Source organism: Priestia aryabhattai, from assembly GCF_023715685.1.
GTDB lineage: Bacteria > Bacillota > Bacilli > Bacillales > Bacillaceae_H > Priestia > Priestia aryabhattai_B.
In genome coordinates this window covers 1,093,978-1,274,465 of sequence record NZ_JAMBOQ010000001.1, presented here as the reverse complement: position 1 = coordinate 1,274,465, position 180,488 = coordinate 1,093,978, and the positions used below count along the sequence as shown (strand labels likewise).

175 protein-coding genes, 2 tRNA genes, 3 riboswitches and 5 other annotated features are annotated in these 180,488 nt (G+C 38.4%); of the genes, 135 read left to right on the top strand and 42 right to left on the bottom strand.

The window, feature by feature from the left end:
- Positions 1-36: 36 nt before the first annotated feature.
- The 7 genes from M3225_RS06555 (at position 37) to M3225_RS06525 (ending at position 8,455) form a co-directional block, all read left to right on the top strand.
- A tRNA-Ser gene (locus M3225_RS06555) sits at positions 37-127 on the top strand.
- Between the two features lie 19 nt (positions 128-146).
- Positions 147-218: transfer RNA gene (locus tag M3225_RS06550), tRNA-Glu, on the top strand.
- Positions 219-491: 273 nt separating this feature from the next.
- The gene (gene glgB / locus M3225_RS06545; RefSeq protein WP_251391820.1) at positions 492-2,453 is read left to right on the top strand and encodes a 1,4-alpha-glucan branching enzyme; all 1,962 of its coding nucleotides are present in this window, start codon (positions 492-494) and stop codon (positions 2,451-2,453) included.
- The gene (locus M3225_RS06540; RefSeq protein ID WP_251391818.1) at positions 2,404-3,555 is read left to right on the top strand and encodes a glucose-1-phosphate adenylyltransferase; all 1,152 of its coding nucleotides are present in this window, start codon (positions 2,404-2,406) and stop codon (positions 3,553-3,555) included. The genes glgB and M3225_RS06540 overlap by 50 nt, the downstream gene beginning before the upstream one ends.
- A 22-nt stretch (positions 3,556-3,577) precedes the next feature.
- Positions 3,578-4,603: a sugar phosphate nucleotidyltransferase gene (locus M3225_RS06535; protein WP_251391816.1), complete on the top strand. Its 1,026-nt coding sequence runs from the start codon at positions 3,578-3,580 to the stop codon at positions 4,601-4,603.
- Positions 4,600-6,030, top strand: a complete 1,431-nt coding sequence (glgA, locus tag M3225_RS06530) for a glycogen synthase GlgA (RefSeq protein ID WP_251391814.1) — start codon at positions 4,600-4,602, stop codon at positions 6,028-6,030. Before M3225_RS06535 ends, glgA begins: the two co-directional genes overlap by 4 nt.
- Positions 6,031-6,043: 13 nt before the next feature.
- A complete protein-coding gene (locus tag M3225_RS06525) occupies positions 6,044-8,455 on the top strand; it encodes a glycogen/starch/alpha-glucan phosphorylase (protein ID WP_251391813.1) in 2,412 nt (803 codons plus the stop codon).
- A gap of 38 nt (positions 8,456-8,493) precedes the next feature.
- Here the strand turns inward: M3225_RS06525 and M3225_RS06520 are convergent, their stop codons facing one another.
- Positions 8,494-9,291, bottom strand: a complete 798-nt coding sequence (locus M3225_RS06520; RefSeq protein ID WP_251391811.1) for a TIGR00266 family protein — start codon at positions 9,289-9,291, stop codon at positions 8,494-8,496.
- Positions 9,292-9,385: 94 nt separating this feature from the next.
- Complete coding sequence (locus M3225_RS06515) at positions 9,386-10,138, bottom strand: TraR/DksA C4-type zinc finger protein (RefSeq protein ID WP_251391809.1); 753 nt, start codon at positions 10,136-10,138, stop codon at positions 9,386-9,388.
- Positions 10,139-10,490: 352 nt separating this feature from the next.
- On the opposite strand from M3225_RS06515, the gene M3225_RS06510 reads away from it, so the two are divergent.
- The 8 genes from M3225_RS06510 to M3225_RS06475 all read left to right on the top strand — a co-directional run bounded on the left by M3225_RS06510 (position 10,491) and on the right by M3225_RS06475 (position 21,858).
- Entirely contained in the window at positions 10,491-11,912 is a 1,422-nt protein-coding gene (locus M3225_RS06510; RefSeq protein ID WP_251391807.1) for an isochorismate synthase, read from the top strand.
- Positions 11,899-13,653, top strand: coding sequence for a 2-succinyl-5-enolpyruvyl-6-hydroxy-3-cyclohexene-1-carboxylic-acid synthase (gene menD / locus M3225_RS06505; RefSeq protein WP_251391806.1), 1,755 nt, complete (start codon positions 11,899-11,901; stop codon positions 13,651-13,653). Before M3225_RS06510 ends, menD begins: the two co-directional genes overlap by 14 nt.
- 3 nt (positions 13,654-13,656) lie before the next feature.
- Positions 13,657-14,466, top strand: a complete 810-nt coding sequence (menH, locus tag M3225_RS06500; RefSeq protein ID WP_251391804.1) for a 2-succinyl-6-hydroxy-2,4-cyclohexadiene-1-carboxylate synthase — start codon at positions 13,657-13,659, stop codon at positions 14,464-14,466.
- A gap of 16 nt (positions 14,467-14,482) precedes the next feature.
- Positions 14,483-15,301: a 1,4-dihydroxy-2-naphthoyl-CoA synthase gene (menB, locus tag M3225_RS06495; protein WP_116074065.1), complete on the top strand. Its 819-nt coding sequence runs from the start codon at positions 14,483-14,485 to the stop codon at positions 15,299-15,301.
- Positions 15,302-15,383: 82 nt separating this feature from the next.
- On the top strand, positions 15,384-16,847 hold the full coding sequence (locus tag M3225_RS06490) for an o-succinylbenzoate--CoA ligase (RefSeq protein ID WP_251391801.1): 1,464 nt from the start codon (positions 15,384-15,386) through the stop codon (positions 16,845-16,847).
- 3 nt (positions 16,848-16,850) lie between these two features.
- Positions 16,851-17,954: an o-succinylbenzoate synthase gene (menC, locus tag M3225_RS06485; RefSeq protein ID WP_251391799.1), complete on the top strand. Its 1,104-nt coding sequence runs from the start codon at positions 16,851-16,853 to the stop codon at positions 17,952-17,954.
- A gap of 281 nt (positions 17,955-18,235) precedes the next feature.
- Positions 18,236-18,421: riboswitch (cobalamin riboswitch) on the top strand.
- 133 nt (positions 18,422-18,554) lie between these two features.
- Positions 18,555-20,798 carry a ribonucleoside-diphosphate reductase subunit alpha gene (locus M3225_RS06480; RefSeq protein WP_251391797.1) on the top strand — a complete coding sequence of 748 codons (2,244 nt, stop codon included), beginning with the start codon at positions 18,555-18,557 and terminating at the stop codon, positions 20,796-20,798.
- Positions 20,799-20,814: 16 nt separating this feature from the next.
- Positions 20,815-21,858 (top strand): ribonucleotide-diphosphate reductase subunit beta, encoded by a 1,044-nt coding sequence (locus tag M3225_RS06475; RefSeq protein ID WP_013059560.1) that lies wholly within the window; start codon positions 20,815-20,817, stop codon positions 21,856-21,858.
- A gap of 29 nt (positions 21,859-21,887) precedes the next feature.
- Here the strand turns inward: M3225_RS06475 and M3225_RS06470 are convergent, their stop codons facing one another.
- Both M3225_RS06470 and M3225_RS06465 read right to left on the bottom strand, forming a co-directional pair.
- Positions 21,888-22,091, bottom strand: coding sequence for a hypothetical protein (locus tag M3225_RS06470; RefSeq protein ID WP_251391795.1), 204 nt, complete (start codon positions 22,089-22,091; stop codon positions 21,888-21,890).
- A 66-nt stretch (positions 22,092-22,157) separates the two neighbouring features.
- A complete protein-coding gene (locus M3225_RS06465) occupies positions 22,158-22,316 on the bottom strand; it encodes a DUF1540 domain-containing protein (protein WP_013059558.1) in 159 nt (52 codons plus the stop codon).
- Between the two features lie 207 nt (positions 22,317-22,523).
- Between M3225_RS06465 and M3225_RS06460 the strand changes: the two genes are divergently transcribed.
- The 3 genes from M3225_RS06460 to M3225_RS06450 are packed head-to-tail and all read left to right on the top strand — an operon-like array spanning position 22,524 to position 24,089.
- Positions 22,524-22,805, top strand: coding sequence for a DUF2325 domain-containing protein (locus M3225_RS06460; RefSeq protein WP_028411863.1), 282 nt, complete (start codon positions 22,524-22,526; stop codon positions 22,803-22,805).
- Positions 22,806-22,859: 54 nt separating this feature from the next.
- Positions 22,860-23,615, top strand: coding sequence for a hypothetical protein (locus M3225_RS06455; RefSeq protein WP_251391793.1), 756 nt, complete (start codon positions 22,860-22,862; stop codon positions 23,613-23,615).
- A 15-nt stretch (positions 23,616-23,630) separates the two neighbouring features.
- Positions 23,631-24,089 carry a flavodoxin gene (locus tag M3225_RS06450; RefSeq protein ID WP_251391792.1) on the top strand — a complete coding sequence of 153 codons (459 nt, stop codon included), beginning with the start codon at positions 23,631-23,633 and terminating at the stop codon, positions 24,087-24,089.
- Between the two features lie 30 nt (positions 24,090-24,119).
- Here the strand turns inward: M3225_RS06450 and M3225_RS06445 are convergent, their stop codons facing one another.
- Together M3225_RS06445 and M3225_RS06440 are read right to left on the bottom strand one after the other, a co-directional pair.
- Complete coding sequence (locus tag M3225_RS06445) at positions 24,120-25,157, bottom strand: cytochrome d ubiquinol oxidase subunit II (RefSeq protein ID WP_251391791.1); 1,038 nt, start codon at positions 25,155-25,157, stop codon at positions 24,120-24,122.
- Positions 25,158-25,172: 15 nt separating this feature from the next.
- Entirely contained in the window at positions 25,173-26,507 is a 1,335-nt protein-coding gene (locus M3225_RS06440; protein WP_251391790.1) for a cytochrome ubiquinol oxidase subunit I, read from the bottom strand.
- Between the two features lie 152 nt (positions 26,508-26,659).
- Between M3225_RS06440 and M3225_RS06435 the strand changes: the two genes are divergently transcribed.
- The gene (locus M3225_RS06435; RefSeq protein ID WP_251391789.1) at positions 26,660-26,905 is read left to right on the top strand and encodes a type B 50S ribosomal protein L31; all 246 of its coding nucleotides are present in this window, start codon (positions 26,660-26,662) and stop codon (positions 26,903-26,905) included.
- 29 nt (positions 26,906-26,934) lie between these two features.
- Here the strand turns inward: M3225_RS06435 and M3225_RS06430 are convergent, their stop codons facing one another.
- Together M3225_RS06430 and M3225_RS06425 are read right to left on the bottom strand one after the other, a co-directional pair.
- Positions 26,935-27,894, bottom strand: coding sequence for a metal ABC transporter substrate-binding protein (locus M3225_RS06430; protein ID WP_251391788.1), 960 nt, complete (start codon positions 27,892-27,894; stop codon positions 26,935-26,937).
- An 83-nt stretch (positions 27,895-27,977) separates the two neighbouring features.
- Complete coding sequence (locus tag M3225_RS06425; RefSeq protein ID WP_251391787.1) at positions 27,978-29,165, bottom strand: GTP-binding protein; 1,188 nt, start codon at positions 29,163-29,165, stop codon at positions 27,978-27,980.
- Positions 29,166-29,283: 118 nt separating this feature from the next.
- Between M3225_RS06425 and M3225_RS06420 the strand changes: the two genes are divergently transcribed.
- Positions 29,284-29,859, top strand: coding sequence for a beta-class carbonic anhydrase (locus tag M3225_RS06420; protein WP_251391785.1), 576 nt, complete (start codon positions 29,284-29,286; stop codon positions 29,857-29,859).
- A 3-nt stretch (positions 29,860-29,862) separates the two neighbouring features.
- Here M3225_RS06420 and yidD read toward each other — a convergent pair whose 3' ends face one another.
- On the bottom strand, positions 29,863-30,090 hold the full coding sequence (gene yidD, locus M3225_RS06415; RefSeq protein WP_192995511.1) for a membrane protein insertion efficiency factor YidD: 228 nt from the start codon (positions 30,088-30,090) through the stop codon (positions 29,863-29,865).
- A 150-nt stretch (positions 30,091-30,240) separates the two neighbouring features.
- Here yidD and M3225_RS06410 point away from each other — a divergent pair, with 150 nt between their 5' ends.
- The 5 genes from M3225_RS06410 to ytkD all read left to right on the top strand — a co-directional run bounded on the left by M3225_RS06410 (position 30,241) and on the right by ytkD (position 32,794).
- A complete protein-coding gene (locus tag M3225_RS06410; RefSeq protein WP_251391784.1) occupies positions 30,241-30,714 on the top strand; it encodes an S-ribosylhomocysteine lyase in 474 nt (157 codons plus the stop codon).
- 162 nt (positions 30,715-30,876) lie between these two features.
- Complete coding sequence (locus tag M3225_RS06405) at positions 30,877-31,317, top strand: Dps family protein (protein ID WP_251391783.1); 441 nt, start codon at positions 30,877-30,879, stop codon at positions 31,315-31,317.
- A gap of 81 nt (positions 31,318-31,398) precedes the next feature.
- Positions 31,399-31,824, top strand: a complete 426-nt coding sequence (locus M3225_RS06400; RefSeq protein ID WP_308215718.1) for a phage holin family protein — start codon at positions 31,399-31,401, stop codon at positions 31,822-31,824.
- A 74-nt stretch (positions 31,825-31,898) separates the two neighbouring features.
- Positions 31,899-32,219, top strand: coding sequence for a hydrolase (locus M3225_RS06395; protein ID WP_251391782.1), 321 nt, complete (start codon positions 31,899-31,901; stop codon positions 32,217-32,219).
- A gap of 104 nt (positions 32,220-32,323) precedes the next feature.
- A complete protein-coding gene (gene ytkD, locus M3225_RS06390; protein ID WP_013059543.1) occupies positions 32,324-32,794 on the top strand; it encodes an RNA deprotection pyrophosphohydrolase in 471 nt (156 codons plus the stop codon).
- A gap of 47 nt (positions 32,795-32,841) precedes the next feature.
- Here ytkD and M3225_RS06385 read toward each other — a convergent pair whose 3' ends face one another.
- Genes M3225_RS06385 through M3225_RS06375 form a run of 3 tightly spaced genes read right to left on the bottom strand, consistent with a single transcriptional unit; the run spans position 32,842 to position 35,405 of the window.
- Positions 32,842-33,648 (bottom strand): ABC transporter permease, encoded by an 807-nt coding sequence (locus tag M3225_RS06385; RefSeq protein ID WP_251391781.1) that lies wholly within the window; start codon positions 33,646-33,648, stop codon positions 32,842-32,844.
- On the bottom strand, positions 33,635-34,405 hold the full coding sequence (locus M3225_RS06380; RefSeq protein WP_251391780.1) for an ABC transporter ATP-binding protein: 771 nt from the start codon (positions 34,403-34,405) through the stop codon (positions 33,635-33,637). Before M3225_RS06380 ends, M3225_RS06385 begins: the two co-directional genes overlap by 14 nt.
- 1 nt (position 34,406) lies before the next feature.
- Entirely contained in the window at positions 34,407-35,405 is a 999-nt protein-coding gene (locus M3225_RS06375) for an ABC transporter substrate-binding protein (protein ID WP_251391779.1), read from the bottom strand.
- A gap of 171 nt (positions 35,406-35,576) precedes the next feature.
- On the opposite strand from M3225_RS06375, the gene M3225_RS06370 reads away from it, so the two are divergent.
- Together M3225_RS06370 and M3225_RS06365 are read left to right on the top strand one after the other, a co-directional pair.
- Positions 35,577-36,359 carry an alpha/beta hydrolase family protein gene (locus M3225_RS06370; protein ID WP_251391778.1) on the top strand — a complete coding sequence of 261 codons (783 nt, stop codon included), beginning with the start codon at positions 35,577-35,579 and terminating at the stop codon, positions 36,357-36,359.
- 55 nt (positions 36,360-36,414) lie between these two features.
- Positions 36,415-36,657 (top strand): DUF2584 domain-containing protein, encoded by a 243-nt coding sequence (locus M3225_RS06365; RefSeq protein WP_251391777.1) that lies wholly within the window; start codon positions 36,415-36,417, stop codon positions 36,655-36,657.
- Positions 36,658-36,691: 34 nt separating this feature from the next.
- On the opposite strand, the gene pckA is transcribed toward M3225_RS06365, so the two are convergent.
- A complete protein-coding gene (gene pckA / locus M3225_RS06360) occupies positions 36,692-38,281 on the bottom strand; it encodes a phosphoenolpyruvate carboxykinase (ATP) (protein ID WP_028411848.1) in 1,590 nt (529 codons plus the stop codon).
- A gap of 374 nt (positions 38,282-38,655) precedes the next feature.
- A riboswitch (SAM riboswitch) is annotated at positions 38,656-38,773 on the top strand.
- A 132-nt stretch (positions 38,774-38,905) separates the two neighbouring features.
- Here pckA and metK point away from each other — a divergent pair.
- Positions 38,906-40,108: a methionine adenosyltransferase gene (gene metK / locus M3225_RS06355; RefSeq protein WP_251391775.1), complete on the top strand. Its 1,203-nt coding sequence runs from the start codon at positions 38,906-38,908 to the stop codon at positions 40,106-40,108.
- A 31-nt stretch (positions 40,109-40,139) separates the two neighbouring features.
- On the opposite strand, the gene M3225_RS06350 is transcribed toward metK, so the two are convergent.
- The 3 genes from M3225_RS06350 to M3225_RS06340 all read right to left on the bottom strand — a co-directional run bounded on the left by M3225_RS06350 (position 40,140) and on the right by M3225_RS06340 (position 42,547).
- Positions 40,140-41,285 carry a glycosyltransferase family 4 protein gene (locus M3225_RS06350; RefSeq protein ID WP_251391772.1) on the bottom strand — a complete coding sequence of 382 codons (1,146 nt, stop codon included), beginning with the start codon at positions 41,283-41,285 and terminating at the stop codon, positions 40,140-40,142.
- Positions 41,286-41,303: 18 nt separating this feature from the next.
- Complete coding sequence (locus tag M3225_RS06345; protein WP_251391770.1) at positions 41,304-41,828, bottom strand: phosphatase PAP2 family protein; 525 nt, start codon at positions 41,826-41,828, stop codon at positions 41,304-41,306.
- 191 nt (positions 41,829-42,019) lie between these two features.
- Positions 42,020-42,547, bottom strand: a complete 528-nt coding sequence (locus tag M3225_RS06340; protein WP_251391768.1) for a gamma carbonic anhydrase — start codon at positions 42,545-42,547, stop codon at positions 42,020-42,022.
- A 107-nt stretch (positions 42,548-42,654) separates the two neighbouring features.
- On the opposite strand from M3225_RS06340, the gene M3225_RS06335 reads away from it, so the two are divergent.
- Positions 42,655-43,431, top strand: a complete 777-nt coding sequence (locus M3225_RS06335; protein ID WP_013059532.1) for an alpha/beta fold hydrolase — start codon at positions 42,655-42,657, stop codon at positions 43,429-43,431.
- Between the two features lie 31 nt (positions 43,432-43,462).
- Complete coding sequence (locus M3225_RS06330) at positions 43,463-44,521, top strand: tetraprenyl-beta-curcumene synthase family protein (RefSeq protein WP_251391766.1); 1,059 nt, start codon at positions 43,463-43,465, stop codon at positions 44,519-44,521.
- A 12-nt stretch (positions 44,522-44,533) separates the two neighbouring features.
- Here the strand turns inward: M3225_RS06330 and M3225_RS06325 are convergent, their stop codons facing one another.
- Complete coding sequence (locus M3225_RS06325; RefSeq protein WP_251391764.1) at positions 44,534-45,103, bottom strand: class I SAM-dependent methyltransferase; 570 nt, start codon at positions 45,101-45,103, stop codon at positions 44,534-44,536.
- On the bottom strand, positions 45,100-46,062 hold the full coding sequence (locus M3225_RS06320) for a TIGR01212 family radical SAM protein (protein WP_251391762.1): 963 nt from the start codon (positions 46,060-46,062) through the stop codon (positions 45,100-45,102). The genes M3225_RS06325 and M3225_RS06320 overlap by 4 nt, the downstream gene beginning before the upstream one ends.
- Positions 46,063-46,231: 169 nt before the next feature.
- Between M3225_RS06320 and M3225_RS06315 the strand changes: the two genes are divergently transcribed.
- From M3225_RS06315 to M3225_RS06285, 7 genes are all read left to right on the top strand, one after another.
- Positions 46,232-46,495 carry a YtzC family protein gene (locus tag M3225_RS06315; protein WP_057233142.1) on the top strand — a complete coding sequence of 88 codons (264 nt, stop codon included), beginning with the start codon at positions 46,232-46,234 and terminating at the stop codon, positions 46,493-46,495.
- A gap of 12 nt (positions 46,496-46,507) precedes the next feature.
- Positions 46,508-46,663, top strand: coding sequence for a hypothetical protein (locus tag M3225_RS06310; RefSeq protein WP_057233143.1), 156 nt, complete (start codon positions 46,508-46,510; stop codon positions 46,661-46,663).
- Between the two features lie 158 nt (positions 46,664-46,821).
- Positions 46,822-48,009, top strand: coding sequence for an MDR family MFS transporter (locus tag M3225_RS06305; RefSeq protein WP_251391760.1), 1,188 nt, complete (start codon positions 46,822-46,824; stop codon positions 48,007-48,009).
- Positions 48,010-48,167: 158 nt separating this feature from the next.
- Positions 48,168-49,490: a GntP family permease gene (locus M3225_RS06300; protein WP_251391758.1), complete on the top strand. Its 1,323-nt coding sequence runs from the start codon at positions 48,168-48,170 to the stop codon at positions 49,488-49,490.
- A 216-nt stretch (positions 49,491-49,706) separates the two neighbouring features.
- Positions 49,707-49,925 (top strand) — a binding site (T-box leader).
- A gap of 64 nt (positions 49,926-49,989) precedes the next feature.
- Positions 49,990-52,404: a leucine--tRNA ligase gene (leuS, locus tag M3225_RS06295; protein WP_251391756.1), complete on the top strand. Its 2,415-nt coding sequence runs from the start codon at positions 49,990-49,992 to the stop codon at positions 52,402-52,404.
- A 250-nt stretch (positions 52,405-52,654) separates the two neighbouring features.
- Entirely contained in the window at positions 52,655-52,966 is a 312-nt protein-coding gene (locus tag M3225_RS06290; RefSeq protein ID WP_014457977.1) for a rhodanese-like domain-containing protein, read from the top strand.
- 215 nt (positions 52,967-53,181) lie between these two features.
- Positions 53,182-53,361, top strand: coding sequence for a sporulation protein Cse60 (locus M3225_RS06285; RefSeq protein WP_013059521.1), 180 nt, complete (start codon positions 53,182-53,184; stop codon positions 53,359-53,361).
- A gap of 4 nt (positions 53,362-53,365) precedes the next feature.
- Here M3225_RS06285 and M3225_RS06280 read toward each other — a convergent pair whose 3' ends face one another.
- Positions 53,366-54,637 carry an NAD(P)/FAD-dependent oxidoreductase gene (locus tag M3225_RS06280; RefSeq protein ID WP_251391754.1) on the bottom strand — a complete coding sequence of 424 codons (1,272 nt, stop codon included), beginning with the start codon at positions 54,635-54,637 and terminating at the stop codon, positions 53,366-53,368.
- A 211-nt stretch (positions 54,638-54,848) separates the two neighbouring features.
- On the opposite strand from M3225_RS06280, the gene M3225_RS06275 reads away from it, so the two are divergent.
- Positions 54,849-56,492, top strand: a complete 1,644-nt coding sequence (locus M3225_RS06275) for a putative polysaccharide biosynthesis protein (protein ID WP_251391752.1) — start codon at positions 54,849-54,851, stop codon at positions 56,490-56,492.
- 51 nt (positions 56,493-56,543) lie between these two features.
- Positions 56,544-57,260, top strand: a complete 717-nt coding sequence (locus M3225_RS06270) for a pseudouridine synthase (RefSeq protein ID WP_251391750.1) — start codon at positions 56,544-56,546, stop codon at positions 57,258-57,260.
- A gap of 222 nt (positions 57,261-57,482) precedes the next feature.
- Here M3225_RS06270 and M3225_RS06265 read toward each other — a convergent pair whose 3' ends face one another.
- Positions 57,483-57,704, bottom strand: a complete 222-nt coding sequence (locus M3225_RS06265; RefSeq protein WP_013059517.1) for a DeoR family transcriptional regulator — start codon at positions 57,702-57,704, stop codon at positions 57,483-57,485.
- Between the two features lie 408 nt (positions 57,705-58,112).
- Here M3225_RS06265 and pepV point away from each other — a divergent pair, with 408 nt between their 5' ends.
- Positions 58,113-59,516 carry a dipeptidase PepV gene (gene pepV, locus M3225_RS06260; RefSeq protein WP_251391748.1) on the top strand — a complete coding sequence of 468 codons (1,404 nt, stop codon included), beginning with the start codon at positions 58,113-58,115 and terminating at the stop codon, positions 59,514-59,516.
- A 33-nt stretch (positions 59,517-59,549) separates the two neighbouring features.
- On the opposite strand, the gene cysK is transcribed toward pepV, so the two are convergent.
- Positions 59,550-60,482 (bottom strand): cysteine synthase A, encoded by a 933-nt coding sequence (gene cysK / locus M3225_RS06255; protein WP_251391747.1) that lies wholly within the window; start codon positions 60,480-60,482, stop codon positions 59,550-59,552.
- A 189-nt stretch (positions 60,483-60,671) separates the two neighbouring features.
- Between cysK and thpR the strand changes: the two genes are divergently transcribed.
- The 4 genes from thpR (at position 60,672) to M3225_RS06235 (ending at position 65,508) form a co-directional block, all read left to right on the top strand.
- The gene (gene thpR, locus M3225_RS06250) at positions 60,672-61,226 is read left to right on the top strand and encodes an RNA 2',3'-cyclic phosphodiesterase (protein WP_251391745.1); all 555 of its coding nucleotides are present in this window, start codon (positions 60,672-60,674) and stop codon (positions 61,224-61,226) included.
- A gap of 135 nt (positions 61,227-61,361) precedes the next feature.
- Entirely contained in the window at positions 61,362-62,288 is a 927-nt protein-coding gene (locus M3225_RS06245; protein WP_251391744.1) for a hypothetical protein, read from the top strand.
- A gap of 92 nt (positions 62,289-62,380) precedes the next feature.
- Positions 62,381-64,522 (top strand): type I pullulanase, encoded by a 2,142-nt coding sequence (pulA, locus tag M3225_RS06240; protein ID WP_251391743.1) that lies wholly within the window; start codon positions 62,381-62,383, stop codon positions 64,520-64,522.
- Between the two features lie 161 nt (positions 64,523-64,683).
- Positions 64,684-65,508 carry a phosphotransferase family protein gene (locus M3225_RS06235; protein WP_251391874.1) on the top strand — a complete coding sequence of 275 codons (825 nt, stop codon included), beginning with the start codon at positions 64,684-64,686 and terminating at the stop codon, positions 65,506-65,508.
- 6 nt (positions 65,509-65,514) lie between these two features.
- On the opposite strand, the gene M3225_RS06230 is transcribed toward M3225_RS06235, so the two are convergent.
- Positions 65,515-65,793: a YtzH-like family protein gene (locus M3225_RS06230; RefSeq protein ID WP_251391742.1), complete on the bottom strand. Its 279-nt coding sequence runs from the start codon at positions 65,791-65,793 to the stop codon at positions 65,515-65,517.
- Between the two features lie 127 nt (positions 65,794-65,920).
- Here M3225_RS06230 and trmB point away from each other — a divergent pair, with 127 nt between their 5' ends.
- Entirely contained in the window at positions 65,921-66,571 is a 651-nt protein-coding gene (trmB, locus tag M3225_RS06225) for a tRNA (guanosine(46)-N7)-methyltransferase TrmB (protein WP_251391741.1), read from the top strand.
- Between the two features lie 75 nt (positions 66,572-66,646).
- Entirely contained in the window at positions 66,647-67,504 is an 858-nt protein-coding gene (locus tag M3225_RS06220) for a YtnP family quorum-quenching lactonase (protein WP_251391740.1), read from the top strand.
- On the opposite strand, the gene M3225_RS29795 is transcribed toward M3225_RS06220, so the two are convergent.
- The gene (locus M3225_RS29795) at positions 67,473-67,784 is read right to left on the bottom strand and encodes a PepSY domain-containing protein (RefSeq protein ID WP_251391739.1); all 312 of its coding nucleotides are present in this window, start codon (positions 67,782-67,784) and stop codon (positions 67,473-67,475) included. The two genes, M3225_RS06220 and M3225_RS29795, sit on opposite strands and share 32 nt — an antisense overlap.
- Positions 67,785-67,936: 152 nt before the next feature.
- On the opposite strand from M3225_RS29795, the gene M3225_RS06210 reads away from it, so the two are divergent.
- The 8 genes from M3225_RS06210 (at position 67,937) to murC (ending at position 77,571) form a co-directional block, all read left to right on the top strand.
- Positions 67,937-69,010 carry a M42 family metallopeptidase gene (locus M3225_RS06210; RefSeq protein WP_251391736.1) on the top strand — a complete coding sequence of 358 codons (1,074 nt, stop codon included), beginning with the start codon at positions 67,937-67,939 and terminating at the stop codon, positions 69,008-69,010.
- A 58-nt stretch (positions 69,011-69,068) separates the two neighbouring features.
- Entirely contained in the window at positions 69,069-69,593 is a 525-nt protein-coding gene (locus M3225_RS06205; protein WP_251391734.1) for a DUF84 family protein, read from the top strand.
- 153 nt (positions 69,594-69,746) lie between these two features.
- Positions 69,747-70,064 carry a thioredoxin family protein gene (locus M3225_RS06200; RefSeq protein ID WP_013059504.1) on the top strand — a complete coding sequence of 106 codons (318 nt, stop codon included), beginning with the start codon at positions 69,747-69,749 and terminating at the stop codon, positions 70,062-70,064.
- Positions 70,065-70,136: 72 nt separating this feature from the next.
- A complete protein-coding gene (locus M3225_RS06195) occupies positions 70,137-70,949 on the top strand; it encodes a DUF1444 domain-containing protein (RefSeq protein WP_014457994.1) in 813 nt (270 codons plus the stop codon).
- Between the two features lie 2 nt (positions 70,950-70,951).
- On the top strand, positions 70,952-71,557 hold the full coding sequence (ytpR, locus tag M3225_RS06190) for a YtpR family tRNA-binding protein (RefSeq protein ID WP_013085234.1): 606 nt from the start codon (positions 70,952-70,954) through the stop codon (positions 71,555-71,557).
- Between the two features lie 428 nt (positions 71,558-71,985).
- Positions 71,986-75,090, top strand: coding sequence for a DNA translocase FtsK (locus M3225_RS06185; protein ID WP_251391732.1), 3,105 nt, complete (start codon positions 71,986-71,988; stop codon positions 75,088-75,090).
- Positions 75,091-75,430: 340 nt separating this feature from the next.
- On the top strand, positions 75,431-76,084 hold the full coding sequence (locus tag M3225_RS06180; protein WP_251391730.1) for a nicotinate phosphoribosyltransferase: 654 nt from the start codon (positions 75,431-75,433) through the stop codon (positions 76,082-76,084).
- Positions 76,085-76,269: 185 nt separating this feature from the next.
- Complete coding sequence (murC, locus tag M3225_RS06175) at positions 76,270-77,571, top strand: UDP-N-acetylmuramate--L-alanine ligase (RefSeq protein ID WP_251391728.1); 1,302 nt, start codon at positions 76,270-76,272, stop codon at positions 77,569-77,571.
- 42 nt (positions 77,572-77,613) lie between these two features.
- Here the strand turns inward: murC and M3225_RS06170 are convergent, their stop codons facing one another.
- Positions 77,614-78,729: an aminopeptidase gene (locus M3225_RS06170; RefSeq protein ID WP_251391726.1), complete on the bottom strand. Its 1,116-nt coding sequence runs from the start codon at positions 78,727-78,729 to the stop codon at positions 77,614-77,616.
- Positions 78,730-79,011: 282 nt separating this feature from the next.
- On the opposite strand from M3225_RS06170, the gene M3225_RS06165 reads away from it, so the two are divergent.
- The 8 genes from M3225_RS06165 to motS all read left to right on the top strand — a co-directional run bounded on the left by M3225_RS06165 (position 79,012) and on the right by motS (position 85,631).
- Positions 79,012-79,497, top strand: coding sequence for a DUF948 domain-containing protein (locus M3225_RS06165; RefSeq protein ID WP_251391725.1), 486 nt, complete (start codon positions 79,012-79,014; stop codon positions 79,495-79,497).
- A gap of 27 nt (positions 79,498-79,524) precedes the next feature.
- Positions 79,525-79,980: a YtxH domain-containing protein gene (locus tag M3225_RS06160; protein ID WP_251391723.1), complete on the top strand. Its 456-nt coding sequence runs from the start codon at positions 79,525-79,527 to the stop codon at positions 79,978-79,980.
- A 179-nt stretch (positions 79,981-80,159) separates the two neighbouring features.
- Positions 80,160-80,561 carry a hypothetical protein gene (locus M3225_RS06155; RefSeq protein WP_251391721.1) on the top strand — a complete coding sequence of 134 codons (402 nt, stop codon included), beginning with the start codon at positions 80,160-80,162 and terminating at the stop codon, positions 80,559-80,561.
- A 90-nt stretch (positions 80,562-80,651) separates the two neighbouring features.
- Positions 80,652-80,972 carry a bacillithiol system redox-active protein YtxJ gene (gene ytxJ / locus M3225_RS06150; protein ID WP_251391719.1) on the top strand — a complete coding sequence of 107 codons (321 nt, stop codon included), beginning with the start codon at positions 80,652-80,654 and terminating at the stop codon, positions 80,970-80,972.
- Between the two features lie 518 nt (positions 80,973-81,490).
- Positions 81,491-82,567, top strand: a complete 1,077-nt coding sequence (locus M3225_RS06145) for a bifunctional 3-deoxy-7-phosphoheptulonate synthase/chorismate mutase (RefSeq protein WP_251391717.1) — start codon at positions 81,491-81,493, stop codon at positions 82,565-82,567.
- Between the two features lie 559 nt (positions 82,568-83,126).
- Positions 83,127-84,125, top strand: a complete 999-nt coding sequence (gene ccpA, locus M3225_RS06140; RefSeq protein ID WP_251391715.1) for a catabolite control protein A — start codon at positions 83,127-83,129, stop codon at positions 84,123-84,125.
- A gap of 53 nt (positions 84,126-84,178) precedes the next feature.
- Positions 84,179-84,982, top strand: a complete 804-nt coding sequence (gene motP, locus M3225_RS06135) for a flagellar motor protein MotP (RefSeq protein ID WP_251391713.1) — start codon at positions 84,179-84,181, stop codon at positions 84,980-84,982.
- Positions 84,972-85,631: a flagellar motor protein MotS gene (gene motS, locus M3225_RS06130; protein WP_308215717.1), complete on the top strand. Its 660-nt coding sequence runs from the start codon at positions 84,972-84,974 to the stop codon at positions 85,629-85,631. The genes motP and motS overlap by 11 nt, the downstream gene beginning before the upstream one ends.
- 28 nt (positions 85,632-85,659) lie before the next feature.
- On the opposite strand, the gene M3225_RS06125 is transcribed toward motS, so the two are convergent.
- Genes M3225_RS06125 through M3225_RS06115 form a run of 3 tightly spaced genes read right to left on the bottom strand, consistent with a single transcriptional unit; the run spans position 85,660 to position 88,127 of the window.
- Positions 85,660-86,823, bottom strand: coding sequence for an acetoin utilization protein AcuC (locus M3225_RS06125; protein ID WP_251391711.1), 1,164 nt, complete (start codon positions 86,821-86,823; stop codon positions 85,660-85,662).
- Positions 86,823-87,464, bottom strand: a complete 642-nt coding sequence (locus tag M3225_RS06120) for an acetoin utilization AcuB family protein (RefSeq protein WP_251391709.1) — start codon at positions 87,462-87,464, stop codon at positions 86,823-86,825. The genes M3225_RS06125 and M3225_RS06120 overlap by 1 nt, the downstream gene beginning before the upstream one ends.
- Before the next feature lie 30 nt (positions 87,465-87,494).
- The gene (locus tag M3225_RS06115; RefSeq protein WP_251391707.1) at positions 87,495-88,127 is read right to left on the bottom strand and encodes an N-acetyltransferase; all 633 of its coding nucleotides are present in this window, start codon (positions 88,125-88,127) and stop codon (positions 87,495-87,497) included.
- Positions 88,128-88,411: 284 nt separating this feature from the next.
- On the opposite strand from M3225_RS06115, the gene acsA reads away from it, so the two are divergent.
- Both acsA and tyrS read left to right on the top strand, forming a co-directional pair.
- Positions 88,412-90,127 carry an acetate--CoA ligase gene (acsA, locus tag M3225_RS06110; protein ID WP_251391870.1) on the top strand — a complete coding sequence of 572 codons (1,716 nt, stop codon included), beginning with the start codon at positions 88,412-88,414 and terminating at the stop codon, positions 90,125-90,127.
- A gap of 139 nt (positions 90,128-90,266) precedes the next feature.
- Positions 90,267-90,477: a binding site (T-box leader), on the top strand.
- 73 nt (positions 90,478-90,550) lie between these two features.
- A complete protein-coding gene (tyrS, locus tag M3225_RS06105) occupies positions 90,551-91,810 on the top strand; it encodes a tyrosine--tRNA ligase (RefSeq protein ID WP_251391705.1) in 1,260 nt (419 codons plus the stop codon).
- Positions 91,811-91,883: 73 nt separating this feature from the next.
- On the opposite strand, the gene rpsD is transcribed toward tyrS, so the two are convergent.
- On the bottom strand, positions 91,884-92,486 hold the full coding sequence (gene rpsD / locus M3225_RS06100) for a 30S ribosomal protein S4 (protein WP_075419729.1): 603 nt from the start codon (positions 92,484-92,486) through the stop codon (positions 91,884-91,886).
- 413 nt (positions 92,487-92,899) lie between these two features.
- Positions 92,900-93,379, bottom strand: coding sequence for a GAF domain-containing protein (locus M3225_RS06095; protein ID WP_251391703.1), 480 nt, complete (start codon positions 93,377-93,379; stop codon positions 92,900-92,902).
- Between the two features lie 217 nt (positions 93,380-93,596).
- On the opposite strand from M3225_RS06095, the gene refZ reads away from it, so the two are divergent.
- The gene (gene refZ / locus M3225_RS06090; protein WP_251391702.1) at positions 93,597-94,244 is read left to right on the top strand and encodes a forespore capture DNA-binding protein RefZ; all 648 of its coding nucleotides are present in this window, start codon (positions 93,597-93,599) and stop codon (positions 94,242-94,244) included.
- On the opposite strand, the gene hisJ is transcribed toward refZ, so the two are convergent.
- Positions 94,236-95,030: a histidinol-phosphatase HisJ gene (gene hisJ / locus M3225_RS06085; RefSeq protein ID WP_251391700.1), complete on the bottom strand. Its 795-nt coding sequence runs from the start codon at positions 95,028-95,030 to the stop codon at positions 94,236-94,238. The genes refZ and hisJ overlap by 9 nt on opposite strands.
- Before the next feature lie 213 nt (positions 95,031-95,243).
- Here hisJ and ezrA point away from each other — a divergent pair, with 213 nt between their 5' ends.
- On the top strand, positions 95,244-96,935 hold the full coding sequence (gene ezrA, locus M3225_RS06080) for a septation ring formation regulator EzrA (RefSeq protein WP_251391698.1): 1,692 nt from the start codon (positions 95,244-95,246) through the stop codon (positions 96,933-96,935).
- 30 nt (positions 96,936-96,965) lie between these two features.
- Here ezrA and M3225_RS06075 read toward each other — a convergent pair whose 3' ends face one another.
- The gene (locus tag M3225_RS06075; protein WP_308215727.1) at positions 96,966-97,124 is read right to left on the bottom strand and encodes a hypothetical protein; all 159 of its coding nucleotides are present in this window, start codon (positions 97,122-97,124) and stop codon (positions 96,966-96,968) included.
- Between the two features lie 91 nt (positions 97,125-97,215).
- Between M3225_RS06075 and M3225_RS06070 the strand changes: the two genes are divergently transcribed.
- The 4 genes from M3225_RS06070 (at position 97,216) to M3225_RS06055 (ending at position 101,569) form a co-directional block, all read left to right on the top strand.
- Complete coding sequence (locus tag M3225_RS06070; RefSeq protein WP_251391697.1) at positions 97,216-98,358, top strand: cysteine desulfurase family protein; 1,143 nt, start codon at positions 97,216-97,218, stop codon at positions 98,356-98,358.
- A 6-nt stretch (positions 98,359-98,364) separates the two neighbouring features.
- Positions 98,365-99,576: a tRNA uracil 4-sulfurtransferase ThiI gene (gene thiI / locus M3225_RS06065; protein WP_251391695.1), complete on the top strand. Its 1,212-nt coding sequence runs from the start codon at positions 98,365-98,367 to the stop codon at positions 99,574-99,576.
- 88 nt (positions 99,577-99,664) lie between these two features.
- Positions 99,665-99,853: an alpha/beta-type small acid-soluble spore protein gene (locus tag M3225_RS06060; RefSeq protein WP_013059477.1), complete on the top strand. Its 189-nt coding sequence runs from the start codon at positions 99,665-99,667 to the stop codon at positions 99,851-99,853.
- A gap of 123 nt (positions 99,854-99,976) precedes the next feature.
- On the top strand, positions 99,977-101,569 hold the full coding sequence (locus tag M3225_RS06055; RefSeq protein ID WP_251391692.1) for an amidohydrolase: 1,593 nt from the start codon (positions 99,977-99,979) through the stop codon (positions 101,567-101,569).
- A gap of 23 nt (positions 101,570-101,592) precedes the next feature.
- Here the strand turns inward: M3225_RS06055 and M3225_RS06050 are convergent, their stop codons facing one another.
- A complete protein-coding gene (locus M3225_RS06050) occupies positions 101,593-102,393 on the bottom strand; it encodes an NAD kinase (protein WP_251391691.1) in 801 nt (266 codons plus the stop codon).
- 149 nt (positions 102,394-102,542) lie between these two features.
- On the opposite strand from M3225_RS06050, the gene sppA reads away from it, so the two are divergent.
- From sppA to M3225_RS06010, 8 genes are all read left to right on the top strand, one after another.
- Positions 102,543-103,553 (top strand): signal peptide peptidase SppA, encoded by a 1,011-nt coding sequence (sppA, locus tag M3225_RS06045; RefSeq protein WP_251391689.1) that lies wholly within the window; start codon positions 102,543-102,545, stop codon positions 103,551-103,553.
- Between the two features lie 10 nt (positions 103,554-103,563).
- Positions 103,564-104,067 (top strand): RDD family protein, encoded by a 504-nt coding sequence (locus tag M3225_RS06040; RefSeq protein WP_251391688.1) that lies wholly within the window; start codon positions 103,564-103,566, stop codon positions 104,065-104,067.
- 103 nt (positions 104,068-104,170) lie between these two features.
- Entirely contained in the window at positions 104,171-104,869 is a 699-nt protein-coding gene (locus M3225_RS06035) for a DUF2953 domain-containing protein (protein ID WP_251391687.1), read from the top strand.
- Between the two features lie 13 nt (positions 104,870-104,882).
- Positions 104,883-105,350: a GerW family sporulation protein gene (ytfJ, locus tag M3225_RS06030; RefSeq protein WP_251391686.1), complete on the top strand. Its 468-nt coding sequence runs from the start codon at positions 104,883-104,885 to the stop codon at positions 105,348-105,350.
- A gap of 176 nt (positions 105,351-105,526) precedes the next feature.
- Positions 105,527-106,027, top strand: coding sequence for a thiol peroxidase (tpx, locus tag M3225_RS06025; protein WP_251391685.1), 501 nt, complete (start codon positions 105,527-105,529; stop codon positions 106,025-106,027).
- A 147-nt stretch (positions 106,028-106,174) separates the two neighbouring features.
- On the top strand, positions 106,175-107,167 hold the full coding sequence (locus tag M3225_RS06020; RefSeq protein ID WP_251391684.1) for a class I SAM-dependent methyltransferase: 993 nt from the start codon (positions 106,175-106,177) through the stop codon (positions 107,165-107,167).
- 196 nt (positions 107,168-107,363) lie between these two features.
- A complete protein-coding gene (locus tag M3225_RS06015; protein WP_013059468.1) occupies positions 107,364-108,554 on the top strand; it encodes an acetate kinase in 1,191 nt (396 codons plus the stop codon).
- Positions 108,555-108,785: 231 nt separating this feature from the next.
- Positions 108,786-109,628, top strand: coding sequence for an EcsC family protein (locus tag M3225_RS06010; RefSeq protein WP_251391683.1), 843 nt, complete (start codon positions 108,786-108,788; stop codon positions 109,626-109,628).
- A gap of 25 nt (positions 109,629-109,653) precedes the next feature.
- Here M3225_RS06010 and M3225_RS06005 read toward each other — a convergent pair whose 3' ends face one another.
- On the bottom strand, positions 109,654-109,968 hold the full coding sequence (locus M3225_RS06005; protein WP_251391682.1) for a hypothetical protein: 315 nt from the start codon (positions 109,966-109,968) through the stop codon (positions 109,654-109,656).
- A 315-nt stretch (positions 109,969-110,283) separates the two neighbouring features.
- Between M3225_RS06005 and M3225_RS06000 the strand changes: the two genes are divergently transcribed.
- The 7 genes from M3225_RS06000 to M3225_RS05970 all read left to right on the top strand — a co-directional run bounded on the left by M3225_RS06000 (position 110,284) and on the right by M3225_RS05970 (position 117,016).
- Positions 110,284-111,492 carry an argininosuccinate synthase gene (locus M3225_RS06000; protein WP_013059465.1) on the top strand — a complete coding sequence of 403 codons (1,209 nt, stop codon included), beginning with the start codon at positions 110,284-110,286 and terminating at the stop codon, positions 111,490-111,492.
- A complete protein-coding gene (argH, locus tag M3225_RS05995; RefSeq protein ID WP_251391680.1) occupies positions 111,489-112,877 on the top strand; it encodes an argininosuccinate lyase in 1,389 nt (462 codons plus the stop codon). Before M3225_RS06000 ends, argH begins: the two co-directional genes overlap by 4 nt.
- Before the next feature lie 164 nt (positions 112,878-113,041).
- A complete protein-coding gene (locus tag M3225_RS05990; RefSeq protein ID WP_013059463.1) occupies positions 113,042-113,209 on the top strand; it encodes a hypothetical protein in 168 nt (55 codons plus the stop codon).
- A 150-nt stretch (positions 113,210-113,359) separates the two neighbouring features.
- Positions 113,360-114,481, top strand: coding sequence for an alanine dehydrogenase (ald, locus tag M3225_RS05985; protein ID WP_251391679.1), 1,122 nt, complete (start codon positions 113,360-113,362; stop codon positions 114,479-114,481).
- Positions 114,482-114,594: 113 nt separating this feature from the next.
- Positions 114,595-115,272 (top strand): metal-dependent hydrolase, encoded by a 678-nt coding sequence (locus M3225_RS05980; RefSeq protein WP_251391866.1) that lies wholly within the window; start codon positions 114,595-114,597, stop codon positions 115,270-115,272.
- A 109-nt stretch (positions 115,273-115,381) separates the two neighbouring features.
- On the top strand, positions 115,382-115,618 hold the full coding sequence (locus M3225_RS05975; protein ID WP_251391677.1) for a hypothetical protein: 237 nt from the start codon (positions 115,382-115,384) through the stop codon (positions 115,616-115,618).
- Between the two features lie 81 nt (positions 115,619-115,699).
- On the top strand, positions 115,700-117,016 hold the full coding sequence (locus tag M3225_RS05970; protein ID WP_251391674.1) for a DRTGG domain-containing protein: 1,317 nt from the start codon (positions 115,700-115,702) through the stop codon (positions 117,014-117,016).
- Positions 117,017-117,042: 26 nt separating this feature from the next.
- On the opposite strand, the gene M3225_RS05965 is transcribed toward M3225_RS05970, so the two are convergent.
- Positions 117,043-117,339 (bottom strand): YtpI family protein, encoded by a 297-nt coding sequence (locus M3225_RS05965; RefSeq protein WP_251391672.1) that lies wholly within the window; start codon positions 117,337-117,339, stop codon positions 117,043-117,045.
- Between the two features lie 251 nt (positions 117,340-117,590).
- On the opposite strand from M3225_RS05965, the gene M3225_RS05960 reads away from it, so the two are divergent.
- On the top strand, positions 117,591-118,529 hold the full coding sequence (locus tag M3225_RS05960) for a DHH family phosphoesterase (protein WP_251391671.1): 939 nt from the start codon (positions 117,591-117,593) through the stop codon (positions 118,527-118,529).
- A 38-nt stretch (positions 118,530-118,567) separates the two neighbouring features.
- Here the strand turns inward: M3225_RS05960 and ytrI are convergent, their stop codons facing one another.
- Complete coding sequence (ytrI, locus tag M3225_RS05955; protein ID WP_251391669.1) at positions 118,568-119,086, bottom strand: sporulation membrane protein YtrI; 519 nt, start codon at positions 119,084-119,086, stop codon at positions 118,568-118,570.
- Positions 119,083-119,418 carry a YtrH family sporulation protein gene (locus M3225_RS05950; RefSeq protein ID WP_013059455.1) on the bottom strand — a complete coding sequence of 112 codons (336 nt, stop codon included), beginning with the start codon at positions 119,416-119,418 and terminating at the stop codon, positions 119,083-119,085. The genes ytrI and M3225_RS05950 overlap by 4 nt, the downstream gene beginning before the upstream one ends.
- A gap of 141 nt (positions 119,419-119,559) precedes the next feature.
- Here M3225_RS05950 and dnaE point away from each other — a divergent pair, with 141 nt between their 5' ends.
- The 7 genes from dnaE to M3225_RS05915 all read left to right on the top strand — a co-directional run bounded on the left by dnaE (position 119,560) and on the right by M3225_RS05915 (position 129,822).
- Positions 119,560-122,910 (top strand): DNA polymerase III subunit alpha, encoded by a 3,351-nt coding sequence (gene dnaE / locus M3225_RS05945; protein WP_251391667.1) that lies wholly within the window; start codon positions 119,560-119,562, stop codon positions 122,908-122,910.
- A gap of 201 nt (positions 122,911-123,111) precedes the next feature.
- On the top strand, positions 123,112-124,341 hold the full coding sequence (locus M3225_RS05940; protein WP_251391665.1) for an NAD(P)-dependent malic enzyme: 1,230 nt from the start codon (positions 123,112-123,114) through the stop codon (positions 124,339-124,341).
- Positions 124,342-124,420: 79 nt separating this feature from the next.
- Positions 124,421-125,023, top strand: a complete 603-nt coding sequence (locus tag M3225_RS05935; protein ID WP_251391663.1) for a FadR/GntR family transcriptional regulator — start codon at positions 124,421-124,423, stop codon at positions 125,021-125,023.
- Positions 125,024-125,251: 228 nt separating this feature from the next.
- Positions 125,252-126,133: an acetyl-CoA carboxylase, carboxyltransferase subunit beta gene (gene accD / locus M3225_RS05930; protein ID WP_251391661.1), complete on the top strand. Its 882-nt coding sequence runs from the start codon at positions 125,252-125,254 to the stop codon at positions 126,131-126,133.
- Positions 126,127-127,104 (top strand): acetyl-CoA carboxylase carboxyl transferase subunit alpha, encoded by a 978-nt coding sequence (accA, locus tag M3225_RS05925; RefSeq protein WP_251391658.1) that lies wholly within the window; start codon positions 126,127-126,129, stop codon positions 127,102-127,104. Before accD ends, accA begins: the two co-directional genes overlap by 7 nt.
- A gap of 485 nt (positions 127,105-127,589) precedes the next feature.
- Entirely contained in the window at positions 127,590-129,350 is a 1,761-nt protein-coding gene (gene pyk / locus M3225_RS05920) for a pyruvate kinase (protein ID WP_251391656.1), read from the top strand.
- 79 nt (positions 129,351-129,429) lie between these two features.
- Positions 129,430-129,822, top strand: a complete 393-nt coding sequence (locus M3225_RS05915; RefSeq protein ID WP_251391654.1) for an FxsA family protein — start codon at positions 129,430-129,432, stop codon at positions 129,820-129,822.
- A 40-nt stretch (positions 129,823-129,862) separates the two neighbouring features.
- Here M3225_RS05915 and ytvI read toward each other — a convergent pair whose 3' ends face one another.
- Complete coding sequence (ytvI, locus tag M3225_RS05910) at positions 129,863-130,972, bottom strand: sporulation integral membrane protein YtvI (RefSeq protein ID WP_251391653.1); 1,110 nt, start codon at positions 130,970-130,972, stop codon at positions 129,863-129,865.
- A 112-nt stretch (positions 130,973-131,084) separates the two neighbouring features.
- Between ytvI and M3225_RS05905 the strand changes: the two genes are divergently transcribed.
- The 24 genes from M3225_RS05905 to M3225_RS05795 all read left to right on the top strand — a co-directional run bounded on the left by M3225_RS05905 (position 131,085) and on the right by M3225_RS05795 (position 154,858).
- Positions 131,085-131,546 (top strand): DUF441 domain-containing protein, encoded by a 462-nt coding sequence (locus M3225_RS05905; protein ID WP_033579620.1) that lies wholly within the window; start codon positions 131,085-131,087, stop codon positions 131,544-131,546.
- Positions 131,547-131,906: 360 nt separating this feature from the next.
- The gene (gene citZ, locus M3225_RS05900) at positions 131,907-133,025 is read left to right on the top strand and encodes a citrate synthase (RefSeq protein WP_251391652.1); all 1,119 of its coding nucleotides are present in this window, start codon (positions 131,907-131,909) and stop codon (positions 133,023-133,025) included.
- A gap of 75 nt (positions 133,026-133,100) precedes the next feature.
- On the top strand, positions 133,101-134,393 hold the full coding sequence (gene icd, locus M3225_RS05895; protein ID WP_308215726.1) for an NADP-dependent isocitrate dehydrogenase: 1,293 nt from the start codon (positions 133,101-133,103) through the stop codon (positions 134,391-134,393).
- 28 nt (positions 134,394-134,421) lie between these two features.
- Positions 134,422-135,360: a malate dehydrogenase gene (gene mdh, locus M3225_RS05890; RefSeq protein WP_013085194.1), complete on the top strand. Its 939-nt coding sequence runs from the start codon at positions 134,422-134,424 to the stop codon at positions 135,358-135,360.
- Positions 135,361-135,497: 137 nt separating this feature from the next.
- Complete coding sequence (locus M3225_RS05885) at positions 135,498-135,974, top strand: MaoC family dehydratase (RefSeq protein WP_251391650.1); 477 nt, start codon at positions 135,498-135,500, stop codon at positions 135,972-135,974.
- Between the two features lie 178 nt (positions 135,975-136,152).
- On the top strand, positions 136,153-136,869 hold the full coding sequence (locus M3225_RS05880) for a response regulator transcription factor (protein ID WP_251391649.1): 717 nt from the start codon (positions 136,153-136,155) through the stop codon (positions 136,867-136,869).
- Positions 136,862-138,634, top strand: coding sequence for a two-component system histidine kinase PnpS (pnpS, locus tag M3225_RS05875; RefSeq protein WP_251391648.1), 1,773 nt, complete (start codon positions 136,862-136,864; stop codon positions 138,632-138,634). Before M3225_RS05880 ends, pnpS begins: the two co-directional genes overlap by 8 nt.
- Before the next feature lie 328 nt (positions 138,635-138,962).
- On the top strand, positions 138,963-141,590 hold the full coding sequence (gene polA / locus M3225_RS05870; protein ID WP_251391647.1) for a DNA polymerase I: 2,628 nt from the start codon (positions 138,963-138,965) through the stop codon (positions 141,588-141,590).
- A gap of 21 nt (positions 141,591-141,611) precedes the next feature.
- Complete coding sequence (gene mutM / locus M3225_RS05865; protein ID WP_251391646.1) at positions 141,612-142,445, top strand: DNA-formamidopyrimidine glycosylase; 834 nt, start codon at positions 141,612-141,614, stop codon at positions 142,443-142,445.
- Positions 142,446-142,505: 60 nt separating this feature from the next.
- On the top strand, positions 142,506-143,135 hold the full coding sequence (ytaF, locus tag M3225_RS05860; RefSeq protein WP_251391645.1) for a sporulation membrane protein YtaF: 630 nt from the start codon (positions 142,506-142,508) through the stop codon (positions 143,133-143,135).
- A gap of 23 nt (positions 143,136-143,158) precedes the next feature.
- Positions 143,159-143,755, top strand: a complete 597-nt coding sequence (gene coaE, locus M3225_RS05855; protein ID WP_251391644.1) for a dephospho-CoA kinase — start codon at positions 143,159-143,161, stop codon at positions 143,753-143,755.
- Between the two features lie 134 nt (positions 143,756-143,889).
- Entirely contained in the window at positions 143,890-144,024 is a 135-nt protein-coding gene (locus M3225_RS29445; protein WP_285885239.1) for a hypothetical protein, read from the top strand.
- 270 nt (positions 144,025-144,294) lie between these two features.
- Entirely contained in the window at positions 144,295-145,326 is a 1,032-nt protein-coding gene (locus M3225_RS05850) for a glyceraldehyde-3-phosphate dehydrogenase (RefSeq protein ID WP_251391643.1), read from the top strand.
- A gap of 423 nt (positions 145,327-145,749) precedes the next feature.
- Positions 145,750-146,130: an adenosylmethionine decarboxylase gene (speD, locus tag M3225_RS05845; RefSeq protein WP_251391642.1), complete on the top strand. Its 381-nt coding sequence runs from the start codon at positions 145,750-145,752 to the stop codon at positions 146,128-146,130.
- A 93-nt stretch (positions 146,131-146,223) separates the two neighbouring features.
- The gene (locus tag M3225_RS05840; protein WP_251391639.1) at positions 146,224-146,610 is read left to right on the top strand and encodes a cytosolic protein; all 387 of its coding nucleotides are present in this window, start codon (positions 146,224-146,226) and stop codon (positions 146,608-146,610) included.
- Between the two features lie 243 nt (positions 146,611-146,853).
- Positions 146,854-147,315: a transcriptional regulator NrdR gene (nrdR, locus tag M3225_RS05835; RefSeq protein WP_013059432.1), complete on the top strand. Its 462-nt coding sequence runs from the start codon at positions 146,854-146,856 to the stop codon at positions 147,313-147,315.
- A 72-nt stretch (positions 147,316-147,387) separates the two neighbouring features.
- Complete coding sequence (locus M3225_RS05830) at positions 147,388-148,815, top strand: replication initiation and membrane attachment family protein (protein WP_251391637.1); 1,428 nt, start codon at positions 147,388-147,390, stop codon at positions 148,813-148,815.
- Positions 148,816-148,847: 32 nt separating this feature from the next.
- Positions 148,848-149,780, top strand: a complete 933-nt coding sequence (gene dnaI, locus M3225_RS05825) for a primosomal protein DnaI (RefSeq protein ID WP_251391635.1) — start codon at positions 148,848-148,850, stop codon at positions 149,778-149,780.
- 96 nt (positions 149,781-149,876) lie between these two features.
- On the top strand, positions 149,877-150,737 hold the full coding sequence (ytxC, locus tag M3225_RS05820; protein WP_251391633.1) for a sporulation protein YtxC: 861 nt from the start codon (positions 149,877-149,879) through the stop codon (positions 150,735-150,737).
- A 60-nt stretch (positions 150,738-150,797) separates the two neighbouring features.
- Positions 150,798-151,046, top strand: a binding site (T-box leader).
- A gap of 44 nt (positions 151,047-151,090) precedes the next feature.
- A complete protein-coding gene (gene thrS, locus M3225_RS05815; protein ID WP_374109813.1) occupies positions 151,091-153,049 on the top strand; it encodes a threonine--tRNA ligase in 1,959 nt (652 codons plus the stop codon).
- Positions 153,050-153,220: 171 nt separating this feature from the next.
- Positions 153,221-153,343 (top strand) — a sequence feature (ribosomal protein L20 leader region).
- 69 nt (positions 153,344-153,412) lie between these two features.
- Positions 153,413-153,916, top strand: coding sequence for a translation initiation factor IF-3 (gene infC, locus M3225_RS05810; RefSeq protein ID WP_013059427.1), 504 nt, complete (start codon positions 153,413-153,415; stop codon positions 153,914-153,916).
- Positions 153,917-153,937: 21 nt separating this feature from the next.
- Complete coding sequence (gene rpmI / locus M3225_RS05805) at positions 153,938-154,138, top strand: 50S ribosomal protein L35 (protein ID WP_013059426.1); 201 nt, start codon at positions 153,938-153,940, stop codon at positions 154,136-154,138.
- A 39-nt stretch (positions 154,139-154,177) separates the two neighbouring features.
- Complete coding sequence (gene rplT / locus M3225_RS05800) at positions 154,178-154,537, top strand: 50S ribosomal protein L20 (RefSeq protein ID WP_013059425.1); 360 nt, start codon at positions 154,178-154,180, stop codon at positions 154,535-154,537.
- Positions 154,538-154,597: 60 nt separating this feature from the next.
- Complete coding sequence (locus M3225_RS05795; RefSeq protein ID WP_251391629.1) at positions 154,598-154,858, top strand: DUF1294 domain-containing protein; 261 nt, start codon at positions 154,598-154,600, stop codon at positions 154,856-154,858.
- An 18-nt stretch (positions 154,859-154,876) separates the two neighbouring features.
- On the opposite strand, the gene M3225_RS05790 is transcribed toward M3225_RS05795, so the two are convergent.
- A complete protein-coding gene (locus M3225_RS05790; protein WP_045291158.1) occupies positions 154,877-155,254 on the bottom strand; it encodes a hypothetical protein in 378 nt (125 codons plus the stop codon).
- A gap of 132 nt (positions 155,255-155,386) precedes the next feature.
- On the opposite strand from M3225_RS05790, the gene M3225_RS05785 reads away from it, so the two are divergent.
- Positions 155,387-155,875, top strand: a complete 489-nt coding sequence (locus M3225_RS05785; protein WP_251391627.1) for a dUTP diphosphatase — start codon at positions 155,387-155,389, stop codon at positions 155,873-155,875.
- Between the two features lie 77 nt (positions 155,876-155,952).
- Positions 155,953-157,038, top strand: a complete 1,086-nt coding sequence (locus M3225_RS05780) for a M42 family metallopeptidase (RefSeq protein WP_251391625.1) — start codon at positions 155,953-155,955, stop codon at positions 157,036-157,038.
- Positions 157,039-157,094: 56 nt separating this feature from the next.
- On the opposite strand, the gene sspI is transcribed toward M3225_RS05780, so the two are convergent.
- Positions 157,095-157,301 (bottom strand): small acid-soluble spore protein SspI, encoded by a 207-nt coding sequence (gene sspI / locus M3225_RS05775; RefSeq protein WP_013059420.1) that lies wholly within the window; start codon positions 157,299-157,301, stop codon positions 157,095-157,097.
- A gap of 140 nt (positions 157,302-157,441) precedes the next feature.
- On the opposite strand from sspI, the gene M3225_RS05770 reads away from it, so the two are divergent.
- From M3225_RS05770 to pheT, 3 genes are all read left to right on the top strand, one after another.
- Positions 157,442-158,206: a TrmH family RNA methyltransferase gene (locus tag M3225_RS05770; RefSeq protein ID WP_251391624.1), complete on the top strand. Its 765-nt coding sequence runs from the start codon at positions 157,442-157,444 to the stop codon at positions 158,204-158,206.
- 48 nt (positions 158,207-158,254) lie between these two features.
- Positions 158,255-158,490: a binding site (T-box leader), on the top strand.
- Between the two features lie 54 nt (positions 158,491-158,544).
- On the top strand, positions 158,545-159,579 hold the full coding sequence (gene pheS / locus M3225_RS05765; protein WP_014458064.1) for a phenylalanine--tRNA ligase subunit alpha: 1,035 nt from the start codon (positions 158,545-158,547) through the stop codon (positions 159,577-159,579).
- A 13-nt stretch (positions 159,580-159,592) separates the two neighbouring features.
- Positions 159,593-162,007 carry a phenylalanine--tRNA ligase subunit beta gene (gene pheT, locus M3225_RS05760; RefSeq protein WP_251391623.1) on the top strand — a complete coding sequence of 805 codons (2,415 nt, stop codon included), beginning with the start codon at positions 159,593-159,595 and terminating at the stop codon, positions 162,005-162,007.
- Positions 162,008-162,040: 33 nt separating this feature from the next.
- On the opposite strand, the gene rnhC is transcribed toward pheT, so the two are convergent.
- Positions 162,041-162,955, bottom strand: coding sequence for a ribonuclease HIII (gene rnhC / locus M3225_RS05755; protein WP_251391622.1), 915 nt, complete (start codon positions 162,953-162,955; stop codon positions 162,041-162,043).
- 143 nt (positions 162,956-163,098) lie between these two features.
- Between rnhC and zapA the strand changes: the two genes are divergently transcribed.
- The 5 genes from zapA to M3225_RS05730 all read left to right on the top strand — a co-directional run bounded on the left by zapA (position 163,099) and on the right by M3225_RS05730 (position 168,796).
- Positions 163,099-163,359: a cell division protein ZapA gene (gene zapA, locus M3225_RS05750; protein WP_013059415.1), complete on the top strand. Its 261-nt coding sequence runs from the start codon at positions 163,099-163,101 to the stop codon at positions 163,357-163,359.
- 8 nt (positions 163,360-163,367) lie between these two features.
- Positions 163,368-163,913 carry a CvpA family protein gene (locus M3225_RS05745; protein WP_251391621.1) on the top strand — a complete coding sequence of 182 codons (546 nt, stop codon included), beginning with the start codon at positions 163,368-163,370 and terminating at the stop codon, positions 163,911-163,913.
- 198 nt (positions 163,914-164,111) lie between these two features.
- Positions 164,112-165,824: a DNA polymerase/3'-5' exonuclease PolX gene (gene polX, locus M3225_RS05740; RefSeq protein ID WP_251391620.1), complete on the top strand. Its 1,713-nt coding sequence runs from the start codon at positions 164,112-164,114 to the stop codon at positions 165,822-165,824.
- Positions 165,825-165,843: 19 nt separating this feature from the next.
- Complete coding sequence (locus tag M3225_RS05735; RefSeq protein ID WP_251391619.1) at positions 165,844-168,207, top strand: endonuclease MutS2; 2,364 nt, start codon at positions 165,844-165,846, stop codon at positions 168,205-168,207.
- 181 nt (positions 168,208-168,388) lie between these two features.
- Positions 168,389-168,796, top strand: coding sequence for a DUF350 domain-containing protein (locus M3225_RS05730; RefSeq protein ID WP_013059411.1), 408 nt, complete (start codon positions 168,389-168,391; stop codon positions 168,794-168,796).
- A gap of 152 nt (positions 168,797-168,948) precedes the next feature.
- On the opposite strand, the gene M3225_RS05725 is transcribed toward M3225_RS05730, so the two are convergent.
- Positions 168,949-170,055 carry a 5-methyltetrahydropteroyltriglutamate--homocysteine S-methyltransferase gene (locus tag M3225_RS05725; RefSeq protein ID WP_251391618.1) on the bottom strand — a complete coding sequence of 369 codons (1,107 nt, stop codon included), beginning with the start codon at positions 170,053-170,055 and terminating at the stop codon, positions 168,949-168,951.
- A gap of 217 nt (positions 170,056-170,272) precedes the next feature.
- Between M3225_RS05725 and M3225_RS05720 the strand changes: the two genes are divergently transcribed.
- The 8 genes from M3225_RS05720 to M3225_RS05685 all read left to right on the top strand — a co-directional run bounded on the left by M3225_RS05720 (position 170,273) and on the right by M3225_RS05685 (position 179,440).
- Positions 170,273-171,964: an AMP-binding protein gene (locus M3225_RS05720; protein ID WP_251391616.1), complete on the top strand. Its 1,692-nt coding sequence runs from the start codon at positions 170,273-170,275 to the stop codon at positions 171,962-171,964.
- A 112-nt stretch (positions 171,965-172,076) separates the two neighbouring features.
- Positions 172,077-172,661: a TetR/AcrR family transcriptional regulator gene (locus tag M3225_RS05715; RefSeq protein ID WP_013059408.1), complete on the top strand. Its 585-nt coding sequence runs from the start codon at positions 172,077-172,079 to the stop codon at positions 172,659-172,661.
- 79 nt (positions 172,662-172,740) lie between these two features.
- Entirely contained in the window at positions 172,741-173,514 is a 774-nt protein-coding gene (locus M3225_RS05710; protein ID WP_251391614.1) for an enoyl-CoA hydratase, read from the top strand.
- An 18-nt stretch (positions 173,515-173,532) separates the two neighbouring features.
- On the top strand, positions 173,533-174,306 hold the full coding sequence (locus tag M3225_RS05705) for an electron transfer flavoprotein subunit beta/FixA family protein (protein ID WP_251391613.1): 774 nt from the start codon (positions 173,533-173,535) through the stop codon (positions 174,304-174,306).
- Between the two features lie 33 nt (positions 174,307-174,339).
- Positions 174,340-175,320 (top strand): electron transfer flavoprotein subunit alpha/FixB family protein, encoded by a 981-nt coding sequence (locus M3225_RS05700; RefSeq protein WP_251391612.1) that lies wholly within the window; start codon positions 174,340-174,342, stop codon positions 175,318-175,320.
- 197 nt (positions 175,321-175,517) lie between these two features.
- Complete coding sequence (gene trxA / locus M3225_RS05695) at positions 175,518-175,832, top strand: thioredoxin (protein ID WP_013059404.1); 315 nt, start codon at positions 175,518-175,520, stop codon at positions 175,830-175,832.
- Between the two features lie 224 nt (positions 175,833-176,056).
- Positions 176,057-177,823, top strand: a complete 1,767-nt coding sequence (gene uvrC, locus M3225_RS05690) for an excinuclease ABC subunit UvrC (protein WP_251391611.1) — start codon at positions 176,057-176,059, stop codon at positions 177,821-177,823.
- 65 nt (positions 177,824-177,888) lie between these two features.
- Positions 177,889-178,066, top strand: a riboswitch (Lysine riboswitch).
- 141 nt (positions 178,067-178,207) lie between these two features.
- Positions 178,208-179,440 carry an aspartate kinase gene (locus M3225_RS05685; protein WP_251391610.1) on the top strand — a complete coding sequence of 411 codons (1,233 nt, stop codon included), beginning with the start codon at positions 178,208-178,210 and terminating at the stop codon, positions 179,438-179,440.
- Positions 179,441-179,491: 51 nt separating this feature from the next.
- Here M3225_RS05685 and M3225_RS05680 read toward each other — a convergent pair whose 3' ends face one another.
- Positions 179,492-180,019: a YslB family protein gene (locus M3225_RS05680; protein ID WP_251391609.1), complete on the bottom strand. Its 528-nt coding sequence runs from the start codon at positions 180,017-180,019 to the stop codon at positions 179,492-179,494.
- Positions 180,020-180,488: the final 469 nt, after the last annotated feature.

The window sequence follows — 180,488 nt, the reverse complement described above, 5'->3', positions numbered from 1 at the left end:
CGGTCGTAGGTTCGAGTCCTACCTGTGGAGCCATATGGAGAAGTACTCAAGTGGCTGAAGAGGCGCCCCTGCTAAGGGTGTAGGTCGTGTAAGCGGCGCGAGGGTTCAAATCCCTCCTTCTCCGCCAGTCGTTTTAAATTAAATACGGCCCGTTGGTCAAGCGGTTAAGACACCGCCCTTTCACGGCGGTAACACGGGTTCGAATCCCGTACGGGTCATCTTAAAAAGGTTTGCATATATGCAAACCTTTTTTTATTTGCGCTTTTTTAAAGATTAAGTAAATAGAAATAATAATTAGGAATAATTACCATGAATTTTCAGAATAAAAAGTAAGTTTTAAGCAGGATTTTTCCTATGTCATATGGAATTATTCATAAGGTATGAAGAGTATGGGGCAAAGAGTAATTTTAAAGAACATTTATTCTATTATATTTGTAGAAAATGTTTATGTTTTTACTGTAAAAGGGAATGAGAGGTAAGAAGCGTATATTATGTTTGAAGTTAAAGGGGTGGCAAAAGTGAATCTAGCGGTTCAGCCTACTGAATTTGATGTTCATTTATATCACGAAGGAAACTTATTTCGCAGTTACTCTATTTTCGGTGCGCATCAGGTAACGGTAGAAGGAATTAAAGGCGTACGATTTTGCGTGTGGGCACCTCATGCAAAGGGTGTAAGCGTTGTAGGTGATTTTAATAAATGGAACGGTTTTCAGCATTCAATGGTTAAAGTTAATGAAGAAGGTATTTGGATGACATTTATCCCTGAATTAGAACAAGGGATTATTTATAAATATGAAATCATCACACAAAGCAATCAGAAAAAATTAAAAGCAGATCCATACGCTTTCTTCAGTGAAGTGCGTCCAAACACTGCATCCATTGTTTACTCATTGGATGGGTACAAATGGAACGACCAATATTGGCGTAGAAAGAAAAAACAGCAAAATATATATGAAAGACCACTGTGTATTTACGAGCTGCATGCAGGGTCTTGGAGGACTCATGAAGATGGCAGCCTTTATACATACAGTGAATTAGCACAGGAGCTTATTCCTTATATTGCTGAACAAGGTTTTACACACATTGAGTTATTACCAGTCATTGAGCATCCGCTCGACCGATCCTGGGGATATCAAGGAACTGGATACTATTCTGCTACAAGTCGATATGGTACGCCTAAAGAGTTGATGAACTTTATAGATGAGTGTCATCAAAATAGCATAGGGGTTATTTTAGACTGGGTACCCGGGCATTTTTGTAAGGATGAACATGGTCTGTATATGTTCGATGGAGAACCTACTTATGAATACAAAAAAGAACCGGATCGTGAAAACTACGTTTGGGGAACAGCTAATTTCGATTTAGGAAAGCCTGAAGTACAAAGTTTTCTCATTTCGAACGCTTTATTTTGGTTGGAGTACTTCCATATAGATGGATTTCGAGTAGATGCTGTAGCTAATATGCTTTATTGGCAAAATTCTTCTGGAAAAGCAGTGAATGATGGAGCTGTCAGCTTCTTAAAAAAGTTAAATGAAGCTGTTTTTAAATCTGATGAAACTATATTAATGATGGCAGAAGATTCAACGGATTGGCCCCTTGTTACAGCACCTACATATGAGGGCGGTTTAGGCTTTAATTATAAGTGGAACATGGGATGGATGAATGACGTTTTAACATACATGGAAGCAGGCGTAGAAAGACGTCCCTATCTTCACGATAAAATGACGTTCTCACTAATGTATGCGTTTAACGAAAACTTTATTTTGCCGCTTTCCCATGATGAAGTTGTACATGGAAAAAAATCATTACTTAATAAGATGCCAGGTGATTACTGGCGCAAGTTTGCACAGCTTCGACTGCTATATGGATACTTCTTTACACATCCTGGAAAAAAGCTTTTATTTATGGGCGGAGAGTTTGGTCAATTTGACGAGTGGAAAGATTTAGAGGAGTTGGATTGGATGCTTTATGACTTTGACATGCATCGCAATCTTAACGGATATATGAAGGACCTAATCAAGATCTATAAGAGAAGCAAGTCTTTATATGAATTAGATCATAATCCAGATGGGTTTGAATGGATTGATGTTAACAACCATCATCAACAAATTTTCTCCTTTATTCGTAAGTCGAAAGAAAATCAAGAGATCTTTATAGTTGTTAGCAATTTTTCTGAGCACCCATATCATTCTTACAAAGTTGGAGTTCCAGTTGAGACAGAGTACATTGAAGTTATTAACAGTGATGACGAAGTGTACGGCGGTTCAGGCATTGTAAATAAAAAGGCATTAAAATCAGTGGATGAATCGTTTCACGGTCAACCTTTTTGCATTGAAATGAATATTCCGCCGTTTGGCATTAGTATACTACGAGCAAAGAGAAAACGAGGGGAGAGAAAACAACATGTTAAAAAAGAAATGCGTAGCGATGTTATTGGCAGGAGGAAAAGGTAGTCGGCTAAGTTCACTTACAAAAAATCTAGCAAAGCCAGCTGTACCATTTGGTGGAAAGTATCGAATTATTGATTTTGCTTTAAGTAATTGTACAAATTCGGGTATTGAAACAGTAGGTGTATTAACACAATATCAACCGCTAGTTCTCAATTCATACATTGGAATTGGAAGCGCTTGGGATTTGGACCGACGGAATGGTGGCGTCACGGTATTGCCTCCATATGCGGAGTCAGATGGAGTAAAGTGGTATAAAGGCACGGCTAGTGCTATTTATGAAAATTTAAACTATTTGACACAATATGATCCTGAGTACGTACTAATTCTATCAGGTGATCACATTTATAAAATGAACTATGAAAATATGCTTGATTATCATATAAACAAAGAAGCAGATGTAACGATTTCTGTTATTGAAGTACCTTGGGAAGAAGCGAGCCGTTTTGGTATTTTAAATACAAATAGTGATCTAGACGTAATGGAATTCGACGAAAAACCACAGCGTCCTAAAAATAATCTAGCTTCTATGGGGATTTATATTTTTAAATGGAGTATTTTAAAAGAATATTTAGAAATGGATGCACGCAACCCATACTCAAGCCATGATTTTGGTAAAGATGTTATTCCGCTTTTACTAGATGAAAAGAAAAAGCTAATTGCATACCCATTCCAAGGTTATTGGAAAGATGTAGGAACTGTAAAAAGCTTATGGGAAGCGAATATGGATTTATTGTGTGATAAAGACGAGCTTAATTTATTTGACTCTTCATGGAAAGTTTACTCTGTTAACCCTAATCAGCCTCCTCAATATATCGCGCCAAACGCCTGCGTGGTGGAGTCATTAGTAAATGAAGGGTGTGTTGTTGAAGGAAACGTAGAGCAGTCCGTGTTATTTCCAGGTGTACAAATCGGCTCAGGTTCCGAAGTTAAGAAAACGGTTGTCATGCCTACTGCAAAGATAGGTTCTAACGTATACATTGAAAACGCGATTGTTCCATCGGACATTGAAGTTCCAGACGGTACTATTATTCGACCGACCAAAGGAAGCGAAGAAGTAATTCTTGTTACTCAAGAATTGATTGACTCAGTTGCTAAATGCATTTAACGAACAGAGAGGATGAACGACATTGAATAATCAAATGCTTGGTATTATTGATGCTTGTACAAACACGACAGCGCTGCAGCCTTTAACCTTTTATAGGTCGATTGCTGCGATTCCTTTTGCAGGGCGCTATAGATTAATCGATTTTATGCTCTCTAATATGGTGAACTCTGGAATTTCGAGTGTTGCCATTTTTCCTCGTGATCGCTATCGCGCATTGATGGATCATATAGGTTCAGGTAAAGAATGGGATTTAGATCGGAAGCGAGATGGATTGTTTATCTTTCCTCCTATGACAAGTGATTTACACTTAGAAAGTCCATCACTATTCACGCAGTTCCGTTATCATATTGATTATTTCTTAAGAAGTAAGCAGGAATACGTATTAATTGCCAATAGTTATACAATATGTACAGTTGATTTTGAGCACGTACTGCAACGTCATATTGCTTCAAATGCAGATATTACTGAAATAAAGCAGGGTGATAAATCGCTTAATATGTATATTATTAATAAATCTATTCTTGTTAATATTTTGCAAAATGAATCGCATGATTTTTATACGATTAAAGAACTGGTTCGATATATGGCACAATCTCATCATGTAGAAAAGTATGAGCACCATGGATATACGGCTGAAATTTCTAGCTTAGATGCCTACTATAAAACAAGTATGGAGATTTTATCTCCAGATGTTTGGAAGCAGTTATTTATCAACGAACGTCCTGTTTTCACTAAAGTAAAAGACGAACCGCCTACTCGTTACGCAAAAAAAGCGGTTGTGAAAAACTCAATGATCGCAAACGGATGCGTGATTGAAGGGCATGTGGAAAATAGTATTATCTTCCGAGGTGTCAAAATTGGAAAAGGTACGGTCGTTAAGAATAGCATTGTGATGCAAAAAGGCATTATTTTAGAAAATAGTGTATTAGAAAATGTTGTTTTAGACAAAGATGTGAAAATAGGAAGTAATGAAACGTTGCTAGGTGAGTCAGGATTACCTAGAGTCATTGCTAAAGGAACAACTCAAGGAGCGTTGATGAAGTCGTGAATGTATTATTTGCTGTATCAGAATGTGTACCTTTTATTAAAACAGGAGGATTAGCAGACGTAGCTGGTGCTCTGCCTAAAGAATTAAAAAAGTTAGGAACGAACGTATGTGTAGTCATGCCAAAGTACGGAACGATTCCTCAACATTATCAAGATGAAATGGTTCTTGAAAAAGTTATTCATGTGCAGGTTGGATGGAGAAGACAATACTGCGGAATTGAATCGTTAACGATGGATGGCGTTAAATATATTTTCATTGATAATGAATATTATTTTAAAAGAGATAGCTTATATGGGCACTACGATGACGCTGAACGATTTGCTTTTTTCAGCAGAGCTGTGCTTGAAGCTATCCCATTTTTAGAGAATGAGCCTGATATTATTCATTGTCATGACTGGCATACGGCTATGATTCCATTTTTACTTCGTGCTAATTATGATATGTATGATCATATTCAGACGGTCTTTACGATTCATAACTTGCAATTCCAAGGAATCTTCCCTAAGAGCAATTTGTATGAGTTATTAAATTTAAATGAATATTATTTTACTACAAGCCAGCTCGAGTTTTACGGAAATATTAATTTTATGAAAGCTGCTCTTGTATCAGCTGATAAAATTACCACAGTAAGTCCTACATATCGAGATGAAATTCAAATGCCATATTACGGAGAAAGTTTAGACGGATTATTGCGTCAACGAAATCAAGATTTAATTGGGATTGTAAATGGAATCGATGAAGAGGCTTACAGCCCAGACGCAGATCAGCTTATATCTTACCCTTATTCGGCAGAAGAGATTAAAGGAAAATATAAAAATAAAAAAGAGCTACAGCGCTATCTTGAATTAGAAGAAAATGAGGATGTTCCAATTATTTCGATGGTTACAAGGTTAACTCAGCAGAAGGGATTGGATTTAGTTAAGCGCGTTTTCCATGAGACGGTTAACTTAGGAGCCCAAATTGTCATTTTAGGAACTGGAGAACACGAGTTTGAGCAGTTTTTCCGTGAGATGGAAGATACGTATCCAGAACAAGTAAAAGCAATTATTGGTTTTAATGAGGAATTGGCTCATAAAGTTTATGCCGGTACGGATTTATTTTTAATGCCTTCTCGTTTTGAGCCTTGCGGACTGGGACAGTTAATAGCCTTAAAATATGGAACCATTCCAGTGGTACGTGAAACGGGCGGCCTGAATGATACGGTCAAAGCTTATAATGAATATAGCGGAGAGGGCAATGGCTTCTCTTTTAAGAATTATAATGCTCATGACATGCTTCATACGTTAGAAAGAGCTGTTTCATTTTATCACCAGAAAGATGTATGGAAAAAATTAATGATGGATGCTATGAGTCAGGATTATAGCTGGGGGCAATCAGCATTTAAATATAATCAATTGTATTCAAATTTGACATCTACTCCATCGTGAAAGGGTGAGCAGATTGTTCTCTGATAAAAAAAGCTTTCAAGAGACTTTTTTAAAAAAGCTGGAAATGACATATGGAAAGAGCTTTAAAGAATCTACTGTTCAAGATCACTATCATACATTAGGAAATATGGTGCGAGAGTATATTAGCAGCGATTGGATTTCAACTAATGAAATTCATCGGTCTTCACATACAAAGCAAGTGTATTATCTGTCTATCGAATTTTTATTAGGCAGACTATTGGGTCAAAATCTGTTGAACTTAGGAATTCGAGAAGTGGTAAAAGAAGGATTAAGTGAACTGAATATTTCACTTGAAAATATTGAGGAAATAGAAGTAGACGCAGGATTAGGAAACGGCGGGTTAGGCAGGCTAGCTGCTTGTTTTTTAGATTCTCTTGCTTCACTTAATCTTCCTGGCCACGGTTATGGCATTCGCTATAAACATGGTTTGTTTGATCAAAAGATTGTAAACGGCTTTCAAATTGAGCTCCCAGAACAGTGGTTAAGGCACGGGAATTCATGGGAGGTACGCAAATTAGATCAAGCCATAGAAGTGAACTTTTGGGGCGAAGTCGAAATGGTACAGGAAGACGGAAAATTCTCTTTTCGTCATGTAAAAGGAGAACCCGTCTCCGCTGTTCCTTATGATATCCCGGTTATCGGGTATGAAACAGATACAGTGAATACACTTCGCCTTTGGAATGCGGAGCCTTCATCATTTCCAGTACATAAAGATGTGATGGAGTATAAGCGTCAAACAGAGGCTGTATCAGAATTTTTATATCCGGATGATACACACGAAGATGGCAAAATATTAAGATTGAAACAGCAATATTTTCTTGTGTCAGCTAGCTTACAAAGTATTATCAGAGCGCATCGAAATACCTATCAAACACTTACAAACTTTCACGAAAAAGTAGCCATTCATATTAATGATACGCATCCTGTACTTGCGATTCCTGAGCTAATGAGAATTTTACTAGATGAAGAAAAAATGGAATGGGAAGATGCATGGCATATTACATCCAATACCATATCATACACAAATCATACGACTCTTTCTGAAGCTCTTGAGAAATGGCCTATTGATTTATTTCAACCTTTGCTCCCACGTGTATATATGATTATTGAAGAAATTAATGAACGCTTTTGCAAAGAATTATGGGAAGCATATCCGGGAGACTGGCAGCGGATTGAAAATATGGCTATTTTAGCGCACGGGTTGGTAAAGATGGCTCATTTAGCGATTGTGGGAAGCTATAAAGTAAACGGCGTGGCAAAAATTCATACTGATATTTTAAAAGAACGAGAAATGAAAGATTTCTATCAGTTTTATCCTGCTAAATTTAACAATAAAACGAATGGAATTACCCACCGGCGTTGGTTATTAAAAGCTAACCCGCAGCTTTCCTCCCTTATTACCGAGGTGATAGGAGATAAATGGATTAAACAGCCGCATTCTCTTATAAAGCTCCAAGAGTATGTGGAGGATCCAAGCTTTTTACAAGGACTAAGAACAGTAAAACAGCAGCGTAAAAAGCTGCTTGCCGATATTATTCAAGAGCAAACAGGAATTAAAATAGATTCAAATTCTATTTTTGATGTACAGGTTAAAAGGCTTCATGCTTATAAAAGGCAGCTTTTAAATGTACTGCACATTATGTATTTGTACAATCGATTAAAAGAAGACCCTAATTTTCAAATCGTTCCTCGTACATTTATTTTTGGTGCGAAAGCTTCTCCCGGCTATTATTATGCAAAAAAAGTCATAAAGTTAATTAATTCTGTAGCTGATGTTGTCAATCATGATCCACAAACATCACCGTTTTTAAAAGTCGTTTTTTTAGAAAACTACCGAGTGTCGCTTGCTGAGTATATCTTTCCAGCAGCCGATGTCAGTGAACAGATTTCAACCGCCAGCAAAGAAGCTTCAGGAACGGGAAATATGAAATTCATGATGAACGGAGCGTTAACTCTTGGTACCATGGATGGAGCAAATATCGAAATTAGCGAGGCAGTAGGAAAAGATAATGTCTTTATTTTTGGATTAAAAGCCGAAGAAGTGCTGAGCTATCAGCAAAATGGAGGATACCGTGCCTATGATTATTATCATCATGATAAGCGGATTCGACAAGTGCTCGAGCAGCTTACGAACGGTTTCTTACCTGACACATATGACTTATTCGAGCCTATATATGATTCATTATTAATGCAAAATGATGAATACTATGTACTTCGTGACTTTGACTCATACGTTACGGCACAGCAAAAAGTAAACGAAGCTTATAGAAACGAAAATAAATGGCTTCAAATGAGTGCGACGAACATTGCCCATTCCGGCTTTTTTTCTAGTGATCGAACGATTGAGGAATATGCATCTGATATTTGGGGAATTCGCTCCACTAAAAATTTATTAAATCAATAAATATAAAAGGTGTAGTCTTTGGCTACACCTTTTATATTTTACCGGTTGTCACCGTTTAAGAAATCACCTAAAGAGCCAAGGATACTGCCTTCACCTTTACCTCCCGTTGGTGAAACTGCACTTGATAAAATGCGATCGGCTAGTCGGCTAAAAGGAAGAGATTGAATCCAAACTGTTCCTGGTCCTGACAGAGTAGCAAAAAACATGCCTTCTCCTCCAAACAGAGCGGTTTTAATTTTCCCTACATATTCGATGTTGTAGTTTACATCATGGGTCATGGCCACTAAACATCCAGTATCCACACGAAGACGTTCGCCCGGTTGCAGCTGCCTCTTATGAATGGCACCGCCTGCGTGTAAAAATGCCAGGCCGTCACCTTCTAATTTTTGCATAATAAAGCCTTCACCGCCAAAGAAGCCCGTTCCTAGTTTTTTTTGAAAATCAATGCCAACGGATACGCCTTTGGCAGCGCATAAAAAAGAGCTTTTTTGACAAATGATTTTATGATTCAACTGCTCTAAATCAACAGGAATAATCTTACCTGGAAAAGGTGAAGCGAAAGATACCTTTCGTTTGTGATATCCGTTATTTGTATATACCGTCATGAATAAACTTTCACCAGTTAATACGCGTTTCCCAGCTCCTTTTAGTTTATTAAAAAGCCCGCTGCTGTTGGAGGAAGAACCATCACCAAAAATGGTTTCCATTTCAATATCATCTTCCATCATCATCATTCCTCCAGCTTCTGCTATAACGCTTTCTGAAGGATCTAATTCAATTTCAACAAACTGCATGTCATCTCCATACAGTTTATAATCAATTTCATGTGCATTCATATTTTCACCTCATTATTAATTCTAATCTCCTACTTATTCGATGTCATCTCCTATAGCTCCTACTAAAAATAGAAAAAAGGAGTAGTATGAAGAACTACTCCTTTTCAGTGTATGGATCTTTCTCATAGGCCGGTAAATCTCCAAATATGGTCATCGTACCTTCTTCATCCAGTGCATTTTCATATCGCTCATGCTCTTTTGAAGGGTAAACAGGAAGAGGCTGTCCATATAAATCAGTAGCGGCAAAGTTTTCATAATCTTCAACGTACCCAATAGCTTCATCTGCTTCAATATAGGTTTCACTATAGTTAGACGTATCTTCTATAAAATCAGAAGGAGATTCAGACGTCCCGTAACGCGCAACGTCTTGCCAAGAATCTTCTGCGTCATATCCTGTCGTTTCGGTATCATCATAGTCGTATTGGCCAAATGGGTGGTGGAGAACATTTTCTTCAACAGGTCTGTGCGTGGGAATATCCTGTGATGGACTATGTTCTCTACAGTATAAAGTAGTTGGTACAGCCTGAAGTCTTTCAAACGAGATATCTGCTCCACATACTTTGCATGTCCCATACGTGTTGTGAGCGATTGCCTGAAGTGCTTCTTCTATTTCATGTAGCTCTTGTTTTGCATGTTCATTTAGTGCAAGGTCTTTTTCACGCTCGTATGTTTCCGTCGCTGTATCACCAGGGTGGTTATCATAACTTGAAAGTTCTCCTACAGCATCGTGAGCGTCGCTTCGTGTTAGACCAAAATGATCATTTTGGTCAAAGTGCGATTGAATATCAGCCTGCTGCTGCTGTAAATTTTGTTTTAACTGACTGATTTCTTGTTTTGAAAGTGTCATGAAGCTCCCCCTTAAAAATTTATTGTGCTTTTGTAGTATGTGTTAAAAATTCAAAAAAACACGATTCATATTAGGAGTATTTGGGGTATCCATGAAGCTAAGAGAGAAAAGGATTGGAAAATTAAAGAAAGTTAAAGGTTGTACAAAGGGGTATGATAAAAACAACGTTATCGAGGTCTAAGGAGTACTGAATAGATCATAAAGATTTTTGGTTCATTTAATGAAAAGGCATAATTTAGACAAGCGAAATTAATTTTTTCTCGTGAATCACGATGCTAGATTTTTTTGAACTGAAAGTTTATAATAAGTTAGTTACAGACTTAAGAAAAAAAGATGAACGGGGGGACGTAGTGTGATTGCAACGACCGAACAGTTAGTACAAGAATACATTAAAGATGCGATTGAGTGTGCAAAAAATGAAAATCAGCCAAAATTGGTCAGTTTAGTGAAAAAAGTAAGACCTATTGACCCCCTTATTTTTTATGCGAACGGACATGACCAGTTTTATAAAGAACGCTTTTTTTGGAAAGATCCCAACAGTTATTATACATTTGTTGGATTAGGATATGCGCATACTATTTGCACCAATACGGCAAAAGAACGTTATTTCCACATTGAAAACGAATGGAAGCGCTTTATAAAAGAAGACTTTTATAAAAATAACCAAATTTTCCCTGATGGGACAGGTCCTCTTTTATTTGGAGGATTTTCATTTGACCCAAATCAGTATCGAGAAAACTATTGGAGTGATTTCCTGAGTTCAAAATTTATGATTCCAACTGTGTTATATACGCAGGTAGACAAAGAAGCATATCTTACCGTTAATATGATGATTAAAGGACAAGATTCTGTAAAAGAACGCATCAATTATTTTGAAGAGATCCAAAAACTTGTTCTTTGTGAAGAGTACGACGGGGAGTCTCATATTTCACCTTTGTTATTGGAAAAAGAGGAAATTGGGGTAGAGAAATTTAAAGGAAATGTTGAAAGAGCTACTACGTTAATTAAGCAACAGGCTATAGAGAAAGTGGTTCTTGCTCGGCAATTAAAAGTAAAATTTAATGAAGATATTTCTACTGAATACGTGCTTCAGCGTCTGTTAAAGGAACAGCCAACTAGCTACACATATATTTTAGAGGGAGAGCATCAGCATTTTATCGGCGCTTCCCCAGAGAGACTAGTGCAAAAACAAGGAGATTATGTGTTTTCCACTTGTTTAGCGGGCTCGATTCCAAGAGGAAAGACAAGGCAGGAAGATTATGAACTAGGTGAGGAATTGCTTCAAGATCCTAAGAACTTAATTGAGCACGATGTTGTTGTTCATATGATTAAAGAAGCGATGAATTCTTATTGTTATGAAGTAGAAATTCCAAGTAAGCCAAGTTTATATAAAACAAAGCATATTCAACATTTATATACACCTGTTAAAGGGCGTATAAAGGAAGATGTGACGCTATTTTCATTTATTCAAAAGCTCCATCCAACACCAGCGCTAGGAGGATATCCTCAACGGGAGGCCCTGCCTATTATTCGAAAACTAGAGTCCTTTGACCGAGGGTGGTATGCAGCTCCTTTAGGATGGATGGATATCAACGGAAACGGTGAATTTATAGTAGGAATCCGCTCCGCTGTTATTCAACAAAAAGAAGCAGTTTTATTTGCGGGCTGTGGAATTGTAGCAGATTCTACGCCTGAAAGTGAATATGAAGAAACAAGAATTAAATTCAACCCGATGCTTTCAGCTTTAGGAGGGATTATGCGTGGAACACATTAAGTCATTAACAACGTATATTGCGTCATTCGTGGATGAATTAGTAGAAGCAAATGTTGAAGAAGTAGTGGTCAGTCCAGGGTCACGGTCAACACCTATTGCGATGCTTATGGCTGAGCACCCTGATATTCATGTGCACTTAAACATTGATGAACGGTCCGCGGGCTTTTTTGCTCTAGGAATAGCAAAAGCAAAGAAAAAACCAGTGGCGCTTGTATGTACATCTGGAACAGCTGCAGCGAATTATTATCCGGCAGTAATTGAAGCTCACTACTCGCGCATTCCTTTAGTAGTTATCACAGCGGATCGACCACATGAGTTAAGGGATATAGGTGCGCCGCAGGCAATTAATCAGCATCATCTTTTCGGTCAATATGCGAAGTGGTTTGTAGATACAGCTTTACCAGAAGAAAGTGCAGAAATGAATCGTTATATTCGAACAGTAGCTTCAAGGGCTGTTCATACAGCTCAAACTATACCGAGCGGTCCTGTACACATTAACGTACCTTTACGTGAACCGATTGTACCAGATTTGTCTATTGAAGATTTATGGAGTCAGGGGAAACGCGGTAAATCATATGTGGCTGCTATTCATGGAGAAGCATCTTTATCTGAAAAAGGATTCGAAGAAATTGCGAAGCGCTTAGAGGGAACAGCAAAAGGACTTATTATATGCGGAGATCAAATGTCTTTAGAAGCAGTAGAAAGCATATGCCGCTTAGCTGACTGTTTAAGCTTTCCAGTGCTCGCAGATCCGTTATCACAATTAAGAAGCGGCAAGCATTCAAAAGAAAATATAATAGAGACATATGATACATTTTTAAAAAGTGATAAGATTGATGAGCATTTTTATCCAGAAGTTGTCATTCGTTTTGGCGCGATGCCGGTATCGAAACCGCTATTGCAATTTTTAAAAGCACATGAACCGAAAGAAATGTTTGTAGTTGACCAAGGTAAAGGCTGGAGAGATCCTACTTTGCGCTCAACAGTGATGATTGAAGCCGATGAAACATTATTTTGTGAAGAACTGATCAAGCGTCTTTCAGCGAACCAAGAGGAGTCTACTTCATGGCTGAGCTTGTGGAAAAAGATTAATGCTCAAACTGCACAGGCTCTGAGAACATTAACTTCTGGCCAGGAATGGTTCGAAGGACAAGTGGTTCAAGAAATTGTTGATGTAGTACCTGAAGGCACGGCTTTGTTTGCGGGAAATTCAATGCCTGTTCGAGATATTGATTCTTTCTTTTTAAATACGGAAAAAGATATTCCACTCTTTGTAAACCGAGGAGCAAATGGAATTGATGGTGTGGTTTCATCTGCTCTAGGCGTAAGTACAGCTTACGATCACACCGTTTTATTTATTGGTGACTTATCGTTTTATCACGATTTAAATGGCCTGCTGGCAGCTAAAATGCATGATTTAAATTTAACCGTTGTGTTAGTTAACAATGATGGCGGAGGGATTTTTTCATTTTTACCCCAGTCAAAACAAGAAAAGCACTTTGAATTTTTATTTGGTACGCCAACGGGATTAAATTTCGAGCATGCTACTCGTCTGTATGATGGAACATTTTCTTCAGCAAGCAGCTGGGAAGAATTTCGACATGCAATGAACCATGCTTTCACAAAAGGCGGGTTACATGTTGTAGAGATTCGTACAACTCGTACAGGAAATGTAGAGACTCATCGCAGTTTGTGGAAACTTGTTTCCGAGGAAATAAATTTGTCAAACGGTGAGGAATAAGCAATGATGTATCAATTAAATGGTGTATCTTACTATGTGCACACCGAGGGAAAAGGAGAACCGCTGCTGTTGCTTCACGGCTTTACCGGTTCTTCTCAAACCTGGCGTACCTTTATGAAGAAATACGTTAAAGATTATCGAGTGATTGCTGTTGATATTATTGGCCATGGTCAATCAGCACCTCCGAAAGAAATCGAACCATACTCAATGGAATCAGTTGTTGAAGCACTGCATGAGTTGCTTCACCAACTATCTCTTTCACAAGTAAATATAATTGGATATTCAATGGGAGGAAGGCTTGCTCTTTCATTTGCTCAGCGATATCCCCACCTTGTGAAAAAGTTGGTATTAGAAAGCGCATCGCCTGGTTTAAAAACGAGAGAAGAACAAAAGTTAAGAAAAGAAAAAGATGAGCAGTTGGCGAGCTTCATTATGAAAAATGGGATTGAGGAATTTGTTGAATTTTGGGAGGGAATCCCTCTTTTTGATTCTCAAAAGCAATTGCCTAGCCATGTTCAAGAAGCGGTGCGTAAAGAAAGACTTTCTCATACAGAAATCGGCCTTTCCAACAGTTTGAAAGGAATGGGAACAGGAGTCCAGCCGTCCCTTTGGGAGAAGCTAGACGATCTGTTGATGCCGGTTTTGCTTATTACAGGAGAAGTAGATCAAAAGTTTTGTTTAATTTCCAAAGAAATGCAAACATTAATACCAAATGCTGCTTCTAAAATTATTTTAGGGACAGGTCATGCAATTCACGTGGAACAACCTGAGATTTTTGGTAGAATAGTAAGTGAGTTCTTAGCTACTACATAATTAGGAGGAAGTAAAGATGACAGTTGAATGGACATCAGTACGTCAGTATGAAGACATTTTATACGAAACATATAACGGAATCGCTAAAATTACGATTAACCGTCCGGAAGTGCACAATGCATTCCGTCCAAAAACAGTAATGGAATTAATCGATGCATTTGCTTATGCTCGTGACGATGCAAGCATTGGAGTAATTGTATTAGCAGGTGCTGGAGATAAAGCATTTTGTTCAGGCGGAGACCAAAAAGTTCGTGGCCATGGCGGCTATGTAGGAGAAGACGAAATTCCACGTCTAAACGTTCTAGATTTACAGCGTTTAATTCGCGTGATTCCAAAGCCGGTTGTCGCGATGGTATCAGGCTATGCAATTGGTGGAGGTCACGTTCTTCACGTTGTATGTGACTTAACAATTGCAGCGGATAACGCAGTCTTTGGACAAACAGGTCCTAAGGTTGGAAGCTTCGATGCAGGATATGGCTCTGGTTACTTAGCTCGCATCGTAGGTCATAAGAAAGCGCGTGAGATCTGGTTCTTATGCCGTCAGTATAACGCTCAAGAAGCACTAGACATGGGATTAGTAAACACAGTCGTTCCATTAGAGCAGCTTGAAGCTGAAACAATTCAATGGTGTGAAGAGATGTTAGAAAAAAGTCCAACGGCTCTTCGTTTCTTAAAAGCAGCATTTAATGCTGATACGGATGGCTTAGCTGGTATCCAGCAATTTGCGGGTGACGCAACGCTTCTTTATTACACAACGGACGAGGCAAAAGAAGGTCGCGATGCATTTAAGGAAAAACGCAATCCAGACTTCCAACAGTTCCCACGTTTCCCTTAAACAGCTGAAACAGCTTGGTGATTATCATCAGGCTGTTTTTTCAATTTGATTTAGTTAATCAGTATAAAAAGGAGAGAAATCCATGAGTAGCCAAACGATTCCTAATGGGCTTATGCAAAGAGCATATTTGACGCCAAATCGAGTGGCGGTAGAAACACCGCAAACGTCTCTTACTTTTCAAGAGCTTCATAAGCGTGTTCAAAAAGTAGCACAGCAGCTTTCGTTTAACGGTGTAAAGCAAGGTGATACCATTGCTTTATGCATGAAAAATAGCTTGGAGTTTATTGAGATTTTACATGCGGTTTCTTATATTGGTGCTCGGGTGCTGCTCGTCAACATGCGTTTGACAAATGAAGAAATCAATTATCAGCTAACAGATGCAGATGTGTCGTTGCTTATTACGGATGATGCATTTTTACTTAGAGAATTCCAAAGTTCCATCACTCAGCTTATTTTATCTGCCTTAAAAAGTTCTCCAGAAACAGAAACGGATTTTCAGAAAACGTGGAATCTCGAGGAGACGTTCACCATTATGTATACGTCTGGAACAACAGGTAATCCAAAAGGGGTGCTACAGACATATGGAAATCATTGGTGGAGTTCCGTTGGTTCAGCACTTAATTTAGGATTAAATGAAAAAGACTGTTGGCTTATAGCAGTTCCTTTGTTTCATATTAGCGGCTTATCTATTTTAATGCGAAGTGTCTTTTACGGAATGAAAATTATTTTAGAAGAACGATTTGAAGCAAGAGCGGTGAATGAAGCAATTGAAAACAAAGGAGTAACGATTATTTCGGTTGTCACTTCCATGCTATCCAATATGCTTGATGAATTAGCTGAACGGAAATATCCAAATACATTTCGCTGTATGCTTTTAGGAGGGGGACCCGCACCGCTTACCATTTTAGAGGCTTGTGTGACTAAAGAGATTCCTGTTTATCAAACATATGGAATGACAGAGACATCTTCACAGTTCGTTACGCTCTCACCTGAAGATAGTTTGCGAAAACTTGGATCAGCAGGTAAACCATTATTTCCATGTGCAATGAAAATTGTAGATGAGAATGGAAATGAAACACGTGAAGCAGGAGAGATTATTGTTAAAGGTCCAAATGTTACAAAAGGATATTTAAACAAACCTGAAGCTACTAAAAAAGCCCTTCAACAAGGTTGGTTCTATACAGGAGATATCGGGAAAGTGGATGAAGAAGGCTTTCTATATGTATTAGACAGACGTTCGGACCTCATTATTTCAGGTGGAGAAAATGTATATCCAGCTGAAATTGAAAATGTTTTATTGAAGCATCCCACTGTTAAAGAGGCCGGTGTAACAGGAGTAGCCGATGAAAAATGGGGACAAGTTCCAGCAGCATGCATTGTTACAAATGAAGATGTTTCAGATGAAGAGTTATCTTTACACATTCAACAATTTTTAGCAAAGTACAAACTTCCAAAGTATTTCGTACGAGTAGAGGAACTGCCAAGAACGGCCTCTAATAAAATCATACGCCGGAAGCTATCATCGTTCATACAGAAAGGGAATTAATCGATGATTATAAAAAAAGTACATCTTTATAAAATTGACATGAAGCTTCTTTCCCCTTTTTCAACAAGCTATGGTACGGTGCAGGATCGAGAATTGATTTTGCTTGAAGTAGAAGATGAAAAAGGATTTACAGGGTGGGGAGAAGTCGTTGCTTTTTCATCTCCTTGGTATACGGAAGAAACGATTCAGACATGTTTTCATATGTTAGACGATTTTTTAATTCCTTCGCTTCTTCATCAGCAAGTTCAAAAACCAGAGGATGTTCAAAAGTTATTCAAACCTCTAAAGCGAAACAACATGGCTAAAGCAGCTTTGGACTGTGCTGTATGGGATTTGTATGCAAAGCGGCAAAATAAGCCGTTAGCTGAAGTAATTGGCGGAGTAAGGCCTGCTGTAGAAGCTGGAGTGGTAGTTGGCTTAAATGATATTTCCATAATGAAAGAACAAATAAAGACTTACATGAAAGATGGCTATAAGCGCTTTAAAGTGAAAATTAAGCCAGGTGCTGACTATGAGTTACTAAAACAAATTCGGGATGAATTTCCAACCATTCCTCTTATGGCTGATGCTAATTCAGCCTATACGTTAAGCGATAGTGATTCATTGAAAAAACTAGATGAATTGAATTTAATAATGATCGAACAGCCGTTAAGTTCTGATGATATCCTTGATCATCGATTATTGCAAAAGCAAATGAAGACGCCGATTTGCTTAGATGAAAGTATTGTGAGCTATGAAGATGCACGTCATGCAATCGAACAAAAAAGCTGTAAGATTATCAATGTGAAAATCGGTCGAGTTGGCGGAATGTCCGTAGCAAAGCAGATTCATGATTTATGCGCCCAGCACGGTGTAAGGCTTTGGGTGGGAGGAATGTTAGAAGCTGGGATTTCACGAGCTCATAACATCGCCCTTGCCACACTGCCTTCTTTCACGATACCAGGTGACATTTCTGCGTCGTCTCGCTATTGGGAAAAAGATATTATTAAGCCCGAAGTAGAGGTAGAAGCCGGAGTAATAAAGGTGAAGGCAAAACCGGGGATAGGATACGATATTGATAAAAAGTTTATAAAAAAAATCACAGCATTTGAAAAAGAATACAAATAATTAAAAACCGTTTTTTTTATGAAAAACGGTTTTTTTTATTGACGTTGTCAATGTTTAGTAGAAAAATAGGACAAATTTTTTAAAAAGAGCACATTGTTCCATCAAGCGTGTCAAAACATGTTATGATGGAATAGTTTGATGAAAAAAGTCGAAGGGTTTTATCGTAAAAAACAAAATTATTTTAGAAAATAGGTTGATAGTTTTCTAAGTTGTCCTATATAATGTGTTTATAACATAACACAATATGTTGTTTTGGAATTGATGATAAAATACTATATTTTGTGTTTTCCAGTGAAAAAGGTGTCTGATAAAAAGACTTAAAAGGGAATTTGGTGAAAATCCAAAGCTGTCCCCGCAACTGTGAATGCTGATGAAATAAGGAGATCCACTGTGAGTAAACATCATGGGAAGGCCTTAAAGTAAAAAGAAGCATAAGTCAGGAGACCTGCCTTTTTTATGTCGTTTTATCTTCTTCGGGAGGTGAGAGGGTAGAGCGAGGATTGAGAAAAGACTTAGTGTCTTCTTCTATCTTCGTTCTATTCGCTCACCGAGGTACGGTGAGCGATTTTTTATTTTGAAGTGAAGAGAGGAGCCATATTTATGGTGAATACATTAAAGCCTACAATTCTACATGAATTAACTGCATATATTGAACGTTTAAAAAAAGAATTTACGCAGCTTGATTTTTCTTTGTATGAGGAAAAGGTTATTCAAACTGTTACAGTAAAGGAAAATATGACGGACGAAAAGGTTGCAAACGTACTAATTTTGGCAGCCCTAGAGCGTATTTCAATGGAAGAACCAGATTGGACGTACGTAGCGGCAGACGTCTACTTAAACGAACTATATCGAAAAGCAGCGGACAACCGAGGCTATGATAAAAAAGAGAAGTACGGTTCGTTTTATCAGCTTATTCAAGAATTAACAAAAATCGGCATTTATAATAAACAACTATTAAAAACATATACAGAAGAAGAAATTAATGAAATTGCTTCAGTCATTATTCCTGAACGCGATCGTTTATTTACATACATTGGATTGTTGACATTAGCAGATCGCTATTTAGCGACATCGCATGATAAGCGCGTATACGAACTACCGCAAGAACGTTTTCTTATCATTGCTATGACGCTGATGTCTCAAGAAAAGAAAGAAAATCGAACAGCATTAGTAAAAGAAGCATACTGGGCGCTTTCTAGTCTATATATGACGGTTGCTACCCCAACACTTTCAAACGCAGGAAAGAGCTATGGACAGCTATCTAGCTGCTTTATTGATACGATTGATGACAGCTTACGCGGTATTTACGATAGCAATACAGATTTGGCCACACTTAGTAAAAATGGAGGCGGAATTGGTGTATACCTCGGTCATATTAGAAGCCGAGGAAGTGATATAAAAGGTTTTAAAGGCGTATCATCAGGAACAATTCCATGGATGAAACAGCTAAATAATACGGCTGTAAGTGTCGATCAGCTAGGTCAACGACAAGGAGCTATTGCCGTATATTTAGACGTATGGCATAAAGACATCTTTTCATTCTTAGACGCGCGTTTGAACAATGGTGACGAACGCCAGCGCACGCATGATTTATTCACTGGCGTATGTTTGCCAGATTTGTTTATGGAAAAAGTAGAAGCACGTGAAGACTGGCATTTATTCGATCCTCACGAAGTTCGTACGCTGATGGGCTACTCGTTAGAAGATTTTTATGATGAAGAAGAAGGCAGCGGTTCGTTCCGCACTCGTTACGCTGAGTGTGTAAATAATGAACAGCTTTCAAGAGAAACAGTACCTGCTATTGAAATCTTCAAGCGCATTATGATTTCGCAGCTTGAAACCGGAACGCCTTATATGTTCTATCGTGATACGGTTAACCGAGCTAATCAAAACCGCCACGCGGGCATGATTTACTGCAGCAACTTATGTACAGAAATCACGCAAAACCAAAGTACAACGGTAGTAACAGAGGAAATTACGGAAGACGGAAAAATTATCATTACAAAGAATCCGGGCGATTTTGTCGTATGTAATCTTTCTTCTATTAACTTAGCTAGAGCCGTAACTGAAGATGTGCTTGAACGTTTAATTCCAATTCAAGTACGCATGCTTGATAATGTTATTGAGCTAAATGATTTGCCGGTACTTCAAGCAAAGCTAACGAATCAAAAGTACCGCGCAGTGGGGCTTGGCACATTTGGTTGGAACCATTTGCTTGCCTTAAAGAAAATAGCATGGGAGACAGATGAAGCGGTAGCATATTGCGATGAATTGTATGAACAAATTTCTTACTTAACCGTCCAGGCAAGCATGAACTTAGCTAAAGAAAAAGGCGCATATCCATTATTTAAAGGCTCAGATTTTGAGTCAGGCGCTTATTTTGAAACACGTGAATACACAAGCGAGGCGTGGAATGAACTGCGTAACGAAGTTCAAAGCAATGGGATAAGAAATGGATACTTAATGGCTGTAGCACCTAATTCATCAACATCTATTATCGCCGGTTCTACTGCAAGTATTGATCCGATTTTCCGTAAGTTTTATTCAGAGGAAAAGAAAAATTATAAAATTCCGGTGACGGCACCAGATTTATCACCAGCAACAAACTGGTATTATAAGTCCGTTTATTTAATTGATCAGCACTGGAGCATTAAGCAAAATGCAAAGCGACAGCGCCATATTGATCAATCCATTTCATTCAACTTATATGTACAAAACGATATCCGAGCAAAAGAGTTACTGGATCTTCATATGACGGCATGGAAAGAAAAATTAAAAACGACCTACTACGTACGTTCAACATCAAGTGAAGTCATTGAAGAATGTGAAAGCTGTCATAGTTAAAAGGAGTGAATAATTGATGACAAGCATGTTAAAACGAGAATTAATGAACGAAACAGCTCCGAACCGCTCGACAGGAATTATCAACGGCAAGAGCTCAAATATTCTAAACTGGGATGACGTCCGATTTTCATGGGCGTTCCCTAAATACAAGCGTATGCTAGCTAATTTCTGGACGCCGTTTGAAATTAATATGGGTCAAGATATTAAGCAGTTCCCTCAGCTAACGGCTGACGAACAAGAGAGCTTTTTGAAAATTATTGGCTTGCTTGCGCTACTGGACAGTATTCAATCGGATTATGCTAGCAAAGTAGCTGACTATGTAACCGATTCTTCGATTAATGCTCTAATGATTATTTTAGCGCAGCAAGAAGTGGTTCATAATCATTCGTATTCATATGTATTATCAAGTCTTGTACCAAAAGGAAAACAAGATGAAGTATTTGAATACTGGCGTACAGATGAAAAGCTTCGAGCTCGAAATGACTTTATTACAAATGGATATAAAGCATTTAGCGAAGAAGCAACGGTTGAAAACTTTTTGAAGTCTATGGTATATGATGTTATTTTAGAAGGCCTTTTCTTCTATAGCGGATTTGCGTTCTTCTATAATCTTGCGAGAAATCAAAAGATGGTGGCGACATCTACGATGATTAACTATATCAATCGTGATGAACAGCTGCACGTTGGGTTATTTGAAAAGATTTTCAAGGAAGTACTAAATGAAAATCCAGCTTATCGTACAGAGGAGCTGGAAACGTTTGTAGTTGAAACGTTCCAAGAGGCAGCCCGTCTTGAAATTGAATGGGCGGAATCTGTTATTGGGGAAAAATTTGACGGCATCACCATGAAAGAGCTTCAGCAGTATATTGAATATATGGCTAATAAACGCTGTAATCAGTTAGGCTTCGGTCGAGCTGCTTTCCCAGAAGCACCGATTGAAAATCCTCTTCGTTGGATTATTGCTTATCAAGAGGTAGATTTAGGAAAAACTGATTTCTTTGAACAGAAATCAAGACAATATACAAAAGCATCAGATGCGAATGGATTTGATGATCTATAAACACAAAAGCTGACTAATTTCTTTATTGATTAGTCAGCTTTTTTTAAGTGAATAAGTCCAAGTTCTAACGCACGTGTGGTAATTAAGTCATCAATTTCTTCTGGAATGTTTTCAAGTGTTCCCCATTTGTATGTCCATAAATGAGTAAACGATTGTACATAGATGGGAAAGGTTTGTTTATTTGCTTTTATTGCTTCTTCTTTAAAAAAATGAATTAGCTGTTCAGTCTTCATATTATTCTCCTTTTTTATTATCTAGAAGAGAGCAAAAAGACAACCAAGAGGCTGTCCTTTTGCGGGTTACGCTTCAGTTGGCTTGAACGTTTTACAGTCTGTTTCATAGCTGCTTGCTGCATGTTTTCCGCTATGACTTACCACGTAAATTTCTTCTGCGCTGCAGTGATTTCCATTTTTCCAAAAGTGACAGTTATTTACTTCACAAAGAATGTTTTGTTCCAACGTTAACCCTCCTTTGTATGTGATAGCTATAGTATGGTCAAAATTCAAATAACTTATAAGAAAGATGGTAGACTTTCATTTTAATCGAGAATTTTTATCAATTAAACATTGACAAAGAGAATCATTCTCAATTAGACTGTGTATATAGTAAAGAATACAGGTTGTTGTCAAATCATTAAATGAATAATTAATTGGGAGGGAACAAACATGTCATCAGTTATGGTTGTAGGAGGAGACAGGTTAAAGCATATTACAGATCGTCTAGCGGGAGAAGGGTTTAATGAAGTGATTCATTTAGATGGACGTAAAAGCAATATGGTTAAAAGAGAAATCCCTGAACATATTGGGTTTGTATTAGTTATTACGGATTTTATTAATCACAATATGGCAAAAGTCATTAAAGAGAAAGCAAAAAAACAGCAAAAACCGATTTATTTTGTCAAACATTCATGGAGTGCTATTCGTAAAGTGATTGAACAGATTTCATGATTTAATTTTTAATTATTGTTGAGAATGAATTTCAATTAGGGTGGTGAGGCATAGATGGAACCGATAAAAGTGTATATAAAGACACTCTCCAACGACCACATCGAACAATTTATTCGATGTCCGTACAAATTTTATCAGCAGCAGCTTCTTCTGAAAAAAACATCTATAGATTGGAAACAGCATGTTCAAGTAACTGTCCATCAAATTATTAAAACATACTATAGCAAGCCAGTTCAGTATCGCTCAAACCTCTATGTTTTACAGCTTATTGAAAAATATTGGCGCCTAAAGCCAAATATGTTTTCATCACCCATCCACTATTACGAGGTGTTAGCTAAAGTAAGTGATTATTTACTGAGGTTTTTAGGAGAGAAAGCACATGTGGAGCTACCACTTTTTGTGTTTGAGAAATACAGTGTTTATGTAGAAGAAATTCAAAGTAATCTTTCTCTAACGATTGATTTTGCTGCATGGACAGAGAAGTCCTATACGGTAACGAAGATTATTCTAGATGACCATGAAGAAGTGAAGAGTGCGATGAAAGATTTTATCATCGTTTTTTCCAGACAAGCATTTAAAAAGGTTCCTGAACAAATCCGCTTTTATTCATTATTAACGGGAAAAACAACAACTTATCATATTGCACCAGACGATTATAAAAAAGCAATACTTCAACTACATATTGTCAAAAGTGTGTTAATGGAACCAAAACATTTTCAGAAGAATTATGCATCCAGCGAGTGTGAAAACTGTCCTCTTAAACAAGAATGTGCTGAAGAAGGGGATGTGCCGCCAACACTGCTGGTGTAAAGGAGCGTCATTGAAATGAAGGAAATCTTACTAGCCTATGCGAGTATGTCAGGCAACACAGAAGCGATAGCCGATTTGATTGAAGAAGAATTAGTTAAACGTGGATTGCATGTGAAACGAGCAGAAGTATATGACATCGATGCTTCCGATCTTGTATCCGCAGAATCTATTATCTTTGGAGCTTATACGTGGGGAGACGGAGAGCTGCCAGATGATTTTTTAGATCTTTATGATGAAATGGATAACATGGATTTCAGCCAAAAGCAGGTGGCTGTCTTTGGTTCAGGTGATTCATCATATGATATTTTTTGCGGAGCGGTTGATTTGATTGAAGAAAAAATAAAGGAACGAAATGGAAATGTAATCGTTCCTGGTTTAAAAATCGAGCTCTCTCCGTTTGGCGAAGACGTAGAAAAATGTAAAATGTTTGCTAGAGATTTTGTTGAAGTAGTAGCAAAATCTGCTGCTTCATAAGAAAACCCAGTCATGTGCTGACCGGGTTTTTTAATATGGCTTCTTTTTGCTATATTCTTTATTATCTTTCATAAATAGACGCCAGAAATAAAAGAATCCAGGAAATAAAATAGCAAAGCCAACAATATACACAATAAATAAAGAATGAAACGCATCGGGATGTGTAAATCCATTCTCAATCGTTACGTTTGGATAGACAACATAAGGTAAATGGCTTCGCCCGTATACGTAACTTGCTAAGAAATATTGAAGGATAATGGATACCACGGCTAAACGAGGCATTCCTTTTCCTCTTTGAGAAGGCAGGAGCAAGGCAATGCCAGCTACTACAAATAAACCTACAGACCCGTAAAGAAGGGGCTTAAACTGCATCATTTTATCGTATAACCAGCTTGCTTCTGATTTCATTGTAATCATAATAAAGATAGCCATTAGCAGCGAAAGAGGTCCTGTAATGAGTGCATCACGCCGATAGACCGCATAAGCTTCCATTTCGTCAGATGACTTCGAGTAATCTGCTAATAACAAAGACGACAGAAACAGCGAAGAACTGATGGCAAATCCGATAAATGAATAAACGTGTGGACTTGAAAATACTTTTGCTAAATTTAATTGCTGCGTTCCGTCAATTATATCAATAAATCCACCTTGACTTACTGGCAGTACAGCGATTAAAAAAGCAGGAATTAAAACGCCAGATATACCGGATATATAAACCAATGCTCTCCGATATTTAAAACTGCTAGCATAATGTGAAAACACTAAAAAACCGCTTCGAATAGATAAGAGAAGTAAAATGATACTTCCGGGTATTAGTAACACTGTTCCAAGCGTAAATGTAGCTCGAGGAAAAAAGCTAAACAGCGCAACAACAATCGCAACGATAAATACATTGGTTACTTCCCAAGTAGGCGATAGATATCTGTTTGCTACATCTGTAGCATTTGTTTTCGTACGATTAATATATACCATCGACCAAAAGCCAGCTCCAAAGTCCATCGTCCCCATTACGGCATAGATAAAAATGAAGCCCCATATTACAGTAATTGCTAGTAATGAATCAGCCATATTCTCACATCCTTTTTAATCTGCTTGCGCAGCAAGCTCTTTAGAAAGCGGGTTTCGTCTGAAATAAAATACCAGCACAAGGGCCACAGCGGCCACGAGTACGATATAAACAAGCAAAAATAAAAAAAATAAAATATGCAAATTAGCAGAAGTGGTAACCGCTTCTGATGTACGCATGATGCGGTAAATGACCCAAGGTTGTCTTCCTGTACATGCAAAAATCCAGCCGAATTCAATGCCCATAATAGCGAGAGGGCCAGTTGCGACAAATGCCCACATGAAAATTTCCGGGAAGCTTTTCTTCTTTAAAAACTTGTGCCAAACAATGCCCACTAGCGCCACTAAAATTAAAATTGATCCGATAATTACCATACCGTTAAACAAAGTATGCACGAAAAGCGGCGGCCAATAATCTCTAGGGAAGTCATTAAGTCCAGTAATCACTGTGCCAAAGCTATTACCTGACAAGAAGCTAAGCATCCAAGGAAACTCAATCCCATACTTGACTCGCTGTTCTTTTTCATCCGTAAATCCCCCTAAAGCTAATGGAGCGTGGTCTTGCGTTTCAAATAGTCCTTCAGCCGCTGCAAGTTTTTCAGGTTGATATTCGTATACTTTTTGCATGGATTCATGTCCATTCAAAGCCGTCACAAAAGAAAAGATTCCGCCAATTACCAATCCCATCATCAACGCTTTATGATGAAATTTATATTCTCTTGGATTATGTTTTCGCGCACGAAGCATTTTAAAGGCAGCCACTGAAGCAATGACAAAGCCTCCGGTTGTATAGGCAGAAACGGCTACGTGGCCAGACGTTACAAAGAAACTAGGATTAAAGAAAGCTGCCCAAGGATCTACGCTTGCAATTTCTCCATTTAAAATTCGAAATCCAGCAGGTGTTCCTTCAAATGCGTGCACGTTTGTAATTAAAACGGCAGAGGCAAGAGCTCCTATTGCCACTAAAATCAGACTAATAATCCGCATTTTTCGAGAAATACGGTCCGCTGCGTATACATAAATAGAGAGGAAAAGTGCTTCAATAAAGAAAGCATAAATTTCAATTTGAAAGGGAAGAGCCATTACTTTTCCTACGATTTCCATAAAACCTGGCCAAAGCAACGCTAATTGAACACCAGCAATCGTTCCCGTAGGAATTGCGACTCCAAGGAGGACAGCGGCTCCTTTTGTCCAGCGCTGTGCCATAAGTTCATAATCTTTATCTTTTGTTTTGTAGTAAAGAATTTCAGCCAATAAAATCATGAGAGGAATGCCGACGCCAAGAGTGGCAAAAATAATATGTACTCCCATGTTTAGACCAAACATTGAACGTGCAGTAACTAAATGATCCATTCATTTTTCAACCTTTCCAGTAAAGTATTGATAAACCTTATTGTCCACTTTTTACCACGCTTTATGCATCGGAATTGGTAAAACATATCGCTTGAAAATAGTAATCATTACGATTATAATAAAGGTATATTGTTTTAAAGGAGAGATATTTTATGAAAACAAATATTCATCCAGACTATCGCAAAGTTGTATTTATGGATACAAATAGCGGAACATCATTTTTATCAGGTTCTACAAAACAATCAAATGAGACCGTTCAATGGGAAGATGGCAACACATATCCGCTTTTAAAAGTTGAAATCAGTTCAGATACACATCCATTTTATACAGGAAAACAAAAATTTGCTGATAAAGGCGGCCGTGTAGAACGCTTTAAGCACAAATATAAATTACAATAAAAAACTAGCCGAGAGGCTAGTTTTTTTTATTAATATAATGCTTTTTTCAACGTATCAATATTGTGTTGCATAATGGAGAAATAATCTTCCTTATTTTTAACATCGTCTTTCGTTAATGACTCTAAGTTATGAAGTGTCAAAGCTTGAGCTCCCACTTCGTTTTTAACAAGCGTAGACACTTTAGGTTTTAAATTTTGATCAAAAATAAAGTATTTGATGTTGTCTTGTTTTGCCTGTTTTACGATGTTTTCTAATTGTTTTTGAGACGGTTCATTTGTAGGGGATAAACCCGCTACGCTAATTTGCTTTAAGCCGTATCTTTTTTCCCAGTAGCCGTAAGCTGCATGTGATACTAAAATTTCTTTATGAGGTGCGTCGCCAATCGTTGTGTTTAGCTCTTGGTCTACATCTTCAAGCTGAGCTTTTAACGCTTGGAAGTTCTTTTCAAATTCTGCTTTTTTATCCGGTTTTAATTCAACAAGTTCATTTTTAATATTTTCTGCTAATTGAATAGCTAAAATAGGATCAAGCCAAACGTGAGGGTCTGTATCTCCGTGGTTATGCTCTTCTTCATGAGCATGTTCGTCCTCGTGGGCATGCTCATCTTCAGAACTCTTTGCTAATTCAATTCCTTTTGCAGCTTCTACTAAAGCTACATCTTCATTTTTTAGTGTAGATTGTGCTTTATCTGCAAAACCTTCAAGTCCAATTCCTGAGTAAACGAATGCGTCCGCGTTTGCGATTTTGACCATTGTTTTTGTTGTAGGTTCAAATGAGTGAGCATCTACACCGGTTGGTAAAATACTTTTAGCTTCTACATATTTTCCACCGATTTTTTCAGTAAAGTCCTGTAAAGGGTAAATTGTTGTATAAACTTCTAATTTTTTGTTTTTATTATCAGATGCGTTATTTGCACTGCTTGAACTGCACCCTGCAAGGGATGTTCCAATTCCTAATGCAAGCACCATTAAAAGTGGTTTGAATTTCATTATGTTTCTCCTTCCGTTCGTATCGTAACCATTTATGACCTATGTTATTATATCGTAATTATTACGATTTGAAAACTATAAATTTACGCGCTTACTGTAAATTTCGGAAGAGGATCTTTGAGACTAGCCCAATCTTGATTCATTTCCTCATTTGTCAGCAAACAACCGTCTAATGTTTCAATAATTTCAGCTTCGTTCATATCAATACCAATGAACACAAGCTCGTTAATACGGTCTCCAAATTGCTCATCCCATTTTGCACGTAATTCAGGTTCTTCTTTTAAGATTTGTTCTCTTTCCTCTGCTGTGTACGTCGCCACCCATTCACCCGCTGCTTGAATCATAATGGACGTACCGGCTTGAGAAAGAATTCCTGCCATATGGTTACGTGAAGCAAGCCAGAAAAATCCCTTTGCACGTACAATATCAACCGGCCAGTTCTCTAGCCATTTCATAAAGCGTTCAGGATGAAGGGGACGATTCCTTCTGTATACAAAAGAAGAAATACCAAACTCTTCAGTTTCAGGCGTATGGTGTTCTTCATTTAGTTCTTTAATCCACCCGGCTCCTTGACTAGCTTTTTCAAAGTCAAATAAGTTGGTATGAAGTATGGCCTCAAGGCTTACCTCACTATTAATCGTTTGGATAATAGTGGCTTCTGGGTTTAATTTGTGAAGAACAGCTTGCAGCTCATTTGCATCATCTTTTGTTAACAAATCAACTTTGTTTAACAAAATAACGTTTGCAAATTCAATTTGATCGATTAATAAATCAACCACTTCTCTCGTATCGTTTTCATCCGTTCCTTCTTTGCGGTCTAATAAGCTTTCGCCGGATGAAAAGTCTTCCCAAAAGCGATTAGCATCTACTACAGTCACCATCGTATCTAACGAACATTTCTGAGTTAAATCAATGCCAAGCTCTTCATCAATATAAGTAAATGTTTGAGCAACAGGGATAGGCTCGCTAATTCCAGATGACTCAATTACAATATAATCAATGTCTCCATTATCAGCTAGGCGTTCTACTTCTTTCATTAAATCATCTCGAAGCGTACAGCAAATACAGCCATTTTGCATTTCAACTAGTTTTTCTTCTGTTCGAGAAAATCCGCCTTGTTTAACTAAATCTGCATCAATATTTACTTCGCTCATGTCATTGACGATAACCGCGACCTTTAAACCTTCTTTATTTTTTAAAATATGGTTCAAAAGAGTTGTTTTACCTGAACCAAGGTATCCGCTTAAGACGGTAACGGGAATTTTTTTCACTGTTATAACCTACTTTCTTATCTATAAATAATAATGATTACGATTTAACACTTTTCATCTTATAGTAAAAAGTATTATAATACAAGAAAGAATTTTTTTATGAAGGAGAAGACAGCAAATGAGCTTATTACAAGATGTTTTAGAATTCAACCAAAAATTTGTAGAAGAAAAAAAGTATGAACTTTACGAAACAAGCAAATTCCCTGATAAAAAAATGGTTATTTTATCGTGTATGGACACAAGATTAGTAGAATTGCTTCCACATGCTTTAAATTTGCGCAACGGAGACGTAAAGATTGTTAAAAACGCAGGAGCGCTTGTTTCACATCCATTTGGAAGTATTATGCGAAGCATTTTAATAGCTGTATACGCGCTTCAAGCAGATGAGGTATGTGTAATTGGTCACCATGACTGCGGAGCAGGTAAACTTCAGGCGGAACCTTTTTTAGAGAAAGTAAGAGCAAAAGGCATCTCAGACGAAGTGATTAATACCATTGAATACTCTGGTATGGACTTAAAAAAATGGTTAACGGGTTTTGATTCAGTAGAAGAGACTGTTCAGCATAGTGTAGATACAATTCGTAATCACCCTCTGTTTTCAAAAGATATTCCTGTACATGGACTAGTTATTGATCCAAATACGGGAAAGCTAGATGTTGTTGTAAATGGATATGAAGCGATCGAAAACAAATAAAGCTTAGTGTGATTTTTTCTCAGGTACTTCATCAATGCCACCCGGATGGAAAGGGTGGCATTTTAAAATGCGTTTTACAGTCAAATAAGAGCCCTTTAAGGCACCAAAGCGTTTAATGGATTCAACTCCGTACTGTGAGCAGGTAGGGTAAAACCGGCATCTTGCCGGAAGAAAAGGTGAAATTCCTTTTTGATATCCTTTTATAAGTAAAAGCAAAAGCTTTGCAATCATTTATTATCACGTTCTTTCTTTCGTGTTTGCTCATACTATAAGGGATAGAAGGAATAAAAAGCAACTAAAAGAAATAAAGGTTATTAAATGGATGAAATATATCGGAATTGCATGTTATGATAGATGAAAGAAGAAAAAAGGAGTGGTATTATGCCATCAGTAGAAAGTTTTGAGCTAGACCATAATGCGGTTAAAGCACCTTACGTAAGACACTGCGGTGTTCACAAAGTGGGAAGCGACGGCGTTGTAAATAAATTTGATATTCGTTTTTGCCAACCAAACAAACAAGCAATGAAGCCGGACGTTATTCATACGTTAGAGCATTTATTAGCTTTTAATATTCGTACTCATGTAGAGAAATACAATCACTTTGATATTATTGATATTTCGCCTATGGGGTGTCAAACAGGGTACTACTTAGTAGTGAGCGGTGAGCCGACTGTACGTGAAATTATTGATTTGTTAGATGATACGTTAAAAGATGCAATTAACATTACTGAAATTCCAGCAGCAAATGAAAAGCAGTGCGGTCAAGCGAAACTTCACGATTTAGAAGGAGCAAAACGCTTGATGAAATTCTGGTTAGAACAGGACAAAGAAGATTTTGAAAAAGTATTTGGCTAAAAATAAGCAGTCCGCTGGGCTGCTTATTTTATTTGGAAAAAGATGAAAGAGTTTCTCTAGGTCTAAAGAAAGGGAAATGTCTCTTTTTGTGAAAAAATGTTTTAATCAACTAAAGAAGGGTACAATTATACTATACAAAGAGTTCACAAAGGAGCGAACAATATGGCAGCAAATGTAAATGAAATCGTTAATAAACAAGTAGCAAATTTTAGTGTAATGTACATAAAACTTCATAATTTTCACTGGTACGTAAAAGGTGAACAATTCTTCACTCTTCATGAAAAGTTTGAAGAGCTGTATACGGAAACAGCTACAATTATTGATGACCTTGCAGAACGTCTTTTAGCATTAGAAGGAAAACCTGTGGCAACAATGAAAGAATCGTTAGAACTTTCTTCTATTAAAGAAGCTGATGGAAGTGAAACGGCTAAAGATATGGTTGCTTCTTTAGTAAGCGATTTTGATACGCTAACTGCTGAATTAAAAGAAGGAATGGACGCAGCCGGTAAAGCGGGCGATGAAACAACAGGGGACATGCTGTTAGCCATTCATCAAAGCTTAGAAAAGCATACGTGGATGTTAAAATCATTCCTAGGTAAGTAATTAAAACCTGCGAGTAATCGCAGGTTTTTTTATGAGAAAATGGACGAACACTTTTTTTTCACCAGCATATACTGTAGGGATATGACTGCTGAAAGGGTGAAAAAAGTGGATATGCAGAAGCTTTCTGTCTTGATAATCTCAAGTTTAGGTTCACTGGCTTTTTTTTTATTTGGAGAGTGGGACTATTTACTAATGGCTTTAGTAGCATTAGTGGCAATGGATTACTTGACAGGCACGATTGCAGCTTTTATAAATAAACGTTTATCTAGCAAAGTAGGTTTTAAAGGAATTGCCAAAAAGATTTATATTTTTGCCATGATTGCTATAGCAAACTTTATCGATTCTGTATTTTGGGAAAACGGTCATATTATTCGAGATGGAGCTATTTTGTTCTATATTTTAAACGAAATGATTTCAATTACAGAAAACGCACGAATTGTAGGAATTCCAATTCCAGAACCGTTAAAAAAAGCAATAGAGTTTTTAAAAGACCGCTTCAAATCGTAGAGTGTATAAAAAAAGAATAAGATACAAATAAGAAAGATAAGTTGGCACTAGAAAGAAGGAGCTGAATATCTTTCATGACAAAAAAATATTATGTATCTCTGAGTTCAGGGGAAATCAATCAGTCAAATACTGCTTCAGATTGGAATTATGCGATTGAAGCAACAGATGAAGAAGTGGAGCAGCTGAGAACGTATTTAGATCAGCGTGCTTCAAGCGATTGGTCAAGCTTTTGGCGATCACATATTCCGTATCTGGAATATCATCATGATTCTCAAAATGATATGTACGATAAAACGACAGTTGAAATATATGCCATGCTTTATCAGCTGGGAGACGATGAAACAAAATCACATATCAAACAAATGAAGATTTTATCTTTAGATAGAATGGAATAATGGGTAAAAAGAAAAGAAAAAAAGTACGAGCATACTTTTCTTATCAGGTATGGCCGTAATGTATGATAAAATAAGGGAAAAATCAAATGGAGTTTGAGTAGACCATGTACACATTTAAGGATGCATATCATAATCAAGTATTTTTATCATTTGAAAAAAATCCATTCTCGAAAACTCCACGTCATGTTTGGGTCGTATGCAGGTATGAAAATCAATGGTTGCTAACGAATCACTCAAAACGAGGTTTAGAATTTCCCGGAGGAAAACTAGAAGGCAATGAAGTACCAGAAGAAGCAGCGGTTCGAGAAGTATTTGAAGAAACAGGCGGAGAAGTCTCTTCTTTAACTTATATTGGGCAATATAAAGTAGTAAGTAAAGGAAAGACCATTATTAAAAATATTTATTTTGCTACTATTGGAAATGTAATTAAAAAAGAAGACTACATGGAAACGGATGGTCCCGTAATGATTGATGAACTACCTTCGGGCATTCAACAAGATGATGCGTACAGCTTCATCATGAAAGATAATGTTTTGCAATATGTAATGAAATATGTAAAGCGAACATTTTTGTAAAAGCATCATATCAATGAAAATACCCCCGTTTGTACGGGGGTATTTTTTTATGAGCGTCTGATCAATTTTTTTTCTAAATAAGCAACGCCTTGGTACATAATCGTAGCGAAAATGGCAATTAATAATAAGCTGAGAAGAACAAGAGTAAAGTTGAAGACTTGGAAACCATAAATAATCATATATCCAAGCCCTTTCGAAGAAACTAAAAATTCTCCTACGATGACTCCTACCCAAGATAAGCCGACATTTACTTTAAATGTGGAAATAATAGCAGGCATGGAAGCTGGCAAAATTGCTTCTTTAAAACAGCGGGTTTTCGTTGCTCCAAAGCTTTTTAGTAATTTAATATAGTTTGTATCAACTTCTTTAAATGCTGTGTAAACGACGATGGATGTAATAATAACTGATATAATCGCCCCCATCGTTAAGATTGAGAAAAATCCTGGACCGATAGCTACAATTAAAATAGGGCCCAGCGCTACTTTTGGCATGGCGTTTAAAATAACGAGGTAAGGGTCTAATATATGTGCAAGCCTAGTTGAATACCAAAGAGCCGTTGCAAGTAAAATACCTAGCACTGTGCCTAAAATGAAGCCAAGAACCGTTTCAAATAACGTAAAACCAATATGTTCTGCTAGCGAGCCGTCGGCAAGTTTAATTAAAAATAAATGCCATACTTTAGTAGGGGAACTGAAGATTAAGGGGTCAATCCACTTTAAACGAGAAGCCAGTTCCCATAAGCTAAAAAAGGCTAAGAAAATTATCAGCTGCACGCTCAGTACTAATCGTTTTTCGACTCGAACCTTGCGAAGGTAGCTTTCATGAAGAGTATCTAGGGAGCTAGTGGGTTTCAAGTTGATCAAGCTCCTTCCATATGTCCATAAATAAGTCGTTATAGACAGGGTGCTGTCGTGCTTCAAACGGAGAGAGGGTTCGTAAAATAGAAGGAACCGTAAATGTTTTTGCGATTTTTCCCGGCTTGGCTGAGAATAAAAAGATTCGGCTGCTCATGGCAATAGCTTCGCCGATATCGTGCGTGACCAAAACGGCCGTTTTTTTATAGGTCATCAGCGTTTTGGAGACAAGTTCTTCAAGCTTGAGTTTTGTTTGAAAATCAAGTGCTGAAAAAGGTTCATCTAAGAGTAAAATAGCGGGATCAATGGCAAGTGTTCGGACTAAAGCGACGCGTTGTCTCATGCCTCCGGATAACTGGTGCGGATATAGGCTATCTACGCCCTGTAAACCAATTTCTTTTAGGAGTAACAGTGCTTTGCTCTCTGTTTCATCTGTTATCTCTCCGCGAATTTCAAGCCCAAGTAAAATATTTTCTTTAATGGTTTTCCACGGAAACAAATAATCTTGTTGAAGCATATAACCGATGTTTGGGACTGATGTTCCGATATTTTCACCGTCTATTGTGACGAAGCCGGACGTTGGTTCAATCAATCCTGCAATAATCGATAGAAGCGTCGTTTTTCCACATCCGCTGGGGCCGAGAAAGGAAACAAATTCTCCTTCTTCAATAGACAAATTAATATGTTCAAGTGCAGTGGTAGCAGACTTTGTCGTAAGATACATATGCTGAACATCTTGAATGTGAAGTTTTGTCATATTACTCACTCATTGCATCTTTGGCGAATTTTGTGTTGACTAACTTGTTGTGATCAATGTGTCTTGGAAGTTCTCCAGATTCATCCATGATTGTTTGTAAATGATCCCACTCTTTTTGATCTAATAAAGGGTTTGTTGCAAAGGATTTTTGGGATTTATAGCGGTCAATAACAGTTTTTAGCGTTTCTTTAGGTGTATCTTCAAAATACGGTGCAACCACTTCAGCAATTTCTTCTGTGCTATGTGTGTCCACCCATTTTTGTGCTTTATAAATAGCTCGAGTAAATTTAGCTGCTGCTTCAGGGTTATCTTTTAAATAGCTTTCTTTGGCCATAAATGTTGTATAAGGAACTGTTCCTGATTCTTTTCCGAAGGAAGCAACGATATGTCCTTTTCCTTGTTGCTCTAAAATACTAGCCGTTGGCTCAAATAATTGAACGTAATCTCCAGTACCAGAAGCAAAAGCATTCGCAACGTTAGCAAAATCAATGTTTTGAACGAGTTTTACATCTTTTTTAGGATCAATATTATGCTGTTTCAGCACATATTCCCCCACCATTTGCGGCATGCCGCCTTTGCGCTGACCAAGAAACGTTTTGCCTTTAAGTTGATCCCATGAGAATTGATCAACCTTTTTACGCGCTACTAGAAATGTTCCGTCGGTTTGGGTTAGCTGTGCAAAGTTGATGACGGGATCACTAGACCCCTGTGCATATACGTAGATTGAAGTTTCGGAGCCGACTAAGGCGACGTCGATGCCGTCAGATAAAAGTGACGTCATCGTCTTATCTCCGCCCCACGTTGTTTTTAAATCTACCTTTAGTCCTTCTTCTTCAAAAAAGCCTTTTGAAATAGCAATGTACTGGGGAGCATAAAAGATAGAGCGAGTTACTTCACCAACACGAACCGTTTGTACAGATGTTGTTTTGCTGCAGCTAATTAGTGGAATGAGTAAAATCATAATAGCAAGCAAAGAAAAGAGCCATTTAATTGGTTTCATAAAGCAAACCTCCTTAAAAGAATAAAATATTTTATGATAATGTATGTAAGAAAGTAGAAGAAGGTGAGTGCCTATATAACATGTGGAAAATCAAAGAAGTATTAGTCAACGATTGAAAGTACACCTTAGCGGGAGAAAACAGGCTAGTTATATAAAGAATGGAGGAAAAAAATGAAAGATGGAACAATTCTTCATAAACAGCGTTTCCCATCACCAAACCCTCGCGTGGCGCTGTGGGTGATTACATATGCATGTCAAGGGCTTAAGATTAAAGGAATGCTCGCAGAGCCAAAAGAAAAAGGGATGTATGACGGCTTTTTATACTTAAGAGGAGGTATTAAGAACGTAGGAACCGTTCGTCCTGCTCGACTCATTCAATTTGCTTCTCAAGGTTTTATTGTGATGGCTCCGTTCTATAGGGGAAATCAAGGAGGAGAAGGAAACGAAGATTTTGCAGGAGATGATCGTTACGATGCTTTTGCAGCTTACGATTTACTGAAGCAGCTGCCCAACGTTAACCATGACCGCATTCATATCTTTGGGTTTTCAAGAGGGGGAGTGATGGCTTTACTCACAGCAATTGAAAAAAACGACAGCCGTTCTCTTGTGTTGTGGGGAGGCGTCACGGATATGGTGCTGACATATGAAGAAAGGGAAGATTTAAGAAGAATGATGAAGCGGGTGATTGGAGGAACTCCTGCTAAATATCCTGAAAGATACGAATGGAGGACACCTTTGCATCGTGCTCATCTCGTCGAGCCGCCGGTCTTGCTCATTCATGGTTTAGAAGATAAAAACGTGTCGATTGATCATTCCTATCAGCTCGAATCCAAACTAAAAGAGTCCAATAAAAAAGTTACCAGCTGGTACTTTGAAAACTTTCCACATGCTTTTCCACCAAAAGAAAATCGAGAAACGGTGAAGAAGTTAACAAAGTGGATGAAAGCGCAATAAAAGATATGCTACGATAGAAAAAACAAGTAGAATAACAGTGAGGAGTGAGAAAAAAATGGGGATGCCACTAGAATTAAATACAATGATTGTGACAAAAGGCAACGAAAAACGTGTAACGGATAACATTTTTCAAATTGAGAAAAAAGGATATCGTTTGTATCCGTTAGATATTCCATTAAACATTCACAAAACGAAAAATGGAGAATGTATTGGAACTGCTGTTGTGCGTAAGGTAGAAATGGAGCAGGAAAAAACCATTGTCACATATGAACTGACAAAATTATATTCGACTAACTAAAAAACCGATCGTCCATAAGACGATCGGTTTTTTATTAGACTCTAGGTCCGCCTAATGTTGAAATGTCAGATGCTACATCATTAAAACGCTTGAAATTAGCTTTGAATTTAGCGGCAAGCTCAGTTGCTTTTTGGTTATAAGCTGTTGCATCGTTCCATGCTTTAGAAGGCTGAAGCACTTCATCAGGAACTCCCGGAACATGAGTTGGAATCGATAAACCAAAAATAGCATCTGTTACTGTTTCGGTATTAGCTAGTTCTCCTTCAAGAGCTGCTTGAACCATAGCTCGAGTGTAACTTAACTTCATTCGTTCACCCACACCGTATTCACCGCCGGTCCATCCAGTGTTTACAAGGTAGACATTTACATTATGTTCATCGATTTTCTTTCCTAGCATTTCTGCATAAGTTGTTGGAGCAAGAGGTAAGAAAGGCTCACCAAAGCATGTAGAGAAAGTAGCCTGCGGCGATGTTACGCCGCGTTCTGTTCCAGCTAACTTACTAGTATATCCGCTCAGAAAATGGTACATCGCTTGTTCTTTTGTAAGCTTGCTGATTGGAGGCAAGACGCCGAAGGCATCAGCAGTTAAAAAGACAATAGCTGTAGGGTGCCCAGCGACGCTTGGCAATACCGTATTATCAATAGAGTCAATTGAATAAGCGGCACGAGTATTCTCTGTTAAACTATTATCATTGTAATCTGCTACTTTCGTATTTTGATTTAACACTACATTTTCCAGTACGGCGCCGAAGCGAATTGCATTAAAAATTTGCGGTTCTTTTTCTTCAGAAAGCTGAATGCATTTCGCGTAGCAGCCTCCTTCAATATTAAATACACCAGAGCTTGACCAACCGTGCTCGTCATCTCCGATTAAACGACGATTTGCATCAGCAGAAAGCGTTGTTTTACCCGTTCCAGATAAACCAAAGAATAATGCAACGTCACCTTCTTCTCCTACGTTAGCAGAACAGTGCATGGATAGAATATTGTTTTGAGGAAGCAAGAAGTTCATCACTGAGAAAATAGATTTTTTCATTTCACCAGCGTACTCAGTTCCTCCAATTAGCACAATGCGCCGCTCTAATGAAAGAATAATGAAGGTTTCAGAATTCGTCCCGTCTGTTTCAGGATCAGCTTTGAATGTTGGAGCTGCTACAATTGTAAACGGCTTCACATCATCATTTGTTTTTTGTTCAGCTGAAGGGCGAATGAATAACTGCTGAGCGAATAGGTTGTGCCATGCAAATTCATTAACTACTTGAATTGGTAACTGATACTTTTTATCAGCTCCAGCATATCCATTAAAAACAAAAAGTTCATCCTGCTTCTTTAAGTGGGTTAAGACTTTTTTGTATAGCGCATCGAATCGCTGAGCAGAAATTGGCTGATTGACAGGTCCCCATTCAACCGTTTTTGAAGACACAGCATCGCTTACAATAAATTTATCCAAAGGAGAGCGACCTGTATATTTTCCGGTTTCGACTGACACAGCACCTGTAGAAGTCAGCGTTCCTTCGCGTCGAGCTAGAATTTTTTCAACAAGTTGTGGAACAGATAATTGGTGTTTTGTTGTTTTTAATTGAAGCAAACCATTTAATTCGATAGACATATCAACAGTACTCATGTGCACTACCTTCCTTTTTTAGCTATTATTTATTCATTAATGTTTGAAATTTATAATTAGTATAACACATTTATTTAATTATTCTATACTATTTAACTAAAAATGTTTGTGTATTATAAAAAAATGTACGTTATACCTATTTTAGACACATATATATGTGCTAGAAGCGAAAAAAGTGAAGTTATTTCAAGTGAAAGTCTCTTTTTGATCTGTCTTGTTAACCAAACTTAGTGATCATTCTTAATAAGGTGTACTATTTTGAAATTTGAGTATGTTACATTAAAACAGATTCAAACGTAAAGAGATGATTTCCATTTGAATGTTGTTGACAGTGAAGCGCTTTTTCATGTATTATATGTCCTTGAACGGATACTCTCTTATCCCGAGCTGGTGGAGGGACAGGCCCTGTGAAACCCAGCAACCATCGTCATTTTTTTGTGTGGACGATAAGGTGCTAACCTGATGCAAGGGCACAACCTTGATCGATAAGAGTGAAAGGCTTATGTAGAATTTGATACCTTTCCTCGATACAAGGAAAGGTTTTTTTATATTTTTTAACGTGTAATGAAAATAAGGGAATGAGTACCGTATCACAATGTATCGTATTTATAAGGAGGAAAACTGATGTCAACACAACGTCGTCTGTTCACGTCAGAATCTGTTACAGAGGGACATCCCGATAAAATTTGTGACCAAATTTCTGACTCAATTCTTGATGCTATCCTAGCAAAGGATCCAAATGCTCGTGTTGCTTGTGAAACAAGCGTAACAACTGGTTTAGTTTTAGTAAGTGGTGAAATTACAACTTCTACTTACGTGGATATTCCTAAAACAGTTCGTGAAACAATTAAAGGAATTGGCTATACTCGTGCAAAATACGGATTTGATGCTGAAACTTGTGCAGTATTAACATCTATCGACGAGCAGTCAGCTGATATCGCTGCTGGTGTAGACCAAGCGTTAGAAGCACGTGAAGGTCAAATGTCAGATGAAGAAATCGAAGCAATAGGAGCTGGAGACCAAGGGTTAATGTTTGGTTATGCATGTAACGAAACAAAAGAATTAATGCCTCTTCCAATTTCATTAGCTCATAAACTTGCTCGCCGTCTAACAGAAGTACGTAAAGAAGAAATTCTTCCTTACCTTCGCCCGGATGGTAAAACACAAGTAACAGTTGAATATGATGAAAACAACAAACCTGTTCGCATCGATACAATTGTTATTTCAACTCAGCATCACCCAGAAGTAACGTTAGAGCAAATTCAACGTAACTTAAAAGAATATGTTATTAATCCAGTTGTGCCAAACGAGTTAATTGATGAAAATACAAAGTATTTCATTAACCCAACAGGACGTTTCGTAATCGGCGGCCCTCAAGGAGATGCTGGTTTAACTGGTCGTAAAATTATCGTTGATACTTATGGCGGATATGCTCGTCACGGCGGCGGTGCATTCTCTGGTAAGGACGCAACAAAAGTAGACCGTTCAGCAGCTTATGCAGCTCGTTATGTTGCGAAAAACATTGTAGCAGCTGATCTTGCTGATAAGTGTGAAGTACAACTAGCATATGCAATTGGTGTTGCACAACCAGTATCTATTTCAATTGATACATTCGGTACAGGAAAAGTTTCTGAAGAAGTACTAGTAGATGTAGTACGCAAAAACTTTGACCTACGTCCAGCAGGCATCATTAAAATGCTTGATTTACGTCGCCCGATTTATAAGCAAACAGCAGCTTACGGTCACTTTGGTCGTACAGATGTGGAGCTTCCTTGGGAGTTCACAGACAAAGCTGAAACATTAAAAACTCAAGCTTTAGCTAAATAATAAAAAATCTCCGTGAAAACGGAGATTTTTTTTATGCCCATTGAATATCTTCAGCGGATTTTTCTACGACATCTTCATATTCTGAAAGCAAATGCTGAAAAATGGCATCCCATGATTGAGTAAGAGCATAGTGTCTCGCTGCATGGCCAAAGTGAAGCCGCTGGTGCAAATCATCGAGTAAACCTGTAATAGCCGAACCGAATTCTTCTAAGGAGTGAGGTTTGCAAAGGTAGCCATTTCGCCCGTGCTGAACCATCTGTTTAACTCCTCCTGCATTTGCTGCCACCACAGGAGTTCCAGAAGCAAGAGACTCCAGTACAACATTTCCGAAGGTTTCTGTTTCTGAAGGAAAAACAAACAAATCAGATGATGAATAGATATGAGCAAGTTGCTTACCTTCAAGAAAGCCTGTAAATGTCATATGCTCAGATGCTTGCTGCTGCATTTGTTCCTTTAAAGGGCCGTCTCCCACAATAACCCAGTGAATTTGATGGCGGATATGATCAGGTAGAGATCGTGCAATTTTCAGTAAAAAATCAGCGTTCTTTTCTTTAGCTAATCTTCCTACATACGTTAAAATGTAGGGTTTTTTAATATTATATTTAATACGAATATCAAAGCGGTCATAGTGGGGATGAAATAATTTGTGATTTACCCCTCGCGACCAAATAGCTACGTTGTGAAACCCTTGTTCTTCTAGCTGCTGTTTGGTCACTTCAGAGGGAGCGAATATTTTTTGCACAGGTTTATAAAACCATTTCATATATTTTTGCAGTGGTACACGCATCTTCTCAAGTTCATAGTGAGATAAATAATCATCAAAATTGGTATGATAAGAGCCGACAAGAGGAACACCTAATCTTTTTCCATAATAGGAGCCGCAAAGCCCCATTGTAAAAGGAGTGGCCAAATGAATAAGAGAAGGATTGAATTCCTGCAGCTGCTTTTTAATTTTTAGAACGTTTGGCAATGAAAAGCGGCTGTTTGGATAAAGGAAAAACGGCATGCTAGGCGAACGGTGAACATACGTTGAAAATGAACGGTCATGAGCAAATTCAGGAGCAAATACCTGGATGGGAATTTGCTTTGAATTGACATACTGAGTAAATTGATAAAGTGTTTTAGCAGCACCGTTAACTTCCGGAGCAAATGTATCCGTAAATAAAGCAATTCTCATTAGTATTCCTCCTATCAATTATGTTAAAAATATGTTCAGTGAAACAGCACCTGAAAAGATGCCCAGTATCAGGCCTACCATGACATCCGTCGGATAGTGCAGACCGAGATAAATTCTTGAAATTCCTACCGTTACTGCAAGCGGCAAAAGAACGGCAGCGAAGGCTGGATAAACAATCATAAGAGGGGTAACCAACGAAAAAATAGCTGTTGTATGCCCAGATGGAAATGAATGATCTTTTAATGGATTTTCTAATACTTTTGTATGTTTTAATTGAATATAAGGTCGTTGTCTCGGATATAGTTTTTTAGCAATGGCGACAGGAATATGACTAACGGCTAAAGAAAATGCACAAGCGTAAGCGACGGATGAAGGGTGCAGAAATAGCAGCAAGCACGCTATCACAATAGTAAACGTGGCTCCGCCGGCGTGAGTTAGTAAACGTAAAAATCTATTTAAGTGCTTTCGATCAAAATGTTGGTTTACACTTTTGAATAATCGGCATTCGGCATCGTATACATACTGAATTAACTTGGTTTTCATAGAGTCGCTCCCTTTTCAATAAATACGCCTTTATTATTCAGTTTAATCTTTAATTGTGGAGGCAGTACTAAAACGATGTAAATTAATATGGAAATTTCTTTACAATTGTGGGGAGAATAGAACATGATTGGAGAGTTTGTGGAGATACTAAAAAAATTCCCTCAGTATGACTTTCTGAGGGAACGTTTCCTTTATAATGAAGAATCAGATTTCTTAATAGACTTATAATACTGCCCTTTTTCTACATATTCTTTACGAATGCGCTGCATATCTTTTAAATCCTCTTCAGTCAGAGCGCGGATCACTTTAGCAGGTCGGCCGAGTGCGAGAGTATTAGGCGGTATTTTTTTACCAGGAGGCACTAAACTTCCAGCACCGATAAAAGCACCTTCACCAATTTCCGCGCCGTCTAAAATAATAGAGCCCATGCCAATGAGCGCGCGTTTGCGGACGATGGAGCTATGTAAAATGACTTGATGTCCTACTGTCACATCATCTTCAATAAGCAAAGGAGCATTTGGGCTTTGATGGAGTGTTGATTGATCTTGTATATTTACTCGTTTCCCGATAATAGTAGGTGAAACATCTCCTCTAATAACAGTGTTAAACCAAATGCTGCTTTCTTCACCAATGGTGACATCTCCAGTAATCGTGACATAATCTGCGATAAAGCAGCTGGGTGCAATGGTAGGCATTTTTTCTTTATACGGATAAATCATCAAATCATCTCCCTTTATTAGTTGAAAAAAAGTAGTAAATCTTCTAATGTAAGTGTACAAAGGTTTTTTAAGCAGGTAAACAAAAAAAGGAAGAAGGAGTAACTCAAATGCATAAATGGGAAGCAGTAAATCCAAAAGGCGTTATTGTCATGGTCCATGGAGCAGCGGAGCATCACGGACGCTATCGCTGGCTGATTGAGATGTGGCGTTCAGTTGGAATGCACGTAATTATGGGAGACCTTCCTGGCCAAGGCTTAACAACAAGAAGAAGAGGACATATCCTATCCTTTGATGAATATGTATATGAAGTAGAAGAATGGGTACGTGAAGCGCAAAAATATGATTTGCCTATTTTCCTGTTAGGCCACAGTATGGGAGGACTAGCGGTTATTCGTACGCTGCAGACAAAAAATCTCCCTATATGGGGTGCGATTCTTTCCTCTCCTTGTCTAGGATTAAAAGAGCAAGTACCGGCTTATTTAGATATGCTATCTAAAGGATTAAATAAAGTCATGCCGAACAAACTTTTCGATTTGGGTCTCACTGTTGAAAAAGCAACAAGAAACCAAGAAGTTCGAGATGAAGATGAAAACGACTCACTGTACGTTACAAAAGTTTCTGTAAGATGGTACCGAGAATTGATCCAAGCTGTTAACTTAGCTTTTAAAGATATCGATCGTTTGCCTGATGTCCCGCTTCTTGTGATGCAGGCAGGAGAAGATAAAATTATTGAAAAGTTGATTGTTAGGCAGTGGTTTGATGAAATAGAGCTAAGTGAAAAAATCTACAAAGAATGGTCTCAGCTGTATCATGAAATCTTTAATGAGCCTGAAAGAGAATACGTTTTTACATATGCGAAAAGTTTTGTTGATCTTCACATTTAATGAGTGCCGTAAGAAATTGAGGTGAAAATAAATGAAGATTCCGTCTCATCCTATTTCATTAATGAGAAAAATTTATCGAGAAGTGTTTCCTGTCGTTCATCATGAGCTTAATTATTGGCGCGAACGGGCAAAAAAGATTCCTAATAAAGAATTACGTACTCAAGCATTGGCAAGTATCGATACAAAAACTTTTCATTGTGAAGGAGGCGGTATCCTATCGATTTTAGCGAAAGAAAACATGATTGAATGCGTAAAATTTATTGTTGCCTACCAAACAATCAGCGATTACTTAGATAACTTATGTGACCGCAGCAATTCGCTCGATCCTAAAGATTTTGCAGCCTTACATGAATCGATGCCAGATGCGTTGACTCCTCATGCACCTCTTGGCGATTACTATCGTTTTCGAACGGATAAAGACGACGGAGGATACTTAGCCGGACTTGTCCAGACTTGTCAGCAGTCCTTGCGAAAAGCTTGTAATTACCATATAGTCTCTTCACATTTATTAGAACTAGCTAATTATTATTGTGATTTGCAAATACATAAGCATGTTGAAATCAAGGAAAGAGTTCCACGATTAGAGAATTGGTTCGATGCTCACCGGCACAGTGTTCCTGAAATGGAGTGGTATGAATTTTCAGCGTGCTCTGGTTCAACGTTAGGAATTTTTTGTTTGGTCGCTTATAGCTTTCAAGAAGAGATGACCGAAGAAATGACGCAGAAAATAAAAACGGGATATTTTCCTTATATTCAAGGCTTACATATTTTACTCGATTATTTAATTGACCAAGAAGAAGATAAAGCAGGAGGAGATTTGAACTTTTGTTTTTATTATCCTCACTATCAGCAAATGATGGATCGCTTTTTGCATTTTGTCGTAAAAGCGGACGAATATGCTAAAAAACTGCCGGATTATCACTTTCACTGCTTTATCTATAAAGGACTCTTGGGCGTTTATCTGTCGGATCAAAAGGTGCGGGCACAAAAACATGTTCATGTGAATGCACGTAGATTAATAAAAGCGGGGGGAGCGCTCAGCTACTTTTTCTATATCAACGGACGCTTGTACCGAATGTTAAAAAGATAAGCCGTACGTGGCTTATCTTTTTTCAATAGCAATGATGAACGGAGGATTGTTTTGCTGATTCATGAAACGATATTGTAAAACATGGACGACTTTTTGATCAAGATTTTGGACATACGTTAGTAAATCGTCTCTTTCTTGTTTCCCTTGATCGTGTCCATGATAAATAACGAGCACAATTACTCCTTCAGATGCTAGCAAATCAAGTAACTGTTCAACGGCAGCGATTGTTGTTTCAGAAGTGGTGACGATGTCTTTAGCTCCACCTGGCAAATAACCTAAATTAAAGATAGCGCCTGTGACTTGTCCATTAATAGAACGAGGAAGCATGCTTATATTGCTGTGGCTTTTTTGGATAAGCGTTACTCGGTTTTCTACATGGTGTTCTGTCAGTCTCTGGTGAGTTGCTTGAATTGCTTGGGGTTGAATGTCAAATCCATATACATGACCTGCATCTCCGACTAAGTTAGCTAAGAACAATGTATCATGTCCATTTCCTGCTGTGGCATCAATCGCGACATCTCCTTCGGCCACAGCATTAGTGAGCAACGTGCGGGCAAAAGGCAGGATACGTTCTATTTTCATCTTTCCATCAACTCTTTTTCGTAATATTTTCCTTGATAGCTTTGGCGACGTTCGAGCTCTTGATCAATGGCATTTAACACGCTCCACTTATTCACGCTCCACATCGGTCCAATCATGAGGTCTATCGGTCCATCACCTGTAATACGATGAACAATCATCTCAGGAGGGATCACTTCAAGCTGATCGCATACAAGTTTTACGTATTCTTCAAATGAAAGAAATTCAACAAGGCCCTTTTCATACTGTTTGACCATAGGAGTTCCTTTTAGCAAATGAAGCAGGTGAATCTTAATTCCTTGAACATCTAATTTCGCTACTTCCCGTATCGTTTTCATCATCATGTCGGGTGTTTCTAAAGGCAAGCCATTAATGATATGAGAACAAACGCGAATACTGTGTTTTCGAAGCTTTGCTACACCATCTATATAGCATTGATGATCATGTGCCCGGTTGATAAGCAGTGAAGTTCGTTCGTGAACAGTCTGTAGTCCAAGCTCTACCCATAGATAAGTTCGTTCATTTAATTCAGCCAAGTATTCCACCACATCGTCGGGGAGACAGTCAGGGCGCGTGGCGATAGAAAGTCCAACAACTCCGGGAAGCTTTAAGACAGCTTCATATTTTTCACGAAGCTCCTCTACAGGAGCATGAGTGTTAGTGAATGCTTGAAAGTAAGCAACGTATTTTCCGTCTTTCCATTTATGATGCATTTTTTCACGGATTTCATTAAATTGTGTGACAAGATCATCCGCTCTGTTTCCGGCAAAATCTCCTGAACCGGCAGCGCTGCAAAACGTACAGCCGCCGTGAGCTGCCGTGCCGTCTCTGTTTGGACAATCAAATCCTCCATCTAAGGCTACTTTAAATACCTTATGGCCAAAGTGGTTACGTAAGTGGTAATTCCAGGTATGATAACGTTTGTTTTCAGATTTATACGGAAATGGGTTTGTCTGATTCAAATCAGCAACCTCCTTTTTACATGCAATATACATCAACAAATTGTATCAAAAACGTGAAAAAGTGCCAAACAAATTTAAGGATGCTTATATTTAACAGGTTCTTTTTGTCGTAAAGGAGAGTAAAGTTGCGCAAAATAAAACCGAAATGAACGAATAGGAGGAATAGAGAATGACAACTCGTCAAGCAGTGGATCAACTTATGCAGCAGTGTGAAGATGCTATTCGCTTTGGACAAGGTCAGTTACAGGAAGGCATGAAACAAGAACATTACAATGACACTGAATATACAAAAGCACAGGAAAAATTAGAAAATGCTTATAAAGAGATTGAAGAATTTTCTCACAGTGCAAATGCACAGCAAAGAGAGCAGCTATATCGCATGCGCCTACAAGTTCAGCAGCTGCAAAATCAATTGATCACAACTCAGCATTAAGGAGAGGATTTTATGGCAACTCGTTCAAATCAAAATAACCCAGAACAAAAAACAAAAAATGGTGTCAACAGCAACGATATTGAGCTTGGAAAAGACTTTGATCCGGTAAAAGAATTAAAAGCACGAAACAGCAAGCGTGCACAGCCGGTTCGTTCGAAGCGAAAATAAGTCGTAAAAAGGTGATTTTGCATGATATTGTCATGTGAAATCACCTTTTTAAATAGTCAGCGAATTTCAAATAAATTGTCTATATGTAAAAGCATTGCGAAGCCCTTAAGAAAAGACTAGAATGTACGTTGGCATTCGAATAGATAGGGGGGAGATCAATGCCCAAATCACTTTGGTTTTTGATTATTGGTATGCTTGTAAACGTAACGGGAGCTTCATTTTTATGGCCTCTCAATACAATTTATATAAATGAACATTTAGGAAAGTCGTTATCCGTTGCAGGAGTGGTTCTTATGTTGAATTCTGCTGCAAGCGTAGTGGGTAATTTGCTTGGGGGAACACTTTTTGACAAAATTGGAGGATATAAATCCATTTTATCAGGAATTATTATTACCCTTATTGCATTAGTGGGACTGGTATTTTTCCATGGTTGGCCTACATACGTTGTTCTCTTGGTTATTGTAGGGTTTGGATCTGGTATTGTGTTTCCATCTATGTATGCAATGGCAGGATCTGTTTGGCCACAAGGCGGAAGAAAAGCATTTAATGCGATGTACGTTGCTCAAAATGCAGGAGTGGCTATTGGCGCGGCGGTAGGGGGCGTTGTAGCGTCTTATTCATTTACGTATATTTTCTTAGCTAATACAATTTTATACGTTATTTTTCTCCTTATTGCTATTTTTTCATATCGTCATATTTCGGTTACAGTTGGGCAAACGAATGTCCTTAATGAAGCCGGTAGTATTCAGCATAAAACCAAGCTGACGGCCCTTCTTATTTTATGTACAGGGTACGTATTATGCTGGGTCGCGTATGTTCAGTGGCAAACAACGATTGCTACGCATACGCGTGAGCTGAATATACCTCTTTCAAGCTACAGTTTGCTTTGGACAATTAATGGTATTTTAATTGTAGTCGGTCAGCCCTTGATTGTACCTATCATTCAAAAAGTAGCAAAGACATTAAAAGTACAGGTTCTAATTGGGACGGTTATTTTTGTGGCTTCTTTCATCATCGTGGTGAATGCAACAACATTTCCGCAATTCTTAACAGCAATGGTTGTGTTAACAATTGGAGAAATGTTCGTTTGGCCAGCAATTCCAGCTGTTGCAAGTCAGTTAGCTCCATCCGGAAAAGAAGGGTTTTATCAAGGCGTAGTTAACAGTATGGCTACTGCAGGTAAAATGATTGGTCCTCTCTTTGGAGGCGTGATTTTCGATGCGTTTAATATGTCTACCCTGTGTTATTTATTAATTGCGCTATTGTTATTTAGCATGTGTACAACATGGATATACGATTATAAATTAAAAGAAAAACGTCAGCGTTCACTAACCATCTCTAAATAAATTAGAGGTGGTTTTATTTTTGACTGTTAAATAAACGTAGGAATGTCTTCAGTATTCCTTTAATAATATAGTAAGGGCCGTGACAAGCAAAGAAAGGAGTATATACCTGTAAAAATGTAAGCGTCTTCTAATTATATGACTTCATGGGGGGCTAGAACATGCTTAGTATGATTGGATTAATTGGAGGATTATTGTTGCTCATTGTATTAACGATGAGAGGCATGAATTTATTTATAGCAGGTCCGCTCAGTGCTTTAGTTGTTGCTTTAACAAGCGGCATGCCTTTATTTCCACAGCTTGTGAAAGAAGGAGAAGCAAATTTTGTTGGGAATTACATGTCTGGTTTCACAGGGTTTATTGCTTCTTGGTATTTAATGTTTCTATTGGGCGCAGTTTTTGGAAAAGTGATGGAAGACAGCGGGGCTGCTGACAGTGTTTCTCGCTGGATTGTCAGTAAACTTGGAATGAAAAGAGCAGTGTTGGCGATTGTACTTGCCTGTGCTGTCTTAACATACGGGGGAGTCAGTCTGTTTGTAGTAGCATTCTCTGTCTATCCAATGGCTTTAAGCTTATTCAAACAAGCTGATTTGCCGAGGCGGTTTATCCCTGCTGCTTTAGCGTTTGGTTCCGTTACATTTACGATGACTTCGGCTGGCTCGCCTGAAATCCAAAACTGGATTCCGATTGAATATTTGAAGACTAGTCCGTATGCAGGATGGGAAGTTAGTTTAATTGTAGCGGTAGTGATGGCTGTATTCGGCTATTGGTGGTTAAAGCGTTTGATTTCCAAAGCAGTTAAAAATGGAGAGCGTTTTATATCACGTGAGAAAGATCCAGTAGTAACAGAAAGTCAGTCTTTGCCTAATCCGCTATTAAGCTTGCTTCCGCTTGTTGTCGTGCTCATTATTTCTTTTATGCTTCATGAGTCACTTCAGCAATCTGCTTTGATTGTCGCACTTTTAAGCGGCATCATTGTCACCTATATTGTGAACAAAAAGCACTTTAAAGGGTTTTGGAATGCAGCTTCAGAAGGAACGCTCGGAGCGTTAATTGCTATTGGAAATACAGCCGCTGTCGTAGGTTTTGGAGGAGTGGCTAAGGCGGTTCCTGCGTTTGGAGTGGCTGTAGATGCCATGACGCATATTCCAGGAAGTCCGTTAATTGGGGGAGCTATTGCTGTTAGTGTTATCGCAGGGATGACAGGTTCGGCTTCAGGAGGTCAGGCGATTGCTTTGCCAATTTTAGCGCCTCACTATCTTGATGCTGGCGTAAATCCAGAAGCTCTTCATCGCGTAGTGGCTATTTCGTCTGGAGTATTAGATTCTTTGCCTCATAATGGTTACGTCGTCACAACAATTAATTCTATTTGCGGAGAAACTCATAAAGATGCGTATGGATCGGTTGCAGCAATGACGGTGATTGTTCCGCTTGTCGGTCTTGTACTTGCGATTATTCTGTTTTCTTTTGGATTTGGCATTTAATAATAATAGCTAAAGAAAGTAAAAGGCGAGCGTACCCCAGTACGCTCGCTTTTTTGTTTGGCCTTGCATGTATGTTTTTGGGAGAAGTTGTTCATATATAAGAATGAAAGAGAGGATTTAGCAACAAAGCAGTGCTGCAGTGTAGAAACTTTTACAAAATCCATTGAACAACTTGCAGTTTGCGAACATATTATTTACAATACAAGGTAGTATGATGTAAAAACTATGATAAGGAATAGTAGTGAACGAAGCGAGCTAAGAGAGCTGACGGGTGGTGCGAGTCAGCAAACGAGCGTTCATGAACTCACCTTGGAGTTGTAAATGTGAAGTAAAGTAACATTTGCCGTCTATCCGCGTTAAGGAAAATGAGTGAGTACATAATTGTGCTAATTTGGGTGGTACCGCGGGAAGTTTATTCAACCTCTCGTCCCTTTGTTTGAGGGATGAGGGGTTTTTTAGTTTAATTAAATACAGCTGGAGCGTACAAGGAGGATTATGTATGGCTTTTAATCATGAAAAGATCGAACAAAAATGGCAAAAAATTTGGGAAGAAAATAAAACATTTAGAACAACAGAAGATGAAGGAAAGCGTAAATTTTACGCATTAGATATGTTCCCTTATCCATCTGGAGCAGGTTTACACGTTGGGCATCCAGAAGGTTATACAGCAACGGATATTTTATCTCGTATGAAGCGTATGCAAGGATACAATGTACTTCATCCGATGGGATGGGATGCATTCGGACTACCTGCTGAACAGTATGCATTAGATACAGGAAACGATCCGGCTGAATTCACTGAACTTAACATTAATAATTTCCGTCGTCAAATCAAATCGTTAGGTTTCTCTTACGATTGGGAGCGTGAAATTAATACAACTGACCCCAACTACTACAAATGGACGCAGTGGATTTTCTTACAGCTATATAAAAAGGGCTTAGCTTATGTGGATGAAGTAGCTGTTAACTGGTGTCCTGCTCTAGGAACAGTACTTGCAAACGAAGAAGTTATTGACGGCAAAAGTGAGCGTGGAGGACATCCGGTTGAGCGTCGTCCAATGAAGCAGTGGATGCTTAAAATCACAGCTTATGCAGATCGTTTACTAGAAGATTTAGATGATCTTGATTGGCCAGAAAGTATTAAAGAAATGCAGCGCAACTGGATTGGCCGCTCTGAAGGAGCTCACGTTCACTTCACAATCGATGGATATGACGACACATTTACTGTGTTCACAACGCGTCCTGATACGCTATTTGGGGCAACGTATGCCGTTTTAGCACCTGAACATCCGTTTGTGGAAAAAATTACAACAGCCGAACAAAAAGAAGCAGTAGAAGCTTATTTAGATCAAATTAAAAGCAAAAGCGATTTAGAACGTACAGACTTAGCTAAAGACAAAACAGGTGTATTCACCGGTGCTTATGCAATTAACCCTGTAAACGGCGAGAGAATGCCAATTTGGATTGCTGACTATGTTCTAATGAGCTATGGCACAGGTGCAATTATGGCTGTTCCTGCTCATGATGAGCGCGATTATGAGTTTGCTGTTAAATTTGAACTGCCGATTAAAGAAGTGGTAGCGGGCGGAGACGTTTCAAAAGAAGCTTATACAGGCGACGGCGAGCACGTTAATTCAGACTTCTTAAATGGTCTAGATAAAGAAGAAGCAATTTCAAATATGATTCAGTGGCTTCAAGCAAATGAAAAAGGTGAAAAACAAGTAACATACCGTCTGCGTGACTGGTTATTCAGCCGTCAGCGCTACTGGGGTGAACCAATTCCTGTTATTCACTGGGAAGATGGCACAACAACTGCAGTTCCTGAAGATCAGCTTCCGCTTGTGTTACCAAAAACGACTGAAATCAAACCGTCAGGCACAGGTGAATCTCCGTTAGCAAACATTGATGACTGGGTGAACGTTGTAGATCTGGAAACGGGCAAAAAAGGGCGCCGCGAAACAAATACAATGCCTCAATGGGCAGGTAGCTGCTGGTATTACTTACGTTACATTGATCCAACAAACAGTGAAGCGTTAGCGGATGCAGAAAAATTAAAAGAATGGTTGCCGGTTGATATTTATATCGGTGGAGCTGAACACGCTGTTCTTCACTTATTATATGCTCGTTTCTGGCATAAGTTTTTATATGATATCGGCGTAGTTCCAACAAAAGAGCCATTCCAAAAACTGTTTAACCAAGGTATGATTCTTGGAGAAAACAACGAAAAAATGAGTAAGTCAAAAGGTAACGTTGTAAACCCAGACGAAATCGTAGAAAGCCACGGTGCAGATACGCTTCGCCTTTACGAAATGTTTATGGGACCTTTAGATGCATCAATCGCTTGGTCAACAAAAGGGCTTGATGGTGCACGCCGTTTCTTAGATCGCGTATGGCGTTTACTTATTGAAGATAATGGTGAATTAAGCAGCAAGGTTCAAGAAAGCAATGACACTACACTTGAACGCGTGTATCACCAAACGGTGAAAAAAGTAACGGAAGATTACGAAGGTCTCCGTTTTAATACAGGTATCTCTCAACTAATGGTATTCATCAACGACGCATACAAAGTTGATGTGCTGCCAAAGCAATACGTAGAAGGATTTGTGAAGCTATTAGCACCAATTTGTCCTCATACGACTGAGGAATTATGGAGCAAACTAGGTCACGAAGATACAATTTCATATGAGGCTTGGCCTGCGTTTGACGAAGCAAAACTTGTAGATGATGAAGTGGAAATTGTCGTTCAAATTAACGGTAAAGTACGTGCAAAAGTAAACGTACCTGCTGAGGCATCTCGCGAAGAACTTCAAGATATTGCAATGGCTAATGAAGACGTTCAAGAGTTCATTGAAGGTAAGACAGTGCGCAAAGTGATTGCTGTGCCTGGTAAATTAGTAAACATCGTAGCTAATTAATCTATTGATGTAGAACAGGACCCCTGACTAAAAAGCAGTCAGGGGTCCTGTTCTAGACCTAAGCGAATGCGTCTTCCTTTCGGGGTTGACATCAGGCGCTTAGTCCAACCTTTAAAGTTGCATCACTACTGATTGGAAAAGCTTAGGCAGGTAGCTGCTTAAGCTTTTCTTATTTAGTGGCATAAAGGTATTTGAATTTGCTACAATAGCGATAGCAAGCTGAATGAAAGAATAGAGAGGGATGACGAAGATGGAAGAAGTAAAAGTAATTACGCCTGAAGAGCTTCAAAAACGCGTTGAAAATGGAGAAGAACTTCATTTAGTCGATGTGCGCGAAGATGAGGAAGTAGCAGAAGGAATGATTCCAACTGCTAAACACATTCGCATGAATGATATTCCAACTAATGTGGATTATTTCGATAAAGACAAAGAATATATTTTCATTTGCCGTTCTGGCCGCCGCAGTGAAAACGTATGTTACTACCTTCAAGAACAAGGATATAAAGTAACAAATATGGTTGGCGGTATGTTAGAGTGGGAAGGAAAAACGGTTAATAAATAAGAAAAAAGCGCCTTTGACAGGCGCTTTTTTCTTTTTGAATTAAACTTCTACCATCCGACTAAAATGATAGTAGGAAAACAAATGATGACTAAATCTATAAAAGTCTTCATAAAAATAGAGGTAAGAAGAAATTGAAAATCAGTACGAAAGCCATCATCGAGAGAAGCAGTCCATTCTGATTGAAACAAATTTGATAGGACAAGGTGGTAGAAGCTGTGATACAAGTAAAAATGTTTGATAAAGAGCATGAAAAAGATTTAGAATTTGCGGTGAATCGATTTTTACGGAAATTAGAGGATGAAGACGTCGTTGATATTAAGTACCAGGTGACAGTGGATGTCGATCGTGATGAGCAGGTGTACTGTTTTTCAGCCATGGTTATGTATAAAGCCTAGCATATTATGCTAGGCTTGTTGCAAATTCTCCTGCATTACTGCCAGCCAAACGGCCTGTTACAAGAGCAGAAGTGATATTGTATCCTCCAGTGTATCCATGGATATCAAGAATTTCCCCGCAGAAGTAAAGGCCTTGCATAAATTTCGAAGACATTTCTTTTGGGTGAATTTCTTTAACTGATACGCCGCCTCCTGTGACGAATGCTTTCTCTAAAGAAAGTGTGCCGTTTACAGCAAATTCAAATCGTTTGCACAGTCTCGAAAATTCTCTCAGTTTTTCATGCTGAAGCTGTCCCGCTAGCGCTTGGCTATCAATGTCTGCTTGCTCGAGTAAAAATAATAGATAGCGTTCAGATACAAAACCTTTTAAAACATTTTTAATCGCTTTTTTCGGCTCTTCTTTTGTCATTTTGGCTAATTTTTGAAAAATCTCTTCTTCATTTTGGCTAGGAAATAAATCAAGAGACATTTGAACAGTGTTGCTTTTTTGTTTCTTTAACTCTTTAACGACATATTGGCTGCAGCGAAGAGCGGCGGGACCAGAAATGCCAAAGTGAGTGAAAATCATATCCATCTGATGAGTAATGACAGGTTTTCCTTTTTTATTAAGCACGCTTAATCCTACATTACGAAGCGATAGACCTTGAAGCGTTTTGGTTTTAATAAACGGTTCGCTAGATGTAATAGGAACTTCTGTTGGGTAAAGTTCAGTAATTTTATGCCCCGCATCTTTTGCCCATTGATAACCGTCTCCTGTCGAACCTGTATGAGGCACTGATTTTCCACCTACTGCAATCACAACGCTTTTAGTTTGGATTGTTTCCCCATTTTGAAGCACAACTTCTTTCACGGTGTTGTTCTCATAGGTTACGCGTTTAACGGCTGTGTTTGTGCGAATTGTCACACGAAGACGGTGAAGTTCGCTAATTAATGCATCAACAACAGATTGAGCTTTATTGCTGACCGGAAACATACGCCCGTGATCTTCTTCTTTTAATTTAATTCCAAGGCCTTCAAAATAGGAGATGATATCTTCGTTATTAAAAACAGAAAACGCACTGTATAAAAAGCGTCCGTTTCCTGGAATGTGTTTAATAAGTTCATCAATTGGAAGGCGGTTTGTCACATTACAGCGTCCGCCTCCAGAAATGGCAAGCTTTCGTCCAAGTTTATTGCCTTTATCAATTAATAATACGTTTGCACCTGACTCACCAGCTGCAATCGATGCCATCAAACCAGAAGGTCCTCCTCCGATTACGACTACATCATATATCATACTTTCACCAACCTGTCTATTCTTAAAAAATTTTAGTTTGTTCACTGACAAATCTCTCAACATTGGATAAAATGGGCTATAGTCTTTGTTTTTTTAGTTTGTTGACGAGTGCGAGTGAGTATAAGACCTTTCTTAGTGTATACTGTCACTTGCTTCTTTTCAATTCTATCATTATTATCAGTATGTAACATTAAGTATCGGAGGCAAACGTATGTCTGATTCAAAATTGTTAAGAGGGACCTTTGTGCTAACGCTTGGCACCTATGTATCCCGAATCTTGGGAATGATTTATTTATTTCCATTTGCGATCCTTGTTGGAACCGTAGGGGGAGCACTGTTTGGTTACGGATATAACCAATATGCTATTTATTTAAGTATTGCTACAGCCGGTATGCCAATGGCCGTATCGAAATTTGTGTCAAAATATAATGCACTCGGTGATTATTATACGAGTAGAAGAATGTACCGGGCCGGCATGAAATTAATGCTTGTCACAGGAATTCTTGCATTTTTACTTTTATATTCGTTAGCTCCTGTTATGTCTAGAATTACACTGGGAGGTTCTGATTTAAATAACTCCTTAGAAGATGTAGTAATGGTTATGCGAATGGTTAGTATTGCGTTAATTGTAGTACCGATGATGAGTTTAATGCGAGGATTTTTCCAGGGGCACCAGTCTATGGGACCGACAGCTGTTTCACAAGTAGTTGAACAGCTTGTGCGGGTTGTCTTTTTATTGGCATCCACCTACATCGTCATCAAAGTTGTACATGGGAGTCTTGCATTAGCCGTTGGATTTGCTACGATGGGGGCTTTTGTAGGAGCTCTTGCTGGACTGGCCGTATTAATTTGGTACTGGAAAAAACGAAAGCCTCATCTCGATAAAATGGTGAACGAGCAGACGGTAACGCCTACGCGTATTTCTACCGTATCTATTTTTAAAGAACTGCTTACGTATTCATTGCCATATGTATTTGTCAGCTTAGCTATTCCGCTTTATCAGTATGTGGATCAATTCACATTTAATCGTGCGATGGTAGCGGCTGGACAAAAAGAAATAGCGGAGTCAATGAACGGAATTGTTCAGTCTTATGTTCCAAAGCTTGTGATGATTCCCGTTTCATTAGCTACTGCGTTTGGTTTGACTCTTGTACCAACGATTACACGTTCATTTGTGAATAAAGATTATAACGTACTTCAAAAGCAAATTGATCAAACATATCAAACCATTATGTTTCTTGTGCTGCCAGCATCTGTAGGATTAATGGCTTTAGCTGGCCCAGCATATACGTTTTTCTTTGGAACAGATGCATCGGATGCGGGTGGGAATGTCTTGCTTTATTATGCACCGGTAGCTTTATTGTTTTCATTCTTTACGGTTAATGGAGCTATTTTACAAGGAATCAACAAACAAAAATATGCTGTTTTAAGTCTATTATTTGGGTTGATTGTAAAAATTGTCGTGAACGTTCCATTTATTCTTATGTTCCACGAGATTGGTTCAGTTTTAGCGACAGCACTAGGCTATATCGTATCTCTTGTTTATATGTTTGCGCTTATCCAAAAACACGCAAAATATAACTACAGTGAGTTTATAAAACGCTCTGTGCTCATTCTCATTTTTGTTGCGATTATGGGAATCAGTGTAAAAATTGTCGCAGCAGTGATTGGTCTGTTTACAACGCCAGGACGATTCTCTGCCACTGTTATTACGATTGTAGGAGCAGCAGTAGGCGGCCTTATTTACTTTATTATTACCTATCGTTCAAGCCTGCTTGAAAAAGTAATGGGAGCGAGGGTAACAGGTGCAATTGAACGAAAGATACTGCGCCGAAATAAACAGCGCAGTGCATAAGAAGATGACTCATTAGAGTCATCTTCTTTTCAAAAAAGAGGAGGATATTACATGCGTTTGGATAAATTGCTTTCTACCATTGGGTACGGAAGCCGAAAAGAAGTTAAAGGTCTTTTAAAGACTGGAGCTGTTAAGGTAGATGGTACAGCAGTTAAAGATGCTAAAGTACACGTTAATCCAGATGAACAAGAAATAACTGTGCATGGCGAAGCCGTTTCTTATCGAGAATTTGTTTACTTTATGCTTCATAAGCCACAAGGGGTCATATCAGCGACGGAAGATTCTCTTCATGAAACAGTTTTGGACTTACTGGAAATTGACGATGCTGTGTATGACCCATTTCCGGTAGGGCGTTTAGACAAAGATACAGAAGGGCTCTTGCTGCTGACGAATGACGGTCAGCTTGCGCATCAGCTGCTATCTCCTAAAAAGCACGTTCCTAAAACGTATTTTGCAAAAATTAATGCACCGGTGACTGAAGAAGATGCTGAAGCATTTAGACAAGGCGTCACTCTTGATGATGGATACGTAACAAAATCAGCAGAATTAAAGATACTAACAAGTGGTGTGGAATCAGAAATTGAATTAACGATCGTTGAAGGGAAATTTCATCAAGTGAAGCGTATGTTTGAAGCAAGAGGAAAAAAAGTAACGTATTTAAAACGTTTATCTATGGGAGCTTTGCTATTAGACGAGTCGTTAGATTTAGGAGAGTACAGGGAGTTAACGGAAGAAGAACTAGCTTTATTGCAAAAATCAAATGCTTAAGAAGAGGCGAAAGAAAAAGGAACCTAAGTCTAAAATGGTTCCTTTTTTTGTCCACTTTATTAGACAAGTGAAACATTTCACGTTAAAGCACTTAAACGAGTACCAACTCTGCTTGACGTACAAATGGAGCGGGGGACTATGCACTCGTCCAAGTCTTGACTTTCTACTGCGTAGAATTTTATCTCTATATATAAATCACTTACTACCCTTGAAATAAACTTACTAGGATGACATCTTGACCTTCTTTTGCGTAGTCGTCCATGTACCGCGACTTGGGCTGCGAACTAAATCATTATATGCTAACACATTCAAGTCACGCTGAATGGTTCTTGGTGTAATACCAAATTCGTCTACGAGCTCTTGCGTTGTAACTGTTCCATTTTTACAAATGAACATATAGACCGATTTGATACGAGTTAGCATTCGATTAGTTGAAGGTTTCAAAAAACCACTTCCTTATTCGTTTTTCGTAAGGCACAACTTCTTTATAACTCTGAGATGTCAAGCACTATTTCAGTCCTTATACTTATTGTACACAAAATCGACAGAAAAATAAAAGAGAAAACGCAAATTAACACAATATTTACAAAAAATGATATAAATATGTAATCCTTTCGTAACATCTCCTTCCTCTATTTGCACATTTTTTATAGTATATGTAAACAATAAACAAATAGAATCCGTTTTTATCGATTGTGCCTACAAATTATTTCCCGGAATTTTGACTCTGTAAACCTTTGATATGAAAGGAAAGAGACAATTATTTCTTTCTATATAAAGGTATGATAAAGTTGAATTTACCAATAGTAATGATAGATACAATCTGTAAAAGCAGGCAAAGGAGACAAACAGATGACGGCAATTAATTGGAAAGAGGAAGTTCAAAAAAGAGAAGCTGAAATTCTAGCTGAGACGCAGCGCTTTCTACAAATTAAAAGTGTTTTGACAAGCACAGAAAAACAAGAAGAGCCATTTGGACCTGGAATTGCTCAAGCGCTTCACTTCCTTTTAAATAAAGGAAAAAATGACGGATTTTCCGTCAAAAACGTAGACGGATATGCAGGTCATATTGAAGCAGGAGAAGGGAAAGACCTTCTTGGCATTCTTTGTCACGTAGACGTCGTTCCTGAAGGAGACGGGTGGTCGGTTGATCCATACGGCGGTGAAATAAAAGACGGGAAAATTTTTGCTAGAGGAGCAATCGATGACAAAGGCCCGACGATGGCTGCTTATTATGCGATGAAAATTGTGAAAGATTTAGGGCTTCCTCTATCTAAACGGGTTCGAATGATTATTGGAACGGATGAAGAAAGTGACTGGAGATGTGTGGACCACTACTTCAATCATGAAGAGATGCCAACTATGGGATTTGCGCCCGATGCTGATTTTCCCATCATCTATGCTGAAAAAGGCATTACAGATGTAGAAATTCGCCAGCAGCCAATTGAAGGAACAAAGGGAAGCGTCCAGCTCACATCATTTGTGTCTGGGCGACGCTATAATATGGTTCCTGATCTTGCAACAGCTGTTCTTGAATTCCATAGTGAAACGGATATTAAAAATAAGTATGATCAATTTTTAAAGGGTCAGTCCTTAAAAGGTTCAATAACAGAAAAGAGCGGTGTGTACACACTTACTCTAGAAGGCGTTTCAGCACATGGCAGCGTGCCTGATAAAGGGAAAAATGCTGGGCTTACACTTCTTCGCTTTTTACACACATTAGAACTTGATGAACAAGCTAATCAGTTTGTAGGTTATGCAAATGCGTATTTAGTCCAAGATTCACTAGGAGAAAAAATGGGCTTAAATCGCAAAGATGAGGTCACTGGTGATTTAACGATAAATGTGGGAATCATGTCTTATAATCAAGAAGAAGCGGGGCACTTTGGTTTAAATATTCGCTATCCTGTATCAGCTCATATTGACAACATTATTGATACAATTAAAGAAAAAAGTGAATCTTATCGAATGACCATCAAACATTTTACAGATTCTAAACCACATCATGTCGATCAAAAACATGAGCTTATTCAAACGCTTCAAAAGGTTTATCAAGAACAAACAAATGAAGAACCTACACTTATTTCAATCGGAGGAGGAACATATGCAAGAGCATTAGAAGCCGGTGTGGCATTTGGACCTCTTTTCCCAGGCCGTGAAGAAGTAGCGCACGAAAAAGACGAGTACATGGTAATTGAAGATTTGCTTCGTGCAACAGCTATCTATGCACAGGCTATTTACGAATTAGCTAAATAAGAAAAGCGAACGCCTTTGCGTTCGCTTTTCTTATTATTCAAATGAGAACAGGTCGCTTGATAAATAACGTTCACCTGTATCGCAAGCAATACATACGACCACTTGATCAGGAGATAATTTTTTGGCTACCTCGATAGCAGCATAGCACGCAGCGCCAGATGAAGGACCGACTAAAATTCCTTCTTCAGAAGCCAAGCGTCGCGTAATATCGTAGGCTTGTTCATCTTTAATTTTTAAAATTTCGTCGTAAACATCTACATTAAGCGTATCAGGAATAAATCCAGGGCTTGTTCCTACAAGCTTGTGCTTTCCAGGTCTTCCTCCAGATAATACAGGAGACCCAGCTGGTTCCACAACATGAACGGTCATATTTGGGTAGTTTTCTCTTAGGACTTCACCGGTGCCTGTAATCGTTCCGCCTGTTCCAGCAGTAGCAACAAAAGCAGATAGGTCTTTTCCTAAATCGTTCATTGCCTCGATAATTTCCTTAGCAGTCGTTTTTCGATGTGCGTCAGGGTTTGCATTATTTTCAAACTGCATGGGCATAAATGCATTTGGAATTTCTTTTGTAAGCTCTTCTGCTTTGCGGATTGCTCCAGGCATTTTCTCATCGCCCGGTGTTAGAACAACTTCAGCACCATATGCTTTTAACAAGTTAATTCGTTCTTGAGTCATGGTATCTGGCATGACTAAAATAGAACGATAACCTCTTGCCGCTGCATTCATAGCTAAGCCAATACCTGTATTTCCGCTCGTTGGTTCAATAATGGTTGAATTTTCATTGAGCAAGCCTGCTTTTTCAGCTTCCACGATCATATTAAAAGCAGCACGGTCTTTTACACTACGGCTCGGATTAAAAAATTCTAGTTTTAAGTAAACGGATGCTCCATCTGCTGGTTGAAGACGATTCAATTTAACAAGAGGTGTCTCGCCAATCAAATCAGCCATATTGTTAACAACTTTCATTTTTCTCATCCTTTTCTTATAAAAATTCTCTGTATTGTTTCTATGATAACACAAATTCTTATTTTTTAAGCACATGACAAATTTTCAGAAAAACCTCTCTATTTTATCCAAAAAACCTTTAAAATAAATTTAGCTCTTTTTGAACATAACAAATTGGGAAAAGCTAATGAAAAGAAAAGGAGCGATTTGATGAAAGGTGATAAACACTATTTTATTGGAATCAACGTGCCTGTCTCCATTGCACATCAGGCAGAAAATTGGGCAAAGGAATTAACACCTTTTCCTTTCAAACAATGGACATACCCCGATGATTATCATATAACGCTACAATTTTTAGGATTTGTAGGTAACAAAAAGGAAAAGCTGATTAACCGCTTAAAAGAAGTAGCCTCCCGTCATTCAAGTTTTTCACTGCAGACAGGTCAGTACGATGTGTTCGGTGCTTATAACAAGCCTAGAGTGCTTTATGTAAGCCTTAGGCCAAATGATAAACTTGTGAATCTGCAAAGGGATATACAGTCCGTATGGGAAGACCTAAGCGGCTTATACGAAAAACGTCCTTATCGTCCTCATATTACGATTGCAAAGAAGTGGGGAGGGGAAGCTGGGCTTTTGGAAGAGCAGTTAAAGCAAACGTCGATTGAAGAACAGTTTCAAGTAAGTTCGTTTGCCCTTTTTGAAGTTCATCCTGCTAGCAAACCTAAATATAAAAAAATACTATCTTTTTTCTTGCAGTCACAGTAGCATATGAACATACAAACATGGAGAGAGGTTATTTAAAAATCACTCTTATTAAAGGAAAGAAAACGCCGATGATAATAGAGAAACGATCGGTATACAAAGTTTTAGAGGAATTTTAATTAGGGGATTGATGTAAACGTGGCGCAGCTACTTAAGGTGCAAGATTATATTTCCCGTTATGAAAATGACGTTTATCACTATACGTCTCAGTTTAATCATTTAAAAAAACATAATTGGAAGCAAGCAAAGCAATTATTTGAAGAAGGGCTATTATATGAGCCACCTGTACAAGAAGAAACAAAAGCTCAACGTTCATTTTTTCAAAAAGCCAAAGAGCGATTTACAAGAAAAAAAGAAACGTTTGAAGTGGAAGAAGCGTTCTCTAGCGATAGCGTGGAAAATCAAGAGCTATTGAGATTTACAACTCTTCCACAAACAGCGGAAGATTTGAAAATATTGTTTTTAGAAAATGTATTTGATCTTCAAATGAAATGGGCTACATCCACTTTATTTGAGTTCTCGCAAGCAGATCGGAAATATTACCATGATGAAGCTCTCCGTTATTTTATTCAGCGCTTTCCTGATACGTATCTCGTGATGTACAAGCCTGTTTTCCTGCTTAATAAAGCTCCAGTAGAAGGGGATATCATTATTGTTACTCCAACGGAAACCCTCTGTATTTGTTTAATAGAAACATATAAAAGCGCTGTTTTTCAGTATTCAAAAGAAAATTTTTGGGCAGAGTTAAGAGGAAGAGATCAAAAAAAGATATTAAATCCTTTAATTGGGTTAAATCGAACGGAGCAAATTGTCCGAAGCATCTATCGTACTCACGATATCGAACATAACGTAAAGAAAATATTACTGAGCAGAAATGGATACATTGATTACGCTGCGGAGCCTTATCAGATTGAATTTGTAGATGCTAGAAAGTATGAAGAGTGGTTTTATGAACTTCGGAAATCTAAAGTGCCTTTAAAGTTTAAACAGATGAAAGCAGCTCAAGTATTGCTTGAACACAGCCAGAGTATTTATTTTGACCGAGAATTCGAAGCAGGTGAATAATACGAACATTCATGTTATGAAAGTGCTTTCGTTTTTGCGTTTGCTACATATAATGCTACTAAAGAGGTAATAGGCATAAGGAGGAGAAAAGGATGACTGGTGATAATAAGTTTCAGGCTTATTTAGATCAAATAGATCGTATTACTCTTTTAGTTCCAACTTCTTATCATGAAGGTCAAATTGATTTTTTTGTGATTAAAAGTACACAAATGCATGGGACCATCTCTATTGAAAACGCACATGAATTAGAAGGTTTTATCAAATATGAAGGCAAGGTTGAAGGTAGCATAGAAATTGGACATTCGTACGTTATCTGTGATAATTACGGGGAGAAAGTTCCGCTGCAGGTAGGGGCTGTTATACGAACCAAAGAGTTTGATGAAAGATTTTATTATAATCAAAATGATTTGGGTGCAGCCTTTTATTCAGATCATATTATGGTAAAAATCTGGGCCCCGACTGCATCAGCAGTGGTTTTAAAATTGATACATGCAAATAGTGGGGAAGAAGAACTGTACGTCATGACTCGGCAAAGAAAAGGCGTATGGGAAAAGGAACTTCCCTTAGATAAAGAAGGGTATTATTATCGATTTTTAATAGATGTAAATGGCCGGACAAATGAAGCGGTGGACCCTTATGCCGTTGCAGCTACAGCAAATAGTGAATACGGAGTTCTTATAAATCTTCATACAACCTATGTTCATCTCCATGAAAAGCCGCCTTTCCTTCAGCCAACGGATGCCGTTATTTACGAAATGCACGTTCGAGACTTTTCTATTCATCCTTCAAGCGGGATAGAAGAAAAAGGTACGTACCTAGCTGTTACTGAATCAAGCGGGCAGCCAGGCAAAACAACAGGGCTTCATTATTTAAAAGAACTAGGAGTGACCCACCTTGAATTTCTTCCTATTAACGACTTTGGAGGAGTAGATGAATTAAATCCTCATGCTTCTTATAATTGGGGGTATAATCCATTGTTGTTTAATGTGCCAGAAGGAAGCTACTCTGCTGCCCCTTCAAACCCTACCACTCGTATCGTTGAAGTGAAGCAATTAATATCAACACTTCATCAACAGGGATTCCGTGTTATTATAGATGTAGTTTATAATCACGTATTTGTACGAGAAGAATCACCTTTTGAAAAAATTGTTCCAGGCTATTATTTTCGACACGATGAGTTTGGGATGCCTTCGAACGGGACGGGAGTAGGAAATGATTTTGCTTCTGAACGGAAAATGGCACAAAAGTTTATTATTGATTCGGTATTATTTTGGATAAAAGAGTACGGTGTTGATGGTTTTCGCTTTGACCTCATGGGGATTTTAGATATAGAAACAATGAAAATCATTCGGGAAAAAATAAATGAAATTGATTCCACTATTTTGGTTTTTGGCGAAGGCTGGGATTTAAATACTCCTCTTCCCTACAATCAAAAAGCAATCATAGCGAATGCCCGCCAAACGCCTCAAATCGGCTATTTTAATGACCGCTTTCGAGATTCTGTAAAAGGAAGCACGTTTGATGTATATGAAAAAGGTTTTATCAGCGGGAATTCTCATCAAAAAGAGGCGGTGCAATCTGTGATCGCGGGGAGCATTCTGGATAAAGAAGACAGTCGAGCTTTATTTATAAATCCAGCACAGTCAGTTAATTACGTTGAATCACATGATAATCATACGCTGTGGGATAAGTTAACGAATTCAAACGGAGAAGAAGACGAAGATACTCGTAGAAGTCGTCACCGCCTTGCTACTGCTATTGTGCTTCTTTCGCAAGGTATACCGTTTCTTCATAGTGGTCAAGAGTTTTACCGCACTAAAAAAGGCGTAGAGAACAGCTACAATTCACCCGATGATATTAATGCACTTGATTGGAATCGAAGAATCAAATTTTCTTCTGATGTGAATTGGGTTCAAGAGCTGATTCGTATTCGCAAACAGCACGGTGCATTTCGCTTGGGGGATGCTTCAGCGATCAGGCAGCATGTCTCTTTCCTAAACACACCGCAATCCGTTATTGGCTATTGCTTATCAAATGTATTGGCTTACGGTCCGTGGAAGAATATTATCGTGTTTTTTAATCAAGGGCTAATGGAAGAAAAAGTAGTTTTGCCAGAAGGACCATGGAAAATAGCACTTGATCATTGTAAAGTATATAAAAATGGGTATCCTACTATAGAGGATAATGCTATAAACGTTTCAAAGCTTAGCGTTCTTATTTTATTTCAAACGTAATTATTGTCTTCAACCACTTGACGAAAAAAGTGTGATGGAGATAATATTTATAAAGGATGGCTATTGATACATATCCTCAATAGCCGTCTTTTTTATTTACTAAGAAAATAACGTCATGATGTCTTAATAGATTGCTTTATTGAGTGAAATTTTTAAACGAAATGTGTGTGTTGAAATTGAAGGTGAATTGGTTGGAAGATATATTAGGAAGCGAATGGGAAATTACTCCTGCTGGCGGAGCGACAGGAGAAGCTTATTTTGCAAAATTTCAAGACCGAAAGCTTTTTTTAAAGCGTAATTCATCACCTTTTTTAGCAGTATTGTCAGCTGAAGGAATTGTACCGAAGCTCGTGTGGACAAGACGAATGGAAAATGGAGATGTGATCACAGCTCAGCACTGGCTAGATGGTCGAGAATTAAAACCAAAAGATATGAATTCGAGTCGAGTGACAGAATTGCTTAGTAAAATTCATCATTCAAACGAGTTATTAGATATGTTGAAAAGGTTAGGGAAAACACCGCTTCTTCCCGAAGACGTGCTAGCCGATATTCTAGAGAACGTGGACGAACGACTTCAAAAAGAGAGTATTGTAGAGCAGGGAATTAGTTATTTACAAGCAGAGCTTCCGTCCGTTCAGACAGATAAATATGTTGTGTGTCACTGTGATGTGAATCACAATAACTGGATGCTTGGAGAGAATACGCAGCTATATTTAATCGATTGGGACGGAGCGATGATTGCAGATCCTGCTATTGATTTAGGTTTATTGCTTTATTGGTACATCAATCCATCTCAGTGGGAAGAATGGCTTGAGCATTATGGGATTGAACTAACTGAGAACTTGAAAAAGAGAATGAAGTGGTACGTGATAAGTCAAACCATTTTATTCATTGAATGGCATCGTTCGAAAAATGAACATTCTGAAATGAATTACTGGCTTGAATATCTTCGGATGTTGCTCGTCAATGATATTCAAGCACAGTAGCAAAGATTATGACAAGGTAGATAGTTCTTGGACCCATTGTGATAAATTTTGTTGATTGGTTTGAATATGTTCGTCTAAATGAGTAGCACTTTTTGCATCTTGCGTGTATTTATACACGTTTTGTAGTGTTGCTTGTATGTCTGTGTTAGCATATCCTTTTGCTAGCATTGATTGAATTAAACGTTCAACCTGTTCACATTCCGCAACCGTTCCGCAGCAATCACTTTGATGATTAGATAAAATATCTTTTAATATATTCATTTGGTGTTCGGCATTTAAAGGCATTAAGCATCATCCTTTCTCGTATGATGCTCTTATTTTTTTCTATCTAAACACAATTATGCATGAGAATGTCGGTTGTTTCGAATAACCGACATTTTCAATGCGTCAAAATACATTAAAGAGGTGCAACATGAGATTACGAAACAAACCTTGGGCAAAAGATAAAATTGCTGAAAATCCCCATTACGTGGTTCCAAACCCAGCAGAGTATAAAGGGAACTGGAAAGAGGTTTTTGGAAATGAAAACCCTGTTCATATTGAAGTAGGAACAGGAAAAGGCCAATTTTTAGTAGGGATGGCTAAACAAAATCCGCATATCAACTATATTGGAATTGAAATGTATGAAAGTGTCATCTTAAGTGCTCTAGAACGATTGATTGAAGAAGAGCTTCCAAATTTAAAGCTGTTGAATGTAGACGCTAACCATCTTAGTGAGTTTTTTGCAAAAAATGACGTGGGTCGCGTTTATCTCAATTTCTCTGATCCATGGCCAAAAAAGAGACATGCCAAGCGCCGTTTAACATACAAAACGTTCTTAAGCATGTATGAAAATCTGCTGGTTGATGGTGGAGAAATTCACTTTAAAACAGATAATCAAGGGCTATTTGAGTATTCATTGACAAGTTTTTCAGAATATGGGCTTCTTCTTAAGTACATTAGCTTAGATTTGCATAAAAGCGATTTTGAAGGCAATGTTATGACGGAATATGAAGAGAAATTTTCACAAAAAGGCAGCCGCATTTACCGCTGTGAAGTAAAATACTTGAATGAAAAAGACTGATTCCCTCAGTCTTTTTTTGTTCAAAAAGAGAAGGAGATAGTGATAAAATAAAAAGGAATATAATGGAGGTGTAAAATGGAAACGTTAACAATAGGGAAATTAAAAGTGACATGGCTTCGTGGAGGGAATAATCATTTAGACGGAGGGGCAATGTTTGGTGTTGTTCCAAAAGAGCTTTGGACAAAAAAATATCCCATCTCAGAAGGAAATCGAATTCCGATGAGGACTGATCCTTTGCTCGTTCAAACTGAAAAACACCTCATGTTAATTGATGCAGGCATAGGAAATGGTATGTTGGATGAGAAAAAAAAGCTTCATTTTGGTGTAACTGAAGAATCATTTATTGCTGAAGACTTACAAAAGTTAGGGTTTACGTGCGAAGATATTACTCATATCATTATGACGCATCTTCACTTTGATCATGTGTCAGGCTTAACAAAATGTATCAACGGACATTTTTCCTCTGCTTTTCCAAATGCACGAATTTTTGTTAGTGAAATTGAGTGGAATGAAATGAGAAATCCTAATATACGTTCTAAAAATACGTATTGGAAACAGAATTGGGAATTTATTCAACATCAAGTAACAACATTTAGCCACAAAGATGAAATTGTGCCTGGAGTAACGGTTCATCATACCGGCGGTCACAGCGATGGTCATGCTGTAGTTGTATTAAAAGGAAACAATGACATCTTAGTGCACATGGGCGATCTTTTGCCAACACATGCACATCAAAATGTCTTATGGGTAATGGCATATGATGATTATCCAATGACTTCGATTGAACAAAAGCAGCAGTGGCTAGCTTATGCCTATGAGCATCAAGCTTGGCTAAGTTTTTATCATGATGCTTTTTATCGAGCTGTAAAATGGGATAATAAAGGAGAAATAGTTGACGAAATTAAACGGATGCATTCAGCGTCAATTCAATAATAGCGCCGCTTTTTTTATCAACGAAAAACTCGTAATGTTCTTGTTTTGCATCACGTGTTCGGATAATTCCACCTGTATAACCATAAAAAGAGAGACCATGTTTTTGAATGACTTTAGTCGTTGTTTCAATCCATGAGCCGTCGATTGCCCCATTTTGTTTAAAAGCGCTTTTAACAATCGTAAGGGCTTCCGATGAGGAAATTGACGACTTTCTTTTTTGAATAATATAAGCGCTTGCAAATCCGACTGCAGCTCCTGTTATTAGTTGAGTCCATTTCACGTTATTCACCTGCTTTTTAAGGATATGTTTTCATCATTATATCAAATTGTCGAATGCTTTGTTAAGTTGAGTTATAGAAGAGAAGGACGGAACTAGCAACTATTTCCGGTTTTCGATACAATAAAGAAAAAGGTACATAAAGGAGAGTATATATGAACAATGAAACGCTATCTCTATTTAAAACATTAACGGAGTTACCAGGTGCCGCTGGAAACGAACATCAAGTACGTTCATTTATGCGCTCGCAAATTGAACCCCTTGTAGATGAAGTCATTCAAGATGGGTTAGGAAGTTTATTCGGCGTTCGCTATAATGAAGAAAAAGGTCCTAAAGTAATGGTAGCAGGACATATGGACGAAGTAGGATTTATGGTTACGTCTGTAACAGATAAAGGAATGCTTCGTTTCCAAACTCTAGGAGGATGGTGGGGTCAAGTACTGCTAGCTCAACGCGTACATGTTGTTACAAAAAAAGGTCCAATCACCGGCGTTATTGCTTCTATCCCTCCGCATTTATTAGACGAATCACAGCGCAACAAACCAATGGCTATTAAAAATATGATGATTGATGTGGGCGCAGATAGCAAGCAGGAAATAGCAGAAATGGGCATTCGTCCCGGCGATCAAATTGTACCGATTTGTCCGTTTACGCCAATGGCAAATGAAAAGAAAATACTGGCGAAAGCATGGGATAACCGCTATGGGTGCGGCCTTGCTATTGAATTATTAAAAGAAGTAAAAAATGAAAAACTGCCAAATATCTTGTACTCTGGAGCTACTGTTCAAGAAGAAGTGGGACTTCGAGGTGCCCAATCAGCTGCTAATATGATTAAACCAGATTTGTTTTATGCGCTAGATGCTAGCCCTGCTAACGATACATCAGGCGATAAAAATGCATTTGGACAATTGGGAAAAGGAGTATTACTTCGCATCTTTGACCGTACGATGGTCACACATAGAGGCATGAGAGAGTTTATTTTAGATACAGCTGAAACAAACAGCATTCCTTATCAATACTTCGTTTCCCCAGGAGGCACGGATGCAGGGCGCGTTCATACTTCCAATAATGGAGTTCCTTCTGCAGTGATCGGCGTATGTTCACGTTATATTCATACCCATGCATCTATGATTCATGTAGATGACTATGCAGCTGCAAAGGAATTATTAGTCAAACTTGTGCGTTCTACAGATCAAACAACGCTTGATACGATTAAGCAAAACGGATAAAAAAGAACAAAGCAGCTGCTTTTGCGGTTGCTTTGTTTTATAATGACGGGAGAAAAAAATGAAAATTGCCATCGGAACGAAGAACCCAACAAAAGTAAATGCAGTAAAAAAAGTATTTGGAGATATTTTTACATATGTAGAGGTAGACGTGCAGTCTGGGGTGTCGCCACAGCCTTTTTCTGATGAAGAAACCATCCGAGGAGCGATTAACCGCGCGCATGCTGCTGTCAAAGAAACAGGTGCTGATATTGGCATTGGGCTTGAAGGAGGGGTTCAAGAAACGCCTCATGGCTTATTCCTTTGCAATTGGGGAAGTCTTGTTACCTTTAAGGACCTTGAACCGGTTTTAGCGGGAGGGGCCCGTATTCAGCTTCCTGAAGCGGTAGCCGATATGCTTCGTCATGATAAAAAAGAATTAGCCGAAGCTATGGAAGTGTATACAAACCAAAAGAACATTCGAAAAAAAGAAGGAGCAATTGGTATTTTCACCAATGGAAATTTAGATCGGACCACTATGTTTTATCAGGTTGTTTTAATGCTAAAAGGCCAGCTGGATTTTAGGGCAAATCAAGCTGTTCAGTAGGAAATTTCTTTGTAAACCTTTATAATGGAAAAGCATCAGTGTATGATAGTTGCAACAACTCATATACTATGTTTTGATGTAGAAGGATTAAATAATGTATAGGGCTTTAGCCGTTTAAATACGAAAGAAAAAGAAAAAGTGGAGGAAAGAAAAATGGAAAAAATGCAAACAATTGAACAATACAAAGAAATCATTAAAGAAGGAAAACATATCATGATGTTTTCAGCAGACTGGTGCCCAGATTGCCGAGTAATCGAGCCTGTGCTTCCAGAAATTGAGGCGAATCATAGCGAGTATACATTTCACTATGTCGATCGCGACGACTTTATCGATCTTTGTGCAGAATTAAGCATCTTTGGTATTCCGAGCTTCGTTGGTTACAGCAACGGAGAAGAAACAGGGCGTTTTGTCAGCAAAGACCGTAAAACAAAAGAAGAAATTGAAGAGTTCATTAACGGCTTAAATGCATAAATCAAGTGAAGACTGATAGCTATCTACAGCTATCAGTCTTCATACATAAAAATGAGAAAAGGAGGCGTAAATATGGCGAAAATGAATAGTCAAAAGATGAGAAAACTACTAGAAGAGCGATTAACGGGTGCAGATTGGTCGTTTTTATTTGATCGTGAAAAAGATACGCTGCGCGTTGAACATCAGGAAACGAAAAAAGGTGTAACCATTTCTTTACCTGGGCTAATTGCAAAATGGGAAGAAAAAAAGGAAGCAGCTCTAGATGAAATGGTATATTATATAAAAGAAGCTCTTCGTGTTATGAACGATGAACAGCAGGTAACGGGAAAAGAAAAGCGCATTTATCCAGTTATTCGCTCAACGTCTTTTCCGGATAAATCGAATGAAGACGTGCCGTTGATTTATGATGAACATACAGCTGAAACACGCATTTATTATGCGCTTGATTTAGGCAATACATATCGTCTATTAGATGAGAAACTAATTCGTAAGGAAAATTTAGATCTATCCGCAGTGCGGGAAATGGCTAAATTTAATCTTCGCTCTTTGCCGATTTCACATAAAAAAGATACGGTAGCAGGCAATGACTTTTATTTTGTAAATCAGAACGATGGATATGATGCAAGCCGAATTCTTAACGAGGCATTTTTACAGGATTTTGCTTCTAGTGTTTCGGGCACAATGGCTGTAGCAGTACCTCACCAAGATGTGCTGATTCTAGCTGACATTCAAAACGAAACAGGTTATGATATTCTTGCGCAGATGACCATGAGCTTTTTTGCAAGTGGACGTGTACCCATCACGGCTCTTTCATTTTTATACGAAAACGGTGAGCTAGAACCTATTTTTATTCTAGGAAAAAATCGCAGTAAAGGACGGGACTAATTATGAATCTTTTTTATAATAAAGAAGGCATCGGCGATACGTTAATCGTCAAGCTAGAAGATATCGCAATCGAAAATCGAACGTTTGAAACAAAAGGCGACGTTGTGCGTATCTTTGATCAAAAATCAAATACAACAGCTGGCTATAACATCTTTCATGCTTCTTCTAAGTTAAAAGTAGAGGGAAATGGTTCTCTTGAATTAACAGAAGAAATGGTGGAAGAAGTAAATCGTGTACTTAGCGAAAGCGGTTTTGAAGGTAAACTTGAAGTGGATTTATCTCCTAAATTTGTAGTGGGATATGTTCAAGAGAAGGAGAAGCATCCAAATGCAGATAAGCTGAATATCTGTAAAGTAGATGTTGGCACAGAAACACTTCAAATTGTATGTGGAGCACCAAATGTAGACGCAGGTCAAAAAGTCGTGGTAGCAAAAGTAGGAGCGGTTATGCCAAGTGGTATGATTATTAAAGATGCAGAACTGCGCGGTGTACCTTCTTCAGGTATGATTTGTTCTGCTAAAGAGCTGGCGCTTCCGAACGCTCCTCAAGAAAAAGGAATTTTAGTACTTGAGGACAAATATGAAGTAGGTCAACCTTTTCAAGCATAAAAGCAGAGTGCGATACTGATTTATAGGGCAAAAGCATGATGTTTTTTTACACGTATATTTCAAAGCGTTACAGTTGCTGAAAAGCAATTGTCAATTCTTAAAAAGGTTTGATAAAATTAAAAGCCACTAGTATATACTAGTGGCTTTTTTGCGTTTAGTTATTAGTGCTAACTAGACGCGAAAAAATATTTTTGCAAAGAGGAATTTTACTGTATAAATAAGGGAAGCAAAATAGTAGATTTTATAGTAAGAGTTCAAGCATACGTGATAGAATGATAAATGAAAAGATAGTATATATATCCATCTCAGAGAATACTTTGAGGCCAAAGGTAAATAAAGGATGCATGGATAGCTTTTTGTAAATGTCGCGGCACTGCGATATAAGAGGCTAAACGAAGTAAGATAGTCTGATAGAAAGAGTGATAAAAATGGGTTTTGTACGAAAAGTAATGGATTATTTACTAGGATACGAAGTGAAAGAAATCGTTGTAGACGAACATGGTAATACAACGGAAGAATACCCTTTAAATAGAGAAAAAACAATTCCTAAAAAGAAGGCGCTTAAGCCTAAACAAATGCAGTCAGTGCACCAAAAGCCAGTGATGAAAGCAGCACCAAAACCTTCTGTCTCACATTCGACCAGACCGCAAAAGCGGAGTTACAGTGAAGAACAGCAAGATGTTCATACAAAAGTAGCTTATCAATATCCAAAAGGAACGTTTCGCTTTCCTTTGATTGAGGACACGGGAGAAGCAAAAAAGGCAGCGGTTCCTAAAAATGAACCAAGAGCTGTAACAAGAAAGGCACCGGCTCCATTTTATCAAGAGCCTGTTCGCAAGTCGGCGCTAACGCAGCCTAAGTCAGTGTCTCAGCCGTTAAAAACGGTATCAGAAAAGAAAGAAGCGGTTCCGCAAGTAAGGAAACGTCCGTTTCGTCCGACTGAAATTCCTTCACCTGTATATGGGTTTAATAAGCGTCCTTCTAATGTTGTACAAAGCGGAAGTGAGGAAGTAGTAGAATATGAGCTTCCGAGTACACAATTATCAAAAGCAGCGTTTGAAGATGAAATTTACCGACGAGCGATGAATACGGCTGTCGTAGAGCCGCTAAGAAAACCGGCCTTTAAGCCCGTAGATGAAGAAGCACCGATTCAAGAAACGGAAGAAATGAAGCAACAGTCTTCTCAGCGTTTTGCTCAGTGGAAGCAATATGAGGAAAATCAAAAAGAGAAACTATCATTTCCTGAAGAAAAGCCAAGTTCTTCAGTAGCCGTAAAAGAACAAGAAGAGGCTCAAGCTTTTGAAGAATCACACGCGGTCGAACCGTTAGTGGGACAAGAGAAAACTCTTGACTGGGATTTAGTGGAAGATACGGCAGTGGCAGAAGAAGTTCCAATTTCAGAGGAAATCCGCCTGTCTGAATCCTCAGCTTCTCTCCAACAAGAGACAGGAAATGAGGCTGAAGAGGTAGAAGCAGAAACGTTGATGGACGGAAGCGCAGCGCTTTTACAAGCAGCAGAAGAAGTAGAAGCACTAAAGCCTAGAAAGATAGAAGAAGCTCCGGCTGCTGAGAAAGAAAGTGACTTCATTCTAGAAGAGCCAACAAACAGTGTGAATATTGAAGCAGAACATGAGCTGAATTCTGAAAGTTTAAATCCATCGCAACCCACAGCTGATGAATTGCAACCAGAAGCGGCTGCCCCTGTTGTTCACCAAGAGCTTGAAAATTCAGTGATAAAAGAGGAAGAGAGCGGTATACAGGAAAGTCAAGAGTTACACGGACAAGTACAGCAAGAGCCAGCTGTAGAACCTCTTGTGCCTGCAGAACATCCAGGGAATGCTGAACGAGCTCGCGGTAAGCGATTAGTGCCTTTTAACGTGATGATGCTAAAAAAAGACCGCACAAAGATGGATAACAGCGCCCGAGAAAAAAGTCAGCCGTCACAAGGTTCATACCAAAGGCAGGAGCCAGAAGCTCTGCAAAAAAAAACGGAAGTAAGTAGGCAAGAAGAAGTTCATGGTGAAAAAACACAAGAAGCGGTTCCACAAGCTTCGTTAAAAGCTGAAGAACCCGTAAATGTAAAGGCTTCTTCTCCTTATACATTTCCTGGAATGAATTTGCTTAACATTCCTCCGGCTGCTATTGAAGAAGATAATCAATGGGCGGATGAGCAGCGTGAGCTGTTGGATATGACATTAAAAAACTTTAATGTTCGAGCTAAAGTCGTAAACGTCACGCAAGGTCCTACCGTGACCAGATTTGAAGTACATCCTGAACCCGGTGTGAAAGTGAACAAAATTACGAATTTAACAGATGATATTAAACTGAGCCTAGCCGCGCGTGATATCCGAATTGAAGCACCAATTCCAGGGAAAAATACGATTGGAATTGAAGTGCCAAACCGTCAAAGTAAGCCGGTGTTAATTCGTGAAATTTTGAGACATCCTTCTTTTAGAAAAGATAACTCTTCTTTAACGGTGGCGTTAGGGTTAGATATTTCAGGCACGCCGGTTGTGACTGACTTGAACAAAATGCCTCACGGTTTGATTGCCGGAGCGACAGGGTCCGGTAAAAGCGTGTGTATTAATACCATTATCGTCAGCCTGCTTTATAAAGCTGCGCCACACGAAGTCAAGCTTATGTTAATTGATCCTAAAATGGTTGAACTAGCTCCTTACAACGGTATTCCGCATTTAGTCAGCCCGGTTATCACGGATGCTAAAGCAGCTACTACAGCTTTAAAATGGGCAGTAGAGGAAATGGAGCGCCGTTATGAACTGTTTGCGCATGCGGGCGTACGTGATATTAAAAAATACAATGAACGTGTAAAAGAACATAATGAAAAAAGCGGGGAGCTGCCATATCTAGTTATTATCATTGATGAGCTTGCCGATTTAATGATGGTATCTCCAGGAGAAGTAGAGGAAGCTATTTGCCGTATTGCTCAAAAGGCAAGAGCGTGTGGCATTCACTTATTGCTTGCAACGCAGCGTCCTTCTGTAGATGTTATTACAGGCTTAATTAAAGCGAATGTGCCAACGCGTATTGCATTTTCTGTTTCTTCGCAAGTTGATTCACGTACAATTATCGACACAGGGGGAGCAGAGAAGCTATTAGGTAAAGGTGATATGCTGCTTCTTGAAAACGGCTCTTCTAAAAGCGTTCGAATTCAAGGGAACTTTGTTTCAGATGAAGAAATTGACCGCGTTGTAGATCATGTCAAAAAACAAATGAAACCAACATACTTATTTGATCAAGAAGATTTGTTGAAAAAGCAGCAAAGCTTTGCTCCAAATGAAGAAGATGAGCTTTTCTATGAAGCATGCGAGTTTGTGCTAGATCAAGGCGGTGCATCTACTTCCAGTCTGCAAAGACGCTTCAGAATGGGGTACAATCGTGCTGCGCGCCTAATTGATATGATGGAGCAGCAAGGAATTATTTCAGAAGCAAGAGGAAGCAAGCCGAGAGATGTGCTCATTACTGAAAACGAGCTTCAGGAAATGGAAAGTCAAACAGCCACTTCTACATTTTAAGCTGTTTTTCTACATGTAGGTTAAAAAAAGAGGCTATGCAAGTTCAACAGGATACAGCTTTATGTGAGCTAACGCTTTGTCACTGTATCCGCCGCCTCTTTTTTTCCTGCTTTAAGTCTGTTTATACAGAAATTGAGTAGAGATTTTGGAAGAAATCCATCAAGAAAAAACGGAAAAGGTTTGTCAGAACTAGTAAAATGATTTACTATATGTAAGGATAATGTGTGTTTTGCTTTTTTAGCATGTGATAGTTTGCTATCATGTCTCACCGGTAGAAACATATGAGCTGAAGATGTTTAAAGAGGACAAACCAAAATAATTAGAGTACGAGTGAAGAGTAATGACAGAAGAAAATCATGAACTGATTAACTTTAATGAAATTCGTGAACGAAAGCAGCTTCAGTCTGACAATGCTATTTGCGACTTTTACAATCAATATTTCTTTTTTGTGAACCGCTACACGAATATACGAGAAAAAGTGCGGGCTTCACATATATTTAAAGAGTTAGTAAACTTGCCTCATGAGGCGCCTCTGTCTGATTCCCATGAACAATTATTTTTTCAGTGGTTTGCATTTGAATATGTAACCATTCAGGGGAAAACCCTGCTACAGCTTTTTTTAGCTGATCAGGCGAAGCAGAAAACAGAGCCGTTTTTGATTCAAGGAGCCTTTTTTTTGACGAGTGTACTAGAGCCAATTATTGTGTCTAAAGTACCTAATTCGTTTTTCTTAAAAGGATATACCCCATTGACAAATGAGCAGGTTATCATCAAAGATGTAAGAGGAAGATTTGCAAATTTAGAGGAACAACAAGTAATTTGGATTCGAAAAATAAAATCAATCGGATATGACGTGTTAATTGACTCTTTCTTTTTAGGACATAAACAACGCATTGAACAGTTAGTAACGCAATATAATGACAAAAAAAATGCAATGACATGGCGCTCGTTTTTAAAACAGCAGGCTATACAATATGTGATGAAGCCAAAATAAAAGGCCGTTTCGCAAGGGAAGAGAGTAGAAATGGAGTCATGGTGTTATGTTATAAGAAGTGATATAATGTACGAATGTTATCATGAAATCAGCAATCAAACGACATTTATATACGTTTGTAAGAGCAATTCTAGATAACCGTCATATACTGTCTTACAGATAGACGAATGTTGGAGGTTCTTTATATGACAGTTTACCATTTTGTAGGTATTAAAGGAACAGGAATGAGTGCGCTTGCGCAAATCCTAAACGATATGGGCTTTCAAGTTCAAGGATCGGATATTGAAAAAGAAATTTTTACGCAAAAAGCACTAGAACAGCAGGGAATTCCTGTTTTACCATTTGATAAAAATAATATTAAAGACGGCATGACTGTAATCGCAGGAAATGCTTTTCCTGATACGCATGAAGAAATTACAGAAGCAGCTTCAAAAGAAGGAGTCAAGCTTGTACGCTATCACCGTTTCTTAGGTGACTTCATGAAACAGTATACGAGTGTAGCCGTAACAGGAGCACACGGAAAAACATCCACAACGGGTATGTTAGCGCATGTGATTCAAGGAGCTGAACCTACTTCATATTTAATTGGAGACGGTACGGGTAAAGGGGTAAAAGACAGCAAGTATTTTGCGTTTGAGGCATGTGAGTATCGCCGCCACTTCTTATCATATACGCCAGACTATGCAATCATGACGAATATTGATTTTGATCACCCTGATTATTTTGCTAATATCGATGATGTATTCAGTGCGTTCCAAGAGATGGCACTTCAAGTCAAAAAAGGAATTATTGCCTGTGGTGACGATGAACACCTGCAGCAAATTCAAGCGAAGGTGCCCGTTCTTTATTACGGATTAGGCGAAGAAAATGATTTCCAAGCTCGTAATATCGTAAAAAGTACAACAGGCACATCATTTGATGTGTTCGTTCGCAATACATTCCATGCATCATTTGAAATTCCAGGGTATGGCGATCATAACATCTTAAATGCACTTTCTGTTATTGCACTTTGTCATTATGAAGAAATTGACGTTGCTGTGCTACAAGAGCGTTTTAAAACATATCAAGGTGTAAAACGTCGTTTCAGTGAAAAAAACGTTGGCAAACAAGTGCTAATCGATGATTATGCACACCATCCAACGGAAATTAATGCAACGATTTCAGCTGCTCGTCAAAAGTATCCAAACCGTGAAGTTGTGGCTGTTTTCCAACCGCACACATTTACGCGTACACAAACGTTCTTAGAGGACTTTGCAGCAAGCTTACAGCATGCTGATAAAGTATATCTATGCGACATTTTTGGATCAGCTCGTGAGCATCAAGGGAAATTGTCAATTGAAGATTTACGAAGCAAAATCAGCGGAGCTGAATTGATTAATGAAGAAACAATTGAATCGTTAAAAGACCATAATGAAGCTGTATTAGTATTTATGGGTGCTGGAGACATTCAAAAGTTTGAAAAACTATATCAGCAAACCGTATCATAAAAAAAAGGCACTCTCCTGAGTGCCTTTTTTTATTTCAAAAACTTATTTTAAATTTTCAGGATTTAACGCTTTTAATTCTTCAATCACAAATAGCCCGTCTTTACGAATCAATACGTCATCAAAATAAATCTCGCCGCCGCCATATTCTGGGCGCTGAATCATCACCATGTCCCAGTGAATATTTGACTTGTTTCCATTATACGCATCTTCGTAGCACTCACCAGGAGTGAAGTGGAAGCTTCCGTCAATTTTTTCATCAAATAAAATATCTTGCATTGGATGTTGAATATACGGATTTACGCCAATCGCAAATTCGCCAACAAAACGAGCGCCTTCATCCGTATCGAAAATGCCGTTGATGCGTTCTGTATCATTAGCGGTTGCTTCAACAATCTTACCGTTTTTAAATGTTAAGGATACATTCTCAAACGTAAAGCCTTGATAGTTAGAAGGAGTGTTGTAAGAAATTGTTCCGTTTACAGAATCACGCACAGGAGCCGTGTATACTTCACCGTCTGGAATATTCATTTCTCCGGCACACTTCACTGCAGGAATATCTTTAATAGAGAACGTTAAATCCGTATTCTCACCTGTTAAACGCACTTTGTCCGTACGGTTCATCAATTCAACTAAAGCATCCATTGCTTTGCTCATTTTGCCATAGTCTAAGTTGCATACATCAAAATAAAAATCTTCAAATGCTTCTGTACTCATTTTAGCAAGCTGAGCCATTGAATCATTTGGATAACGAAGAACGACCCATTTTGTTTTTGGAACGCGAATTTCTCTATGTACTTTTTTACCGATCGTATTCCCTTGGATTTTCATTTTATCTGCCGGAACATCTGATTGTTCAAAAATGTTTGAACCAGAACGCAAGCCAATATAAGCATTCATTTCTTTCATCACATTTGCTTCGAATTCTGCCATCATATTGAACTGCTCTTCTTGTGCACCATTTAAAAGAGCTCGGTCTACCGAATGATCTTTTAGTAGTACAAACGGATAGCCACCCGCCTTGTACGCTTCATCTACAAGGGCTGTCACAAGTTCGCGCTGAAGTCCAAAGTTTTCGATTAATATTTTTTCACCTTTTTGAAGGCGAACAGAATAATTAATTAAATTTTTAGCTAATGTTGCAATTCTAGGGTCTTTCATAAATAGGGCCTCCTTAAAATAACAATGATTGGTGATTCACTTTCTATTGTACCCCACTGAGCTTATTTTGTTTGTTTTTATGCTTTAAACTCCTTTTTTTCTTTAGGAAGGGAAATAACTCATATATCGCGAAATAATGTAGCAGTCTTCCCTTTTTATGAATAAAAGCAGAGAGAATATGGTAAAGTTAAAGAATCTATAGGGAATAGAAGGTTTAATTGTTTATAAAATTGGGAAAGTAGTTATAACAAGAGAGATGAAAATAGGAGGTGCCTTGCACAGATGGTTATTATTCTTTATTTAAGCGCTGCTATTGTTGCCATTGCAATTTTTTACCTGGTGGTTTCCGTGTCCAAAACATTGAAATCCGTTCAGCAAACATTAAATTCAGTGGCAGGTACTTTAGACGGTGTAGAAAAGCAAATGACAGGAATCACAGCCGAAACAACTGCACTTTTACATAAGACTAATCTGTTAGCTGAAGATATTCAGCGTAAATCCGAAGCGCTGAACACAGTGGTGGATTCTGTTAAAGGCGTAGGTGATTCAATCCAAGATCTAAATAAGTCTATTAAAAGCGTATCATCAAGCGTTTCAGAAAAAGTAGAAGAAAATAAAGAAACTGTTGCTCAAGTCGTTCAATGGAGCAATGTTGCATTAGACGTATGGGAACGTATAAAATTAAGAAAACAGAAAAAAATTGACGCAGAGCCTGTACCTGTTGAAGTAAAAGAAAAAGCGGTTCAACGCTCACGCTCATTTTCATAAGGATGAACTTTAAAGGAGGAGACGCATATGTCAAACAAACCAAATAAACCAAACAACACTTCAAATAAAGGCTTTTTAGTAGGAACAGTTATTGGAGGAGTTGTAGGAGCTGCAACGGCATTATTACTTGCTCCAAAATCAGGTAAAGAGTTCCGTTCTGATTTAAATGAGCAAGCAGCCTACGTTCGTTTAAAAACAGAGCAAGCGAAAAACAGTGCTGTTGAAAAAGGACAAGGATTTGCTCAAACGGCTAAAGAAAAAACGGCTGGTTTATCACAAACATTGTCTGAGCAATCTTCGCAGGTAGTGGACAAAGTGAAAAACTTCCGTAAAGTAGATCCTGAACACGAAGCATTACCTCCAACAAGCTTAGAAGTGCTTGCTGATGAAGTGGAGTCTCAAAGCAACCAAGACGTTCAGCAGAAGCTAACAGAAGCTCAAAAAGCACTAGATGAAGTGGAAAGTACAGTTCCACGACCATAATAAATAATAAAAAGCGTTTACCCGATAGGGTGAACGCTTTTTTTGTATGTAATTTAGGATGGCCAGCAGCACGTAAATGATCGTTTCATAATAAAGAAGAAGAAAAGGGCTATTATACATTTCACTCTAAAACGAATCAGTATGAGATGCTGTTTCCCGCTGGGGGACAAATTGATGATATGAGTTATACAAGAAATAAAGATACAAATGAATTTCTTACAGCTGGTATTCTTAATCAAGATAATAGTGGTGGTCGACTTCGTATTCGATTTAATAAAGAGTTATCTAATTATGGTACAACCATGAAGGACTCAAAAGACCTTTTAAAGAGTGAACTAAATATAACAGAACCATTTCAAAAAGTGAATTTAGATAAAACCATCATATATGTAGCGCCGTTTCAAATAGACGAAGGAGCATTCGGTTTTGGAGGAATCATTTATCGGGTTCAAGGAAAAGGAAGCGTGGAAGCTGTTTATTATGAAGAGTGTAGTCAGTCGCAAGAAGATTGTAATGAAAAAGAAATTAAAAAACGTGCTTATAAAATCATGTCTTCTATAAATTTTATTAAAATGAACTGATGAGTTTCATACATAAAGCTGAGCACTCTTTTTGTATGGAAATGGTCAAACCATGTAAACTTAAGAGTAAGTACAGAAAGGGTGAAAAAAATGAAAAAGATTTCAACAGTGGAAGAGTTCGAACAAGTTGTAAAGGAAAACAACCGCTTTTTATTTTTAAAGCACAGCACAACATGTCCAATTAGTGCAGCTGGTCATGAGGCATTCTCAGCGTTTGCTTCTAGTCATGAAGAAATTCCTTCTTATTATCTTCATGTTCAAGATTCACGTGATGTATCTAACTATATCGCTGAAACGTATGAAGTAAAACATGAATCACCTCAAGCGCTTCTGTTTGAAAATGGGAAAGTAAAGTGGCACGCTTCTCATTGGAACATTAACGAAGAATTAGCGAAAAACGTAGCTCATTAATTGAAAAGAGGCTGGGACAAAAAAAGTTTAGTTGAAGGAAGATCCGAACGATGAATCGAGATTCTTGATGAAGAATCAAACTCGTTCGGATTTTTTCATGGGTATGGTGAACGTAGGTTTCATATATGTAGTTGCTTCTAGCTGTTGATTGGAGGGCAAGGCGAAGACTCCTGAGGGAAAAGCGGAATAGGTGAGACCCTGCAGGAGCGGAAGCGACGAGGAGGCTCATCGCCCGCCCGCGGAAAGCGAAGTCTTGCACGGAAATCAACAGCGGTGTAACAAGTGATCCATACTAGATCATTTTCCAATTTGTTCGTTTTTAGATGGGATTGATTTAGTTATGTCTCAACCGCTTTTTTTTATGTGCTGATTGCGGTTTCATCTGCTTTTTCGTACAATAGATGTAGTTTAGCACATAAAAGCAGAGAAGCCTCTTACACATATCCTCCATCATCTATCATCTTATGTAGTAACCCTGCTAAACGGATTTTTTAAAATCAGTGAAAGGGTGGACGTACATGACCAATTCAGATCTTCAGCATTTGCGATCTCAAATTGACGAAGTAAATATGAAACTGTTAAAGCTTATTAATGAACGAGGAGAGCTTGTTCAAGAAATAGGAAAGTTAAAAGGCATGCAGTCAACCAAACGGTTTGATCCCGTTCGTGAACGAGCAATGCTTGACACGATTCTGAACGAAAACGAAGGACCGTTTCAAACGTCTACGCTTCAACATATTTTCAAAGAGATTTTCAAAGCTCATTTAGAGCTTCAAGAAGATGATCATCGTAAAGCACTTCTTGTATCTCGTAAAAAGAAGCCGGAAAATACAATTGTTACGGTGAAAGGAGAAACGATTGGTGATGGACTTCAGCGTTTTGTAGCAGGTCCTTGTTCAGTTGAGAGCTATGAGCAAGTAGCAGCCGTAGCGAAAGCGGTGAAGCAGCAAGGCGTGCGGATGCTTAGAGGCGGTGCGTACAAACCAAGAACGTCTCCTTATGATTTTCAAGGCCTTGGTTTAGAAGGACTCCAAATCTTAAAAAGAGTAGCTGATGAATATGATTTAGCCGTTATTAGTGAAATTGTTAACCCAGCTGATATTGAAACGGCGTTAGAATACGTAGACGTGATTCAAATTGGCGCTCGTAATATGCAAAACTTTGAGCTGTTAAAAGAAGCGGGTGCGATGAAGAAGCCTGTCTTATTAAAGCGAGGCTTAGCTGCTACGATTGATGAGTTTATTAATGCTGCTGAATACATTGTGTCAAAAGGAAATGATCAGCTGATTTTGTGTGAACGAGGAATTCGTACGTATGAGCGAGCAACGCGAAATACGCTAGATATTTCAGCCGTTCCAATTTTAAAACAAGAAACTCATTTACCTGTTTTAGTCGACGTCACGCATTCAACGGGGAGACGAGATTTACTTGTTCCAACCGCTAAAGCGGCTCTTGCCATTGGTGCGGATGGAATTATGGCCGAAGTTCATCCAGATCCTGCTGTAGCACTTTCTGACTCAGCTCAGCAAATGGATATTCCGCAATTTACTGAATTTATGAAGCAGCTCAAACCTATATGTAACTTAAAGTTATAAAAAAACGTGAAAATGAAAAATTCGTATGCTTTTATGACAAGTTTGAGATACTTAATGGTTTCAAGCTTGTTTGCCTTTCGTTATAATAAAGATACGCGAAATTATCACGTATTTTGAAAACAGTCGATAACTTTTGTCAAAATAGGAAAGAATAAGTGCAAATCCAAAAAACAAGAATTTATGAAATTCTCGTGAAACTTGTCGGAAAAAGGCGGTAAATACGTTGCGATGAAGCACATAGTATCGTATAGTAGTTACAGATATTCGCTATCATTCTGTGATTGCATATGATATAAATTCGCAATTCACTTTTTTTATTTACTTAATATACACTGTCTTTTACATTGTTACATATAAACTGGTAAAATTGTCTTTGCACACGTAATAATAAGGACATGACAGGAATGATTTAGATGCATACAGGGTATCTAAGCTGTATGTAAGAGTGAAGGAGCTAGAAATAGCCATTCTATAAAGGAAGATGGATTTATATACGTAAATACAAGAAATGAAATAAGGATAAAATAAACGAAATGTTTTTCGATAAGGAGTGTTTGTTGTGAACGTAACAATTTATGATGTAGCAAGGGAAGCAAGCGTGTCGATGGCAACGGTTTCTCGTGTGGTAAACGGAAATCCAAATGTAAAACCATCAACTAGAAAAAAAGTATTAGAAACAATTGAAAGACTTGGCTATCGTCCAAATGCTGTAGCGCGTGGATTAGCAAGTAAAAAAACAACGACAGTAGGAGTTATCATTCCGGATATTTCAAATATCTTTTATGCAGAATTAGCGCGTGGAATCGAAGATATTGCAACGATGTACAAGTATAATATCATCTTAAGTAACTCCGATCAAAATCAAGATAAAGAACTTCACCTTTTAAATAACATGCTTGGTAAACAAGTAGACGGAATCATCTTCATGAGTGGGAATGTTACGGAAGAACACGTAGAAGAGCTAAAAAAATCACCGGTTCCAGTTGTACTTGCAGCATCGATCGAATCAACCAATCAAATCCCATCTGTAACTATTGATTATGAACAAGCAGCTTTTGATGCAGTGCAATCGCTAATTGACAGCGGTCATAAAAATATTGCATTCGTTTCAGGTACGTTAGAAGAACCAATCAATCATGCGAAAAAAGTAAAAGGGTACAAGCGTGCTCTTACTGAAAGCAGATTGCCTGTGCGTGATTCTTATATTGTAGAAGGAGACTACACGTACGATTCAGGTATTGAAGCTGTTGAAAAACTATTAGAAGAAGATGAAAAGCCAACTGCTATTTTCGTTGGAACGGATGAAATGGCATTAGGTGTTATTCACGGGGCACAAGATCGAGGGCTGAATGTACCAAACGATCTAGAAGTTATCGGTTTTGATAACACAAGACTTTCAACAATGGTTCGTCCTCAGCTAACATCTGTTGTACAGCCAATGTATGACATTGGTGCAGTAGCGATGCGTCTATTAACGAAATACATGAACAAAGAAACGGTCGACAGCAGCATTGTACAGCTTCCTCACCGCATCGAGTTCAGACAATCAACAAAATAATACCTGTGAATGAATAAGAACGAATCCAAAGTTCAGACACGGGGAGATAGAATATGAAAAAAATTGATATGCTCACACCTATAGGGATACTAATTGGTATCTCTATGGTTGTGTTTGGGGTTATTTCAAGTGGAGGAATGAGCGGTTTTTTAGCTTTTATTGATGTGCCATCGATTTTGATTGTACTGGGCGGCGTTTTTGGTACGCTGTGCGTGAGCTTTCCATTAAAACAATTAAAAAACATGGGAAGAGTAGGGAAACAAGCGTTTCAGTCTAAAGAAATAAACATAGAAGAAATTGTAGGAACATTTGTACATTTATCTGAAAAAGCGCGTCGAGAAGGACTTTTATCGTTAGAAGCAGAGCTTGAACAAATCGATGATTCATTTGTGAAAAAAGGTATTTTACTAGCCATTGATGGAGTAGAACCAGAAATGATTCGAGAGCTGCTTGAAGCTGAAATAGCTGCAGTAGAAGAAAGACATGCGAGAGGTCGAAACATGTTTGAAAAAGCAGCCGATTATGCCCCTGCTTGGGGAATGATTGGGACGCTAGTTGGACTAGTGTTAATGCTAAAGAGCCTTAATACTCCTTCATCGCTTGGTCCTAATATGGCAATTGCTCTTTTGACCACATTGTATGGGTCGCTGCTTTCAAACCTGTTTTTTCAGCCAATCGCAGCTAAATTAGCTGGTAAAACGGAGCATGAGCTTTTTGTTAAAGAAGTGATTATTGAAGGTGTCATTGGCTTGCAGGCAGGCCAAAATTCTCGCTTTGTGCAAGCTAAGCTAAAAGTATTTGTTCCTGTTGAAAAACGAAAGCTTGAAGAAAAGAGAGAGCAAATTCGTGAAGCGTAGAAGAAAAAGGTACTCGGCACAGTCGCCAAAATGGATGGTAACATTTGCTGATTTGGTGACGTTAATATTAGTTTTTTTTATTTTACTATTTTCAATGTCTAGCGTTGATAATCAAAAGTTTCAGACCGTTGTCAATTCACTTACACGCAGTGATTCTTTAGCTTCTGTAGAAAACAAGAGCCAGCAGTCTCAAAAGCTGGATAACATTTTAGCAAAAGTGCAGGACTACCTGCAGGAAAATAAGCTTCAGCACGTCATTACTGCTAAGCGAGATGAACGCGGAGTTGTGCTTATTTTACAAGAACAGGTGCTGTTTGAAACAGGACAAGCAGACATTTTGAAAAGAGGTACCCCTTTTCTAGATGAATTAGGAAGGTTATTCAGTACTATTCCAAATGATATTAAAGTAGAAGGTCATACCGACAATCGACCCATTCACACCTATCGTTATCCATCTAATTGGGAACTATCGGCAGCGCGTGCTAGCGGCGTCATACGTTATTTAACGAACCATTTTTCTCTTTCTGCTAACCGCTTTGAAGCAATTGGATACGGAGATACAAAGCCGCTTGTTCCGAACACGTCTAATGACAATCTACAAAAAAATAGACGCGTCGAAATTATTATTTCAGATCCCGAAGCACAGTGAAAAAGGCCATACGCTTGTATAGCCTTTTTTAAGAATGAGATGTATGAGAACGAATAGGATAAAGAGCGCGCTCAAGAGTTTGAGCGTTTTTTTCTGTTATTTCTGGTTTTCTTGGAATTGGCTGATAGATATTGAGTTCATCATCCCACTGCATGCAAACGGGGTGAGAGGATACTTTTGTCCATTTTTCAAGCCATGACAGAGGAAGCATGCCTTCTGCCTTTCGTTCAATCATTTCAAGCCAAATGAATGACCAAGCCCGAGGAACAACTCGCCAAATATCATAACCTCCTCCGCCAACCGCAACCCATCTTCCCTGACAGTATTCATGGGCAATTTCATGAGCAATTTTAGGAATCTCACGGTATATTTTCGTGGTGCCGCATAAATGAGTGAGCGGATCGTAATAATGAGAATCGGCTCCATTTTGTGTCAAGATAACATCCGGTTTAAAAAAAGCAGCTACTTCTTTTAAAGAGGTCTTATAAACATCGAGCCAAGACTCATCTTCGGTATAAGCATCAACAGGCACGTTAAATGAATAACCATAGCCTTCACTGTGCCCGCGTTCATTAACGTTTCCCGTACCTGGAAACAAGTAGCGTCCCGTTTCATGAATGGAAAGAGTACAAACGGAAGGGTCGTCATAAAATGTCCATTGCACGCCGTCACCGTGGTGAGCATCTGTATCGACATAGAGAACGCGCGCGTTGTACTTTTGCTGCATATATTTAATGGCTACCGCGCTATCGTTATAAATACAGAAGCCGGAAGCTTTTCCTCGAAAGCCGTGGTGCAATCCTCCTCCTAAATTTAGAGCATGCTTAGCTTTTCCAGTCATAACATAATCTACAGCAGTAAGTGTACCCCCAACTAAAAATGCACTGGCTTCATGCATGTTGGGAAACATAGGTGTATCTTCTGTTCCAAGACCAAAATCCGCTGCTTTTTCAACAGAAAGCTCGCCGCTTCCTGCTAATTTTACCGCTTGAATATAGCTAGTATCATGGACAAGCTGAAGTTCTTCATCAGATGCCATCCGCGGTAATACAATATCTTGATTGCCTAAAGCGCCAAATTCCCGTAACAGTTCATATGTTAGTTGAACACGAAGCTGGTTAAACGGATGATTATTGCTGAATTTGTACGAAAGAATATCATCTGAATAAATAAATACAGCATTACTAGTCATTACGTCATCTCCGGTAATTTAGGCCATAACACCTCATAGCCGTTTTCTTTTAATGTATTTATACTAATCAATGGATTAATAGCTTGAATGCGAAGCACAAGGATTTTATATCGTTCATCTACATCAGGGTAGACAAGTACGCTTAAGATGTTTGTTCTCTTTGAACCAAAGAGGGATGTAACTTCAGCGAGCACGCCAGCCTTATTTTCTACTTTTATTTCAATTTGTGAACCTGGTTTATTGGTGCCGGTAAGCTGAATAAACGTATGTAATAGATCTCTTTCGGTCACAACGCCTACTAACCGCTTGTTTCTTGTGACGGGAATACAACCGATTTGATGTTCATAAAAAATACTTGCAATTTCTTCAACAAAATCAAGAGGGTGAGCTGTAATGACTTCTGTTTGCATAATCATCCGCACGGGTTCGGATAGAAGAGCAGATGTATAATTGCTATCTAAAATAGATGGACTTGCATCTCTTACGTCTCGATCAGAAATGATGCCAACTACGTAATGAAGGTCATTAACGATGGGAATATGTCTAATCTTATGTGTATCTAAAAGTTTCATAGCTTCAGCAATCGTATGGTCGGGGGTTAAGGTAACGAGATCGGTTTTCATCATCTCTTCAACAATCATCAGACACGGCTCCTTTTCTTAAAGGTCAGCTTAATACATAAAACGATTTCGAAAGCGCAGGTTGTCAAATTCTTGCATGCTTTCTTGAGGGACTCTGCTCCCGATTCTTACCATCAAACAATTAGCAGGGTGGGAGCTAATCTCCGGATCATCTGTGGCAAACCACGTAAGTCCGCCTTTATTCATCATTTTCTCCATAATTTTGCGGTAATCCCACACATTTAGCCCTGTTCCTTTTAAATCCCAATGCCAGTAGTATTCTGTCGTAATGACAATATAATCTTCCATTGCATCATCCATCATAGATACGATAAGCAAGTTTTTACCAACAGCGTAGCTGCGAAATGGAGCGGCTACCTCTATAGCTCCTAATTCGATTAAATTCTCCATATTTCCTTCCGACCATCGTTCTAGAGGATCGGGATATAAAAAGGTTACGTAACCAATGATTGTATGGTGATGGCGAGCAATAATGATTCTACCTTCAGGCAAGTTGGCAATCTCGATCAATGCTTCTTTTTGCTGTTCAGGTGGACGAAAGGCCGTTAGTTGCTCATGAAAATCAAGTTGTTGCAAGGTCTGTGAGGAGACAGGTCCTTCAATAACAATTGCTCCAACAGCTGTTTTTAGTTCTTTCATATTGTATGTTTGGGAATGTTTCACATGAATCACCACCTTCAAGCAGTCTTATCTGTATTATAATACAAAAAAAACTCTATATTAAAGCGTTTTCAAAAAATTAAATAAAAGAAAAGGAGTTTTTAAAAAAACATAGAATAGAAAATTAAAAGAGATTCTTGTTAATTCGACACTTCTATAATAGAGGTTGTCATATAACAAGGGAGACTATTATCCCAATTCCGACAAATAATTTTTATAAAATTGTGAAAAGTCTATTTTTGTTATATAATAGGTTTGTAAATTTTATACATAAGGGGGAGTTTGTGATGAAGGTGGAAGCGCTTCCTGTAATTGAAGGGGTATACAACTTACAGGACTATGATAAAACGTATCAAACCTTTGACTGGTCACAAGTGGAGAAGGAATTTTCATGGCATGAAACAGGGAAATTAAATGCAGCTTATGAAGCAATTGATAAGCACGCAAACTCTACGCGTAAAAATAAAGTTGCGCTTTATTATCGAGATGCGCAGCGCAATGAAAAATATACATTCAAAGAAATGAAAGAATGGTCAAACAAAGCCGCAAACGTGCTAAAACAAGCAGACGTAGAGAAGGGAGATCGCGTGTTTATCTTTATGCCTCGCTCTCCGGAACTTTATTTTGCATTGTTAGGCGCGGTGAAGCTTGGCGCTATTGTTGGGCCTTTGTTTGAAGCGTTCATGGAAGGTGCAGTAAAAGATCGTTTGCAAGACAGTGATGCAAAGGTGTTAATTACAACGCCTGAATTGCTGAGCCGCGTTCCGGTGAAAGATTTGCCAGCTTTAAAACACATTCTGCTTGTAGGGGAAAATGTAGAAGAAGAAGGCATTCAACTAGATTTTCTCAAGCGATTAGAAGCGGCGAATAAAGAGGTGGAAATTGAGTGGGTAAATAGAACAGATGGTATGCTGCTTCATTATACATCAGGTTCAACCGGCAAACCAAAAGGCGTACTTCATGTTCACAACGCAATGCTTCAGCACTATCAAACCGCAAAGTGGGTGCTCGACTTAAAAGATGACGATGTGTATTGGTGTACAGCAGATCCCGGTTGGGTAACGGGGACTTCCTACGGAATTTTTGGTCCTTGGCTTGCTGGAGCAACAAATGTGATTGTAGGAGGACGATTTAGTCCAGATGCATGGTATCAAGCACTTGAGGATTTTGGCGTAACGGTTTGGTACAGTGCACCTACAGCATTTCGTATGCTAATGGGAGCTGGTGATGACTTAGTTAAACGCTATGATTTAAGCAATCTCAGACATGTATTAAGTGTGGGAGAACCATTAAATCCTGAAGTGGTACGCTGGGGAATGAAGGTTTTCCAAAAACGTATTCATGACACGTGGTGGATGACTGAAACTGGCGGTCAGACGATTTGTAATTATCCGTCTATGAAAATTAAGCCAGGATCTATGGGGAAACCTATTCCGGGTGTACAAGCAGCAATCATTGACGACCAAGGACAGGAGCTTCCACCTTATCGAATGGGTAACTTAGCAATTAAAAAAGGCTGGCCATCTATGATGCATACGATTTGGAACAACAAAGAAAAGTATGAGTCATATTTTATGCCAGGTGATTGGTACGTATCAGGTGATTCGGCGTATATGGATGAAGACGGTTATTTTTGGTTCCAAGGCCGAATTGATGATGTTATTATGACGGCAGGAGAACGCGTGGGTCCATTTGAAGTAGAAAGTAAGCTTGTTGAACACCCTGCTGTAGCAGAAGCGGGTGTCATTGGTAAGCCTGATCCTGTGCGCGGGGAAATTATTAAAGCATTTATCGCACTTAGGGATGGGTATGAACCTTCAGATGAACTGATTGAAGATATTCGTCAATTTGTGAAAAAAGGGTTAGCTGCTCATGCAGCCCCGCGTGAAATCGAGTTTAAAGACAAGCTACCTAAAACACGAAGTGGTAAAATTATGCGTCGCGTTTTAAAAGCTTGGGAATTAGATTTGCCAACGGGCGATTTGTCAACGATGGAAGACTAAGGAGTAAACGTTTCAATCTTTGTAGGGAAAATAAGTGATTTTTATAAAGTTCAAACAGTCAGCTGTTTGAACTTTTTTTTGGACTTGAATTTTAAAATGAAATCATTCATAATTGTGGGGTGTAAACTTTTAAATAAAATAAACTGCAGTGATAGGAAGAAGTAATACTTGTCTCCCTGTTTAAGAGAGCTGATGGTTGCTGAAAATCAGTACATAGACAAATATGAAATACGTCCTTGAGCATCTTTTGTGAACTTACAGTAGCAAAAGACGGGTAGACCGTTACATCATTTAAGTGGGAAATAATTTATTTCCAAATAGGGTGGTACCGCGATATTTTCGTCCCTTCTTTTTTAAGAAGGGGCGTTTTTTATGTTGTTCAACAAATTGTAACGAGCAATTAGATAAAGGAGAGAATATAACATGGATATTTTACAAGATCTTGAGTTTCGAGGGCTCATTAACCAACAAACGGATGAAAAAGGTTTAAGTGAACTTTTGAGTAAAGAGTCTGTTCGTTTGTACTGCGGATTCGATCCGACAGCCGACAGCCTTCACATCGGCCACATGCTTCCTGTTTTAATTTTACGTCGCTTTCAACAAGCTGGACACCAACCGATTGCATTAGTTGGTGGAGGCACGGGTCTTATTGGAGATCCAAGCGGTAAAAAAGCAGAGCGTACGTTAAATGAAAAAGAAACGGTTGCCATGTTTAGTGAGCGCATTAAAGGTCAGCTTTCACGCTTCTTGGATTTCGAAGAAGGTGAAAATGCAGCAGTTATTGCGAATAACTATGATTGGATTGGCTCATTAGACGTTATTACATTCCTACGAGATATCGGTAAAAACTTTGGTATCAACTACATGATGGCGAAGGATTCTGTTCAATCTCGTATCGAATCAGGCATTTCATTTACGGAATTTAGCTATATGATTTTACAATCATATGATTTCTTGAACTTATACCAAACATATAACTGTAAGCTTCAAATAGGCGGCAGCGACCAATGGGGAAATATTACGGCTGGTTTAGAATTAATTCGTAAATCAGAAGAAGATGCAAAAGCATTTGGATTAACAGTTCCGCTTGTAACAAAAGCAGACGGCACGAAGTTCGGTAAAACAGAAGGCGGAGCAATTTGGTTAGACGCTGAAAAAACAAGTCCGTATGAATTCTACCAGTTCTGGATTAATACAGATGATCGCGATGTTATAAAATATTTAAAATACTTTACATTCTTATCGCACGAAGAAATTAATGAATTAGCAGCGTCTGCAAAAGAAGCTCCTGAAAAACGTGAAGCACAAAAAGCACTAGCGGCAGCGATGACTACGCTTGTACACAGTGAAGAAGCTCTTGAGCAAGCAATTCGTATTTCGCAAGCTTTATTTAGCGGAAGTATTTCAGAGTTAACAGCGGAAGAAATTAAGCAAGGGTTCAAGGATGTGCCTTCTTACATGCATACAGGTGAAGATATTGGTTTAATTGATTTACTTGTAGAAAGTAAAATCTCTCCTTCTAAACGTCAAGCACGTGAAGATATTTCAAACGGTGCGATTTACTTAAACGGTGAGCGTGAGCAAGATTTACAAAAAATGGTAGGTGCAGAAGACCGTATTGAAGGTCAATTCACAGTGATTCGTCGAGGCAAGAAAAAATATACGCTTATTCAATACGCATAAAAAAAGGCCGAAAGGCCTTTTTTATATATAAAGACAGTAAAAAAGCCGCTCCATAGGGAACGGCTTTTTACTATTAACGAGAGTAGAACTCTACGATTAGTGCTTCGTTGATTTCAGCAGATAATTCAGAACGCTCTGGTAAGCGAGTGAATGTACCTTCTAATTTCTCAGCGTCTACTGTTAAGTAGTCTGGTACGAAGTTGTTAACTTCAAGCGCTTCTTTCACGATTGAAAGGTTGCGAGATTTTTCGCGAACACCGATCACTTGACCAGGTTGTACACGGTAAGATGGGATGTCAACGCGTTTACCGTCAACTAAAATGTGACCGTGGTTAACTAATTGACGAGCTTGACGACGAGTGCGTGCAAGACCCATACGGTATACTAAGTTATCAAGACGAGCTTCTAAAAGAATCATGAAGTTCTCACCGTGCTTACCAGTTAATTTACCAGCAGCAACGAATAAGTTACGGAATTGACGCTCAGTTACACCATACATGTGGCGTAATTTTTGCTTTTCTTGTAATTGTAAACCGTACTCAGAAATTTTCTTACGTTGACCTGGGCCATGTGGACCTGGAGCGTAAGGGCGTTTTTCTAATTCTTTACCTGTACCACTTAGAGAAAGACCTAAGCGACGAGAGATTTTCCAACTTGGACCTGTATAACGAGCCATGATGACTCCTCCTTGTTTGTGTTTTTATTTTATGCAAAACAAAAACAGACACATTCTAGCGATATGCTCATTTTGTTTTCATGTACCATCGCTCTAGCAGCAGAGAGTTACACGATACACCATCTTGTTAAAAGAATTGCTACTTCTGTAAAACAATCTTTTAATGAGGAACAAAATGAAAAACATAAAGAAGATTGTATAAGCTGCAATATTTCACACAACGAGTATTATAGGTGTTTCCTCGTATAAAGTCAAGGAAGATTGAAGATTAAAAGAATGTAAAAGAAAGGATATATTCATTTGAAGTATAAAAGGAGAAGAAATAACGTAAGAAAACGGTGGTGATGGACTAATCAAACGTTTGTTTAACAAGCAAACCCAGCTGCAAAGCGGCTGGGTTTGCTTGTTCATATTCAAAGAAAAGAGGTGAGTTCTTTGACGAATTCTTCAAGATAGCGTTGATCTATTTCATCAAAGCGATTTTTGATTGGGCTGTCAATATCAAGAACGCCTAGCAGCTGACCGTCTTTTACAATTGGTACAACGATTTCAGATTGAGAAGCAGCATCACATGCAATGTGACCAGGAAAGGCATGAACATCTTCGATTCGCTCTGTCTTTTGATTTTGAGCTGCTGTACCGCATACGCCTTTTCCAAGTGGAATGCGAACACAAGCCGGCAGTCCCTGGAAAGGGCCGAGTACTAACTCCCCGTCTTCCATTAAATAAAAACCTACCCAGTTTACTTCATTTAAAAATTGATTTAGTAAAGCTGAAGCATTTGCTAGATTAGCAATTGTATTGCTTTCTCCTTCTAATAAGGCGCTCAATTGCTTAATTACTAATTCATAATCTTTTTGTTTTGAGCCGCTGTAGTTTTCGACATTAAACAATGTATTCTCCTCCATTCAACATAAGATTTAATGAATTTTTATCAGGAAACGTCAGTTTTAACGCTACTTTGTCGATAAAAGATTACAGGAACTAAAGAGCCCATCACGAATTATGTAGAGAGGCTACTAAAATCCTTTTTAAATACTGTAACGATTTCTACACAATTTTGCAATCATATGTGTTTTGTAAAAATAAATCGAAATGAGGTGTAGATAGATGGCTGTACAGTCAAAAACGAAAGAGAAAATTATTGATGCGGCTGTTTCTCTTTTTAACGTAAAAGGTTTTGATGGTACGTCGGTGCGCGAGATTGCAGGAAAAGCGAAAGTGAACGTAGCGAATATTTCATATTATTTTCATAGCAAAGAAGGATTACTTGAAAGTTTAGTGATTTCTTATTTTGAAGGTTATATTCAGGTGCTGGAGCAAGCATTTCAAGAAATGAAAAGGCTGTCTTCAACAGAAAGCATCATCGTGATGATCCGAGCTATCTTATATTATCAGCACGAAAATAGGCATATTGCACGGCTCGTATATAGAGAAATCTCTCTCGACACGATTTTAATTCGAGAAGTCATGACTACGTATTTAACCAAGGAAAAATATTACTTAAAAACAATCCTTGAAAGAGGGATGAAAGAAAAGGAGTTTCGAAAGCTGCACGTTTCTTTTACAATCATTGAGCTTAAGGGAATGCTGTCTATGCCTTATCTTCATCCTCAGTATCTAAGTGAAGTTCTTCATATATTGCCTCACGAACCGTATTTTGTTCAGCAATATGCGATTGAGCTGGAGCGATGGGTGCATACAACGGTATGTTTGCCATATGAACGGACAAACAAACTGCGCGTTCAATTATCCTAAATAGAGCTCTCTATAGCCTTGGCCTAAATCCTTCGCACAGTGGGCATCTGACCCATATACGAGAGGGATTTTTTTCTGTTGGGCTGCTTTTACGACAAATGGAGCTGGATACGCTTCCTTGCACAAAGGTTTAAACAACCCTGCACCATTATAATCCAAAGCCAGATCTTTCATTTTTATTTCATCGAGTATTGATAAAATAATAGGGGAAAGTGTGTCTTCATATGGAAAGCGAGTTTGGAATTTATGTACCAGTGTCATATGACCAATACGCTTAGGCTTATAAACGCCTAAATTGGCCTGTACAGAGCGTAATACCGTGTTGTAATACTTATCATATACTTTGCTTACGCTGCCAAATTTCTGTACAATATGTGCAAATACGTCAGCGCTAAAATCCAGGCAGTCATACTCTTCTTCATATTTTAAGAAGTGGACAGAAAGGATGCTGTCATCGAGATAAGGACCATATTCGTTTAAGAAATCTGTTGTTTCGTGTTCAAATCCTTCGATAAAGTCAACTTCTAACCCGATATTAATACGAATATCGCGCTCAAATTCTTTTTTAACTTGCTGTACGCTTTGAATGTAGTGATCAAGTTTGTCACGATCCATTCCGCTGTCTCGATCAGGCGTCGGATCACTGAAGCTTTTTGGTAATGGAGCATGCTCTGTAAACGAAATCTCGCCAAAGTTCAGGGAAATCGCCTGTTCAACATATTGTTGCAATGGATCAGGCGAACCGTGTGGGCAAAATGGAGTATGAATATGTTTGTCAACTTTCATAAAAAATGCCTCCTTTTTTCTTCTTTTTCCATTGTAACGACACAAAGTGACTCCATGCCAATATTTTGTATAAAAAAATTTAATTTTTTGCTCAAAAGTTGGACTTTACATGGTATCATAAAAACATTGACGCAAAAAAATTTAAAGGATTAAATTCACCCTTTTTATAAATAAGAAACTTGTCATGTAGAACGCACTGTAAGGGGGCTTAGTATGGAATTCATTATAGCACTAATCATACTTATTATCGGATTAGTTGTGTACGGAATGTTTTCACGTAAAAAGATTTATCAAGAAATTGATCGCCTGGAAACGATCAAAGTCGAATTAGCAAATACGCCAGTTGCAGAGGAAATTTCAAAAGTAAAAGAATTGAACATGACAGGTCAAACTGAAGAGCTATTTGAGCGTTGGCGTGAGCAGTGGGATGAAATTATATCAACTAATCTCCCGAAAATTGATAAAGAACTGTTTGAAACGGAAGAAGCAGCGGATAAATACCGATTTAAAAAAGCGAAGCAATTATCTATACATATTGATCAAGCCTTAGAACAAACCAAGATAGATATTGAAAACATACTTACGGAACTTCAAAATTTAATTGGTAGCGAACAAGATAATCGATATGATATTGAGGAATTAAATCAGCTTCACCGCCATGTGAAGAAAAAATTGCTCGCACATCGGTATTCCTATGGAAATGCTGAAAAAACGTTAGAATACGCAATTAATACATCTAAAGAGCAGTTTAAAAAATACGAGGAAGAGACGATTAACGGAAACTATCTTCAAGCACGCGAGATTGTTCTTCAATTAAAAACTGATTTAACAGCTATTGATTCGTATTTAGAACAAATTCCAAAAGTGTTAGTTGAGTGTCAGACCACTCTTCCTGTTCAGTTCAATGAACTGCTTGACGGGTTCCGCGAAATGAGTGAGCAGGGATATGTGTTAGATCATCTGCAAGTAGAAGAAACGGTAGAGCTTTTAAAACAAGAAACTGCTGAAATTATTGCAGATATTGAAGAATTATATGTGGAAGAAGCGATTAAAAAACTAGATGATGTTAACGAACGCTTAGAGCAGTTATATGACTCACTTGAGCATGAGGTTTTCTCCTATCATAAAATGAACCGTGAATCTCATACGGTATCTAACTTCCTTCGTATGCTTCAAGAACGAAACCGTGAACTTCGTGAAGAAACGCTATTTGTACAGCAAAGCTATCATTTTAAAGAGCGCGATTTAGACGTATATTATAAAATGGACCGCGAACTAAAACGATTAACTAACTTGTACTATAATATTTCGGACAAGGTAGCGGAGCATAATTTAGCCTACAGTGTGATCCAAGAAGAACTCGAAGACGTTTCCAAACAGCTTAACCAATTAAAAGAATCTCAGGAATCCTATAGCGATATGCTACAAGCTCTTCGCAAAGATGAGCTCTCAGCTAAGGACAAAATAGAAGAACTGAAATCTCAGTTGATTGAAGCACGACGCCTTATTCAAAAAAGCAACCTTCCTGGTGTTCCTGAAGAATATAAAGTGCAGCTTGAAAAAACGGTTCATATCTTAAATGAAGTAACCGCTAAGCTGAAAGAAAAACCGCTTAATATTCAAGCTGTTCAATCTTTACTTGAAGATGCTGTTGGTTTTGTTCAGGATACATTTGATGAAACAGAGGCAATGCTAGAAGAAGCGCGATTGGTTGAAAGAGTGATTCAATACGGTAACCGTTATAGAAGTACTCATCACGGGATTGCACAGTCTTTAGAAGAAGCGGAAGAAGCATTTCGCCATTATGAATACAAAGAAGCGTTAAAACAGGCATCTGCAGCTATTGAGCAAGTAGACCCTGGTGCGCTTGATCGTATACAGCGTATTGTATCTTCACAGAGTTAAAAAGCTCGTGTCCAAAGGACACGAGCTTTTTTATGATGCTTTTCTTTGTATACTATCTGTGTGATGGATACCTCTTGCAATGCTAATAATATAGCCTATGAAGGCGGCAGCAACTGTTGGAATGAGCCAGCCAACACCTCGGTTATAAAGCGGTAAATAGTTTTTGAAAAGATCGTCTATACTTGTTATGATTACTAAGGCAAAGCCTAATTTAAAAAAGTAGCAAGGTATGGTATGATAATACGTTGTTCCGAAAAAATGAAGAAGGGGGCGCGAATCCTTGATTTATTTAGATAATAGCGCTACAACAAAACCCTATAATGAAGTAATACAATCTTTTATGAAAGTAGCTACAACTTATTATGGCAACCCATCGTCCCTCCATCAATTTGGCGTACAAGCGGAGAATTTGTTGAGCCGTTCACGTGAGCAAGTAGCAGAATTGCTGCACGTATCGTCAAATGAAATTATCTTTACATCAGGAGGAACGGAAGGGAATAATTTGGCTATTAAAGGCGTAGCGATGCAATATAAAAGCCGAGGTCAGCATATCATTACGACAAATATTGAACATGATTCCGTTCATGAACCATTTAAGCAGTTAGAAGCACTAGGATTTAACGTTACGTATGTTCCGGTAGATTCAAGTGGATTTGTGTCACCTGCGGCTATTGAATCAGCTATGACAGATGAAACCATTTTAGTATCTGTTATGCATGTAAATAATGAGATTGGCACCATTCAGCCAATTGAAGAAATTGGACAAATACTGACGAACTATTCGAAGGTGCTTTTTCATGTCGATCATGTGCAAGGGATTGGAAAAGTTCCGCTTTCTTTAGCGGATCATAAAATTGATTTATGCACATTATCAGGACACAAAATTCATGGCTTAAAAGGGACGGGAATTTTATATAAACGAAATGGAGTTCAGCTTCATCCGTTACTTAGCGGAGGCTCTCAGGAAATGCAGCATCGATCAGGCACGGAAAATGTGCCGGGAATTGTGGCATTTGCTAAAGCACTTCGTTTAACACTTGAACATGCAGCTCAGAATCAGCAAAAAATGCAGAAAATAAAAGCAGAACTGGTGGACAAACTTTCTGCTCACGAAAGAATCACGATCAATACGCCGGCCGAGCATTCGGCACCCCATATTATAAATTTTACAGCACAAGGTATTAAAGGTGAGGTTTTTGTTCACGCTCTTGAGGAAAAAGGAGTGTTTGTATCCACTACATCTGCTTGCTCATCAAAGCGAAAAAAGCCAAGTAAAACGCTTTTAGCCATCGGTAAAAATTATGAAGAAGCAGATCAGTCCATTCGTTTGAGCTTGTCTGGCTTAAATGATTATAATGAAGTAACGCCCATTGTAAATGCTATTTTCACAGTAATTGAAGATTTAAAGAAAGTAATGAGGTAAATGATAATGATATATAACCATATTTTAATTCGGTACGGAGAAATCTCAACTAAAGGACAAAACAGAAAAAAATTTGTTGCACAGCTAAGAAAAAACATTGTAACGGCTCTTAGTGCATTCCAAAACATTCACGTAAAATACACGAGAGACCGCATGTATATTCACTTAAACGGTGAAAATCACGAGCCTATCATTGAACGTCTTCAGCAAATCTTTGGTATTCAAAGCTTTAGTTTAGCATTAAAAGTTGAAAATGAACTTGAAGCGATTCAAGAAGCAGCGTTAGAAGCGATGAAAGAATTTGATATAGAAGGCAAAACATTTAAAGTATCTACTCGGAGAGCGTACAAACAATTTCCTCTTGATACAAACGAATTGAATTATGCAGTAGGAAGTCATGTTCTTCGAAATACGGAGCATCTACAAGTAAACGTAAAAGAACCAAGCGTAAATGTACGAGTAGAAGTGAGAAGTGAAGCAACGTATATTACATGTTTTGATTATCGCGGAGCAGGAGGTCTTCCAGTCGGTACGAGTGGAAAAGCGATGCTGATGCTTTCTGGAGGAATCGACAGTCCGGTTGCAGGATACTTAGCAATGAAGCGCGGTTTGGAAATAGAAGCAGTTCATTTTTATAGCCCGCCTTTTACGAGTGAACGTTCTAAGCAAAAAGTAATTGATTTGACGCAAAAATTAACGGCTTATCACGAAAAAGTAAAGCTTCACATTGTACCGTTTACAGCTGTACAGCAAGCGATTCAAAAACAAATTCCAGAGAATTATACAATGACCTCTACACGCCGTATGATGCTTCGAATTACGGACCTCATTCGTGAAAAAAATGAATCGTTAGCTATCGTAACTGGGGACAGCTTAGGGCAAGTAGCTAGCCAAACGGTTGAGAGCATGTATGCGATTAATGAAGTGACCAATACGCCTATTTTGCGTCCGCTTGTGACAATGGATAAAACGGAGATTGTTGAAATTGCTCGTAAAATTGATACACATGAAATTTCGAATCGTCCGTATGAAGACTGCTGTACAATTTTTACGCCAAGCTCACCAAAAACTAAGCCAAAGCGTGAAAAAATCAATCGATACGAACAATTTTATGATTTTGAAACATTAATTCAAGAAGCGGTAAATAATGTAGAAACGCTTGAGATGACAGCTTCTTCGGCTACAAATACGGCAGACAATGTAGAAGATTTGTTTTAAAAGTAAAGTTTCATAAAATTACCAAAAAGATAATGTATGAAGCCATGTGTTTTGACACAATCTATATTCAACAAGGAGGTGAAAACACATGGCAAACACAAACAAATTAGTAGCTCCTGGTTCAGCAGCTGCTATCGACCAAATGAAATACGAAATCGCTTCTGAATTCGGTGTAAACCTTGGACCAGAAGCAACAGCTCGCGCTAACGGATCTGTTGGTGGAGAAATCACTAAACGCTTAGTTCAAATGGCTGAGCAACAACTTGGTGGTAAATAAGTCATATTAATTAAATAATGATGGCTAAAAAGAGTGGGGGAAACCTCACTCTTTTGTCTTGTTTGTTTTGTCACGTATAATAGAGAGAAGATCAAGCTTTATAAAGTAAAGGAGATGTTGGCGATGGGGACTTTATTTTACGGCGGCAAAATATATACGATGCTAAAAGAAGATGAGCATGTAGAAAGCGTATATGTTGAAAAAGGATTCATTCAAGATATAGGTACAGAAGGAGACCTAAGAAACAAATGGGGTTCTGTGATTGAAAAAGAAGTACAGCTCAAAGGATATACAATGTATCCGGGCTTTGTGGATAGCCATCTTCACTTAATTGGTCACGGCGAAAAGCTCCTTAGGCTTGATTTGTCTCAAGCTACTTCTCGGGAAGACGTGTTGATGCGCGTTCGGCAAAAAGTAGAGAGTACACCAAAAGGAGAATGGGTAATTGGAGAAGGCTGGGATGAAAATCAGTGGGAAGATTCCTCTTTGATTCAGTATCAAGATCTTGATCATCTTTCAACTGAACATCCTATTATGTTAAAACGAGTCTGTCGTCACGGATTAGTAGTAAACGGGACTGCTCTTAAAATAGCCGGGATTAAAGCTGAAACACGCGATCCGGAAGGAGGTATTATTCAAAGGGATGAAGCGGGAAAACCTACCGGTTTTTTGGCTGATCAAGCGCAAGAATTAGTAACGGCTCACATTCCTCAAGTATCAGAAGGATACATTCGACAAGCGCTTTCAGTAGCCATTAAAGATTGTGTTCAGCATGGATTAACGGGTGGACATACGGAAGATTTAAATTATTATGGAGGCTTTTTGCGTACATATCAAGCATTTCAAGACGTTATTCATAAAGAAAAGCAGCTGTTTCGTGCTCATTTACTTGTTCATCATGAAGCTGTAGATGATATGTATACATACTTTGAAGAAAAGAAAGACACATCGGCTTTTATTGAAATAGGACCAATGAAGATTTTTGCTGATGGTTCGCTCGGCAGTCAATCTGCGCTTTTAAGCTTTCCTTACAAAAGCGACCCTTCTACAAGAGGTGTAGCAATTCAATCACTAGATGAATTAAAACAGCTAGTAAGGAAAGCGAGAGAATTGAGCATGACCGTTGCAGTTCATGCGATTGGTGATTTAGCGTTTCAATATGTAGTAGAAAGCATTGAACAATATCCTCCTCAAACAGGGCAAAGAGATCGTATTATTCATGCGCAAATTCTACGAAAAGATTTAGTTGATCGTGTAAAAAAACTTCCTGTTGTGTTGGATATTCAGCCTCGGTTTTTAGCCAGTGATTTTCCATGGGTCATTGAAAAAATTGGAGAAGAGCATTTGGACTATTGCTATGCGTGGAAAACGTTATTGGACGAGGGCGTCATGTGTGCAGGGGGATCAGATGCTCCTATTGAACCTATCAATCCAATGTTAACAATTCATGCAGCGGTTTCTAGAAAAACTTCTCCGAACAGCTCGGTCGTTTACATACCGTCTGAGCGACTAACTGTATTTGAAGCTGTTCAGCTGTTTACGTTAGGAAGCGCGCAGGCCATTCATCAAGAGCATAAAAAAGGGTATGTTCAAAAGGGCTATGTAGCTGATTTCACCGTATTAGAAAGAGATCTGTTTGAAATACCTGCAGATGATATCCCAGGGGTACAGGTGCAGATGACTGCTATTGATGGAGAAATTGTCTATCAAAAATAAAAAGCGCCCAAGGGCGCTTTTTATTATAAAAATGTACGCTTAACTCGTTGCCAGAAAGAGTTATCTTTCAGCTTAACCGTTTTAATTTGACGGTCGCTTAAACGAATTTGAACTTGATCAACTTGACGTGCATTTAATGCTTCATTATCTATTCCAATAATTGGATTATGGTTGTTGTCATTGGATAGTTTTAAAGTGAGCGTATGCTCAGCGCTTAGAATGAATGAAGATCCTAATGTACGATAGTTATTATTATTTAACGATGCCAATTCGCTGACTTGCATACAAGGAATTAACGGATCAACTACGGCTCCATTTACCGATTTATTATAAGCAGTACTGCCTGTTGGTGTTGAAATAATCATCCCATCCCCACGGAATGTTTCAAAGTGATTTTTGTTAATAAAAACATCTAGACTGAATGTTTTTATAACACCTGATCGAATAGAACATTCATTTAAGCAATAAAAAGAAGTTCCTTGATCAATTTGAGTTTGTAAAACGGGAAATCGACGTACTTCTATATTTTCTGTCGTAATAGCTTCGATCATTTTATCCGTTTCATCAATATGAAAATCGCAGTAAAAGCTTAGTTGATCTGAAGTTGTGACACCAGCATATAAGCAGTCATCTCGAAAGCCAGATTGACGGACAGCCTGCAAGAAAGCTCCGTCACCGCCAATACTTACAATGATGTTAGCGCTGGCGAAATGGTCTACTACTTGAAAGTCATATTGTTTTGCAAGTTCAATAAGTGGACTTACAAGCGCCTTTGTTTCCTGGTTTTTTGGATGAAAGAAATAAACGTTGCGACGATTTGGCATAGATAGTTCCCCCTTGTTTGTCTGATATGTAAAATATTAGCGATAAAGTAAACTTTTTAAAAAAAGTTTGTTACAATAATTATAGCATTATTGCTTTAAGAATTAAAAGAATAATCTTTTAATTCTGACACCTAAAAAGGAGGATTTTCATGAACAAAAAAAGGTGGATTGCTCTTTTAATTGCGGCCTGCTTATTCATTTTTTCTGCGATTGTTAATATTGGTTTTTCAGTCAAAGAAGAAAAAGATGACGGTTTGGCAGGCATCTTTGGAGGAGATGACAGTGAACTATCAGAAACAGTTATCGAAAAAGGGAATGCAGCTAAGAAAATTGCAGTGCTAGAGGTCAATGGAACGATTCAAGATACAGGAAGCAGTTCCTCTCCGCTTATGTCCCAAAATGGTTATAACCACCAAGCATTTTTAAAGCAGTTAGAGGCTGCAAAAAATGATAAGGCAGTCAAAGGAGTCATTATTAAGGTGAATTCACCGGGCGGCGGCGTCGTTGAAAGTGCTGAAATACATAAAAAAATTGAAGAGCTGAAGAAAGAAACGAAAAAGCCAGTGTATATTTCAATGGGATCAATGGCTGCTTCAGGAGGCTACTACATTTCAACAGCTGCTAATAAAATCTATGCAATCCCGGACACTTTAACAGGTTCATTAGGCGTAATTATGCAAAGCGTCAATTACGGCAAGCTGGCTGATAAACTAGGAGTAGAATCTGTTGTTATTAAAAGCGGAGCTCATAAAGATATTATGTCTCCAACAAGAGAAATGACCGGAGAAGAAAAAGAAATTATGCAAACACTTGTAGACAACTCATATGATGGTTTTGTCAATGTTATCTCTGAAGGACGTCACTTGTCTAAAGAAAAAGTGCGTTCTATTGCAGATGGACGAGTGTACGATGGACGTCAGGCTAAAGAACTGAAGCTGGTCGATCAATTAGGCTATTTTGAAGATGCAGTAAAAGGAATGGAGAAAGATTATAAGTTAAAAGGTGCACAAGTAATTCAATACAATCAAGGATTCGGACTGCCTTCTTGGCTTTCAATGAGCATGCAAAAAGTAATAGGTGGAGATGAACAAGTCACCGCAATGTTAAAAACATTTGCGCAGCCAAGCTCTCCGCGCCTGATGTATTTATATGCAGAATAGAGGTGGGAACATGGAAAATCAGTCTCATTCAACCGAATCAAACGACACTATAAAACATGAGTCAGTGGTAAGTGCTCCAACAGGTCGTGAATTCCACTATGCAGGCTTTTGGATGCGCTTTTGGGCATATCTTTTGGATCTAGCTGTGGTAGCTAGCTTGAACTCCTTGCTGATCAAGCCTATTTTCCATTTAGCAGATATTCCTCAAGGAGATGGATTTTTTTCTCCCTATACGATTGTAACGGTTATTATCTTTTATGGTTATTTTGTTTTAATGACCAAGTATTTTGGACAAACGCTTGGAAAGATGGTGTTTGGGCTTAAAGTAGTATCATTGAAAGACTCCACTTTAACTTGGCCTGTTGTGCTGTTTCGTGAAGGAGTTGGACGTTATATTTCTAAAACAGTTTTTTTACTTGGCTATTTATTAGTTGCGTTTTTACCTAAGAAGCAAGGAGCACATGATTACTACGCAGATACAACTGTGATACATGAAGGTACAATAAGCAGATAATAAAAAGAGCTGTTCTCTAAGAGAATAGCTCTTTTTATTGTTTTCATAAGGTTTAATATTCTGTGCTTTGGAGATAATGTGAAGCTAAGAAGGAGTGAAGGATGTGCTATGGCTTTTATGGATATTGCTAGCACTTTTAATTGTTATTGTAATTATTGTATGGACAAAAATTACGCTATTTGTAGAGCTTCATCATGTCCGAGATAACGATTATTACAGAGTGAGACTCAGGGCTTGGTTCGGTCTTATTCGCTATACATATGAAATTCCGGTAGTGAAAGTGAAAAAAGATTCTCCGCGTTTGCTTGTTGAAAAGAAGAAAGGAATGGGTGATCAAGGAAAAGAAGACGAGAATTCATGGAGTGATTATTCTGTAGAGGATGGGCTAAGTATGTTAGAAAATGCGAAGCAATTCCTTGAACAGGTAGTAGGTTTTCATAAAATCTTCCGCCGTTTCTTACAGAAAGTGACGGTAAGTGATATTAGATGGCACAGCCGTTTCGGCTTAGGTGATGCTGCCTTAACAGGGGTATTGACCGGGGCTGTATGGTCTGCAAAGGGGAGCATAGTTGGTATAATCAGCCGTTATATGAAACTAAAAGATATGCCTGTAATGAGCGTTACTCCTGTATTTCAACATCTTTGGTCAGAAACGGTATTTGAGTGCATAATTTCTTTTCGAGTTGGTCAAGCTATTCTAGTAGGTTTACGGACCTTGAGATACTGGCGGCATACGTCCAAAAAGCGTCGCAAAAGATGGAAGTCGTCAAATAAGAACAAGACACACTCTGTGAAAACATAAGGAGGTTATCTTAATGGCAGAACATCCAATTAAAAGTTTAATGTCGACAGCTATGGAAAATTTAAAGGAAATGATTGATGTTAATACAATCATTGGTGATCCTGTAGAAACACCTGATGGCAGTGTTATTTTAACTGTCTCAAAAGTAGGTTTTGGTTTTGCAGCGGGCGGAAGCGAGTTTGGAGTAGAAGGACATGCACCATCTTCTCCGGGGCAGCATCAGCAAGAATCAGGTCATCCATTTGGCGGAGGTAGCGGTGGCGGTGTATCAATTACGCCAATTGCCTTTTTAATTGTGAGTGGAAGCGGAATTAAAATGCTTCATCTTAACGAAAGTACACATTTATATGAAAAGATTTTAGATACAGCACCTCAAGCAATTGAACGCGTGCAGCAAATGTTTAAACGAAACAATCATCAGCAGGATCAACATAATCAACAAAATCAGCATCATGACAGTGCAAACGATTTTAATTTGTAGTGATAAAATAAAGCTTTGCTTGCTTCTTTTACCATTCAAAGAAGCAAGCAAAGCTTATTTTGTTGGGGTTGTTTTCTAGCTTGCAGCGCTATGTTTTGTATGTCATTTAATTGCAATATAGAGACAGACAAGCTAATATGAACAGTGTACATACTTATTTAAAGGAGGAATTATTCGTGACTAAGGTTAAATTTAAAGGTAACGATGTAACATTATTAGGAAATCAAGTGAAGGTTGGAGACAAGGCTCCAAACTTTACCGTTTTAGCAAATGATTTATCAGAAATAACGCTTGACAGCACAAAGGGTTCTGTTCGCCTAATCAGTGTAGTTCCTTCTATTGATACTGGAGTTTGTGATGCGCAAACTCGCCGCTTTAATGAAGAAGCAGCTAAATTAGATAACGTAAAAGTATTAACAGTAAGCGTAGATTTACCGTTTGCTCAAAAGCGCTGGTGTGGTGCTAATGGCATTGATAATGTTCAAACTTTATCTGACCACCGCGACTTATCTTTCGGAGAAGCATATGGTGTAGCTATTCAAGAATTACGCTTATTAGCTCGTTCAATCTTTGTAGTAGACTCAAATGACAATGTAACGTATGTTGAGTACTTACCAGAAGTAACTGAGCATCCGAACTACGAAGCAGCAATCGAAGCAGCTAAAACAGCTAAGTAAGATTGTCGGTGGTGTTCGGCAGAAGGCGGAAAACAATGTTTTTCGCCTTCTTTGTGTTTTAAGAAGTTTTTATGATAAAATATGATGTTCCAAATAGGACGTTTACTCATTTATATAGATATTATTTCATTACACAGGAGGCAGAATATGAGTCAGTTAGCTAGTATGGAAAAGCTATTTGGTGTAATTGATCAAACAGCTATTATTTTAAGAAAAGAACTAAACTGCGTATATTTAGAAGCAGTAGCTGAAACAGGAGAAAACTTGTTTCAAGGAACTATTTTGCAAGAAGAACTAGATGAGGTAACCAAAAAACGTTTAAAAAAAGAGTACGATTCAATCACGCTTGATAATTTTGAGAAAGAAACTATTCGAAAAGCGTATCAGCTAGCTATTTTAAAAGGGATGAAAGAAGCAGTTCAGCCTAACCATCAAATGACGCCTGATGCTGTAGGACTATTTGTCAGCTATCTAGTTGGAAAGTTCATGGCAGGAAAAGATAAATATACGCTTTTAGATCCAGCAGTAGGAGCAGGGAACTTATTAACAACAATTTTAAATACACACGCTGCGTCAATTGAACACGTATACGGTGTAGATGTAGATGATTTATTACTTCAATTGACATATGTAAATGCGAATCTACAGAAGCACGGCGTTCAATTATTCAATCAAGACAGCTTACAGCCGCTTTTTATTGATCCTGTTGATTTAGTTGTCTGTGACCTGCCGGTTGGTTATTATCCAAACGATGAAGGGGCAAAAGAGTATAAAGTAAGAGCTGAAGAAGGTCATACCTATGCTCATCACTTATTTATTGAACAAAGCTTGCGTCATGTAAAAGACGGAGGATACGTAGTTGCCCTTATTCCAAATAACTTGTTCGAATCTGAACAGTCTCATTTATTACAGCCGCTGCTAAAAGAGGAAGCAATCGTTCAAGGAATCGTTCAGCTGCCACTTTCATTGTTCAAACAAGAACAGGCTGCTAAGAGTATCATCATCCTTCAAAAGCAGGGAGAAGGGGTAACAGCGCCTGATCAAGCGCTGCTTGTGAATTTGCCGAAGTTCAGTAATCGAGAAGCAATGAGTGATATTATGACTCAAATGGACCAATGGTTCCGCGTTAATAAAAAGTAAGTCTTTTTCGAAAATAATGAATATTTGTCGGTAGCGTTTTCATGATGTATAGCTCTTGAAATCTATTGTCGTGGATGATTAAATGAATAAGGATAGAAATCGTGTCGAAATGCATAGAATATTGTAGAGATTACACTTTTATGTTCTGTTCGTTATGTTTATGATGCACGTATAATAAAGAAGGAGCTGTTTTTTTATGTCAAAAATCATGGCAATCAACGCCGGCAGTTCTTCACTTAAGTTTCAATTATTTGAAATGCCAAGTGAGACGGTATTAACAAAAGGTTTAGTAGAACGAATTGGTTTAGATAACGCTGTTTTCACGATCTCGGTAAATGGTGAAAAACAAACGGATATTACAGAAATCCCAGACCATGCTGTTGCAGTTAAAATTTTAGTTGAAAAGTTACTTTCTCAAAACATCATTCAATCATACGATGAAATCACTGGTGTAGGTCACCGTGTAGTACACGGCGGAGAGAAATTTGCTGATTCTGTTTTAATCACAGATGAAACACTAGCGGAAATTGAAGCTTTATCTGATTTAGCACCGCTTCACAACCCAGCAAACATTGTGGGAATTAAAGCGTTCCAAGATATTCTTCCAAATGTTCCAGCTGTAGCAGTCTTCGATACAGCATTCCATCAAACAATGCCAGAAAAATCATTCTTGTACAGCTTACCGTACGAGTACTATGAAAAGTATGGCGTTCGTAAATACGGTTTCCACGGCACATCTCATAAATATGTTTCTGAGCGTGCAGCTGAGCTTCTTGGCCGTCCAATTGAACAATTGCGCTTAATCTCTTGTCACTTAGGTAACGGTGCAAGTATCGCTGCAATTGAAGGCGGCAAGTCAATTGATACATCAATGGGCTTCACACCATTAGCTGGTGTAGCAATGGGGACTCGTTCAGGTAATATTGACCCTGCATTAATTCCATTTATTATGGAGAAAACAGGAAAAACTGCGGATGAAGTATTAAATGTATTAAATAAAGAAAGTGGTCTTTTAGGTGTATCTGGTATTTCTAGTGACCTACGCGATCTAATCAAAGCAAGCGCTGAAGGCAATGAACGCGCTGAAACAGCACTTGAAGTATTTGCTAGCCGTATTCATAAATATATCGGCTCTTATGCTGCTCGTATGTCTGGTGTAGATGCAATAATCTTCACAGCAGGTATTGGGGAAAACAGTGATGTTGTACGTGCTCGCGTTCTTCGTGGTTTAGAGTTTATGGGCGTTTATTGGGATCCAGCTTTAAATAGTGTACAAGGAGAAGAAGCATTTATTAGCTATCCTCATTCTCCAGTTAAAGTTATGGTTATTCCTACAGACGAAGAAGTTATGATTGCACGTGACGTTACTCGTTTAGCGAATATTTAAGTTCATAAAGTGCCTCTTCAATGAATGAATTCTCATAAATTGTCAGGCAAACTAACTAAAAGCTGATTTCCTTCTTAGGAAATCAGCTTTTTTATATAGCGTAAACAGCTGACGGTTGAAAGAAGGTTTACAACATATAGAAGAAAGAAATAATATAGGAAGGAAAATGTAACGGGTGCATTATTTGTTATAATAAAAATAAAATTACTTATTTCTTGAAAGGGTGACATGATGATACTAACGAATCGCGAAGAACAGCTTTTAGAAGAAATCTACAAATGGGAAGAGAGCTTACAGAGCGTAGAAGCAACTGAGATGGAGTTATTATACGAAGAATGGTTAGAAAAAGGGATTAACTTAATTCCTTCTTCTGTTCGTGAGACCTATTTACATAAAATTGATGAGGGACTTTTTCAGTTGACTGCATTAATTCAAGGTACGGAAATGCAAAATCAAGCGACAAAACGAATTATTGAAACAGCCCGTGTATTCAAAGAAGATATCACAGATTTGTCAGAAGTGAATTCCCTTCAAGTAGATCAGCTTTCTTATATATGCGAACAGCAAATGGCCAAGCTTCGGTTGTATGCGCTAAGTCAAGGAGCACTTTCAGGAACCGGACAATCGCTGCTAGTCGGTATTGATATACCCGCTGTTTTATGCATGAATATTCAAGCAGTGCAACAGGCAGCAATGAGCTACGGTTATCATATTCAGACTCCTTCAGAGCTTATGCTAACGCTAAAAGTTTTTCATGCAGCAACGTTACCTAGACACCTTCAGGCTGAGGGGTGGCATCAATTAAAGAGCGAGTTAAGCCAAGAATTTGACCCGTATTTTTATGAAGGTGTTGATCAAATTGTAGATAAGACATGGCTGCAAAAAATCGTTGTGCAAATTGGGAAAACGCTAGCTATATTTACTGCGAAACGAAAAGTTTATAATCGTTTGCCAATTGTGAGTATGATGGTTGGCGGAGGGATGAATTATCGAATGGCCAAACAAGTGACAGATTATGCGAAGCGCTTTTACCAATACCGCTATTTGTTGGATAAGAAAAACGAGTCTCATTAATTTTTCATGAGACTCGTTTTTTTGTCTATCCGTGAACTTTTTTTGATATTTCCTCATTCGTTCGATACCAAAGCCATAAATCATTAATAATAGAAGCAAGTTCTCCTATCTCGCTATTTAATTCACAGGAGCGGATAAAATTAGCCTCATCTTCTAATGCTGCTTGTTTTTGATTAATACTCTTTTCTAAAGATTGAATTTTGTCTGGAATCTGCCCCCGAATGGATTCCCACGTTAGGAGGATATCCTGCTGAACTTTTTCAGAATAGAATGTCCATTCTCTTTCAAGAGCAGGAATTTTTATACCGAGTCTGTTGTCATAAGTAAAAAAGCGCTCCATTTTTTCACCTCTTCCCTTCCATTTTATACAATGACAAAAGCCAGAGCTACTGTAAGTGAAAAAATAAATCATTTATACTTGGTTTATGCATATAAATATACACAGTATTTAAGGTAGGAACATTCACTCATGTCTATTTTTACAGTATTTTAAGAGATTTTATCCTATTAAATTAAAATAAATGTGAATTTATATACTTTTTTTTGAATAACTATTGAAAATAGATTAAAAAGTTGTTAAAGTAATAGTAGATTAAATGAATAAAAATTAAAACGGTTGTATTAATATATATGAAATTTGTAGGAGGAATAGATGATGAGTAATCCAAAAGTTGTTTTAGCATATTCCGGAGGTTTAGATACATCAGTTGCAATTAAATGGTTACAGGAAAAAGGGTACGATGTGGTAGCTTGCTGTTTAGACGTAGGCGAAGGAAAAGATTTAAAATTCGTTAAAGAAAAAGCATTAACAGTTGGAGCGGTATCGTCATATGTGATTGATGCAAAAGAAGAATATGCCAATACATTTGCATTAGCAGCACTTCAAGCACACACGTTATATGAAGGAAAATATCCATTAGTATCTGCACTATCTAGACCGCTAATCGCTAAAAAGCTTGTAGAAGTAGCAGAACAAGAAAATGCAGTAGCTGTCGCACATGGATGTACGGGAAAAGGAAATGACCAAGTGCGTTTCGAAGTATCAATTAAAGCATTAAATCCACACTTAGAAGTTTTAGCTCCTGTTCGTGACTGGAAATGGTCTCGTGAAGAAGAAATTGAGTATGCAAAAGAAAAGAATATTCCAATTCCAATTAACTTAGACAGTCCATTTTCAATTGACCAAAACTTATGGGGAAGAAGTAACGAGTGTGGCGTTCTTGAAGATCCTTGGGCAGCTCCACCTGAAGAAGCATATGACCTAACGGCTTCTCTTGAAAACACTCCTGACACAGCGGATGTAGTAGAAATTGAATTCGTTGAAGGTGTTCCAGTATCATTAAATGGTCAATCTTACACGCTAGCTCAGTTAATTCTAGAATTGAATGAAATTGCAGGTAAGCACGGAGTCGGACGTATTGATCATGTAGAAAACCGTCTTGTGGGAATCAAATCACGTGAAGTATATGAGTGTCCAGCTGCTATGACATTAATTAAAGCACATAAAGAGCTTGAAGATTTAACATTAGTGAAAGAAGTAGCGCACTTCAAACCAGTGATTGAGAAAAAATTAACAGAAGTTATTTATGAAGGTTTATGGTTCTCTCCATTAACAAATTCACTGCTTGCATTCTTAAAAGATACGCAGCAATATGTGAACGGAACAGTGAGAGTAAAACTATTTAAAGGGCATGCTATCGTAGAGGGACGTAAATCCCCTAATTCTTTATACAATGAAAAACTTGCAACATATACAAAAGAAGATGAATTTGATCACAATGCAGCAGTTGGCTTTATCTCATTATGGGGTCTTCCAACACAAGTGAGCAGCATGGTAAATCAAAAGAAGGTGACAACGGTATGACCAAACTTTGGGGAGGGCGTTTTACGAAACGCCCTGAACAATGGATTGACGAGTTCGGTGCGTCAATCTCATTTGATCAGCATCTTGTAGAAGAAGATATTGAAGGCAGTTTAGCGCATGTAACAATGCTTGAAAAATGCAGCATTCTTTCTGGAGATGAAGCATCACAAATTAAAAAAGGTCTTCAAACACTGCTTGAAAAAGCTAAGAAGAAAGAATTAACATTTTCTGCTCAATATGAAGATATTCATTTGAATTTAGAAAAGTTATTGATTGATGAAATTGGGCCGGTTGGAGGAAAGCTTCATACGGGTCGAAGCCGTAATGATCAAGTTGCCACAGATATGCACTTGTATTTAAAAAAGCATGTTCAGCAAATTGTAGGGCTGATTGAAAATCTAGAAGATGTACTGCTTACAAAAGCAGATCAGCATGTCGAAACCATTTTTCCAGGCTACACACATTTACAGCGCGCGCAGCCGGTTTCTTTTGCTCATCATTTAATGGCTTATGTTTCAATGTTCAAGCGCGATGCTGAGCGTTATGCGGAATCGCTAAAGCGTATTGATTTATCTCCTTTAGGAGCAGGAGCTTTAGCTGGTACGACATTCCCAATTGATCGTCATTACAGCGCGGAACTTCTAGGCTTTAATGGGATTTATCAAAACAGTATGGATGCTGTCAGCGACCGTGACTTTATTTTAGAGTTTTTAAGCAACAGTTCTATTTTAATGATGCATTTATCTCGTTTTTGTGAAGAGTTAATTTTATGGTCTAGTCAAGAATTTCAATTTATTGAAATGGATGATACGTACGCAACAGGCAGCAGTATTATGCCTCAAAAGAAAAATCCTGATATGGCGGAGTTAATTCGTGGTAAAACAGGACGAGTATATGGTCATTTATTTAGCTTGTTGACTGTGTTAAAAGGCACGCCTTTAACATACAACAAAGACTTACAAGAAGATAAAGAAGGCATGTTCGATACGGTTACAACGATTGAAGGCTGTTTGACAATTTTTGCTGGCATGATCGAAACAATGACAGTAAAAACAGATGTTATGGAAAAAGCTACGAAACAAGATTTTTCAAATGCAACGGAGTTAGCTGACTATCTTGCTTCAAAAGGTATGCCTTTTCGTGAAGCACATGAAGTGGTTGGGAAACTGGTTCTCGTTTGCATTCAGAAAAATATCTACCTAATGGATTTGCCGCTCGAGCAATATAAGGAAGCGTCAAATTTATTCGAGGAAGACATCTATCATGTATTAAGTCCGAAAACAGCTGTTAATCGTCGCAATAGCGCGGGAGGAACAGGGTTTGAACAAGTGAAAAAAGCAATTCAGCTAGCTAAAGATGAATTACACGAAAAAGCATCGATATAAAAAAGTTCTCAAAACGTCCGCAGAAAAATCTGCGGGCGTTTTTTGATGTGAGATAAATGGTATAACTAGAGCATTTAAGAAGAAAATAGAAAAGATCATGTAAGGTATTATGAAGTAAAGTTCACATTCATAAAGAAAATATAGTGAAAAAGGAGAAGTGACACATGAAAGACAAAAAACACCCGCAGCATGTATATGAATATGATTTTGAAGGAGAAAAAGAGACATCAAGACAGCTAATGGATTCTTATTCAAGCGGCGTCATTGGCGATGCTATGGCTTCTGTGGTTGAAAATCCAGAAGCACAGAGTGATAACGAACTATATGAATAACTACATGCATATACTGTATATAGACTAAGAAAAGCAGGATTATGCTGAGCTCTATCGAAAGGTAACGTCATAGTAAATCCGGTTTTCTAAAGGATTTGGTATGGCGTTCTTTTTTCAGTTAATCACTGATATAAGAAAAGAGGGATAAAGGTGAAAATTGGGGTGCCGAAAGAAGTAAAAAACAATGAAAATCGCGTGGCTATTACTCCAGCTGGTGTCACAGCTTTAGTTAACGGTGGGCATGATGTATACATTGAAACACAGGCAGGAGAAGGCTCTGGATTTCATGATGAAGATTACACAAATGCAGGAGCTTCTATTGTAAATACTGCAAAAGAAGCATGGGATGCTGAAATGGTTATGAAAGTAAAAGAACCGATTTCAGAAGAATACGGATATTTTCGTGAAGGACTTATTTTGTTTACGTATTTACATTTGGCAGCTGAAGAAGCATTAACGAAAGCATTGATTGATAAAAAGGTAGTGGGCATCGCTTATGAAACCGTACAGCTTCCAAATAAAAGCTTGCCTCTGTTAACGCCGATGAGCGAAGTTGCAGGAAGAATGTCTTCTCAAATTGGAGCTCAATTTTTAGAGAAAACCAAAGGTGGCAAAGGGATTTTGTTAAGTGGAGTTCCAGGCGTGCAAAGAGGGAAAGTAACGATTATTGGAGGAGGAGTAGCAGGAACCAACGCTGCTAAAATTGCGGTTGGATTAGGGGCTGATGTCACAATAATTGATTTAAATGCTGATCGCCTTCGCCAGCTTGATGATTTATTTGGAAAAGAAGTGACGACATTAATGTCAAATCATTACAATATCGCACAATCTGTAAAAGAGTCAGATTTAGTGATAGGAGCGGTCCTCATACCTGGAGCTAAAGCGCCAAAGCTTGTCACCGAGGAAATGGTTCAAACGATGTCAAAAGGGTCAGTTGTGGTTGATATTGCCATTGATCAAGGCGGGATTTTTGAAACAACTGATCGTATTACCACTCACGATAACCCAACTTATTCGAAGCATGAGGTCTTGCATTATGCTGTTGCTAATATGCCAGGAGCTGTTCCCCGCACGTCGACCTTAGCACTGACCAACGTAACGGTGCCTTATGCTCTGCAAATAGCGAGTCAGGGATATAAAAAAGCGTGCTTAAAAAATCCTTCCCTTCTTCAAGGTATCAACACACTAAACGGGTTTGTCGCTTATGCGGCTGTGGCAGATGCGCACGGTCTAACTTACGCTGATGCAACAACTTTATTAGAGCAAGCATAATAAGGCATGTTTTTGCGCTGTTTGTGATATGATAGCCGCGTATTCACTTGTTTTGTAACCAAAACAGACGGGTAGAATATAGAAAAGGTTAGTGTAAAAGGAGAGAATAAATGATGCACGTTTCTTATCATGGACATTCTATTGTTAAAATTGAAACAAAAGGAAAAACAATTTTAATTGACCCGTTTATCACTGGAAATGAATTAACAGATTTAAATACTGAAGATGTAAAAGCAGATGTGATTTTACTGACTCATGGCCATAACGACCATGTAGGCGACACGGTTGAAATTGCTAAGCGCAGCGGTGCACTTGTTGTGGCAGTAGCAGAATTAGCTACATATCTTAGCTGGCAAGGCTTAAACGTACATCCAATGAGCATAGGCGGAGCCTATACATTTGATTTTGGCACGGTGAAATTGACACAAGCTTTCCACGGTTCAAGTTATACAGAGAATAATGAAAAAATTATTTATACAGGAATGCCGGCTGGTTTGCTTTTAACAATTGAAGGTAAGACGATTTATCATGCTGGAGATACAGCTTTATTTTCTGATTTGAAATTAATTGGTCGTCATAAGCCCGACTTAGTGTTTCTTCCAATTGGAGATAACTTTACAATGGGACCTGAAGATGCGGCTATCGCAGCGGAATGGGTGCAGGCAAAGCTTGTTGTGCCAATTCACTACAATACATTTCCTGTGATTAAGCAAGATCCTCATCAATTTGTTGAGTCTTTATCTGGTATTGAAGGAAAAGTATTAAAAGCTGGAGAAGGATTGGATTTTTAGTCATAAAGAAGAGAACACGGTGCAGCTGCATCGTGTTTTTTATTTGTAAAGAAACGTTCTGCTTTTTTTACTCCCCTGCATACGATAGTAATAATAAGGAGGGAGAGTTATGGAAAAAAATCGAGTTATTTTATCGCTTTTACTATGCGGAGTGATGCTTTACTATGCAATGCCGCACTTAGTGTTAACAACTTCGAGTTTGCAAGGGATTTTTAGTATAAGCTGGCTTACCTTTGCTCTTTTTGTAGCCGGAGGAAATTTGTCATCACTACTTTATGCACCGCGTCGGAAAAAGACCGGTATTCAAAAAAATAGTACGAGAAAGCCTTTGCGTCAAAGAGGTTAGATTGAATCCATTTCACTTCCCCCGTATAATAAAAGAAAAGACATATGAAACGTAAAAACGTTTTAGAAGGGTGAAGTACACGTGGCGACAAAACATGAGCAAATTTTACAGTATATTGATTCGCTTCCAATTGGTGAAAAAATTTCAGTGCGCCAAATTGCCAAAGAACTGAATGTCAGTGAAGGCACGGCGTACCGAGCAATAAAAGACGCAGAAAATAAAGGATATGTTTCAACGATTGAACGAGTTGGGACCATTCGAATTGAGCGAAAGAAGAAAGAAAACATTGAAAAGCTCACGTTTGCTGAAGTAGTAAACATCGTGGATGGACAAGTGCTGGGCGGACGTGAAGGCTTGCATAAAACGTTAAATAAGTTTGTTATTGGAGCGATGAAGCTTGAAGCTATGATGAGATATACCGAGGCTGGAAACCTTCTTATCGTAGGGAATCGAGTAAACGCTCATGAATTAGCTCTTGAAGCAGGAGCAGCCGTGTTAATTACAGGCGGCTTTGATACGGAAGAATGGGTCAAAAAGCTGGCGGATGATCTTAAGCTTCCTATTATTTCAACGAGCTATGATACGTTTACAGTTGCAACGATGATTAATCGTGCTATTTATGATCAACTGATAAAAAAAGAAATTGTGCTTGTAGAGGATATTTTAACACCCGTCTCTGAAGCGGTTAGCTTGCAGTTAACCGATACAATTGAAAAATGGCATGAGTGTAACGATAAGACCCATCACAGTCGTTTTCCTGTAGTGGATCAGCATATGAAAGTTCATGGTATGGTCACATCAAAAGATGTTATTGGATATGACCTTTCTACTTCGATCGAAAAAGTCATGACGAAAAATCCGATGACAGTTCACGGGAAAACATCGGTCGCTTCTTCTGCACATATGATGGTATGGGAAGGGATTGAAGTGCTGCCTGTAGTGGATGATTACCACCGACTAGAGGGCATTATCAGCCGTCAAGACGTCTTAAAGGCGCTGCAAATGATTCAGCGTCAACCGCAGGTAGGAGAAACCATTGACGACATTGTAACAAATCAATTTATGGACGTACAAGAGACAAAAGAAGCACCGGTGTATCGCTGTGAAGTAACGCCGCAGATGACGAATTATATGGGGACTATTTCATACGGAGTTTTCACTACTATTGTGACGGAAGCCGCCAATCGTGTTCTTCGCTTATATAAAAAAGGTGATTTGGTTATTGAAAACATCACCGTTTATTTTATTAAGCCGGTTCAAATTGAAAGTGTAATTGAAATTCGTCCTAAGCTATTAGAACTTGGTCGGAAGTTTGCTAAATTAGATGTAGAAGTCTACAATGCTGGGGTTGTAGTAGGGAAAGCGATGATGATGGCTCAGTTATTAGAAAGAGTATAAAAAAAGAAGCTGCTTTGCAGCTTCTTTTACATTTGATCTGCTTCTTTTATCGCATAAGGCTGATAGTGCTTGTAAGATTTGACACCTGCTAATATGCTGCCTGAACCGAATAATACAAATAATATGCCAATGATAAGCGAAAGGTTTGTCTCGTAAATAAACCATTGGTTGATCCCAAAAAACAATACAAAAGAGCCGAGACAAATACTCGATTTAGCGGAAATCCACTTTCGTTCCATTGGACGTTTCGAACGTACGTATTTTACTTTTAAATACATGTAGAAAACAAAGGACACAACGATTAAAATCATAAAAAATGGCACAAACGCCCCTCCAGTCCGGTGTATTTCTATCCGTAATGTTTCTAGATGCTAGTAATCGGTAGTGTTGAAAGTGTTTACAGTAGTATCTATTATTTTACAGGTCGATGACAGAAAATTCTACTATTAATTGATTCTTCTTTTAAAAAAGAGAATAGATATGATTTAATAAATAATATGGATACAGCGCTGTGGAAATGTAAGTGCATGTGGTACATACATAAAATAAGAATAGTATTGACAGGAGAGAGAGAATGAAAGCACAAATATTAGAAGCTATTAAGCAGTTTGACACTATTATTATTCATCGGCACATTCGTCCAGATCCAGATGCATACGGATCTCAGTGCGGGTTAGCGGAATTGTTAAAAACATCTTTTCCAGAGAAGAAGGTATACGTAACGGGAGAAGAAGCGGAGTCATTAAAATTTTTATACCGTATGGATGATATCGTTGATGCCACCTATGAGGATGCGCTTGTCATTGTTTGTGATACGGCTAATGAAGCACGAGTATCAGATCAGCGCTATGTAAATGGAAAAATGGTCATTAAAATTGATCACCACCCAAACCAAACTCCTTACGGTGATTTGCTTTGGGTTGAGACGTCTGCTTCTTCAACAAGCGAAATGATTTATGAATTTTACTTGGAAGGAAAAGAAAAGGGGTTATCTCTTAATGATGAAGGAGCAAAGCTGATCTTCAGTGGTATCGTCGGAGATACGGGCCGATTTTTATTTCCAAATACAAAGCCAAAAACGTTCTGCTATGCAAGTGAATTGATTCAGTATGGTTTTAATTTTAAAGATGTATATGACCAGTTATACAAAACAAAAGAAAACGTCGCTCATTTACATGGATATGTGCTGCAAAACTTCACGATGTCTCCAGCAGGAGTTGCTCATATGAAAATTCCAAATGAAATTCTTCGCAAATATGATGTGACACCAGCTGATGCCTCTCAGCTAGTCGGTTCGTTAGGACAAATTGATGGAGTGAAAACGTGGGTGTTTTTTGTGGAGGAAGAAAATCAAATTCGTGTTCGCCTTCGTTCAAAAGAGCTTGTCATTAATACAATTGCTAGAAAATACAACGGAGGAGGTCATCCTCTTGCGTCCGGCGCTTCCATTTATTCATGGGAAGAAGTAGAGCCTTTACTGCTTGATTTAGAAGAGCTTTGCAGTCAGAAGTAATCTGTAAAATAAGCCGTTGATTTTAAATCAGCGGCTTTTTATAGTACTTTTTCCATCTTTTTAATTCGAACTTCAATCGAAAGCGTTGTATAAAAATAAATTTGATGAACTTCAACTTCATAAACCGTTTTATCGAATTCGTATTTTTTATTTTCAATTGCTTTTTTTAAGATATCCCGGCTTCGGTATGCACTTTCAATATCTTGGGCAATTAAGTGCTGCGCTTCTTCATCGACGCTTTTTTGAATATTATATTCAACCACAGAATTTACTTTATAACGATTGCCATTTACTAATTTTACTTTCACATTTTGAATAATCAAATGCTGTTTCATTTCCTTGTTTAATGCTTTTACATCTTCTTGCCATGCGCTAATTTGCAAATTTGCTTTTTCTAGCTTATCATTAGCAATCCGAACCTCTTCTAGCTCTCTATCTCTTGAAACGCCATAAATCGTTAAAAACACTCCCCAGCTGACAATTGCTCCAATGACAATACCGGCAAAAAAACGCTGCCAGTCGGAGCGCTTGAACATTCGCTCACTGGGTACCCTCATACAAAATGCTCCTGAGTTAACCACTTAATGATAAGAGCCCCGGTCTGAGCTCCTCCCATAGCGGATAGAATTAAAAGAATTTGTTTGAATACATCTTTTGTGGCTCCTTCAAAGAGTCCTCGCTCAAAGCTGTAAAACGTATCAAATGTTCCTCCAATGGCTCCGACAATTGCCCAGATTTTTAAGCTGTTGCTGAGAGTATGCATGACGTATAAAGGAGATTTTCCAATTAAAAACCCCGCAAATGCTCCAATTAATGAACCGCCTAAAATAATACCTAATGAAGTGAAGTAACTCCAAATGAAAAGAGACATAAAAGGCTCTTTTGTCATGACGCGTCCTCCTTTACTATTTTATCAATGAATCACGCTTCCTACATATATATGGACAAACGCTCAGAGTTATGTAATTTGTCTACGCTGGCAACAAAATTTATAATGAGAATAAAGAATTAAAGAAAGGTGGGAAGTCCTGTGCCTTTTGTTCACTTGCAGCTTCAAAGTTCTTATAGCTTACTAAGCAGTTCCGTTCGTATTCATGAACTTGTAGAAACAGCTAAGAAAATGAACTATGAAGCGATTGCTTTGACTGATGAAAACGTGATGTACGGAGTCATTCCTTTTTATAAAGCCTGCGTGAAAGCGGGGATCAAGCCGATTATTGGGCTCACATTATCAATCTTAGAACATGAAGAAAGCGAGCGAGCATATCCTTTAGTTTTGTTAGCGGAAAATGATAAGGGATATGAAAATCTATTAAAACTAAGCAGTTTAGTTCAAACCAAGGAGAAACACGGTGTAAATAAAAAATGGCTCCAGCATTACAGCAGCGGGTTGATTGCTATTACACCCGGTGTAACGGGAGAAGTTGAAACCTTGCTAGCAGAAAACAGACTTCAAGATGCTAAGCGAGTGCTTCAATTCTTTAAAAAAATATATTCGCAGTCTTTGTATATATCGATACAGCGCCACGGACAGGATGAAGCTTTTATAAATCAGCAGTTAACGGAACTTGCTGCTGAGGAAAATATCCCGCTCGTTGCAACGAACCAAGTGAAGTATTTAAAAAAAGAAGATCGGGATGCGTATGATTGTTTAGCTGCTATTCGAGACGGAGAGAAACTACATAGCGATGAACAGATGCAAGAAGAGAGCAGCGAGTACTATTTCAAATCACCTCATGAAATGGAAGCTCTCTTTCATGATCAGCATTTTTTAATAGAAGAAAGTATAAAAATCGCAAGACGATGTGAGCTTGAAATTTCTCTAGGCGTAATGTCCATTCCAAAATATCCTGTTCCCCGGCCTGTTACATCATCAACCTACTTGCGCACTCTCTGCGAAAAAGGATTGCAAGAAAGAGTTCAAGTGATCACGGAACAATACCAGGAACGCTTAGATTATGAGCTGAACATTATTGAAAATATGCGCTTTAGTGATTACTTCCTTATCGTGTGGGATTTTATGAATTATGCTTATGAACACGGTATTTTAACGGGCCCAGGTCGTGGCTCAGCGGCAGGCTCACTGGTCTCATACGCCTTACGAATTACAAATGTTGACCCAATTCAGCATCAGCTTCTATTTGAGCGGTTTTTAAACCCTGAACGTATTTCCATGCCTGATATTGATATTGATTTTCCTGATAATAAACGAGATCAAGTCATTCAATATGTCGCTCAAAAATATGGAGCGCTGCATGTGGCTCAAATCATTACGTTTGGAACATTAGCAGCTAAAGCAGCCGTACGTGATGTAGGGAGAGTGATGGGATTTGATCAAGAGGCGTTAAACAAAATGTCCAAAGCGATTCCAACTAAACCAGGCACAACGTTAAAAAGCGCTCTTCGTGATTCAAGAGTTCTTCAAGACTATTTATCTGAAAATGAAGCCAGAAAACAATGGTACAACATTGCCATGAAGATAGAAGGACTGCCAAGGCATACTTCTACGCATGCAGCAGGCGTTGTGATTAGTGAGAAGCCGCTGACGCAATCTGTAGCTGTACAAGAAGGGCATGATGATGTATATCTGACTCAATATCCAATGGAAGCTCTGCAAGACGTTGGGCTTTTGAAAATGGACTTTTTAGGTTTGCGCAACTTAACCATTTTAGATCATATTTTAAAGAAAATCGAGCGGGACATGAATCGAAAGCTTTCACTGTCTCATATACCATTTAACGATCAGAAAACTTTTGAACTGCTGAGTAAAGGAGATACGACCGGGATTTTTCAACTAGAGTCAGATGGAATGAGAAGAGTGCTTCAGCAATTAAAACCTACAGAGCTAGAAGATATTGTAGCAGTTAACGCGCTGTATAGACCTGGTCCGATGGAAAATATTCCAACCTATATTAAGCGCAAGCATGGAGTGGAGAGAGTCATATATGATCATCCTACGCTTAAAGACATTTTACAATCCACGCATGGCGTTATCGTGTATCAGGAGCAAATTATGCAGATTGCTTCAAAAATGGCTGGTTTTTCTCTTGGGGAAGCAGATTTGTTGAGAAGGGCAGTTAGTAAAAAAGAACGAGCAGTGCTTGATCGTGAACGAGCTCATTTTATTCAAGGAAGCGAGAAGAAAGGATATGACTTATCCGTTGCTAATCGGGTGTATGATCTTATTGTGCGTTTTGCTGATTATGGTTTCAACCGGAGTCATGCCGTTGCTTACAGTATGGTAGCCTATCAGTTAGCTTATTTGAAAGCACATTATCCGCTACAGTTCTTTTCAGCTTTATTAACGAGTGTTATTGGAAACGAAGGGAAAATTGCTCAATATATTAATGAACTAAAAAGGAAAAAAATACAAGTTCTCCCACCTTCTATTAACAAAAGCATGTATTCGTTTAACGTAGAAGGTGAAAGTATAAGGTATAGCCTTGCAGCGATTAAACATATTGGTACAGCAGCTACGCAGGAAATAACAGAAGAGCGAAAGAAAAAAAGATTCGAAGACTTATTTGATTTTTGTGCACGGGTTTCACAAAAAGCCGTCAATAAAAAGGCGCTTGAAGCTTTGATTCTGTCTGGAGGCTTTGATGAGTTTGGAGAAAATCGAGCTACTTTATTAGCAACGATTGATGTGGCATTTGAACATGCAAGCTTGGTACTCCCTGATGATGACTTTGGATTTGGAACTGAATTTTCGTTAAAGCCTAAATATATAGAAAAAGAGGAACTGAAAATAGAAGATCGGCTTCAGTATGAAAAAGATATGCTAGGTTTTTATTTATCAAGCCACCCTGCTTCTCAGTATGAAGCACTGAATTCCTTTTATTCTATTGTTCCTCTTCACGATATGAAAGAATACGCTTCAGGAAAAGCGGTCTCTCTTTTAGTATTTGTGTTGGGAATTCGCGTCATTCGAACGAAAAAAGGAGAGCAAATGGCCTTTTTGTACATCACGGATGAAAGTGGAGAAGGAGAAGTTGTTGCGTTTCCCCGCGTATTTGAGCAGAACCGTCTGCTGTTTGAACAAGGGAATGTTTTACTGATACAAGGAAAGATAGATGAAAGAAATGGGCAGCAGCAAATTGTTTGTCAACGTGCTGAAGCTGCTAACGAAGCGGTTCAAAAACTACCGTCAGAAGAATTATACTTACGTATAGAAACAAAACAAGGTACAGAAAAGCAGCTGCATGCTATTTACCAGCATTTTCAGTCTCATAAAGGGAAAATCCCAGTGAAAATTTATTACGAGGCAGAACGTCAGTTGGTCAAGCTTCCCGTTCACTATTCTATTGAACGAAGCGACGAGTTAATAAAGACTTTAAAAGCAATGCTTGGAGAGAAGCACGTTGTGTTCAAGAAGATATAGTCTTTACAGATTTCATGTGATGTTATATGGTAAAATAGTTAAAAAAGTGGTCTGACCACCGTTTTTTTATGAAATATACGAATTAGATGCGTTTTTCTTGAAATGAAATGCAATTGGATTTATAACATCATATGAGTATAGGAAAGAACATGGTTCAAGCGCAGTATTTGTTATCATTTTGTTTATTGGGAGTGAAATTCATTGTCTTTACGTGAAGAAGCATTGCATATGCACCGCATTAACAAAGGTAAACTAGAATCAAAGTCCAAAATTCCTGTTCGAAACGCCGAGGATTTAAGCCTTGCTTATTCCCCTGGTGTAGCAGAACCTTGCAAAGAAATATATGATGATGTAAACAATGTATATGAATATACGATGAAAGGAAATATGGTAGCTGTTGTATCTGATGGCACTGCCGTATTGGGCTTGGGCAATATAGGCCCTGAAGCTGCTCTGCCAGTAATGGAAGGAAAAGCTGTCCTTTTTAAAAGTTTTGCCGGCGTAGATGCATTCCCAATTTGTTTAAACACGACAGATGTGGACAAAATTATAGAAACTGTTAAATTGCTAGAACCTACTTTTGGAGGCGTTAATTTAGAAGATATTGCGGCTCCTAACTGTTTTGAAATTGAAGAGCGGTTGAAGAAGGAAACAAATATCCCAGTTTTTCATGATGATCAGCATGGAACGGCTATTGTTACGGTAGCGGGTCTTCTTAATGCCCTGAAGCTGACAGGAAGAAAAATGTCACAAATCAAAGTGGTAGCGAATGGAGCAGGAGCTGCTGGCATTGCTATTATTAAATTATTATACAGCTATGGAGTTCGCGATATCATTATGTGTGATTCCAAAGGAACGATTTATGACAAGCGTCCTCACGGCATGAACCGTATAAAAGATGAAGTTGCAGCCTATACAAACCGAAGCAAAGTAGAAGGGACGTTAGCTGATGCGTTAGAAGAAGCTGACGTGTTTATTGGAGTTTCGGTTGAAGGAGCACTCACACCGGAGATGATTGCAAAGATGAATCCAGACCCAATCATTTTTGCAATGGCAAATCCCGTGCCTGAAATTATGCCAGAAGAAGCTAAAAAAGCTGGCGCGAAAGTAATAGGCACCGGACGTTCAGATTTTCCTAATCAAGTGAACAATGTCTTAGCGTTTCCGGGGATATTCCGAGGTGCACTAGATGTGCGTGCTACTCATATTAATGAAAAAATGAAAATGGCTGCAGTTGAGGCCATTGCTAATTTAATTACGGAAGAGGACTTGAATACAGACTACGTGATTCCAGGTCCCTTTGATGCACGAGTGGCTCCTGCAGTAGCGGCCGCTGTTGCAAAGGCAGCTATGGAAACAGGCGTTGCCCGAATAAAAGTAAAGCCAGAAGCCGTAGCTGAAAATACACGTCGCTTAGCGATTATTGAATAAGGTTACATCAACTGTTCTTTGACAGGCATGATGCTTCAAGCATGCCTGTTAAAGTAATGTAAAGTGAGTGGTAGTAAACTTGAAGAATGAACGTTCAAAAGTATATGTAGAAATTCTAAAACAAATTCGCCAGCTAATGGAAGACGATCGTTTAACTACGGGGGATAAAATCCCGTCAGAACGAGAGCTTTCTGAACGGTTAGGCGCAGGACGTTCTTCCGTTCGAGAAGCGCTCAGAGCGTTAGAGCTAATTGGGTTGATTGAAACTAGAAGAGGTGAAGGTACGTTTATTAAAGAAGTAGGAGATCATCAATTTATTGATTTATTAGCTACTTTTTTAGTACAAGACGGTAAAACAAAATCAGATTTAATTCAGACGAGATATATTCTTGAAAAGAGCTGTTTGTTTTCTGTTTTAGCGGAACAGCACGAAATCAATGTTTCGAAAGCAATTCAAAAACAGAATGACGATTGTTTAAAGAGCTTGTTTGACTATTTGTTTTCTTTGCAGCCTAATCGGCTATTACACCGAATCTGGCTGATTATTTGCCGCTTTTCTCAAACTTTTCAACAAAACTCAGCGCCAAGCGACACTCTGATAAGTGAATTAGTAGAGGCGTTAGTTAAAAAAGATGAAGCAGCTGTATTAAATCTTCACCATCAATGCTACAAACAAGTGTGAAAGAAGGAATTTGTCGAAAGAGACATGCCATCTTTCTACACAAAATCAAACAGTCATCTAGTAAAGTAAATAGCAACTAATAAAGTGAAGCGAACAATTCGTCCAATTTTTGTCTATCCGTCGCTTGTTTTGTATTTGAGGCGGACTTTCACAACTTGTAAAGTAGTAGAAGAAGAGGAAGAATAAAGGTTCTTATGGTAAAGAAAAGAACCAAAAGGAGGTTACACCTTGTTACGAGATTTATTTACAAAAAACACAAAAACTCCAAAAAAACGAAAATATGCTACGATTCCTTCTGAGCATATGAGACAAGATGTACCTGAAGGGATTATGACCAAGTGTAAAAAGTGTAAAAAAATAATGTATACGAAAGAGTTAAATAAAAACTTAAAAGTATGCTTAAACTGTGGGTATCATCATCAAATGACAGCACCGGAGCGTATTGAAAGCTTGATTGACAACGGTACGTTTGTTGAATATGACAAAGATATGACGTCAGAAAACCCTCTTGGGTTCCCGGACTATCTTGAAAAGCTTGAAAAAGATCGTGAGAAAACTAATTTAAGTGAAGCGATTGTTACGGGTGAAGGGGATATTGAAGGAATTAAAGTAGTGGTTGCTGTTATGGATTCACATTTCCGTATGGGAAGCATGGGCTCTGTAGTAGGTGAGAAAATTACTCGTGCCATTGAAAAAGCGAAGGAAATGCATGTTCCATTCCTTATTTTCACAGCTTCAGGCGGTGCACGTATGCAAGAAGGTGTTCTGAGCTTGATGCAAATGGCTAAAACTAGCGCAGCTCTTAAAATGTTCAGTGATGGAGGCGGCTTAATCATTTCGATTATGACACATCCTACTACAGGAGGAGTGTCAGCAAGCTTTGCTTCATTAGGCGATTATAATCTAGCCGAGCCGGGCGCGTTAATTGGCTTTGCTGGAAGACGTATTATTGAACAAACAATTAGAGAAGAGCTTCCAGAAGATTTTCAGACGTCGGAATTTCTGTTGAAGCATGGTCAGCTAGATGGAGTTATTGACCGTCACGATTTAAAAGAAACGTTAACAACTATTTTAGATATACACGTAGCAGGAGGTGACATCGAGTGGTAAGTGAATTAGAATTTGAACGTCCAATTGTTGAGTTGCGAAACAAGATTGCAGAGCTTAAAGAGTTTGCTAAAAATACAGAAGTGGATTTATCTAGCGAAATTGATAAGCTAGAAAATCGCTTAGAAAAAGTAGAAAACGATATTTACAATCATCTAAGCCCGTGGAACCGTGTTCAAATTGCTCGTCACCCTGAGCGTCCTACAACACTTGATTATATTTCTCGCTTGTTTACAAACTTTTTAGAGTGTCATGGAGATCGCTTTTATGGAGATGATGAAGCAATCGTAGGAGGAATTGCCAAGTTTAATGGTGTGCCTGTTACCGTGATTGGACATCAGAGAGGTAAAGACACGAAAGAAAATATTCGTCGTAATTTTGGCATGCCTCATCCTGAAGGCTACCGTAAAGCACTGCGTCTAATGAAGCAAGCGGAGAAATTTAACCGCCCAATTATTTGCTTTATTGATACAAAAGGAGCTTATCCAGGGAAAGCGGCAGAAGAGCGCGGACAAAGTGAAGCTATTGCGAAAAATCTTTTCGAAATGGCTGGCTTAACTGTACCTGTTATTTGCATTGTAATTGGAGAAGGAGGAAGCGGAGGAGCCTTGGCATTAGGTTTGGGAAATCACCTTCATATGCTTGAGAACTCCACGTATTCAGTTATTTCTCCAGAAGGAGCGGCAGCCATTCTTTGGAAAGATTCTTCTCTTGCGAAAAAAGCAGCTGAAACGATGAAGATTACAGCACCAGATCTGAAAGAACTGGGTATTGTAGATGAAGTGGTTTCAGAGGTAAAAGGCGGAGCTCACCGAGATATCGATGCACAAGCTGGATACATGGAGAGCATTATCAAGAAATCATTAAAAGAGCTGCTGAATTTATCAAAAGAAGAGCTAGTGGAAGAGCGTTATTTAAAATACAAAAAAATCGGACAATTTGCAGCTGAAAACGATGCCATTACTATAAAATAAAGAAACGTGCACTCTTGAAAAATAAGGGTGCGCGTTTTTATGCTGTTTGTATAGCCCTTCTCTATTGTGTTTACAAGTTCTTCGTGGTATTTTATAGACAGCAAAAACCTTTAAGTAAAAGGAGAAAAAAGAGTGTTTTTAAAAATTTCTTATGATTATTGGCAGCTGTGCGAGCGTTTGTCTTTTTCTTTAAAACGTGAGATATATAAGACAAATCAGGCAGCAAGTATTGCTGTATAAATTGCAGGGAATAGTAAAACAAGAAGCAAACGATGAAGAAATTCATCGTTAAAGTGCTGTGTATTTGTTTGCTATTTGATTCAGCGCTACGTAGGTATTTCATAAGTTAATCTACATGTAAAGCAAGGTGGACAAGTTAAGGTAACAAAATATTTGTTCACAGCCTGCTAGTAAAAGGTTAGTAAAGGAAATAGCTATTTGCCCTACCTAAAGAGTAAATAGTAAATATATAGGAGGAAATTTGAATGCGTAAAACTAAAATTGTATGTACTATTGGACCAGCGAGTGAAAGTGTAGAAAAATTAGTTGAACTAATTAACTCAGGCTTAAACGTTTGTCGTCTAAACTTCTCTCACGGTGACTTTGAAGAGCACGGTGCACGTATTGTTAACATTCGTGAAGCTGCGAAACAAACAGGTAAAACAGTAGGTATCTTACTTGATACAAAAGGACCTGAAATTCGTACAAACACAATGGAAAATGGTGCAATTGAGTTAGAAGAAGGCTCTGAAATCATTGTTTCTATGACAGAAGTAGTGGGAACAACTGAAAAATTCTCAATTACATATCCAGGTCTAATTGATGACGTACACGTAGGATCAAAAATTCTTTTAGATGACGGTTTAATCGGTCTTGAAGTACTAGACGTCAATAAAACTGATGGTGAAATTAAAACAAAAGTACTTAACCCTGGTACATTAAAAAATAAAAAAGGTGTAAACGTGCCAAACGTAAGTGTAAACCTTCCTGGTATCACTGAAAAAGATGCAAACGATATTGTATTCGGTATCGAACAAGGCATTGATTTTATCGCTGCTTCTTTTGTGCGTCGCGCATCTGATGTATTAGAAATTCGTGAACTACTAGAAAAACACAATGCAGCTCACATTCAAATCATCTCAAAAATCGAAAACCAAGAAGGCGTAGATAACATCAAAGAAATTCTTGAAGTTTCAGACGGCTTAATGGTTGCTCGTGGTGACTTAGGAGTAGAAATTCCTGCTGAAGAAGTACCATTAGTACAAAAAGATCTAATCAAACAATGTAACGCGCTTGGCAAACCAGTTATTACAGCTACACAAATGCTTGATTCAATGCAACGCAACCCGCGCCCGACTCGTGCGGAAGCAAGTGACGTTGCCAATGCCATCTTTGATGGTACAGATGCAATTATGTTATCTGGTGAAACAGCTGCAGGTTCTTACCCAGTTGAAGCTGTACAAACAATGCATTCAATCGCTTCTCGTGCTGAGCAAGCTCTAAACTACTCTGAGATTTTACAACAGCGTAGCAAGCAAGTTGGCCCATCTATTACAGATGCAATCGGACAATCTGTTGTACACACAGCGCTTAACTTAAATGCTAGTGCAATCGTAGCGCCAACAGAAAGTGGTTATACAGCGAAAATCGTTTCTAAATATCGTCCGCAATCTCCAATCGTAGCTGTTGCAGCAAACGATTCTGTTGCACGTCGTCTTTCTCTAGTATGGGGTGTTACACCAGTTGTTGGTGAGCGCGTAAGTACAATTGACGATATGTTAGATCACGCTGTAAATGACGCAGTAAAAACAGGCGTTGTAGCACACGGCGACTTAGTTGTTATTACTGCTGGTGTTCCGGTTGGAGAATCAGGTGCAACGAACTTAATGAAAGTTCAAGTTGTAGGTGACGTTCTTGCTAAAGGACAAGGAATCGGTCGTAAAGCAGCAGTTGGTAAAGTAGTTATTGCTAAAAATGCTGAAGAAGCAAATGCAAAAATGACTGAAGGTGCTATCCTTGTTACAAACAGCACAGATCGCGATATGATTAGTGCAATTGAAAAAGCAGGGGCTCTTATTACAGAAGAAGGCGGTCTAACAAGCCATGCAGCTGTAGTAGGATTAAACTTAAGCATTCCTGTCATTGTAGGCGTAGAAAACGCAACAAGCGTATTCTCAGAAGATCAAGATATTACAGTTGATGCTTCACGTGGTGTTGTATACAACGGACACGCAAGCGTACTGTAAGAACACGTAGATGATAGAAAAAAGAGAAGGGGAATCCTTCTCTTTTTGTTTAGGCAATTCAATAAGCGAAGAGGTGATGATGGTGAGGAAGCTTCTTCCGCTCCTTCTTATTGTACCTGCTGTTGAGGTAATGATTTTGATTTATTCAAGTCATCTCATTGGTGTAATGTCAACATTTTTACTGATTATTGCTACCAGTTTTATTGGTGCGTTTCTAGCGAAAAAACAAGGAACATTTCTTTTTCAAAAAGCACAGCGTCAGATGAGCCAGGGACATGTTCCGAGCAGTGAAATCCTTGATGGTATGTGTGTACTATTTGGCGGGCTGTTTCTGCTGTTTCCAGGCTTCTTGACAGATGTTGTAGGCTTTATCTTTTTACTGCCGTTTACACGCAGAATCGTTAAGCCTTTTCTTTTAATGTGGTTAAGAAGATTTTTTCAAGGACGTAATCGAATGACGATTATTCGTTAACTAGAAAGTGTGTGAAAGAGGCTTCTTTCACACACTTTCTTCATTTTCCTATAATAAATTGCCACGTTTCTTTAAAAACCCCCGTTGTATGAAGTGTTTTTAGAATAACAAGAATAACAGGGCCAACTATTAATCCAAAAAATCCAATCAATTGGTATCCTACAAATAAAGCAATTAATGTAGCAAGAGGATCGAGACCAATGCTTGACGACAGAATCTTGGGTTCCATAATTTGTCGCTGCACAAGTACTACAGCATATAGTACCGAAAGCCCTACAGCAAATGACACGTTATCCGTTGCAAACGCATAAATCATCCAAGGAACGAAAATCAGTCCTGTTCCGAGGTAAGGAAGAATATCTACTAAGCCGATTAATAAAGCGACTGTAATAGCATAATCAACCCTAAGAATAAGTAAACCAAAAAGAACGATGATTGTGGTAATCGAAATAAGCGTAAGCTGAGCTTTAATAAAACCAAATAGTGCATTTTTAAGCTCCACAACAACTGTTTGTCCATTTTCTCTTACTTTTTTAGGAATAAATACACTGCTTTTAGTCATCAGCATGTACCAATCTTTACTAATAAAAAAAGTAGCCAGCAATGAAAAAATAATCACAGTAGCCGCATTAGGCAATACAGATAAAAGTACAGGGATGCTTTGCAATACATTTTGCAGAAAATCGCCCACCGTTTGAGCGATATGGTTGCCTACCCCTTTAATGTTCGATAAAATAGTTGCTTGCTGACCGGTATTTAAGTTATTAAACATAGAAGTAATGCGTTCATAAAACGGAAGTATTTGTTCTGTAGCAATATTTTCAATAAATATAACCACTTCTTTGAAATTTGTGGGAACAACTTTTGCTAAATACGTACTTCCTGCAATGATTTCTGTGATAAGTAACGTAATAAGTCCGGCCAAAAGAGAGAAGATAAGAACCATTGATAGTAAAACAGCTAAGTAGCGGGGTAAGCGCAGCTTCAATTCAAATAGATTAACCATAGGATTTATAAAAAAAGCGATGCAGCAGGCGATAATAAATGGATATATGAGAGAAGAGACATAATAACTAAGAAATATAGATGCTGCAATAATTACCAACACACAAGCTAAGCGAAATAGTCGATGTAAATGAAGCTTGTACACAATAAATAGAGGCCTCCTTGTAAACGATAGTCAACAAAAGAAAAAGCTACTCATAAAATATTTACGTAATACGCTTTAGATTTATCACAATAAAAAAGAAAGGATGAGTAAAATGTTCTCACAACCTATGCTTTTTTTAGCTGTTTTACTCGTAATTGGATTAGTGGCTAAAAATCAATCATTAATCATTGCAGTTGCATTTTTACTTATTTTAAAATTAATCGGGTTAGACAGTAAGGTTTTTCCGTTTTTACAATCAAAAGGAATTAATATTGGAGTAACGGTTATTACAATTGCCGTTCTTGTGCCAATTGCAACAGGAGACATAGGGTTCAAACAATTAGGAGAAGCCGTGAAATCTTCTTATGCTTGGATTGCTCTAGGAGCCGGAATCGCTGTAGCAATTATTGCCAAATATGGGCTTACGCTCTTAGAAGATGATCCGCATATTACGACCGCTTTAGTTTTTGGCACAATTCTTGCTGTGGCGCTGTTTCAAGGGGTAGCAGTAGGTCCGTTAATTGGTGCTGGAATTGCTTATTTATTTATGAAATTAACTGAACTTTTTTCGTAGAAATTTTTGTATAATAATAATTTTTTTAAAATTTCTTCTCTCTTTTGATTCACAAAAGTCAGATAATTGTTTATAATATATTTTGAGGCCGCATCTTTTTACATACAATTGTATGTTTTACCTATAGGGCTGTAACAAAGCAATGACACATGCAGATGTTTTAATTTTGTGTGTTATTGAAACAAATGGAAATGTAAGCATTTTCTTTACGTGGGGTGAAGGAATGTTCTTCCAAGATATATATTCAAAAGAGGCGCTTCGTATATCATTTAATGTCTAGTTGAGCAGAGGCTCAATTTTGTTTTTCACGTTTTACACAGAAAGGTATGGGGAATTTTTTCTGTAAAGGAGTGGAGATTTATGACAGCAACTCGAGGTCTAGAAGGGGTAGTCGCTACAACGTCAGCAGTAAGTTCAATTATTGATGACACTTTAACATATCAAGGCTACAATATTGATGATTTAGCGAATTATGCAACATTTGAAGAAGTGGTGTATTTACTATGGCACGGAAAATTACCTAATAAAGAAGAATTATCTGTGTTTTCTAGATTACTAGCAGAAAACGCTAAATTACCCCAAGAAGTCTTAAATCATTTCAAAACTTATCCAATTCAAGATGTTCATCCAATGGCAGCTTTAAGAACAGTCGTATCACTATTGGGGTTGTACGATCCTGAAGCTGATTTAATGGATGAAGAAGCAAATTATCGCAAAGCTGTTCGTTTGCAAGCACAATTACCAACAGTGGTGACTGCTTTTTCAAGAGTTCGCAACGGATTAGAGCCAATTGAGCCAAACGAAAATTATAGCATTGCCGCTAACTTTTTATATATGTTAACCGGCGAAGAGCCAACTGATATCCAGGTAGAAGCGTTTGATAAAGCACTTGTCTTACACGCTGACCATGAGCTAAATGCTTCAACTTTTACAGCGCGTGTCTGTGTGGCAACATTATCCGATATTTATTCAGGAATTACAGCCGCTATTGGGGCGTTAAAGGGTCCTCTTCACGGAGGAGCGAATGAAGCTGTTATGAAAATGTTGTCTGACATTCAAACAGTTGAAAATGCAGAACCTTACATTCGCGAAAAGCTCGCGAAAAAAGAAAAGATTATGGGATTTGGACATCGTGTGTATCAGCAGGGTGATCCTCGTGCCAAGCACTTGAAAGAAATGTCTGAAAAACTTACAAAACAAGCAGGAGATACAACGCTATACGATATGTCAGTGAAAATTGAGGAAATCGTAACAGGCGAGAAAAAGCTTCCGCCAAACGTTGATTTCTATTCAGCTTCTGTATACCACAGCTTAGGTATTGATCACGATTTATTTACTCCGATTTTTGCCGTAAGCCGCGTATCAGGATGGATTGCTCACGTTTTAGAGCAGTATTCAAACAATCGTTTGATTCGTCCAAGAGCTGATTATATCGGTCCTGGAAAACAAACGTACATTCCGCTTGAAGAGCGCAGCTAAACAATGTGACGAAGGTGCTCACGTTCGTTGAGCACTTTTCCATAAGTGAAAGTAGACAAATTTTTTAAGGAGGTCATTCTCATGACAAAAGGTGAACAAATTTCTGTAGCAAACGGCGTTTTAAACGTACCAAATAACCCAATTATTCCATTTATCGAAGGTGACGGAATTGGTCCGGATATCTGGGCAGCAGCTTCCCGCGTATTAGAAGCAGCAGTTGCAAAAGCATACAATGGTGAAAAAGAAATCGTTTGGAAAGAAGTATTAGCAGGTGAAAAAGCATTTAATCAAACTGGCGAATGGTTACCGGAAGAAACGTTAGATGCAATTCGCGAATACATAATTGCAATCAAAGGACCATTAACGACACCAGTAGGCGGTGGAATTCGTTCTCTAAACGTGGCATTGCGTCAAGAATTAGACTTATTTACATGCTTACGTCCTGTTCGTTACTTTGAAGGTGTACCTTCTCCAATTAAGCGCCCAGAAGATACAGATATGGTTATCTTCCGTGAAAATACTGAAGATATTTATGCTGGTATTGAATATGCAAAGGGTTCTGAAGAAGTACAAAAGCTTATTTCATTCCTACAAACGGAATTAGGCGTAAATAAAATCCGTTTCCCTGAAACTTCTGGATTAGGTATTAAGCCTATTTCTTCTGAAGGAACAGAGCGTCTTGTGCGTGCAGCAATCAACTATGCAATTGAACAAGGCCGTAAGTCTGTTACGCTGGTACACAAAGGTAACATTATGAAATATACAGAAGGCGCATTTAAAAATTGGGGCTATGAGCTAGCTGAAAAAGAATTCGGCGATAAAGTATTTACTTGGGCTCAATATGACCGCATCGTTGAAAAAGAAGGTGCACAGGCTGCAAACAAAGCTCAAGCAGAAGCGGAAGCAGCAGGAAAAATTATTGTAAAAGATTCAATTGCAGATATCTTCTTACAACAAATTTTAACTCGTCCACGTGAATTCGATGTAGTAGCAACAATGAATTTAAATGGAGATTACATTTCAGATGCATTAGCGGCACAAGTTGGCGGTATCGGAATTGCTCCAGGAGCAAATATCAACTACGAAACTGGACATGCTATCTTTGAAGCAACTCACGGTACAGCACCTAAATATGCTGGTTTAGATAAAGTAAACCCATCTTCTGTATTATTATCAGGTGTGTTAATGCTTGAACACCTTGGCTGGAATGAAGCAGCGGATTTAATCATGAAATCAATGGAAAAAACAATTGCTTCAAAAGTAGTAACATATGATTTCGCACGTTTAATGGACGGCGCAACAGAAGTGAAGTGTTCAGAGTTTGCTGATGAATTAATTAGCAATCTAGGAAAACAAGTAACAGTTTAATAGCTATTCATTTAGGGGAGGAATTATAATGGCAAATATGCGTAAAAAAGTATCTGTTATCGGAGCGGGCTTTACGGGAGCTACAACTGCTTTTTTAATTGGTCAAAAAGAATTAGCCGATGTTGTATTAGTTGATATTCCGCAATTAGAAAATCCAGCTAAAGGTAAAGCGCTGGATATGTTAGAAGCAAGTCCTGTACAAGGCTTTGATGCTAACATTACAGGAACAGCCAACTACGAAGACACAGCTGATTCTGACATTGTCATTATTACAGCTGGTATCGCGCGTAAGCCAGGTATGAGTCGCGATGATTTAGTAACAACGAACCAAAAAATCATGAAGTCTGTTACTCAAGAAGTTGTTAAATACTCACCTAACTGTCACATTATCGTGTTAACAAATCCGGTGGATGCTATGACGTACACAGTATTTAAAGAATCTGGCTTTCCTAAAAACCGCGTAATCGGTCAATCAGGCGTATTAGATTCTGCACGTTTCCGTACGTTTGTAGCGCAGGAGTTAAACATTTCAGTGAAAGATATCACAGGTTTTGTACTTGGTGGACATGGAGATGACATGGTACCTCTTGTACGCTACTCATATGCTGGCGGTATTCCTCTTGAAACGCTTATTCCAAAAGCGCGCCTTGAAGCAATTGTTGAAAGAACACGCAAAGGCGGCGGCGAGATCGTTAACTTATTAGGTAACGGAAGTGCGTACTACGCTCCTGCTGCTTCTTTAGTGGAAATGACAGAAGCGATCTTAAAAGATCAGCGTCGCATTTTACCAGCGATTGCTTACCTAGAGGGTGAATATGGTTATAACGGCATCTACTTAGGTGTTCCAACCGTATTAGGAGCTGCAGGAATTGAGCAAGTAATTGAATTAGAACTTACTGATTCTGAAAAAGCTTCGTTAGATCAATCAGCAAAATCAGTCAAAACTGTCATGGGTGTATTAGCTTAATACAATAAAATAGGTTTGAGTATAGGTTTTTATAGATATTCAAACAATAGTCACAAGGAAAATTCGAGGGAAACCTCGAATTTTTCTTGTATACAGAGAAAGAAAATCTATTACTTTATACAAAAGGTGGAATGATGATGGTATTAGGTAAAAAACAAAAAATAGGTCGAAGTATTGAAGACATCAAAGTTGGAGAGAAGTTAACGCTGACTGAACGAATTGAAGATAAAGATATCTTGTTGTACTTAGGACTGACAAATGATTCTAACCCTTTATACATTCAACATGATTACGCATCTCAGACACCTTTTAAAAAACCTATTGTACCAAGCATTATGATTACCGGTATTATGACAGCAGCCATTTCAAAGTATTTACCCGGACCCGGAAGCCACGTTGCAGAACATACGGTTGCCTTTCCTAAAAAAATTCATCATTATAGCACAATCGAATTTTTATTCGAAGTGACAGAAGTAGATATTTCTTCTAAAACTGTTACGATTGAAGTGGAAGCAGTTAATGAGCAAAAAGAGAAAGTAGTAACGGCACAGTTTCTTGTGCATCCGCCGTTTAGGCTTCCATCAGTAGAAACACATGATTTTGAGAATTTTTAAAACACCTTAAATATTTATAAGTATAGAAGAAACTCTTTGGCCATATTTTCTGAAAATGTTGAAATGTATTGGAGAACGAGGCTAAAACATTGTATGATAAGAGAAGATAAATAGAAAATAATATCATTTGGATGAAGCTGCGGTTTAATTTAACTAGATGGAGGCTTATATCGTTAATATGAGTAAGAAATTATTAGTCGTAGATGATGAACAATCAATTTCAACATTATTACAATATAATTTACAACAAGCTGGTTTTACAGTAGAAACAGCTGAAGACGGGGAAGAAGGATACAACAAAGCACTAGAAGGAAAACCGAATTTAATTGTGTTAGATTTGATGCTTCCTAAAATGGATGGAATTGAAGTTTGTAAAAAGCTTCGTCAGCAAAAAGTGATGACGCCTATTTTAATGTTAACTGCAAAAGACGATGAGTTTGACAAGGTATTAGGGTTAGAGCTTGGCGCAGATGACTACATGACTAAACCATTTAGCCCTCGAGAAGTAGTAGCGCGTGTAAAAGCCATTTTACGCAGAACACAAATTATTGCTCAGGAAAATGAACAAGAGGAAGACGGCGAACGCATCATGATTGGTGATTTGAAAATTCTTCCAGATCATTACGAGGCATATTTTAATCAAGAGCAGCTTGAGCTTACTCCTAAAGAATTCGAGTTATTATTATATTTGGCAAAATACAAAGGGCGGGTATTAACTCGTGATCAGCTGCTAAGTGCAGTGTGGAATTATGATTTTGCCGGAGATACGCGAATTGTAGATGTGCACATCAGCCATTTGCGTGAGAAAATTGAACATAACACGCGAAAACCTGTTTATATAAAAACGATTAGAGGATTAGGGTATAAGCTGGAGGAACCAAAGGTAGATGAATAAATTTCGTTCAAGGCTACTTTTGGCTCTATTAGTACTTATCATTATTGTATTAGTAGGTCTTGGCCTGCTGCTGGGGCAGTTGTTTAAAAACTTTTATTTTCAGACGTTTCAAGAGCGAATGGAAAAAGAAGCAAAGCTTGTGGAAATGTATATTAGCGAAGAAGGCATCACAAGTCCTGCTTTAAAATCTAAAGTTGATCAAATCAGCAATTCGTTAAGTGTACGAACGACTGTCGTTCAAAAAGACGGAAAAATATTAGTTGACTCAAATCCAGGTAGCAAGCAGCAAAGAATCGAAAAAAGTATCGTAATCCAACAAGTGTTGAAAAAGCAGTTAAACAGTAAAAAAAGCTTTGATCAAATTAAAGAAGATTACGACTTATATTACTATGGTATTCCGCTTATTATAGAAGGTAAGCAAGAGGGATTTGTTGTGCTGAGTACATCGTTTGATTCATTAAAACAAGTAAATCAGCAAATCTGGGGCCTTCTTATTGGAAGCTTAGGTCTAGCTTTGATTGTGATTTTACTCTTAGGTGTAAAGATTATGGGGCGCTATACCCGTCCTATTGAATCGGCAACCAAGGTGGCTATGGAACTTGCAAAAGGGAATTATAAAGCTCGTACATATGAAGATTATGTAGATGAAACGGGTATGCTGAGTCAGTCTATTAACGCACTTGCTCGTAATCTGCAAGAGTCTATCACTAATCAGGAAATGCAGCAGGACAGGCTGCGCACGCTAATTGAAAATATGGGAAGCGGCATGCTTCTCATCGATAGTCGAGGCTATATAAACTTAGTGAATCGAGCTTATAAAGAGCAGTTTCATATACATCCGGACGACTTCCTTTATCATTTGTATTACGAGGTATTTGAGCACAAAGAAATCATTAAACTTGTGGAAAAGATATTTATGACGGAAGTAAAGGTTCGAAAACAAGTGGTTCTGCCTTTAAATATTGAACGAAGGTATTTTGATGTTTACGGAGCGCCGATTATTGGCTTAAACGATGAATGGAAAGGCATTGTGCTTGTTTTCCATGATATTACCGAGCTGAAAAAACTAGAACAAGTTCGCCGTGACTTTGTAGCGAATGTGTCTCATGAACTAAAAACCCCTATTACATCCATTAAAGGGTTTAGTGAGACATTATTAGACGGTGCCATGGAAGATCCGCAGCTGCGACAGCAGTTTCTATCTATTATTCTAACGGAAAGTCAGCGCATGGAGAGTTTGATTCAAGATCTTTTAGATTTGTCTAAAGTTGAACAGCAAGGGTTTAAACTAAGCATTCATTCAGTAGATCTGAATACACTTCTTTACGAAGTCACCACAGTGCTATCAAACCGAGCGACTGAAAAAGAAATCACGCTAACGTTAGATACGCTTCCTGAAGAAGCGTGGATTGATGGTGACAGTCAGCGCCTTATGCAAGTGTTTGTTAACTTAATTGGCAATGCGCTCATGTATACAATGCCTGGAGGAACCGTTCACATTTCGCTTGAAGAGGAAGAAGCAACGATTACGGTTCATATTCAAGATACAGGTATCGGTATTGATGCCGATGAAATTTCACGTATTTTTGAGCGCTTTTACCGAGTAGATAAAGCAAGAAGCCGTAATTCCGGAGGAACAGGTCTTGGGTTAGCAATTGTTAAACACCTTGTTGAAGCTCATAAAGGGGAAATTGAAGTGAAAAGTGAAGTCAACAAAGGGACAACTTTTTCGGTGAGGCTGCACAAGTATTTGCCGCAGATGTAAAATGTTTACGTTCCTTTTACAATTTATTTAATGTAGCTTAATAAATAATTGATACAATTTTTCATGGAAACCCCTTCATCCAAGGAGCCAATATGTAAGGCGAAGATAGCTTTAACCGTGCTATTTTCGCCGATTCTTTTTGACAATTTTTATCCACTCACATGTTACACCGCCTAGAATGACTAGGCGGTGTTTTTATTTTATGATGTATAGATCTTATCACCATATGAAAATAAAACGTTGAATTCAAGAGTACTTTTTGTCCTTAAAGCTTATTGTTTGCTAAAATAAAGGTAAGATAAGAAGAGAGCGAAATGGAGGAACATGAATGACACAAAAACTAGTATTAATTGACGGGAATAGTATTGCCTACCGTGCATTTTTTGCTTTGCCGCTTTTAAACAATGATAAAGGAATACATACAAATGCCATATATGGCTTTACCACAATGCTGACACGTATCTTAGAGGAAGAGAAGCCAACGCATTTACTGGTGGCTTTTGATGCAGGGAAAACAACGTTTCGTCACAAAACATTTACAGAATATAAAGGAGGCAGACAAAAGACACCTCCTGAACTTTCAGAGCAGTTTCCCTTTATTCGTGAGTTATTAGATGCATATGGGATTAAGCGCTATGAACTGCCTGATTATGAAGCAGATGATATTATCGGTACACTTTCAAAGCAAGCTGAACAAAAAGGAATGGCCGTAAAAGTCATTTCTGGGGATAAAGATTTACTTCAGCTTGTGTCAGAGCATGTAACCGTAGATATTACGAGAAAAGGGATTACAGATGTCGATTCATATACGCCTGCAGCCATTGATGAAAAGTATGGTATTACGGCTGCACAAATCATTGATATGAAAGGTCTTATGGGGGACAGCTCGGATAATATCCCAGGTGTGCCCGGAGTCGGGGAAAAAACAGCCTTAAAGCTATTAAAAGAGTTTGAAACGGTTGAAAATGTATTGCAATCTATCGATCAAGTCAGCGGTAAAAAATTAAAAGAAAAGCTAGAAGATAATCGTGAATCAGCCATCATGAGTAAAAAGCTTGCAACTATTTATTGCGAAGCGCCTCTTGAAGTATCTGTAGAAGATGTAAAGTATGACGGGTTTGAACCTTCAAAGGTCATCTCTTTATTTAAAGAGCTTGGGTTTAGTTCTCTGCTTGCTAAATTTGGTGAATCAGCAGAAGAGGAAGTAGATTTTGAAGAACTGACGTTTGAAATAGCGCAGGAAGTTCACGATGATATGTTAACAAGCGAAGCAGCTCTGATCGTAGAAGGTTATGAAGAAAACTATCATCACAACCAGCTGCTCGGTTTTGGAATCAGCAATAAAAATGGCCACTATTTTATTGATAAAGATACAGCCCTTTCATCTTCTAAATTTAAAGCATGGTTAGAAGATGAACGTGTAAAAAAGACGGTGTTTAATGGAAAACGTACGATTGTATCGTTAAAATGGGCGGGTCATGAAATAAAAGGAATTGAACATGATGTAATGATTGCTTCTTACATCTTAAATCCTGCTGAGGCAAATGATGACCTAGCGACAATTGCAAAATTAAAAGGATATCATCAAGTGCAATCAGATGAAGCTGTGTATGGGAAGGGAGCTAAGCGAAGCATTGCGGAAGCTGATCAGCTAGCTGAGCATGTTATAAGAAAAGCAGCCGCTGTAGCTTATTTAAAAGAAATGTTAGAAAAAGAATTAGTTGAAAATGAACAGTTTGAGCTGTTTGAAAAGCTTGAAATGCCTCTTGCCATTGTCCTTGCTAATATGGAATATCAAGGGGTGAAAATTGACCGTGCGCGTTTGGATGAAATGGGCGAAGATCTCCGAGAACAGCTTGAAAAAATTGAAGCGAAAATCTACGAATATGCTGGACAAGAATTCAATATTAATTCACCAAAGCAGCTAGGAGTTGTTCTTTTTGAAAAAATGCAGCTTCCAGTCATAAAGAAAACAAAAACAGGCTATTCCACATCAGCTGATGTATTAGAGCAATTAGCTAGTACCCATGATATTATCCCAGAGATTTTACAGTACCGTCAGCTAGGAAAATTACAGTCTACGTATATTGAGGGATTAAAAAAGGTTATTCATGAAAGCGATGGAAAAGTTCATACACGCTTTAATCAAACGTTAACTCAAACGGGAAGGTTAAGTTCAGTAGATCCTAACTTGCAAAACATACCGATTCGTCTTGAAGAAGGTAAAAAAATAAGAGGCGCATTCGTACCTTCACAGCCTGATTGGTTAATATTTGCGGCGGATTATTCACAAATTGAGCTGCGCGTACTGGCTCATATTGCAGATGATGAAAAGCTAATTGATGCGTTTAAGCATGACTTAGATATTCATACGAAAACAGCGATGGATGTGTTTCACGTCGAAAGAGAAGAAGTAACGTCGAATATGCGCCGTCAGGCTAAAGCAGTGAATTTTGGAATCGTCTACGGCATCAGTGATTACGGTTTATCGCAAAGTTTAGGAATTACAAGAAAAGCAGCGGCTACTTTTATTGAACGCTATTTAAAAAGCTTCCCGGGTGTACAGGAGTATATGGATACGATTGTACGCGATGCAAAAGAAAAGGGATATGTAACAACGCTCTTGCATCGCCGACGTTACTTGCCTGAAATCACAAGCCGAAACTTTAACCTCCGCAGCTTCGCTGAGCGTACGGCTATGAATACGCCTATCCAAGGGACAGCAGCTGATATTATTAAAAAAGCAATGATTGAAATGGATAAGCGCTTAAAAGATGAAAATCTTCAGGCAAAGCTACTGCTTCAAGTACACGATGAGCTGATTTTTGAAGCCCCAGAAGAAGAAATTAAAATTTTAGAGAAAATCGTACCAGAAGTAATGGAGCACGCTTTAGAGCTAGAAGTTCCGTTGAAAGTAGATTATTCTTACGGAAAGACTTGGTACGAAGCAAAGTAGTGGAAAAAGGATGTGACAAACGTGCCAGAATTACCAGAAGTTGAAACCGTCAGACGTACGTTGATTGAATTAGCCAGTGGTAAGACCATTGAGCGTGTAACCGTTAAATGGCCTAATATTATCAAACGTCCTGAGCAAGTTGAGCAGTTTTGTGACGCGCTTGTTGGACAAACCATTCGAGATGTTGAACGCAGAGGTAAATTTTTGAAAATTGTACTCGATGATTATACGATGGTTTCTCATTTGCGTATGGAAGGGAAATATGCTCTCCATGAGAATGCAGAAGAACCAGATAAGCATGTACACGTCTTTTTTCACTTCACGGATGGAACGGAATTGCGATACCGGGATGTAAGGAAGTTTGGTACCATGCACTTATTTAAAAAAGGAGAGGAAGATCTGTTTCCTCCTCTTATTGGCCTTGGACCTGAACCGTTTGACGAAACATTTAATCCAAGTCAATTAAAAATGCGAATCGGCAAAACGTCTCGAAAAATCAAGCCGGTTTTACTCGATCAAAATGTCGTTGTGGGGCTTGGGAATATTTATGTAGATGAAGCACTATTTCGCGCAGGAATTCATCCTGAACGAGTGGCCAGCCAATTAACAGACGAAGAGTATGAAAAATTGTATGAAGAAATTGTAGCAACCCTTCAAGAAGCTGTGAAACAAGGGGGCAGCACAATTCGCACGTATGTAAACACACAGGGACAAATAGGCATGTTTCAGCAGCAGCTTTACGTGTACGGAAGAAAAGGCGAATCCTGTAAAATTTGCGGTACCCCAATTGAAAAATTTGTTGTAGGCGGTAGAGGAACACATATCTGCCCAAATTGTCAGCCGGCTAAAAAATAACAATGGATGGGCTCCTTTCATATACTACGTATAGACAGAAAGGAAAGGAGTCCTCTCATCATGATAACATTTTCTTTACTTATTCTTGCTTTTGCCGTAAGTCTTGACAGCTTTAGCGTTGGCCTGACATACGGACTTCGAAAGGTGAAAATCCCGCTGAAATCCATTTTTATTATTTCATGTTGCTCAGCATTTTCTTTAATGTTTTCTATGTTTTTAGGAAAAGTACTTACGCATCTATTTTCGGTGGATGTACTAAATAAAGTAGGCGGAGGTATTCTTGTTCTACTTGGAATGTGGATTTTATACCAGTTTTTTTGTCCGGCAGATTCATCTCGAGTGAAAGAAGAAAAAACATTAATGAAAATTGAAATTAAGTCGATTGGCTTAGTCATTAACGTATTGAAAAAACCGACGGCAGCAGATTTAGATAATTCAGGTTCCATCACTGGGATTGAAGCATTTATACTTGGAATTGCATTATCTCTTGATGCATTTGGAGCAGGGTTTGGAGCAGCTTTATTAGGTTATTCGCCGTATGCTTTAGCAATTGCTGTAGCTCTTATGAGCTCACTTTTTTTAAGTGCTGGCATACAGTTTGGCAAGGTTTTTTCACGTTTATCATGGATGAAAATGTTTTCCTTTTTACCGGGAGTTCTGCTTATTATTTTAGGTATTTTTAGATTTTAAATAAAGCGATAAAGGAGAGGCCAATGTCAATTGTAATTGGATTAACGGGCGGAATTGCTAGTGGAAAAAGCACGGTAACCGGAATGCTGAGAGATATTAATATTCCAGTAATCGATGCTGACCACATTGCAAAAGAAGTCGTCGAACCAGGAAAAGAAGCATACAAACAAATTGTAGAGACATTCGGCCGTGCCATTCTTCACGAGAATGCGGAGATCAATCGAGCGGCTTTAGGGGAAATTGTGTTTTATCAAGAGGAAGAACGTAAAAAGTTGAATGCAATTGTACACCCTGCGGTAAGAAAAGAAATGCTTTCTCAAAAGGAAAGGTATATCGAGGAAGGATACGATGCTGTGGTATTAGATATTCCGCTGCTGTTTGAAAGTGATTTGACACACTTAGTCGATAAAGTAGTGGTTGTATATGTCGATGAGCCTGTGCAGCTAGAAAGGTTAAAGTCTCGTAATGATCTCTCGACGGAGGATGCCTATGCACGTATCCACTCACAGCTGCCTTTAATTCAAAAAGTAGCCTTAGCCGATGCGGTGATCAACAACAACGGACCTGTAGAGGAAACAAAACAACAGCTTTTAAGTATATTGGCCCTGTGGCTAGATTAAAGAGGCTGAGACAAAAGTGTTTTAGTTGAAGGAAAATCCGAACGAGTTTGATTCTTGATGGAGAATCAAACTCGTTCGGATTTTTTCATTGGTAGGGTGAACGTAGGTTTCATGTATGTAGGTGCTTCTAGCTGTTGATTGGAGAGCAAGGCGAAGACTCCTGCGGGAAAAGCGGAATAGGTGAGACCCCGCAGGAGCGGAAGCGACGAGGAGGCTCATCGGCCGCCCGCGGAAAGCGAAGCCTTGCACGGAAATTAACAGCCGTGTAACAAGCGATCCATACTAGATCGTTTATCCAATTTGTTTGTCTTTAGAGTCCATTGATTTAGGTATGTCTCAATCTCTTTTTTTATTGAGAATATTTAAGGGCTTCTAAAAAAGAATGTGTTAAATATCTGTTCTCGCTATATACATATAGTAAAACTTAATTAAAATAATTTATTAAAAAAAATTAATATTATTCACTTTTTAAATATTTATGTTATACTATTCAATATAAAAAGTTAAATAGTATAACACATATAGAGAGGGGTATAGCCATGAAAGCACGTATTGCCATTAATGGTTTTGGGAGAATAGGAAGAATGGTGTTTCGCACAGCGATTATAGAGGAGAATTTAAATATTATTGCAATAAATGCATCTTATCCAGCAGAAACATTAGCACATTTAATCAAATATGACTCTATACACGGACCATTTAATGGAGATGTTAAATGTGATGATGATGCGCTAATTGTTAACGGTAAAAGAATTCAGCTATTAAATTCACGTGATCCGCTGAATTTACCTTGGAAAGAGCTTGGGATTGATTTAGTTGTTGAAGCAACAGGGAAATTTAATTCAAGAGAAAAAGCGCAGTTACATATTGAAGCAGGTGCGAAAAAAGTTGTCTTAACGGCACCGGGTAAACAAGAAGATATTACCATTGTGATGGGCGTAAACGAACGAGAGTTTGATGTGAATCAGCATAACATTATTTCCAATGCCTCTTGTACGACAAATTGTCTAGCTCCAGTTGTCAAGGTGTTAGACGAAGCGTTCACAATTGAAAACGGTTTAATGACGACCGTTCATGCATATACAAATGATCAAAAGAATATCGATAATCCGCATAAAGACTTGCGAAGAGCCCGTGCGTGTGCTCAATCAATTATTCCTACAACAACTGGAGCAGCCAAGGCACTTTCATTAGTTCTTCCTCATTTGAAAGGAAAGCTTCATGGGATGGCGCTGCGCGTGCCAACGCCGAACGTATCACTTGTCGATTTAGTTGTGGATGTAAGGAAACCTGTGACGATGGAAGATGTTAATTTAGCGTTTATTAAAGCTGCTGAAGGACCATTAAAGAATATTTTAAATTTAACAATGGAACCACTCGTATCAATTGACTTTAATACAAACCCTCATTCAGCTATTGTAGATGGACTATCCACGATCGTAATGGAAGATCATAAAATTAAAGTGTTAGCTTGGTACGATAACGAGTGGGGCTACTCTCAGCGCGTAGTCGATTTGGTAAGATATATTGCTGCAGAAATGCGTAAGGGATCAAAAATAAGAGTAAGCTAAGAAAGCTATGGATTGCTTTTAAAAAAACAGGGAGCTATCGCCCTGTTTTTTTTTGTTTTTATTCAAAAGAATAGGGAAAAGCAATAAGATAAGCATGCAAAGGGGTGTTTCTTTTCCTCAATTTTAATAAAAAATTAATAGTCGTTTAGCAGCTTTTACACACTGTCTCGCGAGAATACAGGGGTAATTTGTATAGGTCTATCTGCAAGAACAATCTTTAATAAAATCAAAACACGTATTGCAAAATAAATGTAAACAAAGTATACTATGTTTCGTGAACTTCTTGTGTACCTTTCGGTGATGTGGCTACTTAAAGGGTTAGGACCTCTTTGGACTAACTTTCCCCCGTGGTAGTTAACATGCTATATGGCGAAAGAACTTCATGTTTAACGATTAAAAATTGTTAAAGGGGGAAATATCATTATGGAAACAATGGGTCGTCATGTCATCTCAGAATTATGGGGATGCGATTTCGATAAGTTAAATGATATTGATTATATTGAAAAAACGTTTGTTGATGCAGCTTTAAAATCTGGTGCGGAAGTTCGCGAAGTAGCGTTCCATAAATTTGCACCTCAAGGTGTAAGTGGCGTTGTTATTATTTCAGAATCACATTTAACGATTCACAGCTTCCCAGAGCATGGTTATGCAAGTATTGATGTTTATACTTGTGGTCATTTAGATCCTACAATCGCAGCAGATTATATTGCAGATGCTCTAAGTGCACAGACACGTGAAACAATTGAATTACCACGTGGAATGGGTCCTGTTCAGGTAAAACAAACTAAAGTGAATGCACTTTAATAGTGTTGATTGATTACGTAAGTTAAGAGGTGTATTACACACCTCTTTTTAGTATATACATTTTTAATACGCAAAAACAAAGGGGATAACAACATGGGGGTAGTACAAGCAGTTAAATCTTTATTTTCTAATCATGTAGAAACAAGCGATCACCATTCAGATCCAACTCTAAAAACGCATTATTACAAAACAACGGCTGGGAATGCATTTAAGCAAGTTCATGAAGTATTGAAGCACATGCAAGGGATAGAGATACTTGCTGCGTATGAAGAGCGAGGAGAAATTAGCTTAAACGTTGTAAAAGGAAGAAAAGCTTTTGTTGTCATTACCATTATTAGCGTACGTCCTCTTGAAACCGCTATCGATTTTTCTGCTACAACAGAGTCAAAAGTGATGCCAGTTGATTTTGGTTTTAGTAAAGAACTTGTACGTACGCTTTATAAGAGCTTTGATCAAAAACTTATTCCTCTTTCTTCGTAAGTTCCTTATCATTTTTGAATTTCAGGAAATAAAATGGGGAAATTCCTTTTCCTTTACTTGTATTCAAGCCTTGTTTTCTATAAGATGGAATAAAGTAAATCCTTTAATATAGCATCTTGTTTGTTAAAGGAAATGATGATAACAATCATAATAAATGGCGAATAGCCGGCTAACATAGATGAAAATTAACTTATATGAGAGAAAATAAAAAGAAAAACAAGGTTTATTATTGGAGCTGAGAATATGAAGTGCCCATCCTGTCATTACAATGGAACGAGAGTGCTGGACTCGCGCCCTGTAGAAGAAGGCCGCTCTATTCGTAGAAGACGTGAATGCGAAGAGTGTCACTATCGTTTTACAACTTTTGAGAAAGTAGAAGAACTTCCGTTAATTGTTGTAAAAAAAGATGGAGCGAGAGAAGAGTTCAGCAAAGACAAAATCCTTCGAGGGTTAATTAAGGCGTGTGAAAAACGCCAAGTAAGCTTAAAACAATTAGAAGATACTGTACACGATATTGAAACGGAGCTGCGCAGTCAGGGTACATCAGAGGTGCAGTCAGATGTGGTAGGAGAAATGGTGATGGAGCGATTAGCTGCTATCGATGAAGTCTCTTATGTTCGATTTGCTTCTGTATACCGACAATTTAAAGACATCAATGTATTTATTGATGAATTAAAAGATTTGATTAAGAAGGAACGACTGTAAAAGAGCTATTGAAGTATTCTTTAGGCTCTTTTTTTGTCATTTCTATTACTTTAAAAGTAGGTAGGGAACGACATGAAAGAACAACACTGGAAAGAAATGATACCGGTCGATCGTTATGTTGTTCGTTCGAACGGCATACTGCAGGAATACGACCGAAAGATTTTAACAATGCTCTATCAGCCGTTGGTGGGTACGACGTGTTTTGGTTTGTATATGACGTTATGGAGCGAGCTGGAACAAGATCGTTTATGGGGAAAAGAGTCCACGCATCATCATCTAATGTCAATGATGCAAATTAATTTGAAAGCTATTTACCATGAGCGGTTAAAATTAGAAGGCATTGGTTTGTTAAAAACATATATTAAGGAAGAAGATGATGTTCGTGTGTTCATTTATGAGCTCATTCCTCCTCTTACGCCCCATCAGTTCTTTAACGATGGCGTGTTAAATGTATATTTATATAACCGACTAGGAAAATCTATCTTTCAAAAAGTAAAAAATTATTTTTCGGATTCACTCGTTGATGACCAATCGTTCAAAGATGTGACGCATTCATTTAACGATGTATTTAAATCAGTTAAAGCAACGGAGCTGGCTCCAAGTTTTCAGTCTGAAAGCAAGGAGGTATTTTCTCCTGATGCTCAAACGGACTTTATGGATTCCTCAAAACGCGCTTCTATTGAGATGAGCCCGGATTCCTTTGATTTTGACTTATTTTTAGCAGGTCTAACAGATTCAATGATTTCGAAAAGGTCCATTACATCTAAAGTAAAACAAGCGATTGAAAAGCTAGCCTTTTTATACGGCATCGATCCTCTTCAAATGAAAAATGTGGTGCTCGATTCGCTAAATGAGAACGATCAAGTTGATGTTGAATTGCTTAGAAAAGCAGCACAGTCCTTTTACCAATTTGAGAATGGAGAAGCACTTCCAAATCTAAGCGAACAAATTCAGCCACCTATGCTTCGTACCATGCAGGAAAAGCAGCCTCAGACGAAGGAAGAGCAGCTCATTCAACAGCTTGAAGTGACTTCCCCCCGACAGCTGTTGATTGAGTTTTCAGGGGGAGCAGAGCCATCCAAAGCAGACCTTCAAATGATTGAAGAAGTGATGTTTAATCAAAAGCTTTCACCAGGGGTAGTAAATGTTCTGATTTACTATGTTATGCTAAGATCCGATATGAAATTATCTAAGAGCTATGTAGAGAAAATTGCTGGACACTGGGCACGCAAAAAGGTACAAACTGTTCAAGATGCCATGAATTTAGCTAAAAATGAACAGAAAGAATATCAAAATTGGACGGAAGCAAAGCAAAATAAAAAAACAGCCGGACGAAAGATTGTGCGTAAAGAAATGGTGCCAGATTGGCTGAACGATGAAGAAAAAGAAGAGAAAAAGCAGCCTTCAAAAGAAGTGGACGGATTTGAAGAAGAAAAACGAAAGCTACAAGAAGAACTGAAGCAGTTAGATAAAGAGTTAAAACAAAAGCATAAAGAATAAAAAGCAGGTATGATAGAGATGAGGTGAAAAAGATGAAGCCTATCAATGATTCGCTAAACCAGTTAGTGAACAAAAAGGATTTTAAAGCACGCTTAGAAGCATTAAAAAACAGTATCCTGTCTAATTCCGAAGTTAAAACGTTTCTGCAAGAGCATCGCCATGAGTTAGATGAGCAAATGGTTGACCGAGGCTTGATGAAGATGCATGAATTTATTGACCAAAGCAAATGCTGTGACAAATGCCCTTCTCTGCAAAGCTGTGTCAACATGGTGAAGGGATACCACCCTCAGCTGGTTGTGAAAGGCCGTAACATTGATTTGCAGTATGAACGCTGTCCTAGGAAAGTGCAAGAAGAGGAGCGAAAAGAACAAGAATCTTTTATTCAGTGTATGTATGTGCCCAAAGAAATTTTACAGGCAACAATGTCTGATATTGAAATTGAGCAGGGAAGATTTGAAGCCATTAAACTAGTAAGAGATTTTGTGCGAGAATATGAGCCAAATAAGAAAATGAAAGCTTTATATTTACACGGTTCGTTTGGTGTGGGGAAAACTTATTTTCTTGGAGCAATTGCCAATGCGTTAGCCGAAAAGAAAGTGAAATCTACAATTCTTTATGTCCCGGAGTTTTTGCGTGAGTTAAAAGGTTCTTTTCAAGATCAAAGCTTCAATGAGAAGATAGAGTATGTCAAAAAAGTACCGGTTCTTATGCTTGATGATCTCGGAGCAGAATCCGTAACGAGCTGGATGAGAGACGATGTGTTGGGCACGATTTTGCAGTTCCGCATGCTTGAAAATTTGCCGACATTTTTTAGTTCGAATTTAAATTTTAAAGAGCTTCAACATCATTTGACTTATACACAAAGAGGCGAGCAGGAAGAGCTCAAAGCCGCTCGTGTCATGGAACGAATTAAGTCTCTAGCCATTCCTGTTGAAATGAATGGAGAGAATAAACGAAATAGATGAGCAGGTCGTTTTACATTTCTTGTAACGACTTGCTCATTTTTTTGCATGTTGCCCCATATACATTAATAAAGCGTGTCCAAAGGGGGGCTATGAGGAATGAAAATATTCTTTAAATATGTAGAAGACGCAGTCGTTGTATATGAGTCTTTATGCGCTAAGCGAAGCGCTTTATCATATGGTTCACAGTGCTTGAAGTTGGTGAATAATCAGCTTTTAGTAATTGATGAGACATACAATAGAGAGGCCATTTTACAAGACATGGTAATACCGGTATTAACGCACGTGATTTTAAAAAAGAAAGAAAAAAAGATGATGGTAAACATATTAAAAGAACAATTTTTCTATTCAGAAGAGGAAGAGCAAGATTTGCTGCTTCAAATTATGGGGGGGATTATGGAAGGAGAGAGAGGCGAAATTCCGCAAAAAACATTTTCTCTTCCAAGAGAATTACTTATCCGCCAGGCTCTTCAAGACTTCTTCATTCATAATGTAACATTCACCTTTGAGTCTTTTCTCCAATTCCGTTTAAAAGAATATCAAGAGCGGCTGCGCTATTATGCTGAGCTGGCGATTGATGAATATAAGCTTGAACAAGACTATCAAATTCTTATTCATCAGCTGCGTCAAGCAGCTAATGAAAGACAGTCATCTACAGGTGATGTGTATGTGATGCACTTGAATAAAAACAAGTTTGTATTGTACGACCACAGCAGTAGATATGTTCCTGAACGTGAATGTGCAGCTCTAGCAGAGGCCTTTTTATCTGAACAAGAATCATTATACATAGACTCAACTATTATCGCGCCTTTGCTAAGTTTATCTCCAGCTGCTATTCATCTGTATAGCGACCAGCATGATCATGATTTTGTTTATACCATTCAAAATATCTTCCAAGAAAAAGTTATGTTATACGAAAAAAATGAATTTCCGTTTGATCAAAAGCAAAATATAACGTGAAAGGTTGATTTCTATTTTGAAAATGAATATAATAAATGCATATTGAAAAACAGCTATATGTTACAAGTTATGATGAGGACATGAGTGTATATTTACGGTTTGTAGAGAGGGAGATCTAGGCTGAAAATCTCCTAACACGGAATATATTCTTACCACCTCTAAACTTCAGTAGTAAACGAGCAGCGTCTCTAGTAATTACTGACGGAATTTCCGTTATAAAACCTCGAGCCGCTTCGGGTTCTTTGGGTTATCCAAGATACGAAGAGGAAACAAGGGTGGTACCGCGTGTATACACAACTCGTCCCTTTTTATAAGGGACGAGTTTTTTGTTTTTACAAAAAGTTTATTCAGTTATGTTAAAGGAGTGGAAAGTTGTGTCAGAAGTAATCAAAATGACATTTCCTGATGGAGCTGTTAAAGAGTATCCAAAAGGATCATCAACAGAAGATATTGCGGCTTCTATTAGCCCGGGATTAAAGAAAAAAGCATTAGCAGGTAAAGTAAACGGCGAGCTACTGGATTTACGTACGCCAATCGAACAAGATGGCAGTCTTGAAATCATTACGCAAGATGCTCCTGAAGCGCTTGAAATTATGCGTCATAGTACAGCGCATTTAATGGCTCAAGCAATCAAACGTTTATACAAAGATGCAAAAGTACAGCTAGGTGTAGGACCGGTCATTGAAAATGGTTTTTACTATGATATCGATATGGAAGATTCAATTACTCCTGAAGATTTAGGTAAAATTGAAAAAGAAATGAAAAAAATCGTTAATTCAAATATTGAAATTGAACGAAAAGAAGTTTCTCGGGAAGAAGCAATTCAACTTTATAAAGAAGTCGGCGATGAACTAAAACTTGAATTGATCGATGCGATTCCAGCAGGTGAAAAGGTTACGATTTACCAACAAGGCGAATTCTTTGACCTTTGTCGAGGCGTGCACGTGCCGTCAACAGGCAAAATTAAAGAATTTAAACTATTAAGCGTGGCTGGTGCTTATTGGCGCGGAGACAGTGATAATCAAATGCTGCAGCGTATTTACGGTACAGCATTCTTTACAAAAGCAGATTTAGACGAGCATCTTCGTCTTCTTGAAGAAGCAAAAGAACGTGACCACCGTAAACTTGGTAAAGAGTTAAACTTATTTACAAACTCTCAAAAAGTAGGACAAGGTCTGCCTTTATGGCTTCCAAAAGGTGCGACAATCCGCCGTATTATCGAGCGTTATATCGTAGATAAAGAAGTAAGCCTTGGTTATCAGCACGTTTACACTCCAGTGCTGGGAAGTGTAGAACTTTACAAAACGTCTGGCCACTGGGAGCACTACCAAGATGACATGTTCCCTGCAATGGAAATGGATAACGAGGACCTGGTTCTTCGTCCAATGAACTGTCCTCATCACATGATGGTTTACAAACAAGGTATTCACAGCTATCGTGAGCTTCCAATCCGTATTGCTGAGCTTGGAACGATGCACCGCTACGAAATGTCAGGAGCATTATCAGGACTTCAGCGTGTTCGAGGCATGACGCTAAATGATGCGCATATCTTTGTACGACCGGATCAAATCAAAGAAGAATTTATTCGTGTGGTTCGCTTAGTTGAAGCGGTTTATAAAGATTTTGGATTTGAAAATTATTCATTCCGTCTATCTTACCGTGACCCTGAAGATACAGAAAAATACTTCGATGATGATGCAATGTGGGAAAAAGCACAAAGCATGTTAAAAGACGCAATGGATGAACTTGACCTTGATTATTATGAAGTTGAAGGCGAAGCGGCATTCTACGGTCCAAAGCTAGATGTTCAAGTTAAAACGGCTCTTGGTAAAGAAGAGACGCTATCTACAGTTCAATTGGATTTCTTACTTCCTGAACGCTTTGATTTAACGTATGTAGGAGAAGACGGAAAACAACATCGACCTGTTGTTATTCACCGCGGCGTGGTGTCAACAATGGAACGCTTTGTAGCTTTCTTAATCGAAGAATACAAAGGAGCTTTCCCAACGTGGTTAGCACCTGTACAAGTTCAAGTGATTCCGGTATCACCTACGGTTCACCTTGAGTATGCAAAAGAAGTGCAAGAACAGCTTCAGCTTGCGGGTATTCGTGTGGAACTTGATTCTCGCGATGAGAAAATTGGCTATAAAATCCGTGAGGCTCAAATGCAAAAAATTCCTTACATGCTTGTTGTAGGGGATAAAGAAGTAGAGGATAAAGCAGTAAACGTACGTAAATATGGTGAGCAGGATTCAGAAACAGTGAATTTCCAAGCCTTTTTACAAAATGTAAAAGCAGAAGCATCTCGTTAATGGAAAAAGCAGAGAATCGAAATTCTCTGCTTTTTTATCTAACATTTATAAAAAACTGTTGCATAAATGTTTTTCCTTTGATACAATAACTTTTGTTGTGAAAAAAGAACGAAATCATTGACTTTTGTCTTTGTTGATACTATAATAGCTTAAGTAATTGAATACTTGTTTATACAGAAGAAGAAGCACCCGCTTCTCACCTGAGTGACGCATAGAGCAGTTAGCAGGTACATCGTATCTTAATTAAAACGATAGAAGTGTGGGTGCAGTATGTACTCACACTTTTTTGTGTGAGTTAATAATCGGTCTAAGCAAGCGTATTCGCTCATTAAACCTTGGAGGTGGCTACTTATTAGCAAGGACATGATGGTAAACGAGGGCATTCGAGCTCGCGAAGTTCGTCTAATTGATCAAAACGGTGAACAATTAGGAATTAAATCAAAAAATGAAGCATTAGAAATTGCTTCACGAGTAAATCTTGACTTAGTAATGGTTGCTGCAAATGCGAAACCGCCGGTATGTCGTATTATGGACTACGGTAAATTCCGTTATGAGCAACAACGTAAAGAAAGAGAAGCTCGTAAAAACCAAAAAGTTGTAAACTTAAAAGAAGTTCGTTTAAGTCCAACAATTGATGAACATGATTTTAACACTAAACTTCGTAACGCACGCAAGTTCCTTGAAAAAGGTGACAAAGTGAAAGCGTCTATTCGCTTTAAAGGTCGTGCCATTACTCATAAAGGGATTGGCCAAAAAGTACTTGAACGTTTTTCACAAGCTTGCGAAGATGTAAGTTCAGTTGAATCGGCTCCTAAAATGGAAGGCCGCAGCATGTTCTTAGTCTTGGCACCTAAAAACGAAAAGTAATAGAACGAGGAGGAACACCCCATGCCAAAAATGAAAACACATCGTGGCGCTGCAAAGCGTTTCAAAAAGACTGGAAGCGGTAAATTAAAACGTGCTCGTGCTTACACAAGCCATTTATTCGCTAACAAATCTACAAAACAAAAGCGTAAATTACGTAAAGGTTCTTTAGTAAGCAAAGGTGACTTCAAACGTATCCGTCACTTATTAGATAACATTAAGTAATTTGGGTTGAGATAGAAACAATACAGGAGGTAAACAATTATGCCACGCGTAAAAGGCGGTACAGTAACACGCAAACGTCGTAAAAAAGTTTTAAAATTAGCTAAAGGTTTCTTCGGTTCGAAGCATAGATTATATAAAGTTGCTAATCAGCAAGTTATGAAATCTCACATGTATGCTTATCGTGACCGTCGTCAGAAAAAACGTGACTTCCGTAAATTATGGATCACACGTATCAATGCAGCTGCTCGTATGAACGGTCTTTCTTATAGCCGTTTAATGCACGGTTTAAAATTAGCAGGTATTGAAGTTAACCGCAAAATGCTTGCTGACTTAGCTGTAGCTGATGAAAAAGCATTTGCTGAATTAGCAACTGCTGCTAAAAAAGGCTTAGATAAGTAATTAATATAAAGTCTCGTCATCTTTAGATGATGAGGCTTTTTTGCTATCGGAGGACATATCATGAATGAACTGCTGCTTACCTATTTTATTGTCATTAATATAGTAGGAATAGGAATGATGTATAGAGATAAACAAAAAGCGAAAAGACATGAGTGGAGAATTGCCGAAAGCACACTGTGGACGGTAGCTGCTATCGGAGGAGCCATTGGAGGACTGATTGGTATGTATTGCTATCGTCATAAAACGAAGCACACATCGTTTACAGTAGGTTTTCCTATTCTTTCCGCTCTTGATCTACTTTTCTTTTTCGTTATCAGCTGAGCACAAATGATTTTGTGCTCAGTGTAAAAATTCTCGAACGGGGCTTTTCCAGCGAATAGGAGCATTTGGATACATGTCGTGTACGTGGTTTTCCAGCAGCTTGAAATCTTGTTTTTGCAGTTCATGTAATCGAGATGGATCTGTTAACACCATTGTAATTGACAAAGACTCTGGTTCATTGGGATTGCTGTATTTTTCTCCTTCAAATAAAATACCTTTATACGTTAGTAGAAAATTTTTGCGGATATTCGTTTTTTCGTCAACGACAAAAAATTGCTGATGTTCCTGAGCTGCTACAAGCTTCCGCTTTGGACTGCGAAAATGCTGAACCAATTTTAATAGTGTGTAAGCAACAAGCGCGAAAATGAACACGCGAACGATAACAATAACAAACATAACGCTCCCTCCTTTACAAGGCACAGTTTTCTTACTTTACGTTCGAGTCTCTAAAAAGTTTCATGATTTTTGATATAATTTCTTTATTGGTTTAAAAAGAAGAAGATATACATAATTACAGGAGTGATTACATTGAATTTACAACAGCTATTTACCATGCAGCGCCAGCTGGATCAGCATATAGAGGATAAGCATCAGCTTCATAAGGAAGACTTGGTTCCGAGAAAGCTTTTAGCCCTGCTTGTCGAAATGGGAGAGCTGGCAAACGAAACGCGCTGCTTCAAATTTTGGAGCGTTAAACCTCCCGCTGAAGATGCTGTTATTTTAGAAGAATTTGTGGACGGCGTACATTTTATTCTTTCTTTAGGTATTGAAAAAGGATACGATGATTTGACTGAGCTGCCAAAAGCAAAAGCAAGTGATTCAAAAACAGCACAATTTTTACAGGTATTTGCACAAGTTTCTGCTTTCGAGCAGGACCTGTCGAAAGAAAGCTATGTGAACATGTTCGTATCTTACATGGCGCTTGGCGATATGTTTGGTTTTTCCGCTGAACATATTGAAGGGGCGTACATCTCAAAAAATGAAGTGAATTTTAAACGCCAAGAACAAGGATACTAGAAATAAAGTGATGGGAAATTTTAATTCAACCTCTTTTTAGCTATAATAGAGGTATACATATGAAAGGGGTAATCCATATGACAAAGTTAGATGAAACATTAACGATGCTTAAAGCACTAACAGATGCAAAAGGAATTCCTGGCAATGAACGTGAACCGCGTGAGGTTATGAAGAAATATATTGCACCTTATGCAGATGAAGTAACGACGGATGGACTAGGCAGTTTGATTGCGAAAAAAGTGGGCAACGAACAAGGGCCTAAAATTATGGTAGCCGGTCACTTAGATGAAGTAGGTTTTATGGTGACTCAAATTGATGAACGCGGCTTTATTCGTTTTCAAACGGTAGGCGGATGGTGGTCTCAAGTCATGCTTGCTCAACGTGTAACCATCGTTACATCTAAAGGAGAGGTAACGGGGATTATTGGCTCGAAGCCTCCTCATATCCTGCCTCCAGAAGTTCGTAAAAAGCCAGTTGACATTAAAGATATGTTCATCGATATTGGCGCCTCTAGTAGAGAAGAAGTAGCGGAGTGGGGAGTGAAACCTGGTGATCAGGTTGTGCCTTATTTCGAATTTACGGTTATGAACAACGAAAAGATGCTGCTAGCGAAAGCCTGGGATAACCGTATTGGCTGTGCAATCGCTATTGATGTATTAAAAGCTTTAAAGAATGAAACACACGAAAATGTTGTGTATGGTGTAGGAACGGTGCAAGAAGAAGTTGGACTTCGAGGTGCAAAAACATCCGCTAACTTTATTGAACCGGATATTGCATTTGCTGTTGATGTCGGTATCGCTGGAGATACACCTGGCGTTTCTGATAAAGAAGCATCTTCTAAAATGGGAGATGGTCCGCAAATCATTTTATATGATGCTTCCATGGTTTCTCATAAAGGACTTCGAGATACAGTGGTAGATGTGGCAGATGAATTAAATATTCCGTATCAATTTGATGCAATCGCTGGAGGCGGTACGGACTCAGGTTCTATCCATATTTCAGCTAACGGTGTGCCAGCACTTTCGATTACAATTGCAACTCGTTATATCCATTCTCATGCAGCGATGCTTCATCGTGATGATTATGAAAATGCAGTTAAATTAATTGCCGAAGTAATTAAACGCTTAGACCGAGATACGGTTAACGCAATTACGTATAATTAAAAAAAGCTCATTCTCTTAGGAGAATGAGCTTTTTGTTGTACATAGGAAAAGGCTATTTATTTTAAACCGTTTTCAAGCGTTGTCAGAATTTCTTCTTTTTCTGATTCTGGAGACTTTTCCCAAAGCACCTCAAATAAAACACCAAGTCCAGGGAGCATTTTTTCTTCACCGCTTTGAATAGCGTCAGAAATTGTAGCTTCAAGCTCTTCTTTTGAGTTTCCTGAAACGTTTGCAATAACAGCATTTCGTAAATTAAGATCCATCATTTTCACCTCAGCTATCGTAAAGTTACCAATAGTTTTTGTTTTCTTTGCGATTTCTATGTACAATAAAGTGAAACTTATCTAATGATTATTGAGCAAAATGTAATCGAACTATTTATTTTTGTATAGATAAAGGAGTTATGTTTGTGAAACAAATTGATTCAGTTAAAAATCCGCAGGTAAAAGCGTGGAAAAAGCTGCATAATAAAAAAGACCGTGATAAACAAGGTCTTTTTATGGTAGAAGGCTTTCATTTAGTCGAAGAAGCTATCAAAAATAACGATTGCGTAAAGGAACTCATTATACGCGAATCGACCGAAGTGCCAGCACAGTGGAATATAGAGGGTATAGAAATAACCGTTGTAAACGAAGCAATTATTAAATTATTATCTGACACAGAAGCACCTCAAGGAATTATCGCTGTGTGTTTTCAAACGAAGTATGCAGAAATCATTCATACAGCACAGAAAGTATTGCTTTTAGATGCAGTGCAAGATCCAGGTAACCTAGGCACAATTATTCGAACAGCTGATGCTGCCGGAGTGGACGCTATTGTCGTTGGAGAGGGCAGCGTGGATGTGTATAACCCAAAAGTCGTTCGTTCAACGCAAGGAGCTATTTTTCATCTTCCGATTGTAAAAGGTGACTTACTGGAAATGATTTCACTGTTAAAAGAAAAAGGAATAGCAGTTTACGGCACGTCGTTACAAAATGGAAAGGCCTATACAAGCGTAAAACCTTCAAACGAATTTGCGCTGATTGTGGGAAATGAAGGAAGCGGTGTAAGTGAGAAAGTGTTGAAACAAACGGATCAGAATCTGTACATTCCCATCTATGGAAAGAGCGAGTCGCTAAATGTTGCCATCGCTTCTGGAATCTTACTTTATTATTTACGCGGAATGTAGTTGCATCGAGAACGTGTTTTCACTATAATAATACAATAGTTACATATGTAAAAAACGATGAAAGAGAGCAGTAGCTTATGTCCGTTTATGCAGGGAGAAAATGCCGTGACTGAAAGCATTTTTATAAATGTAATAAGTGAATTCACCTCTTGAGTTGACACTTAGACCATCTTACATAGATGTAAAGGTGTTCCGGAGATTCCGTTAACTTGAATGAAGTGAACTGTATACGTCTGCGTATATAGTTAACAAGGGTGGTAACGCGACTAATCCTCGTCCCTTTTTTGGGAGGAGGTTTTTTTATTTGTCATTTTTTACGTTAAAAGGAGGAATAAGTGATGAAAGAACGTTTACAAGAACTTCAACAAGAAGCAATTGCAAAAGTCGAAGCAGCAAGTGCTTTAAAAGAATTAAACGACGTACGCGTAGCTTATTTAGGAAAGAAAGGCCCTATCACAGAAGTACTTCGCGGTATGGGAAAACTTTCAGCTGAAGAGCGTCCCGTAATGGGAGCACTCGCAAATGAAGTACGTGAAGCTATTGCATCTAAAATTGAAGAAAAACAAACGGCGTTAGAAGCAGCCGAGGTAGAGCGTAAACTTGCTTCAGAAACAATCGACGTAACGCTGCCAGGACGCCCTGTTAAAGCAGGTACGCATCACCCGCTAACAAGCGTGGTTGAAGAAGTAGAAGATTTATTCTTAGGAATGGGCTATGAAGTAGCAGAAGGACCGGAAGTAGAGCAGGACTACTATAATTTCGAAGCGCTGAACTTGCCAAAAGGTCACCCAGCGCGTGATATGCAAGATACATTCTATATTACGGAGGAAACGCTTCTTCGTACACATACATCAACTGTTCAAGCTCGTGTTATGAACAAGAATGAAGGCAAAGGACCTGTTAAAATTATTTGCCCAGGTAAAGTGTACCGCCGCGACGACGATGATGCTACGCATTCTCATCAATTTATGCAAATTGAAGGTCTTGTAGTAGACGAAAATATTCGTATGAGCGATTTAAAAGGCACGCTTGAAGTATTTGTGAAAAAGATGTTCGGTGCAGACCGTGAAATTCGTCTTCGTCCAAGTTTCTTCCCATTCACTGAGCCGTCTGTAGAAGTAGACGTATCGTGTGCAAAATGTGGAGGTAAAGGCTGTAATGTATGTAAACAAACAGGCTGGATTGAAATTTTAGGAGCCGGCATGGTTCATCCAAATGTTCTTGAAATGGCTGGATACGATTCAACTAAATATCGTGGTTTTGCTTTTGGAATCGGTGTAGAGCGTATTGCTATGTTAAAACACGGCGTGGATGATATTCGTCATTTCTATACAAATGATGTTCGTTTCTTAGATCAATTTAAACAAGTATAAAGGAGGGACTACGATGTTTGTATCTTATCGTTGGTTACAAGAGTATGTTGACTTATCAGGCGTAACGGCAGAAGAGTTAGCTGATAAAATCACAAAAAGTGGAATTGAAGTTGAAGGTGTAGAAAACTTAAATAAAGGCATCAGCGGAGTGGTAATTGGTCACGTTGTAGAACGTGAACAGCATCCAAATGCTGATAAATTAAGCCGCTGTCAAGTAGATCTTGGTGAAGGAGAAATCGTTCAAATCGTGTGCGGGGCACCAAACGTGGCACAAGGCCAAAAAGTAGCGGTTGCAAAAGTGGGAGCTGTACTTCCAGGTAACTTTAAAATCAAGCGCGCTAAGCTTCGCGGTGAAGAATCGAACGGTATGATTTGTTCTCTTCAAGAGCTTGGCATTGAAAGCAAGCTTGTGGCAAAAGATTATCAAGAAGGCATCTTCGTCTTCCCAAGCGATGCTGAAGTAGGAGCGGATGCACTAGATGCATTAAACTTAAACGATGAAGTATTAGAACTAGGGCTAACACCAAACCGTTCAGACTGCTTAAGTATGTTGGGCGTAGCACATGAAGTAGCCGCTATTTTACGTCGTGAAGTGAAGTATCCATCAGTAAACGTGCAAACGTCTGATGAACAAGCATCTGATTATATTTCCGTTAAAGTAGAAGCAAAAGAAGACAATCCGCTTTATGTAGCGCGCGTTGTAAAAAATGTAAAAATTGCTCCGTCACCATTATGGATGCAAACGCGTTTAATGGCAGCTGGTATTCGCCCTCATAACAACGTTGTTGATATTACCAACTATATTTTGCTTGAATACGGTCAGCCGCTGCATGCTTTTGACTATGATCGTATTGGTTCAAAAGAAATTGTTGTACGTCATGCGTCAGAAGGCGAGAAGTTTGTAACACTTGATGATCAAGAGCGCGTGTTAAAAGGTAATCAGCTTGTCATTACAAACGGAAGTGAACCAGTAGCTCTTGCAGGTGTAATGGGCGGAGCAAACTCTGAAGTGAAAGACGATACGGTAAATGTTCTCATTGAATCAGCTTACTTCAAAGGCTTAACGGTTCGCCAAGCTTCAAAAGACCACGGTCTTCGCAGTGAGGCAAGCGCTCGTTTTGAAAAAGGAATTGATCCTAACCGTACGCGTGTAGCTGCTGACCGCGCAGCAGAATTAATGGCTGAATACGCTTCAGGTGAAGTGGTAAGCGGGACTGTAGAAGTAGATACACTAACTGTGGAACCTGCTGTTGTAGCTGTGTCACTTGGACGTATTAACGATGTACTTGGTACAGAGCTATCAATGGAAGAAGTACAAGATATTATGAACCGTCTTCAATTTGAAAACAAAGTGGAAGACGAAACAATTGTTGTAACAGTGCCAACTCGTAGAGGTGATATTACAATCGAAGAAGATATCGTCGAGGAAGTAGCGCGTATGTATGGCTATGACAACCTTCCTACAACGCTTCCTGTAACAGTGGCAACTCCAGGGAAATTAACAGAGTATCAGCTTGGACGCCGTAAAGTTCGCCGTTTCTTAGAGGGAGCGGGACTAGCACAAACAACAACATATTCGTTAACGAGCACTGAAAAAGCTACTCAGTTTGCACTAAATGCAACAAGTACGATTGGTTTAGCAATGCCGATGAGTGAAGATCGCAGCATCCTTCGTCAAAGCTTAGTGCCTCATTTACTTGAAGCAGTGAAGCATAATAATGCTCGTCAATCGGATTCTATTGCGCTATACGAAACAGGCTCAGTGTTCTTATCTAAAGGTGAAGGAGAATTGCCGGATGAGCAGGAGCGCGTAGCTGGTGCAATCACGGGTCTATGGCATACTCACGGCTGGCAAGGTGAAAAGAAAGCCGTTGATTTCTATGTGATTAAAGGTGTACTAGAAGGGTTATTTGCACAGCTTGGTTTAGAGAAAAGAATCTCATATGCTCCCGTTAAAAAAGACGGTATGCACCCTGGACGTACAGCGGCTGTATGGTTAGATGAAAAAGAAATTGGATACGTAGGTCAAGTTCATCCTGTTGCTCAGAAACAGTATGGTCTTCGTGAAACATACGTATTTGAATTACACCTTCAAGAGCTATTAGCTGCAGATGTCGAAGAAGTTCGTTATTCAGCTATTCCAAGATTCCCATCTATTACACGTGATATTGCACTTGTTGTAGATAAAAACGTTCTTGCAGGAGAAGTTCAGCGCGTCATCTATGCAGCGGGCGGAGAACTTTTAAAAGATGTGACGGTGTTTGACCTATATGAAGGCGAGCGTATGGAAGAAGGCAAGAAATCTGTAGCTTTCTCTTTACGTTATTTAGATCCTGAACGTACATTAACAGATGAAGAAGTAGCAAAAGCACACGGTGCAGTGTTAGAAGCTGTTGAAAAAGAATTTGGTGCAACGCTTCGTTCATAAGAATAAAAAAAGAGATGTGGATTTCCACATCTCTTATTTTTTAGCTAATTTTAAAGCTTTTTCTGTATTAGCAAAATGGATTTTAGCTAAAGAGTTCAGCGCATTGACGCCATGTTTTTTAATAATTTTAGCAGCGGCGATATCAACTTGTGCTCCAGCTCCGCGAGGAATGACCATCCCGGTCTTTTCCGTTAGCAAATCCATTTGTTTTAAAAATGCGTATCTGGCAATAATGGAAGCAGCAGCTACAGATAAATGAACGCTTTCTCCTTTTGTACTGAAAAAGACATTTTCTTTGATAATCTCTTTTTCCTTTACCACGTGTTTATAATAGGTGTTTTTTTCAACAAACTGGTCAATTAAGATGGCATCAGGTTTTTCAGGATCCAATTTTTTTAACACGTTGGATAAAGCCTTGTTGTGCAACAGTGCTTTCATTTTACCTTGTGACATGCCTTTTTCTTGAAATGCATTATACTTTTCGTTATGTAAGACAAGCAAACTGTAGGGAATAAACGAAACAAGCTGCTTGGCAATTTCAATGATTTTAGCATCCGTTAACTCTTTTGAATCTCGTACTCCTAATTCTTTTAACAAAGGAAGCTGCTCTTTTTGAACATAGGCAGCAACAACGGTCATAGGGCCAAAATAATCTCCTGTCCCTACTTCGTCAGAACCGATGACGGATAGTGAGCTGAAGTTTGATGGGAGGTGTGAGGCAGGAACCTTTTTGGCAGCATCTAAAGGGCCTCCCCATTTAGCCGCTTCTGTTTCAGCTTCTTTTCCTTGAAAAAGTACTTTTCCAGAGCGGTACGCAGTGATAGAACAGCCGGGGGTTTTAGCTGCAAAAATACTTCCCTGCGGCAGTTTAGGCTGCAAATAGGATGTGTAATGAAGTTTCATTTTAGCTATTTGATCAGCTGATACCTTAATAACAGCATGTGACATAATGCTTCACTCCTTTCGGGGTATTTTAGTTTACTTTATAAGCACTATCCCTTATGATAGCTTAAATATAGATATGTTTCCATTGAAGTCTTCTTCGTGGTATGATAGGGATTAGGATTTTTCGTGGAACGGAGGATTTTCTCGTGTCAAGACAAGATAAAACACGTGCGACAGTTGACATCTTTGGTCAGCAGTACAGCATCGTCGGTAGCGAAAGTACAAGCCACATTCGACTTGTCGCCTCTATAGTGGATGAAAAAATGCGTGAAATCAGTACTAAAAACCCTTCTTTAGATATCAATAAATTAGCAGTATTAACAGCTGTGAATGCTGTACACGAATATATAAAACTGAAAGAAGATTATGAGAGACTTGAACAAAAACTTTATGGAAAAGAGGAATGACTGAGTCAATGCTTAATATCATTTTAATTGTGTTGCTTCTTTTAGGCTTTGTAACAGGTCTTAAAAGAGGATTTATTTTGCAGCTCATTCATATTGTCAGTTTTGCGGTTTCGTTTATCGTCGCTTATATGTTTAGTGGAGATTTGGCAAGCCGACTTCGCTTGTTAATTCCGTTTCCGGACAATATTCAGCAGCAAAGTGTCGCATCATTTGTATTTGATTCTGGAACGATAGAAGACGCTTTTTATCGAATGATTGCATTTGCGATTTTATTTTTTGTTACTCACATTGTACTTCGCCTTGCGGGCTCTGTTTTAACGGCTTTAACCGAACTGCCAATTCTGCGCCAGTTAAATAAATGGGGCGGAGGTGCACTTGGATTCGTTGAAGTGTATATCATTGTTTTTATTTTGTTATACATTGGGGCCGTGATTCCTGTAAGTGAAATTCAAACGCCCATTCAACAGTCTTCAATTGCAATCAATATCGTACAAAATACTCCATATTTATCGTCTGCGATTCAAGATTTGTGGACTCAGTATGGTGTAATGTAATGAAATTACAATAGCTTGTTGAGAGGGTGTGTCGAAAGTGTCATAATACTTTTGAGATACCCTCTTTTTTTATCGCAGTCTGATCTGTGGCTCTCACGAGGATAAAGGTATTTCTGTATGGAAATTTGAGAGAGTACATATGTAACTCATCATGTTTTTGAAAGTTTCGTTATTATGATAATAGGCTGGTGAAAAGAGATGAATAAAAAGGATATTATTAAATTGTTAGAAATAATTGCTACATATATGGAATTAAAGGGAGATAACCCTTTTAAAATTTCTGCTTTTCGAAAAGCAGCTGCAGCGCTAGAAACTGACGAGAGAACGCTGACGGAGATTGAGGATTTTACAAAGCTTCAAGGGATTGGAAAAGGAACGGCTGCAGTCATTACAGAGTATATGGAAACAAATGAGTCAAGTGTATTAGAAGAACTAAAGCAAGAAGTTCCTGAAGGACTTATTCCTCTGCTCAAGCTGCCGGGACTTGGAGGTAAAAAAATCGCTAAATTATATAAAGAGCTAAATATTCGAGATATGGAATCACTGCATCAGGCATGTATGGAAAATCGAGTGCAGGGACTAAGCGGTTTTGGTAAAAAGACAGAAGAGAAAATTATCGCTGCTATTGAAGAGTTTGGGAAGCGTCCTGATCGTTTGCCTCTTGCTTTTATGCTTCCAATAGCGGAAGAAATTTTAGAAGCCCTTAAACATATGCATAGCATTGAGCGTTTTTCTCAAGCAGGGAGCATTCGCCGCATGAGGGAAACAGTAAAAGATCTTGATTTTATTATTTCAACAGCTGAACCTCATGCTGTCCGCGAACAGCTAGTATCGCTGCCAAATGTGAAGGATGTCATTGCAAATGGAGATACAAAAGTATCGGTAACGTTAGCCTATGAGTACGATGTTTCGGTAGATTTTCGTCTCGTAGAAGATAAAGCGTTTGCCACAACGCTTCATCATTTTACAGGATCAAAAGATCATAATGTGCGCATGCGTCAATTAGCAAAAGAACGCGGTGAGAAAATTAGTGAGTATGGCGTTGAAAATGCGGAGACAGGCGAAGTCATGACCTTTGAGTCTGAACAAGCATTCTATGAACATTTTGGGCTGTCTTTTATTCCGCCAGAACTTCGTGAAGATGGAACGGAAGTAGATGCATTTATAAAGCCTCAAACGCTTGTGACCTACGGTGCCGTAAAAGGTGATTTGCATATGCACTCCACGTGGAGCGACGGGGCGTATTCGATTGAAGAAATGGCGGAAGCATGTCGTGCGCGAGGCTATGAGTACATGGCGATTACAGACCATTCTCAGTATTTAAAAGTAGCTAACGGTCTAACGCCTGAACGCATTCGTAAACAGCGTGAAGAAATTAATCGTTTGAACGCACAGTTCGATGATTTTACAATATTAGCAGGAATTGAAATGGATATTTTGCCTGATGCAACACTTGATTATGATGATGAAATGCTAGCTGAGCTAGATTTTGTTATTGCGTCCATTCACTCTAGTTTTTCGCAATCTCGCGAAGAAATTATGAATCGTTTAAAGCAAGCGTTAAATAATGTTCATGTAGATTTAATCGCTCATCCGACGGGGCGGTTGATTGGCCGCCGCAACGGATATGATGTAGATATTGATATGCTAATTGAATTAGCTAAAGAAACACAAACGGCTCTTGAACTAAACGCGAATCCAAACCGTTTAGATTTAGCCGCTGAGCACATAAAAAAAGCACAAGAAGCAGGAGTTAAAATTGCGATTAATACAGATGCTCACAACCTAGACATGCTAGAGCATATGGAAATTGGAATATCTACGGGAATTAAAGGTTGGCTTAAACCAGAAACGGTATTAAATACGTATAACCTTGAAGAATTAACCGCCTTTTTAAATCGACATAAATAAGCAACAGGAGGAATCAGTTTTGCAATCACGTATTTTTCATGTACTAGAGTTTAATAAAGTTAAGGAACAGCTTCAGAAAAAAGTAGCTTCTTCTTTAGGCCGAGAAAAAGTAGCGAATTTGATTCCCTCGACTCAGTATGAAGAAGTAGTCAAATGGCAGGAAGCAACAGATGAAGCTACAACCGTGCTGCGATTGCGTGGCCACGTACCGCTAGGGGGCATCTTTGACGTTCGCCCTAGCGTAAAGCGCGCTGAAATTGGAGGAACGCTAAGCTCTAATGAACTTCTTGATGTAGCAAGCACTATTTATGCTGCAAGACAAGTAAAGCAATTTATCGAGCAAGTAGTAGAAGACGAAGGTTTACAGCTCCCAATTATAACTGAACATATCGAAAAACTAATGCCTCTTCCTGAGGTAGAACAAACAATTAAAATGAGCATTGATGAGAATGGTACAGTGCTAGACGGTGCAAGCGACCAGCTAAGAGGCATTCGTCAAAAACTTCGCTCGACGGAGTCTCGTATTCGCGAAAAGCTAGAAAGTCTTATTCGCTCATCATCTGCTCAAAAAATGTTGTCAGATGCAATTGTCACCATTCGAAATGAACGTTTTGTTATTCCTGTTAAGCAAGAGTATCGCAGTGCGTATGGAGGCATTGTGCACGATCAGTCTTCATCTGGAGCAACGTTATTTATTGAGCCGCAGGCGATTGTGACGTTAAACAATGAGCTTCAAGAAGCAAAAGTAAAAGAAAAGCAAGAAATTGAGCGTATTCTCATTGCTTTAACCGTTCAGGTAGCGGAAGTGGCAAATGAACTCCGTCAAAACGTTTATCTATTAGGTGAGCTGGACTTCATGTTTGCGAAAGGGCGTTATAGCCATGAGCTAAAAGCTTCAAAACCTAAAATGAACGACCGGGGTTATATTAAATTAGTAAAGGCAAAACATCCTCTTATTGCGCAAGAAGATGTCGTTGCTAATGATATTGAGCTAGGTGAACAATATACGTCTATCGTTATTACAGGACCAAATACCGGCGGTAAAACCGTAACGTTAAAAACACTTGGGTTATTTACGTTAATGGCTCAAGCAGGTCTGCAGATTCCTGCGCTGGATGGATCGGAAATGGCTGTATTTAAACATGTATTTGCTGATATTGGAGATGAGCAGTCGATTGAACAAAGTTTGAGTACCTTTTCATCTCATATGGTCAACATTGTAGATATTTTACAAAAAGTAGATCATGAAAGTCTGGTTTTGTTCGATGAATTAGGAGCAGGAACAGATCCTCAAGAAGGTGCAGCGCTTGCGATTTCGATTTTAGATCAAGTGTATGAAAAAGACGCTCGCGTAGTTGCGACTACTCACTACCCTGAATTAAAAGCGTACGGCTATAACCGTGAAGGAGTGGTCAATGCTAGCGTAGAGTTCGATATTGAAACATTGAGCCCTACTTACAAGCTGCTTATTGGTGTACCGGGCCGAAGCAATGCTTTTGAGATTTCAAAACGTTTGGGGTTAAGTGCAGAAGTAATTGAACGTGCCAAAGGCTATATTGGCTCAGAAACAAATAAAGTAGAAAATATGATTGCATCTCTTGAAGATAGCCGCCGCCAATCTGAACACGAGCTAGAAGAAGCTGAAGAGCTAAGAAAAGAGGCTCAGAAGCTTCATAAAGAATTACAGAGTCAGATTATTGAATTTAATGAAAAACGAGATAAGCTGTACGAAAAAGCTGAAGAAAAAGCTCAAGCCACAGTTAAAGCAGCATCTGAAGAAGCTGAGAAAATCATTAGCGACTTGCGTAAAATGAGTCAAAAAAATCATGCGCTTGTAAAAGAGCATGAATTGATTGAAGCGCGTAAGCGTCTAGAAGATGCAGTTCCAACTCTTGAAAAAAGTAAAAAGAAACCGGCTGTGCCGAAAAAACAAGAGCGCACTCTTCAAGCTGGAGATGAAGTGAAAGTCTTAAGCTGGGGACAAAAAGGAACGCTTGTGGAACGAGTAAGCAATAATGAATGGCAAGTACAAATGGGAATCATGAAAATGAAGGTGAAAGAAAAAGATCTCGAATATATCAGTTCCCCAAAACCTGTAGAAACGAAGCCGCTTGCTACGGTAAAAGGAAAAGATTATCATGTAAATCTAGAACTGGATTTAAGAGGAGAGCGCTATGAAAATGCGCTGATTCGAGTTGAAAAATATATTGATGATGCTTTGTTAGCCAACTATCCGCGTGTTTCGATTATCCATGGTAAAGGAACTGGAGCTCTTCGTAAAGGTGTACAGGAATATTTGAAAAATCATCGTTCTGTTAAAAATATTCGTTTCGGAGAAGCTTCTGAAGGAGGTTCTGGTGTTACGGTTGTGGAATTTAAATAAAAGAATGCTGAAACAAAGGTGTCAGTCGATGCGTTGAACAAGCATATATGAAGATAGAAAATCCGACATGGCTCATGGAATATGCTGGATTTTCTATCTCTTTTGAGAATGATACAAGTAAATGAAAGAGACCTGTCAGTTCATTACGTGGAGCGTAATATAAAATAGGAGTGATGCAAAAATGAGGGATTTTTGGAAAGACCCATATATTGAATCCGCCGCTTATTACAGCGTGGTTGTCTTGAGCATTGTCGTCTTTCTTGTTGTGTTTGAGCTCGTTACTAAGTATAAGAATTGGGAAGAGATTCAAAAAGGAAATATGGCTGTTGCGATGGCAACAGGTGGGAAAATATTTGGATTAGCTAATATTTTTCGCTATTCGATTGAGCACAACGACAATTTGTTAAGAATGCTCGGATGGGGAATATATGGGTTCGTTCTTTTACTAGTCAGCTACTTTATTTTCGAATTTTTGACGCCAAAATTTCGAATCGATGATGAAATTGAACAAGATAACAGAGCTGTTGGGTTTATTTCACTTGTTATTTCAATCGGTATGTCCTATGTAATAGGAGCAGGGATAGGATAGGAGAGAGTCATGGAGAAGTTAGCGAAAATTTTACTCGTTTTATGCGGAGTGTTTATGCTTATTGGTCTTATCTATTTATCTATATAGCTTTTCCTAACATTGTGATGATAGCAAAAAAGCTGGCCTGCTTTAAGGCCAGCTTTTTTTAATGATTACTTCCATACGTCTTCAGCAATTGAAATCACGTGCTTTACTTTATCCCACTGCTGCTCTTCTGTTAGTAAATTTCCTTCTTCCGTAGAAGCAAAGCCGCACTGCGGACTCAAACAAATTTGATCAAGAGAAACAAATTCTGCCGCTTCAGCAATTCGTTTTTTCACTGCTTCAGAATCTTCTAAATCTCCAAATTTTGATGTGATAAGGCCAAGGACAATCTGGAGATCATCTCGCTTTACATGTCGAAGTGGTTCAAACCCTCCTGAGCGTTCATCATCAAATTCTAAAAATAGTCCATCTACGTTTAACTGACTGAAAATAGCTTTTGACGCATTTTCATATCCGCCGCTCGCTGTATAAGTGGACTGGAAATTCCCTCTGCAAATATGCATTGTAATGACCATATCATCTGGCTTATGCGCAATGGATTCATTGATCGCATCCGTAAAACGTTTCAGTAATTCTTGGGGCGTAAATCCTTTTGACGCGATTTGTTCTTGTCCTTTTTCTGAGAAAAAGACCGCCCAAGCAGTATCATCTAACTGTAAATAGCGGCATCCGGCATCATAAAATGCTTGAATGGCTTTTTGATATGTTTTAACTAAATCAGCAAAAAATACATCCATATCCGAGTAAGCAGACTCTTCAATATGCCCTCTGAAAAACAGCATATTGGGACTTGGAATGGTGAACTTAGCCACGTGTTTTTCTCCTGCAGCTTGATGTAGAAATTTATAATCTTCAATCATAGGGTGGTGATTAAAATCTAGTTTCCCAGTCACTTTTATACCGTGAGCTTTTGTTTGGACCCCGTGAAACTGAATTCCCGACTCTGCTTCGTAAAGTTCTACGCCAACAAGTTCTGATAGAAAATCAAAGTGCCACCACGCACGGCGAAACTCACCGTCTGTTACGGCTTTTAATCCAATTTTTTTTTGCTTTTCTACGAGCTTACTAATTTCTTTATCTTCAATTGCTCGAAGCTGTTCTTTTGTCATTTTCCCGTTTTCTACTTGTAATCGTGCTTGCTTGATACGTTCAGGACGCAAAAAGCTTCCAACGTGATCTGCTTTGAACGGTCCTTTAGTCAATGTTGTTGTCAATTCATACAGCTCCTTAAAAAAATCTAATTTTTATTATATACAAAAAATTCCGATAATGTATAGGGGTAAATTCAATTTTTATTTATTACGCTGCAGGATGAAAGGGTGATTAGGTAGGAAAGAGAACATTTAATAACGATTGCATCTAAAAAAAGAATGAACTATAATTTTAATTAGAAAATTCTAATTTTTTATTTTTTTGAGGGAGAGGATACGTGTGGAATCCACCGAAAAGATATGGCTTTCTCAATATCCAGATGAAATACCTGCTACGCTTCATTATGAACAAAAAAATTTAGCACAGCTTTTTGAAGAAGCAGTTCAAAAAGATCCTAAAAAAAACGCAATCTATTTTTTAGGGAAAAAAATGACGTTTTCCCAGCTGCATCAAGATTCTCTGAAGCTGTCATCTTACCTTATTGAACTGGGATTAAAAAAAGGGGATAGAGTAGCCATTATGCTTCCAAATTGCCCTCAAGCTGTCATTTCCTTTTATGCTGTTCTTCTTGCCGGAGGAGTAGTCGTTCAAACAAACCCTTTGTATACGGAAAGAGAGTTAGAGTATCAGCTTAATGATTCAGAAGCGATCATGATTATTGCACTCGATTTGCTATATCCGCGTGTAGTAAAAATGAAAGCGTTAACAAAAGTAGAGCACGTAGTCATCACTTCTATTCAAGATTATCTCCCATTTCCCAAAAACATACTCTATCCATTTATTCAGCGCAAACAGCAGAAGATAAGCGTGGATGTGAGTCATACGGAGACTACTCATTTATTTAAACGTATTATAAATGAATCCTCTCCAGCAGTAAGTAATGCCGAGGGAATTTCAGACGAAGATATCGCGATTTTACAATACACTGGGGGAACAACAGGTTTTCCAAAAGGAGTCATGCTTACTCATAAAAATTTGGTAGCCAATGCAACGATGTGTTCACGTTGGTTATACCGCTGCAAGCATGGAGAAGAAAAGGTGCTTGGAATTATCCCGTTTTTTCATGTGTATGGTTTAACAACGGTTCTTGTTCTATCGGTTTTGCAAAACTATGAGATGGTTCTTCTGCCTAAATTTGATGCAAAAACGACGCTCAAAACCATTCATAAGCAGCAGCCGACTTTATTTCCAGGTGCTCCGACAATTTACATCGCATTATTAAACCATCCTGATTTAGCAAAATACAACCTATCTTCCATTGATTCATGTATGAGCGGTTCGGCTCCTCTTCCTGTGGAAGTGCAGGAGCAGTTTGAAAAGCTCAGCGGAGGTAAACTAGTGGAAGGATACGGCTTAACGGAAACCTCTCCTGTTACTCATGCTAATTTTCTTTGGAAAGAGAGAATACCAGGAAGCATTGGAGTGCCTTGGCCAGACACGGATGCCAAAATTCTCTCGTTTGAAACAGGCAAAGAAGCTGCTGTAAACGAAGTAGGAGAAATTGCGGTTAAAGGTCCTCAGGTAATGAAAGGATATTGGAAGCAGCCTGAAGAAACGGAGGCTGTTATGCGAGACGGATGGTTGCTAACAGGTGATGTTGGCTATATGGATGATAAAGGTTATTTTTATGTAGTAGATCGAAAGAAAGATATTATTATCGCTGGGGGATATAATATCTATCCTCGAGAAGTTGAAGAAGTATTATATGAGCATGAAAAAATTCAAGAAGCAGTAGTGGTAGGTGTTCCTGACCCATATAGAGGAGAAACAGTGAAGGCTTACATTGTATTGAAAAATGGTGTAAGATGTACTGAAGAAGAGTTAAATGAGTTTTCTAGAAAGTATTTAGCTGCTTATAAAGTTCCGCGCCTTTATGAATTTCGAAATGAGCTTCCCAAAACAGCGGTCGGTAAGATTCTGCGACGAGCGCTGATTGAAGAAGAAAATGAAAAGCATAAAAAGGCGACGTAATCGATCGTCGCCTTTGATTTTTTTGCTGAAACATAATTGACAGATACTTGCGGTTTCTTTATTATAAAGATATGAATGAATAATCATTCATATTTTAAAGGAGCGTATAAGATTGAGAAGAAATAAGCCAAAGTATAAGCAGATTATCGATGCAGCTGTAGTAGTAATAGCAGAAAACGGATACCACAATGCTCAGGTTTCTAAAATTGCTAAGCAGGCTGGAGTTGCAGACGGTACTATATATTTATATTTTAAAAACAAAGAAGATGTCTTGATTTCCTTATTTCAAGAGAAGATGGGACAATTTGTAGAAAAAATTTATGAAGAACTGGCGGGAATTGAAACCGCGGCAGAAAAACTTCATGTATTAATTGACAAGCATTTTTCGTTTCTAGCGGAGGATCATCATTTAGCTACAGTGACACAGCTCGAACTGCGTCAATCCAACAAAGATTTAAGATTGAAAATTAACGATGTATTAAAAGATTATCTGACTCTCATTGATTCTATTTTGCAGACAGGAATCGAAACGGGTGAGTTTTCTGAAAATATAGATATTCGTCTTGCGCGACAGATGATTTTTGGAACGATTGATGAAACTGTCACAACATGGGTAATGAACGATCATCGATATGGTCTAATAGAATCGGTGGATAAAGTCCATTCCTTGCTGTTAAACGGCTGCAGTGGCTCATAATCGTAAGTGAGCCTGCTGCTCCCTTGCGAGGGGAAAAGCGCAAGGTAATGAAAATAGAAAGAAAGGGTGGCGGAAACAAATGGAGATTATCCAAGTTGAAACTGTTGATGCAATAAGCTTCATTACGTTGAATAGACAACCTGCTAACGCTTTGTCTCAAGATTTATTAAAAGATCTTTCAAGTGTTTTAAAACATTTAGAAGATAGTAAAGAGACAAGGGTTATCGTCATTAAAGGCGAAGGGAAATTCTTTTGTGCTGGAGCTGATATAAAAGAGTTCACATCACTTCAGCAGAAAAAAGAATACGAGAAGCTTGCTGTTAATGGTCAAGAGCTCTTTGAGTATATTGAAAATTACCCAAAACCAGTTATTGCAGCTATTCATGGAGCTGCTTTAGGCGGAGGATTGGAGCTTGCTATGAGCTGCCATATCCGTTTGGTAACGGAAAATGCTAAGCTGGGCTTGCCTGAGCTTCAGTTAGGAATTATACCAGGGTTTGGAGGAACTCAGCGATTGCCGCGTTATGTAGGGGTTCATAAGGCTTGTGAGATGATGCTGACAAGTGATCCAATATCCGGAAGCGAGGCAGTGGAGTTAGGATTAGCAAACGAAGCTTTTGAAGAAAGTCAGCTTATCAATGAAACATTTTTACTTGCTAGAAAAATTGCCAAAAAAAGTCCAATCTCTGTTAAAGCTACATTGCAACTGCTTCAGCATGTAAAAACAGATGCTTATTACAGCGGCATCAAAAAAGAAGCGCAGCTTTTTGGAAGCGTATTCAAAAGCCGTGATGCTCAAGAAGGCGTAGCCGCTTTTATTGAAAAGCGCCAGCCTAAATTTTTAGGAAAATAAGCTTAGGAGGGGAATTGAATGAATATTTATGTGTTAGTAAAAAGAACATTCGATACAGAGGAGAAACTTTCACTAAAAAATGGTCAAATTGTTGAAGATGGAGCTGAATTTATTATTAATCCTTACGATGAGTATGCGGTTGAAGAAGCTATTCAGCTAAAGGAAAAGCATGGCGGGGAGATTACGGTCGTGAGTGTAGGAGGGGAAGAATCTGAAAAAGAACTCCGAACAGCTCTGGCTATGGGGGCAGATAAGGCGGTTTTAATCAACACAGAAGATGACATAGAAGATGGTGATCAGTACACGACTTCTAGGCTGCTGGCACAGTACTTAAAAGAACAATCTCCTGACTTAATTTTGGCAGGAAACGTAGCGATTGACGGAGGTTCTGGCCAAGTGGGGCCGCGCGTAGCAGAACAGTTAGAAATCCCTTATATTACGACCATTACAAAACTGGATATCGAAGGTGAAAAAGTGACAGTTGTACGTGATGTGGAAGGTGATTCGGAGGTTATTGAAACGTCGCTGCCTCTTTTAGTAACAGCTCAGCAGGGACTTAATGAACCTCGCTATCCATCTCTTCCAGGGATTATGAAAGCGAAGAAGAAACCGTTGGTTGAAGTGGAATTGGACGATTTAGATTTAGATGAAGATGATGTAGAAGCAAAAACAAAGACAATTGAAATTTATTTACCTCCGAAAAAAGACGCAGGGCGCGTATTACAAGGGGAGATAAAAGATCAAGTAACAGAACTGGTAAATTTACTGCATAAGGAAGCAAAAGTCATTTAATAAGTCAAAAGTCAAAACAATGGGGGTATTGTAATGGGACGCAAAGTGTTAGTTCTAGGAGAAGCACGTGATGGGGGATTACGAAACGTATCGTTTGAAGCGATTTCCGCAGCGTCTACTGTAGCTGACGGCGGAGAAATTGTTGCAGCATTAGTAGGAAAGGACGTAAAAGCTTTAAGTGAAGAGCTTATTGCGTACGGAGCGAATAAAGTTGTTGTGACGGAGCATGAAGATTTAGTTGCTTACACATCGGATGGTTATGCTCAGGCGTTATTAGCCATCATTGAAAGTGAACAGCCTGAAGCTATCGTATTTGGACATACGGCTCTTGGAAAAGATCTAGCGCCAAAACTGGCAGCTCGCTTAGACAAGGGACTTATCTCCGATGTTACGGATGTAGAAGTTGGAGGGGATCAAGTAGTCTTCACTCGCCCAATTTATTCTGGTAAAGCATTTGAAAAGAAAATCATGACCGATGCTTTTACGTTTGTCACGATTCGTCCAAATAATATTTCACCGCTTGCAAAAGATGAGGGACGTACAGGCAATGTAGAGGATTTAAATGTTGAAATCAAAAACCTGCGTACAGTTGTAAAAGAAGTTGTACGTAAAGCAACACAAGGGGTTGATTTATCCGAAGCAAAAGTTGTGATTGCAGGTGGTCGAGGTGTAAAAAGCACGGAAGGTTTTGGACCTCTCCAAGAACTAGCGGACGTGTTAAATGGAGCTGTCGGGGCATCTCGCGGAGCGTGCGATGCAGATTACTGCGACTATTCTCTTCAAATCGGTCAGACGGGCAAAGTAGTCACACCAGATTTATACATTGCCTGCGGAATCTCAGGTGCCATTCAGCATTTGGCCGGCATGTCAAATTCAAAAATTATTGTTGCAATCAATAAAGATCCTGAAGCGAACATTTTTAAAGTAGCTGATTACGGAATCGTTGGAGATTTATTTGAAGTAGTACCCCTTCTAACAGAAGAATTCAAAAAGATGAAAGTACAGTCTGCATAAATAGTAAAAGTCCTTTTATTTAAAAGGGCTTTTTTTACATGGAAAAAGAAATTTTCTACGCATGTTTTTAGGCAAATTGTACAAACTAGAGCGGAGAATAAACAGTATAAATGTAAGCAAAAAGTTAGCAAACCTTATTTGAAGGTGATATACTGTGAGTAGAATTTGGATATTGCATATATTTAGGAGGAATTAAAATGGCTATTGCACATGCTACAGATAAAAACTTTACAGATGAAATTAAATCAGGCCTAGTGCTTGTTGACTTTTGGGCACCATGGTGTGGACCTTGTAAAATGATTGCTCCAGTTCTTGAAGAAATTGATGGCGAACTTAACGATAAAGTTAAAATCGTGAAAGTAGACGTTGATGAAAATCAAGAAACAGCTGGAAAATTTGGTGTTATGAGTATCCCAACTTTAGTATTATTCAAAGATGGAGAGAAAGTTGACCAAGTAGTTGGTTTCCAACCAAAAGAAGCATTAACAGAATTAATTAATAAACACGCGTAAGTCAAAACCTAGCTCAGGCTAGGTTTTTTCTTTTTCTCCACTTTTTCTCTTTTGGGAATACTTTTATTTAGCGAATATGCGTTCGTTTGTTTTATACTAGATGTAAGGAACACCGTCATAAATCCGGCTTATGTGCATGTATTGTAAGGCAAGAAAGAATGTAGGTTACGCTTCATAAGCGATTGTATAGATGGATAGAGTAAGAGAAGAGGAAGGAGAAAAGTATGAACGATTATTTAAAAGAAAAGCTGGCTATTTTACCGGATCAGCCCGGCTGTTACTTGATGAAAGATAAATATGGAACGGTCATTTACGTAGGAAAAGCAAAAGTATTAAAAAATCGAGTACGCTCCTACTTTACCGGATCTCATGACGGAAAGACGCTTCGACTTGTAAACGACATTGTCGATTTTGAATATATCGTCACATCTTCTAATTTAGAAGCGCTTATTTTAGAAATGAATTTAATTAAAAAGCATGATCCAAAATACAATATCATGCTTAAAGATGATAAGGGTTATCCCTTTATTAAGATTACAGCTGAAAAACAGCCCCGACTTGTTATTACAAGAAAAATAAAAAAAGATAAAGGAAAATACTTCGGTCCTTACCCTAACGTTCAAGCTGCAAATGAAACAAAGCGGCTTCTTGATCGCATTTATCCATTAAGAAAGTGCTCCACCATGCCAGACAGGCCTTGTTTGTATTACCATATCGGACAATGTCTAGCTCCTTGCGTAAAAGAAGTAAAAGAAGAGCAAAACAAACAAATTATTGAAAATATCACGCGGTTTTTAAATGGTGGATATGAGCATGTCAAAACAGAGTTAACCGAAAAAATGTTAAAAGCTTCAGAAGAACTTGACTTTGAACGGGCTAAAGAATATCGAGATCAAATTGCTCATATCGAAGCGACAATGGAAAAGCAAAAAGTAACGTTTAATGATTTTGTTAATCGAGATGTGTTTGGCTACTCTTATGATAAAGGCTGGATGTGTGTTCAAGTTTTCTTTATTCGCCAAGGGAAATTAATTGAGCGAGAAGTTTCTATGTTTCCTTTTTATAAAGAGCCAGAAGAAGATTTCTTAACTTTTATCGGTCAGTTTTATGCCAAAAATATTAAGCCAAAAGAAGTGATGGTTCCAGCAACGATTGATGCAGAGTTAGCTGAGAAATTAGTAGAAGTAGAGGTTCAGCATCCAAAGCGAGGCAAAAAGAAAGAATTAGTAGAGCTTGCGTGCAAAAATGCAAAAATTGCGCTCGGTGAAAAATTCTATTTAATTGAACGAGATGAAGAGCGCACGGTTGGCGCAGTTGAACGGTTAGGAGAAGAGCTTGGAATTGCCGCTCCTTATCGGATTGAAGCATTTGATAACTCAAATATTCAAGGGACAGATCCAGTTTCTGCGATGATTGTTTTTGTTGATGGGAAACCGGAAAAGAAAGAATATCGCAAATATAAAATTAAGACCGTACAGGGACCAGATGATTACAGTTCCATGAAAGAAGTAGTTCGCAGACGGTATTCCAGAGCGTTAAAAGAAGGTCTTCCGCTTCCAGATTTAATTGTCGTAGATGGAGGCAAAGGGCATTTAGCTGCGGTGCAGGACGTTCTCGAAAACGAATTGGGACTTTTAGTGCCTACAGCAGGTCTTGTCAAAGATGATAAGCACAGAACCTCCAATCTGATGATTGGTGAGCCTCCTCAAATCATACCGCTTGAACGCAATAGTCAAGAATTTTATTTGCTTCAGCGAATTCAAGATGAAGTTCACCGCTTTGCGATTACCTTCCACCGTCAAGTGCGCTCTAAGTCCGCTTTTCAGTCCGTTCTGGACAACATTCCAGGAGTGGGAGAAAAGCGTAAAAAAGCTTTGTTAAAGCATTTTGGTTCCGTGAAAAAATTGAAAGAAGCAACGGTTGAAGATATTCGAAATTCAGGTGTTCCTCAAAACATCGCTGAAAAAATTTATGAAACATTGCAAAAATAGTCTTGAAATAATAGAAAATGTTTGATAAGCTATTAACTAATTTCATACGACACTTCATCAAATGAAGTGAAGATAGAGGTGCAAATTTAATCAGTACGTATCAGGAAGGGTATGAGCCCTTATGAATGATGCGGAAAGGGAAATTTGCCGAAGTGAACATTACCTCATAGTAATGATTGCTGGTTCTGCGTTGAATAAACGTAGGATTGTCAAGATGTAGATTCTTGGAGAGCTATCTCACGGCAGTGGACGGTTATGTTTTATAATTTTCGTTCGTTAAGCAATGAGAGCTCATCTCATTGCTTTTTTTATTGTCTGAGTAAAAAAATTTAGCTTCTCATCATCCTGCATATGCAAATTTATTGAAAAGGAATGAACAAAATTATGGCATTAATCGTTCAAAAATTTGGTGGAACATCTGTTGGTTCTGTTGAACGTATTCAACATGTAGCAAACCGTGTTATTCAAGAAGCAGAGCGCGGTAACCAAGTAGTCGTTGTTGTATCCGCAATGGGCAAAACCACAGATGCACTGGTGAAATTAGCAAGTGATATTACGGACAGTCCAAGCAAACGCGAAATGGATATGCTTCTTACAACTGGAGAACAAGTGACGATTTCACTGTTAACGATGGCTCTTCAATGCAAAGGGTATGAAGCAACTTCGCTAACAGGTTGGCAAGCTGGCATCCAGACGGAAGCAGTTCACAGCAATGCACGAATCCAGCACATTGACACGACTCGTATTCAACGTCAGTTAGATAGCGGACGAATCGTAGTAGTAGCTGGATTCCAAGGCTGTTCAGAAGATGGAAGCATTACAACATTAGGTCGAGGCGGCTCTGACACGACGGCAGTAGCTCTTGCCGCGGCACTAAAAGCTGCAAAATGTGATATTTATACAGATGTAACAGGAGTGTTTACGACAGATCCGCGCTATGTAGAAGATGCTCGTAAGCTTCACTCTATTTCATATGACGAAATGTTAGAATTAGCCAATTTGGGAGCAGGGGTGCTGCATCCGCGTGCTGTTGAGTTTGCAAAAAATTATCAGGTACCGCTAGAAGTACGCTCAAGCTTAGAAAACGAGAATGGAACGATTGTTGAGGAGGAAGTTTCAATGGAACAAAACTTAGTCGTAAGAGGAATTGCGTTTGAAGATAATATTTCACGGGTGACAATTGAAGGGTTAAACAACGAGTTACAAACTCTTTCTACTATTTTTACAGCATTAGCAAAAGAACAGTTAAATGTGGATATTATTATTCAAAACGTAACGGCTAATAATCGTCTATCCATCTCATTTTCTATTAAAACCGTAGACGTAGAAGCTGCTCTTGCTGTCTTAAAAGAGTATAAATCTACTTTAGGATATACGCGTATTGAACATGAAAGCAGCCTGGCTAAAGTATCAATTGTCGGATCCGGTATGATTTCTAATCCAGGTGTTGCAGCCGAAATGTTTGAAGTACTGGCAGGAGAGAAAATTGAAGTGAAGATGGTCAGCACGTCTGAAATTAAAGTATCTACAGTTGTACCGCATGCTGATATGGTAAAAGCTGTTGAGACGCTTCACGTAGCATTTGAACTAGAAGAGCAGCAAGCAGTGCAAGTATAAAGAATAGAAAAAAGACGTGGTATCTCCACGTCTTTTATATATAAGTATTTCTTACTTTTTATAACGCTCCGCACGTGTTTCGGTAGGTAAGATATCTTTTCGATCCCACTGCACGGAAATCAGCACTTTTCCGTTCTTTTCTTTAGGCGTTAAATAGGCTTCTGTTAGGCAGTTGTTTTGCCGCTGAATCTGTTCGGCTACAAATCCTGACTCAAGATGAAACGAACAAGTTTCCTGCTGAAATCTTTTGCTGACTACATCACCTGATAATTCAAGCTCTAATGAGTATTTATCTTTTTTTGCAAGCGTCAGTGTTCCCCAGGAGGCTGCTTTAAAAAAAGCGATGATTTCATCCATTGTATTTAATGGATATTTACGCGCAAGGTGTTTTCCTGCCCAGTATGAGATCGTATTCGTTTCGTCTCCAAGAAGCTCTGGAATTAAAACGTCGCGCAAAAGGCTGTATCCGAAATATGGAACGTGATCAAGAGCTCTCCCTGTTTCAGCTGCGACATTAGGTTCTGATGTTTCCATCGTCTCTTCAAGTTCTTGCTGTGATTCTGTTTGTAAATTGCTCATGCTTTCCCCTCTTTCTTTACTACTATTATATACAAATCTAAAAAACCTCTCACGCATTTTTTTGATAAATTGTAAGAGGATCTTTATTATGGTAAAAAGAGTTATATGTAAAGATGAAAAAACCATAAAACTCCTTTTAAAAGGGTACTTTTACCTGTGTAAATGTTTTGTGAACTTGTTTACAATAAAAGCATAAAGTAAACGCTTACTTAATTGTGGCAAGCAATAATATAATAGAAAGAAAAAATCTTTAACATCAATGTAGTAAGCGTTAACAAATTTAAAATTTTATAAATTTATATTTTATAGAAGATTTAAATATCTTGCCTTGACGCTCTTAATCGATGGGAGTAAAATTAACCTGTCACATACTTTATTAGGAAATGCAAAGGTTTTCATTTCCTGTATTCACGATTAATCTATTTGTCTAGTGGGAGTAAGAAAGTTCTTCACAAACTATGTTCATTTA

Bases quoted from the DNA above. Each gene is read 5' to 3' on its own strand.
- M3225_RS05975 (WP_251391677.1), top strand. From the start codon at position 115,382: ATGGAAAAAAATCGAGTTATTTTATCGCTTTTACTATGCGGAGTGATG.
- ytaF (WP_251391645.1), top strand. From the start codon at position 142,506: ATGATAACATTTTCTTTACTTATTCTTGCTTTTGCCGTAAGTCTTGAC.
- citZ (WP_251391652.1), top strand. From the start codon at position 131,907: ATGACAGCAACTCGAGGTCTAGAAGGGGTAGTCGCTACAACGTCAGCA.
- trxA (WP_013059404.1), top strand. From the start codon at position 175,518: ATGGCTATTGCACATGCTACAGATAAAAACTTTACAGATGAAATTAAA.
- M3225_RS06435 (WP_251391789.1), top strand. From the start codon at position 26,660: ATGAAAACAAATATTCATCCAGACTATCGCAAAGTTGTATTTATGGAT.
- M3225_RS06365 (WP_251391777.1), top strand. From the start codon at position 36,415: ATGGGGATGCCACTAGAATTAAATACAATGATTGTGACAAAAGGCAAC.
- uvrC (WP_251391611.1), top strand. From the start codon at position 176,057: ATGAACGATTATTTAAAAGAAAAGCTGGCTATTTTACCGGATCAGCCC.
- M3225_RS06430 (WP_251391788.1), bottom strand. From the start codon at position 27,894: ATGAAATTCAAACCACTTTTAATGGTGCTTGCATTAGGAATTGGAACA.
- M3225_RS06180 (WP_251391730.1), top strand. From the start codon at position 75,431: ATGACAGAAGAAAATCATGAACTGATTAACTTTAATGAAATTCGTGAA.
- M3225_RS05840 (WP_251391639.1), top strand. From the start codon at position 146,224: ATGGGGGTAGTACAAGCAGTTAAATCTTTATTTTCTAATCATGTAGAA.
- M3225_RS06420 (WP_251391785.1), top strand. From the start codon at position 29,284: ATGAGCTTATTACAAGATGTTTTAGAATTCAACCAAAAATTTGTAGAA.
- M3225_RS06055 (WP_251391692.1), top strand. From the start codon at position 99,977: ATGGGGACTTTATTTTACGGCGGCAAAATATATACGATGCTAAAAGAA.
- nrdR (WP_013059432.1), top strand. From the start codon at position 146,854: ATGAAGTGCCCATCCTGTCATTACAATGGAACGAGAGTGCTGGACTCG.
- ytxC (WP_251391633.1), top strand. From the start codon at position 149,877: ATGAAAATATTCTTTAAATATGTAGAAGACGCAGTCGTTGTATATGAG.
- thiI (WP_251391695.1), top strand. From the start codon at position 98,365: ATGATATATAACCATATTTTAATTCGGTACGGAGAAATCTCAACTAAA.
- leuS (WP_251391756.1), top strand. From the start codon at position 49,990: ATGGCTTTTAATCATGAAAAGATCGAACAAAAATGGCAAAAAATTTGG.
- murC (WP_251391728.1), top strand. From the start codon at position 76,270: ATGACAGTTTACCATTTTGTAGGTATTAAAGGAACAGGAATGAGTGCG.
- M3225_RS06370 (WP_251391778.1), top strand. From the start codon at position 35,577: ATGAAAGATGGAACAATTCTTCATAAACAGCGTTTCCCATCACCAAAC.
- thpR (WP_251391745.1), top strand. From the start codon at position 60,672: ATGAAAGGTGATAAACACTATTTTATTGGAATCAACGTGCCTGTCTCC.
- M3225_RS06000 (WP_013059465.1), top strand. From the start codon at position 110,284: ATGAGTAATCCAAAAGTTGTTTTAGCATATTCCGGAGGTTTAGATACA.
- trmB (WP_251391741.1), top strand. From the start codon at position 65,921: ATGAGATTACGAAACAAACCTTGGGCAAAAGATAAAATTGCTGAAAAT.
- menB (WP_116074065.1), top strand. From the start codon at position 14,483: ATGACAGTTGAATGGACATCAGTACGTCAGTATGAAGACATTTTATAC.
- pepV (WP_251391748.1), top strand. From the start codon at position 58,113: ATGACGGCAATTAATTGGAAAGAGGAAGTTCAAAAAAGAGAAGCTGAA.
- M3225_RS06335 (WP_013059532.1), top strand. From the start codon at position 42,655: ATGCATAAATGGGAAGCAGTAAATCCAAAAGGCGTTATTGTCATGGTC.
- M3225_RS06220 (WP_251391740.1), top strand. From the start codon at position 66,647: ATGGAAACGTTAACAATAGGGAAATTAAAAGTGACATGGCTTCGTGGA.
- M3225_RS05980 (WP_251391866.1), top strand. From the start codon at position 114,595: ATGCACGTTTCTTATCATGGACATTCTATTGTTAAAATTGAAACAAAA.
- metK (WP_251391775.1), top strand. From the start codon at position 38,906: ATGTCAACACAACGTCGTCTGTTCACGTCAGAATCTGTTACAGAGGGA.
- pulA (WP_251391743.1), top strand. From the start codon at position 62,381: ATGACTGGTGATAATAAGTTTCAGGCTTATTTAGATCAAATAGATCGT.
- rplT (WP_013059425.1), top strand. From the start codon at position 154,178: ATGCCACGCGTAAAAGGCGGTACAGTAACACGCAAACGTCGTAAAAAA.
- M3225_RS05790 (WP_045291158.1), bottom strand. From the start codon at position 155,254: ATGTTTGTTATTGTTATCGTTCGCGTGTTCATTTTCGCGCTTGTTGCT.
- M3225_RS06160 (WP_251391723.1), top strand. From the start codon at position 79,525: ATGTCAAACAAACCAAATAAACCAAACAACACTTCAAATAAAGGCTTT.
- M3225_RS06020 (WP_251391684.1), top strand. From the start codon at position 106,175: ATGAGTCAGTTAGCTAGTATGGAAAAGCTATTTGGTGTAATTGATCAA.
- M3225_RS06460 (WP_028411863.1), top strand. From the start codon at position 22,524: ATGTCATCAGTTATGGTTGTAGGAGGAGACAGGTTAAAGCATATTACA.
- sspI (WP_013059420.1), bottom strand. From the start codon at position 157,301: ATGGATCTTAATTTACGAAATGCTGTTATTGCAAACGTTTCAGGAAAC.
- M3225_RS06015 (WP_013059468.1), top strand. From the start codon at position 107,364: ATGTCAAAAATCATGGCAATCAACGCCGGCAGTTCTTCACTTAAGTTT.
- M3225_RS05850 (WP_251391643.1), top strand. From the start codon at position 144,295: ATGAAAGCACGTATTGCCATTAATGGTTTTGGGAGAATAGGAAGAATG.
- M3225_RS06205 (WP_251391734.1), top strand. From the start codon at position 69,069: ATGAAAATTGCCATCGGAACGAAGAACCCAACAAAAGTAAATGCAGTA.
- M3225_RS06470 (WP_251391795.1), bottom strand. From the start codon at position 22,091: ATGAAGACTGAACAGCTAATTCATTTTTTTAAAGAAGAAGCAATAAAA.
- yidD (WP_192995511.1), bottom strand. From the start codon at position 30,090: ATGATTGCAAAGCTTTTGCTTTTACTTATAAAAGGATATCAAAAAGGA.
- pckA (WP_028411848.1), bottom strand. From the start codon at position 38,281: ATGAGTACTGTTGATATGTCTATCGAATTAAATGGTTTGCTTCAATTA.
- M3225_RS05950 (WP_013059455.1), bottom strand. From the start codon at position 119,418: ATGACAAAAGAGCCTTTTATGTCTCTTTTCATTTGGAGTTACTTCACT.
- ytfJ (WP_251391686.1), top strand. From the start codon at position 104,883: ATGGCAGAACATCCAATTAAAAGTTTAATGTCGACAGCTATGGAAAAT.
- M3225_RS06345 (WP_251391770.1), bottom strand. From the start codon at position 41,828: ATGAAAACCAAGTTAATTCAGTATGTATACGATGCCGAATGCCGATTA.
- M3225_RS06450 (WP_251391792.1), top strand. From the start codon at position 23,631: ATGAAGGAAATCTTACTAGCCTATGCGAGTATGTCAGGCAACACAGAA.
- M3225_RS05960 (WP_251391671.1), top strand. From the start codon at position 117,591: ATGAAAGCACAAATATTAGAAGCTATTAAGCAGTTTGACACTATTATT.
- M3225_RS06210 (WP_251391736.1), top strand. From the start codon at position 67,937: ATGAACAATGAAACGCTATCTCTATTTAAAACATTAACGGAGTTACCA.
- M3225_RS06330 (WP_251391766.1), top strand. From the start codon at position 43,463: ATGAAGATTCCGTCTCATCCTATTTCATTAATGAGAAAAATTTATCGA.
- M3225_RS06340 (WP_251391768.1), bottom strand. From the start codon at position 42,547: ATGATTTATCCGTATAAAGAAAAAATGCCTACCATTGCACCCAGCTGC.
- M3225_RS06350 (WP_251391772.1), bottom strand. From the start codon at position 41,285: ATGAGAATTGCTTTATTTACGGATACATTTGCTCCGGAAGTTAACGGT.
- M3225_RS05780 (WP_251391625.1), top strand. From the start codon at position 155,953: ATGACAAAGTTAGATGAAACATTAACGATGCTTAAAGCACTAACAGAT.
- M3225_RS06380 (WP_251391780.1), bottom strand. From the start codon at position 34,405: ATGACAAAACTTCACATTCAAGATGTTCAGCATATGTATCTTACGACA.
- M3225_RS05795 (WP_251391629.1), top strand. From the start codon at position 154,598: ATGAATGAACTGCTGCTTACCTATTTTATTGTCATTAATATAGTAGGA.
- M3225_RS05700 (WP_251391612.1), top strand. From the start codon at position 174,340: ATGGGACGCAAAGTGTTAGTTCTAGGAGAAGCACGTGATGGGGGATTA.
- M3225_RS06200 (WP_013059504.1), top strand. From the start codon at position 69,747: ATGGAAAAAATGCAAACAATTGAACAATACAAAGAAATCATTAAAGAA.
- rnhC (WP_251391622.1), bottom strand. From the start codon at position 162,955: ATGTCACATGCTGTTATTAAGGTATCAGCTGATCAAATAGCTAAAATG.
- pyk (WP_251391656.1), top strand. From the start codon at position 127,590: ATGCGTAAAACTAAAATTGTATGTACTATTGGACCAGCGAGTGAAAGT.
- menC (WP_251391799.1), top strand. From the start codon at position 16,851: ATGATTATAAAAAAAGTACATCTTTATAAAATTGACATGAAGCTTCTT.
- acsA (WP_251391870.1), top strand. From the start codon at position 88,412: ATGAAGGTGGAAGCGCTTCCTGTAATTGAAGGGGTATACAACTTACAG.
- M3225_RS06405 (WP_251391783.1), top strand. From the start codon at position 30,877: ATGGCAGCAAATGTAAATGAAATCGTTAATAAACAAGTAGCAAATTTT.
- motP (WP_251391713.1), top strand. From the start codon at position 84,179: ATGAAAAAAATTGATATGCTCACACCTATAGGGATACTAATTGGTATC.
- M3225_RS06195 (WP_014457994.1), top strand. From the start codon at position 70,137: ATGGCGAAAATGAATAGTCAAAAGATGAGAAAACTACTAGAAGAGCGA.
- pnpS (WP_251391648.1), top strand. From the start codon at position 136,862: ATGAATAAATTTCGTTCAAGGCTACTTTTGGCTCTATTAGTACTTATC.
- M3225_RS06310 (WP_057233143.1), top strand. From the start codon at position 46,508: ATGGCAACTCGTTCAAATCAAAATAACCCAGAACAAAAAACAAAAAAT.
- M3225_RS05705 (WP_251391613.1), top strand. From the start codon at position 173,533: ATGAATATTTATGTGTTAGTAAAAAGAACATTCGATACAGAGGAGAAA.
- M3225_RS06300 (WP_251391758.1), top strand. From the start codon at position 48,168: ATGCTTAGTATGATTGGATTAATTGGAGGATTATTGTTGCTCATTGTA.
- coaE (WP_251391644.1), top strand. From the start codon at position 143,159: ATGTCAATTGTAATTGGATTAACGGGCGGAATTGCTAGTGGAAAAAGC.
- M3225_RS06170 (WP_251391726.1), bottom strand. From the start codon at position 78,729: ATGAAAGACCCTAGAATTGCAACATTAGCTAAAAATTTAATTAATTAT.
- mdh (WP_013085194.1), top strand. From the start codon at position 134,422: ATGGCAAATATGCGTAAAAAAGTATCTGTTATCGGAGCGGGCTTTACG.
- tyrS (WP_251391705.1), top strand. From the start codon at position 90,551: ATGGATATTTTACAAGATCTTGAGTTTCGAGGGCTCATTAACCAACAA.
- M3225_RS06315 (WP_057233142.1), top strand. From the start codon at position 46,232: ATGACAACTCGTCAAGCAGTGGATCAACTTATGCAGCAGTGTGAAGAT.
- M3225_RS06520 (WP_251391811.1), bottom strand. From the start codon at position 9,291: ATGAATGCACATGAAATTGATTATAAACTGTATGGAGATGACATGCAG.
- M3225_RS06375 (WP_251391779.1), bottom strand. From the start codon at position 35,405: ATGAAACCAATTAAATGGCTCTTTTCTTTGCTTGCTATTATGATTTTA.
- ytpR (WP_013085234.1), top strand. From the start codon at position 70,952: ATGAATCTTTTTTATAATAAAGAAGGCATCGGCGATACGTTAATCGTC.
- M3225_RS06410 (WP_251391784.1), top strand. From the start codon at position 30,241: ATGCCATCAGTAGAAAGTTTTGAGCTAGACCATAATGCGGTTAAAGCA.
- refZ (WP_251391702.1), top strand. From the start codon at position 93,597: ATGGCTGTACAGTCAAAAACGAAAGAGAAAATTATTGATGCGGCTGTT.
- sppA (WP_251391689.1), top strand. From the start codon at position 102,543: ATGAACAAAAAAAGGTGGATTGCTCTTTTAATTGCGGCCTGCTTATTC.
- M3225_RS06235 (WP_251391874.1), top strand. From the start codon at position 64,684: ATGTGTGTGTTGAAATTGAAGGTGAATTGGTTGGAAGATATATTAGGA.
- M3225_RS06280 (WP_251391754.1), bottom strand. From the start codon at position 54,637: ATGATATATGATGTAGTCGTAATCGGAGGAGGACCTTCTGGTTTGATG.
- M3225_RS05990 (WP_013059463.1), top strand. From the start codon at position 113,042: ATGAAAGACAAAAAACACCCGCAGCATGTATATGAATATGATTTTGAA.
- argH (WP_251391680.1), top strand. From the start codon at position 111,489: ATGACCAAACTTTGGGGAGGGCGTTTTACGAAACGCCCTGAACAATGG.
- menH (WP_251391804.1), top strand. From the start codon at position 13,657: ATGATGTATCAATTAAATGGTGTATCTTACTATGTGCACACCGAGGGA.
- M3225_RS06005 (WP_251391682.1), bottom strand. From the start codon at position 109,968: ATGGAGCGCTTTTTTACTTATGACAACAGACTCGGTATAAAAATTCCT.
- M3225_RS06440 (WP_251391790.1), bottom strand. From the start codon at position 26,507: ATGGATCATTTAGTTACTGCACGTTCAATGTTTGGTCTAAACATGGGA.
- M3225_RS06515 (WP_251391809.1), bottom strand. From the start codon at position 10,138: ATGACACTTTCAAAACAAGAAATCAGTCAGTTAAAACAAAATTTACAG.
- M3225_RS06230 (WP_251391742.1), bottom strand. From the start codon at position 65,793: ATGCCTTTAAATGCCGAACACCAAATGAATATATTAAAAGATATTTTA.
- glgB (WP_251391820.1), top strand. From the start codon at position 492: ATGTTTGAAGTTAAAGGGGTGGCAAAAGTGAATCTAGCGGTTCAGCCT.
- M3225_RS06290 (WP_014457977.1), top strand. From the start codon at position 52,655: ATGGAAGAAGTAAAAGTAATTACGCCTGAAGAGCTTCAAAAACGCGTT.
- M3225_RS05730 (WP_013059411.1), top strand. From the start codon at position 168,389: ATGAGGGATTTTTGGAAAGACCCATATATTGAATCCGCCGCTTATTAC.
- polX (WP_251391620.1), top strand. From the start codon at position 164,112: ATGAATAAAAAGGATATTATTAAATTGTTAGAAATAATTGCTACATAT.
- M3225_RS06145 (WP_251391717.1), top strand. From the start codon at position 81,491: ATGACCAATTCAGATCTTCAGCATTTGCGATCTCAAATTGACGAAGTA.
- M3225_RS06040 (WP_251391688.1), top strand. From the start codon at position 103,564: ATGGAAAATCAGTCTCATTCAACCGAATCAAACGACACTATAAAACAT.
- M3225_RS05680 (WP_251391609.1), bottom strand. From the start codon at position 180,019: ATGAGCAATTTACAAACAGAATCACAGCAAGAACTTGAAGAGACGATG.
- M3225_RS05915 (WP_251391654.1), top strand. From the start codon at position 129,430: ATGGTGAGGAAGCTTCTTCCGCTCCTTCTTATTGTACCTGCTGTTGAG.
- M3225_RS05745 (WP_251391621.1), top strand. From the start codon at position 163,368: ATGCTTAATATCATTTTAATTGTGTTGCTTCTTTTAGGCTTTGTAACA.
- M3225_RS06125 (WP_251391711.1), bottom strand. From the start codon at position 86,823: ATGACTAGTAATGCTGTATTTATTTATTCAGATGATATTCTTTCGTAC.
- ytxJ (WP_251391719.1), top strand. From the start codon at position 80,652: ATGAAAAAGATTTCAACAGTGGAAGAGTTCGAACAAGTTGTAAAGGAA.
- pheS (WP_014458064.1), top strand. From the start codon at position 158,545: ATGAAAGAACGTTTACAAGAACTTCAACAAGAAGCAATTGCAAAAGTC.
- speD (WP_251391642.1), top strand. From the start codon at position 145,750: ATGGAAACAATGGGTCGTCATGTCATCTCAGAATTATGGGGATGCGAT.
- M3225_RS06010 (WP_251391683.1), top strand. From the start codon at position 108,786: ATGATACTAACGAATCGCGAAGAACAGCTTTTAGAAGAAATCTACAAA.
- M3225_RS06275 (WP_251391752.1), top strand. From the start codon at position 54,849: ATGTCTGATTCAAAATTGTTAAGAGGGACCTTTGTGCTAACGCTTGGC.
- M3225_RS05770 (WP_251391624.1), top strand. From the start codon at position 157,442: ATGTTTGTGAAACAAATTGATTCAGTTAAAAATCCGCAGGTAAAAGCG.
- pheT (WP_251391623.1), top strand. From the start codon at position 159,593: ATGTTTGTATCTTATCGTTGGTTACAAGAGTATGTTGACTTATCAGGC.
- ytkD (WP_013059543.1), top strand. From the start codon at position 32,324: ATGTACACATTTAAGGATGCATATCATAATCAAGTATTTTTATCATTT.
- M3225_RS06395 (WP_251391782.1), top strand. From the start codon at position 31,899: ATGACAAAAAAATATTATGTATCTCTGAGTTCAGGGGAAATCAATCAG.
- ezrA (WP_251391698.1), top strand. From the start codon at position 95,244: ATGGAATTCATTATAGCACTAATCATACTTATTATCGGATTAGTTGTG.
- M3225_RS06060 (WP_013059477.1), top strand. From the start codon at position 99,665: ATGGCAAACACAAACAAATTAGTAGCTCCTGGTTCAGCAGCTGCTATC.
- ytrI (WP_251391669.1), bottom strand. From the start codon at position 119,086: ATGAGGGTACCCAGTGAGCGAATGTTCAAGCGCTCCGACTGGCAGCGT.
- M3225_RS06490 (WP_251391801.1), top strand. From the start codon at position 15,384: ATGAGTAGCCAAACGATTCCTAATGGGCTTATGCAAAGAGCATATTTG.
- M3225_RS06270 (WP_251391750.1), top strand. From the start codon at position 56,544: ATGCGTTTGGATAAATTGCTTTCTACCATTGGGTACGGAAGCCGAAAA.
- hisJ (WP_251391700.1), bottom strand. From the start codon at position 95,030: ATGAAAGTTGACAAACATATTCATACTCCATTTTGCCCACACGGTTCG.
- cysK (WP_251391747.1), bottom strand. From the start codon at position 60,482: ATGAAAGTTGTTAACAATATGGCTGATTTGATTGGCGAGACACCTCTT.
- rpsD (WP_075419729.1), bottom strand. From the start codon at position 92,486: ATGGCTCGTTATACAGGTCCAAGTTGGAAAATCTCTCGTCGCTTAGGT.
- M3225_RS06155 (WP_251391721.1), top strand. From the start codon at position 80,160: ATGAGTTATACAAGAAATAAAGATACAAATGAATTTCTTACAGCTGGT.
- M3225_RS06480 (WP_251391797.1), top strand. From the start codon at position 18,555: ATGGTGAATACATTAAAGCCTACAATTCTACATGAATTAACTGCATAT.
- M3225_RS05685 (WP_251391610.1), top strand. From the start codon at position 178,208: ATGGCATTAATCGTTCAAAAATTTGGTGGAACATCTGTTGGTTCTGTT.
- M3225_RS05880 (WP_251391649.1), top strand. From the start codon at position 136,153: ATGAGTAAGAAATTATTAGTCGTAGATGATGAACAATCAATTTCAACA.
- M3225_RS06165 (WP_251391725.1), top strand. From the start codon at position 79,012: ATGGTTATTATTCTTTATTTAAGCGCTGCTATTGTTGCCATTGCAATT.
- M3225_RS06540 (WP_251391818.1), top strand. From the start codon at position 2,404: ATGTTAAAAAAGAAATGCGTAGCGATGTTATTGGCAGGAGGAAAAGGT.
- dnaI (WP_251391635.1), top strand. From the start codon at position 148,848: ATGAAGCCTATCAATGATTCGCTAAACCAGTTAGTGAACAAAAAGGAT.
- infC (WP_013059427.1), top strand. From the start codon at position 153,413: ATGATGGTAAACGAGGGCATTCGAGCTCGCGAAGTTCGTCTAATTGAT.
- rpmI (WP_013059426.1), top strand. From the start codon at position 153,938: ATGCCAAAAATGAAAACACATCGTGGCGCTGCAAAGCGTTTCAAAAAG.
- M3225_RS06120 (WP_251391709.1), bottom strand. From the start codon at position 87,464: ATGATTGTTGAAGAGATGATGAAAACCGATCTCGTTACCTTAACCCCC.
- M3225_RS05710 (WP_251391614.1), top strand. From the start codon at position 172,741: ATGGAGATTATCCAAGTTGAAACTGTTGATGCAATAAGCTTCATTACG.
- M3225_RS06475 (WP_013059560.1), top strand. From the start codon at position 20,815: ATGACAAGCATGTTAAAACGAGAATTAATGAACGAAACAGCTCCGAAC.
- thrS (WP_374109813.1), top strand. From the start codon at position 151,091: ATGTTAAAGGAGTGGAAAGTTGTGTCAGAAGTAATCAAAATGACATTT.
- polA (WP_251391647.1), top strand. From the start codon at position 138,963: ATGACACAAAAACTAGTATTAATTGACGGGAATAGTATTGCCTACCGT.
- M3225_RS06185 (WP_251391732.1), top strand. From the start codon at position 71,986: ATGGGTTTTGTACGAAAAGTAATGGATTATTTACTAGGATACGAAGTG.
- M3225_RS06445 (WP_251391791.1), bottom strand. From the start codon at position 25,157: ATGGCTGATTCATTACTAGCAATTACTGTAATATGGGGCTTCATTTTT.
- M3225_RS06455 (WP_251391793.1), top strand. From the start codon at position 22,860: ATGGAACCGATAAAAGTGTATATAAAGACACTCTCCAACGACCACATC.
- M3225_RS06400 (WP_308215718.1), top strand. From the start codon at position 31,399: ATGACTGCTGAAAGGGTGAAAAAAGTGGATATGCAGAAGCTTTCTGTC.
- M3225_RS05885 (WP_251391650.1), top strand. From the start codon at position 135,498: ATGGTATTAGGTAAAAAACAAAAAATAGGTCGAAGTATTGAAGACATC.
- M3225_RS06325 (WP_251391764.1), bottom strand. From the start codon at position 45,103: ATGAAAATAGAACGTATCCTGCCTTTTGCCCGCACGTTGCTCACTAAT.
- M3225_RS06305 (WP_251391760.1), top strand. From the start codon at position 46,822: ATGCCCAAATCACTTTGGTTTTTGATTATTGGTATGCTTGTAAACGTA.
- M3225_RS05830 (WP_251391637.1), top strand. From the start codon at position 147,388: ATGAAAGAACAACACTGGAAAGAAATGATACCGGTCGATCGTTATGTT.
- M3225_RS05905 (WP_033579620.1), top strand. From the start codon at position 131,085: ATGTTCTCACAACCTATGCTTTTTTTAGCTGTTTTACTCGTAATTGGA.
- M3225_RS06050 (WP_251391691.1), bottom strand. From the start codon at position 102,393: ATGCCAAATCGTCGCAACGTTTATTTCTTTCATCCAAAAAACCAGGAA.